Source organism: Nocardia sp. CA-135953 (genome assembly GCF_050955735.1).
Classification (GTDB): domain Bacteria; phylum Actinomycetota; class Actinomycetes; order Mycobacteriales; family Mycobacteriaceae; genus Nocardia.
The window spans coordinates 2,974,385-3,205,070 of record NZ_CP192082.1; the positions used below are offsets into that span (position 1 = coordinate 2,974,385).

Annotated in this window: 209 protein-coding genes, 6 pseudogenes and 1 riboswitch (2 of these 216 cut by a window edge); of the genes and pseudogenes, 96 read left to right on the plus strand and 119 right to left on the minus strand. The window is 65.9% G+C overall.

From position 1 onward, the window contains the following. Together ACQPXH_RS13600 and ACQPXH_RS13605 are read left to right on the plus strand one after the other, a co-directional pair. A protein-coding gene (locus tag ACQPXH_RS13600; protein WP_433602702.1) for a hypothetical protein crosses the window boundary here: on the plus strand, positions 1–356 show its 3' portion. The gene continues 37 nt to the left of window position 1, outside the view; 356 of the gene's 393 nt are visible here — the last part of the coding sequence; its start codon lies beyond the left edge, outside the window; it ends in the stop codon at positions 354–356. Between the two features lie 130 nt (positions 357–486). After that, entirely contained in the window at positions 487–1,416 is a 930-nt protein-coding gene (locus ACQPXH_RS13605; RefSeq protein WP_433602703.1) for a MerR family transcriptional regulator, read from the plus strand. Here ACQPXH_RS13605 and cysC read toward each other — a convergent pair. From cysC to ACQPXH_RS13620, 3 genes are read right to left on the minus strand one after another with little or no spacing between them, the layout of a single operon-like run. Beyond that, positions 1,413–3,251 (minus strand): adenylyl-sulfate kinase, encoded by a 1,839-nt coding sequence (gene cysC / locus ACQPXH_RS13610; protein ID WP_433602704.1) that lies wholly within the window; start codon positions 3,249–3,251, stop codon positions 1,413–1,415. The genes ACQPXH_RS13605 and cysC overlap by 4 nt on opposite strands. Continuing rightward, on the minus strand, positions 3,251–4,183 hold the full coding sequence (gene cysD, locus ACQPXH_RS13615) for a sulfate adenylyltransferase subunit CysD (RefSeq protein WP_433602705.1): 933 nt from the start codon (positions 4,181–4,183) through the stop codon (positions 3,251–3,253). Before cysD ends, cysC begins: the two co-directional genes overlap by 1 nt. A 32-nt stretch (positions 4,184–4,215) precedes the next feature. Then, on the minus strand, positions 4,216–5,103 hold the full coding sequence (locus ACQPXH_RS13620; protein ID WP_433602706.1) for a helix-turn-helix domain-containing protein: 888 nt from the start codon (positions 5,101–5,103) through the stop codon (positions 4,216–4,218). Positions 5,104–5,192: 89 nt separating this feature from the next. Between ACQPXH_RS13620 and ACQPXH_RS13625 the strand changes: the two genes are divergently transcribed. The 3 genes from ACQPXH_RS13625 to ACQPXH_RS13635 are packed head-to-tail and all read left to right on the plus strand — an operon-like array spanning position 5,193 to position 8,305. After that, positions 5,193–6,356: a hypothetical protein gene (locus tag ACQPXH_RS13625; protein WP_433602707.1), complete on the plus strand. Its 1,164-nt coding sequence runs from the start codon at positions 5,193–5,195 to the stop codon at positions 6,354–6,356. Then, the gene (locus tag ACQPXH_RS13630; protein WP_433602708.1) at positions 6,356–7,132 is read left to right on the plus strand and encodes an SDR family oxidoreductase; all 777 of its coding nucleotides are present in this window, start codon (positions 6,356–6,358) and stop codon (positions 7,130–7,132) included. Before ACQPXH_RS13625 ends, ACQPXH_RS13630 begins: the two co-directional genes overlap by 1 nt. Before the next feature lie 9 nt (positions 7,133–7,141). Continuing rightward, positions 7,142–8,305, plus strand: coding sequence for a sulfotransferase family protein (locus ACQPXH_RS13635; RefSeq protein ID WP_433602709.1), 1,164 nt, complete (start codon positions 7,142–7,144; stop codon positions 8,303–8,305). A gap of 39 nt (positions 8,306–8,344) precedes the next feature. Here ACQPXH_RS13635 and ACQPXH_RS13640 read toward each other — a convergent pair whose 3' ends face one another. Beyond that, on the minus strand, positions 8,345–9,010 hold the full coding sequence (locus ACQPXH_RS13640; RefSeq protein ID WP_433602710.1) for a PaaI family thioesterase: 666 nt from the start codon (positions 9,008–9,010) through the stop codon (positions 8,345–8,347). Between the two features lie 244 nt (positions 9,011–9,254). Here ACQPXH_RS13640 and ACQPXH_RS13645 point away from each other — a divergent pair, with 244 nt between their 5' ends. Then, positions 9,255–9,908, plus strand: coding sequence for an HAD family hydrolase (locus tag ACQPXH_RS13645; protein WP_433602712.1), 654 nt, complete (start codon positions 9,255–9,257; stop codon positions 9,906–9,908). A 258-nt stretch (positions 9,909–10,166) separates the two neighbouring features. Here ACQPXH_RS13645 and ACQPXH_RS13650 read toward each other — a convergent pair whose 3' ends face one another. The 4 genes from ACQPXH_RS13650 to ACQPXH_RS13665 form a co-directional block, all read right to left on the minus strand. Further along, positions 10,167–11,441: an RNA polymerase sigma factor gene (locus ACQPXH_RS13650; RefSeq protein WP_433602713.1), complete on the minus strand. Its 1,275-nt coding sequence runs from the start codon at positions 11,439–11,441 to the stop codon at positions 10,167–10,169. 7 nt (positions 11,442–11,448) lie between these two features. Continuing rightward, entirely contained in the window at positions 11,449–11,796 is a 348-nt protein-coding gene (locus tag ACQPXH_RS13655; RefSeq protein WP_433602714.1) for a YciI family protein, read from the minus strand. 237 nt (positions 11,797–12,033) lie between these two features. Continuing rightward, on the minus strand, positions 12,034–12,546 hold the full coding sequence (locus tag ACQPXH_RS13660) for a DinB family protein (RefSeq protein WP_433603441.1): 513 nt from the start codon (positions 12,544–12,546) through the stop codon (positions 12,034–12,036). A 476-nt stretch (positions 12,547–13,022) separates the two neighbouring features. Then, the gene (locus ACQPXH_RS13665; protein WP_387292560.1) at positions 13,023–13,727 is read right to left on the minus strand and encodes a response regulator transcription factor; all 705 of its coding nucleotides are present in this window, start codon (positions 13,725–13,727) and stop codon (positions 13,023–13,025) included. A 277-nt stretch (positions 13,728–14,004) separates the two neighbouring features. Here ACQPXH_RS13665 and ACQPXH_RS13670 point away from each other — a divergent pair, with 277 nt between their 5' ends. Next, positions 14,005–14,646 (plus strand): maleylpyruvate isomerase family mycothiol-dependent enzyme, encoded by a 642-nt coding sequence (locus ACQPXH_RS13670; protein ID WP_433602715.1) that lies wholly within the window; start codon positions 14,005–14,007, stop codon positions 14,644–14,646. Between the two features lie 301 nt (positions 14,647–14,947). Here ACQPXH_RS13670 and xylB read toward each other — a convergent pair whose 3' ends face one another. Then, positions 14,948–16,360 carry a xylulokinase gene (xylB, locus tag ACQPXH_RS13675; RefSeq protein ID WP_433602716.1) on the minus strand — a complete coding sequence of 471 codons (1,413 nt, stop codon included), beginning with the start codon at positions 16,358–16,360 and terminating at the stop codon, positions 14,948–14,950. Next, positions 16,360–17,358 (minus strand): zinc-dependent alcohol dehydrogenase family protein, encoded by a 999-nt coding sequence (locus tag ACQPXH_RS13680; protein WP_433602717.1) that lies wholly within the window; start codon positions 17,356–17,358, stop codon positions 16,360–16,362. The genes xylB and ACQPXH_RS13680 overlap by 1 nt, the downstream gene beginning before the upstream one ends. 56 nt (positions 17,359–17,414) lie before the next feature. Between ACQPXH_RS13680 and ACQPXH_RS13685 the strand changes: the two genes are divergently transcribed. Next, complete coding sequence (locus ACQPXH_RS13685) at positions 17,415–17,930, plus strand: hypothetical protein (protein WP_433602718.1); 516 nt, start codon at positions 17,415–17,417, stop codon at positions 17,928–17,930. Here ACQPXH_RS13685 and ACQPXH_RS13690 read toward each other — a convergent pair. The 5 genes and pseudogenes from ACQPXH_RS13690 to ACQPXH_RS13710 form a co-directional block, all read right to left on the minus strand. Then, a complete protein-coding gene (locus tag ACQPXH_RS13690) occupies positions 17,916–18,074 on the minus strand; it encodes a DUF2961 domain-containing protein (RefSeq protein ID WP_433602719.1) in 159 nt (52 codons plus the stop codon). The genes ACQPXH_RS13685 and ACQPXH_RS13690 overlap by 15 nt on opposite strands. 18 nt (positions 18,075–18,092) lie before the next feature. Beyond that, positions 18,093–19,565 (minus strand): FGGY-family carbohydrate kinase, encoded by a 1,473-nt coding sequence (locus ACQPXH_RS13695; RefSeq protein ID WP_433602720.1) that lies wholly within the window; start codon positions 19,563–19,565, stop codon positions 18,093–18,095. Between the two features lie 48 nt (positions 19,566–19,613). Next, complete coding sequence (locus ACQPXH_RS13700) at positions 19,614–20,384, minus strand: tyrosine-protein phosphatase (protein WP_433602721.1); 771 nt, start codon at positions 20,382–20,384, stop codon at positions 19,614–19,616. 4 nt (positions 20,385–20,388) lie between these two features. Next, the gene (locus tag ACQPXH_RS13705) at positions 20,389–20,682 is read right to left on the minus strand and encodes a hypothetical protein (protein WP_433602722.1); all 294 of its coding nucleotides are present in this window, start codon (positions 20,680–20,682) and stop codon (positions 20,389–20,391) included. A 173-nt stretch (positions 20,683–20,855) separates the two neighbouring features. Next, positions 20,856–21,166, minus strand: a pseudogene (locus ACQPXH_RS13710) (excinuclease ABC subunit UvrA); the annotation flags it as partial. A 112-nt stretch (positions 21,167–21,278) separates the two neighbouring features. On the opposite strand from ACQPXH_RS13710, the gene ACQPXH_RS13715 reads away from it, so the two are divergent. Beyond that, positions 21,279–21,797: a hypothetical protein gene (locus ACQPXH_RS13715; RefSeq protein WP_433602723.1), complete on the plus strand. Its 519-nt coding sequence runs from the start codon at positions 21,279–21,281 to the stop codon at positions 21,795–21,797. An 82-nt stretch (positions 21,798–21,879) separates the two neighbouring features. On the opposite strand, the gene ACQPXH_RS13720 is transcribed toward ACQPXH_RS13715, so the two are convergent. Beyond that, entirely contained in the window at positions 21,880–22,746 is an 867-nt protein-coding gene (locus tag ACQPXH_RS13720; RefSeq protein ID WP_433602724.1) for a helix-turn-helix domain-containing protein, read from the minus strand. 90 nt (positions 22,747–22,836) lie between these two features. Here ACQPXH_RS13720 and ACQPXH_RS13725 point away from each other — a divergent pair, with 90 nt between their 5' ends. Together ACQPXH_RS13725 and ACQPXH_RS13730 are read left to right on the plus strand one after the other, a co-directional pair. Next, the gene (locus tag ACQPXH_RS13725) at positions 22,837–23,631 is read left to right on the plus strand and encodes an SDR family oxidoreductase (protein WP_433602725.1); all 795 of its coding nucleotides are present in this window, start codon (positions 22,837–22,839) and stop codon (positions 23,629–23,631) included. Further along, positions 23,628–24,701 (plus strand): NAD(P)H-dependent amine dehydrogenase family protein, encoded by a 1,074-nt coding sequence (locus ACQPXH_RS13730; RefSeq protein WP_433602726.1) that lies wholly within the window; start codon positions 23,628–23,630, stop codon positions 24,699–24,701. Before ACQPXH_RS13725 ends, ACQPXH_RS13730 begins: the two co-directional genes overlap by 4 nt. Before the next feature lie 199 nt (positions 24,702–24,900). On the opposite strand, the gene ACQPXH_RS13735 is transcribed toward ACQPXH_RS13730, so the two are convergent. Further along, positions 24,901–25,377 (minus strand): nuclear transport factor 2 family protein, encoded by a 477-nt coding sequence (locus ACQPXH_RS13735; RefSeq protein WP_433602727.1) that lies wholly within the window; start codon positions 25,375–25,377, stop codon positions 24,901–24,903. Positions 25,378–25,631: 254 nt separating this feature from the next. On the opposite strand from ACQPXH_RS13735, the gene ACQPXH_RS13740 reads away from it, so the two are divergent. Then, on the plus strand, positions 25,632–25,883 hold the full coding sequence (locus ACQPXH_RS13740; RefSeq protein WP_433602728.1) for a three-helix bundle dimerization domain-containing protein: 252 nt from the start codon (positions 25,632–25,634) through the stop codon (positions 25,881–25,883). Here ACQPXH_RS13740 and ACQPXH_RS13745 read toward each other — a convergent pair. Continuing rightward, positions 25,880–26,842 carry an NAD(P)H-dependent flavin oxidoreductase gene (locus tag ACQPXH_RS13745; protein ID WP_433602729.1) on the minus strand — a complete coding sequence of 321 codons (963 nt, stop codon included), beginning with the start codon at positions 26,840–26,842 and terminating at the stop codon, positions 25,880–25,882. The two genes, ACQPXH_RS13740 and ACQPXH_RS13745, sit on opposite strands and share 4 nt — an antisense overlap. 241 nt (positions 26,843–27,083) lie before the next feature. Between ACQPXH_RS13745 and ACQPXH_RS13750 the strand changes: the two genes are divergently transcribed. Next, positions 27,084–27,821, plus strand: a complete 738-nt coding sequence (locus tag ACQPXH_RS13750) for an IclR family transcriptional regulator (RefSeq protein WP_433602731.1) — start codon at positions 27,084–27,086, stop codon at positions 27,819–27,821. A gap of 100 nt (positions 27,822–27,921) precedes the next feature. Here the strand turns inward: ACQPXH_RS13750 and hemC are convergent, their stop codons facing one another. Further along, positions 27,922–28,851, minus strand: a complete 930-nt coding sequence (hemC, locus tag ACQPXH_RS13755; RefSeq protein WP_433602732.1) for a hydroxymethylbilane synthase — start codon at positions 28,849–28,851, stop codon at positions 27,922–27,924. A 100-nt stretch (positions 28,852–28,951) separates the two neighbouring features. Between hemC and ACQPXH_RS13760 the strand changes: the two genes are divergently transcribed. Both ACQPXH_RS13760 and ACQPXH_RS13765 read left to right on the plus strand, forming a co-directional pair. Beyond that, positions 28,952–29,584, plus strand: a complete 633-nt coding sequence (locus tag ACQPXH_RS13760) for a PadR family transcriptional regulator (RefSeq protein ID WP_433602733.1) — start codon at positions 28,952–28,954, stop codon at positions 29,582–29,584. A gap of 55 nt (positions 29,585–29,639) precedes the next feature. Continuing rightward, the gene (locus ACQPXH_RS13765; protein ID WP_433602734.1) at positions 29,640–30,251 is read left to right on the plus strand and encodes a 3,4-dihydroxy-2-butanone-4-phosphate synthase; all 612 of its coding nucleotides are present in this window, start codon (positions 29,640–29,642) and stop codon (positions 30,249–30,251) included. Positions 30,252–30,390: 139 nt separating this feature from the next. Here the strand turns inward: ACQPXH_RS13765 and ACQPXH_RS13770 are convergent, their stop codons facing one another. Together ACQPXH_RS13770 and ACQPXH_RS13775 are read right to left on the minus strand one after the other, a co-directional pair. After that, positions 30,391–32,082, minus strand: coding sequence for an FAD-binding dehydrogenase (locus tag ACQPXH_RS13770; RefSeq protein WP_433602735.1), 1,692 nt, complete (start codon positions 32,080–32,082; stop codon positions 30,391–30,393). Beyond that, positions 32,079–32,720 (minus strand): TetR/AcrR family transcriptional regulator, encoded by a 642-nt coding sequence (locus ACQPXH_RS13775; RefSeq protein ID WP_433602736.1) that lies wholly within the window; start codon positions 32,718–32,720, stop codon positions 32,079–32,081. Before ACQPXH_RS13775 ends, ACQPXH_RS13770 begins: the two co-directional genes overlap by 4 nt. 160 nt (positions 32,721–32,880) lie before the next feature. Here ACQPXH_RS13775 and ACQPXH_RS13780 point away from each other — a divergent pair, with 160 nt between their 5' ends. The 5 genes from ACQPXH_RS13780 (at position 32,881) to ACQPXH_RS13800 (ending at position 39,845) form a co-directional block, all read left to right on the plus strand. Beyond that, the gene (locus ACQPXH_RS13780) at positions 32,881–33,930 is read left to right on the plus strand and encodes a zinc-binding alcohol dehydrogenase family protein (RefSeq protein ID WP_433602737.1); all 1,050 of its coding nucleotides are present in this window, start codon (positions 32,881–32,883) and stop codon (positions 33,928–33,930) included. A gap of 184 nt (positions 33,931–34,114) precedes the next feature. Continuing rightward, complete coding sequence (locus ACQPXH_RS13785; protein WP_433602738.1) at positions 34,115–34,774, plus strand: cutinase family protein; 660 nt, start codon at positions 34,115–34,117, stop codon at positions 34,772–34,774. A gap of 97 nt (positions 34,775–34,871) precedes the next feature. Continuing rightward, positions 34,872–36,572 carry a bifunctional metallophosphatase/5'-nucleotidase gene (locus tag ACQPXH_RS13790; protein WP_433602739.1) on the plus strand — a complete coding sequence of 567 codons (1,701 nt, stop codon included), beginning with the start codon at positions 34,872–34,874 and terminating at the stop codon, positions 36,570–36,572. Between the two features lie 305 nt (positions 36,573–36,877). Continuing rightward, a complete protein-coding gene (locus tag ACQPXH_RS13795; RefSeq protein ID WP_433602740.1) occupies positions 36,878–38,908 on the plus strand; it encodes an SDR family oxidoreductase in 2,031 nt (676 codons plus the stop codon). A 205-nt stretch (positions 38,909–39,113) separates the two neighbouring features. Beyond that, positions 39,114–39,845 (plus strand): GAF and ANTAR domain-containing protein, encoded by a 732-nt coding sequence (locus ACQPXH_RS13800; protein ID WP_433602741.1) that lies wholly within the window; start codon positions 39,114–39,116, stop codon positions 39,843–39,845. A 1-nt stretch (position 39,846) separates the two neighbouring features. Here the strand turns inward: ACQPXH_RS13800 and ACQPXH_RS13805 are convergent, their stop codons facing one another. Next, positions 39,847–40,608: an ANTAR domain-containing protein gene (locus ACQPXH_RS13805; protein ID WP_433602742.1), complete on the minus strand. Its 762-nt coding sequence runs from the start codon at positions 40,606–40,608 to the stop codon at positions 39,847–39,849. A gap of 328 nt (positions 40,609–40,936) precedes the next feature. On the opposite strand from ACQPXH_RS13805, the gene ACQPXH_RS13810 reads away from it, so the two are divergent. Beyond that, positions 40,937–41,656, plus strand: a complete 720-nt coding sequence (locus ACQPXH_RS13810; protein ID WP_433602743.1) for a GAF and ANTAR domain-containing protein — start codon at positions 40,937–40,939, stop codon at positions 41,654–41,656. 329 nt (positions 41,657–41,985) lie between these two features. Next, positions 41,986–42,516 carry a sigma-70 family RNA polymerase sigma factor gene (locus ACQPXH_RS13815; RefSeq protein ID WP_433602744.1) on the plus strand — a complete coding sequence of 177 codons (531 nt, stop codon included), beginning with the start codon at positions 41,986–41,988 and terminating at the stop codon, positions 42,514–42,516. A 148-nt stretch (positions 42,517–42,664) separates the two neighbouring features. Here ACQPXH_RS13815 and ACQPXH_RS13820 read toward each other — a convergent pair whose 3' ends face one another. The 10 genes and pseudogenes from ACQPXH_RS13820 to ACQPXH_RS13865 form a co-directional block, all read right to left on the minus strand. Further along, positions 42,665–43,801 (minus strand): glycosyltransferase, encoded by a 1,137-nt coding sequence (locus ACQPXH_RS13820; protein ID WP_433602745.1) that lies wholly within the window; start codon positions 43,799–43,801, stop codon positions 42,665–42,667. Next, a complete protein-coding gene (locus tag ACQPXH_RS13825; RefSeq protein ID WP_433602746.1) occupies positions 43,798–45,186 on the minus strand; it encodes a glutamate-1-semialdehyde 2,1-aminomutase in 1,389 nt (462 codons plus the stop codon). The genes ACQPXH_RS13820 and ACQPXH_RS13825 overlap by 4 nt, the downstream gene beginning before the upstream one ends. 111 nt (positions 45,187–45,297) lie before the next feature. Beyond that, complete coding sequence (locus tag ACQPXH_RS13830; RefSeq protein WP_433602747.1) at positions 45,298–46,620, minus strand: GNAT family N-acetyltransferase; 1,323 nt, start codon at positions 46,618–46,620, stop codon at positions 45,298–45,300. 2 nt (positions 46,621–46,622) lie between these two features. After that, complete coding sequence (locus ACQPXH_RS13835) at positions 46,623–47,975, minus strand: glycosyl hydrolase family 28-related protein (RefSeq protein WP_433602748.1); 1,353 nt, start codon at positions 47,973–47,975, stop codon at positions 46,623–46,625. Beyond that, a complete protein-coding gene (locus ACQPXH_RS13840) occupies positions 47,972–49,291 on the minus strand; it encodes a Wzz/FepE/Etk N-terminal domain-containing protein (protein WP_433602749.1) in 1,320 nt (439 codons plus the stop codon). The genes ACQPXH_RS13835 and ACQPXH_RS13840 overlap by 4 nt, the downstream gene beginning before the upstream one ends. Beyond that, the gene (locus tag ACQPXH_RS13845) at positions 49,282–50,664 is read right to left on the minus strand and encodes a hypothetical protein (protein ID WP_433602750.1); all 1,383 of its coding nucleotides are present in this window, start codon (positions 50,662–50,664) and stop codon (positions 49,282–49,284) included. Before ACQPXH_RS13845 ends, ACQPXH_RS13840 begins: the two co-directional genes overlap by 10 nt. Then, positions 50,661–51,674: a CgeB family protein gene (locus ACQPXH_RS13850; RefSeq protein WP_433602751.1), complete on the minus strand. Its 1,014-nt coding sequence runs from the start codon at positions 51,672–51,674 to the stop codon at positions 50,661–50,663. The genes ACQPXH_RS13845 and ACQPXH_RS13850 overlap by 4 nt, the downstream gene beginning before the upstream one ends. Then, positions 51,671–53,083, minus strand: coding sequence for a lipopolysaccharide biosynthesis protein (locus tag ACQPXH_RS13855; protein ID WP_433602752.1), 1,413 nt, complete (start codon positions 53,081–53,083; stop codon positions 51,671–51,673). Before ACQPXH_RS13855 ends, ACQPXH_RS13850 begins: the two co-directional genes overlap by 4 nt. A gap of 94 nt (positions 53,084–53,177) precedes the next feature. Continuing rightward, positions 53,178–54,350, minus strand: a pseudogene (locus tag ACQPXH_RS13860) (glycosyltransferase family 4 protein); the annotation flags it as partial. Next, entirely contained in the window at positions 54,347–55,423 is a 1,077-nt protein-coding gene (locus ACQPXH_RS13865) for a glycosyltransferase family 4 protein (protein ID WP_433603442.1), read from the minus strand. The pseudogene ACQPXH_RS13860 and the gene ACQPXH_RS13865, both read right to left, overlap by 4 nt. A gap of 615 nt (positions 55,424–56,038) precedes the next feature. Here ACQPXH_RS13865 and ACQPXH_RS13870 point away from each other — a divergent pair. Both ACQPXH_RS13870 and ACQPXH_RS13875 read left to right on the plus strand, forming a co-directional pair. Then, positions 56,039–57,391 (plus strand): polysaccharide pyruvyl transferase family protein, encoded by a 1,353-nt coding sequence (locus ACQPXH_RS13870; RefSeq protein ID WP_433602753.1) that lies wholly within the window; start codon positions 56,039–56,041, stop codon positions 57,389–57,391. Between the two features lie 11 nt (positions 57,392–57,402). After that, positions 57,403–58,233, plus strand: coding sequence for a glycosyltransferase family 2 protein (locus ACQPXH_RS13875; RefSeq protein WP_433603443.1), 831 nt, complete (start codon positions 57,403–57,405; stop codon positions 58,231–58,233). Between the two features lie 140 nt (positions 58,234–58,373). Here ACQPXH_RS13875 and ACQPXH_RS13880 read toward each other — a convergent pair whose 3' ends face one another. Continuing rightward, a complete protein-coding gene (locus ACQPXH_RS13880; RefSeq protein WP_433602754.1) occupies positions 58,374–59,009 on the minus strand; it encodes an MspA family porin in 636 nt (211 codons plus the stop codon). A gap of 100 nt (positions 59,010–59,109) precedes the next feature. Then, positions 59,110–60,219 carry a class I SAM-dependent methyltransferase gene (locus ACQPXH_RS13885; RefSeq protein ID WP_433602755.1) on the minus strand — a complete coding sequence of 370 codons (1,110 nt, stop codon included), beginning with the start codon at positions 60,217–60,219 and terminating at the stop codon, positions 59,110–59,112. Positions 60,220–60,233: 14 nt separating this feature from the next. Here ACQPXH_RS13885 and rfbC point away from each other — a divergent pair, with 14 nt between their 5' ends. Next, entirely contained in the window at positions 60,234–60,791 is a 558-nt protein-coding gene (rfbC, locus tag ACQPXH_RS13890) for a dTDP-4-dehydrorhamnose 3,5-epimerase (protein WP_433602756.1), read from the plus strand. A 223-nt stretch (positions 60,792–61,014) separates the two neighbouring features. On the opposite strand, the gene ACQPXH_RS13895 is transcribed toward rfbC, so the two are convergent. From ACQPXH_RS13895 to ACQPXH_RS13910, 4 genes are read right to left on the minus strand one after another with little or no spacing between them, the layout of a single operon-like run. After that, positions 61,015–62,052, minus strand: a complete 1,038-nt coding sequence (locus tag ACQPXH_RS13895; RefSeq protein ID WP_433603444.1) for an NAD-dependent epimerase/dehydratase family protein — start codon at positions 62,050–62,052, stop codon at positions 61,015–61,017. Positions 62,053–62,087: 35 nt separating this feature from the next. Then, a complete protein-coding gene (locus ACQPXH_RS13900) occupies positions 62,088–62,738 on the minus strand; it encodes a PIG-L deacetylase family protein (protein ID WP_433602757.1) in 651 nt (216 codons plus the stop codon). Further along, positions 62,735–63,514, minus strand: a complete 780-nt coding sequence (locus ACQPXH_RS13905; RefSeq protein WP_433602758.1) for a glucose-1-phosphate cytidylyltransferase — start codon at positions 63,512–63,514, stop codon at positions 62,735–62,737. The genes ACQPXH_RS13900 and ACQPXH_RS13905 overlap by 4 nt, the downstream gene beginning before the upstream one ends. After that, positions 63,511–64,779, minus strand: coding sequence for a methyltransferase domain-containing protein (locus ACQPXH_RS13910; RefSeq protein ID WP_433602759.1), 1,269 nt, complete (start codon positions 64,777–64,779; stop codon positions 63,511–63,513). Before ACQPXH_RS13910 ends, ACQPXH_RS13905 begins: the two co-directional genes overlap by 4 nt. A gap of 489 nt (positions 64,780–65,268) precedes the next feature. Between ACQPXH_RS13910 and ACQPXH_RS13915 the strand changes: the two genes are divergently transcribed. After that, positions 65,269–66,783, plus strand: coding sequence for a sugar transferase (locus ACQPXH_RS13915; protein ID WP_433602760.1), 1,515 nt, complete (start codon positions 65,269–65,271; stop codon positions 66,781–66,783). 3 nt (positions 66,784–66,786) lie between these two features. On the opposite strand, the gene ACQPXH_RS13920 is transcribed toward ACQPXH_RS13915, so the two are convergent. Beyond that, positions 66,787–67,449, minus strand: coding sequence for a heme oxygenase (biliverdin-producing) (locus tag ACQPXH_RS13920; RefSeq protein WP_433602761.1), 663 nt, complete (start codon positions 67,447–67,449; stop codon positions 66,787–66,789). A 96-nt stretch (positions 67,450–67,545) separates the two neighbouring features. Further along, positions 67,546–69,090, minus strand: a complete 1,545-nt coding sequence (locus tag ACQPXH_RS13925) for a threonine/serine ThrE exporter family protein (RefSeq protein WP_433603445.1) — start codon at positions 69,088–69,090, stop codon at positions 67,546–67,548. Between the two features lie 146 nt (positions 69,091–69,236). Between ACQPXH_RS13925 and ACQPXH_RS13930 the strand changes: the two genes are divergently transcribed. Continuing rightward, the gene (locus ACQPXH_RS13930; protein ID WP_433602762.1) at positions 69,237–70,091 is read left to right on the plus strand and encodes a TIGR03619 family F420-dependent LLM class oxidoreductase; all 855 of its coding nucleotides are present in this window, start codon (positions 69,237–69,239) and stop codon (positions 70,089–70,091) included. 171 nt (positions 70,092–70,262) lie between these two features. On the opposite strand, the gene paaK is transcribed toward ACQPXH_RS13930, so the two are convergent. From paaK to ACQPXH_RS13975, 9 genes are read right to left on the minus strand one after another with little or no spacing between them, the layout of a single operon-like run. Continuing rightward, positions 70,263–71,564 (minus strand): phenylacetate--CoA ligase PaaK, encoded by a 1,302-nt coding sequence (gene paaK / locus ACQPXH_RS13935; protein WP_433602763.1) that lies wholly within the window; start codon positions 71,562–71,564, stop codon positions 70,263–70,265. Positions 71,565–71,585: 21 nt separating this feature from the next. Next, a complete protein-coding gene (gene paaE, locus ACQPXH_RS13940) occupies positions 71,586–72,683 on the minus strand; it encodes a 1,2-phenylacetyl-CoA epoxidase subunit PaaE (protein WP_433602764.1) in 1,098 nt (365 codons plus the stop codon). Between the two features lie 2 nt (positions 72,684–72,685). Continuing rightward, complete coding sequence (gene paaD / locus ACQPXH_RS13945) at positions 72,686–73,189, minus strand: 1,2-phenylacetyl-CoA epoxidase subunit PaaD (protein WP_433602765.1); 504 nt, start codon at positions 73,187–73,189, stop codon at positions 72,686–72,688. Next, on the minus strand, positions 73,189–74,106 hold the full coding sequence (paaC, locus tag ACQPXH_RS13950; protein WP_433602766.1) for a 1,2-phenylacetyl-CoA epoxidase subunit PaaC: 918 nt from the start codon (positions 74,104–74,106) through the stop codon (positions 73,189–73,191). Before paaC ends, paaD begins: the two co-directional genes overlap by 1 nt. A gap of 10 nt (positions 74,107–74,116) precedes the next feature. Then, positions 74,117–74,431: a 1,2-phenylacetyl-CoA epoxidase subunit PaaB gene (paaB, locus tag ACQPXH_RS13955; RefSeq protein WP_222979127.1), complete on the minus strand. Its 315-nt coding sequence runs from the start codon at positions 74,429–74,431 to the stop codon at positions 74,117–74,119. Then, positions 74,428–75,381: a 1,2-phenylacetyl-CoA epoxidase subunit PaaA gene (gene paaA, locus ACQPXH_RS13960; protein WP_433602767.1), complete on the minus strand. Its 954-nt coding sequence runs from the start codon at positions 75,379–75,381 to the stop codon at positions 74,428–74,430. The genes paaB and paaA overlap by 4 nt, the downstream gene beginning before the upstream one ends. A 47-nt stretch (positions 75,382–75,428) precedes the next feature. Further along, positions 75,429–76,223: an enoyl-CoA hydratase/isomerase family protein gene (locus ACQPXH_RS13965; protein WP_433602768.1), complete on the minus strand. Its 795-nt coding sequence runs from the start codon at positions 76,221–76,223 to the stop codon at positions 75,429–75,431. Further along, entirely contained in the window at positions 76,220–77,101 is an 882-nt protein-coding gene (locus ACQPXH_RS13970; protein ID WP_433602769.1) for a 3-hydroxyacyl-CoA dehydrogenase family protein, read from the minus strand. The genes ACQPXH_RS13965 and ACQPXH_RS13970 overlap by 4 nt, the downstream gene beginning before the upstream one ends. Further along, on the minus strand, positions 77,098–77,220 hold the full coding sequence (locus tag ACQPXH_RS13975; protein WP_433602770.1) for a hypothetical protein: 123 nt from the start codon (positions 77,218–77,220) through the stop codon (positions 77,098–77,100). Before ACQPXH_RS13975 ends, ACQPXH_RS13970 begins: the two co-directional genes overlap by 4 nt. Before the next feature lie 112 nt (positions 77,221–77,332). On the opposite strand from ACQPXH_RS13975, the gene ACQPXH_RS13980 reads away from it, so the two are divergent. The 4 genes from ACQPXH_RS13980 (at position 77,333) to paaI (ending at position 80,818) form a co-directional block, all read left to right on the plus strand. Then, complete coding sequence (locus ACQPXH_RS13980) at positions 77,333–77,959, plus strand: TetR/AcrR family transcriptional regulator (RefSeq protein WP_433602772.1); 627 nt, start codon at positions 77,333–77,335, stop codon at positions 77,957–77,959. 86 nt (positions 77,960–78,045) lie between these two features. Beyond that, a complete protein-coding gene (gene paaZ, locus ACQPXH_RS13985; RefSeq protein ID WP_433602773.1) occupies positions 78,046–80,091 on the plus strand; it encodes a phenylacetic acid degradation bifunctional protein PaaZ in 2,046 nt (681 codons plus the stop codon). Continuing rightward, on the plus strand, positions 80,088–80,405 hold the full coding sequence (locus tag ACQPXH_RS13990) for an EthD family reductase (protein ID WP_433602774.1): 318 nt from the start codon (positions 80,088–80,090) through the stop codon (positions 80,403–80,405). The genes paaZ and ACQPXH_RS13990 overlap by 4 nt, the downstream gene beginning before the upstream one ends. After that, the gene (gene paaI / locus ACQPXH_RS13995) at positions 80,402–80,818 is read left to right on the plus strand and encodes a hydroxyphenylacetyl-CoA thioesterase PaaI (protein WP_433602775.1); all 417 of its coding nucleotides are present in this window, start codon (positions 80,402–80,404) and stop codon (positions 80,816–80,818) included. The genes ACQPXH_RS13990 and paaI overlap by 4 nt, the downstream gene beginning before the upstream one ends. 451 nt (positions 80,819–81,269) lie before the next feature. Here the strand turns inward: paaI and ACQPXH_RS14000 are convergent. Beyond that, positions 81,270–81,740, minus strand: a pseudogene (locus ACQPXH_RS14000) (Lrp/AsnC family transcriptional regulator); the annotation flags it as partial. A 157-nt stretch (positions 81,741–81,897) separates the two neighbouring features. Between ACQPXH_RS14000 and pdhA the strand changes: the two are divergent. Genes pdhA through lpdA form a run of 4 tightly spaced genes read left to right on the plus strand, consistent with a single transcriptional unit; the run spans position 81,898 to position 86,717 of the window. Further along, the gene (pdhA, locus tag ACQPXH_RS14005; RefSeq protein ID WP_433602776.1) at positions 81,898–83,013 is read left to right on the plus strand and encodes a pyruvate dehydrogenase (acetyl-transferring) E1 component subunit alpha; all 1,116 of its coding nucleotides are present in this window, start codon (positions 81,898–81,900) and stop codon (positions 83,011–83,013) included. A gap of 4 nt (positions 83,014–83,017) precedes the next feature. Next, a complete protein-coding gene (locus tag ACQPXH_RS14010) occupies positions 83,018–84,022 on the plus strand; it encodes an alpha-ketoacid dehydrogenase subunit beta (RefSeq protein ID WP_433602777.1) in 1,005 nt (334 codons plus the stop codon). Next, positions 84,019–85,344 (plus strand): dihydrolipoamide acetyltransferase family protein, encoded by a 1,326-nt coding sequence (locus tag ACQPXH_RS14015; RefSeq protein WP_433602778.1) that lies wholly within the window; start codon positions 84,019–84,021, stop codon positions 85,342–85,344. Before ACQPXH_RS14010 ends, ACQPXH_RS14015 begins: the two co-directional genes overlap by 4 nt. Next, a complete protein-coding gene (lpdA, locus tag ACQPXH_RS14020; protein WP_433602779.1) occupies positions 85,344–86,717 on the plus strand; it encodes a dihydrolipoyl dehydrogenase in 1,374 nt (457 codons plus the stop codon). The genes ACQPXH_RS14015 and lpdA overlap by 1 nt, the downstream gene beginning before the upstream one ends. A 549-nt stretch (positions 86,718–87,266) precedes the next feature. Here the strand turns inward: lpdA and ACQPXH_RS14025 are convergent. From ACQPXH_RS14025 to ACQPXH_RS14040, 4 genes are all read right to left on the minus strand, one after another. Next, on the minus strand, positions 87,267–88,034 hold the full coding sequence (locus ACQPXH_RS14025) for an amino acid ABC transporter ATP-binding protein (RefSeq protein WP_433602780.1): 768 nt from the start codon (positions 88,032–88,034) through the stop codon (positions 87,267–87,269). Positions 88,035–88,154: 120 nt separating this feature from the next. Beyond that, a complete protein-coding gene (locus ACQPXH_RS14030) occupies positions 88,155–89,045 on the minus strand; it encodes an amino acid ABC transporter permease (protein ID WP_433602781.1) in 891 nt (296 codons plus the stop codon). Between the two features lie 34 nt (positions 89,046–89,079). Beyond that, positions 89,080–90,087: an ABC transporter substrate-binding protein gene (locus tag ACQPXH_RS14035; protein ID WP_433602782.1), complete on the minus strand. Its 1,008-nt coding sequence runs from the start codon at positions 90,085–90,087 to the stop codon at positions 89,080–89,082. Next, positions 90,047–90,862: a prephenate dehydratase gene (locus ACQPXH_RS14040; RefSeq protein ID WP_433602783.1), complete on the minus strand. Its 816-nt coding sequence runs from the start codon at positions 90,860–90,862 to the stop codon at positions 90,047–90,049. Before ACQPXH_RS14040 ends, ACQPXH_RS14035 begins: the two co-directional genes overlap by 41 nt. A 312-nt stretch (positions 90,863–91,174) precedes the next feature. Here ACQPXH_RS14040 and ACQPXH_RS14045 point away from each other — a divergent pair, with 312 nt between their 5' ends. From ACQPXH_RS14045 to ACQPXH_RS14055, 3 genes are all read left to right on the plus strand, one after another. Next, positions 91,175–92,560: a PLP-dependent aminotransferase family protein gene (locus ACQPXH_RS14045; RefSeq protein WP_433603446.1), complete on the plus strand. Its 1,386-nt coding sequence runs from the start codon at positions 91,175–91,177 to the stop codon at positions 92,558–92,560. A gap of 96 nt (positions 92,561–92,656) precedes the next feature. Then, positions 92,657–92,833, plus strand: coding sequence for a hypothetical protein (locus ACQPXH_RS14050; RefSeq protein ID WP_433602784.1), 177 nt, complete (start codon positions 92,657–92,659; stop codon positions 92,831–92,833). A 230-nt stretch (positions 92,834–93,063) separates the two neighbouring features. Next, positions 93,064–93,273, plus strand: a complete 210-nt coding sequence (locus tag ACQPXH_RS14055; RefSeq protein WP_433602785.1) for a hypothetical protein — start codon at positions 93,064–93,066, stop codon at positions 93,271–93,273. A 23-nt stretch (positions 93,274–93,296) separates the two neighbouring features. Here the strand turns inward: ACQPXH_RS14055 and ACQPXH_RS14060 are convergent, their stop codons facing one another. From ACQPXH_RS14060 to ACQPXH_RS14070, 3 genes are read right to left on the minus strand one after another with little or no spacing between them, the layout of a single operon-like run. After that, a complete protein-coding gene (locus ACQPXH_RS14060; protein WP_433602786.1) occupies positions 93,297–94,934 on the minus strand; it encodes an ABC transporter permease in 1,638 nt (545 codons plus the stop codon). Then, positions 94,931–95,863 carry an ABC transporter ATP-binding protein gene (locus ACQPXH_RS14065; protein WP_433602787.1) on the minus strand — a complete coding sequence of 311 codons (933 nt, stop codon included), beginning with the start codon at positions 95,861–95,863 and terminating at the stop codon, positions 94,931–94,933. Before ACQPXH_RS14065 ends, ACQPXH_RS14060 begins: the two co-directional genes overlap by 4 nt. After that, positions 95,863–96,498, minus strand: coding sequence for a TetR family transcriptional regulator (locus ACQPXH_RS14070; protein ID WP_433602788.1), 636 nt, complete (start codon positions 96,496–96,498; stop codon positions 95,863–95,865). The genes ACQPXH_RS14065 and ACQPXH_RS14070 overlap by 1 nt, the downstream gene beginning before the upstream one ends. Before the next feature lie 229 nt (positions 96,499–96,727). Between ACQPXH_RS14070 and ACQPXH_RS14075 the strand changes: the two genes are divergently transcribed. Next, entirely contained in the window at positions 96,728–98,680 is a 1,953-nt protein-coding gene (locus ACQPXH_RS14075) for an acyl-CoA dehydrogenase family protein (RefSeq protein WP_433602789.1), read from the plus strand. A gap of 5 nt (positions 98,681–98,685) precedes the next feature. Here the strand turns inward: ACQPXH_RS14075 and ACQPXH_RS14080 are convergent, their stop codons facing one another. The 4 genes from ACQPXH_RS14080 to ACQPXH_RS14095 form a co-directional block, all read right to left on the minus strand. Then, the gene (locus ACQPXH_RS14080) at positions 98,686–99,303 is read right to left on the minus strand and encodes a phosphatase PAP2 family protein (protein WP_433602790.1); all 618 of its coding nucleotides are present in this window, start codon (positions 99,301–99,303) and stop codon (positions 98,686–98,688) included. Positions 99,304–99,511: 208 nt separating this feature from the next. After that, positions 99,512–100,402, minus strand: a complete 891-nt coding sequence (locus ACQPXH_RS14085) for a nuclease-related domain-containing protein (protein WP_433602791.1) — start codon at positions 100,400–100,402, stop codon at positions 99,512–99,514. 102 nt (positions 100,403–100,504) lie between these two features. Beyond that, on the minus strand, positions 100,505–101,896 hold the full coding sequence (locus tag ACQPXH_RS14090) for a DUF2252 domain-containing protein (RefSeq protein WP_433602792.1): 1,392 nt from the start codon (positions 101,894–101,896) through the stop codon (positions 100,505–100,507). Between the two features lie 742 nt (positions 101,897–102,638). Further along, positions 102,639–104,333: a GMC oxidoreductase gene (locus ACQPXH_RS14095; RefSeq protein WP_433602793.1), complete on the minus strand. Its 1,695-nt coding sequence runs from the start codon at positions 104,331–104,333 to the stop codon at positions 102,639–102,641. Positions 104,334–104,660: 327 nt separating this feature from the next. On the opposite strand from ACQPXH_RS14095, the gene ACQPXH_RS14100 reads away from it, so the two are divergent. The 7 genes from ACQPXH_RS14100 to gcvP all read left to right on the plus strand — a co-directional run bounded on the left by ACQPXH_RS14100 (position 104,661) and on the right by gcvP (position 111,938). Continuing rightward, complete coding sequence (locus ACQPXH_RS14100) at positions 104,661–105,230, plus strand: CDP-alcohol phosphatidyltransferase family protein (protein WP_433603447.1); 570 nt, start codon at positions 104,661–104,663, stop codon at positions 105,228–105,230. Positions 105,231–105,308: 78 nt separating this feature from the next. Further along, positions 105,309–105,707, plus strand: a complete 399-nt coding sequence (gcvH, locus tag ACQPXH_RS14105) for a glycine cleavage system protein GcvH (protein WP_433603448.1) — start codon at positions 105,309–105,311, stop codon at positions 105,705–105,707. A gap of 170 nt (positions 105,708–105,877) precedes the next feature. Continuing rightward, positions 105,878–106,363, plus strand: coding sequence for a glycogen accumulation regulator GarA (gene garA, locus ACQPXH_RS14110; protein ID WP_040689879.1), 486 nt, complete (start codon positions 105,878–105,880; stop codon positions 106,361–106,363). 73 nt (positions 106,364–106,436) lie between these two features. After that, entirely contained in the window at positions 106,437–107,264 is an 828-nt protein-coding gene (gene ftsR, locus ACQPXH_RS14115; protein ID WP_433602794.1) for a transcriptional regulator FtsR, read from the plus strand. A 167-nt stretch (positions 107,265–107,431) separates the two neighbouring features. Beyond that, positions 107,432–107,905, plus strand: a complete 474-nt coding sequence (locus ACQPXH_RS14120) for a bifunctional nuclease family protein (protein WP_433602795.1) — start codon at positions 107,432–107,434, stop codon at positions 107,903–107,905. 195 nt (positions 107,906–108,100) lie between these two features. Next, the gene (locus ACQPXH_RS14125; RefSeq protein WP_040689886.1) at positions 108,101–108,700 is read left to right on the plus strand and encodes a MerR family transcriptional regulator; all 600 of its coding nucleotides are present in this window, start codon (positions 108,101–108,103) and stop codon (positions 108,698–108,700) included. A 130-nt stretch (positions 108,701–108,830) separates the two neighbouring features. Next, positions 108,831–108,930: riboswitch (glycine riboswitch) on the plus strand. Positions 108,931–109,118: 188 nt separating this feature from the next. Then, positions 109,119–111,938, plus strand: coding sequence for an aminomethyl-transferring glycine dehydrogenase (gene gcvP, locus ACQPXH_RS14130; RefSeq protein ID WP_433602796.1), 2,820 nt, complete (start codon positions 109,119–109,121; stop codon positions 111,936–111,938). Positions 111,939–112,013: 75 nt separating this feature from the next. Here gcvP and ACQPXH_RS14135 read toward each other — a convergent pair whose 3' ends face one another. From ACQPXH_RS14135 to ACQPXH_RS14165, 7 genes are all read right to left on the minus strand, one after another. Next, positions 112,014–112,694: a hypothetical protein gene (locus ACQPXH_RS14135; RefSeq protein WP_433602798.1), complete on the minus strand. Its 681-nt coding sequence runs from the start codon at positions 112,692–112,694 to the stop codon at positions 112,014–112,016. 185 nt (positions 112,695–112,879) lie between these two features. Continuing rightward, complete coding sequence (locus tag ACQPXH_RS14140; protein WP_433602799.1) at positions 112,880–114,484, minus strand: VWA domain-containing protein; 1,605 nt, start codon at positions 114,482–114,484, stop codon at positions 112,880–112,882. A gap of 144 nt (positions 114,485–114,628) precedes the next feature. Further along, the gene (locus tag ACQPXH_RS14145; protein WP_433602800.1) at positions 114,629–114,898 is read right to left on the minus strand and encodes a WhiB family transcriptional regulator; all 270 of its coding nucleotides are present in this window, start codon (positions 114,896–114,898) and stop codon (positions 114,629–114,631) included. 25 nt (positions 114,899–114,923) lie between these two features. Then, positions 114,924–115,469 carry an HNH endonuclease gene (locus ACQPXH_RS14150; RefSeq protein ID WP_433602801.1) on the minus strand — a complete coding sequence of 182 codons (546 nt, stop codon included), beginning with the start codon at positions 115,467–115,469 and terminating at the stop codon, positions 114,924–114,926. Positions 115,470–115,520: 51 nt separating this feature from the next. Continuing rightward, on the minus strand, positions 115,521–115,667 hold the full coding sequence (locus ACQPXH_RS14155) for a hypothetical protein (RefSeq protein ID WP_387292773.1): 147 nt from the start codon (positions 115,665–115,667) through the stop codon (positions 115,521–115,523). Positions 115,668–115,703: 36 nt separating this feature from the next. Further along, positions 115,704–116,603 (minus strand): cutinase family protein, encoded by a 900-nt coding sequence (locus ACQPXH_RS14160; RefSeq protein WP_433603449.1) that lies wholly within the window; start codon positions 116,601–116,603, stop codon positions 115,704–115,706. A gap of 378 nt (positions 116,604–116,981) precedes the next feature. Then, a complete protein-coding gene (locus tag ACQPXH_RS14165) occupies positions 116,982–118,115 on the minus strand; it encodes an acyl-CoA dehydrogenase family protein (protein WP_433602803.1) in 1,134 nt (377 codons plus the stop codon). Between the two features lie 91 nt (positions 118,116–118,206). On the opposite strand from ACQPXH_RS14165, the gene ACQPXH_RS14170 reads away from it, so the two are divergent. Continuing rightward, the gene (locus tag ACQPXH_RS14170; RefSeq protein ID WP_433602804.1) at positions 118,207–118,887 is read left to right on the plus strand and encodes a winged helix-turn-helix transcriptional regulator; all 681 of its coding nucleotides are present in this window, start codon (positions 118,207–118,209) and stop codon (positions 118,885–118,887) included. Between the two features lie 3 nt (positions 118,888–118,890). Here ACQPXH_RS14170 and ACQPXH_RS14175 read toward each other — a convergent pair whose 3' ends face one another. Then, on the minus strand, positions 118,891–119,169 hold the full coding sequence (locus tag ACQPXH_RS14175; protein WP_433602805.1) for a hypothetical protein: 279 nt from the start codon (positions 119,167–119,169) through the stop codon (positions 118,891–118,893). A 151-nt stretch (positions 119,170–119,320) separates the two neighbouring features. On the opposite strand from ACQPXH_RS14175, the gene ACQPXH_RS14180 reads away from it, so the two are divergent. Beyond that, entirely contained in the window at positions 119,321–119,944 is a 624-nt protein-coding gene (locus tag ACQPXH_RS14180; protein WP_433602807.1) for a DUF4232 domain-containing protein, read from the plus strand. A 5-nt stretch (positions 119,945–119,949) separates the two neighbouring features. Here the strand turns inward: ACQPXH_RS14180 and ACQPXH_RS14185 are convergent, their stop codons facing one another. Together ACQPXH_RS14185 and ACQPXH_RS14190 are read right to left on the minus strand one after the other, a co-directional pair. Then, a complete protein-coding gene (locus ACQPXH_RS14185; protein WP_433602808.1) occupies positions 119,950–121,239 on the minus strand; it encodes an acyl-CoA dehydrogenase family protein in 1,290 nt (429 codons plus the stop codon). 2 nt (positions 121,240–121,241) lie between these two features. Further along, the gene (locus ACQPXH_RS14190) at positions 121,242–121,925 is read right to left on the minus strand and encodes a TetR/AcrR family transcriptional regulator (protein ID WP_433602809.1); all 684 of its coding nucleotides are present in this window, start codon (positions 121,923–121,925) and stop codon (positions 121,242–121,244) included. A gap of 371 nt (positions 121,926–122,296) precedes the next feature. Here ACQPXH_RS14190 and ACQPXH_RS14195 point away from each other — a divergent pair, with 371 nt between their 5' ends. Beyond that, positions 122,297–124,480 (plus strand): malate synthase G, encoded by a 2,184-nt coding sequence (locus ACQPXH_RS14195; RefSeq protein WP_433602810.1) that lies wholly within the window; start codon positions 122,297–122,299, stop codon positions 124,478–124,480. A 317-nt stretch (positions 124,481–124,797) separates the two neighbouring features. Further along, entirely contained in the window at positions 124,798–125,355 is a 558-nt protein-coding gene (locus tag ACQPXH_RS14200) for a hypothetical protein (protein WP_433602811.1), read from the plus strand. Between the two features lie 33 nt (positions 125,356–125,388). Here ACQPXH_RS14200 and ACQPXH_RS14205 read toward each other — a convergent pair whose 3' ends face one another. Next, positions 125,389–125,874: a hypothetical protein gene (locus tag ACQPXH_RS14205; protein ID WP_433602812.1), complete on the minus strand. Its 486-nt coding sequence runs from the start codon at positions 125,872–125,874 to the stop codon at positions 125,389–125,391. A gap of 43 nt (positions 125,875–125,917) precedes the next feature. Further along, complete coding sequence (locus tag ACQPXH_RS14210; protein WP_433602813.1) at positions 125,918–126,580, minus strand: hypothetical protein; 663 nt, start codon at positions 126,578–126,580, stop codon at positions 125,918–125,920. Positions 126,581–126,790: 210 nt separating this feature from the next. Here ACQPXH_RS14210 and ACQPXH_RS14215 point away from each other — a divergent pair, with 210 nt between their 5' ends. The 4 genes from ACQPXH_RS14215 to ACQPXH_RS14230 are packed head-to-tail and all read left to right on the plus strand — an operon-like array spanning position 126,791 to position 129,888. After that, a complete protein-coding gene (locus ACQPXH_RS14215) occupies positions 126,791–127,351 on the plus strand; it encodes a hypothetical protein (protein ID WP_433602814.1) in 561 nt (186 codons plus the stop codon). A gap of 11 nt (positions 127,352–127,362) precedes the next feature. Continuing rightward, positions 127,363–128,697, plus strand: a complete 1,335-nt coding sequence (locus tag ACQPXH_RS14220; protein ID WP_433602815.1) for a Dyp-type peroxidase — start codon at positions 127,363–127,365, stop codon at positions 128,695–128,697. Beyond that, complete coding sequence (locus ACQPXH_RS14225) at positions 128,694–129,710, plus strand: hypothetical protein (RefSeq protein ID WP_433602816.1); 1,017 nt, start codon at positions 128,694–128,696, stop codon at positions 129,708–129,710. The genes ACQPXH_RS14220 and ACQPXH_RS14225 overlap by 4 nt, the downstream gene beginning before the upstream one ends. A gap of 22 nt (positions 129,711–129,732) precedes the next feature. Continuing rightward, entirely contained in the window at positions 129,733–129,888 is a 156-nt protein-coding gene (locus ACQPXH_RS14230) for a hypothetical protein (RefSeq protein WP_433602817.1), read from the plus strand. A 115-nt stretch (positions 129,889–130,003) separates the two neighbouring features. Here ACQPXH_RS14230 and ACQPXH_RS14235 read toward each other — a convergent pair whose 3' ends face one another. The 11 genes and pseudogenes from ACQPXH_RS14235 to ACQPXH_RS14285 form a co-directional block, all read right to left on the minus strand. Beyond that, entirely contained in the window at positions 130,004–130,894 is an 891-nt protein-coding gene (locus ACQPXH_RS14235; protein ID WP_433602818.1) for a 3-methyladenine DNA glycosylase, read from the minus strand. Continuing rightward, complete coding sequence (locus ACQPXH_RS14240) at positions 130,891–131,955, minus strand: hemolysin family protein (protein ID WP_433602819.1); 1,065 nt, start codon at positions 131,953–131,955, stop codon at positions 130,891–130,893. Before ACQPXH_RS14240 ends, ACQPXH_RS14235 begins: the two co-directional genes overlap by 4 nt. Next, positions 131,948–133,321, minus strand: a complete 1,374-nt coding sequence (locus tag ACQPXH_RS14245; protein ID WP_433602820.1) for a hemolysin family protein — start codon at positions 133,319–133,321, stop codon at positions 131,948–131,950. Before ACQPXH_RS14245 ends, ACQPXH_RS14240 begins: the two co-directional genes overlap by 8 nt. Before the next feature lie 528 nt (positions 133,322–133,849). Then, positions 133,850–135,286 carry a GuaB1 family IMP dehydrogenase-related protein gene (locus ACQPXH_RS14250; protein ID WP_433602821.1) on the minus strand — a complete coding sequence of 479 codons (1,437 nt, stop codon included), beginning with the start codon at positions 135,284–135,286 and terminating at the stop codon, positions 133,850–133,852. A 90-nt stretch (positions 135,287–135,376) separates the two neighbouring features. Next, positions 135,377–136,222, minus strand: a complete 846-nt coding sequence (locus ACQPXH_RS14255) for a DMT family transporter (protein WP_433602822.1) — start codon at positions 136,220–136,222, stop codon at positions 135,377–135,379. Positions 136,223–136,703: 481 nt separating this feature from the next. Further along, a pseudogene (locus ACQPXH_RS14260) lies at positions 136,704–138,047 on the minus strand (DEAD/DEAH box helicase); the annotation flags it as partial. A gap of 123 nt (positions 138,048–138,170) precedes the next feature. Further along, positions 138,171–139,109, minus strand: a complete 939-nt coding sequence (locus ACQPXH_RS14265; protein ID WP_433602823.1) for a M48 family metalloprotease — start codon at positions 139,107–139,109, stop codon at positions 138,171–138,173. 63 nt (positions 139,110–139,172) lie between these two features. Next, complete coding sequence (locus ACQPXH_RS14270; protein ID WP_040689937.1) at positions 139,173–139,565, minus strand: BlaI/MecI/CopY family transcriptional regulator; 393 nt, start codon at positions 139,563–139,565, stop codon at positions 139,173–139,175. A 71-nt stretch (positions 139,566–139,636) separates the two neighbouring features. Next, entirely contained in the window at positions 139,637–140,452 is an 816-nt protein-coding gene (locus ACQPXH_RS14275; RefSeq protein ID WP_433602825.1) for an ABC transporter ATP-binding protein, read from the minus strand. Further along, a complete protein-coding gene (locus tag ACQPXH_RS14280) occupies positions 140,449–141,564 on the minus strand; it encodes a FecCD family ABC transporter permease (protein WP_433603450.1) in 1,116 nt (371 codons plus the stop codon). The genes ACQPXH_RS14275 and ACQPXH_RS14280 overlap by 4 nt, the downstream gene beginning before the upstream one ends. A gap of 85 nt (positions 141,565–141,649) precedes the next feature. Beyond that, positions 141,650–142,723, minus strand: coding sequence for a FecCD family ABC transporter permease (locus ACQPXH_RS14285; RefSeq protein WP_433602826.1), 1,074 nt, complete (start codon positions 142,721–142,723; stop codon positions 141,650–141,652). 609 nt (positions 142,724–143,332) lie between these two features. Here ACQPXH_RS14285 and ACQPXH_RS14290 point away from each other — a divergent pair. The 5 genes from ACQPXH_RS14290 to ACQPXH_RS14310 all read left to right on the plus strand — a co-directional run bounded on the left by ACQPXH_RS14290 (position 143,333) and on the right by ACQPXH_RS14310 (position 147,279). Further along, positions 143,333–143,731 carry a PaaI family thioesterase gene (locus ACQPXH_RS14290; protein ID WP_433603451.1) on the plus strand — a complete coding sequence of 133 codons (399 nt, stop codon included), beginning with the start codon at positions 143,333–143,335 and terminating at the stop codon, positions 143,729–143,731. 67 nt (positions 143,732–143,798) lie between these two features. Continuing rightward, complete coding sequence (locus tag ACQPXH_RS14295; RefSeq protein ID WP_433602827.1) at positions 143,799–144,101, plus strand: urease subunit gamma; 303 nt, start codon at positions 143,799–143,801, stop codon at positions 144,099–144,101. A gap of 7 nt (positions 144,102–144,108) precedes the next feature. Beyond that, the gene (locus ACQPXH_RS14300) at positions 144,109–144,426 is read left to right on the plus strand and encodes an urease subunit beta (protein ID WP_433602829.1); all 318 of its coding nucleotides are present in this window, start codon (positions 144,109–144,111) and stop codon (positions 144,424–144,426) included. Further along, on the plus strand, positions 144,423–146,144 hold the full coding sequence (locus ACQPXH_RS14305; protein ID WP_433602830.1) for an urease subunit alpha: 1,722 nt from the start codon (positions 144,423–144,425) through the stop codon (positions 146,142–146,144). Before ACQPXH_RS14300 ends, ACQPXH_RS14305 begins: the two co-directional genes overlap by 4 nt. Before the next feature lie 454 nt (positions 146,145–146,598). Then, positions 146,599–147,279 (plus strand): O-methyltransferase, encoded by a 681-nt coding sequence (locus ACQPXH_RS14310; RefSeq protein ID WP_433602831.1) that lies wholly within the window; start codon positions 146,599–146,601, stop codon positions 147,277–147,279. Between the two features lie 176 nt (positions 147,280–147,455). Here the strand turns inward: ACQPXH_RS14310 and ACQPXH_RS14315 are convergent, their stop codons facing one another. Beyond that, a complete protein-coding gene (locus tag ACQPXH_RS14315) occupies positions 147,456–148,139 on the minus strand; it encodes a TetR/AcrR family transcriptional regulator (RefSeq protein WP_433602832.1) in 684 nt (227 codons plus the stop codon). 90 nt (positions 148,140–148,229) lie between these two features. Here ACQPXH_RS14315 and ACQPXH_RS14320 point away from each other — a divergent pair, with 90 nt between their 5' ends. From ACQPXH_RS14320 to ACQPXH_RS14330, 3 genes are read left to right on the plus strand one after another with little or no spacing between them, the layout of a single operon-like run. Further along, positions 148,230–149,690 (plus strand): MFS transporter, encoded by a 1,461-nt coding sequence (locus ACQPXH_RS14320; protein ID WP_433602833.1) that lies wholly within the window; start codon positions 148,230–148,232, stop codon positions 149,688–149,690. A 50-nt stretch (positions 149,691–149,740) separates the two neighbouring features. After that, positions 149,741–150,190 carry a hypothetical protein gene (locus tag ACQPXH_RS14325; RefSeq protein WP_433602834.1) on the plus strand — a complete coding sequence of 150 codons (450 nt, stop codon included), beginning with the start codon at positions 149,741–149,743 and terminating at the stop codon, positions 150,188–150,190. Beyond that, on the plus strand, positions 150,187–151,098 hold the full coding sequence (locus tag ACQPXH_RS14330; RefSeq protein WP_433602835.1) for an SDR family NAD(P)-dependent oxidoreductase: 912 nt from the start codon (positions 150,187–150,189) through the stop codon (positions 151,096–151,098). Before ACQPXH_RS14325 ends, ACQPXH_RS14330 begins: the two co-directional genes overlap by 4 nt. On the opposite strand, the gene ACQPXH_RS14335 is transcribed toward ACQPXH_RS14330, so the two are convergent. Beyond that, positions 151,059–152,156, minus strand: a complete 1,098-nt coding sequence (locus ACQPXH_RS14335; protein WP_433602836.1) for an epoxyqueuosine reductase — start codon at positions 152,154–152,156, stop codon at positions 151,059–151,061. The genes ACQPXH_RS14330 and ACQPXH_RS14335 overlap by 40 nt on opposite strands. 260 nt (positions 152,157–152,416) lie before the next feature. Here ACQPXH_RS14335 and ACQPXH_RS14340 point away from each other — a divergent pair, with 260 nt between their 5' ends. From ACQPXH_RS14340 to ACQPXH_RS14350, 3 genes are read left to right on the plus strand one after another with little or no spacing between them, the layout of a single operon-like run. After that, positions 152,417–153,073, plus strand: a complete 657-nt coding sequence (locus tag ACQPXH_RS14340) for an urease accessory protein UreF (protein ID WP_433602837.1) — start codon at positions 152,417–152,419, stop codon at positions 153,071–153,073. Positions 153,074–153,112: 39 nt separating this feature from the next. Then, on the plus strand, positions 153,113–153,829 hold the full coding sequence (gene ureG / locus ACQPXH_RS14345) for an urease accessory protein UreG (RefSeq protein WP_433602838.1): 717 nt from the start codon (positions 153,113–153,115) through the stop codon (positions 153,827–153,829). Continuing rightward, the gene (locus tag ACQPXH_RS14350) at positions 153,819–154,469 is read left to right on the plus strand and encodes an urease accessory protein UreD (RefSeq protein WP_433602839.1); all 651 of its coding nucleotides are present in this window, start codon (positions 153,819–153,821) and stop codon (positions 154,467–154,469) included. The genes ureG and ACQPXH_RS14350 overlap by 11 nt, the downstream gene beginning before the upstream one ends. Before the next feature lie 145 nt (positions 154,470–154,614). Here ACQPXH_RS14350 and ACQPXH_RS14355 read toward each other — a convergent pair whose 3' ends face one another. Continuing rightward, positions 154,615–154,749 carry a hypothetical protein gene (locus ACQPXH_RS14355; protein ID WP_433602840.1) on the minus strand — a complete coding sequence of 45 codons (135 nt, stop codon included), beginning with the start codon at positions 154,747–154,749 and terminating at the stop codon, positions 154,615–154,617. 76 nt (positions 154,750–154,825) lie between these two features. Beyond that, positions 154,826–156,265 carry an NAD(P)/FAD-dependent oxidoreductase gene (locus ACQPXH_RS14360; RefSeq protein WP_433602841.1) on the minus strand — a complete coding sequence of 480 codons (1,440 nt, stop codon included), beginning with the start codon at positions 156,263–156,265 and terminating at the stop codon, positions 154,826–154,828. A 177-nt stretch (positions 156,266–156,442) separates the two neighbouring features. Between ACQPXH_RS14360 and ACQPXH_RS14365 the strand changes: the two genes are divergently transcribed. Then, the gene (locus tag ACQPXH_RS14365; RefSeq protein WP_433602842.1) at positions 156,443–157,945 is read left to right on the plus strand and encodes a cytochrome P450; all 1,503 of its coding nucleotides are present in this window, start codon (positions 156,443–156,445) and stop codon (positions 157,943–157,945) included. On the opposite strand, the gene ACQPXH_RS14370 is transcribed toward ACQPXH_RS14365, so the two are convergent. Both ACQPXH_RS14370 and ACQPXH_RS14375 read right to left on the minus strand, forming a co-directional pair. Further along, positions 157,932–158,780 (minus strand): tat pathway signal sequence, encoded by an 849-nt coding sequence (locus tag ACQPXH_RS14370; RefSeq protein WP_433602843.1) that lies wholly within the window; start codon positions 158,778–158,780, stop codon positions 157,932–157,934. The two genes, ACQPXH_RS14365 and ACQPXH_RS14370, sit on opposite strands and share 14 nt — an antisense overlap. A gap of 102 nt (positions 158,781–158,882) precedes the next feature. Next, positions 158,883–159,080 carry a hypothetical protein gene (locus ACQPXH_RS14375; RefSeq protein WP_387292870.1) on the minus strand — a complete coding sequence of 66 codons (198 nt, stop codon included), beginning with the start codon at positions 159,078–159,080 and terminating at the stop codon, positions 158,883–158,885. 261 nt (positions 159,081–159,341) lie between these two features. Between ACQPXH_RS14375 and recC the strand changes: the two genes are divergently transcribed. The 7 genes and pseudogenes from recC (at position 159,342) to ACQPXH_RS14410 (ending at position 170,094) form a co-directional block, all read left to right on the plus strand. Beyond that, on the plus strand, positions 159,342–162,689 hold the full coding sequence (recC, locus tag ACQPXH_RS14380) for an exodeoxyribonuclease V subunit gamma (RefSeq protein ID WP_433602844.1): 3,348 nt from the start codon (positions 159,342–159,344) through the stop codon (positions 162,687–162,689). 121 nt (positions 162,690–162,810) lie between these two features. After that, entirely contained in the window at positions 162,811–166,161 is a 3,351-nt protein-coding gene (locus tag ACQPXH_RS14385; protein ID WP_433602845.1) for a UvrD-helicase domain-containing protein, read from the plus strand. Beyond that, complete coding sequence (recD, locus tag ACQPXH_RS14390) at positions 166,158–168,038, plus strand: exodeoxyribonuclease V subunit alpha (protein WP_433602846.1); 1,881 nt, start codon at positions 166,158–166,160, stop codon at positions 168,036–168,038. Before ACQPXH_RS14385 ends, recD begins: the two co-directional genes overlap by 4 nt. A gap of 49 nt (positions 168,039–168,087) precedes the next feature. Then, positions 168,088–168,567, plus strand: coding sequence for an RNA polymerase sigma factor (locus ACQPXH_RS14395; protein ID WP_433602847.1), 480 nt, complete (start codon positions 168,088–168,090; stop codon positions 168,565–168,567). Beyond that, positions 168,567–169,181, plus strand: a complete 615-nt coding sequence (locus ACQPXH_RS14400; RefSeq protein ID WP_433603452.1) for a methylated-DNA--[protein]-cysteine S-methyltransferase — start codon at positions 168,567–168,569, stop codon at positions 169,179–169,181. Before ACQPXH_RS14395 ends, ACQPXH_RS14400 begins: the two co-directional genes overlap by 1 nt. 11 nt (positions 169,182–169,192) lie before the next feature. Beyond that, entirely contained in the window at positions 169,193–169,396 is a 204-nt protein-coding gene (locus tag ACQPXH_RS14405) for a hypothetical protein (protein ID WP_433602848.1), read from the plus strand. A 174-nt stretch (positions 169,397–169,570) separates the two neighbouring features. Continuing rightward, positions 169,571–170,094: pseudogene (locus ACQPXH_RS14410) on the plus strand (mycothiol transferase). Between the two features lie 41 nt (positions 170,095–170,135). On the opposite strand, the gene ACQPXH_RS14415 reads toward ACQPXH_RS14410, so the two are convergent. Further along, positions 170,136–170,714: a DUF3558 domain-containing protein gene (locus ACQPXH_RS14415; protein ID WP_433602849.1), complete on the minus strand. Its 579-nt coding sequence runs from the start codon at positions 170,712–170,714 to the stop codon at positions 170,136–170,138. Beyond that, complete coding sequence (locus ACQPXH_RS14420; protein ID WP_433602850.1) at positions 170,711–171,100, minus strand: hypothetical protein; 390 nt, start codon at positions 171,098–171,100, stop codon at positions 170,711–170,713. Before ACQPXH_RS14420 ends, ACQPXH_RS14415 begins: the two co-directional genes overlap by 4 nt. Positions 171,101–171,298: 198 nt before the next feature. Here ACQPXH_RS14420 and ACQPXH_RS14425 point away from each other — a divergent pair, with 198 nt between their 5' ends. After that, entirely contained in the window at positions 171,299–172,792 is a 1,494-nt protein-coding gene (locus ACQPXH_RS14425) for a flavin-containing monooxygenase (protein WP_433602851.1), read from the plus strand. 7 nt (positions 172,793–172,799) lie between these two features. On the opposite strand, the gene ACQPXH_RS14430 is transcribed toward ACQPXH_RS14425, so the two are convergent. Beyond that, positions 172,800–173,465 (minus strand): TetR/AcrR family transcriptional regulator, encoded by a 666-nt coding sequence (locus tag ACQPXH_RS14430; RefSeq protein WP_433602852.1) that lies wholly within the window; start codon positions 173,463–173,465, stop codon positions 172,800–172,802. A 104-nt stretch (positions 173,466–173,569) separates the two neighbouring features. Between ACQPXH_RS14430 and ACQPXH_RS14435 the strand changes: the two genes are divergently transcribed. Continuing rightward, positions 173,570–174,439 carry a metal-dependent hydrolase gene (locus tag ACQPXH_RS14435; protein ID WP_433602853.1) on the plus strand — a complete coding sequence of 290 codons (870 nt, stop codon included), beginning with the start codon at positions 173,570–173,572 and terminating at the stop codon, positions 174,437–174,439. Then, positions 174,436–175,506, plus strand: a complete 1,071-nt coding sequence (locus ACQPXH_RS14440; protein ID WP_433602854.1) for a PDR/VanB family oxidoreductase — start codon at positions 174,436–174,438, stop codon at positions 175,504–175,506. The genes ACQPXH_RS14435 and ACQPXH_RS14440 overlap by 4 nt, the downstream gene beginning before the upstream one ends. Before the next feature lie 3 nt (positions 175,507–175,509). On the opposite strand, the gene ACQPXH_RS14445 is transcribed toward ACQPXH_RS14440, so the two are convergent. Further along, entirely contained in the window at positions 175,510–176,205 is a 696-nt protein-coding gene (locus ACQPXH_RS14445) for a TetR/AcrR family transcriptional regulator (RefSeq protein WP_433602855.1), read from the minus strand. Positions 176,206–176,369: 164 nt separating this feature from the next. On the opposite strand from ACQPXH_RS14445, the gene ACQPXH_RS14450 reads away from it, so the two are divergent. Together ACQPXH_RS14450 and ACQPXH_RS14455 are read left to right on the plus strand one after the other, a co-directional pair. After that, positions 176,370–177,941, plus strand: coding sequence for a succinic semialdehyde dehydrogenase (locus tag ACQPXH_RS14450; protein WP_433602856.1), 1,572 nt, complete (start codon positions 176,370–176,372; stop codon positions 177,939–177,941). A 43-nt stretch (positions 177,942–177,984) separates the two neighbouring features. After that, positions 177,985–178,815 (plus strand): SDR family oxidoreductase, encoded by an 831-nt coding sequence (locus ACQPXH_RS14455; RefSeq protein WP_433602857.1) that lies wholly within the window; start codon positions 177,985–177,987, stop codon positions 178,813–178,815. 40 nt (positions 178,816–178,855) lie between these two features. Here ACQPXH_RS14455 and ACQPXH_RS14460 read toward each other — a convergent pair whose 3' ends face one another. Continuing rightward, on the minus strand, positions 178,856–179,656 hold the full coding sequence (locus ACQPXH_RS14460; RefSeq protein WP_433602858.1) for a putative protein N(5)-glutamine methyltransferase: 801 nt from the start codon (positions 179,654–179,656) through the stop codon (positions 178,856–178,858). Between the two features lie 94 nt (positions 179,657–179,750). Beyond that, on the minus strand, positions 179,751–180,635 hold the full coding sequence (locus tag ACQPXH_RS14465) for a YdcF family protein (RefSeq protein WP_433602859.1): 885 nt from the start codon (positions 180,633–180,635) through the stop codon (positions 179,751–179,753). A 193-nt stretch (positions 180,636–180,828) separates the two neighbouring features. On the opposite strand from ACQPXH_RS14465, the gene ACQPXH_RS14470 reads away from it, so the two are divergent. Further along, complete coding sequence (locus tag ACQPXH_RS14470) at positions 180,829–181,683, plus strand: bifunctional 5,10-methylenetetrahydrofolate dehydrogenase/5,10-methenyltetrahydrofolate cyclohydrolase (RefSeq protein WP_433602860.1); 855 nt, start codon at positions 180,829–180,831, stop codon at positions 181,681–181,683. Positions 181,684–181,852: 169 nt separating this feature from the next. Here the strand turns inward: ACQPXH_RS14470 and ACQPXH_RS14475 are convergent, their stop codons facing one another. Together ACQPXH_RS14475 and ACQPXH_RS14480 are read right to left on the minus strand one after the other, a co-directional pair. Next, complete coding sequence (locus ACQPXH_RS14475) at positions 181,853–182,011, minus strand: hypothetical protein (RefSeq protein WP_433602861.1); 159 nt, start codon at positions 182,009–182,011, stop codon at positions 181,853–181,855. A 275-nt stretch (positions 182,012–182,286) separates the two neighbouring features. Continuing rightward, on the minus strand, positions 182,287–182,769 hold the full coding sequence (locus ACQPXH_RS14480; RefSeq protein ID WP_433602862.1) for a MarR family winged helix-turn-helix transcriptional regulator: 483 nt from the start codon (positions 182,767–182,769) through the stop codon (positions 182,287–182,289). A gap of 82 nt (positions 182,770–182,851) precedes the next feature. On the opposite strand from ACQPXH_RS14480, the gene ACQPXH_RS14485 reads away from it, so the two are divergent. Beyond that, the gene (locus ACQPXH_RS14485; protein ID WP_433602863.1) at positions 182,852–184,612 is read left to right on the plus strand and encodes an ABC transporter ATP-binding protein; all 1,761 of its coding nucleotides are present in this window, start codon (positions 182,852–182,854) and stop codon (positions 184,610–184,612) included. 5 nt (positions 184,613–184,617) lie between these two features. Here ACQPXH_RS14485 and ACQPXH_RS14490 read toward each other — a convergent pair whose 3' ends face one another. From ACQPXH_RS14490 to ACQPXH_RS14505, 4 genes are all read right to left on the minus strand, one after another. Then, the gene (locus ACQPXH_RS14490) at positions 184,618–184,914 is read right to left on the minus strand and encodes a winged helix-turn-helix transcriptional regulator (RefSeq protein WP_433603453.1); all 297 of its coding nucleotides are present in this window, start codon (positions 184,912–184,914) and stop codon (positions 184,618–184,620) included. A 15-nt stretch (positions 184,915–184,929) separates the two neighbouring features. Continuing rightward, positions 184,930–185,730, minus strand: a complete 801-nt coding sequence (locus tag ACQPXH_RS14495) for a hypothetical protein (RefSeq protein WP_433602864.1) — start codon at positions 185,728–185,730, stop codon at positions 184,930–184,932. 834 nt (positions 185,731–186,564) lie between these two features. Next, positions 186,565–187,317 carry a L,D-transpeptidase gene (locus ACQPXH_RS14500; RefSeq protein WP_433602865.1) on the minus strand — a complete coding sequence of 251 codons (753 nt, stop codon included), beginning with the start codon at positions 187,315–187,317 and terminating at the stop codon, positions 186,565–186,567. Positions 187,318–187,481: 164 nt separating this feature from the next. Further along, positions 187,482–188,114: a cyclodeaminase/cyclohydrolase family protein gene (locus ACQPXH_RS14505; protein WP_433602866.1), complete on the minus strand. Its 633-nt coding sequence runs from the start codon at positions 188,112–188,114 to the stop codon at positions 187,482–187,484. A 117-nt stretch (positions 188,115–188,231) separates the two neighbouring features. Here ACQPXH_RS14505 and ACQPXH_RS14510 point away from each other — a divergent pair, with 117 nt between their 5' ends. After that, positions 188,232–189,272 carry an LLM class F420-dependent oxidoreductase gene (locus ACQPXH_RS14510; RefSeq protein ID WP_433602867.1) on the plus strand — a complete coding sequence of 347 codons (1,041 nt, stop codon included), beginning with the start codon at positions 188,232–188,234 and terminating at the stop codon, positions 189,270–189,272. Between the two features lie 241 nt (positions 189,273–189,513). On the opposite strand, the gene ACQPXH_RS14515 is transcribed toward ACQPXH_RS14510, so the two are convergent. From ACQPXH_RS14515 to mftR, 7 genes are all read right to left on the minus strand, one after another. Then, complete coding sequence (locus ACQPXH_RS14515; RefSeq protein WP_063037258.1) at positions 189,514–189,846, minus strand: STAS domain-containing protein; 333 nt, start codon at positions 189,844–189,846, stop codon at positions 189,514–189,516. 85 nt (positions 189,847–189,931) lie between these two features. Continuing rightward, positions 189,932–192,259, minus strand: a complete 2,328-nt coding sequence (locus ACQPXH_RS14520) for a SpoIIE family protein phosphatase (protein WP_433602868.1) — start codon at positions 192,257–192,259, stop codon at positions 189,932–189,934. 82 nt (positions 192,260–192,341) lie between these two features. Next, entirely contained in the window at positions 192,342–192,980 is a 639-nt protein-coding gene (locus ACQPXH_RS14525; RefSeq protein ID WP_433602869.1) for a SpoIIE family protein phosphatase, read from the minus strand. Continuing rightward, on the minus strand, positions 192,973–193,398 hold the full coding sequence (locus ACQPXH_RS14530; RefSeq protein ID WP_357475559.1) for an ATP-binding protein: 426 nt from the start codon (positions 193,396–193,398) through the stop codon (positions 192,973–192,975). The genes ACQPXH_RS14525 and ACQPXH_RS14530 overlap by 8 nt, the downstream gene beginning before the upstream one ends. After that, entirely contained in the window at positions 193,376–193,765 is a 390-nt protein-coding gene (locus tag ACQPXH_RS14535; RefSeq protein WP_357475560.1) for an STAS domain-containing protein, read from the minus strand. Before ACQPXH_RS14535 ends, ACQPXH_RS14530 begins: the two co-directional genes overlap by 23 nt. A 12-nt stretch (positions 193,766–193,777) precedes the next feature. Next, positions 193,778–194,686 (minus strand): STAS domain-containing protein, encoded by a 909-nt coding sequence (locus ACQPXH_RS14540; RefSeq protein WP_357475561.1) that lies wholly within the window; start codon positions 194,684–194,686, stop codon positions 193,778–193,780. Between the two features lie 108 nt (positions 194,687–194,794). Then, entirely contained in the window at positions 194,795–195,412 is a 618-nt protein-coding gene (gene mftR / locus ACQPXH_RS14545) for a mycofactocin system transcriptional regulator (protein WP_433602870.1), read from the minus strand. A 67-nt stretch (positions 195,413–195,479) separates the two neighbouring features. On the opposite strand from mftR, the gene mftE reads away from it, so the two are divergent. Continuing rightward, positions 195,480–196,208: a mycofactocin biosynthesis peptidyl-dipeptidase MftE gene (gene mftE / locus ACQPXH_RS14550; protein WP_433602871.1), complete on the plus strand. Its 729-nt coding sequence runs from the start codon at positions 195,480–195,482 to the stop codon at positions 196,206–196,208. Beyond that, positions 196,205–197,398: a pre-mycofactocin synthase MftD gene (mftD, locus tag ACQPXH_RS14555; protein ID WP_433602872.1), complete on the plus strand. Its 1,194-nt coding sequence runs from the start codon at positions 196,205–196,207 to the stop codon at positions 197,396–197,398. The genes mftE and mftD overlap by 4 nt, the downstream gene beginning before the upstream one ends. Before the next feature lie 9 nt (positions 197,399–197,407). On the opposite strand, the gene ACQPXH_RS14560 is transcribed toward mftD, so the two are convergent. After that, the gene (locus ACQPXH_RS14560; protein ID WP_433602873.1) at positions 197,408–197,878 is read right to left on the minus strand and encodes a MarR family winged helix-turn-helix transcriptional regulator; all 471 of its coding nucleotides are present in this window, start codon (positions 197,876–197,878) and stop codon (positions 197,408–197,410) included. 254 nt (positions 197,879–198,132) lie between these two features. On the opposite strand from ACQPXH_RS14560, the gene ACQPXH_RS14565 reads away from it, so the two are divergent. The 3 genes from ACQPXH_RS14565 (at position 198,133) to ACQPXH_RS14575 (ending at position 200,712) form a co-directional block, all read left to right on the plus strand. Beyond that, the gene (locus tag ACQPXH_RS14565) at positions 198,133–199,809 is read left to right on the plus strand and encodes a fumarate hydratase (RefSeq protein ID WP_433602874.1); all 1,677 of its coding nucleotides are present in this window, start codon (positions 198,133–198,135) and stop codon (positions 199,807–199,809) included. Between the two features lie 172 nt (positions 199,810–199,981). Then, a complete protein-coding gene (locus ACQPXH_RS14570; protein ID WP_433602875.1) occupies positions 199,982–200,383 on the plus strand; it encodes a hypothetical protein in 402 nt (133 codons plus the stop codon). 128 nt (positions 200,384–200,511) lie between these two features. Next, positions 200,512–200,712: a hypothetical protein gene (locus ACQPXH_RS14575; RefSeq protein ID WP_433602876.1), complete on the plus strand. Its 201-nt coding sequence runs from the start codon at positions 200,512–200,514 to the stop codon at positions 200,710–200,712. Between the two features lie 407 nt (positions 200,713–201,119). Here ACQPXH_RS14575 and ACQPXH_RS14580 read toward each other — a convergent pair whose 3' ends face one another. From ACQPXH_RS14580 to ACQPXH_RS14620, 9 genes are all read right to left on the minus strand, one after another. Then, positions 201,120–205,331 (minus strand): TIGR02680 family protein, encoded by a 4,212-nt coding sequence (locus ACQPXH_RS14580; RefSeq protein ID WP_433602877.1) that lies wholly within the window; start codon positions 205,329–205,331, stop codon positions 201,120–201,122. Positions 205,332–205,334: 3 nt separating this feature from the next. Next, positions 205,335–206,750: a TIGR02678 family protein gene (locus ACQPXH_RS14585; protein WP_433603455.1), complete on the minus strand. Its 1,416-nt coding sequence runs from the start codon at positions 206,748–206,750 to the stop codon at positions 205,335–205,337. Then, complete coding sequence (locus ACQPXH_RS14590; protein WP_433603456.1) at positions 206,750–208,237, minus strand: TIGR02677 family protein; 1,488 nt, start codon at positions 208,235–208,237, stop codon at positions 206,750–206,752. Before ACQPXH_RS14590 ends, ACQPXH_RS14585 begins: the two co-directional genes overlap by 1 nt. A 148-nt stretch (positions 208,238–208,385) precedes the next feature. After that, a complete protein-coding gene (locus ACQPXH_RS14595; protein ID WP_433602878.1) occupies positions 208,386–208,709 on the minus strand; it encodes a type II toxin-antitoxin system PemK/MazF family toxin in 324 nt (107 codons plus the stop codon). Next, positions 208,699–208,911: a hypothetical protein gene (locus ACQPXH_RS14600; protein ID WP_433602879.1), complete on the minus strand. Its 213-nt coding sequence runs from the start codon at positions 208,909–208,911 to the stop codon at positions 208,699–208,701. Before ACQPXH_RS14600 ends, ACQPXH_RS14595 begins: the two co-directional genes overlap by 11 nt. Positions 208,912–208,972: 61 nt before the next feature. Continuing rightward, the gene (locus tag ACQPXH_RS14605; protein WP_433602880.1) at positions 208,973–212,914 is read right to left on the minus strand and encodes a CHAT domain-containing protein; all 3,942 of its coding nucleotides are present in this window, start codon (positions 212,912–212,914) and stop codon (positions 208,973–208,975) included. 47 nt (positions 212,915–212,961) lie between these two features. Next, entirely contained in the window at positions 212,962–214,155 is a 1,194-nt protein-coding gene (locus ACQPXH_RS14610) for an XRE family transcriptional regulator (protein WP_433602881.1), read from the minus strand. Between the two features lie 478 nt (positions 214,156–214,633). Continuing rightward, the gene (locus ACQPXH_RS14615) at positions 214,634–217,240 is read right to left on the minus strand and encodes an AMP-binding protein (RefSeq protein ID WP_433602882.1); all 2,607 of its coding nucleotides are present in this window, start codon (positions 217,238–217,240) and stop codon (positions 214,634–214,636) included. 99 nt (positions 217,241–217,339) lie between these two features. Continuing rightward, on the minus strand, positions 217,340–218,242 hold the full coding sequence (locus ACQPXH_RS14620; protein WP_387293241.1) for a PAC2 family protein: 903 nt from the start codon (positions 218,240–218,242) through the stop codon (positions 217,340–217,342). Between the two features lie 136 nt (positions 218,243–218,378). Between ACQPXH_RS14620 and metH the strand changes: the two genes are divergently transcribed. From metH to ACQPXH_RS14670, 10 genes and pseudogenes are all read left to right on the plus strand, one after another. Then, positions 218,379–221,975 (plus strand): methionine synthase, encoded by a 3,597-nt coding sequence (gene metH / locus ACQPXH_RS14625; protein ID WP_433602883.1) that lies wholly within the window; start codon positions 218,379–218,381, stop codon positions 221,973–221,975. A gap of 423 nt (positions 221,976–222,398) precedes the next feature. After that, the gene (locus ACQPXH_RS14630) at positions 222,399–224,048 is read left to right on the plus strand and encodes a serine/threonine-protein kinase (RefSeq protein WP_433602884.1); all 1,650 of its coding nucleotides are present in this window, start codon (positions 222,399–222,401) and stop codon (positions 224,046–224,048) included. 150 nt (positions 224,049–224,198) lie between these two features. Next, positions 224,199–224,849, plus strand: a complete 651-nt coding sequence (locus ACQPXH_RS14635) for an HAD family hydrolase (protein ID WP_433603457.1) — start codon at positions 224,199–224,201, stop codon at positions 224,847–224,849. Positions 224,850–225,049: 200 nt separating this feature from the next. Beyond that, positions 225,050–225,913, plus strand: a complete 864-nt coding sequence (locus ACQPXH_RS14640; protein WP_433602885.1) for a HalD/BesD family halogenase — start codon at positions 225,050–225,052, stop codon at positions 225,911–225,913. Between the two features lie 10 nt (positions 225,914–225,923). Next, on the plus strand, positions 225,924–226,763 hold the full coding sequence (locus ACQPXH_RS14645) for a class I SAM-dependent methyltransferase (protein WP_433602886.1): 840 nt from the start codon (positions 225,924–225,926) through the stop codon (positions 226,761–226,763). After that, entirely contained in the window at positions 226,760–228,571 is a 1,812-nt protein-coding gene (locus ACQPXH_RS14650; protein WP_433602887.1) for a choline/carnitine O-acyltransferase, read from the plus strand. Before ACQPXH_RS14645 ends, ACQPXH_RS14650 begins: the two co-directional genes overlap by 4 nt. Before the next feature lie 113 nt (positions 228,572–228,684). Further along, a complete protein-coding gene (locus ACQPXH_RS14655) occupies positions 228,685–228,948 on the plus strand; it encodes a phosphoribosyl-ATP diphosphatase (protein WP_040691693.1) in 264 nt (87 codons plus the stop codon). A gap of 141 nt (positions 228,949–229,089) precedes the next feature. Next, on the plus strand, positions 229,090–229,941 hold the full coding sequence (gene hisG, locus ACQPXH_RS14660; protein WP_433602888.1) for an ATP phosphoribosyltransferase: 852 nt from the start codon (positions 229,090–229,092) through the stop codon (positions 229,939–229,941). 64 nt (positions 229,942–230,005) lie between these two features. Next, positions 230,006–230,374 (plus strand): annotated as a pseudogene (locus ACQPXH_RS14665) (putative sulfate exporter family transporter); the annotation flags it as partial. Positions 230,375–230,574: 200 nt separating this feature from the next. After that, a protein-coding gene (locus ACQPXH_RS14670) for a hypothetical protein (protein ID WP_433602889.1) crosses the window boundary here: on the plus strand, positions 230,575–230,686 show its 5' portion. The gene runs 38 nt beyond the window's last position; the window shows 112 of its 150 coding nt (coding positions 1–112); it begins with the start codon at positions 230,575–230,577; its stop codon lies off the right edge, out of view.

Consider the following 230,686-nt stretch of genomic DNA (forward strand, 5'->3'; position numbering starts at 1 on the left):
GGCCGGACTCGCGCGACGCCGGAATCCGCCGCTACTACGGTCTCGTCCAGTTCGCCCTGGTCGCTCGCGTACCCGCGTCGAAGCTATCGACCTGGCGGCACAGCACCCACACCTGGGTGCCCGCACCCGACATTCAAGTCGGCGACCATCCCGGTTGGTCGATGGCGTGCATCGACGCATGGAGCCCGTATGGCGACCCGTTCCTGCGGCCGACAGTCGTGCGATTCGCTGATACCGCCACCATCAGGGCCTGCTACCAGCAGATGCCCACGTCCACGTTGTGGGCGTGCATCGGCGACGGCACGATCCCCCGGCCGGTCGTGCGGGTGGACAACCGACCGGGCCGGCTGTTGTGACGCGTGCCCGTCACAACTCCCGGCCTCGGCGATATCCGCGAGTTCTTCCGCACCGTCGGCTGAGCTCGCCGGACCCATAGCATCACGGAGGATTTGCGTCTCCACCAAGGGGAGACAGGAGGGTAGGGGTATGGACGGCGACACACTTTATCCGATCGGCACGATGGCCGAACGGACCGGTCTCTCGGTCAAGACCATCCGCTTCTACGCCGATACCGGTGTCGTGCCGCCGACCACCCACAGCCCCGCCGGTTACCGGCTTTACGACGACGATGCGCTCGCCCGCCTGCAACTGGTGCGCACCCTGCGCGAACTCGGCATCGATCTACCCGCTATCCGACAGGTGCTCGATCGCAAATTGACGGTGCCCGAGGTCGCGGCCGCACATGCCGATGCGCTGGAGTTCCAGATCAGCACACTGCGGGTGCGGCGCACGGTGTTACGAGCGATAGCCGAGCGGGGCACGAAGCCCGAGGAGATGGAACTCATGCACAAACTCGTCGAACTCTCCGACACCGAAAAGCGCCGCCTCATTACCGAATTCGTCGAAGACACCTTCGGTGGCACCGATGCCAACCCTGAATTCGTCGAACTCATCCGCTCGGCAATGCCGGAACTGCCCGACGACCCCGAACCCGTCCAGGTGCGGGCCTGGGTGGAACTCGCCGAACTCACCCGAGATCCGGATTTCCGCGCATCGGTGCGCCGCATGGCCGAATACCAGGCCACGCAGCGCGCCGAAGGCGACACCACCGGCCTGCACCACGAGCTGACCGAACTCGTGCGTGAGCGAGTCGGCCAGGCGCTCGCAGCTGGAACTGCGCCGTCGTCGGCTGCGGCCCAACCCATTGTCGATGAGCTGACCGCCGCATACGCGACGACATTCGGCCGTCCCGATGACACCGAGTTACGGCACTGGCTGCTGACCCGCCTGGAGGTCGCGGGAGACCCACGCGCCGAACGCTATTGGCAACTCCTCTCGATCATCAACGGTTGGCCGGTCCCGCCGACCCTCGGTCCGGTGTTCGACTGGTTCGGTGCCGCGTTGCGGGTCGATTAGTCCAGATCCGCCAGCTCGGCGAGGATGGCCGCGGCCATGGCCGCCGGATCGCCGTCCTCGGGACGCAGCACCAGCTCGGCTCGGGTGGGTGCCTCGTAGGGATCGTCGATGCCGGTGAAACCGCGGATCTCACCGGCACGGGCCTTGGCGTACATGCCCTTGGGATCGCGGGCTTCGCAAATCTCGAGTGGCGTATCCACGAAGATTTCGACGAAGGGGATGCCTGCGGCCTCGTGCACGGCACGAACCTTGTTGCGATCGGCGGCGTAGGGACTGATCAGGGAAACCACCGCGACCACACCGGCTTCGGCGAACAGCCGCGCCACTTCGCCCACGCGGCGGATATTTTCGGCGCGGTCGGCGGCGCCGAAGCCGAGGTCGGCATTGAGGCCGTGGCGCAGATTGTCACCGTCGAGCAGGAAGGCCGGGCGGCCCGCCGCGACCAGGCGACGCTCCAGCTCCACTGCGACAGAAGACTTTCCGGAGCCGGACAGCCCGGTCAGCCAGACGGTCATGCCTGCGGTCGGGCGCTCGTCGCGGCCGACGGCGGTCGAATGCCAGACGACACGAGAGGAAGGCAGGGTCGGTCCGGTGATCATGCCCGCGGCGACGGTGTTGTTGGTGGTGTCGTCGACGAGGATGAAGCTGCCGGTGGTGCGGTTGCGGCGGTACGGATCGAAGAGCAGGGGCTGGCGGGTGCGCAGCTGGATGCGTCCGATCTCGTTGAGTGACAACGAATTCGCGCTCTCGTCGCGGTGCAGGGTATTGACGTCGAGCCGGTAGTCAAGGGTGCGAACCTCGGCCGTCGCGGTGCGGGTGGTGTGCCGGATGGTGTAGGTGGCGCCGGGCGTGAGTTCGGAATCCTCGGCGAACCAGCACACCATCGCGTCCAGATCGCGTCCGACGTTGGGCCGGTTCGCGGGGCGGCAGATCAGATCGCCGCGGGATACGTCGAGTTGGTCGGCCAGCTGGATGGTAACGGCCTGCGGCGGAAAGGCTTCCCCGATCGGCGTCCCGCCCGGACCCCAGATCGCCTCGACCGTGGTGGTGAATCCCGAAGGCAGCACGGCGACTTCGTCGCCCGGTTTGAAGACGCCACCGGACACGGTGCCCGCATACCCGCGGAAATCCTCTGCGTGCCTGCGGGTCACATACTGCACCGGGAATCGCGCATCGATGAGATTGCGGTCGGAGGCGATATGCACCTCCTCGAGGTGATGCAGCAGGGGCGAGCCCTCGTACCACGGCATGCTCGCACCACGGTGCACGATATTGTCACCGTGCAGCGCCGACATCGGAATGAAGGACAGATCGGCGACATCGAGTTTCGTGGCGAAGCCGACGAATTCCTCCTTGATTTCCTCGAACCGGTCCTGCGACCATCCGGCCAGATCCATCTTGTTCACACACAGCACCAAGTGTGGGATGCCGAGCAGGCTGGCCAGAAAGGCATGCCGCCGAGTCTGTTCGACAATGCCCTTGCGTGCGTCCACCAGGATCAGCGCGAGATCGGCGGTGGAGGCGCCGGTGACCATATTGCGGGTGTATTGGATGTGGCCCGGGGTGTCGGCGATGATGAATTTGCGCCGGGGCGTGGCGAAGTAGCGGTGCGCCACATCGATGGTGATGCCCTGTTCGCGTTCGGCGCGCAGGCCGTCGGTGAGCAGTGCCAGATCCGGATAATCGTCACCGCGCGCCTTGCTGGTCCGCTCCACCGCGGCGAGCTGATCGGTGAAGATCGTCTTGGAGTCGAACAGCAGACGGCCGATCAGCGTCGACTTACCGTCGTCGACGCTGCCCGCGGTGGCCAGGCGCAACAGGGTGGTGGTCGTCATCAGAAGTAACCTTCCCGCTTGCGGTCTTCCATGCCTGCCTCGGAAATGCGGTCGTCGGCGCGGGTGGCGCCGCGCTCGGTGATTCGGGTGGCGGCGACTTCGGCGACCACGTCCGCGGGGGTCGCCGCGGTCGATTCGACGCAGCCGGTGCAGGTCGCATCGCCGACCGTCCGGAATCGCACCGTGCTGTCATAGGGCTGCTCGCCATCGAGCAGGGTGAGAAATCGTGTGTGCGCCAACAACATTCCGTCGCGTTGCACCACCTTTCGGCGGTGCGCATAGTAGAGCGGCGGCAGCTCGATGTCCTCGGCGGCGATGTAATGCCAGATATCGAGCTCGGTCCAATTGGACAGCGGGAACACTCGTATGTGTTCGCCCTTACTGTGCCGGCCGTTGTAGAGATTCCACAGCTCCGGTCGCTGATTGCGCGGATCCCACTGCCCGTATTCGTCACGGAAGCTGAATACGCGCTCCTTGGCGCGCGCCTTCTCCTCGTCGCGGCGCGCGCCGCCGAATACCGCGTCATATCCGCCCTCGCGGATCGAACGCAGCAAAGTGGCTGTCTGCAAACGGTTTCGGGAGGCGCGTGGTCCGGTCTCCTCCTTCACCCGGCCCGCGTCGATGTCGTCCTGCACGCTGCCGACCATCAGTCGCAGTCCGAGCCGCGCGACCGTGCGGTCGCGGTATTCGATGACCTCGTCGAAATTGTGTCCGGTATCGATATGCAGCACTGGGAACGGCAGCGGCGCCGGCCAGAAGGCCTTGGCCGCCAGGTGCAGCATGACCACCGAATCCTTGCCGCCGGAGAACAGCAGCACCGGCCGTTCGAAGGTGGCGGCGACTTCCCGGAATATATGTGCCGACTCGGCCTCGAGCGCGTCCAGATGAGGCAGCTCGTAGGTGCTCGCCGTCGACTTCGCGTACTGGCTCACGCCCCAAAACTAGAACACGTTCCGGTCATTGGTCAATGGTTCGAATCCGGCTTGTGACCCCCGGATTCGGCGGTCACCCGATCCGCGGCCGCCACGAGTGCGGTTCCGCGACGGTCGATCTCGGCACCGGTGATGGAGGCTCCGACGTACATGGTCAGCACCATGTTCTGCCTGCCGTCGCCGCCGTAGGTGGGCGCCGCGAGCAGGCTGACCGGATGTTCCTTGCGCGGGCGCAGATCGGTGCCGAGATAGACCCGCTCCCCGAGGCTGGTCACCAGTTCGCCGACGAGTTCGCGCACCTCATTGGGCAGGTCGCTGGCCGCGACCCCGGCCAGCAAAGCGTACAGTCGCCGCCCGGCCGCGGTCAGGCTTTCGACCAGGTAGCCGCGCTCGCGGCACTCCGCGACGATCCGGCGCAGCCGGGCCTCGTCCTGGCGCAGCGGCACCGTCGGCGGCTTGCGCAACCACGCGTCGAAGGCCGCGTCGGTATCCCAGAGCACGTACATCAGACCCACCGGCGGTGCGAAATGGTAGGCCGCACCCACCTTGACCAGGCCCGGACCGGTGCTCTCCAGCACCATGATCTGCTCGCCGACCACGGCCGATGCGGTGCAGGTGGTGCGGTAGAGCGTGGTGAGTTTCTCCAGCTCGGCGCGCGCGATGGAGGCGATCGCGAAGCTGTCCTGCGCGACCCGGCCCGCGGCGATAAGTGCGGGTCCGAGGCCATAGGTGCGGGTGTTCGCGTCACGTATGAGATAGCCGCCCGCGGTCAGTTCGGTGAGGATGCCCAGGCAGGTCGGTTTGGCCAGATCGAGTTCGCGGGCCAGTTCGGAAAGTCCGAAGCGTTTGCCGCGCCGCTCGACGAAGAAATCCAGCACTTGGACCACCCGTGCGGTCGGGGCGGATCTGCGGGCAACCATGGACAACTCCTAGAACAGGTTCTAATCTGACTCTTATCGAAATGTACCAGAGTGGTACATATTTGGAACAGCTACTTCGGAGAAGCCTCTTGCTGACACAGCCGTTCGCGGAAGCCATCGCCGCCGCCGAGGAAATCATCACCGGCGCACCGCATATTCGAACCGATCAGGACCTCGTCGAGGGCTACGACTACCTCGCGGGCAGTATTCGCGCCTCCATCCAGATGGCGTGGGCCTTCGAGCGGGACTTTCCGTTCTTCGTCATGTCCACCGGCCCGTATACGAAGATGGCTCTGGACAACCCGGACACCCTCTACTTCCATTCGTATCTGCGCCCCGACGCCGAGTATGTGGTGACCGGAACCCGCGGCACCACTCGTGACCTCAGCTTCCAGGTGCTCAACGGCAACTACTCGCCGGTGGACGTCCCCGATAGCGAGACCGCCTTCGACGCCCGCGCCCTCGATATCGCGGCCGACGGGTCCTACGAGCTCCGTCTCGGGCCGGGCGAGGCGCGCCGCGGCTATGTTCATCTCGCGCCAGACTCGGCCATGCTGGTGGTGCGTGAGGTATACAGCGACTGGGCCACCGAGAAGTCCGGCACGATCCGCATCCAGCGGGTGGACCGGATCGGCGACGCACCGCCGCCGCCGACCAGGGACCTGATGAGCAAGCGGTACGACATCGCCGGGAAAATGCTGGTCTCGCGGCTGAATACCTTCCTGGCGTTCCCGAAGTGGTTCTATCTCAACCTGCCGGTCAACACGATGACCGAACCGCGCTCCACTCCGGGCGGGCTCACCACCCAGTTCTCCTCCGTCGGTCATTACGAACTCGACGACGATCAAGCGATGATTCTCACCGTGCCGAAATCGGATGCGCCCTACCAGGGTTTCCAACTCGGCAGCATGTGGTACCTGTCGCTGGACTACATCAACCACCAGACCAGCCTTACCGCAGACCAGGCGCGCGTGGATCCGGACGGGATGATCCGGCTGGTCATCAGCGAGCGCGACCCCGGACTGACCAACTGGATCGAGCGCACCGGGCATGCCCGCGGGTACCTGCAGTTCCGCTGGCAACAGCTGTCGCGGGATCTGAAGCCCGAGGACGGGCCGAGGGTGGAGGTGGTATCGGTCGCCGAATTGCCCGAGCGGCTGCCGTACTACCAGGAAGCTCGGGTCACCTCCGACGAGTGGAAGGCCCGGATCGCGGCGCGTCAGGTTGCCGTGGCGGAAAGGATGCTCGGCTGATGTTGTTGCAGGACAAAGTAGTCGTCGTCTCCGGAGTCGGTCCGGGGCTCGGCCGGGCCATCGCGGTGCAGAGTGCGCGCGCCGGTGCCGATGTGGTGCTGGCGTCGCGGACCGAATCGCGGCTGACCGAGGTGGGCAAGGAGATCACCGAACTCGGCAGGCGCGCGGTGGTGGTGCCTACCGATATCAATGATGAAGCGGCCGTGACGAATCTGGTCGAGACGGCACAGAGCGCCTTCGGTCATGTCGACACCCTGGTGAACAATGCCTTCGCGATTCCGCCGATCACCGATCTGGCCGACGTCGACCTCGATGATGTGCGCGCCGGTTTCGAGACGAATGTGCTTGCCGCACTGCGGCTGACGCGTCTGTTCGTGCCCGCGCTCAGCGAGTCCAAGGGCTCGGTGGTCATGATCAATTCGGCGGTGCTGCGCCATTCGCGGCGCACCTTCGGGCCGTACAAGATGGCCAAGGCGAGTCTGCTCGCGCTGGCGCAGAGCCTGGCCACCGAACTCGGGCCCAAGGGTATTCGGGTGAATACCATTGCGCCCGGCTATATCTGGGCCGACAACTTGAAGTGGTACTTCAACTATCAGGCCAAGCAGCGCGGGATCACCCCCGAAGAGGTGTACGCCGAAACGGCCGAAACCATCGATCTGCGCAAGCTGCCCGAACCCGACGAGATCGCCGACGCCGTGGTCTTCTTCGCCTCGCATCTGGCGCGGGCGATCACCGGCGCGTGCCTGGATGTCAACGGCGGCGAATACCACCACTAGGAGATGACCGTGATCGGCAGAGACGACGTCGGCACCATCGACGATCTGCACGCCTCGGCGACCAAGGTCGTCGGATTGACCGACTTCGGCGACGGTGGCTACCGCGAGGGGCTCGCCGTGCTGCTCGAGTCCTATGCCAAGGAAGCCGAACTGACGCCCTTCGGCAATAAGGTCAACCGGGCCTTCCTGCGCGGTGCGCTGGTTGCGCGGTTGCTGAGTGAGGCTGCGTGGCAACGCTTTCCGGAACATGCCGAGGTCGCGATCGAGCGCCCGATCTTCGTGACCGGCCTGCCGCGTTCGGGTACCACGGCGGTGCACCGGCTGCTCAATGCGGATCCGGCGCATCAGGGCCTGGAAATGTGGCTCACCGAGATGCCGCAGCCGCGACCGCCGCGCGAGACCTGGCCGGACAATCCGGTGTATCAGCGGATCGAGGCGGCATTCGAGCAGCATCACGTGGAGCATCCGGAATTCATGGGCGTGCACCATATTTCGGCGGACCAGGTGGAGGAGTGCTGGCAGCTGCTGCGGCAGTCACTGATGTCGGTGTCCTACGAATGCCTCGGCTATCTGCCCGGCTATTCCGAATGGTTGCGCGAACAGGATTGGACCGATGCCTATCGCAGGCATCGGCGCAACCTGCAGTTGATCGGCATGCCCGATACCGACCGGCGGTGGGTATTGAAGAACCCGAGCCATCTGTTCGCGCTGGACGCGATCTTCGAGGTGTATCCGGATGCGCTGGTGATCCAGATGCACCGGGATCCGCGCACCATCATCGCCTCGGTGTGCAGTCTCAACGAGCAGGCGTCGGCGGGGTGGTCGGAGAAGTTCCGCGGTCCGGTCGTCGGTGCCGCGCAGTTGGATCTGTGGGCCAGGGGAGCGGATAAGTTCCTCGCGGATCGCAAGCGGCACAATGCCGCTCAGTTCTGCGATGTGTACTACGACGATTTCCTCGCCGACCCGATCGGCGTCGTCGGATCGATCTACCGGCACTTCGATATCGCCCTGAGCTCCGAGGCCGAAGCGGCGATGACGGCATTGCATGCGGAAAGCACCTCGGGCGCGGCCCGTCCGGTGCACCGCTACACGCTCGAGGACTTCGGCCTCACTGCGGATCGGGTCGACGACCGCTTCGCCGAATACCGCGACAAACACTTCCCGACGAGCTAGGGGCATCCGAGATCAGGTGCGATCACCTGATCTCGGCACTCACTGCTGTCCCGGTTCGAGCACGATGAACAGCCCCTGGGCCTCGGCGCAGAGGCGTTCGCCGTCGTGCAGGGTGGCCCGGACGTAGACCTTGCGGCCCTCCTGCCGTTCGGTCCACGCATGCACCCGCAGTTCGGTGTTGAGCGGGGTGATGGAGCGGTAGTCGATGGTCAGCGATGCGGTGCGGGTCACCTCGCCCGCGTGCACTGCCGCGGCCATACCGAGCAGGTCGTCGAACGCGACCGCGACCTGTCCGCCGTGGGCGGCCCTATTGCCGCCGAGGTGGAAGGTGCGGAAGGTGATGCGGGCATCGACGCCGTCGCGGCTCACCTTGTCGACGACGAACGGTGGGAGGGTGATATTGCCGCGGGACGGCAGGTCGGCCCGGGTCCAGGTCGGCGCGGACCATTCGTCGACGATCGCGGCGTCCAGCCTGTCGTTGAGCTGTTTGAGGACGCCGATCGTCTCCAGCGCGAGCTCATCGGTGGGGCAGGCCAGCCGGGCCCGATCCATCAGACTGCGCACCTCTTCGATGAATGCGCCGTAGTGCGGGCCGCCGCGCGAAATATCCAGGTCGTCCAGCTCGACCAGCTCCGACATCGGCCGGAACCCGCCCTCGTGGTGCTCCTCGCTCGGCAGCGAGTTGCCGACCTGCTCTTCGTTCATGAGCACACGTTATCGGTTGCCGGTCGAATGCTCGTTCGGCGGGGCCGCGTGATGTGCTGGAATCGGGCGACGCCGCCGAATGGGGCGGTGAAATGGTGGTGGGATGCGACGGCAGGGTTGCCTGGCCTAGTGTGGGTAGTCGTTCTTCATCAGGTCTTCCGAAACCCCCACCGCGGGGCGGGTCGATGGGTCGGCCATCGGGTCGTCGCCGAACGGTGTTGCCCGGCGAAAGGCTTTGTCCCATATGCACATTGCGGCTGTTGTCTTCGATATGGACGGTGTTCTGATCGACTCGGAGCCGGTGTGGGAGCAGGTGCGCCGCGCGTATGTGGCGGAGCGGGGCGGGCGCTGGCTACCCGATACGCAGCAGCGGCTGATGGGCATGAGTACGGGGGAGTGGTCGGACTATCTCAGCGGTGAACTCGGCGTGGGTGCGCCGCCGGATACCGTGGCCAACGATGTGATCGATCGCATGGCGCAGCAGTACGAGCAATCGGTGCCGCTGCTGCCGGGGGCGGTCGAGGCGGTGCAGCGCATCAGCGAACACTGGCCGCTCGCGGTCGCCAGTTCGTCGCCACGGAGCCTGATCGACACCGTGCTCGGCCGCACCGGTCTGATCGAATTCTTCGGCGTCACCTTCTCGACCGAGGAGGTCGATCGAGGTAAGCCCGCCCCCGATGTGTACGTGGCGACGGCCGCCTTCCTGCGGCACAAGTCCACCGAATGCGCGGCTGTCGAGGATTCGAGCAACGGACTGCGGGCGGCGCATGCCGCGGGGATGCGCGTTATCGCGGCCCCGCGCCCGGAATACCCACCCGCCCCGGACGCCCTGGCCCTGGCCGCCGAGGTGATCGACGCCCTCGACAAACTCACCCCCGAACTCGTCGCCGGGGAGTAACTCCATCATCAAAGACGGTGTGCCGCAATGGCGTCCGGAAGCAGGCGGCGGCGAGGCTGGCCGGATGATGGCCGAGCATCGCCTCCTGTTGTCCGAACGCACCTATCGTTGTGCGGATTGCGGATATACGTCTCCCAGGGACAAGAACTCCGCACAGGTGCTGTTGAACAGGGCTTGTTTCGTCCCTGCTGATGTCGACTGCCTGAGACCCGAGCGTTCGCCGAGCGATCGGGCAGCATGAGCCAGGAATCCCGTCCCTCAGCCTGAGAGCGGGGAGGAATCAAATCCGGCCATGCGGTCCTGTAGTAGCGCCTGTTCGGCATTGTTCCCGGTCAGCTCCGCCGCGCGGGCGAATTCGGCACGCGCTTCGTCGGGTCGACCGAGCTGGTCGAGCAGGTCGCCGCGGATAGCGGGAAGCAGGTGATAGTTGTCCAATGTGCCGGTGGCGACGAGTGCGTCGACGAGTTCGAGACCCGCGGCGGGTCCGTGCACCATGCCGACCGCGACGGCTCGATTCAATTCGACGATCGGGGACGGAAAGCGTTCGGCGAGAACCGCATACAGGCCCGCGATGCGCCGCCAGTCGGTCTCCTCGGCGCTCGGAGCCATGGCGTGCAGGGTGGCGATCGCGGCTTGCAGCGCATAGCGGCCCGGCCGTATCCCGCGACTGCGGCTGACCTCATGGGAGCGGCCGAGTGCGGCGAAACCGCGTCGGATCAGCAGCTGATCCCACCGGGAACGCTCCTGATCCGCCAGCAGGACAACGGTTTTCGTGGGGCTCATCCGTGCGGCCGAGCGCGATGCCTGCAATTCCAACAGTGCGGCGAGGCCGTGTGTTTCCGGTTCGTCGGGCAGCAGATTCGCCAGCATCCGGGCCAAGCGCAAGGCGTCCTCGCACAATTCGACCCGGATCCAATCATCGCCCGCCGTCGCCGAATAGCCTTCGTTGAAGATCAGGTAGACGACCTCCAACACCGAATCCAAACGCCTTGTCAGCTCGTCACCGTGTGGTACCGCATATGGCACCCGCCGAGCGGCGATGGTGCGTTTGGCCCGCACAATGCGTTGGGCGACAGTCGATTCCGGTACGACGAAGGCCCGGGCGATCTCCTCGGTGGTCAATCCGCCGAGCAACCGCAGCGTCAATGCCACCCGGGCCGGTTGCGACAGCACCGGATGACAGGCCGTGAAGATCATGCGCAGCAGATCGTCTTCGATATCCTCCGCCGCCTCGGGCTCCGGACCGGTCCGAAGTTCATGACCGACCAGCGTCAGCTTTCGCGCGAGGTTCTGATTGCGGCGCACCCGATCGATCGCCCGATGTTTCGCGGTGAGCATGAGCCAGCCGCCCGGATTCGGCGGCACACCGTCGTGCGGCCACTGCTCCAGGGCGGCGACGAGCGCGTCCTGCGCGAGTTCCTCGGCGGCGTCGATATCGCCGACGATCCGGGTCAGCCCGGCTATCAGGCGTGGCCATTCCATTCGCCACACGGTTTCGACGGCATCGCGGATCTGCTCGGGCGACCGGCTCATCTATCTGTCAGCCCTCGACGACCTGGCGAATCTCGATCTCGATATCCCACTCCGGCCCGTGCACGCTCAGGAAGCGCGAGGTCCATTCCACCGCCTCCTGCTTCGTTTTCGTCTGCAATAGGCAGTACCCGCCGATGACCTCCTTCGACTCGGTGAACGGACCATCGAGCACGGTCTGCTTGCCGCCGGTCTGGGTGATCTTCGTGGCCTCGGTGATCGAATGCAGACCGGCGGTGTCCAACAGCACCCCGGCCTTGGTCATCTCCTCGATCACCTTGTTGACCTGCTCGATCAGCGCCTCGTCGGGAACCGGCGCATTCGTCGGATCGACTCGGATCAGCATCATGTGTCGCATCTGGCCATCCTCGGTTCGGTGGTCGGCTTGTCCGACCCTCACTCAACGCATCGAACGGCATCGGCTCGAATCGACATTCTCTCGGAAGATTCTTCCGGAAACCCGGATTCGTTACGCGGGCCAGGCCCGCACGGCGGCGCGCGGTCCAGCGGCCGACGTCGACCATATTCTCACCAAATTGGGCTTCACCTCGCGGACTCAGATCGCCGCGTGGGTCAGCCGGAAGCAGATCTGCCGTCAGTCGCCGGTCGCGCCGTCGATGCGTTCGCGTAGGAAGTCGGCGTGGCCGTTGTGTCGTGCGTATTCCTCGATCATGTGCAGATAGACCCAGCGCAGGCTGAATTCGATGCCGCGGTGAGTGAAGACGTGGTCCAGGGATAGGTCCGCGACGGCGGCGTCGGCCGACTTGATCTCCGCGTGCAGCGTCGCCAGATCCGCGGCGGCATCGGCATTGGCGATATCGTCGAAATCGCCGTTCGGGTTGTCTTCGCCGCAGTACAGGTAATCCAGCGGTTCGCCGCAGGTGGCGATGCGGAACCAGCCGCGTTCGCATTCGGCGAGGTGGCGGACCATGCCGAGCAGCGACAGCGTCGAGGGTGCGACGCAGCGCCGCTTCAGCTGCTCGGCCTCGAGCCCGGCGCATTTCCACAGCAGGGTGCGGCGGTGCAGGTCCAGCCAGGTCCGCAGCATGGTCCGCTCGTCGGCGACCAGCGGCGGCTTGGTTCTGGTGATCTCGGGTGCGGTCCACATCACCGGCCGACTGTAACTCCGAACCGCGCCCGGATCTCGCGAATTAATGCGACATCGGCTGGACATAGTGATGCCTGTGTCGCGTCGGCATCGGCGCTACAGGCCGGAGTTCAGGAAGTCGATGACCGCGGCACGAAGGCCTTCTCGATGACGATATCGTTGCTGCCGGTGCGGACAGGCCGACCACGTGCCAGACGTCATCGATGCGATAGTCGTTGCGCGGCACCAGGATTGTCAGATAGTCCTTGGGATTGCCGTGCTCGTCCGGGGCCAGTGCGCCCAGGAATGCCCACTGGGCATGGTCGCTGCCGATCGGCCATGACGGGAGTCCTCCTATGCTCTCGCGACCGGTGTGCCGGACGACGCCATAGTTGTGACGCTATGGCGGCCGTGGCGTCGCGTCGGGGAGAAGTCCCGGTGATCGGAACGCTCGGAGGTGGTGTCTATACCGCGTTCGGAACGCTCGGAGGTGGTGTCTATACCGCGTGCAGCAAATTCGATTCGGCGGTGGTCTCGTACGGGTCCGGACCCCACCGATAGCCGTAGCCACGGATATTCGTGATCAGCCCGGGGCGGTCCAACTTCGCGCGCAGCGAGGCCATATGCACATACAGTTTCCGCGATACGGCCAGCATCGAGTCGCCCCAGACGCAGTCCATCAATTGCTCACGGCTGACCGCGATTCCGGGCCGCTCGGCCAGGACCCGCAGCAACTCGAACTCCAGCCGGGTGAGCGGGACCAGTTCCCCGGCCACCTCGACTCGCCGCGCCGCGAGATCGACGCGAACATCTTCGCTGGTCACCGTTTTGCCCCGGGCGGCGCTGGCAACGCCGACCCGGCGCGTGACGGCCTCCAGCCGTGCGGCCAGCTCACCGATGCGCGCGGGTTTGACGACATAGTCGTCGGCGCCGCTGTGCAGCCCGAGCACAATCGAACGCTCATCGGCGTGCTCGCCGAGAATCACCACCGGCACCGAGCTGACCTCGCGCAGTTTGCGCAACACCTGCAACCCGTCCATATCCGGCAGGCCCATGTCGAGGATAACGGCGTGATAGCCGTGGTGCGCCAAGAGCAGATCGGCCCCGCGATGCTTGCGCTCCACCTGATGACCGTGCAGTTCGAGCCCCTGTGCCAGGGCGTCGCCGCCATCGGCCTCACCATCGATCATGATCAGCCGCATCCGTCTCACCTTCCCGCACGATCCGCCGAAGAGCAGCGAACCTGCATGGTCGCCGCCAACCCCCCACCACGCAAAGTCATTCCCTTGCCACCCTTGGGAAACACCGCTCCGCGCCCTCGGTTGGCCAGGCGATCACGGGGAAACCATGGCGGCGAAACGCGAGTAGTCCGCGCCACCAGTGCCACCTGATCTTGATTGATTTCCGGGGCGACCGATGAATTCGGGGGGAGGGGTTCGTCGGAGGTAGTGGAGGGGCGGCTATGGGTGAGGAGATGGGATGACGGAGACCGAGGTGCGGGCGGCGATCGAGGCGGAGCGGGGTGAGTTGGCGGAACTGTTGGCTGGGCTGGCGGCTGAGCGGTGGGATGAGCCGACGTTGTGTGCCGGATGGCGGGTGCGGGAGGTGGTTGCCCATATCACCATGCCGTTTCGGATGTCCATGCCGCGGATCGCACTCGAAATGCTCAAGGCGCGTGGGAATTTCGACAAGATGGCGGATAGGAGTGCGCGATCGGATGCGGCGGTGCTGACAGCCGAGGATCTGGTCGCCGCGGTGCGCGACAATGTGGATCATCCGTGGAAGCCGCCGGGTGGCGGGTACGCGGGTGCGCTGAGTCATGATGTCATCCACGGGTTGGATATCACCGTCGCGCTCGGACTCGATCGCGTCGTCCCGGCCGAACGCATGCGAATGGTGCTCGGGGCGCTCTCGCCGAAGAGTGTCAACTTCTTCGGCGTCGACCTGGACGGGATCGAGCTGCGGGCCGATGATCTCGATTTCACCTACGGCTCGGGTTCGGTGCTCGCGGGTTCGGCCCAGGATCTGCTGCTGGTGTTGTGCGGCCGGACGCTACCCGCGGGAAGTCTGCGCGGCGATGCGGCCGAGCGATTCACGGAGCCGGTGCCACCTTCGCGATGACACCGGCACAACCTCAGTGTCAGGTCAGCATCTTCGCCTTCAGCGCCCCCAGCGTCGTGCGGTCACCGATGCCCTGAAGATCAAGTGGCACTGGTGGCGGAAGCTTCCCACCGTGCTTTCCACGTGATCGTTTGTCCAGTTCGGTGCCAGCGCGGGGCTGCGATTGGGGTGGGGATGTCAGGTAGCGCACCTGGAGCGTGCGTGCGCCGGGCGGATCCACTCGAATCCGGCGAACCCTGCCGACGCCGATATCGTGCATGCCGAGTGAATACGTCCACCGGTGGGTCGTAGGGCACCGTATTCATCGAGCGTAGAGGGCATGCCGTGCGTTCTCGTACGCTGTCCGGATCCGCCGCCCGATCGCCCCACCGTCGCTGGGTGCGCGGATCTCGGCGATGGTGCGTGCGGGCCAGTTCGGCGGCTGTGCGGTGCCGCCCAGGGCCCAAGCCGCCTGCCGGGCGGCACCGAGCGCGACGTACTCGTTCGACTCCGGGACCGTGACCGTGAGCCCGAAGATCTGGGCGGCGAGTTCGGCGACCAAGGCGGAGCGGGCGGCACCGCCGATGAGCAGCACACGGTGGATCGGGATTCCGGAGGTGCGCAGATGGTCGAGCGCGTCGGCCATATTGCAGAGCATGCCCTCGACGGCGGCGCGCGCAAGGTGGCTGGGGCGCAAGGTTTCCGGTCGCAGACCGTGCAGACTTCCCGTGGCGTGTGGCAGGTTCGGGGTGCGTTCGCCGGAGAGGTAGGGAAGCATGACTACGCCATCGCAACCCGGTGGTGCCTGGCGCGCAAGGGTTTCCAGGCCGATGAGGTCGACGCTGAGCAGTGCGGCAGTGGCGTCCAATACGCGGGCGGCGTTGAGAGTGCAGGCCAGTGGCAGGAATGCGCCGGTCGCGTCGGCGAATCCGGCAATGGCTCCGGTGGCATCGGCGCTCGGCGCGGCAGCACGGGTGTAGACGGTGCCGCTGGTGCCGAGTGAGATGACGACGTCACCGTCTGCGATGCCCAAACCCAGTGCGGCGCCGGCATTATCGCCGGTGCCGGCCGCGACGAGTGCGCCCGTGGGTGTGCGGCCGACCGCTTCGGCGGGTCCGGCGACGCGGGGCAATTCCGGGTTCCGACCGCGGAACGCGTGGGCCAGTAGGTCTTTGCGGTACCGGCCGGTCGCGGGGGACCAGTAGCCGGTGCCCGAAGCGTCGCCGCGATCGGTGGTCGGTTCGACGGTGTGATCGGACGGCCCACCCCGCAATCGCCAGGTCAGATAGTCGTGCGGAAGCAGTACCCGGTGTGTGCGGTCGGCATGTTCGGGTTCATGATCGGCCAGCCACCGCAACTTGGCGACGGTGAATGCCGCCAGTGGCACACTGCCGACGGCATCGGCCCATATTTGCGGGCCACCGAGTTCGGTGATCAACTCCTCGGCCGCCGCGGCGGATCGGATATCGTTCCACAGCAACGCATCCCGGACCGGATGACCCTCTGTGTCCAACGCGACCAACCCGTGCTGCTGGCCCGCGATCGCGACCGCATCGGCCCGATCCAACAACCCGTCGCCCGCCGAACACAGTGCCTGCCACCAGGATTCGGCGGGTACCGCGGTGCTGTCCGGGTGCGGGGCCCGCGCTTCGTCCAGAATTTCGCCCGTATCGGCATCGCACAGCACGACCTTGCACGACTGGGTGGAGCTGTCCACTCCCGCGACGGTGGCCATCAGGCATCCGGCCTGAGCTGGATCTTGCGGCCGGTACCTGCTCGGAAAGTCTTTAGCGCATCGGGGAATTCGGCCAATCCGAAGCCGTGGGTAATCATGGTGTTCGCATCGATCACGCCCTTGCCCATGAGTTCCACCGCACGGCCGAAACTGTGCAGTACGGCCATCGAGCCGACAATGGTGATCTCGTCGTTGTAGATCCGGAACGGTGAGATCGACGCGGTCGCCGCGCCCGGCGCCACCCCGAACTGCTGGAACACCCCGCCCCGGCGCACCCGGCCGAGTCCGTCCTCGATGGCGGCGATCGCGCCCGTACAGTCGATCACCACCTCCCAACCCTGCGGTCGGTCGAATTCGTCGGCGGTTGTGGCGGTGGCATCCGCGCCGAGGTCGACGGCCACCGCGAGTCGCGCGGTATTGATGTCGACCACCGACACCGATGCGGCTCCCGCGACCCGCGCCAGTTGCAACATCAGCAGGCCCATGGTGCCCGCGCCGTACAGCAGATAGTGCGCGCCCAGCGCACGCGGTAGCACGTCGAACGCGTGTACCGCACACGACAACGGCTCGACGAGCGCGCCGTGCGCGGTCGACAGCGTCTCGGGCAGCCGATAGCAGTTCGCGGCAGGCACCGCGACGTATTCGGCCATGCCGCCGTCGACGGTGTCGCCGATCGCGCCCCACCGTTCGCACAGATTCCCGCGCCCGATCGCGCAGTAATGACACGCCCCGCAGAACAACGACGGATCCACCGCGACAGAGTCGCCGATCCGCACACCATCGACGCCCGAGCCCAGCGCCACCACCGAACCGGCGAACTCGTGACCTGGCACGATCGGATACGGCGTGGGCGGGAATTCGCCATCGGCAATGTGCACATCGGTGCCGCAGATCCCCACCGCATCCACCCGCACGACGACTTCGCCGGGCTCCGGCGTCGGATCCGGCACGTTCTGCACGGCGACATTCCCAGGCGTCTCGATCACGACGGCGCGCATAGCACTACCTTGCACCCGACCCCCGCCGCTGCGCCGCATTTCGCGCGCATTTTCGGATGAGGCAGACTGTCGCGGTGAACGACGACCCGGACCGGCACGCCGAGGTGCACGTCCGCACGGGCGACGGAACAACACTGCCCGCCCTGACGGATCCGCTGCTCGACGATCTACTGCGCGAACCACCCGATCCGAAATATCCGGCGATCGTGGTCGAACGCGGCGAGCACGCCTACATCCAGGCACGCCTGCTGCCCGACGGCGTGTACGAACTCGAGCACCGTGCAGCCGCATCGGACGAGTGTTTCCAGATGTACACCCCCGATGCCAGGTTCGTGCGCGACGTCATGTGGGCGTGGATAGACGAAAATGCTTGGTGGCGTGCGAGTGTCGGGTGGTATCGCGTTGATCCGGCGGTCGCGGAATTGGAAGCCGCCCGACGCGAGTTGTCCGGTCTGCTGGATGGACTTTCGGTCATGGATGGCATCGAGTCGGCGTTCGACGACGCGTTGAGCCGCGCGGACGAGCTGCTCGCCATGGAACTTCCGGATGACGACGAGTTAGACCGAGGTTAGGCGGCTCTGGTACCACAGCGCCGTTGTCGAGATATCGGCTTCCGTCAGCGGCAGATAGGTGCCGTCGTCGTGCCAGCCGAGCGCCTGAATCGTCACGTGCAACTCCTGCTGGAAGCAGATCGGATCGCGAATATGCCCCCGCATCCTCGCATGGGCGGCGGCTTACGGGAGGTGAGCGGATCGGTGTTGTTCCGCCGCCAGAAAATGCGCTATATCCGCGGTGGCTTCGTACAACGCGCGGTAGCGGCCGTAGTACGACGCATAAGTCGCGCCTCTATGTGCATCGGGCTCCACCGTACCGATGATCGGATTCCAGTCCGCGGTATCGACGCCGACGGCCTCCGCCGCGAGCAGCGCGTCGCCGAGGCAGGCTCCGACCGTATCGGCCGGTAGTTGCTGCGGCAGGCCGGTCACATCGCTGACGATCTGAGTCCAGAGCCCACCCTTGGTCCCGCCGCCGACGGCGACCAGTCGCGGGGCCTGTCCGCCCGCCATGGCTTCGAGGTTGTGCCGCACGCCGTAGGCGATGCCTTCGAGTACTGCCCGGTACAGCTCGGCACGCCCGTGTCCGAGGCTGAGGCCGGCGATTATGCCCCTGGCATCCGGATCGAACAGCGGTGTGCGCTCACCCGCGAAATACGGGAGCGCGAGCAGGCCGCGACTGCCCGCCGGCGGCTCGGGCGTTGTCGGCTTGGATGCTGCGGACGCGGGTGCCGTTGTTTCGGGCGCTGTGGTCGGGGATGCCGTCGACTCCTGCGCTGTGTGCTCGGTCGCCGTGGGTTCGGGTGCGGTCGGCTCGGGCGTTGTCGGCTTGGATGCTGCGGACGCGGGTGTCGCTGCCTCGGGCGGTGTGGTCGGGGATGCCGTCGACTCCTGCGCTGTGTGTTCGGTCGCCGTGGGTTCGGGTGCGGTCGGCTCGGGCGTTGTCGGCTTGGACGCTGCGGACGCGTGTGCCGCTGCCTCGGGCGGTGTGGTCTGCGGTGTCGATGACTCCGGCGCTGTGGACTCGGGCGTCGTTGGCTCGGGGGTTGCTGTCCGGGGCGTCTCAGGCTGGTCCGTTGTCGGCCGGGGAGCACTGGATTGAGCTGCTGGTGGCGGGGCAAACGGCTGCGAAGCCGTCGGTTGGGGCCCCGTCGGCTGCGGCGTTGTCGTCACGGGTGCGACCTGGGAGGCGGCGGACCGCTGCTGGTTACGCCGCGGTACCGCCTGGCTGAAGCTCGTACTGCTGAAATGCGTTCCGTAGACCCCGAGCGCGACCACTCCGGCAGCGATCACCGCGACGCCCGCGCTCCAGTCGATATGCCAGAATGCCGCGACGACGCCGACGAGCGAGCTGAGCAGGGCGATGGCCTTGGCCGCATCATCGGTCATGCTCGGGCTCGGCGCCTGTTCGCCGGACTGCCATTCGTCGAGCATCAGCAGCACCGCGAGCAGTGGCAGCGAGATCGCGAAGGCGATCATGGAGATCCGACCGGACACGCCCAGCGGCGAGGCCGTGAGGAAACCCTGCAGGATGATGACGCCGATGGCGATCAGCCCGCCGTACATCAAGCTGTTCTGCTTGGCGTACTTCTTCTTCTCAGCGGGGGTGGCCAGCTTCGTGTAGTCGACATCGTCGTGCACGCTGGTGACCATACTGGACCTTCGGCGGTAATTCCGGATGAACAGTCGCCACGGCGGGGACTACGCGGCGTCCACCAGGACCGCGCGGAGTTGGGCGAGTTCTGCGCCGGATAGTCCGTTGCTGCGCAGCCATTCGCCCGCGCCGCCCTGGGCGGTGTGCAATTCGTCGAGGAACCGGATGATCACATCCGGATCGACCGCGAGGATGCCGGTCCGGACCGGTGGCAGCCGGTGATAGGACGGCAGCGCGTCCAAGCGTTCGCGGACGCGTTCCAGGCGTTCGCCGGTCAGTGCGTAATCGGCGGCGATGGCCTCGGCCGGGACACCCACCGCATCCAGCACCATGGCCGCGAGGATGCCGGTGCGGTCTTTGCCTGCGGCGCAATGGAAGACGACCGAGTGACGTTCGGCATCGGCGATGAGCCGGGCTGCCGCCACGATGGATTCGCCACTGCCGGTGAGCAGTTCGCGGTAGAGCGCGACCAGGTCGTACTGTCTGCCATCGGGAACCAGCTCGGCGGGGGTGGCGACGACGTTCGTCGCCTTGCGCACCGGGAGATTGACCATGCGCACCGCCGCGCTGCCGGTCAGTCGGCCGTAGCCCTCGCGCAGCACCTCGTCCGGGTTGCGTAGGTCGATCAGCGTGCGCAGGCCGACCGGTCCGGTCAGGATGGCCAGGTCGTCCTCGGTGAGATGCTGGGGTGTGCTGGAGCGGTAGGCGACGCCGAATCTGGTTGTACCGCCGCCGATCACCGGGAGCCCGCCGAGGTCGCGGACATTATCGATCTCGGCGAACTCTACCCATCGCCGCTGGGTGCTGTCGGTGAACATCGCGCTAGTGGGCTCGGCCCGCGGCGGCCTCGTCGGCGCGGCTCGGGCCGCACAGACCGATGAGGTCTTCGTGCAATTCGAACCACCCCGTGTGGTAGCTGTCCATGATCGGCCGAGCCACCCAGCTGTGGTCGCCGCCGTTCATCCGCTCGACGGCGCGGGCCAGGCGATCGGTGTACGGCACGAGGCGGGGCGCGATGTTGCCGATGCGTTCGACGAGGGAAGCGACGCCGTGGTGCAGTGTGGTCGGGCGCGCCAAAACTGCTGCGTCGTAGGTGTTGTCGGAATGATTGTTCACCGTGCTCGCGTCCTTCATCTGCCAGGCCGTGACGACTGCTTTCAGCTCGGCATTGAACTTACAGATTCATCGTAGGCCGCGGCGAGGTCGCTTCGGTCGGATCGACGGATCGCGGCACGTCATGCGACGCTGCGCCGCAGATAGTCGGCTGTGATGGAACGCTGATCGTCGAGTAGGCCAGAAGGTGTTCCGGTGAAGACGATTTCGCCGCCGTGCCCGCCCGCGCCAGGCCCCATATCCACGATGTCGTCGGCGACGGCGATGACATCGGGGGAGTGTTCGACCACCAGCACCGTATTGCCCTTGTCGCGCAACTGAATCAGCAACTTGTTCAATCGGCCGATATCGCGCGGATGCATACCGACGCTCGGTTCGTCGAAAATGTAGGTGATCCCGGTGAGACTGGATCCGAGGTGACGAACGACCTCGAGCCGCTGTGCTTCTCCGCCGGAAAGCGCGTAAAAGCCGGGCGCGGCAGCGCAATCGGTCGTAGCAACCGGATAAACGGCCGGTGTGGTTCGGACAACTTCGCGAGTCACCCTCCATACGCTACCGTATGGGCAGTGTTCCATACGGGACCGAATGGAGGGTTGGTCATGGTTCGAAATATCCACCAGCGGGAGTACCCGGTGCCCGCGGATCAACTCGGCGCATTGCTCGCCAGGGCCGCCGAGCCGGACAGTCCGGTGTGGCCGCCCGGCTGGCCCGCGCTGGTCCTCGACCGGCCCCTCGCTGTCGGGGCCGACGGCGGACACGGCGTCATCCGGTATCGGTGCACCGAGTGGGTGCCGGGCCGCCGCGTGGAGTTCACCGTCGCCCCCGGATCCTTCCTGGTCGGCACGCACAGCCTCGACGTGCTGGACGGCCCGTGGCCGGAGAGCAGCATCCTGCGCCACGAGATCGACTGCCGCCTGCGCGGAATCGGCCACCTGTTGTGGCCCCTTGCCATCCGCTGGATCCACGACGCGATGATCGAGGCGCTGCTCGACCGAACCGCGGTCTCCCTCGGCCACCCGCCCGTCACCCCGGCCCGCCCATCGCCGTGGGTCGACTTCCTGCGCTGGATCATGAAGCGCCGCCCGTCGGCACGAACCCCGGATAAAGCAGCGGCATGACCAGTCGCTCGCCGCGATTCCGGGACGATTGCCGCACCGGTGCCCCTGCACCGGGGCGCGGTTCATGCCTTGACGAAATAGCTCAGGAAGCCAACGCTTCGGTCAACGCCCGAGCGATATCGACTGTGGCGGTAATGAATTCGTCGCGCTCGGATTTCGTGGTCGATGCCCGCAGTGGTCCCGATTGGACTTCGTACGCGGCCGCACCTTTCGCATCGAAAACCGGTGCGGCGAGGTAACTCAGCGGGAGTTCGGCATCGGAGTCGAGCTCTGCCTTGGTGAACGGCCGCGAAGTGAGAAATGCGAGGCGGCGCAGCGCCCGGGTGCGCAGGTGCGGCTGCACGAGTTCGGTCCCCATCGCGCTCAGTAGGTCGGCGAGGAGTTCGACCGTGCCCGCATCATCGGTGCGCGGGCGGAACAGGGCAACGCCGCGATCACGGACGAGCGCGAGCAGTCCGCTCGCGACGCGGCGATCGGAGTCGGGTGCGGTGGCGAGCCAGGTGTTCTGCTCGGCCGCCGAGCGCCACGGCATCACGCTCGCTCCCGCCGGAAATTGCATCGGGATGCGATGGCCGACGGGGATACCGGGGACGACGCGCTCGGGCCCGTGGCGCACATCGAGCACGGTCAGGTGATCGGGCTCGATACGACTCAATGTCGCGCCGTAGCCGGTCCGCACGGTGAGTTCGGCGAGGATATCGCCGAGTGCGTGCGGAAGTGCGGGACCGTGCAGATTCGCCAGTGTCGGACCGAGACTGTATCCGCGGCTCGCGTCGCGTCGCACCCAGCCCGCCGATTCCAGTTCGGCCAGAATCGCCGTCGCGGTCGCGCGGGCGATATCGAGCCGGTCCGCGATGCCCGCGACGCTGATCGGCTCCGGCGTAGCGGCGAGCAGCGACACGATATCGATGACACGGCGGGTCGGCGGGGACGGAGACCGGTCGGGCATGTGCAACCTCTTGTGCGGCTCGGTGGGACAGCTCTACGATGACGAATATTAAGACAGTGTAGCGTCGAATATTCGACAGTTGGAGCTCTTATGATCCTGGACAGATTCCGAATCGACGGCCAGGTCGCCGTCGTCACCGGTGCGGGGCGCGGCCTCGGCGCGGCGATCGCGGTGGCTTTCGCGGAGGCGGGCGCGGATGTCGTCATCGCATCCCGCACCAAGAGTCAGCTGGACGAGGTCGCCGAGCAGGTGGCGGCGGTGGGCCGCCAGGCCCACGTGGTGCCCGCGGATCTCAGCGATATCGAGGCGACCGGCGGACTGGCCGGCGCGGCCGTCGAACGCTTCGGGCGGCTCGACATCGTGGTCAACAATGTCGGCGGCGCGCTGCCGTGCCCGCTGCTCGATACGACGCCGGATGCGCTGGTGGAGGCATTCAACTTCAACGTGACCAATGCGCATGCGCTGGTTCGCTCGGCGGTGCCGAAGATCCTCGAAACCGCCGGTGGCGGTTCGATTCTCAATATCACCTCGACCATGGGCCGCCTACCCGGCCGCGCCTTCGTCTCCTACGGAACGGCGAAAGCGGCGCTGGCGCATTACACCCGGTTGGCGGCGATGGACCTGAATCCGCGCATCCGGGTGAATGCCATTGCGCCCGGGTCGATTCTCACCTCGGCGCTGGAGATCGTGGCGGGCAATGACGCGATGCGCACCGAGCTGGAGGCCAAGACGCCGCTGCACCGCATCGGCGAACCCGAGGATATAGCCGCCGCCGCGCTGTATCTGGTGTCGCCCGCCGGAAAGTACGTCACGGGCAAGATACTCGAACCCGACGGCGGCCTGATCGCGCCGAATCTCGATCTCCCGCTTCCGGATCTGTCATGAGCCTCCGCATAGTCCAATGGGGCACCGGAAATGTCGGTGCGCATGCGCTGGCGGGCGTGATCGCGAATCCGGATCTCGAGCTGGTCGGGGTGTGGGTGTCGGGTCCGAAGAAGGACGGGCTCGATGCGGGAACCATTGCCGGACTCGATGATCCGGTCGGTGTGGCCGCGACGACGGATACCGAGGCGATTCTGGCCGCGAAACCCGACTGTGTCGTCTACTGCTCGATGACCGACAATCGGCTGCTGGAGGCCGTCGAAGATCTGCGCAGATTGCTCAGCGCGGGCATCAATGTGGTGGCGTGCGCGCCGGTGTTCTTCCAGTATCCCTACGGCGTGCTGCCCGACGAATTGCTGAAGCCGATCCAAGAGGCCGCGGCGCAGGGCAATTCGTCGCTGTGGGTCAATGGTATCGATCCCGGTTTCGCCAATGATCTGCTGCCGCTCGCGCTCGCGGGCACCTGCCTGCGCATCGACCAACTGCGGTGTCTGGAAATCGTCGACTACGCCAGTTACGACAACCGCGAGGTCATGTTCGACATCATGGGCTTCGGCAAACCGCTGGACGAGATCCCGATGTTGTTGCAGCCCGGGGTGTTGTCGCTCGCGTGGGGCGGCACCGTGCGCCAGTTGGCGGCGGGCATCGGTGCCACCCTCGACGCGGTTACCCAGACCTACGAGCGCGTCCCCGCTCCCGAGTCCTTCGATATCGCCACCGGCCATATCGCCGAAGGTACCGCCGCGGCACTGCGTTTCGAGGTTCGCGGGATGGTCGGCGACGAGCCCGTGACCGTGCTCGAGCACGTCACGCGCCTGCGTCCCGACCTGTGCCCCGACTGGCCGCAGCCCGCGCACCACGAGGGTTCCTATCGCGTCGAGATCACCGGTGAACCGAGTTACGCCATGGATCTGGTCACCTCGAGCCGCAATGGCGACCACAACCACGCGACCCTGCTGGCGACGGCGATGCGCATCGTCAACGCGGTCCCGGCCGTGGTGCGGGCACCACCAGGCATCCTTACAGCCCTCGACCTCCCGCTGATCACCGCACCCGCTACTCGCCCGGCGTAGTTGCCCGAGAATCGCGTCGCCTACCTGCGCGCAGCTGGGCGGGGCAGGGTGCCGCTTTACTGGGCGAGGGCGGCGAGGGCACGGTCCATGTCAGTGGCGCTGTTGTAGAGGTGGAACGAGAACCGAAGGCCCGCCCGAGCGGAGGTGAACACGCCTACCTCCTCCAAACGGCCAGTGGCCTCGAATCCGGCAACCTGTCCTATTGCTGTGTCGCCCACATATTCGTCAGCAGTTGGTAGCTGGGGGTGTCGGCGAGGGCCTGCATCGATTCGTAGATGCGCTGGTAACTGGTCGAGGTGATGCGCCAGTGGCCGTCCGGATCGAGTCGATAGGTGTCGGAATAGTAGCCTGCGCCGCGGATGAGGACACCGTATTCGGTGGCGATCACGGTGTCCTCGAAAGCCCATGAGCCCGTTGCCGTTTCGCCGTCCACGGTGATCTCCGGATGGTTCGCGATGTGCGTGGTGACCACGGAGGGGCCGAGGTTCTCGCGCATGAATGCGGTGACGGCATCGCGACCGTCGAGGGTCAGTGGTTCACCGAGGGCGTGGGTGCCGTAGCGGCCGGCGACGTCGACGGCGAGGGTATCTCCGAAGTCGTCCCATTGTTTGAGATCGAGGGTCCGGAAGTAACGGTACTTGAGCTGGCGGACGGCTTCGATGGCGGCGAGATCCATCCGTTCAGCTTGGCATTTGCCGGAGCTTCAGACAAGAACCTGTTCTACTTTCGTCGAGCGGTCGCGGCGTGGTTGGCCAATGCCTCGAGTACGTCGACCCGGCTCGCGGGTACTTCGATGTCCATCGCGATGGCATCCGGGCCTGCGTCCATGACGTATCCGGGGTGTCGCCGTCGACCCATCGGGTACTCGATCGAGTGGACGCGGTTTCGACCGCATCCTTTGCACTGAAAGTTACCGACCAGGAGTCCGCAATGACCAAAGGTCCTGTTACGCACCCGCCCCTCCACGAACCATCCCTCGACCAGCAGTACGCGCTGAAGGCCGCCGCGCGCCGTCTGGAGCGTGAATTCGACAACACCCGCGACGAAGCCATCGAGCGGTGGCTGTATTCCGCTTACGACTACCTCGCGGATCACGCCACCATCGACAATTTCCTGCCGCTACTGGCCGAGCGCTACACGCGTGAACTGCTCCGCGCCCTGACCGAGGAACACGCCGACTAGTCGCATTGCGCCGCGGCTCGCCGCAATGCCGCTTCCGCGTCGGCGCTGATGCGCCGCACCAGATCAGCGGCGGATTCGAGACTGCCGATCAGGTCGATATTCTCACCCGCCCAGATCGGTGCACAGTCGAGATCGCCCTGCTCGGCCGCCGCCCGATAGCGTTGCCGGGCAAGGGAATCGGCCGCGAGTTCGGTCTCCCGGCCGGCCCATTCGTCGAGGAATCGGTTGCGCAGGGTGCGTGCGGTGTACTCGGCGGGCCACGGTGATTCGCGGGCGATATCGATGATGCGGTTGCGTTCGGTATCGCCGCCGCGTGCGTCGATAATGGCCTTGGCTTCCTCGGCCGAGAGCAACGATTCGTGTGTCGCCTCGAAGCGAGTACCGATCAACGCGCCCGCCGCACCGAGTACGACTGCGGCGGCGAGTCCGCGTCCATCGGCTATACCACCCGCGGCGAGCACCGGCGTACCCGCCGCCAGATCGATGACCGCGGGTACGAACGGCAGCGTCGCCCGCCCGCCGCCGTGCCCGCCTGCCTCCGCACCCTGCGCGATCAGCACATCGGCCCCGGCCGCCAGGGCGCGGGCCGCCTCGTCCGTGGTGGTGACCTGGACCAGCAGCGGAATCCCGGACTCCCGGACCGTGGCGGCAAACGGAGTGGGGTCGCCGAAGGACAGCAGGATCGCGTGCGGTCGGCGCGCCACCGTCCTTCGTACGGTATCGAGATCGACGGCCCAGCTCAACAGGCCGATGCCCCAGGGCTTTTCGGTGCGAGCGGCGAGCAACGCACATTCCTGATCGAGTAGCCGCTCGTCACCGCCGCCCCCACCGATCAGGCCGAGTCCACCGGCCTCGGAGACCGCCGCGGCCAGTTCACCGCCCGCGACGCCGCCCATCGGTGCGAGCACCACGGGATGCTCGATGTCGAACAGGTCGGTGAACTCGGTGCGCAGTGCCATCGGAAATCCCCTTCCGTGGATTCGACGTCGTCCGCGTGACGGCACTGTGATGGGGGACACAAACAGGTGTGCCGAAAACGGACATGCCTAATCGAAGTACTTCTAAGCTGTGTGAGCTACACAATGGAGGTGCGCCATGACGGTCGAGGTGCTGACCGGTCCGGGATCCGACGAGCTGTTATCGGGTCCGGGTCGTCCGACCACCCGGCCCGCGCAGCCGCCGGTTTCCATGATCGAGCGAATGACTCTGATCCTAGACGCTTTCGACGGTTCGACACCGACTCTGACGCTGCTCGGATTGGCCGAGCGAACCGGCCTGCCGCGGTCCACCGTGCACCGCATCCTGGACCAGATGATCCGGCTGCGCTGGTTGGCGCACGCGCCCGGCGGCTACCGCCTCGGCTTGCGTCCGCTGGAACTCGGCGGACTCGCCGCCGATCACAATGAGATTCGCGATGTGGTGAGCCCGCTGCTGCACGAACTGTGTCAGCGGACCGGCATGGTGGGCCACCTCGGCGTGCTCGACGGACGCGAGGTGCTGTACCTGGACAAGGCCGGTGGCCGCTATACCGCGAGCATCCCGACCCGCCTCGGCGGCCGGATGCCCGCGCACAGCACCGCCCTCGGCAAGGCGATACTGGCATCGCTGGAGCCGAGCATTATCGAGACGTCCTTCCGGGACCGATTGCCGCAACTGACGCCGCGGACCATATGCGACCGGGCGGAACTGCACCGTGAACTGACCCGCATCCGGCATCGGCAGGGAATTGCCGTGGACAACGAGGAGTCGGTGACCGGGATCTCCTGCGTCGCGCTGCCGATTCGCGGGCGCGGAGCAGCCATCGGTGCACTCTCGCTGTCCGGTCGAATCGGTGGGGATCGAACGGCGTTGGATACCGCGCGTTTGGCGCGGGTGCTGGTCGAGGTTGCGCACGAGGCAGGGCGGGCGCTGTTTCCGCGCCACCCTCGATGGCGGTGATTCGGGTCTGTTGAGTATCGGCGGCGGTGCCGACGAAGTCATGCTCCGCGTGTGCTGTCCATGATGAACGGCTGCACCGACTGAACGGCCCGAATCAGTTCTAGTGCGGGATCGAGTCGATGATCGCGCGTGCGCCCTGGCGCAGCAGGTCCGCGCCGACGAAGAAACCGAGGGCACTCGGGTCCTCCGGGACGCCCCAGTGTTTGGCGTCCAGCCACTGGCTGCCGTCGAGGTTGAAGACCTTGCCGTGCAAGGTGAGTCGTCCGGTGGGGTCGGTCGTCGCGTATCCGGCGATCGGGGAGTTGCAGTGGCCCTGCAGTGCGTGCAGCATCGCGCGCTCGGCATCCGCGTGCCGGTGGGTGGCCGGATCGTCCAGGCGCGCACCGAGATCGAGGAGTTGGGTGTCGTCGTCGCGGCACTGCAATGCGATGACGCCGGCCCCGATCGGCGGGCACATGGTGTCCAGGTCGAGAGTTTCGGTGATCCGGTGTGCCTGGTCGACGCGGTGCAGCCCGGATACGGCCGCGATCAGCACATCGATATGGCCCTCTTCGAGGCGCGCCAATCGGGTATTGACGTTGCCGCGCAATGGTTTCACCGCAAGATGCGGATAGTGCAGCCGCAGCTGCGCGGTCCGGCGCACGGAACTGGTGCCGACGACCGTGCCGTCGGGGAGTTCGGCCAGCGGCGCGCCGGTTCGGGTGATCACCGCATCGTGCACGTCCTCGCGTGGCAGATAACCGGCGAAGGCGAGCCCTTCCGGTACCGGAATGTCACCGGGAATGTCCTTGAGGCAGTGCACCGCCAGATCTGCCTCGTCATCGAGCAGTGCTCGATCGATCTCCTTGACGAAGGCGCCCTTGCCGCCGAGCTTGGACAGATCACCCATCCACCGATCGCCCGCCGTGGTTACCTTGACCAGCTCGCTCTCGACCCCGAACCCGGCCAGCAATCCGGCGACCTGCTCGGCCTGAGCCAGGGCCATCGGGCTGGATCGGGTGCCGATCCGAATAATGCGCGTGCGCGACATGCGGCGAGACTACTCCCGGCACTCGCGCCCCGATCACCGGGGCGTGTCCCACGCAGCGGGAGTTTGCACCCGAAATATGCCTAAGCGGTATAGTCCTATCGTGACCGAAGCGAAGTCTCCGGCGAGCGCCGAAGTTCCCGGCTTGCCGACGACGAGTTGGGTCGTGCTCGGCATGCTCTCGCACGCCGACGAACTGTCCGGCTACGACCTGAAGAAATGGGCCGACTGGAGCCTGCAATTCTTCTATTGGAGCCCGTCGTTCAGTCAGATCTACGCCGAGCTCAAACGCCTCGAGAAACACGGTTACGCCACCTCGCGCACGGTACTGCAGGACGACGGCGTGCGCGGTAAGCGCATGTACGCCATCACCGAGAGCGGTCGCGCGGCGGTGGCGCAGTGGGTGAACCACGCACCGGTGGAGGCGCCGGTGCTCAAGCACAGCGTCATGTTGCGCGCCTGGCTGGGGCATCTCGCCGAACCGGACCGATTGCGCGAAATTCTGTCCGAGCACATCGGATACGCGGAGCGGATGCGCAAACTCGCCGAGGTCGATGCCGAGGGCGCCGACGAGAATCCGGACTGGGCCTATCCGGGCGCGGTATTGCGCTGGTGCATACGGCATTACGAGGCCGAGCGGGATTTCGCCGAGGCGTTGCTCGCCGACGTCGATAAACTCGCGACAAAGACCGCTCCGAAGAAGTCCGCGAAGGGCAAGGGACGCCGCGCTTCCTGATCCGGCTCACTGAGTGGGATGGCGCTCGACTAAGAGAACTACTTCTACTAGTCATATGCGCATCGAATTCGCACAGCAGCGTTCGCTGGACACGGTCGAAACGGCGCTCGCCGCCCTGGCCGGGGGCGGCATGGTCGTGGTCGTCGACGACGAAGATCGGGAGAACGCGGGCGATCTGGTCCGCGCCGCCGCACTGGCGATGCCGGAAGCGATCGCCTTCATGGTCCGCCACACCAGCGGCGTGCTGTGCGCACCGCGCTATTCGCTGGTCCGCGATCCGCTTCCCGCACCCGGGCTGATCTACGAGCTGAAGCCGGACTCCTCGGCCTCCTGGCTGGCAATGCTGGTCACCGGATCGGGCAACCCCATCCAGCGGGTGGCATTACGGTCCGGGATGGGCGGGCCGTGGCAGGAGCTCGATCGCGGCATGGACAACTACTGGACGATCAGCGGCGCCGGGTCGGGACCGTTCTCGGCGCAGGTGACCGATATCCACGGTCACCAGGCAGAAATCACCGGGATCTCCCTGGAGCAGGGCCAGCGGTACACCGGCATGAGCCTCTATACCGAGCCCGCCCCGAAGCCGCCGCCCGCCCGGGCGCCGGAAATCACCGATACGACACCGCAGCCGCCGTCAAGCGTCGCCTCGACCGGCTGTGCGAGCTAGCGCCGAATCTCTGCTCGGGCCCGGGGGTTCCGCCGAACGTAGTCGAATGGTGGTCGCCCACGCCGAATTCGACCGCCGTATCACTATGCTCGGCGAGCTGCCGGAGCTGGATAGGGCAGCAAGCAATCTGGACGCGACACTAGTTCGGTTTCATTGCCAGGGCCCGTCCGGCGGCACGGCCGGAGAAAATGCAGCCACCGAGGAAGGTGCCCTCCAGCGCGTTGTAGCCGTGCACACCGCCGCCGCCGAATCCGGCGACCTCGCCTGCGGCATACAGTCCCGGCAGCGGTGTGCCGTCCGGCCGCATCACCTGCGAATCCAGATTGGTCTGCAGTCCGCCGAGGGTCTTGCGGGTCAAGATATTGAGCCGCACCGCGATCAGCGGCCCGCTGGCCGGATCGAGGATGCGATGCGGTTTGGCCACGCGGCCCGCCTTATCGCCGAAGTACTGGCGCGCATTGTTGATCGCCATCAATTGCGCGTCCTTGGAGTACTTATTGGCGACATCACGATCGCGGGCCACGATCTGCTGTTCCAACTCGTCGAAGTCCAACTGCGGGCCGCGCGTGATCTTGTTCATACCATCGACCAACTCGCGCAAGGTGTTCGCGACCACGAAGTCGACCCCGTGCTGTTTGAACGCCTCGACCGGACCGGGCGCACCCTTGGCCACCCGGCTCTTGAGGGTGAGCTTGAGATCCTTACCGGTGATATCCGGATTCTGCTCCGAGCCCGATAGCGCGAACTCCTTCTCGATGATCGACTGGGTGAGCACGAACCAGGAGTAGTCGTAGCCGGTGGCCAGGATCTCCTTCATGGTCGAATTGGTGTCGAAGCCCGGGAAACACGGTGCGGGCAAACGCTTTCCATTGGCGTCGAACCACATCGAGGACGGACCGGGGATGATCCGGATGGCGTGATCGGGCCAGATCGGATTCCAGTTGTTGATGCCCTCGGTGTAGTGCCACATGCGATCGCGATTGACGATGGCGCCGCCCGCGGTCTCGGAGATGCCGAGCATCCGCCCGTCCACATATGCGGGCACACCGGAGATCATGGTCTCCGGCGCCGGACCGAGCCGTTCGGTGGGCCAGTTGCGGCGGATCAGCTCGTGATTGTGGCCGATGCCGCCGGAGGTCACTATCACCGCGTTGGCACGGAATTCGAAGTCGCCGACTACTTTTCGTGACGAAGCCCGACCGCGTTCCAGATCGGTCTGCTCGAGTACACTGCCGCGCACGCCGACCACCGCACCGTCCTCGACGATCAACTCGTCGACCTGATGCCGGAAACTGAAGCCGACCAGTCCGCGGCGCTCACCTTCGAGCACCGGCTCCTGGAATACCCGCACCACCTCGGGGCCGGTACCCCAGGTGAGGTGGAAGCGCGGCACCGAATTGCCGTGCCCATCGGCGAAGGCGCCACCACGCTCGGCCCAACCGACCAGCGGCGTCACCCGTAAACCCAACTCGTGCAGATAGTCCCGCTTCTCGGTGGCCGCGAAGCGCACATAGGCCCGCGCCCACTGGCGGGCCCAGTAGTCCTGGTCCTCGCGGTCGAAACCCGCCGAACCGAACCAATCCTGCAGTGCCAGTTCGTAGGAATCCTTGATGCCGAGGCGGCGCTGCTCCGGACTGTCCACGAAGAACAGTCCGCCGAGCGACCAGAAGGCCTGGCCGCCGAGGTTATTGCGATTCTCCTGGTCCAGCACATGCACTGTGCGGCCGGCCTTGACCAGTTCGTGGGTCGCCACGAGCCCGGCCAGGCCCGCACCGACGACGATGACATCTGCCCCTTGCGTGAATTCGGCACTCGGGTCGGTCATGGTCATCCTTCGGTTTCGGTGCTGTAGGCCAGCACGAGGTGGCAGAAAAGATCGGTGCGCCGCATGCGCACTTTGCGGCTGCGGGGTTCCATCAGCACCTGAACGGCGGTGCCGTCGTGCACCGCGACCAGGGCCTGTCCGAGCGCGACGGGATCTGGTACGGTCCGGCCGACGCGGCCTAGTGCGGCGACTATCGTCGGTATCAGTGCCGCGACAATCGCCTCCTCGCGTCCGGCCATCACCTGCCGTAGGCCGGGTGTGCGCAGCGCGTGCGAAGTGAATTGGGCGGTGATGCGGAACCAGTCCTCATCGATCGGCACGGCGCGGTCCAAGCGTTCGACCGCGGCGCGGATATCGGCGATGCCGTCGACCGAGAAGCCGTCGAGGGTCGTGCGGATACCGGCGATCATGGCGGCCGATCGCTGCTCCCACATGGCCAGGAACAACTCGTCGAGCGAGGTGAAGTTGGAGTAGAAGGCGCCGCGGGTGAACCCGGCCCGTTCGCAGACGCGCTCCACCGAGGCGCGGCCGAAGCCCTCTTCGGCGAAGACCTGATACGCGGCGGTGAGCAGGCGTTTACGTGTTTCGGTGCGCCGGCGGGTCACCCGGTGCACCGGGGTATCCGCATCGGTGGTCGAGGCCAATGTGCACCTCCTCGGGTATCCGGCCCATTCGATACACGAATGTATTCAATACAGAAATGTATCAGAAGCCCGACGCACCCTCGGCGAAACGGGTGAACCAGCGCGGTCGGCAGGGATAATCCGAAGAGACCGTTCTCCCTGTCGGTGAGGAGTGATCGGCATGAATGCGAGTGCGGCGACTACGGGCATGACCGGCTGGCGGGTGCGACGGCCGGGACCGATCGATGGCGGACCGCTGGACTTCGTTCGCGAAGCGGTGCCCGAGCCCGCGGCCGGTGAACTCCTGGTGCGGGTACTGGCCTGCGGGGTCTGTCGCACCGACCTGCATGTCGCCGAGAAGGATCTGCCGGTGCATCGGCCCGGTGTGGTGCCCGGGCACGAGGTGGTGGGGGAGGTGGTGGCGCAGGGACCGGAATCCGCTGGGGCACTCGGCTCTTCGGCTCCCGCATTCGCGGTGGGTGATCGCGTCGGCATTGCCTGGTTGCGCCACACCTGCGGCATCTGCCGGTACTGTCTGCGCGGCGCGGAGAATCTCTGCCCGAATTCGGAGTACACGGGCTGGGACGCGGACGGCGGTTACGCCGAATATGCCACTGTCCCAGCGGCTTACGCCCACCGGCTGCCCGGCGGATACAGCGATATGGAAACCGCGCCGCTGCTGTGTGCCGGGATCATCGGCTATCGGGCGCTGCAGCGCGCCGATCTGCCGAGGGGTGGACGGCTCGGTATCTATGGCTTCGGCGGAAGCGCGCATATCGCCGCTCAGGTCGCGATGGCGCGCGGCGCCGAGGTACATGTGATGACCAGGGATCGGGCCGCGCGCGAGCTGGCCGCCGACCTCGGCGCGGCCTCGGTGCAGGGTGCGGCGGATCGGCCTCCGGTGCAATTGGATTCGGCGATCTTGTTCGCGCCGATCGGCGAGTTGGTTCTGCCCGCTATGGAAGCACTCGATCGCGGCGGCATCCTTGCCATCGCGGGCATCCATCTCAGCGACATCCCGGTGCTGAACTATCAGCGGCATCTGTTCCAGGAGCGCGAGATTCGCTCGGTGACTGCCAATACCCGCGCCGACGCGCGCGAATTCCTCGCGCTGGCGGGCGAACACCGTATACATGTGACCACAACGGGGTACTCCCTCGGTACGGCGGATCGAGCCCTCGCGGATCTCGCATACGGACGTTTCACCGGCGCAGCGGTTCTCATCCCATAGGCGCCCCGAATCATCGTGTGCGGGAACAGATTCCAGGACACGATTCAGCGCTGAACCGGTCTCGCTTCAGCTGAGTTGCTTGACGTGACTTTCTGTCGTTCTTACCTTCACGGATATAGCGGAGTGACAGTTGTCGCTGACAACCGTCACTCGGCTTCTCACAACGGCGTGAGAGGTGATCACGATGGAAATCCGGAAGATAAGAGTCTTCGAGAAGTGGCGGCTGGCACCGGTATTCGCTGTGCTATTGCTCGTCGCGACGGCGGGGGTGGTGACCAGTATCGGCGCGCAGGCACGGGCGGACTGTGCCGCGGTCGATGTGGTCGTCGCCAGAGGCACGGGGGAACCCGGGTGGCTCGGCTCCGTCGTCGGCGACCCGCTGTATGACACGCTGCTTCGAGCACTTCCGGAGAGCAGCAGCGCTTTCTGGGTGGACTACCCTGCGGACCTGCTCGACCCCACGTCGCTCAGCGCCGGTACCCAGGACATGACCGACCACGTCATTCGGCAGTCGCGAATGTGCCCGGATCAGCGATTCATCCTGGTCGGCTACTCGCAGGGCGCGGCTGTCGTGCACGGAGTCGTCGGCACCGGCATGGTGACCGCGCTGCCCGGGGTCTCCGTGCTCCCCGGCGATCTCGAGTGGAAGGTCTCCGCGGTTCTGCTGTTCGGCGATCCCCTCCGACTGAGCGGCCGGGGTGTCCCCGGCAACTATGCGTGGAAGACCGCGGATTACTGCACCGGTGGTGATCCGATCTGCGGTGGCGGCTTCGACCCGAGCCAGCACACGAACTACGGCTGGGCGTTCTGGCCGGCCGCGGATTTCGCTGCGGGCCGGATATGACCGGGAAATCCGCGCGGCGGGGTCGAGCATCGATCCCGCCGCCGGTGTTCGCACGAGATTCATGCCGATGGCACCCGGGCGTGGGACAGTCTGACGTATGAGAGCGCATCGTCGCATCGGCATGATCATTGCGGGACTCGTGAGCATCGCCCTGGTGGCGGGGTGCGGTACCGCATCCGACAGCGGTCACCCGACCACCTCGACGGCACCGGGGGTGATCCCGCTCATCTCGACCGACGATCTGCGCGGCGCGCAGTCGGACGAGATACATCTGTTCGGGCTCAACGATTTCCACGGCAATCTGCAACCGCCGACGGGTTCGACCGGCAAGATCGCCGGGCACGATGCGGGCGGTGCCGCCTACCTCGCGACCCATCTTGCCCGGTTGAAGAAGGCGTATCCGGCCAGTGCCGTGGTGTCGGCGGGGGACAATATCGGCGCGAGCCCGCTGGTCTCCGGACTCTTCCACGACGAGCCGACCATCACCTTTCTGAATTCCATCGGACTGGCCGCCTCGTCGGTTGGCAATCACGAATTCGACAGCGGCGTCGTCGAATTGGCGCGACTGCAGCAGGGCGGATGCGCGCTGGCCGGATGCTCGCCCGGCGCGCCGTTCACCGGAGCGAAGTTCCCCTTTCTGGCCGCCAATGTCACCGGTGCGGACGGTAAGCTGCCGCCCACGCTGCGCCCGTGGACGATGCTCGAGGTCGGCGGACACAAGATCGGTGTCATCGGCACGGTGACGCCCGAGACGGCGAGCATCGTGGTGCCGGAAGGCATTCGGGGTTACACCTTCGGCGACGAGGTCGCGGCGATCAATCGCTATGTCCCCGAGGTGAAGTCGGCCGGCGCGCAAACGGTGGTAGCGCTGTTGCACGACGGTGGTGTGCAGAAGACAGCTCAGAATGCGGCGGTCGACTACAACGGTTGTGCGAATATCTCCCCCGAGGTCACCGCATTGGCGACCGGTGTCGATCCCGCGGTGCGGGTGCTGTTCACCGGACATTCGCATCAGCCGTATGTCTGCACCATCGACGGCAAGGTGGTCACCCAAGCCGCCTCCTACGGTCGGCTGATCACCGATGTCACCCTGCGCTTCGGCGCCGACGGTGTGCAGGCATCGGCGGTCAACCGGGTGGTGACCAGGGAGGTCACTCCGGACGCGGCCACCACCTCGCTGATCGACTTCTATGCCGAGCAGGCCAAACCGCGCGCGGAGCGGCCGGTCGGCGTCGCGGCGGCATCGCTGCCGCACGAACCGGCGGGCTCCGGCGAATCGCCGCTCGGTGATGTCATCGCCGACTCGATGCTCTCGGTCACCGCGGGCGCGCCGGCGGCGGCGGTCGCGGCCTTCATGAATCCAGGCGGTGTACGCACCGATCTGAAGTCCGGTCAGATCAGCTACGGCGATATCTACAGCGTGCAGCCTTTCGGCAATCAGGTCGTCACCGTCACCATGACCGGCAGTCAGATCCTGCGTCTGCTCGAACAGCAATGGAGCAACGGCAAGGCGACCGTGCTCTCGCCCGCCGGGCTCACCTACACCTATGTCGAGTCGAGTCCGAAGGACAGCAAGGTCGTCGCAGACAGCGTGCGCATCGGCGGCCAACCCCTCAACCCCGTCGCCACCTACCGCATCACCACCAACAGCTTCCTGGCTTCGGGCGGCGACGGTTTCACGGTTTTCACCGAGAGCACCGACAAGACTGTCGGCCCCATCGATCTCGAGGCTTTCGAGACCTATCTGAATGGCCGCCCTCCGCTGGAATCGCCGCCCGCCCGCGCCGGGAAGCGCTGAGCGGGTGGGCAAACGCGGTGACCCTATTGAGGTTTCGCGTTCGGGCATTATCTGAAAACTGTTGTAACACACAATATTAGCGACGCCCATTGGTGACCATTCACACATCGTCCTCGGCCGTCGTTCGCTTGCTCGAGGCTAGCTGCGCCCATTAAAATTACCCACAAATAGGGCAACGGCGTTCCTGCATTGGCTCAGCACACTGTTGGCTGGAAGCCGAAATCGATGATGTCCGCATTCACTGCTGCATGCCGGGCGCGCATGTGTGACAACTCAATTCGAGTCCGACAGCAGGAGGAAATGCGATGACGACTTTCATCGTGACAGGCGGAACCGGATTCTTGGGTCGGCGGGTGGTTCAGGAGCTGCTGGCGGCCGATTCCGAAGCCATTGTGCATGTCCTGGTTCGCACCCCGTCGGTGGCGAAATTCGGTGAACTCACCGCGGGTTGGACGGGTGGCGAACGCGCATTTCCGATGCTCGGCGATCTCACCGCTGAAGGTCTCGGTTTGATCGAGGACGCGCCCAAGGCCGACCACGTGATCCACCTCGGCGCGGTCTACGACATGACCGCCGACGAGGAGACCGCGCACGCGGCCAATGTCGTTGGCACGCGCTCGGTGTTGGAGCTGGCCCGCGAATTGGGCGCGGTGCTGCATCACGTCTCTTCGGTGGCCGTGGCCGGTGACCACAAGGGCAAATTCTTCGAGGAGGATTTCGACCTCGGCCAGCGGCTGACCTCGCCGTACCACCGAACCAAATTCGCCGCGGAGAAGCTGGTCCGCGAATCCGAGGGAGTGCGCTGGCGGGTGTATCGCCCGGCGATCGTGGTCGGCGATTCGCGCACCGGTGAGATGGACAAGATCGACGGTCCGTACTACTTCTTCCCGGCCATCTCGCGCCTCGGCGCACTGCCCGCCGAACTGCCGATGCTGCTGCCGGATCTGGGTGCGACCAATATCGTGCCGGTCGACTACGTGGCGGGCGCGATGGTCGAGCTGGTGCGCCGAAAGGGGCTCGACGGACGTACATTCCACCTGGTCAACCCCGAGCCGCAGCCGTTCGGCGACATCTACGGTGCGCTCGCGGCCGCGGCGGGTGCGCCGACCGGAATCGGTACAGTGCCCGGCAGCGGGCTCGCGCTGAACGGGCTCGCTCACATCCCGGGAGTCGCGACGGTTCGCGATTTCCTGTTGGAGCAGTTGGGAATTCCGGCCGAGGTCGCACCGCACGCCTCGTTCGCGGCGGAATTCGTCTCCGACTCCACGCGGGCACAGCTGCGCGGAACCGGGTTGGCGGTGCCGTCGTTCGACAGCTACGCCGAGCGGCTGTGGCAGTACTGGGCCGAGAATCTGGACCCGAACCGGGGCCGGCCCGGCGACGGCGGTGATCCGCTCGACGGTCGCGTCGTCTTGATCACCGGGGCGTCCTCCGGTATCGGCCTGGCCACCGCCCATGCCGTCGCGCAGCGCGGTGCGACCGTGCTGATGGTGGCGCGCGGTGTGGACGATCTGCACGCCGCGGCGGAGTCGGTGCGGGCCGAAGGTGGTGTCGCCCACGCCTATCCGTGCGATATCACCGATTCCGACGGTGTGGACGATCTGGTGGCCGCGGTGCTCGCCGATCACGGTCACGTCGATTATCTGGTGAACAATGCGGGACGGTCGATCCGTCGCTCGGTGGTCAATTCCACCGACCGCATGCACGATTTCGAGCGGACCATGGCGGTCAATTACTTCGGTGCGGTGCGACTCATTCTCGCGCTGCTGCCGTCGATGCGGGCGCGGCGCTTCGGACATATCGTGAACATCTCCTCGATCGCCGTGCAGACCAAGGTGCCGCGCTTCGCCGCGTATGTGGCGAGCAAATCCGCGCTGGACAACTTCAGCGAGATTGCTGCCGTCGAAAATCGGGATGCGGGAATCACTTTCACCTCCGTGCGCATGCCATTGGTGCGCACGCCGATGATCGCGCCGACCGATATCTATCGCTCGCTGCCGGTGCCCGATCCCGACCGCGCGGCCGAAATCGTGGTGCGCGCAATCGAGGATCGCCCGCACCGCATCGACACCCCGGTCGGCACTTTCGCTCAGGCGGTCGAACTGCTGATGCCGTCGGTCAAGCGGTCGATCATGCACCAGGGGTTCCGCTGGTTCGGTGAATCGCATGCGGCACAGGGGAAGCAGCGTACGGCGGTGCCCGCCGCTGCCGACGACGCGAATCAGGACTCCGGTCGCAATGCGCTGTCCTACCTTGCACCGGTGGTACTGCCGCTGATGGCACTGCCGAGCCCGGCCGCGCGAGTTGCCCGCGTGATCCCCGGCCTACATTGGTGATAGATCCCATCATAGGCTGATTGTTCTCACGCGAACGGTCTGCCGCGGCGAGGGTGGGACGTTCGGCCCTGTTGTGGACGATCGGTGTTTCGTATTCTTGCGGTTTCGACCCGCCGTATTTCCTGCGCGTAGTTGCGGTCCGGTGCCAGGGTGGTGACGAATCCTGGAACAAGGGACCGTCGAACTCGTCGCAGGGATAACGGTCGTGAAAGTTCGTAGGAATGGTGTGGGGCAGTTCGATCAGTTGACCGATGAATTCTTCTCGGCCCTCGAGTTTCTGAAAAACCTGTCGGCCGAAGGCGGTGGGATGACCGCCCTGTGCGGCGCCTGTGTGCGGGTGCTGCCGGTGCAGCGTGCCGCGATCCTGATCCAGGAGCGCGATGCCGGTCTGCAGCCGTGGGCGACCAGTGATTCGGTGGCGGCGTGGGTGGAGGCGGTGCAGGCCACCGCGGGGCAGGGGCCGGCGGTGGACGCCGCCGTCGCCGGTGTGCCGGTGCTGGTGGCCGATCTGGCCCAAACCGATGTGCGGTGGCCGGGTTTCGCCGACGAATTGAACCGTGTGGCGGTGGTCGCGGGGTCGATGGTCGCGGTGCCGTTACAGCTGGGTGTGGTGCGTTTCGGCGTGCTCGATCTGTATCGGGCCGAACCGGGCAAACCGGAACCGTACGTAATTTCGGCGGGGCTGCATATCGCCGATCTGGTCATCGCGCAGCTGGTGGCCGAATCGGCGAAATCCGCGCACGCCGCCGCGCAATGGTGGGATCAGCCGCTGACCAGTCGCACGATCCACCAGGCGGCCGGAATCGTGCTCGCACAATTGGACATTCGCGCACCCGACGCTTATGCGCGGCTGCGCGCCTACGCCTTCGTGCACGGGCTGTCGCTGGCCGAGGTCGCGGCGCTGGTCGTGGACGATCGGCTGCGCTTCGATACCTGACTCAGTCCGCCGCGTCGGCACGCAGATCGATGCGCCCCTCGACAATGTCACCGGCGATATCGGAGAGCCGCCGTCCAGTGGCGCGGGCATGTCCGCGCATGACTTGGAACGCACGATCCATATCCCGGTCGCCGCGCTCGGCGAGCACCCCCTTGGCCTGCTCGATGGTGACGCGCGTGTTCAGCGCGGTCGGCAACTGCGCCTGGATCGCCGCGCCCTGCGCGAGCAACACGTGTTGCGCGATGCCGACGGCCGCGATATCCGCGAGGAGCTGACCGATGCGCAGATCCAGCTGTCCGAGTGCGGCGGCCGAGGTCGCAAGAATCGTGAGCGCGCCGACGCTGTCGCGGTGCAGTCGCAGCGGTACGGCGTATGCGGAGCGATATCCCGCGGCCGATGCCGCAGGTGCGAACTCCGGCCACCGATCCGCGTCGGCACGCAGATCGGGGACCGATGCCGCGGTCTTGTTCCGGTAGGCATGCAGGCTCGGTCCCTCACGCTGTAACAAACCGAGCAGTCGGACCGACTCGTTGGTAGAGGCGAGTACCTGTAGCTCACCGCGTTGGTCGGCTAGCAACAATCCGGCATCGCTCGCGCCGGTTACTTCGGTACAGGCTTCCAGCAGCTGCTGACATAGTTCGACAACGTCGAAATCGCTCGCCAGCGAGTCGACCGCGCGCACAAGTGACCGCAATAACTGGATCGAATCCGGCAGCGGCTCGGATGATCGGTCGTGCTGCCGATCGTCGAATGGGGGTGCCATTGCAGTCTCCCGGTCGCGGTGATTGCTGCTCGCCGCAATGCGGCACATTTAAACGGAGCGAATTCAGCGAAATAAGCCTCACCGGGCACATCATCGCGGCACGGTCAGGTCGAGCTTGTCGTCCATCGTGGCATTCGGATAGTAGTCATGTCGACCACCAATCGATGGCCGGTCGACGGAATCCGATGAGTAGCTGGATAATTCAAAGGAGCGTGGTGGTGTCGAAATTGTGGTGTGTTACTTCGCACAGCCATACCATGGAAACGTCAGCAAGTGCGGCGCGGGACTCGAGGGGACGACCGATTTTCGCACATGTGGGGTGATTCGGGTGTCTGACAACAAGGTGCTGGTCGCCGCGGCAGCGCGACTAGCCGAGCTGCTACCTGCGATCGGTGACACAGCCGAGATGGTGCGCCAGCTGATGAACAGTGCGATCGTCGCGCTCGATCTGGCCGGCTGCACCGTCATGCTGATGCCGGATGAGACGCTCACGCCCGACGAGCGCCCCCGGATGGCCGCCGCGGCTCCGGACGAACTGGTGGCCATGGAACTCTGTCAGCATCGCAGCGAACACGGTCCGAGCGTGGACGCGTACCGCTCCGGCAAACCCATCGCGATCGACGATATCGGTCGGCACGGCGAGCGCTGGCCGGAGTTCGTCGCCGAGGCGGTCCGGCACGGGTTGTCGACGCTGGCCGAGATTCCGATGCGGGTCGGCGAGACCACGGTCGGTGCGCTCGGCCTCTACGGCCCGAGCCCTCGGATCTGGACCGACCAGGATCTCTCGGTGGGCGGACTGTTGGCGAGCATGGCGACGGGCCACATCGTCAACTCCAACGTGCTACGCCGCCAGCAGCGCCTGACCGCGCAGCTGCAGCACGCGCTGGATTCGCGGATCGTCATCGAACAGGCCAAGGGCGTGATCGCCAATGCCAGGCGGACCACGCCGGAGGTCGCGTTCGAACTGATCCGCACACATGCTCGCAAGAACCGGATCGCCGTGCATGCGGTGGCGAAAGGCATCGTCGAACTCGGCCTGCGCGTCTGAGTAGATCCACTACTGCGCGAAAGTGCATGATCATTTGCGCGCGGCGCGGTAATGTGAAAGTTGGACTATCGGCCCCAGTCCCCGGCCGATTCGGTTCTCCGCCAGTGCCGTCCATGCCCTCGACGGTCTGCTTCGACGCAGCTTCATACGTCGGAATCAACCTGCATGTCGCATCACTTGTTTGTCTGGGGGCAATCGTGATCCTGCTCGTTTCATCTCGGTCCGAACGCAATTCGCATCGGTCCGAACGACTTCCAACCACGCTGCGGTCGGTCGCTGGGCCGGTTCGTAATCGGATTGATATCGAATCCGACGGTGTCGATGCAGAATTGGTACATCGCATCGGCGACGGCGATCAAGAGGCCTTCGCCCAGTTCTACCGCCGCACTCACGGTCTGGTCTATCGCCGGGTGCTTGCGATCGTCCGCGACCGTGGGTATGCCGAAGAGACCTGTCACGACGTCTACCTCGAGGTATGGCGCTGTGCGATCGGGTTCGACGAGCGCCGCGGTTCCGTGCTCACCTGGTTGCGCATGCTGGCTCATCGCCAGGCCGTGGACCGGGTCCGGCGCGAGCGCGCCAACATGGACCACAATCACTCCTGGGGCAGCCGCGATTATCAACCCCCGACCGATGTGGTGGCCGAGGCGGCGGTGCGGCACGACGAAAGGGACGCCCTGCGTCGCAGCCTCACCCATCTGACCGCACTCCAGCACGAATCCATCGCGCTCGCGTACTATTCCGGCCTGAGCTATCCCGAGGTGGCGGAGCGTCTCGGGGTCGGTCTCCCCACGGTCAAATCCCGGATCCGGGCGGGACTCGAGCACCTGAAGACCGACCTGTCCGAACCGCTCACCTAGCGCCGGGTCGGACTGCCCGTGCCGACGGTGAACGGCAGCGCCTGGCTGCGGCCGTCGTCGGTGCGGGCAGTGAGCCGGCGAATTCCTGGCCTCGATCCGGGCATCCTTCGAGGCGGAAGTGGAGCGTCGGCACGAGACCGATCGAGGGTTATCCGGATCCGATTGTATTGCTGACGATATCGGCGATTTCGGCGCGGAATGACTTGGGGGAGAAGGTCATCGCGTGGGCGCGGATGACGGTCGGATCGTAGGCGGTGGAATCGAAGTCGCGCATGGCCTGCGCCAGGCCCGCGATGACGTGCTCGTCGCTGCCGTATTCGACGAATTCGCCGGTGATTCCGGGGCGCACGGTATCGCGGGACCCGCCCTGATCGACCGCGAGAACCGGTGTGCCACAGGCCATTGCCTCGACGGGGACGATGCCGAAATCCTCGATGCCCGGCATGAGCAGGGCGCGGCAGCGGCGGTACATGTCCAGCAGGGTCTGGAAGGGTGTGGCGCCGAGGAAGGTGGTTTCGGGGCCCGCGATGGCGTCGAGCTGGGGGCGGAAGCGGCCGTCGCCGAGGACGACCAGGCGTACACCCGCGCGCTGGGCGGCGCGAATGGCCAGGTCGGGGCGTTTATAGGGGACCAGGCGGCCGGCGGCGAGAAAGAAGTCCTCGCGGGGCACGCTCGGGTCGGGGGTGAAATCGTCGACCTGCACGGGGGGATTGACCACGGTCGAGGGCAACCGCCACCAGTCGCGTATGCGATCGGCCACCGCGTGCGAGTTGGCGATCACATGGGTGAGGTGTGGGGCGGCGCGCAGTTCGCCGCGACGGGCGAGCCGGCCGAGAGCGGTGAGTGCGCGTTGCCCTGCGCGCCCGCCCGCCTCCTGTGCGCGGAATTCCGGATCCCAGGCCCAGCGGGCCGGACTGTGCACGTACACGATGGTCGGTGCGTCCGTGGCGAATGCGGCCTGGGTGGCGAAGGCGTGATGACTGATGAGAACCGCGTCGAACCCTCCGCGCAAGGGCAGCTGTCGCAGGGCGTGTGGCACGAACGGCAACAGCGGGGCATGCGAGCGACGACCGGTGGCGGCGTATGCGCGGCTGAGCCAGGTGCCCTGCACCGCCGTCAGCGGCGGTCGGATGCCTGTCGGATCGACAATCGGCGCGAATACCTGTGCGTCGGGCCAGGTTTCGACGAATTCACCGACCACCGCCTCGGATCCGCCGAATTCGGTGAACCGCTCGTGCACGATCGCGATCCGCGGCGATCCGGTCCCATTGTGCGACAGGTTCATTGGGCCACCGAGTCGATGCGTCGGGGCTCGGCCCTGCGCCGAATGGCCGGAGCCACCGGGCGGCCCTCCAGCAACCCGTCGACCGTGCCCTGCTCAATTGCCTTGCGGTACACGCTCGCCGCCTCATGGCACGCCGTAATGGTTCGGTCGATATCGGGTTCGGTATGTGCGGCCGAGGTAACGAAGGATTGACCGAGCACACCTCGGTCCAATAGCTCCTGCAGGAATAGCGTGCGGAACTCTTGGGATGGCAGGCCCTCGGAATCGCGCGTCACGAAGATCAGACAGGAAGGACGCCCCAGCACCTGCAGGTAGTCCGCGAGACCGAGTTCGGCGGCGATCGCGTTGACACCGTCGGCGAGCAATCGACCGGCGTGCTCCATCCGTGCGATCGGATCGCCGGTGGTGTATTCGTGCGCGACCGCCCGAAACGCCGCCAGCGAAGCCGATTCCGGCCCGTGCGTGGTGGACAGCAGGAACACCCGATCGCGGTCGGTACGCAACCCGCCGAGCTCCATGAACTCGCGCTTCCCCGCCAACGCCGAGATCGGGAAACCATTGCCCATCGCCTTGCCCCAGCACGACAGATCGGGTGTCACCTCGTAGATGGCCTGCGCCCCGCCTTCCGACCACCGGAACCCGGTGATCATCTCGTCGAAGATGAGCAAGGTGCGATGCCGATCGCAGAGTTCGCGCACCCCTTCGAGAAAGCCGGGTGCGGGCTCGTCCAGTGCCGTCGCCGCCTCCATGACCACAGCCGCGACCGCGCCGGTATTCAGCACGGCGGCCAGCGACGGCAGGTCGTTGTACTGGAACTTCATCGTCCCTGCGACGGCCTCGGTGGGAATGCCGCTGGCCATCGGGGTGGTGCCGATGAACCAATCGTCCACCGAGAAGAACGGTTGATCGCAGACCGCGATGACGCTGCGTCCGGTCGCCGCCCTGGCCAGCCGCACCGCGGCGGTGGTGGCGTCGGAGCCGTTCTTGGCGAATTTGACCATATCGGCGCCCGGCACCAGCGACAGGAAGTCCTGTGCCGCAAGCAATTCCAGCTCGGTGGGTCGACTGAAGCTGACACCGTCGGCAATCGCCCTGGTCACGGCCTCGAGTACCGGGCGGTATGCGTGGCCGAGGGTGACCGAACGCAAACCCATGCCGTATTCGACATAGCAATTACCGTCGGCATCCCAGACCCGACAGCCCTCGCCGCGCACCAGAATCGGCGCCATGAACTCCGGATACTGATCCGGCCCGCGGGCATAGGTGTGCGCACCGCCGGGCACCAGATCGTGCAGCCGTGCCTGGAGCTCGTTGCTGCGCGCGAAACGGTTGCGACGGGCCGCGGGGTTGTCGGGGTTGGTATGGCCGCGGTCGACGTGGTTCATGCTGAACTCCTGGGCAGAGATGATGCACGCGCACACAGGGCCCCGGCACGAATCGGCTTGCGTGCGATAGTCACTGTACGTCCGGTGTGGCCACGTGTCCGCGCAACTTCGTCACTGGGCGATAGGGGTGGTAACCGCCCACAGGTCGTGATCGGCCCTGCGACCGGTGGCGCCGACGAAGCAGCGCATGCGTCCCTCGCGGACCATGCCGACGCGCGCGGCGATTTCGGCCGCATGCACATCGCCGGGTTCGATGGCGGTGGCCACCCGGCACAGGCCGAGTGCGGTGAAGGCGTGGTCGAGTAGCAGCCTGGTAGCCGCCATCCGGACCTGCTCACCGCCGACGGCCGGATCGGTCCACACGAACAGCCGCGCATTGCGATCGAACATATCCAGATCGAACAATCGGCATTCGCCCGCGTAATTGCCGTTCACCTCGACCGCCAGCACCAGACCCCGTTCGGATCGCAATCCCGCACGAGCACAGAAGAATTCGCGTAGCCAGGCGATTCGTCCGTGCCGACGCTCCCATGCGGCGACCGGTGCGTTCGGCTCCGGATCGAGTGCGGCGCGGTTACGGATTCGCGCGGTCCGCCACCCGGTCCGGTCCAGCAGGTGCCGACTGCGCAGCACCACCCTCGGATCGTCCCGATCGGTCAGGCGGGTGGTGGGCGGTGAGCGCAGTGGATCGAATCGGTGCAGTGCCCGGCCCGCGCAGTAGCGGGCAATGGCGGCCAGCACTGTGGTCCTGTTCAGCGGCGTATCGGTGTCGGCGTCCGGGCGGGCGGGCCGCGGCGATTCCGAATGTCGGGTCGAGTGGCTTTCGATCCAGTGCCGCGCGAAGCCGTTCGGTGGGATCGCGGCTTTGGTGATCGCCCACAGTTCGTGGTCGCGCCGAGCCCCACCGACATCGAAATACCTGGTCATCATTGCTTCGCGCTGGAATCCGATGAGGGTGGCGCCGCGCGCGGTGGCGAGATTCGCCGGGGAGATCGGGGCGGTAATGCGTTGCAGTCCTGCCGGTCCGAAACCGAAATCCAGCACCATGGACGAGGCGAGGCCACCGATGCCATGCCGTGCCACCTCGGCATTCACCCAGATCCCCATTTCGGCGGAGCCGGTGCCGGATTCGATGGAAACCAGTTCGATCTGGCCCGTGAGTCTGCCGTCGACCTCGATCACCAAGGACAGTCGGCGACCCGCCCGCGCCTCCGCGCGCACGCTGAGACATTCACGGACCCAGAGCTTTCCGGTATGTCGCGCGTCCCAGTCCAGCGGCGAACTCGACCAGAAGGGTTCGATATAGCGCTGATCGCGGAGCCGGATCCGCCGCCATTGCGCGTAGTCATCGATCCGCGGCGGCCGCAGTACGACCGTCGCGCCGTGCAATGTCATGGGTCCGAGCCGGATTCCGGACAACGAACTGCTGGACATGCTCACTCCCGGGGTCGTTGGCGGCCGAGCGAGGTTGTTTTCACGGCACCATCGGTGCCGACCGATAGGCGCCAGTAGCCGCCCGCCGCGTCCTTGAGCACGACCCCGCTCTCCGCGCGGTCGGAAAGCCAAGCACCGCTGGACAGTACGGCCGATCGCACGGTGCCGTCGGGGGCCTGCGCCTGGTAGATATCCGCATTGCCCTGCCCAGCCCGGCCGACCATCGTGCCGCTGTACTGCGGCGCGTGCATGCCGTCGCGCCCCATGACGTGCCACTTCTCCGGAAACATGCCGGGCGCGAGATCATCGGCGGCACTGGAGATCAGGTTGACCGCGGTGCCCTCTGGACAGCCCGTCGCGTCGATGCGCAACTCGATCGGCGGCCGGTCCGAGTCCTTGTCGAATTGCACATTGGCCAGATACGGCTGCCGACAGTAGACGAGGTCGAGCCCGACCGTGCGCGCGGCGACCTTGCAGTTGATCATGCCGAACTGGGCGGGTCCGCCGCGATCGCGCTGGCCCACCGACAGCGCGGTATCGGCGCCTTCGAACCAGACATTGGTCAGCCACCAGTCATTGGCCGCACCGTCGATGCTGATATGCCGATCGGTGGTGCGCGGATCCTCGTCGGATACGAATTCCACATTGGTGAGCGATAGCCCCGCATTGTGGTTGTTGCCGGTGCCGAGCACCCCGATGTAGTTGCTGGTGAGTTTGGAGGAGGTCACGTAGTTCTGGATGCAGGATGTGACGATGCCGAAGCCGAAGTTGTTGATATCGCAGTTGACGAATGCCGTTCCACCGGTGTTGTTTTCGAGAACCACGCCGCGCTGCTGTAGGAAGCGCGGATGGTTGTCGCCGAGGTGATTGCCGCGGATCACCACCGCGTCGAAGGAGCAGCGGAACGATTCCGACAGCACCACCGCCGTCGAGCGCGGACCGGTCAGGAAGAATCCGATGCGGGAGAACCGCACCCGGTTGCGTTTGCGCAGTGTGATGAGCGTGATGTCGGCATCGCAGGTGACCAGCGTGACATCGCCGCCGTCGCCGAGAACCGTTGCGTAGTCGGGCAGATCGGGCCAGGCGGTCACTTTGTAATGGCCTGCGGGCAGATACAGTACGAGCGGCGCGTCTCCGACGGCTGCCGCCGACCGGATCGCCGCGGTGTCGTCGGCGACGCCGTCCCCGACCGCACCGAAGTCGCGGACATTGCGCGCCGACGGTGCGTCGGTGACATGCGGTGACCGGAATTCGACACCCGAGGAGTCGGAGGAGCAGGCGGCCAGGGGTACTGCGGCCGCGGCGCCGATGGATGCGGCCAGCAGTCGCCGTCGATGGACAGCCTCGAAATTCAAAGGCGCAGCCTCCCCACCAGCCGCTGTATACCCGTGCCGAGCTTGCTATACGCTACCGCGCCGGTGAGCAGGTTGTCCCCGAATGTGGCCAGCGCGCCGCGGATTCGCGGTGTGGTGCTGGTGCCGAGTTCGACCACCGCGACGGTTTGCTCACACAGCGGGGCAAGGGCGATCGCATCCGCGGCATGGGCGACCGGCGCGGCCTGGATCACCACATGGTCGTAATCGGTGCGCAGTTTGGCGACGACGGTCGCGAACCGGTCGGAGGCGAGCAGGTCCGAGGTGTGCTCATCCAACTCGCCCAACGGCAGCACCGTCACCCCAGCCTGTGGCCAGCCGGTCAGTGCGTCGGTAACGGGTAACGATCCGTGCAGGACACCGGCCAGTCCGGGCACCGCCCCGAGGCCGATCTGCTGTGATCCGCCGTGACCGGAGGTGTCGGCGTCGATATAGACCACATGCCGGCCGGTATCGGCGAACGACTTGGCCAGTGCCATCGCGATTTCCGGCTCCGACCGGGCCGACAGACTCGACAGCAGCACCGTCGTCGCCTCACCGTTGCGCTGCAAACGCGTTCGCAGCCTTCGGGTTTCCTCGACCGCACCCGGACGGCCGAGATCGATGATGCCGAGGATCGGCACCGGCGCGCCGGTGTGAGTCGATCCGGGAATCGGGCCGGCCAGCACCGCCTCCAGATCATTGGAGGTGCGCAGCTTGCGGTCGGTGCGATCGCGGACGAAGGCGGCCAGCCCGCCCAGCGCGAGTCCGGCCAGCACACCGAGCGCGAGCAGCCGGGTCGATTGCGGACCGCTCGCTCCGGATGGCAGTTCGGCCCGATCCACGACCTCGGCGCGGGCGGCGGGTGCGGCGTCCTGTTCGATGGATTCGAGTTCGGCGATCAACTGACGGAACTGTGCGACAACGGTATTGGCGATATCGCGGGCGCGTTCGGCTGAGCTGTCCTTGATCGAGAAGACGATCAAGGTGGTGGCGGGCGGCGAGGCCGCGGTGATCTTGCCGCGCAGTTCGTCGACCGACATCTTCAGGCTGAGATCGTCGATGGTGCGCTCGGCGACATTGGCGCTGGTGGCCAAGTCGAGGTACGACCGCACGCGCTGCTGGGCGGCCAGTCCGCCCTGATACGAATCGTTCACCGAGGTTCCGGTCGCCATCGAGACGTAGACGCTGCTCGTGGCCACATAGTTCGTCGGTTGGCTGCGTGCGTAACCCACCGCCGCGAGTAGGCACAGCACCAGCACACCGAGAATCAGCATCCAGCGACGACGCGCGATATGCCAGTAATCGATCAACCCCATTGTTCGGAACCTCTTTTCCCAATGACGAGCACAGGCTGTTGCGGTGGCGGCGATAGGACCCGTGGTTTCGCACGTCGGCGATATTCCTCGACCGCCAAATAGATCAGCGTCGCGAGCACCGCGGCCTGCAGGAATTTGCCGATTGCCTCCATGCTGCCGAGGATGCCGCGCTCGAACAGCGAGGAGGCTCCGGTCAGCGCGAGCGCGAGCACCACCATCGGGAAGTACCGGGAATACAGCGCTTTGGCCCAGGCCAGCAACAGCAAGAAGGTGAAACCGACGCTCACGACAATGCCGGGATAACCGCCGATCACATAGCCCTCGTTGATATTTCCCTCGGCGAGCGACACCGAGACCCGTGTCATATCCACCGACGCGCCGCGAACGTCGTCGGCCCATGCGGTACCCGACTGGAATTTCGGGGCACCGAGCAATTGGGTCGGAATCAGGCTCAGCGCGGCGTGGCGGAACTCCTCGGCGGGCGTGAGCCAGTATCCGGTGCCGTGATAGTAGGCGTCGGTTGCGGCCTCGAGCAGATCGAAGCGCCGCAGGATGCTCAGGAACGGTCGCACCGAAGGCGGATACGCCGAACTGGTCATCGCTGCTTCGGCCTTGCCGGCCTCGGTGGTCTTGAACGACTGCAACCACCCGAACCCTCCGATGCCGAGCACCGCGATGGCCAGCACACCGACCACCTTGGCCTTGGTCCAGCCGAGTATCGCGAACCGGACCGCCACGGCCAGCGCGGCACCGAGAATCGGGGTCTTCGATTCGACGACCACGGTCCACATCAGTTCCCCGGCCGACAGCGCGCCGATCAACAGCGCAGTGGTGCGCGGCTGGGCCGGTCGGATGAAAATGATCAGCCCGAGCGCCGCGACGGTCGCGAGAATACTGACGAAGGCGAGAATCGGATCGGCGCTGTCGACATCACCGGCATGGCCGGTGGATCCGGAGGCGTAGGAGGCGCCCCGGCCGAGCAGTCCGATGACGTAGATGGTGGCCAGGGCGGGCACGAAGTCCGGATTGCCGGTCATCGCCGGCGGGTGGGGTACCCGACGGTGTCGCGACCAGATCGCATATCCCACAATGAGTATCGCGTAAACCCACAAGCCGAAGACGACATGATGCAGCACCAGTGCGATGCCGCGGTCGTAGCCGAGTACGGCCAGTCGCGGATCGGGCACATTGTCGCCGTAGTGCGGTTCGGGTTGCACTGCGAGCAGTACCAGCGGCCGGGCGAGGTAGGACAGCGACCAGAATGCCGCCTGCGCGATGATGAAAACCCGTGCGACGCTGGGCACCCATGCCGAGGCAATCACCAAAGTGACCAGGGCGCAAGCGATTGCGATGATCTCGGAACCGGCAGTCATGACTGCGCCTCGAGTACGGCCATGATCTCGCGCGCTCGGTCGACGTACCGGTGCCCGCCGTCGGCGATCCGCCGATATCCGGCCTCGGCGATCGCGTCCGCCTTCTCCGGATGCCGTGCGCACCAATCCAGGATTTCGCGCAGTTCGGTCTGATCGGTGAACAGGAAGCATTCGACGGTGTCGCGCAAGAGTTCCGCATGTTCATCGGTGCGTTCGCCGACGAACAGCCCACCCGCGGCGGGCACTTCGAAAGTGCGACAGGTGTGGGTGTCACGGTTGTCGGAGTTGAGCAGCACCAGATTCGCGGTGATATCGGCGACCACGGCCGAATAGCGCGAACCGTAGACTGGGCCGCCCACCGTGGCGCGGGTGGTGCGCAATTCCGGAACACGCCGCCAGCCCGGACCGCGCACGAGCATCCGGTCGCCGTGTTCGCGGGCCAGCGCCACCAGATCGGCTCGGCGGTCGGGGCGGCAGACGCCGATGAAGCCGGCCAGGTAGCGCGGTGTCCGTCCGCGCGCGGCCGGATAGTGCCACGCCGGATCGTAGGCGCTGCGGACGAAACCGACCGCCTTCGCGCCCCGGTCGAGGAGTTCGGGCACATTGTGCTGCTTGGTGGTAACGATCAGATCCCAATCGGGCTCGTGCGCAAGGTATTCCGGACTGATGTTCGCCGGATTGGCGACATCGTCGGGGCTGTAGTGCACGTGCAGCCGCGCCGGGAGGTCCAACAACCTGCGCTGGTCGAGGTGCACAGCTTTGAACGCGAAGACCAGATCGGGCTGGAACTGTGCTGCGGTACGGTCGATTTCGCCGTGCAGGTCGGTGACGGTCCACGGCGCGCGCCTGCGCGCGAACTTGGTGTAGACCCACGGCGGCGACAGTCGTTTCGGCAGGGTGACCGGGGTGGAGTCGACGACCACCACCTCGTGGCCCGCCTGTTGGAAGCCGTCCGCGAGCGAGCGCGCATTGCTGCCGACCCAGTCGTCCCCGATGAACAAGATCTTCACGCGGTGCCCTCCTCGCGCATCAGCACCACGGCGGGACTCGAGGCTACGGGCACCGTGCGTTCGCGCACGATCAATGTGCGAACGCGCGCGAGATACCAGATAGCCGTACTGAATTCGACGAGCACACTGCCGTAGACGAGTGTCCAGACCGAATGAGTCCGGAAAGCAATGAACAGTGCGACGCCTGCGACACAGGTGCCGAGCACCGCACCGATGAGCACACCGGTGGTGTCCTGTCGCACCGGCAGCAGCGCCGTGGTGACGAACGAGGTGATCGTGGTGGCGGGCAGCATGAAGATCTCTACTCGCAACAGCCCGACGGCTCCGGTGAATTCGTCACCGAAGACCAGGCGGATCAACAGTGGCGCGGCCAGCCAGACGGCCACGGCCGCCACGGTGGCGACACAGATGCAAGCCGCCAGCGCCAGCAGGGCGTGTCGCCAGAATCGGTGATCGGTGCTGCGCCGCGCCATGCGGGGCAGCAGCGCGAATCCGATGGGATCCAGGGTGGATTGGATCGCGCGCACGAGCCGGTCGCCCGCCGAGTACAGGCCGAGCGAAACCGTATCCAGCACAGCGGAATACACTGCGGCTGCGCCCTGGCCGTAGGATGTCACCAGCACCCTCGATGTGAGAACCGGTGCGCCCGTTCGCAATATGCTCTTGAATTGCCGCGGTCGCGCGGGCGGGCCGAAGGTGCGCAGTGAATCCCACCAGGTCAGTGCCACCGTGGGCACGGATGACAGCAGCAGGCACAGCAGTGCGAGTTGCGCGCTCGGCATCCGGGGGAGTAGCCCGACGAGCAGGATCAGATAGCCGACCCGGCCGACCGCCTGATAGGCGGTCGACGCTCCGAACCGGCCCTGCCCGATCAGCAGCCAATCCTCTGAAACCGACCAGAATCCTCCCGCGAACAGGCCCAACAGGATCATGTCCACCTGCACCGACGCACTCGCGGCCAGACAAAGCAGCAGGGCGATTCCGATGACGCCGAGGGTGCTCGCGCGGATCGCCAGATAATCGCCGCGCAACTGATTGATCGTCCGCAGCCGCGCGCTCTCGCTATCGCGTTCGCGCGAATCGTGCACCCGCGCGGCCAGGAACGAGGTGATGCCGAGATCCACCAGCAGCGAACCGATGAAATACGACGACATACCGATTGCCAACAGTCCCAAGCCGTGTGCGCCGAGCACGCGCGCGATCAGCGGAACCGTGACGATCGTGATGACGTACTGTCCGTACTTGCCGAAGGTGACATAGCCGATATCGCGCAGCACCCCGCCGAGGCCGTGGGATCGGTGCAGGCCGCCGCCGGGCGCGCCGCGTTCGTTCTTGCGATGGGCTCCGCCGGTGGCGGTCGGCGTCGGTGGTTCGGTGGGCTGGCCCGCGGCATGTTTGTGTTCAGACATGCGGAGTCCGTTCTCGCGGATTCTGATGGCCGCCCGCGGCGGGAGCGACGGGCTCGGAGGTGGTAGCGGAGCGCAACCACGTAGGGCCCCGCGAGCGCCGCCGATTGGATAGAGCACCGTTGCGTTGGGTTATGGAATTCAGGAGGGCGGCGACGGTGCGCGCCGACGTTTCGATGTCGAAATCCCTGGCGCGGTTGCGGGCCGCCGTGGCAAGGCGGGTCCGCAGCGCCGGATCGGCGATGAGGGTGTCGAGTGCGGTGGTGAGTTGTCGCTGATCGCCGCCGTCCACGAGCAGTCCGTTGACACCGGGTTCGACGATCTCGGCCGGGCCGCCCGGTCCGGAAGCGATCACCGCGCAGCCCGCGTGCATACCCTCGACCACGACCTGCCCGAATGGTTCGGGAAGTACCGAGGAGTGCACAAGGATATCGGCATCGCGCAGATAACCTCCGGGATCGTCGACGTGACCGGTGAAGATGACCGGCAGCCCGAATTCCTGTGCCATGCACGCCAATTCGGCCTGGTAGGGCTCCTCGTCGAAGAAGGTGCCGCCGATCAGAAAGATCTGTCGCGGTTGCACTTTCATCGCCGCGATGGCGCGCAGCAGCACGTGCTGGCCCTTCCACGGCGTCAGCCTGCCGACGGCGACGAGGACCGTTTCGGTGGGCGCACGCTGCGCGGCGCGCTCGATATCCTCAGCGAGTTCCACACCTGGATAGGCCACCACCGCCGGACGACGGCCGATCCGCAAGGTGCGCAAGGTGGTTCGGCTATTGGCAAGATAACCATGTGCCACGAGTCGGCCGAGCAGCTGGATCACCGCCGTCGGCACTCGGCCGAAATAGTCGACCGAGATTCGATCGTGTACCTGCCACACCAGCGGAATTCCCGCTCGTCGCGTCGCGACCGCACCCATCACCAAAGCCTTGGTGCTCTCGGCGATCAGCACATCGGCACGCACCTCGCGCGCGGTCGCGCCCAGCGTCCAGCCCAATCGCAGCAGGGCGATGAATCCGGCGACCAGCCGCACCGGCCCGGATCCGATGGTCATGGCACGGCTGTCGAAAGCACCACGCACGACGCGAGTCTCGACCCCGCGGGCCCGCATGCGTTCGACCATCGGGCCGTCCTCCGTATAGATCTGCGCGACATCGATGAGCCCCGACTCGCGCAGCGCGGCAAGCAACCGAAGCGTCGCCAGTTCCGCGCCCGACGGCGCCGCGGTATGCGCGAGAAAGAGGGCTTTGGTAGTCCTCGACGGGGTCATCGCCTTAATTCCTGATACATCGTGAGATGACGCTCCGCTGTGACATCCCACGAGAAAGTTTCTGCGTGCGCGCGACATTGGTCGGGCGTCGGCAGTGTGCCGTTCAGGGCGGCCACGATCCGTGCGCCAAGTGCCTCGGCCTCCCCGGCAGGCACGATCAGCGAAGAATCGAGTCCGCGTACCGAATCGGGTAGTCCGCCACAGTCGGTGACGATCGGGACACGACCGGCCGCCAGGGATTCCAGGGCGATCAGTCCGAATCCCTCCAGTGCCGTGGTCGGGACAACGGTGAGTGCGGCCCGTTCATAGAGGTCGGTGAGTTGTCGGTCGCCGACACTGCCTGCGAAGGCGATCGAATCGCCCAGCCCGGCACCCGCGGCCTGGGCGCGCAATTCGCCCTCGGCGGTCCCGGTTCCGACGAGGACGAGTCGAGCGTCCGGATGTTCGGCGACCACGCCCGGCCAACAGCGCAGTAGCGTATCGATGCCCATCCGGCGTTCGAGTCTGCGCACAGACAGCACGGTTCGATAGGGACCGGTCGGTATCGGTGAGGCTCGGAATCGGGTCAGATCTACACCCGGTGGGATGACCTGGATCCGGTCGGCCGGGACTCGATAGTCGTCGCTGAGTACTTCACGAAAGTGATCGGACAGCACTACGAATCGGTCCGCACCCGCGTAGCGGATCCGCTCGAGCAGATACTTCGCCCGTGCACCGACTTCGCTCTGTCCGGTGAGGCGGCTCTCGGCTGCCCACGGTCCATGGAAGTGCACGACCAGCGGCACCCGCCGGCCTCGCGCGAAGGCCGCCGGACCATACAGCGCGAAGTGCCGGTCGAGGATATTCGCGCGGCCCAGTTCGGCCCGCTCCAGAAATGCGGAGCGGGCCCGGGTTATGGTCGAACCGCCGGTTCGTCCCCACGACCGAGCGCCGGGCGGATCATCGGCGCCGGTCGCGCCGAACGCCGACGCCGAAACCTGTACGCCCGGTTGCCGTGCGAGTGCGTGGAATAGTTCGGTGAAATAACGATTGAGTCCGCCCGGTGCTGCCGAGAACCATTCGGAACCCGTCATATGCACGCGCAATGCCGCGGTCGCTGCCGTCATCGCGGCCCCCTACTTCTGGCGATGGTGGGACGAGCCAGCTATCTGAACTCGCTTCCCGCGCAACAGTCTAGGGGAGTCCGATGGTTCAGGTGGGTCGAGATCAACTTCCGACCAGGGCGAATGACCAGTTCGCTGTCGGTCGACATCAGGATGCCAGCGCCCCTTGAAATCATTCCCGCAGAAATCGTCCCCGCACCGATTCGCCCTCGCGCTCGGTCATGCCCCGCAATTTCGCGCGCGCGAAATCGAGACGCGGGAGTACATGTCGATGCCGCAGGCGACCGCTGATTCCTCGAAGACCTGCTGGCACACATCCTTCCGCCAGGCCGGTCCCGTTACCTTCGCGACCCCGGTGGGTCGACGGCGAATACTCGTCCGGCCGCTTCGGATGTCTTCCAGATGTTGATGTGGTTGATCAGGCCTGACCACGGCACTACCACCTGCGAATTGGAGTCCCGTGCGGTCAGCGCCGTGGCCCACATCGATCGGGTGGGGTAGATTTCACATCGAGTTCGTGCCGGGCGCGGACCGACCCGCGGGGGACCAGCGGGAGGAACTAGGACAGTGGGGACCGAGGGGTCTGTGGCTGAGCACATCGATATCGCCGAACGTGAGATCCGGGTGCTCGTCGAGAACGGCGAGTACTGGCTGCGCAATCGCGGCGATATCGCGATGATGGTGGTCACCGTCGAGCGGATCCGCGCGCATTGGCCGCGGGCGCGCATCGGTGTACTGACCCATCAGCCCGGCGTACTTCAGGGGCTGGTGCCGGAGGCCGAGCCGATCTGCGGGCCCGATTGGCGCTGGGGATCCGCCGGCTGGCAAGGAGTGCTGTCGCGTACCGCGGGCACGAAAGTGGTCGGCCCGGCGGCATTGTGGTGGCGGGCGACTACGGACGGACCGAAGGATCGGCTGCGCGCCGTCCGCACCCGCGGTCGCGACGAGTCCGATGATGCCGAGACGAATCCGGCAGTACCGGAACACGAATTCCCGGTGGAGATTCCGGCGGCGGTCGAACAGGCCTCGCTGGTACTCGCGATCGGCGGCGGCTATCTGACCGATGTCGACCGCTATCAAGCGCACCGCACCCTCAACCTGCTCGAATACGCGTCCGCGCGCGGCATTCCGACGGCGCTGATCGGTCAGGGCATGGGACCGATGCGCGACCCATATCTGGTCCGCCGAGCCGAGGAGGTGCTGCCGAACGTCGATTTCGTCGCGCTGCGCGAAGGGCGGCGCGGCCCGGAGTTGCTCGATAAATTCGGCGTCGAGTCGGATCGGGTGCTGGTCACCGGTGACGATGCGGTCGAATTCGCCTATCGCAGTCGCGATGCCAGGATCGGCACCGAGATCGGCGTCTGTCTGCGTGTCGCAGACTATGCGCAGGTCAGCCTCGAAGCCCAGGGGATCGTCGGTCAGGTGGTGCGCACCCGCGCCGCGGAGTTGGATGCCGGGCTGGTGCCGCTGATCATCTCCGAATACGCCTCCGAGGATCGCCTTTCGACGTTGCCGCTGCTGGCTGGAGCGGACAAGGCGCAGCCGCCGGTCGGTCGCGGTGGCACCCCGGCGGATGTGGCCCGACAGGTCGGGCGGTGTCGCGTATTGGTGACCAGTGCCTATCATCTGGCGGTCTTCGCGCTGTCCCAGGGGATTCCGGCGGTCGGTATCACCGCCTCGGAGTATTACGACGATAAATTCCACGGGCTGGCGCAGATGTTCGGGACCGGACTGCGCGTGGTGCATCTGAACGATCCCGAACTGGAACAGGAATTGACCATGGCGTTGGATGAGCTGTGGGACGATGCACCTGCGCTCCGGGATCCTCTGCAACAGCGGGCGGTCGAACAGATCGATGCGGGTCGGAGTGGTTTGGCGCGAGTATTCGGATTGGTGGAGAACGGACCGGTTCGGCCGGTCCCACGATCAGGGGGATAGCCGTGGTGACGATGCTGTCGGTCTGCGTTCCGGCCTACAACTCCGGCCGGACGTTAGCCACAACCCTGCGATCGATTCTCGATCAGGATGCGGAATTCGAACTGGTCGTCCTGGACAACGCGAGTACCGACGATACGTCGGAGGTCGCGACATCGTTCGACGATCCACGAATCCGATTGCTGCGCAACGACACCGTGCTGGCCATCGGCGACAACTGGGACAAGGCGATCCGAGCCTGCGCCGGGAAACTCATCAAGGTCGTCTGCGCCGACGATGTACTGCGCCCCGCTTCGATCACCACCCAGCTCGAGGTGATGACCGATCCGTCGATCGCCATCTCCTCCAGCCGTTTCGAGGTGATCGATGAGGCGGGGGAGGTACTGGAGACCGAACTCGGATTGGCCGGGCTGCTCGGCAAGCAGACCCCACGTGCCTTGGCGCGCACCATCGTGCGCCGCGGCCCCGCCGACTTCGGACCGACAGCGGCGGCCATATTCTACCGCGAGCACTACGACCGCGTTGGCGGTTTGCGTGGTGACCTGGTCTTTCCCATGGATGTCGACCTGTTCGCACGGGTCTCGTCCTTCGGCGCTTTCTTCGGAATGACCGAAGTCTTGGCCGCCTGGCGCAATTCGTCGTTCAACCTGTGCAGCCAGACGTCCACGGTCAGCAAATTGACCGACATGTATCGCTTCCATCACCGCATCGCCAACGACTATCCGGATCTGGTCCACCGCGGCGATGTGCTCGCCGGGGATGCCCGCCTCGCCAAGGCGGCATTGCACCGCCTGCGCGTGCGCACGGTAGCCACCGTCCGGAACCGCCCGGATTTGCTGGTCTGACACATGAATTGGCGGTTTCGCCGGTCTGCCGATGCGGTGAATCCCGATTCGGCAAACTAAAGAGACTGCAAACCCGACGGTGCCCAAACGGCCAGTGTGGCGCCCGATGACCGGGCGCCACACTGCCGAGCACGGCCGACTCAGATGGTCCAGAGCCTGCCGTAGGTGTACACCGCATCACCGTTGGCGCTGATCACCCGCACGAACGGGCGAATGGTCGTCTGACCGAGCACGCCGGTCACGGTGCCGTGGAAGCCGGACATCCGGATGAAGCCCTCCGCGCCGGAGACGTCGCCGCCGGTGCATTCGAAGGTCTGGATGCCGGGCCCGAAACCCACCTCGAGCTCGACGCCGGCGCGCGGGATGAGTCCGTTGAGCTTGAGCACCGAGCCGTCGGTGCCACCGAGATCGAGACCGAGGTCTGGCGTGTACCACTGGAACCGGATCCGGCCGTTTACCGTGGCCGGATATCCGACCTGATATCCGACCGTGATGTGGCCCGACCAGTCCCGGGCGTTCGGTCCGGAGATGCGGTAGGACGCCTCCCCGTTGTGGAACCACTCGCGGGTCAGCGGATTGCCGTCCAGCGGTGGAACGAAATCGATCCGGGTATCGGACTGAATCGCCTCGACCGTCCGATCCTGCCGATCGACGATCTGACTGGTGCTATCGATCGCCGCGGAGGCGGCGCCGGTGGTAAAGGCCAGACCCGAAGCCGTTACCGAGGCCAGTATGAACGCGCGCAGACTCCGGCCACGGAGTGTGTTCTCCCTCATCAGTATTTCCCTCAGGTTCCCCAATAACAGTTGTCTCTACAGCAAAACGCGCAACGCCGACGCCGATCCAGCTACGACGCAGCGAACTCACGGCATATGGTCACCGCCCTTCCGAGGGACCGGCCGGATCGTCGAGGACCCAGCGGCCGTCGAGTTCGGGAAACCTGGTACGGACCTCCGCGAGCAGGTCGCGCAATGTCAGTAGTACGAAATCCGGTCGGGCGGAGACGAGTTCGGCGGGGGAGATGATCGGTATATCGGTGCCCGGCATCCGGCGGCCCTGTTTGGCTGGCGAGGCATCGGCGACCGCGGCGATCAGTCCGCGGTGCACGCCGGCAATGCTGAAGAGCGCGACCGCGCGCGATGCCGCCCCATAGGCGTACACCCGTCTGCGGCGCGCTGCCATCGCCTCGAGCCAGCGGCGCAGTAGCCGGGCATGCTCGTCCGTCGTGCGCTGAAGGCCCTGTAGCGCAACGAGCTCGGTGTATTCGGCTTCGGCGGCGCTGATCGCACGCACGGCATCGTCCGGTTCGACCGTGCCGTGCACCGCGCCGATCAGGACGGTGCCGCCGTACAGATCGAACTCCCACGCCCTGGCCACACTCATCCCGGCGGCCTCGAGCAATCGGTGCAGTGCGCCGAGCGAGTAGTACGCGAAATGCCCGTGCCGCAATGCATTCCACTGACCTGCCGCGACAATGGTGGCCAGCGAGTGGTACTGGAGCAGCAGCAGACCCGTCGGCGCGGTCGCCGCGGCCCGCTGCGCGAAGGCGGCCCGCTGATCCGGCTCGTGCATGATGCCGAAGCAGTCGAGCACCACATCGGCGACCCCGTCGACGGGTTCGAACCCGCGCCCGGCGAGCAATGGCAGCCAGGTACCGCCGTGCGGACTACCGAATTCGCGCGCGGTCCGCCCGCGCAACAGACCGGCGCGCGCCACCCGTGCCACCGCGTCAGCGGCCTGATCGCGCAGCGCCTGCGGTTCGATAGCGCGCGGCTCCGCGGTACGGGTGTCGTCATCGGCCAATTGCGCCAGCCCGCAGGCGCCGCAGACGTCCATGCGCAGCGGATGCGCGATCTCGGTGGTTTCGATCGCACTGCCCGCGAGCGGAAAGTGGTCGGCGGCAGGAACTTTACCGAGATCGAGCACCGGAGTGAGTTCGGAACTCGAGCAGCCGCGACAACCGCGACCCGGGACCGTCCCGTTCATGACACGATGGCCTGGTGCGCATCGAACACACCGATCTCGCCGACGTCCTGGTGCTCGTGCCCGAACCCTTCCGGGACGACCGCGGCCTGTTCACCCGCACCTTCGACGCCACGGAGTTCGACGCCCACCTCGGCGCACCCGGTACGGCGGCCGCCTTCGTGCAGGATTCGCAATCCCGTTCGGCCCGCGGAGTCATCCGTGGCATGCACGGACGCTCCAGGCGCGGTGAGGCGAAGCTGGTGCGCTGCGCGCACGGCGCGGTGCACGACGTGCTCGTCGATATCCGGCCGGATTCGCCGAGTTTCGGGCGGCAGCAGGCATTTCGACTCGACGACACCGAATTCCGGCATCTCTACGTGCCGCCGGGTTTCCTGCACGGCTTCCAGGCGCTCACCGCGGCCGCCGATGTCTGCTACCGGATCGACCGTCCGCACGATCCGACCGAGGACATCGGCGTCGCCTACGACGATCCGGAACTCGCCATCGCCTGGCCGCTGCCGGTCACCGTGGTCTCGGCCCGTGACCGAGCTGCCGGCAGTTGGCGCCAGCTGCTCACGACTCTGCCTCGCTGACGCTCGGCTCCGTCGTGCGCAGCATGCGCGCTGTGTCCACGGTTCACTCGCTGACGCTCGCTCACGACTCTGCCTCGCTGACGCTCGGCTCCGTCGTGCGCAGCATGCGCGCTGTGTCCACGGTTCACTCGCTGACGCTCGCTCACGACTCTGCCTCGCTGACGCTCGGCTCCGTCGTGCGCAGCATGCGCGCTGTGCCGATGGTTCACTCGCTGACACTCGCTCACGAAACTTGCCGAGCCGCGGTGATCCGGCGCATCGACGCGTCCAGCACCCCGGTATCCCGCAATTTCTCCAGATGTGGCAACCGGGTGAACCGGCGGAAGAAATCGTCACTGGTCAGTCCCCTGGCGGTGTATTCGCGATATAGCTGCTCGGCCCCGGCGGCCACCGTCCAGGTGGCGCGGTAGCCGAGAACCGAACGGGCGGCGGAGAAGTCGACGCGGTAGGACCTCGGGTCCGCGCCGCTCTCGCCGGTGATGGACAGCCGGGCGCCTGGCACTGCCTGCACCACGGCCTCGGCGATTTCGGCCACCGTGAGGTTGTTCGCCTCGGTGCCGATATTGAACGCCCGGCAGTCGATCGCCGCGCGCGGCGCGGTCAGGCAGGTAGCGAAGGCCTTGGCGATATCGTCGGCATGCACCAGCGGTCGCCACGGTGTCCCGTCCGAGAGCACCTTGACCTCGCCGGTGAGCACCGCGTACCCGACCAGATTATTGAGCACGATATCCGCGCGCAGCCGCGGCGAGAAGCCGAATGCCGTTGCGTTGCGCAGGAATACCGGCGTGAAGCCGGCATCCGCCAGCGCCGCGACATCGTCCTCGACCCGCACCTTGCTCTCGGCATAGGGCGTGATCGGACGCAGCGGGGCGTCCTCGGTGACCAGATCCTCGCCCGCCGCGCCGTACACCGAACAGGTGGATGCGTATAGAAACCGCCGCACCCCCGCCTCTTTCGCGAGCCGGGCCAGCCGCACCGACGCGTGATGATTGATCGCGTAGGTGATTTCGGGATCGAGCGCCCCGAGCGGATCGTTGGACAACGCCGCGAGATGGATCACCGCATCGAATCCGGTGAGCTGATCGACGGTGACATCGCGCAGGTCGACCGCGAGACCGGGCGGATCGCCGGGCAGTCGGCCGAGGACGCAATCGGCGAAGAATCCGGCATCGAGTCCGACGACCTCGTGGCCCGCGGCGCGCAGCACCGGTGCCATGACCGTGCCGAGATAACCCTGATGTCCGGTGAGCAGTACACGCATGCCCGTGCCTTCGGCAGTCAATTGAGCTCCAATAGTCATGACAGACCCAAATCGACGACGACCTTGTCGACAACGAATGCTTCGGCATGCCGATTCCGGCATTGCACCCCACGCAGCCGGGACAGACCGGTGAACGACCGCTCCTCGAACCAGTCCCGCCCCACTTGAGAAGGGTAGTGCTTGTGCAGCATCCGCGCCTTTTCCTCGGCGGATTCCGTTGATATCGGCACGAATACGGTCGGGGTCGGCGTATCGGTCTCCCACTTCAGAATTTCGTAGCCGAGCACCAGATGGTCCCGGAATTCGGTGGGTACCAGCTCGGCGAGGAGCCGATGATCCTGATGTGCGTCGCCGCGCTGCGGTGCGAAGACCAGATCCGGTTCGGTGCTCGCGCGGAAAGTAGCCAGCGCCTGCTTGATTCGGTCCCAGTGCGCGGGTGCTCGGCCGTCGGGCAGGTCGAGCACCGTCACGCGCAGATCCGCGTTCGGACAGAATGCGGCAAGCGCGGCCCGTTCTTCGTCCTCGCGCACCGTGCCCGCACCGGTGAGCACAAGTGCGCGCACCCGCAGCCCGGAATGCTTGCGCGCCATCGTGAGCAGCGTCGCGCCCATACCGATCGCGATGTCATCGCAATGCGCGCCGAGCACCGCGATCTCGGTCAGTGACCCCGTGGTCAGCGCGATCATACGAACTGTTTCTCCCAGACCATCCACGGGCGGATGCCGGATCGGTATGCCGCGTCGAGTTCGGCGCGTTCCTTGAAGGTGTCGGCGGGCTTCCAGAAGCCCAGATGCTGATAGCCGTAGAGCCGGCCCTGTCCGGCCAGCCTGCCGCAGGCGTCGGCCACCAGATCACCGCCGGGCGGCAGCAGATCCAGTACCTCGTGGCTGAGCACGAAGTATCCGCCGTTCTCCCACATCGGCATCGATGAAACCGGCCGGATCTCCTTCACCTCGCCATTGGGCTTGATATCGACGCAGTGGAACGACTGCTGCGGTGGCACGACCATCATCGAGGCCGCCGCGCCGGAGGCGTCGAAGCGCTCGATCATCTCGTCGAGCGGTGCGTCGGTGAGCACGTCGGCGTAGTTGGCCAGGAAAGTCTGCTCGCCCTCGAGATATGGGCGCACCCGGCGCAGCCGTTCGCCGATGGCCGAGTCGAGACCGGTGTCGACGAAGGTGATCGACCAGTCGCTGATATCGGTACGCAGCAACTCCACCGAACCGTCGCGCATGACGAAGTCGTTGGAGACCGACTCCTGGTAGGTCAGGAAGAAGTTCTTGATGTGCTCGGCCCCGTAGCCGAGGCACAGAATGAAATCCTTGTGGCCGAAGTGCGCGTAATAGCGCATCACATGCCACAGCAGCGGCCGTGGACCGACCAATTGCATCGGCTTGGGCAGCATGTCGGAGCCGTCACGCATCCGCATCCCGTACCCGCCACAGAACAGCACAACCTTCATCGCGCGTGCCTTCCCCTCGATTCAGCAATGTTCGTTTCCCCGAGCACGGCGCTGTGCAACGTCGGAAGTGGATAGACCAGTTCGCCGCCCCACTCGGCGATATGGCTCAGTTGTGCGGTGATCTCGGCCTCGAGATTCCACGGCAGTACCAGCACCACATCGGGTCGATCGAGATCGATCCGTGCCGTCGGGTAGATCGGAATCCGGGTGCCCGGCGTGAATCGCCCGTGCTTATAGGGATTTCGGTCGACGGTATAGCTCAGCAGGTCGGGGCGGATCCCGCAATAGTTGAGCAGAGTGTTGCCCTTGCCGGGCGCGCCGTAGCCGACCACCCGCCTGCCCTGCGCACGCGCGTCGAGCAGGAACCGCAGCAGCTCCTGACGGACCTGCTGCGCGCTGGTCTGCAGGTGCCGGTAGCCCTCGGGGCGGTGCAGGCCTGCGGTCTGCTCACGGTGCAGCACCTCGCGCACCCGGCTGCTCGGTGCGTCCGCGACCGCCTCCGGCCGGGCCCACAGCCGGATCGAACCACCGTGGGTGGCAAGCAGTTCGACATCCACCACGGCCAATCCGGCAGTGGCCAGCGCGCGCTGGGCCGAGAGCACCGTGTAGTACTGGAAATGTTCGTGATAGATGGTGTCGAACTGGCCGAGCTCCATCAGGTTCAGCGCGTGATGCACCTCGATCGAGAGCCAGCCGTCATCGGCGAGCAGTTCGCGCAGTGCGCGGGTGAATCCGCGCAGATCGGGGACGTGGGCGTAGACATTGTTGGCGACGACCAGGTCTGCGGGCCCGTGCTGGGCGCGGATCCGTTTGGCGAATTCCTCGTCGAGGAAGGCGGTTTCGGTCGGTACGCCGAGCTTGCGCGCGGCCGCGCCGACATTCACCGAGGGTTCGATGCCGAGGCACGGGATGCCCGCGGCGACCACATGCCGCAGCAGGTACCCGTCGTTGCTGGCGACCTCGACCACGAACGAATCGGTCTCGAGGTCAAGCTTTTCGACAGCTTCGGAAACGAAGACTTCGGCATGCCGTACCCAACTATCGGAATACGAGGCGAAATACGCGTATTCGGTAAAGGTTTCCTCCGGCGTGATCAATGCGGGGATCTGCAACAGTAGGCAGTCCTCGCAGATCCGCAGATGCAGAGGATAGGTCGGCTCGGGAAGGTCCAGCCCGTCCACTGCGAGAAATCTCTCGCACGGTGGTGTGGCGCCGAGGTCGAGCACACTCGACAAACGCTCGGAATCACAGAGTCGACAACGCATCCTGGCCCCCTGCCTCCTGCTGCATGGATCGGCCCCGGCGAATTACCGGCATGCCCATGACGTCGGCGCGATCAAGTGAGACGTTACAGCGAATCGCTTGCTTGCGGCTCATTGAAGTGATCGTGTGGTAGCGGTTTTCGGACGATTTCAGGGTCGCTCAGACCATTGGCATCTGGTGGGCAAACAACTCTCTTGGTGGCGGAGCCCCCACTGTCACTTCCATCTGGTGTGCGCGCGGGTGCGCCACCTGCCGACTCTTCCCGGCGAAGCATTTGTGTCAAGTTCCGAAAAACCGACCGCACGAATGTTGGCTACTCCGTGGAATACTCTGCGGCGCTTTCTGCTCAGCGTGTGGAGTGGATTGTGTTCTGTAACAATCGCCTTCGGGCCGGCGACGGAAGGAACACCCCGGGCGGTCAGATTGCGTCGAGGGGACCGATCGACGGGGATCGGGCGCAACGAAAACTCCCAGGGGCAGGTGTTTGTTCAATGAGCTACGAGCTCACCGACGATGACGACCTTGATCTCGCAGGCCCGTCACCGACCCTGCCGCGCTCCGAGCGCGAACGTTGGCAGGCGGAGTATGTACGGCGGCTGGCCACGACGGATTTCGCGGTGATCGCCGTGGCCGTCGGCCTTGCACAACTGATCCGGTTCGGCGGCCCCGCCGCGCCGCCGCTGGCCTGGCCGATGCCGTATGAGATCGGCTACACCGTTGTCTCGGTGTTGCTCGCGCTCACCTGGCTCGCTTTCCTCGCGGCATGCAATTCCCGGTCGCCGCAGGTGGTGGGGTCCGGGTCCGAAGAGTATCGGCGGTTGGTTTCGGCCACGTTGCGACTGTTCGGGGCCGTGGCGATCATGTCGCTGATCTTCCAGATCGAGTTCGCGCGAGGCTATCTCGCGATCGCGCTGCCGCTGGGGCTGGTCGGACTGATGGTCAGCCGGTTGCTCTGGCGACTGCACACCAGACAGCGACGCAGGCGCGAGGGCGAATACCGCACCTCGGTACTCGTGGTCGGCTGGCCCGAGGCGGCACAGGCGATGGCGACCGCTTTCTCTCGCGATCCGGATTCCGGATATCAGGTTGTCGGCGTATGCATTCCGGATGGCGGCACCGATCCGACCGACTACGCGATCCGGGCATCCGGAAAGTCCTACTCGGTGGTCGGCGACGATCGCTCGGTGCTCGACGCGGTGCGGCGCAGTGGGGCAGATACCGTCGCGGTGACCGCGACCGACCACCTCGGACCCGTCGAATTGCGCCGGATGGCATGGGATCTCGATCCGCTCGGCGTCGAGTTGATCGTCGCGCCCGGGGTCGTCGATATCGCGGGCACCCGGCAGACCAACCGTCAGGTCGCGGGCATGCCGATGCTGCACATCGCCAAACCGCAGTACGACCGCGCGAAGTCGACCGGTAAGGCGGTCTTCGATATGTGCTTCGCCGGCGCGGTGCTGTTCGCGATCCTGCCTGCGATGCTCGGCATCGCGATGCTGGTCAAGCTGACCAGTCCCGGTCCGGTCTTCTACCGCTCGGAACGAATCGGGCGCGGTGGCAAGCCTTTCCAGATGATCAAGTTCCGCAGCATGTACGCCGACGCGGATCGCAATGTCGCGGCGCTCATCGAGGCGAATGGCGGCAATCCGGTGTTCTTCAAGATGAAGGACGATCCGCGAATCACTCCGATCGGCAAGATCATTCGCAAATTGAGTCTCGACGAGTTACCCCAGTTCCTCAATGTGCTGCGCGGTGAGATGAGCGTGGTCGGCCCGCGTCCGCAGGTGCAGCGCGAAGTCGACACCTACGACGGCAATATGCGGCGCAGGCTGCTGGTGAAGCCGGGCGTCACCGGTCTGTGGCAGGTGAGCGGACGCTCGGATCTATCGCTCGAGGACGCGGTGCGCCTTGACCTGTCCTATGTCGAGAACTGGTCGATGATCCTGGATCTGCTGTTGATCGCCAAGACGATCGGCGCGGTCGCGCGCGGGGAGGGTGCGTACTGAGACTCAGCTGGGGCGGCGGGCCGGGAATTCGGCGGCGAGTTCGGCGAATACCGCGGTATTCAGCGCGAAGGCCCGCTGTCCCTCGTCGAGTACCCGGCGGCATTCGAGATCGTCGAGCGGCAATTGGTCGAGCAGACCGCGGTATTGGCGTTTGAAGGCCGCCGGATTGCCGAGCGCGTCGAAGACGTAGAAGCGCACACCGTCGCCGCGATGCGGGAGATTCCACAACTTCTCAGCGGTCCCCCGGATGACCTGGCCGCCCGAGAGGTCACCGAGATAGCGGGTGTAGTGGTGCGCGATGTACCCGGCGGGCCACTCGCGGGCGCATTCATCGATGCGGGCGGCGTAGGCGGCCGTGGCGGGCAGCGCCTTGAGGGCGTCGCGCCAGTCGGGGCCGATGAGGTGCGCGAGGTCGCGTTCGAGTTCCGCGGTCCTGGCCAGTTCGGCACGGATGAACGGACCCGCGATCGGATCGTCGGCGAGGGCGTCCCAGCGGTCTTCCAAGGCGTGGTAGATGAACCAGAGTTGGGCGGTGTAGCGGTGGTAGGAGTCGATGCCGAGTTCGCCGCCGAGCATGTCACTGATGAACGAGGAGTTTTCCGCTTCCTCGTGCTGCTGTGCGGTGGCGGTGCGGATCGCCGTGGAGAACGGGACCGTATCCGACATTTCTGAACCACCTCACTAAATCTGACGAGCGAGGGCTCTGGGCGCACTAACTAATTCGAACAACCATACCGGCTGTCCATGACAGCCACCTGTGCATCATGATCGACGGCCGGATTCCCGGCGATGCGGATGTCGCGGCAGTCGGCGTATGCGCACGATGACCGGCCGGCGGACCGAGCCGAATCGGCTCAGGATGCGCGGCCTGCGCACGGTGCGGTCGAACCACTCGCCGAGGGTGACACCCGCGGCCAGTGCGCAACCGACGCCGACCGCAGCGAGCACCTGATTGGCTCCGATCAGCAGTTCGTCGTTGAGCAGCGCGTAGAGCCCGCGATACACCTTCAGACCTGGCAGCAGCGGGGTGATGCCCGCGAGCGCGACGACCAGCGGGGGAGTCAGCGCTCGGCGCGCCATCAGACCACCGGCCAGACCGACCAGCGTCGCGGCTGCCGCCGAGGAAATCACCGGACCGAAGCCGAGATCCTGTACGAGCAGAAAACAGATGGTGCCCGCGGCACCGCCGAATGCGGCAGCGGCGAGCGCGCGACGCTCGGCGTAGCAGGCCAGTGCGAACGCCAGCGCGGCCACCGCACCGGCCGCGATCTTGATCGGCAGATCGGTGATATCGCGACTGGAGGTCAGATAGACCGGCGGAATCGTGGCGCCGAGGATATCGCCGACTCGCAGTGCCATCGCGATGCCCGCGATAATGCCGCCGGTCATCATCATGACCTCGAGCATGCGGGCGGTCGCGGTGATCGGTGCGCCGGTTATCGCGTCCTGCACCGCGCCGACCAGCTGCAACCCACTGAGCAGCACGGTGATTCCGGCGGCGATGATCAATGTCGGGTCGACATCGATATGCAGGGTTGCCGCCAGGGTGGCCAGCAGCAGTGCCGGTGTCGCCGCGACAGCGCCGCCCACCACATGCTGGAAGAAGAACGGCAGACCGTAGCGATTCAGGACGCGATTGACACGGTCGATGGCCAGGGTGGTGCCGAAGCTGACCGCGGCGACGAGCCAGCCGCCGCCGAGCAACGCCGCGATGGATGCGGCGAGCAGCGACCAGCCGAAGGTGGCGACCCAGCGGTGGTACGGATGCGGCGCGGAGGTGATCGCGTCCAGGCGGGCACGCGCGTCGCCGGGTGGGACGACCTCATTGCGGATGCGGCGGGTGAGTCGGTCGACCGCGGCGAGGCGAGTGAGGTCCAGTGAACGGTATTTGACTACCCGCATGGTGCTGGCGGGCGGCAGCAAGGGACCGCGGTCTGCCCAGATCCTGATCGCGTCATAGGTGACGTCGATATCGCAGCGGGCCAGTCCGTAGGTGGCGGCGATAAAACGCACCTGGGCCATCGTGTCGTTGACACCGGTACCCGAGGCCAGCACCACCTCGCCGACCCGCACGGCCAGATCGAGCACCTCGGCGACGCTCGCATCGTCGGTGAGATCGATCGGCTGCAGCGGCGTCGGCGCGGCGACGATGTGGTCGGCGGTAGCGGGACGGTCGGCGACCAGCAGGTCGACCGCCTGTTTGACGACCGGAATGCGGGGTGCGCGGAGGAAGCGCAATCGCGGCCGCCTGGCCGCCTGGTCGCCCGGGGCGGTGTCGTCTCCTCCTGGAAATGTGTCCGGACCCATGTGCGCGACGGTAGTCAACCGAGGCCATGGTTCGCATCCGTGGTGGTCCGAGGGACCATTCAGTGGCCAGACGGTTGTCCGGACACTTGGTCGGAGCCGGGAAAAGTGATAGAACTTGTTCTAATTTGCCGATGGGAGCGTGCACGGTGCGGTACGGAATTGTGTTGTTCACCAGTGACCGGGGCATCACGCCGGCCGATGCGGCCGCGGCCGCGGAACAAGCCGGATTCGACGCCTTCTACGTGCCCGAGCACACCCATATCCCGGTGGTTCGGGCGGCGGCGCATCCGCGCACCGGGGATGCGAGCCTGCCCGACGATCGATATCTGCGCACGCTGGACCCGTGGGTCGCGCTGGCCACCGCGGCGGCGGTGACCAGCCGGATCACGCTGTCCACCGCGGTCGCCCTGCCCGCCGAACACCATCCGATCACCCTGGCCAAAACCCTCGCCTCGCTGGATCATCTGTCCGGCGGCCGGGTCAGCCTCGGCGTGGGTTTCGGTTGGAATACCGACGAAATGGCGCATCACGGGGTGCCCGCGAACAAGCGCAGGACGGTATTGCGTGAACATCTCGATGCCATGCGCGCGTTGTGGTCGGAGGAGGAAGCCAGCTTTGCGGGGCAATTCGTGAATTTCGGGCCGAGTTGGTCCTGGCCCAAGCCGGTGCAGAAGCGGATTCCGGTGATTCTCGGCGCGGCCGGGACCGAGCAGTCGTTCACCTGGCTGGCCAAGAACGCGGACGCCTGGCTGACCACCCCCACCGAGGACGGCCTCGGGGAGAAAATCGAACTGCTGCACCGGGTTTGGCGCGAACACGAGCGTGCGGGCAGCCCGGAGATCATCGCGCTGGCCGGACGCCATGATGCGGCGCAGCTCGCCCAGTGGGCCGAATTGGGTATCACCGAAGCGGTTTTCGGCCTGCCGGACCGCGATGCAGATGACGTGCGCGCGTACCTCACCCGCCTCGCCGGAAAGCTCGGTCTCGAAGCAGCCCGCTGACACCCGTCGGCGTCAGCGGGCCTTCCGCTAGGGATTCCGGCTCTGCCAGCCCCACCTCGTTCAGCGAAAGCGATTCTGCAACAGGCTCCGTAGTCCAGGAACGGCACGAGATCGCTTCACGCGTTCTCCCCAACCGCACCCGGATACTGCTGCCCACTCGCCCGGCACGCTTCACGACGGACGGTTGTCGATCACCCTTCGCGCTTTGCCGACCGAACGTTCCAACGAGCTCGGGTCCAGCAGTTCGACTTCGACGGTGACACCGATCCGGTTCTTGATCTGTCTGCGCAACTCTTTCGCGGCGGCTGCCCGCTGGTCGGACAGCGTGTGCGCGCGCGTCTCGACCCGCACGGTCAGGGTGTCCAGGCGGGATGGGCGGTCGAGCACGCATTGGAACTGCGGTGCGAGTGCGGGAACGGTGAGGATGATTTCCTCGATCTGGGTGGGGAAGAGGTTGACTCCGCGGAGCACGATCATGTCGTCGCTGCGCCCGGTGATCTTCTGTATCCGTCGCATCGTCCGTGCGGTTCCAGGTAGCAGTCGGGTCAGATCTCTTGTGCGGTAACGGATCACGGGCATCGCTTCTTTGGTGAGGGAGGTGAACACGAGTTCGCCTTCTTCGCCGTCGGGCAGTACCGCGCCGGTTTCGGGGTCGATGATCTCGGGGTAGAAGTGGTCCTCCCAGATGTGCAGCCCGTCCTTGGTCTCGGCGCATTCCATGGCGACGCCGGGGCCGATGACCTCGGAGAGGCCATAGATGTCGACAGCATCGATGGCCAGGTGCTGCTCGAGTTCCAGCCGCATCTTCTCGGTCCACGGCTCAGCACCGAAGACGCCGACCCGCAACGAGGTCGCCGCTGGATCGATCCCCTTGTCCAGCATCGCGTCCAGGATGGTCAGCATGTAAGAGGGGGTGACCATGATCGCGTCCGGCCGGAAGTCCTCGATGAGTTGCACCTGTCGTTCGGTCATTCCACCCGACATCGGGATCACGGTGCAGCCGTAGCGTTCCGCGCCGTAGTGCGCGCCGAGGCCGCCGGTGAAAAGCCCGTACCCGTAGGCGATGTGCACTTTGTCGGTGGGGCGGACGCCACCGGCGCGCAGGCTGCGGGCGATCAGGTCGGCCCAATTGTTGAGATCCGACTCGGTGTATCCGACGACTGTCGGCTGGCCGGTCGTCCCCGAGGAGGCGTGGATGCGCGAGATCCGTTCCTGCGGAACGGCGAACATGCCGAACGGATAGTTCGCCCGCAGATCCGACTTCGTAGTGAAGGGGAATTTCGCCACATCCGACAGCTGCTTCAGATCCGATGGATGCACCCCGGCACTATCGAACGCGGCCCGATAGTGCGGGACGTTGTCGTATGCGTGCGCTATCGACCATTGGAGGCGCTGCAGTTGCAGGGCCGAAATGTGGTCGCGGGAAGCGAATTCGATGTCGGTGGACGAGGAGACAGGGGTAACGCTGCTCATGATGGCTCCGGATGAGGTGGTTCAGGCGTCGAAGTCGACCGTGACCGACTCGCCGACGGGATAGGTTTGGCAGGTGAGGACGAAACCGGCGGCTACCTCGGCGTCCTCGAGGGCGTAGTTGCGGCGCATATCGACCTCACCGCAGGTGACCCGTGCCCGGCAGGTGCCACACACACCGCCCTTGCACGCGAACGGGAGATCCGAGCGGATCTGCTCGGCGGCGTCGAGAATCGTTGTGTCCCTGGGCAATCGGCCGGTGGTGCTGCGTCCGTCGAGGGTGATGGTGACGCTGCTGGTGGGCCCGTCGACGCCCGGTTCGCGATGTGTCCGCGGGGTCGGTGGGTCGGTTTCGACGAAGAACAGTTCGTGGTGGACACGGTCGGCTCCGAGGCCGAATTCGCCGAGGACGGCTTGCGCATCGGTGACCATGCCGTAGGGCCCGCACAGCCAGGCGTGGTCGATGTCGCCGATCGGCACGACCGAGCCAAGGATCGCGCGTAGCCGCTCGGCATCGAGCCGACCGGTGAACAATTCGACGTCGCGGGGTTCGCGCGAGAGCACGTGGATGACCTCGAACCGCGCGCCGTAAAGGTCCTTGAGATCGGCGATCTCCTCGGCGAACATCACCGACCGCACCTTTCGGTTGCCGTAGAGCAGCACGACCTCGCTGTCGGGGTTCGCCAGGACCGAGCCGGCGATGGACAACATCGGCGTGATACCCGAGCCTGCCGCGATCAACAGATGCCGACCGGCCACCGCGGGATCGGCGATGAAGGTGCCGCTCGGCCCCTGCACGTCGATCCGATCGCCCGCAGTGACGTTCTCGACCAGCCAGGTCGAGAACAATCCCCCGGACACTGTCCGCACGCCGACGCGCGGCGACTGGCCGACCGGTGCGCAGATGGAGTATGAGCGGCGATGTTCGACATCGTCCACGATCCGGCGCAGGGTCAGCGACTGCCCAGGCAGGAATGCGAACTCTTCACTCAGCTCTGCGGGGATCTCGAAGGTGACGGCTACGGCGTCCTCGCACAGCCGCTCGATGTCGGCGACTACCAGCGAATGGAACGGCCGGTTACGGGTTGCCCGAGGCGAAAGGTTCTGGGCCGGTGCGCTCATGGTCAGAGTTCCTTCACGTGATCGAACGGCTCGAGGCAGGCCGCGCAGCGGTAGTGGGCTTTGCACAAGGTCGCACCGAATTCGGACACCAGCCTGGTTTCGCTCGAGCCGCAGTGGGGGCAGGTGACCTCGCGTGGCCGAGCGCTCAGGGTGAGCGGAACAGGACCGTCGATACGCCGCGGTGCCGGACCCGGCAGGGAGTAGCCATTGGCGCTGAGTTTGCGCCGCCCCTCGTCCGAGATCCAGTCGCTGCTCCATGCGGGCGACAGGGTGGTGTCGACTCGCACGTCGCGATATCCGTGCCGGTGCAGGCTGCGGGTGATGTCCGCGCGCATGGTCGCGATCGCCGGGCAGCCGGAGTAGGTGGGCGTGATGGTGACCACGACCCGGGCCGCCGCGTCGATCTGGACCTCGCGCACGATGCCCAGGTCTGCCAGCGTCAGCATCGGCATCTCCGGATCGAGCACGGAATCGACGACGCTGCGCACGTGTGCCCGTGTCGACATCACCACGTCCCTTCCGGGTAGGCACGCGCGACGCTCTGCATCTCCGCGAGCAGCAGCCCCAACGCCTCGGTGTGCATCCCCTGACGACCGGCACGCCCGGCGACGGTGCCAACGGACGCTCCACGCGGAGCGTGCAGTTCGGACGCATGCAGGACCTGCGCGAGAACACGATCGAACTCGTCGCGGGTCGTGCGCGGGTCCACCGCGACACCGGCCGAAACCAACGCGAGCTCTTCCTCGGTGGGCACGAACAATTCCTCGACGAACGGCCACACGAACTCCAGCGCATCGATCACGCGTCGGCGTGACTCATCGGTGCCGCAGCCGAGAGTCACGGTCCAGCGCGCCGCGTAGTCACGGTGGTAGGTCAATTCCTTGACGCCCTTTTCCGCGACGGCGGCCAGCACCGGATCACGAGAGGTGCGCAGTCGATCGAGCACCGCGAGCCGCCAGGTCGAGAACACCAGCGACCGCACGATGGTGCGCGCGAAGTCGCCGTTGGCAACCTCGACCAGCCGGACACACCGCAGCGCGTCGACGGACCGGAAGAAGGCCAGCGCGTCCTCGGCCGGGACGGGTGAGGTCTCGGAAATGAACGGGACGATCGTCGCATCCGCGGCAGCAGCGCGGGCCAGCAGCAGCCGGGCCTGGCCGAGCAGGTCCAGGCCGATGTTCATCAGGGCGACTTCTTCCTCCAATTCCGGTGCCCGCATGCCCCATTCGGCCAGTCGCTGTGCGGCGATGAGAGCGTCGTCGCCGAGCATGAGGCAGTACCGGGCGAGTGCGGCGGTGTCGACATCGTCGGGGACGGTGGTGTCGACACCGGCCAGGGGATCGTCGAAGCTGGTGCCGAAGGCCCATTGGCCGTGGCTGTCACCGTCGAACAGGCCGCTGTAGGCGGTGTCGTGATCGATCATCGGTCGGGCCTCACATGTGGGGGACGGTGTCGGGGATGTCGTAGAAGGTCGGATGCCGGTAGACCTTGTCGCCGCTGGGCGCGAAGTACGGGTCCTTCTCCGACGGGCTGGAGGCGGTGATCCGCACGGACTGCACCACCCAGATGCTCACGCCCTCGTTACGACGGGTGTATACGTCGCGCGCGTGCCGCAACGCCATGTCGTCGTCGGCGGCGTGCAGCGATCCGACGTGGACGTGGTTCAGGCCGCGCTTGCCACGCACGAACACCTCGTACAGCGGCCAGTCCGCCCGCATAGGTGTGGGATCGGTCGTTGTTCCGGTCATCGGCTGGTGCCCTTTCGTTCTCGTTCGGCGAAGGCCGTCGCCGCTTCCCGCACCCAGGCACCGTCCTCGTGTGCGGTGCGGCGGTTGGTGATTCGCTCGATGTTGCAGGCGCCGTTGCCCGCGACGACGGCCGCGAACTCGGTCCAGTCGGGAGTGCCGAAGTCGTAGGACTGCCGCTGCTCGTTCCAGGTCAGATCCGGGTCCGGCAGGCGCAAGCCGAGTATCTGCGCCTGCGGCACGCTCATATCCACGAAGCGTTGGCGCAGTTCGTCATTGGTGTGCCGCTTGATGCCCCATGCCATGGACTGTTCGGTGTTCGGTGAGCGGTCGTCGGGCGGGCCGAACATCATCAGCGTGGGCCACCACCAGCGGTCGACGGCTTCCTGCACCATCGCTCGCTGGTCGTCGGTGCCGCTCATCATCGTCAGCAGCAGTTCGTAGCCTTGGCGCTGATGGAACGACTCCTCCTTGCAGACTCGGATCATCGCGCGGGCGTAGGGGCCGAAACTGCTGCGGCACAAAGGAACCTGATTGCAGATCGCGGCACCGTCGACCAACCAGCCGATCACGCCGACGTCGGCGTAGCTCAGGGTCGGGTAATTGAAGATCGAGGAGTACTTCTGTTTGCCGTCGATCAGTTGCCTGGTCAGATCCGCACGGTCCGCGCCGAGGGTTTCCGCAGCCGAGTACAGGTAGAGGCCGTGACCCGCTTCGTCCTGCACCTTCGCCATCAGGATCGCTTTGCGCCGCAACGAAGGCGCCCGGGTGATCCACACGCCTTCGGGCTGCATGCCGATGATCTCGGAATGAGCATGCTGGGCGATCTGCCGGATCAGCGTCTTGCGGTAGCCCTCGGGCATCCAGTCCCGGGGTTCGATGCGCTGGTCGGCGGCAATAGTGTCGTCGAACTGCTGTTGCAGTTCGATTGAAGAAAGTACTGCCGTGGTCATGTCGGCCTCGCTTCGGTCAGGGGTGTCGGCTGCTGGGCAGTCACGGGTCAGTGGCCTTCGAAGACCGGTCGTGTCTTGGCCAGGAAGGCGTCGACGGCGGCCCGGTGGTCGTGGCTGGCTCCCAGGGCCTCTTGCGCGTGGCGTTCTCGTTCGAGTGCCTCGGACAGGCCGGCCGTTTCGGCCCGCAGGAGCTTTTTGACCTGCCGATAAGCCGCAGTCGGGCCGTCGGCGAGGCGACGTGCGAGTTCGCGGGCAGCGGCGTCGACCTCACCGTCGTCCACGACGCGATGAACCAGACCCCACTGGTGTGCCTCGGCGGCAGTGAATCGGTCACCCAGCAGCATCAATCCGGCAGCCCGGCTGGCCCCCAGGGCTTGCACGAGCGCATGACTCAGCCCGGAGTCGCTGGCCAACCCGATACCGGTGAACGCCGTCGCGAACTTCGCTCCGGCGCCGGCGACGCGGAGGTCACCGAGCAGCGCGATGCCCAAGCCCGCGCCCACACAGGCTCCGCGAATCGCCACCACCACCGGAACCGGCAGATCACGCAGCGCACGGATGAGCGGGTTGTAGTGTTCGCCAACGGTATTCATGGCCGAGCTCGCATCGGCCCGCAACGCCTCGACATGTTCGGCCAGATCCTGGCCGACGCAGAAGTTCTTGCCCTCCGCGGTCAACAACACCGCACGGACCCTGGAATCCTCCGCGACGCCGCGGACCGCGGCCAGCAGATCCTGTTTGGTCACCAGGTCGAGTGCGTTGGAGGCCGCGGCACGGGTGAGCGTAATTGTGGCCAGCGCCTCCTCGACGCGGGCCTGGACGGTCGTGGTTTCGGCGTTCATCGCGGTGCTCCTGCCATGGCGGTGTTCCAGGTGAAGAATCCTTGACCGGACTTGCGACCGAGTTCACCCCGAGCCACCTTGTCCCGCAACAACTTCGGCGGCTCGAAACGTGGGCCGAGGGTCGCCGCGAGATGCTCGGCGATCGCGAGCCGCACATCCAGTCCGACCAGATCGGTGGAACGCAGCGGCCCCATCGGGTGCCGGTAACCCAGTTCCATGGCCCGGTCGATCGCATCCGCGTCGGCCACGCCCTCCTCGACCATCCGGATCGCCTCGAGACCGAGACAGACGCCCAGGCGGCTGGTCGCGAAGCCCGGCGAATCATTCACCACGACCTCGGCCTTGCCCAGCGCCGCCACCCAGCCCTGGGCACGGGTGACCACTGTGTCGGCGGTGGCGGGGGCACGAACGATCTCGACCAGCGCCGAGGCCGGAACAGGGTTGAAGAAGTGCATGCCGAGGAACCGGCCCGGGTCGGCCAGCACGGCGCCTAGCTCGGTGATCGACAGCGAACTGGTGTTGCTGGCGATCACCGCCTGCGAATCGACCGTCTTGTCGACCGCCGCGAGCACGTCGGCTTTCAGCGCCGGATCCTCGGGTACGGCTTCGACCACCAGGTCAAAGTCGGAGGGCAGATCCGTGGGTGCGCCGACGGTGGTGACACGGGCAAGGATGTCCTCGACATCGAGGTTACCGAGTTTGCCGCGTTCGCCCGCCCGGCGCAGGCCGGTGGCGACCCGGTCGAACGCGGCTCTTCGATCGCCGGCCTCGGCGATGACGACCACGCTGCCGAGAGTCGCGAACACCTGGGCGATACCGGCGCCCATGCGCCCGCCGCCGACCAGGGCTACGCGGCAGGGAATCACTGTCTGTGTCATGCCTTCTTCTCCAGAAATGCGGTCATACGGGCGTGTTTGTCGTCGGTGCCGCCGGCCAGCGCCCCGCCGTAGCGCCCTTGCGGCGTCCGTGCCCCATCAACCAGGAAGACTTCGACCATCACAGCTCCTTGTTCGCGTACACCTCGAATTATTAACCGAACATTCGGTCAGTATCAAGCCTCGACGGAGTTCTTGTCGAATCCTTCCGCACCGATGCGTCAAGATGGACGCATGACTACGGCGCGCACGGCCCAGACCACGAGGCGTCCCGGCCGGCCCGGGTACGACCTGGACTCCCTGCTGTCGGTCGCGGTCAAGGTCTTCAACGACAAGGGCTACGACGCCACCAGCATGGAGGCCCTCGCCAAGCGTCTCGGCATCGCTAAATCGGCCATCTACCATCATGTTTCGGGTAAGGCCGAACTCCTGGAGCTCGCGCTGTCGCGGGCACTGAACGGACTGCTGGCCGCGACGACCGAGGGGCAAGCGACCACCGGCCGTTCCATCGATCGGCTCGAGTACTTCGTGCGCCGCAGCGTCCAGATCCTCATTACCGATCTCCCCTACGTCACCCTGCTGCTCCGCGTGCGCGGCAACACCCCGGCCGAAAAGCGCGCGCTGGCTCGCCGCCGCGAATTCGACGCCTTCGTCGCCGGACTCGTCGAATCTGCCGCCGCCGAGGGCGATCTGGCGCCGGATATCGATCCCGCACTGGTCAGCCGCCTGATCTGGGGCATGGTCAATTCCATCGTCGAGTGGTACCGCCCCCGCGGTGACAACACCGCCGACGAGATCGCCGACGCCGTGGTCACCATCGTGTTCCAAGGCCTGCGCCACCCCACTCCGGACGCTTCCTGACGTCCTTCTCCCCGCTGCCCCTTGACAGGCGCAGCACTCTAACGGATCGTAATTACCGACCGAATGTTCAGTTCATTGGAGGTTTCATGACCGAGTTGCTGCGCAGCTATGCGGGTGGACATTGGTACACCGCGCCCGATGAGGGCACATCACTGCACAGCGCCGTGGACGGCAGCGTGGTGGCTCGCATCTCGTCGACGGGCCTGGACACCGCGCACATGGTCGACTACGGCCGTACCGTCGCAGGGCCCGCGTTGGCGCAGCTGACCTTCCACGAGCGCGCCGCCGCCCTGAAGGCACTGGGCGCGTACCTGCTCGAACGCAAGGACGAGTTCTACGCACTGTCCTCGGCCACCGGCGCGACCACCCGCGATTCCGCGATCGACATCGACGGCGGCATCGGCACCCTGCTCAGCTACGCGAGCAAGGCGCGCCGCGAACTGCCGAACGACACCGTGTACCTCGACGGCGCGGTGGAGCAACTCGGCAAGAAGGGCACGTTCGTCGGCCAGCACATCTACACCTCGCGACGTGGTGTGGCCGTGCAGATCAACGCGTTCAACTTCCCGGTCTGGGGCTTTCTGGAGAAGCTGGCGCCCGCGTTCATAGCCGGTGTGCCCTCGATCGTGAAACCGGCCAGCCAGACGGCCTACCTCACCGAACTGGTAGTCCGCCGCATCATCGAATCCGGCTTGTTGCCCGAGGGCGCACTACAGTTGGTGTGCGGCAGTGTCGGCAGCCTGCTCGAGCACCTGTCGGGCCAGGACTCGGTAGCCTTCACTGGTTCCGCCGACACCGCCGCGATCCTGCGCGCGCACCCGACCGTGGTCCGCGAAGGCGTGCATTTCACCGCCGAGGCCGATTCGCTCAACGCCTCCATCCTCGGCACCGACGTCAGCGTCGACAGCCCGGAATTCACCCTGTTCGTCAAGCAGCTGGTCACCGAGATGACCGCCAAGGCTGGCCAGAAATGCACCGCGATCCGTCGCGCCCTCGTTCCCGAGAACCTGCTCGACGCCGTTGTGGAGGCGACCACCGCGCGCCTGGGCAAGGTCGCCGTCGGCGCACCCGACGCGGAAGGCGTCACCATGGGCGCACTGGCCGGCCTCGATCAGCGTGAAGAGGTGCGCAAGTCCGTGCGCGAGCTGGCAACCACGTCCCGCATCGTGTTCGGCGACCCGGACACCGTGGCTGTCACCGGCGCCGACGCCGCCACAGGCGCGTTCCTCTCGCCGATCCTGTTGCGCTGCGATGACCGCGACGCCGCCGAGCCGCACGAGATCGAGGCGTTCGGCCCGGTGGCCACCGTCATCGGCTACCGCGACACCGCCGATGCGATCGAGCTGGCGGCGCGCGGCAAGGGCAGTCTGGTCGCCTCGGTGGTCACCGCCGATACGGCGATCGCCCGCGAGATCGTACTGGGCCTGGCCCCGTACCACGGACGCGTGCTGGTGCTGGACAGCGTGGATGCGCGTGAGTCCACCGGACACGGATCTCCGCTGCCGGTCCTGGTGCACGGCGGCCCCGGCCGTGCCGGTGGCGGCGAAGAACTCGGTGGTATCCGCGGCGTCCTGCACCACATGCAACGCACCGCCGTGCAGGGCACTCCGGCCGTGCTCACCGCGGTCGGTGGCAGCTGGGTCCCCGGCGCGGAACGCGCCCACAGCCAGGTGCATCCGTTCCGAAAGGATCTGGGCGAGTTGCGGATCGGCGACACCATCGTCGGCGGTCCCCGTCAGGTCACCCTCGCGGACATCGCGCACTTCGCCGACTTCACCGGCGATACCTTCTACGCGCACACCGATCCGGAGGCCGCGGCGGCGAATCCGCTCTTCGGTGGCATCGTGGCACACGGATACCTGGTGGTGTCGCTGGCCGCGGGACTGTTCGTCGACCCGGCGCCCGGCCCGGTGCTGGCCAACTTCGGTGTGGACAACCTGCGGTTCCTCACCCCGGTCAAGGCCGAGGACTCGCTGACCGTGACGTTGACCGCCAAGCAGATCAGCCCCCGCGCCAACGCCGGATACGGCGAGGTCCGCTGGGACGCCACGGTGACCAACCAGAACGACGAGCCCGTCGCCACCTACGACGTCCTCACACTCGTTGCCAAGCCCGAAGGAGAAACCAAGTGACGTACCAGATTTCGGTGTGCTACCGAAAGCCCGACGACGCCGCCGCATTCGAGGAATACTATCGCTCGACCCACATCCCGCTCACCGAGAAGGTCCCTGGTCTGTCCGGCTTCACCTGGGGCCTGTGCCGGTCCCTGGACGGATCAGAACCCGACTTCTTCGCCGTCGCACAGCTGCAATTCGCCACCGAAGCCGAGCTGCAGCAGGCCCTGGCCTCACCGGAAATGCGCGCCGCGGGCAAAGACGTCCGTAACTTCGCCACCGGCGGTGCGACGATGTTCGTCCAGGACCTCGAAACGGTACGCGCCGGATGACTGTCGTCGAAGGCTTCCAGGTCGAGGCCGCGCGGCGCATGTTCGCCGCCGATGTCGCCTCTCGCCTGCTCGGCATCGAGATCGTCGAACTCGATGCCGGACGGGCCGCCACATCGATGACGGTTACCGAGCAGATGGTCAACGGCCACGGCATCACCCACGGCGGCTACGTCTTCCTCCTCGCCGACACCACCTTCGCCTTGGCCTGCAACAGCCACGGCCAGTCTGCCGTCGCCGCCGCCGCCGACATCCGTTACCTCCGGCCGACCCGCGCAGGCGACGTCTTGACCGCCGTCGCCACCGAACGAGCCCGGTTCGGCCGCAACGGAATCTACGATGTCACCGTCAGCGACTCGGAACATCGAATCATCGCCGAGTTCCGCGGTGACAGCAAGACGATTCGAGCGACCTGACCCCGCGAAGCGGGTACTCCCCAACTCGACGATCACGCCCGGTGACGACGGCAGTGGCGTTCACCCCGCCCGCCGTCACCGGGTTTCGGTATTGCCGCCCAGTGCTTCCGCAAGCCGCGGGGGAACGATGGTCCTCGATCACGCAATACCGTGTGAGTTTCGGAGGCACTCGGATCACGTGTTCGCCAGCGGCGATCAGATCGCGTTCGAGGCCGCAGGGTCATGTCACGGCAGTCCTCGATGCCCAGAGCCGGTCCGGATCTTCTTGTGCCTGCATCCATTTCGGCAGTCCGAGCTGGTCGGTGCTGGTGTGCCGACCGTTCTGGTCGACTTGCGGCGACCGAGTTCGAGATCGGGGTCCTTATCAAGAGCGGGAAGTGTTGAGCGCAGTTGGTTTCATTGGGCTCCGAGCTGCGGGTTCGTCAATTCGCCGTTGTTGGTCGAAGTCCTCGACCCAGTCAGGACCGGGTCCGTTGGCCTCTTCGAAGATCAGCCACGTTTTTGTCGACCGCACTCCGTCGAGGCTCTGTAGTCGCTCGAGCACAAGGTGGCGTAGTGCGTTGTTGTCCGGCGCATGGGCGAGGACCAGAACGTCGAAGTCCCCGCCGAGCAGCGAGAAGTGTTCGATGAAAGGCAGAGTGCGCAGCTGGGAGGCGATCCCGCGCCACGAGTCCTGCCGGATCGAGAGGGCGATGAACGCGGACGAGCGCAGTCCAGCCCTGGCATGGGAGATCCTTGTGGTGAAGCCTTCGATAATCCCCGCGTCCTGCAACCGCTCGATGCGGATATAGATGTGTGCGCGGGAGATGTGCGCCTTCTCCGCCAACGCTCGCATCGAGACACGGCTGTCAGCGACGAGTTCCTTGATGATGCGTCGGTCGATCGCGTCGAGTTCGTAGGCACCAAATGTGTCGGTAGCCATCTGTCCATCCCTTTGTGGCCGCTCACACAGAAGTGAGACAAATTGTCGCGTTCTGCGCAACTGTAGACCATTTATCTTCGATTTATCTCTCCTGTTGTCCACATGTCAGACCACTTGCGACGATCGGTGGACAAATTGTCTTTCGAAGGTAGATGTGATGCTGGTAGACGCGACCCTGACAAGGCCCTATAGGAAATTCCTACCCGCCGAGCGCGCGGTGCAGTACCTCGACGCGGCCGGTGAGCTGACCGGAAACGAGGCCCGATATCCGAGGCCGACCGATGACCGTCTGCTGCAGATGTACCGGAACATGGTGCTGGGCAGGCGCTTCGATCAGCAAGCGTCGGCCCTGACCAAACAGGGCAGGCTGGCCGTGTACCCGTCGTCGCGGGGGCAGGAGGCGTGCCAGATCGCGGCGGCGATGAGTCTGCGGCCCACCGACTGGATGTTCCCCACATACCGAGACTCGGTGGCGCTCGCCGCGCGCGGCATCGACCCGGTCGAGATCCTCAGCATGCTCGCCGGCGACTGGCACTGCGGCTACGACCCTGCCCATCACCGCAGCGCACCTCAGTGCACCCCGCTGGCAACCCAGTTGCTGCACGCGACAGGAGTAGCGCACGGCGAACACCGCAAGGGAAAAGACACCGTCGCCCTCGCGTTCTGCGGCGACGGGGCGACCAGTGAAGGCGACTTCCACGAGGCCCTCAACTTCGCCGCCGTGTTCAAAGCCCCGGTGGTTTTTCTGGTGCAGAACAACGGATTCGCGATCAGCGTGCCTATCGCCCGGCAAAGCGCGGCGCCGACATTGGCGTACAAGGGAGTCGGCTACGGCATCGGCAGCGAACACGTCGATGGAAACGACCCGGTCGCCATGCTCGCCGTGATGGACGAGGCCGCGCAATTCGTCCGTGCCGGCAACGGTCCGGTCATCGTCGAAGCTCACACCTACCGGATCGACGCGCACACCAATGCCGACGACGCCACCCGCTACCGCGATTCGTCCGAAGTCGAGCAGTGGCTCTCGCGTGACCCGCTGAGCAGGCTGGAGACGTACCTGCGCGGAAAGGGCTTGTTCGACGACGCATCGGCGGATGCGCTCACCGAGGACGCCGAAGCCGCCGCATCGGCCCTGCGCGCTGGCATGAACCTCGATCGACCGACCGACCCGATGGATCTGTTCCGGTACGTCTTCGCCGAGCAGACCCCGCAACTACGAGAGCAGCGCGCACAGGCGGAAGCCGAACTGGCCGCCGAATCCCAGGAGAACTGACACTGTGCCCACACTTACCATGGCCCAGGCTCTGAACACCGCACTGCGCGACGCCCTTGCCGCCGACGAGAACATCGTCGTCTTCGGCGAGGATGTCGGCGCCCTCGGCGGTGTCTTCCGCGTCACCGACGGACTCACCCGCGACTTCGGCGACGATCGCTGCTTCGACACCCCGCTCGCCGAATCCGGCATAGTCGGCTTCGCGATCGGCATGGCGATGGCCGGGTTCAGACCGGTCGTCGAAATGCAATTCGACGCGTTCGCCTACCCGGCGTTCGAGCAGATCGTGTCCCACCTCGCGAAGATTCGTAATCGCACGAAAGGTGCACTGTCCGTCCCGATCGTCATCCGTATCCCATACGCCGGGGGTATCGGCGGCGTCGAACACCACTGCGATTCCAGCGAGGGCTACTACGCGCACACCCCCGGACTGAAAGTCGTGGCCCCGTCCAGCGTCGCGGACGCATACACCCTGTTGCGCGCTGCGATCGACGACCCCGACCCGGTGATCTTCCTCGAACCCAAACGGCTGTACTTCTCGGGCGCCGACGTAGATCTGGGGGCAGGTGCGCCGATCGGGCAGGCCGCCGTGCGTCGTCCCGGCCAGGACGCGACCCTCATCGCGTACGGACCGTCTGTGACGGTCGCGCTCGAGTCCGCCGCGGCCGCCGCAACCGAGGGGCGTGACATCGAGGTGATCGACCTGCGTTCGCTCGTGCCGTTCGACGACGACACGGTCATGGCATCGGTCCGCAAGACCGGGCGGTGCATCGTCATTCAGGAGGCGCAGGGATTCGCCGGAGTCGGAGCCGAGGTCGTCGCCCGTGTCCAGGAACGGTGCTTCCATCACCTGCACGCACCGGTGTTGCGGGTCAGTGGATTCGACATCCCGTACCCCGCCCCGAAGCTCGAACATCTCCACCTGCCGAGCGTCGACCGGGTACTCGACAGTATCGACCGATTGCAGTGGAACGATTCGGTCGACACCCGTTGGACGGTGCCCGCATGAGCAATCAAGTATTTGTGCTCCCCGACCTCGGCGAGGGACTCACCGAAGCCGATATCGCCGAATGGAAGGTCCAGGTCGGTGACTCCGTCACCATCGACCAGGTGGTCGTCGAAGTCGAGACCGCCAAAGCCGCGGTCGAGGTACCAATTCCCTTCGAAGGCACCGTGATCGCGTTGCACGGCGAAGAAGGCTCGACGCTGAAAGTCGGCACGCCACTGATCACCGTGAGCGGCGCCGAGTCCGACGCCGACACCGCTGACAGCTCCGTCGCACTCGCAGGTGAGCAACACCTCGAGGAGGAACGGGGCGGGTCCGGCAATGTTCTCATCGGGTACGGCACCAGCCAGGACACCCGCCGCCGCAGGCGCCGTGTACAACCGATCGCTCCGCCCCCCAGCACGGCGACATCGAACGCTGTCGTTTCTACGAAACCAAAACCATCCGCTGCGCCCAGGCCACCGAGCCGGGTGATCTCTCCGGTGGTTCGCTCTCTCGCTCACACCCACGGCTTGGATCTGGCGACGCTGTCGGGATCCGGCGTGGGTGGTGTGATCACCCGTGCCGACGTCGACCACGCCCTCACCGATGCCCCGGACAACCCGAGCACATCATCTCGCCCGGCAACAGCGGACCAGCGATTCCCGCTCGAGGGGCTACGCAAGTTCGTAGCCGACAAGCTCTCGACCAGTCGACGGGAGATCCCGGACGCGACCACGTGGGTGGATGTCGATGCCACCGAGCTCTTGGCGGCTCGACGCACGATCAATGCAACTCTGACCGACGACGAGCAGATCAGTCTGCTGGCGCTGCTCGCGAGGTTGACCATCGCCGCGCTACACCGGTTCCCGGAGTTGAACTCCTCCGTCGATACCGAAGGCAACGAAATCGTCCGATACCGGCATGTTCACCTGGGCATCGCGACACAAACGCCTCGCGGGCTCGTCGTCCCGGTGATCGACAAGGCCGACGCGCTCACGACTGTCGAACTCGCCCGGCAACTGCGGGAGACCACGGCGCTGGCCCGCGAGGGAACGCTCCCGCCGACACGACTGACGGGTGGCACGTTCACCCTCAACAACTACGGGGTCTTCGGCGTGGACGGGTCGACCCCGATCATCAACCATCCCGAGGCCGCGATCGTGGGAGTCGGCCGGATCGTCGACAAACCATGGGTCGTGGACGGGCAGTTGACCGTCCGGAAGGTGACTCAGGTATCGCTGAGTTTCGATCACCGAGTGTGCGACGGCGGCATCGCAGGCGGGTTCCTCAGATTATTCGCCGACTACATCGAGAATCCCATCACTCTGCTGGGGAGGCTCTGATGACCGGCGCGCACAGTGACGTCCTGATCCTCGGTGGCGGCTCCAGCGGTTACGCCTGTGCCTTCCGCGCCGCGCAACTCGGACTGTCGGTCACGCTGATCGAGGCGGACAAGGTTGGCGGAACCTGCCTGCACCGAGGCTGCATCCCCACGAAGGCGATGTTGCATTCCGCCGAAGTCGCCGACACCGCACGCAGCGGTGCGGCGTTCGGAGTGCGAACGATGTTCGAGGGGATCGACATCGAGGCCGTGCACCAGTTCAAGAACAGCACCATCGACCGGCTGCACAAAGGGCTGCAAGGCCTGGTCGTCCACCACAAGGTAACTTTCGTGAACGGGCACGGAAGGTACGTCGGGCACAAGACGATCGAGGTGGACGGCACTCGCTACACGGGGACGTCCGTGGTGCTGGCGACCGGGTCCTACGCCCGCACGATCGAGTCCATCGACCTCGGTGAGCGCATCGTCACCAGCGACGAAGCACTGAACCTCGGGTTCGTTCCGAACAAGGCCATCGTTCTGGGCGGAGGCGTGATCGGTGTCGAATTCGCCAGCGTCTGGGCATCGTTCGGTGCGGAGGTGACCGTTGTCGAGGCTCTCCCCCGCCTGATAGCCGCGGAGGACCCGTGGTGTTCGGAGCAACTCGAACGCGCATTCCGCAGACGCGGAATTTCCGCCCGCACCGGCGTGCGGGTCGCCGCGGCGAAGGAAACCTCGAACCGAGTTCATGTGGAACTCGCCGGTGGCGACACGCTCGAGGCGGACATCCTGCTGGTGGCGGTGGGACGTGGTCCGCGCACGGCCGACAGCGGATTCGCCGAACATGGCGTCGCCCTCGACCGTGGTTTCGTGATCACCGACGATCGTCTGCGCACCGGCGCCGAGGGGGTATACGCCGTCGGGGACATCGTGGCAGGGCTCCAGCTGGCACACCGCGGCTTCCATCAGGGAATCTTCGTCGCCGAGGAGATCGCCGGCCTCGCGCCGGTTCCTGTTGCGGACCAGCTCATTCCACGCGTGACATATTCGCATCCGGAGGTCGCGTCCGTCGGGCTCGACGAAGACGCCGCGCGGAAGCGCTACGGCAACATCACGTCCGTGGTGTATGACCTCACTGGTAACGGCAAGAGTCAGATCCTGAAGACCTCGGGCGGGGTCAAGGTGATACGTGCCGGCGACACCGGCCCTGTGGTGGGAGTGCACCTGGTCGGCCATCGCGTCGGCGAACTGATCGGCGAAGCCCAGCTGGCCGTCGCCTGGGAAGCGCTGCCCTCCGACGTCGCACCGTTCATCCACGCGCACCCCACTCAGAACGAGGCACTGGGTGAGGCAATGCTCGCATTGTCGGGCACACCTCTGCACACCCACACGTAGCGAGCACCTGCGGCTCCCCCGACCCGACACGCATACCCCTCCTCGGCGAGGGTGAGCGCATAGCCGAGCTTGCGCTCAGCTTTTGGGGCAAACGCCGGTAGCGCTGCCAGTGCGAAGGCAACCAGCGTGAGCAGCACCGTGGCCGGGCCGGGGTAGGGCTGAGCGGGAAGCAGGTTATGGATCCGAGTTCTCCTGTGCCCCAGATAAATACATACGACGGGCGGAGTTGTTGCTCCGCCCGTCGTACGCCCCTCATGGGTCCAGTCGCCAGTCTCCGCTACCGATGGTCTTGTTCGCCTCGAATGACGTACTGATCGGTACAGGACTTGGCGAAATCGATCGGCTACTGGGTCTTTCGCCTGCTGATCCGATCGCCAGCACGGCCTGCGGGGCACACCGACGAAACCGCCCCGGTCGTGCGAGTGCGACCAGAGTGACATCGAGGTGCGCTACGACAGACCACACTTATGCGGGCAGTCGGAGAATTATCCCAGGACGAACTCGGGCACGGTCAGATACCCCATCTCCAGGTTGAAATTCATAACGGGATCAGAGAATGCGCGAGAGGAAGGCTCGGGTGCGCTCGTGTTCGGGAGTAGTGAGCACCTTCTGCGGCGGCCCGCTTTCGATGATCCTTCCACCATCCATCATGATCACTTGGTCGGCGACATCTCGGGCGAAGGCAATTTCATGGGTCACCACGAGCATGCTCATCCCCTCGGCCGCAAGTTCCTTCATGACACTGAGCACTTCGCCGACAAGCTCGGGGTCGAGAGCGGAGGTTGGTTCGTCGAAGAGCATGAGTTTGGGTTCCATGGCGAGCGCTCGTGCAATAGCCACTCGTTGCTGCTGTCCACCGGATAGTTGTGCGGGGTAGGACTGACCTTTGGCAGCCAAGCCGACACGGTCCAGCAGTTCCAAGGCTGTGGTCCGGGACGGCTCCTTTTTCCGTTTACCGACGATACGGGGCCCGGCCATGACGTTCTCGAGGACTGTCATATGCGCGAATAGATTGAAGCTTTGGAACACCATCCCGATTCCATGCCGCGCACGCGCCGCATCACGCTCGGACATCTCGTACAGCTTGCCGTCCTTTTCGTGATAACCGACTACGACGCCGTCTACCCGAATCACACCTTTGTCGATGGTTTCGAGGTGATTGACGCAGCGCAGGAGCGTCGACTTCCCCGAACCGGAGGGGCCGAGGAGGCACGTGACCTCGCCCCGTCCAGCCTCGAAACTCACGCCGCGCAGCACCGAGTTGGTTCCGTATGATTTCTCTACATCGCGAGCTGTCACGATAACGTCGTTGAGCATGGGTTTTCCTTAGATCCTGCGCCAGCCAGCGGTGCCGACGACTCGAACTGTCCAAGATGAAGACTTGCGTCCGAAGCCCGAGTCGATCGCCGTGCATTGGGGCGGGCCGGGCTCGACACGTTACGCTCCGGCGAGGTTTCGCCGGAAGAACCGTCTCTGTCTGGCGGTAGTGAGCAGGGAGCGTCCGGCTCGTCGCTCGAGCAGGGACTGTCCGAACGTGAAGATCGTCGTGAGGATGATGTACCACAGCGACGCCACCAGCAGCAATTCGATGATGGCGAGGTTCCGCTGGTACACCGTCTCGGCTTTGTTGAGGAGTTCGCTGTACTGGACGATGCTCGCCAGCGAGGAGGACTTGAGCATGATCACGAACTGATTGCCGGTGCCGGGCAGGCACACGCGGAACGCCTGCGGTAACACGATCCTGGTGGTCACCTGGAAAGGGCTCATGCCCAGAGCTTTGGCGGCTTGGCGTTGACCGTTGTCGACGGACAGGATGCCTCCGCGGATGATCTCACCCATGTAGGCGCCTTCGTTCACGCCGAGTCCGATCAGTGCTGCGACGAACGGTGTCATGATCGAATTGGTGGTGTATTCGCCCAGAAACGGCACGTAGATCGTGGGGAAGATCAGCGACATGTTGTACCACAACAGCAACTGGACGAGCACCGGGGTACCACGGAACAGCCAGATGTAAGTGCTGGCCACACCTTTGAGCACGGGATTAGCCGACAGCCGCGCCAGCGCGGCGAGAACGCCGAGGACAAGTCCGATGGCCATCGCCGTCACGCTCAGAATGACCGTGTTGAGTACGCCGTAAATGATGAAGGGCTGAGTAAAGTACTCCGCGGTAATACCGTAGCTAATATCGGCATTCGCGAAAGCCCGAATCAACAATGCGGCGATGACTACCAGGACCGCCCCTGTCACATAGCGCCCGTAGTGTTTCTTACGAACTATTTCCACCGGTCTCGCCAGTTCTTGGATCGGCGTAGCCGCACTGCTTTTCATTTTCTATTTCATCCATCCTGAAGCACGCTCAGTGCTAGCCATTTCCGTCATTGACGGTTATGCTGTCGATTTTCGAGTCATTGAGCGACCACTTGTTCATGATCTCTCCGTACTGTCCGGTTGCAATGAGCTCCTGCAGTGCAGCGCGCACCGCATCGCGAAGGGCGGGCTGGCCTTTCGCCATTGTGAAACCAGCCTTGATCGGACTGATGATATCGCCGGTCGCGTCATAGTCCGGACTTGTCCGTCCTTCGTAGGACGCGACTCCGAAGGACGCGACAGTGGCAACAGCACGCCCGCTTTTGATCTGCAGTAGCGCGGACGGGACCGTGTCGAACTTCAACACCTCGATGGCAGGCTTTCCCGAACCGACACACTGTTGCTTGCTGACGGTCTCGACGATGTCGACGTTGCTGCTACCGTCCTGCACCGACACCGTCTTGCCACACAGATCGGCGGGGAGCCGGATATTGGCGGGATTGCCCTGGGCGACCAGGATTCCTGCGCCGGTGGTGGCGAAATCGACGAAGTCCACCTTCTGCCGCGATTGCTCACGGTCCTTGGTCCAGTCCCAGTACAGATCCACCCGGTGGCTGGTGACGGACGGAATCGATTGGTCGAACGCGACATTCTGCAGGTCTATCCGCACCCCGAGCAGCGGGCCGACGGCGTTGGCGAGGTCGACGTTGACCCCTTCCACAGTCCGGTTATCCGACCCGATGAAGGCAAAGGGCGGCGCGGACGCATCGGTACCCAGCTTCAGGACGCCGGCAGCGCGAATCTGCTCTGGGAGCATGGAATTGAACTTGGCCTTCGCGTCACCGTTCGCGCCCGAGCCTCCGGCCTCACCGACCTTCTGCGCACCGCACCCTGCTGTAATGAGCGCACCCGCTACCAGCAGTGCCGTCACCGACATCGCGATGCGGCCCCGTTTTCTTCCCAGTGTGATTGTCATCGTCTTTCTCCTGATTGGTTCCGCATCGGTGTAGGGGTCGGCAAAGTCATGCTGCGAACTCGGCGTAGCTGCCCAGGTGACGGACATCCGCAAGGCTTTCGAGCTCTTTCCGGACGAGAGCGATGTTGTCGCCGTCGCGGCCCCGGTGGAGGCTCACATGCACCGAGTAGTCCCCGAGGGCGCCCCGTCGGGTCACGGCATCGACACGTTCGATCGCGACGCCGGAGGCGGCGAGAACGCGCAGGACGCCGGAGACATCGGCTCCCAGGGGGGTGATCAGCAGATTGGTCTTCGTGGCCGGTGCCGCGACAGTGTTCACCCGGCCCAGCATCCAGAAGCGAGTGACGTCGCCGGGCGGATCCGCGATGTCAGCAACGAGCTGTTCCAATCCGAGACCCGCGGCGGTGTCCGGTGCGCAGATCGCCGCTCGGTTCCGCCCCGCGCTCGCCGCCACTTCTCGTGCACCCGCTGCGGTCGACCCGGCGAAGACTGCGGCAGCGTGCGGAACGTTCGCCTTGAGCCAAGCACGGCACTCCGAGATCGCTTCCGGGTGGCTGTGGATCCGCGTGATCTCGCTCAGCTCGGTTCCGGGCTTGGCGACCAGCGCGAGTGGCGCTTCGTAGACCACCTCCCCGCATACCTCCAAGGCACTATCGAGCAGCTCACGGAAGTGCGGTTCGATCATGCCGAGGAGGTTGGTCTCCATGGCCAAGACGCTGAAGTCCACCGCGCCGGTCGCGGCGCAGGTCGCCAGTTCCGCAGGCGTGTCGATTGGTTGGATCTGCCCTCCGAATCGTTCGACAATCGTGGTCGCCACGTGCCAGTGGTTGGAACCCTCAGGTCCTAGGTAACCGATCTTCATTCGTCTGTAATCTTTCCGTAGCAGCGGCATGCAGGTGATCTGGGGCACTTTCTGCCCGTAGGTTGACAGACGTTAGTCGCGTTCGAGATCAGCGAAGGATCCAATTCTGGTCCCCGATCGCAGACCAATTCGCGTAGCTTCTCCTTGTCGGCAGCGATGGCTATGGTGAAGGCCAGCGGGCCGACGGGGGTTGAGTGACTGTGCGTGCTCGCACTGAGAGAGGTGCACCTTCGTATGACAACTTTCGCACCGAAGTGGGCCGCTGATCTGCAGCTGGACCTGAGCATCGACAGCGCAGACCGCCGACAGACGATGACGGTTCGCGTTCAGGAGGCGATCAAACAGGCGATCAGAAACGGACATCTCGCAGCAGGTGCCCAGTTGCCGCCTTCGCGCACGCTCGCCCGTGAGCTGCACTGCTCTCGGTCGGTGGTAGTGAACGCCTATGGGCAGCTGACCATGCAGGGATTCCTGCGATCTCGACGAGGCTCGGGCACCGTCGTCGCGGAGGGCCCCGCCGCCGCTCCCGCTCCCCGGCTACCAGTGAGGCCTCCTACATCGCAGCTAACCTTCGCCGCAGGGGTAGCCGACCTCAGCTCATTTCCCCGCACAGAGTGGACGAATGCCATTCGACATGTGATGTCCACGGCGTCACGTGACGATCTGCAATATTCGAGCCCGAACGGAAATGCCAAATTCCGCGAAGCGCTTGCCGAACGGTTGGCCCGTATACGAGGAGTCGCAGCCCAGCCGCACGATATTCATGTATGCGGCGGCACAGTGCAGTCGATCAGCCTGCTCGCACGAGTGCTCGCCGACGAGGGCCACAGCACCATAGCGGTTGAGAACCCCAGCTGGGACCGGTTGCGTCCGCCGCTCGAATCGGTCGACCTACAGTTGGTCCCAATCCGCGTCGACGACGAAGGGATCTGCGTCGCGGATCTGTGGGCGCATCCGGACGTACGGGTCGTGCTCCTCACACCAGCGCACCAATTCCCCACTGGAGTGATCATGTCGGACGCTCGGCGTTCCGAACTTCTCGAATGGGCCACCAGGCGCAACGCCCTCGTCATCGAGGACGATTACGACGCCGAGTTCAACTATGGGACTGCCGCAGTCCACGCAGTGCAATCCACTATGCCGGACCGAGTCGTCTACCTCGGGACGACCAGCAAGATCCTCAGCCCTGCCCTCCGCTTGGGCTGGATGGTCACGCCGACCTGGATGACACCGCGTGTCAACGCGATACGGGAGCACTTCGACCTCGGGGTTCCAGTCATCGACCAACTGGCGCTGACGTACCTCATCACTACCGGACTGCTCGACCGTCATTTACGTCGAACGCGCCCGAAATACAACCGCCGACGACATGCCCTCATCTCCGCCCTCCATGCTGAACTCGACGGCATCGAGATCTCCTCCGCCCCGGCCGGACTGCATCTCCTTGTTCGATTTCCGAATATCTGCGCCGAGGATCGCCTGGTCGCTGAGGCTGCACGACTCTCGCTGCCTGTTCTGAGCCTGCAACGATTCCGACTCGAGGAGTTGCAGGACAACAGACCTACCCTCGTCCTCGGATACGCCAACATGACTGAGGATTCGATCGTCGCCGGCGCAAGAGTCCTCGCCCAAGCCTGGCGGGCGGTACGCGCTCGCCCCGACCCTCAGTCTGGAAAGATGGCGTTGCCTGCCGACTGAGACTTTGTCTCACACACCCGTAGGTGCCTGTCGTTTCCGAGATGCCGCACCTAACTGCACGTGTGGCATCTCGGCCGCACGCCCAACGCGGAACGAGTGGTCTCCCAGATCGCCAACCTGGGCGGGCGCCGCCTCAAACTGCGCTACCGGGGAACCATCAAGAACCACGCGTGGCTGACCCGCCGCACCGCCGGGCTCAACCTGCGCAACCTCATCGGGCGCCGGCTCACCCGCACCACAGGGGTCTGGGCGCTGACACCCGCCACCGTCTGAAACAGGGGCGGCGACAGCAACAATCAACACCGTCACCACACCCCTATCCGGGCCTCACCGGCCACCACACCGACCACGGCGGGACTCACACCAGAAATCATCACCCGACCCAGACCGCCACCAGCGTCTCGACCGCGCCAGCGCCAGCGCCAGAACGCCCTTGTTCAGCGGCCTCCTGGCCGCGTCGCCTGCGTGCCACACGCAATCCGATCAGTACACCGGCCACGCCGATGATCGCAACGCCGATCACGGCGATCGCGATCAAGCCGGTCGCGCCCGGCCGCTTGCATATCGTGGAAGCCGTGGCCGGGGGCCGCCACCGGAGCGGTCAGGACGAGGCCGAGCAGCAGGAACGGCAGCAGATCAGCCGGTGCCATACCACCGTTGATGATCAGAACGGCACCGCTGATCAGCACGACCAACAGCACGAACGGCCGTGACAGCGCCAGTTGCCATCCGAATCTCAGCGCAGATCGCGGCGGCGGAAGCCCACGATCCCGACCCCGAGCAGCACGACCGTGATTCCGAGCAGCCACAGGATCGGTGTGGCCTCGAACGATGAGCCGGGCAGCTTCGGCGGGTGCACGAAGGGGACCAGATCGCGGACCCACTGCGGGAGTCCGTCGAGCGCGCCGATGACGAAGATGGTGATCATCGTGCTCAGCACGCCCCAGGCGACCGGCGTGTAGCGCGGCGCGAGCCCGTAGATCGCCGCCGTGATCGCGGTCAGCACCCACACCGCGGGCAGTTGCACCGCCGCGGCGCCGAGGCAGTCGCCGAGCTTGCCGGCCAGATCGCCGTCGGAGATGCCGTAGATGACTCCGACCGCCGCACCCGCGAGGAACAGCAGCACCACCGGTCCGAGCAGCGCGATGCCGATATGGCTGAGCGCGTAGCGTTCTCGGCTCACCGAACCGGCCAACGTTGCCTCGGCGCGCTGGCTCGACTCCTCGTCGTGCAGTCGCAGCACCGCCGAGATGGAGTAGGCCGACGCCGCGATGGCCAGCATGCTGAGGGCGAAGGTGATGAAGGAATTCTGCAGCACATCGGTGCCGCCCATCCGGTTGATCACATCGCGGACCTGCTTGCTGTTGTCGAGCATGTCGCCGACGCTGTTGATGGCGCCACCCATCAGCGATCCGTAGAGCAGGAAGCCGATGGACCATGCCAGCAGAGAGCCGCGCTGGAGCCGCCACGCGAGCCCCGACGGACCGGACAGCGTCGCAGCCGCGACCGGTGCGCCCGGCCGCTCGGCGAGCAGGCCCGATCCGGTATCACGTTGCCGCAGTAGCATATACGCGGCGATCGTGGTCATGATGGCGACGGTGAGCAGTGGAATCAACACCCACCAGCGCTCATCCGCATACGGCCGCATATTGATACACCAGCCGAGCGGCGAAAACCACGACAGCACACCGTTTCCGGCGTCGCCGACCGCGCGCAATGCGAAGGCCGTGCCGAGTGCACCGAACGCCACCCCGCGCGCGACCCGCGCGCCCACGCTCACCTGTGCCGCGATGGCGGCGACCCCGGCCCAGACCAAACCGGAACTGCCGAGCGTGGCGCCGTAGGCCAGCGAACCGGCGGCGGGCAGGTCACTGCCGTAGAGCGCGAGGGCGCTCAGGATGGCGACGATCAGACAGCCGGTCGCCGTCATGATCATGGCGGCGGTCAACCCCGCGTAGCGGCCGATACTCGTGGCGCCGACCAATTCCGCGCGACCGGTCTCCTCCTCGACCCGGGTGTGCCGGATGACGGTGAGAATCGTCGCGATCGCCATCATCGCGTAGAACGGACCGGCCTTCCACAGCCCGACCGAGCCCAGATCGGTGCTGAAGACCGGCCCATACATGGCAATGAGCGCCGGGCTTTCCAAGACCGACCGCGCCGCATGATCGAGGTCGGCCTGCGTGGTGTAAACGGCCTTGGCGCTGCTGACATAGGCGGCAGGTAGCAGGCCGAAAGCAAATACCCACAGCGGCAACACAATTCGGTCGCGGCGCAGGAACAGTCGCAGCAGTTGGGCGGTACCGGCGAAGTCGGCCGACCCGCGCACGGCGGGCGTGGCGTAATGCCCGCCGCCCACGGTTGCGGTTGTCATGATCCCACCTTCTCCATGGCCGCCCGCGCCTGCTCGGACGTCGCGCCGTCGACGTGGTAATGCCGCATGAAAAGCTCCTCCAACGTCGGCGGCGCACTGGTGAGGCTGCGCACGCCGGCATCGCCGAGGATCCGGATCAACTCGCCGAGATGTTCCCCGTCCACCTGACAGCGCAGCGTCGAACCGTCGCGCTCGATGTCCTCGACACCCGGGACCCGACTGAGATCACCTGGGTCGCCGAGCAATTCGGCGCTGATGGAAGTGCGCGACAGATGGCGCATATCCGCGAGCGATCCGCTTTCCACGGTGCGCCCGGCCCGGATGATGGTCACCCGGTCGCAGAGCACCTCGACCTCGGAGAGGATATGGCTGGAGAGCAAGACCGTGGTACCGCGCTGTTCGGCCTCTTCGACGCATTCGCGAAAGACCTGCTCCATCAATGGATCCAGGCCCGAGGTCGGTTCATCGAGTAGCAGCAGACGCACATCGGAGGCAAGCGCGGAGATCAGCGCGACCTTCTGCCGGTTGCCCTTGGAGTAGGTGCGCGCCTTCTTGCGCGGATCCAGGTCGAATCGCTCGATGAGTTCGGTGCGACGCTGCGGGTTGATTTCACCGCGCATCCTGGCCAATAGGTCGATGGTTTCCCCGCCGGATAAAGATGGCCACAGTGTGACATCGCCTGGTACATAAGCGATTTCGCGGTGCAGTTCGACCGCATCGGTCCACGGGTCGCGTCCGAGCAGCCGAGCCTCGCCGGAGCTGGCGCGCAGGATCCCGAGCAGGATACGGATGGTGGTCGACTTACCCGCGCCGTTCGGGCCGAGGAAGCCGTGGATTTCGCCCTCGCGGACCGCGAGATCCAGCCCGGTCAGGGCGGCGAAGTGGCCGAAGTTCTTGTGCAGATCGCGAACTTCGATGATGTCGGACATCAGGTCTCCTTGGTAAGGGTGTCCAAAATCGTTGGGTCGGTCAGGAATCCCTGGGAGTAGAGCTCCGCGGCGGGCAGCATGAACTCCTCGGTCAAGGTGCGAACGAGCTTGCGGTAGTCCAGCTTTTCGCCGCGTTGCTGCAGCAGGGTGAAGTACAGAACGGTCGCGCCGACATTGACCATCGTCAGATATTTGGCCCGCGCGGCCGGATCACGGCTCGGCTTGAGGGTGCCCGCCTCCACGCCCGCCTGGATGTACTCCTCGGCATCCGAGATCATGTGCTCGAGCAATGATTCGGCCAAGGGGCCGCCTGCCTGCAGGCTGCGGACCATGTAGGCGACCAGCGGGCCGTAAGCCTCGATCTCGGACATCGCGTCGAGCATGCTTTTCGCGACGTTCGTCTCGGTGGCGGTCTTCCACTTCTGGTCCCGGATCAACTCCAGCACCCGGTCGTCGCAGGCGGCCCGCAGGCCGTCCTTGGAGCCGAAGTGATGGTTGACCAGTCCGGGGGAGACACCCGCCGCAGCGGCGATCGCGCGCACTCCGACCTGGAATCCGTTGTCGCCGAACGCCTCGATCGCGATATCGCGAATGCGGGCGGCGGTAGTGAGATCCGAATTCGGGGTCGACGTCACGCGGCGCCTCCTAGATCGGCGGGTCCTTGCGATACGGCTCTCTGATTGAACACATGTTTAGTATATTAAACACGCGTTCAATGGTAAGCAAGAGTTCGGCGAAGTTGTTGTGTCACGATATTTGTGACGGCAGAATGTCCTGGTCAGCGCCTTGGACGCGGATACGGAGGTCGGCATCTCATCGGTGCTTACCGGCCGCTGGACGTCAGCGAAACGCTAGTGTCGCGGTATGCCTGACACCGAGAACGTCTCCACATCGGACCACCTCCGCGACGCACTCGACGGCCCATGGCGCGCGGTTCGCGCCGAGGCCAGGGTGCAACTGGCCGGAGACCAGTTCACCGGCAATCCGTATCTCGACTATCACGCGGCACGGGCACGGGTGCTCGAGCAGATGCGGGCGATCGCATCGATGGGCTACGCGGAGCGTGGGTTCCGACGCGAGAACGGGGGCACCGGGGAGCCGGGGGAGGCGGTGACAGGGCTGGAGATGCTCGCGTACGCCGACCTGTCGCTGTGGGTGAAATCGGGTGTGCAGTGGGGCTTGTTCGGCGGGGCCGTGGAGAACCTCGGGACCGAACGGCATCGCGATGTGGTCAAGCGGCTGATATCACTGGATCTGCTCGGCTGTTTCGCGATGACCGAATCCGGACACGGCAGCGATGTCGCGAATCTGGAGACGACCGCGACCTACGATCCGCAGACCCAGGAGTTCGTCGTCCATTCGCCGACACCGTCGGCACGCAAGGACTACATCGGCGGCGCGGCCGAACATGCCGGGATGGCAGCGGTTTTCGCGCAGTTGATCACCGAAGGGACGAGTCAGGGTGTGCACTGCTTCCTGGTGCCGATCCGGGATGAGCACGGCGCCGACCTGCCGGGTGTGACCACCTATGACGACGGACTCAAGGGCGGCCTGCTCGGTGTCGACAACGGCCGCATCGTCTTCGATCAGGTCCGGATTCTGCGGGAGAACCTGCTCAATCGGTACGCCGATGTCGCCCCCGACGGCACCTACAGCTCCGATATCGAGAATCCGAGCCGCCGATTCTTCACCACACTGGGCACTCTGGTCCGCGGGCGGGTCAGCGTCGGTGGCGCGGCAGCCGCCGGTGCGCGGGTCGCATTGAGCATTGCCACGCGATACGCACTGAAGCGCAGGCAATTCTCGGATCCGGACAGCGGCCAGGAGACCTTGCTGCTGGACTACCGCAGTCATCAACGGCGGCTGCTGCCCTTGATCGCCCGGTCGTATGCGCTGGCTTTCGCGCAGAACGATCTGGTTCGCCGCATGCATCTGGTACAGACCGGTCAGGATCTCGATCCCGGCGCCCAGCGCGCCCTGGAGAAGCGGGCCGCCGGACTCAAGGTCGCGCAGACCGGATTCGCCACCCGTGCCATCCAGGAATGTCGCGAAGCCTGCGGCGGCGCAGGCTATCTCACCGAGAACCGGCTCGTCACACTGAAGGCCGATACCGATGTGTTCACCACCTTCGAGGGCGACAACGTCGTACTCACCCAGCTGGTGGCCAAGGAACTGCTCACCGCCTACTCCGACGAGATCCGCGATCTGGACGCGCTCGGCTGGGTGCGCTTCGCCGCCACCATGGCCGGTGATGTGGTCCGCAAGCGTTCCGGTGTGCGCCAACTGATCCAGACGCTGCGCGACCGCAGTGACGACACGGTCGACGACGGCGATCTGTCGCGCCGCTCGGTGCAGCTGCAGCTGTTCGCCGATCGCGAGGACTATCTGGTGCGCACAGCCGGACACCGGCTGCGTGCCCGCGCGAAGGACACCGCACCCTTCGAGGCGTTCAACAATGCGCAGGACCACATCCTCGCCGCGGGCACCGCACATATCGATCGACTGATTCTCGAGGCGTTCATCGAAGGTATTGCCGGAATAGCGGATCCGCAGGCGCGCGAACTCGCCGAGACCGTCTGCGATCTGTACGTCTACTCGATGCTCGAGGAGAATCAAGCGTGGTTCATCATGCACCGGTTTATGTCGGTGGAACGGGCGAAGGCCGTGCGTCGCGGTGTCAATGAACTGGTCGACCGGCTGCGCCCGGATGCGCTGACGCTGGTCGAGGGCATGGGGGTGCCGGAGACCATGCTGCGTGCGGCACTGCTGGATGATGCGAGCGTGTTCGATCGGAGCAGTAGTCCTACGACCGTGTAGCGGATCTAGGAGTCGACGTGCGCCTGCTCCGAGAGAAATCGCTCGGTGAGTTTCCAACACAGGACGACCAGGGCGATCGCCACCGCCGTGCCGCCGAGAATATCGGTGGGCATGTGATAGCCGAGGCCGATCATGCCGACCGCGGCGCAGGCCAGTGCGGCGGTGGCGATCACAATGGTGCCGACGCGCGCCCGCGTCGAGTCGGTCAGCACGACGAACGCGGTGGCGATCGCGACCAGGTGCACGGTATGTCCGCTCGGATACGCGAGATAGTCGTGCAGCGGTCGATCCCACAGCGGTTTGAGCACCCAGCTGTTGATTCCGACCACGACCTCGGGAATCACCACCATCGCCACGGCCCGCCGCCACCGACCCCGATAGCCGAACCAGGCGGCGGCCGCGAGCAACATCGGGATCAGGATGTAGCCGTTGCTCGGAATCACCAGCGCCTCGTAGCCACCGGGATGGTCATCCAGCGCCGAGTGGATCGGCTCGGCGAGCTCGCGATCCAGATCGGTGGCCGCGCCGTCGCCTGGAAAGGTCAGCGGCAGCGTAACCGCGATGCCGACGCCGACGAGCACCACGCACAGCGCGACGAGGTTCGCGCGTATCCGGCGAGCCACGCCTCCCAGTGGATCCTCCCGACACTCTCGCGGCGCATCGGGCCGATACGCCGTCGAATCCTAATGACCAGCCAGACGGTGGCAGCCTGTCGGACGGCTGCCGAACTTTATCGGCCGCGATGCCGAGCGCGTCGAGATCGCGCGAGCCGCTACACCTCTAGCGCGAATGCGTGTAGAGCACAGTCCGTGGAACTGCCGACGTCTGTCCTCACCCCGGCCCGTAGGTGAATACCGCGGTGATCACGAACCAGATCACCCACGCGAAGGCGATGAGCATGCCCGTCGCCAGCGTGATGCGCATGAACGCCCGCCCCAGATCCATATCGCCTGCCTGCCGCGGATACAGCTTCCACGGGCTGTACCAGGGCGCCTCGATGACCAGGGCTGGTGCGTCGGCGTCCTTTTCGGCCCGCGCCAGCTCCTCGGCATAGGCCTCCGCCTGCGCCTGGTTCGGGCCGCCGTGCCACAGCGTGATATCGATCGGGCCGAGGAAGCCCTCGTTGACCAGATCCTGCGGGGCAGGCAGGGCGGGCAGGATGCCAAGGCTGCGGAAGGCCACCGCGACATCGTTGGCCGTCCACAGGTGGATGTTCTTCTCGGAATCGGCCAGCGTCTCGAAATAGTGCCGCAGTCGTTCCGGATCGCTGCCGAGGATCACATCGAAACTCGGATCGCTCCACTCCTGTTTGACCGACAGTTCGGCGCCGCGCAGCGGAACGATCAGCGCGACACCGTGCACCGCGCGCTGACCGAGACCGCGCGCGGCTAGCCAATTCTGCAGTGCGAGTGTGTGTTCGCGCGATCGGTCCAGCGGGGTGCGGCGATCGCGGGCTTCGCTGGCGATCGGTGCGCCGGAGATCGTCCACGGACCGCTGAGCGGCACCTCCAGCACGCCGTCCTGGCGCGCGACCAGCGCCTCGGCCTCGATCACCACGCAACTGGTCGGGGTCCAGACCACCGCGTCGAACTGATGCAGCCGATCGTTGTGGAACAGACTGCAATTCACTGTGGCGACGCCGTGCGGGCTGGCCGGATCCTTCCAGGTGCGCAGCCAGTCGATCAGCGCCCGCTCGGCATTGGTGCCTGCCGGGTTCTGCACTCGCACGAGCATTCGCGACCGCCCTTCACGTCATCACTCGATGGTGGCAAGGATACGGACAACTCTGCCCGGTTCGCCGCGCCTATGACCAGACGCGGCGTGTCACTGCGGTTGTTCCGCGGCAATCTTTCCAGCCCGCACCGCATCGACCAATTCGGCGTGGTCGGCCTCGGTCCGATCGGCGTAACGAACCGCGAAGCGCGCGACGGCATCTTCGAACGCCTCTTCACCGTCGAAATACCCGGCGAGCAGGCGCGGATCGAGGGAACGCGAATGTGCGCGAGCCAGTAGCGCACCGGCCAGCCTGCCGTAATCGTCGAGATCGTCCGAGGACAGCTCTGCCGGATCGATACTGCCCTTCATATTCCGGAACTGGCGCACCGTGAACGGCAGTTCGCCGGTCTCCAAGCGCAGCGTGGTCCAGCCGAGCAGGATATCGGTCTCGGACTGAACCAGCCTGGCGCCCCGCACGATTCGCTCACCCTCGTGCGCGGGCCGCGTCGCGGGCAGGAATGGCGCCAGCGCCGAGGGGTTGGCCTGTTTCAGCTGCAGCACCAGCGCCTCGCCGTCATTGCCGTGCAGCAGTGCCACATAGCTGTGCAGTCCGACGCTACCGGTGCCGACGATGCGGAAGGCGGTGTCGGACACCGCGAATCGGGCCAGCAGGTTGCGTCGGGACTCGCGCAGGGTGTCGCCGTAGCGCTCCAGCCCGTCGATGATCTCCTCGGCCACCTTGGCGTCGACCGCGGTGAGAATCGGTGGGGCAATGACAAACCGATGTTTGCGGCTCATAGTCTCGTGGTCCTCGAGATGTTCGGTCCACTTCTCGACCACTTTGGCACTGGTGTTCTTGCGCGCCTTCTTCGCCGCCTTCTTGAAGTCGTCGAGCAGATCGTCGGCCCTGGCCCTGCTGATGATCGACTCGTCCGGAAGCGCGCTCCACGACTCCATGAACGGTTGCTCGGCGAGATGATCGATGGCGAGGCGATAGTTGCGGGCCGCATCCCGCGCGGCCCGCAGGCAATCGTCTTCGGCCGCACCGCCTTCGCGGCCCGCCAGCACCAGACTGGCCGCGAGCCGCTCCAGATCCCACTCCCACGGGCCGACGATCGTTTCATCGAAATCATTGATGTCCATGACGATTTCGCCGCGCGGTGTGCCGTACAGGCCGAAGTTCGCGGCGTGCGCGTCGCCGCAGATCTGCGCGGGTACACCGGTGTCCGGACTGCCCGCGAGATCGGCGGCCATCAAACCGGCAGCACCGCGATAGAAGGTGAACGGCGAGGCGAGCATTCGACCGATCCGCAGCGGAACCAGATGCGGCAACCGACCGGCATTGCTCGCCTCGATGAACTCGAGCACATCCGGTCGCGTGGACCAGGTGACCGCTCGATCCCGGGCACTGACCGGAACCCGCTGACGCAGCGCCCGCCCGCGAGCGCGGACGTCCTCGGCAGGAACATATGAGCGAAGATCAATACCACCATCCAACACTGTGTTATTTTGCAGCGCCTTCGGCGCTGCGGGTTCGCGGCCCCCTGGTGTCTCGCGTCCGAGCCGTCGAGACTCGCGCCTGCGGCGCATCGCTTCGACGGCTCGGACGCGAGACGGGCCGCGAACGGTCGCTCGTAGGACTCGCTCCGTGGTGGTCACTGACGGCGGATCGTTCAGCATCTGATGCACTCGCATCGGATGGTCGAATCCCGTGCGTGCGTCGCATCGCTTCGACGGCTCGGACGCGAGACGGGCCGCGAACGGTCGCTCGTAGGACTCGCTCCGTGGTGGTCACTGACGGCGGATCGTTCAGCACCTGATGCACTCGCATCGGATGGTCGAATCCCGTGCGTGCGTCGCATCGCTTCGACGGCTCGGACGCGAGACGGGCCGCGAACGGTCGCTCGTAGGACTCGCTCCGTGGTGGTCACTGACGGCGGATCGTTCAGCACCTGATGCACTCGCATCGGATGGTCGAATCCCGTGCGTGCGTCGCATCGCTTCGACGGCTCGGACGCGAGACGGGCCGCGAACGGTCGCTCGTAGGACTCGCTCCGTGGTGGTCACTGACGGCGGATCGTTCAGCACCTGATGCACTCGCATCGGATGGTCGAATCCCGTGCGTGCGGCACATGCGCTTCCACGACTCGGACGCGAGACGGCCCGCGAACGGGTCGCTCGTAAGACGAGCTCCGTGGTGATCGAGCGAGATGGGTATCGGGGCGTGACGTACCCGGCCCGCTCAGGTGGCGGGCACCGCGGGGTCGACCGGTGTGATCGGCAATCGCAGTGCGCCAGGGGCGGATGCGGGCACCGTCGGATGGTTCGGGGCGACGGGGGAGATCCGCTGATATGCCGAACCCAGTTCCGGGCGCGGATCGGCCTCGTTCCTATTGGGCCAGAAGGCCATTGCGCGCTCGGCCTGTGCGGTGATCGTCAGCGACGGATTGACACCGAGGTTCGCCGTCACCGCCGAACCGTCCGCGACATGCAGCCCGGGATGTCCGAATACCCGCTGATACGGGTCGACGACACCGGTCTCGGGACCCTCGCCGATCACACAACCGCCGATGTAATGCGCGGTGGCCGGGATATTCAGCACATCCATGATCAGGCCGTGGGTATCGCCGTTCACCTTGGCGCCGAACCGTCGGCCGATATCGTGCGCCAGCGGAATCCAAGTCGGATTCGGTTCGCCGGTGCCCTGTTTGGTCTTCAATTGCCCGCGCTTGCGGTAGGAGGTCAGCGAATTGTCCAGTGACTGCATCACCAGCAGGATCACCGACTTCTCCGAGGCATGGCGGGCATTGAGACTGCGCAGGAAAACCAACGGATGCAACACGATTGCCAGCAGGAAGCGCAGGAATCGGAACGCCCCGCCGTCCACGATCGGCACCGACATCGGGAACAGTGCGTTCTGCCCTTTGCCGTAATGGCAGACCTCGATGTGGGTATCGGCCTCCGGATGGATCGAGGAGGTGATCGCGATGCCCTCGGCGAAATCGCGGCGCGAGCGGCTCACCACATTGAGGATCGCCTCGGAATTGCTGCGGGTCAGCTCACCGAGACGCGGCGACAGATCCGGCAGTATCGCATCGTCGCGCATCTTGTGCAGCAACTTCTGCGTGCCGAGCGCCGCACCGGCGAATACCACCTGCTCGGCGGTAAATGTCTTGCGCTGCTTGCGAATCCAGCGATCAGAGCGCTCGGTCTCGACCGCATATCCACCGCCGGACAGCGGCCGGACGGCGGTCGCGGTGGTCAGCGGATGTACCTCGGCCCCGGCCTTTTCGGCCAGATACAGGTAATTCGTCGTGGTGGTGTTCTTGGCGTTGTTCGGGCAGCCGGTGAAACATTGCGCGCAGTGCACGCAGCCGCGGCGGTGCGGACCCGCGCCGCCGAAATAGGGATCTTCGACCTCGGTGCCCGGATCGGTCTCGTTGAAGAAAACACCCACATTGGTCGGGTGGAAGGTATGGCCGACGCCCAAATCGTCGGCAATCTCCTTGATCACCTCGTCGGCGGGTGTCATCCGCGGATTCGGGGCCACGCCGAGCATGCGCTGCGCCTGGTCGTAGTACGGCGCCAATTCGTCCTTCCAGTCGGTGATATGGGCCCACTGCTTGTCGGTGTAGAAGTTCGGCAGCGGCTCGTAGAGGGTGTTGCCGTAGATGAGCGAACCACCGCCCACGCCCGCGCCCGAGAAGACCGCGCATTTGCCGAGCACACTGATCCGCTGCGGTCCGGTCAAACCGAGCCGTGGCGCCCAGATCGATTTGCGCACATTCCAATTCGTCTTCGGAATATCCTCGGCGGGCCAGCGCCGTCCGGCTTCGAGCACGCCGACTCGGTAGCCCTTCTCGGTCAGGCGCAGCGCACTGACGCTGCCGCCGAATCCGGAGCCGATCACTACCACGTTGTAGTCGAATGCTGGCATGGTTTCCCTCTCTGAACCGTGCGGCACCGTTTGGTGAGCGCGCGCAGCGATGCCTCCTCGATACCCGCGACCGTGTGCGGCAACCGTGTGAGATGGTTCCACACTCATTCTGTCACCCGGGTCGCTGCGGTGTATCGCACAGCAGGTCAGGTAGCGAAAGTATGCGCGATCGGCGTGCCCGGATGGCGTGAACCGGGGTCGTTGCGGTATGCACGGGCTGTGACAACCGAATCGGGGAAAACGGAACCGGGCGAACGCGCCGGCTCCGGCGCGGACAACCCGGGGAAAGCCGGCGGTCCGGCCGCGGGCGGCGTCTTCGCCGACCGCATCTTCACCGTTCCCAATGCCCTGAGCGTATTGCGACTGGTCGGTGTGCCACTTTTCGTGTGGTTGCTGCTGGTGGTGCGTGCCGATGGCTGGGCTTTCACGCTGCTGGTGCTCAGCGGCGTCACCGACTTCCTGGACGGCAAGCTGGCCCGGCTGCTCGACCAGTCGTCGCGACTCGGTGCACTGCTCGACCCGTTCGTGGACCGGCTGTACCTGGTGACCACGCTGGCGGCATTCGTGATCCGCGGGTTGCTGCCCTGGTGGGTCGCAGTGATCCTGATCGGCCGCGACGCCGTCCTGGCCTTGACTCTTTCGGTGTACAAACGCCGCGAACTGGATCCACCCGAGGTCATCTACCTGGGTAAAGCCGCCACATTCGCACTGATGTCGGCGCTGCCGTGGTTGCTGGCCGGTCAGATGGATTGGGCGCTGGCAGGTTTCGGTCGTGCCTTCGGCGGGGCATTCCTGGTCTGGGGCACGGCGGCGTATGTGTGGACCGGCGTGCTCTACGTCTGGAAGGCTTTCGCCGTCGCGCGAGCGATACCGGCTGTGCCACACCGCAGTGAGTAGCGATTAGAGTTGCGTGGAACCCCGCTGGCGACTGCGTGCAGATCGCTCGAGAAGGTCAGCACGATGAAAGGACGGCCTGTGACCCAGACCCCCGAGGATCTGCGCTACACCGAAGAGCACGAATGGGTGCGGCGGATCGGCCCGACCCGGGTTCGGGTGGGCATCACCGACTACGCCCAGTCTCAACTCGGTGACGTTGTGTTCGTGCAGTTGCCGGAGGTCGACAAAGATGTGGCGGCCGCGGAAAGCATCGCCGAGGTGGAGTCGACCAAGAGCGTGTCCGATATCTACGCTCCGCTGGCCGCGAAAGTTGTTGCGGTGAACGATGTTCTGGACTCGGAGCCGGAAACACTGAACACCGATCCCTATGGCGACGGGTGGATCTTCGAGCTCGAATTGAGCGACGAGGCCGGCGTGGATGCCGCGCTCGGTGAACTACTGGATGCCGCAGGTTATCAAGGAGTTATCGGGGGCTGATTCAGCCTTCCCAGTTCTACCTGCACGGGTACGCCCTGGCAGGGTACGGTCAATGCCAATAGATGTGCCGGCGCTTGGCAGCCGGTGTTCTAGCGCCAGGATCCCCAGGTCGTGGCGGTGAAGGCAGCACCTGCTTGCATGGATAATCAGGTTCGAGGAGGAGAGAAACGGTGAGCGAGAACAAAGACCCGGGTTACGGGGAGACCGCGGCCGAGACGACGTCGGTCTTCCGCGCGGATTTCCTGAACGAGGTCGACGCGTCGCGCTCCGCTGAGGCGACCGGCGAACAGCCGGTCCAAGGGGTCGAGGGTCTGCCGGTTGGTGCTGCCCTCTTGGTCGTGAAGCGAGGCCCGAATGCGGGCTCGCGGTTCCTGCTCGATCAGCCGACCACGTCGGCGGGCCGCCATCCCGACAGTGACATCTTTCTCGATGACGTCACCGTCAGCCGTCGGCATGCCGAATTCCGGCAGGACGACGATTCCTTCCAGGTGGTCGATGTGGGCAGCCTCAACGGCACCTACGTCAACCGGGAGCCGGTGGACTCCTCGGAGTTGCAGAACGGTGACGAGGTTCAGATCGGCAAGTTCCGCCTCGTCTTCCTCACTGGGCCCCGGGTCCAGCAGAGCGATTCGTCGGCGGGTGCGGGCAGTCTGTGACATCAGCGGCACGGATTTCGCGTGTCGGCAGTGTTGACAGGGAAGAACGCTGTGTCATGAAAGGCTCGGTGCTATGACGGGCGCGGCGCAGTGGGCTCGCGGAGGCATGTCGATCGGCTCCGTGCTGGACCTGCTGCGACCGGACTTTCCGGATATCACCATCTCGAAGATCCGTTTCCTCGAGGCCGAGGGGCTGATCCGACCCGAGCGCACACCGTCGGGTTATCGCAGGTTCTCGATCGCGGACTGCGAACGGCTCAGATTTGTGCTGACCGCACAACGCGATCAGTACCTGCCCTTGAAGGTGATCAAGGAGCAGCTCGAAGCGATCGACAGCGGTGCGGCGACGCTCGGTGTGCGGGAAGCCCGCGCCCGGGCGCACTCCGGCCGCAACGGTGCGCCGGAGTCGGGGCACGCCATGCCCGACTCCGAGCCCACCGCGGCGCACCATGGCGCGCGCACTGCGGCGCCGCGCAAACTCGGCGTCGTGCCCGGTGAAATCTCGCCCGATGAGCTGCGATTCGATCACGAAATCCGGCTCACCCGGGCGGATCTGCTTGCCAAGGCCGAGATCGATGAGAAATTCCTCGCCGATCTGATCCGAGCGAATCTGATCATCCCCGGCGCCGCCGGTTTCTTCGACGAGGATGCGGTGACGCTGGCCAAAACCGCCAAGGCGATGGCCGAATTCGGCCTGGAGGCACGACATTTGCGCGCCTTCAAGCTGGCCGCGGACCGGGAGGCCGCGCTGGTCGCGCAGATCGCGGCACCGATCGCCAAGAGTCGCGATGCCGGTGCGCGCGCACGCGCGGAGGAGATGGTGCGGGAGTTGGCGGCATTGTCGCTGACATTGCATACCTGCCTGGTGAAAGCGTCGGTGCGGTCCTCGCTCGGCGGCTGAGTTCGGCGGGTGCGTTCTGAGTTCGCTTTGCGTTCCAGACGGACAACACGCCGATTTCGGCTGTGCACAGGGAATGCTGCACGCCTCGAGGTTCGCTTAGACTCGTGGTACGGCGAGCTCTGCAGCGGTCATGCCGGGCGGCCGGCGAGTCATTGGGAGGCAGTGCGATGAGTGAGATGCGCGTAATCGGCATTCGTGTCGAGCAGCCACAGAACCAGCCCGTGCTGTTGCTCCGCGAGGTGTCCGGAGACAGGTATCTGCCGATCTGGATCGGGCAGGCCGAGGCGACCGCGATCGTGCTCGAACAAGAGGGGGTGACCCCGATCCGTCCGCTGACTCACGATCTGATCAAGATCTTGATCGCCGACCTCGGGCACACCCTCAAGGAAGTGCGGATCGTGGATCTGCAGGAGGGCACCTTCTACGCGGATCTGGTCTTCGAGAACGATCTGCGGATCTCGGCGCGGCCGTCGGATTCGATCGCGATCGCCTTGCGGGTGGGTTGCCCCATCTATGCCGAGGAGCCGGTGCTCGAGGAGGCGGGGCTGGTCATGCCGGACGAGCGCGAGGACGAGGTGGAGAAGTTCAAGGAGTTCCTCGAGTCGGTCTCGCCGGACGATTTCAAGGCCACCGATAGCTGAGATGACCTGGCGGACTGGCATTGTCGGTTCGGCGTGCCCATATTTATGCTGGCCCTAAAGTAGAGGTCGAGACTCTTGCCGCGCGTCGCGTTTGGTCGGATGATGCCGCTCCCGGGACAATCAGGGGGAGTAATCTCGATAGTTGGGCCACGTCCGTTATGGCCGGTCGTTGGTCATGACGGAGCCGGGTCATCGATGAGGCAAGGCGTCGGCGAAGCAAGGGAGTGGTCAGTGGCAGAGCAATCGCAGGATGTGGTACAGCCAGGCCTGTTCCCGGATGATTCGGTGCCCGACGATCTGGTCGGCTACCGCGTACCCAGCGCATGCCAGGTGGCCGGGATCACGTATCGGCAGCTCGACTATTGGGCGCGGACCGGACTGGTCGTGCCCTCCATCCGAGGTGCGGCGGGCTCGGGCAGCCAACGGTTGTATTCGTTCAAGGACATTCTGGTCCTGAAAATCGTGAAGCGGCTATTGGACGCGGGCATCTCGCTGCAGAACATCCGCATCGCGGTCGATCATCTGCGCAGCCGGGGCGTGCAGGATCTGGCTGGTATCACGCTGTTCTCCGACGGCACCTCGGTGTATGAATGCACCTCGCCCGAGGAGGTAGTCGATTTACTGCAGGGTGGGCAGGGCGTCTTCGGAATCGCGGTCAGCGGCGCCATGCGGGAACTGACCGGAGCCATCGCCAACTTCCCGGCCGAGCGGGCGGTGAGCGGCAGTGCGAGCGAACGCCCGGAGGACGAACTGTCCTTCCGTCGTAAGGCTCGGATGAACCGGAAGACCGGCTAGGGATCGTGTCGAGTGCCCGTCGCTGCTGCGGCGGGCATTTCTTATATGCACCGGAGTGATGAGCGCTACACGCCCATCCGCGGTCCGGTGGCGTCATTTATTGCGCGCGCGGCCTAAACTAGCCATGCGTCGCCGCCGTGCGGGAGAGTTCCGGACTTCACAAGAGTCCGGGCGCCGAAGGAGCAGCACCTCCCCGTCAATCTCTCAGGCAAAAGGACCGTACGGGCTTCGACGTCTCTGGAAAGTGGTGTTTGGCGCACAACGCGGCGATCGCCCGCCCATGGGGAAAGGGGTCCTGCGCCCTGTCCGTTCGAGACAGGGCGGCGCGGCGTCCGAATCTCTCAGGCTCCACGACAGAGGGGGAGGGCTGGTACCTGTCGACCATTGTTGGTCGACCCCGCCCGACCTTGGAGCCGCCGTGACTCGATCATTCGCCGACCGCCACATCGGACCCGACCGGGACGAACTCGCCCGGATTCTGGACGTCGTCGGCGTCGGCTCGCTGGACGAGCTCGCCGCCGCGGCGCTGCCCGCGAGCATTCTGGACGGCACCGGCCTCGAGGTGCTGCCGCCAGCGGCCACCGAGCACGAGGTGCTCGCCGAACTCGCCGAACTCGCGCACTCCAATACCGTCGCCGCCTCGATGATCGGGCTCGGCTACTACGACACGCTGACTCCACCGGTGCTGGTGCGCAGCCTGCTGGAGAATCCGGCCTGGTACACCGCCTACACGCCGTATCAGCCGGAGATCAGCCAGGGGCGGCTCGAGGCGCTGCTCAATTTCCAGACCATGGTGTCGGATCTGACCGGGATGGAGGTGGCCAATGCGTCCATGCTGGATGAGGCCACCGCCGCCGCCGAGGCGATGACGCTGCTGCGCCGCGCGGGCAAATCCAAGTCCGCACGTCTGCTCATCGATGACGATCTGTTCCCGCAGACCAGGACCGTGCTGTCCACCCGGGCCGAGCCGCTGGGCATCGAGATCGTCTCGACGGATCTGTCCGGTGGCGAGTTGCCCGAGGGCGAGTTCTTCGGCGTGCTGGTCCAGGTTCCGGGTGCGTCAGGGCGGATTGTGGACTGGCGGCCGGTGATCGAGGCGGCGCACGAGCGTGGTGCATTGGTGGCGGTCGGTGCGGATCTGCTTGCGCTGACATTGATTACGCCGCCGGGGGAACAGGGTGCGGACGTATGTTTCGGCACCACACAGCGTTTCGGGGTGCCGATGGGCTTCGGCGGTCCGCATGCCGGATATCTGTCGGTGCACACCAAGCATGCGCGGCAGCTGCCCGGCCGGTTGGTCGGCGTCTCCGTGGACGCGGATGGCAACAAGGCATACCGGCTTGCGCTGCAGACCCGTGAGCAGCACATTCGCCGGGAGAAGGCGACCTCCAATATCTGTACCGCGCAGGTGCTGCTGGCCATTCTGGCCGCGATGTACGCGAGCTACCACGGTGCCGACGGACTGCGGGCGATTGCCCGCCGCGTTCATGCGCGTGCGGCCGCCATCGCGGCGGGGCTCGATGGTGTCGTGGTGCACGAGAACTTCTTCGACACCCTGCTGGTGCGCGTGCCCGGCGGCGCGGAATCCGTTGTCGCGAAGGCGAAGTCGCGCGGGATCAACCTGCGGCTGGTGGATGCCGATCACGTCGGCATCGCGTGTGACGAGGCCACTACCGAGGCGCATGTCACCGCGGTGCTCGAATCGTTCAGCACCGGCCTGCCATCGGGCGTCGGCGATCCGGGCGGTGCGCCGAGCGTGACCGGCGGTTCGATCGAGACCCGCACCTCCGAATTCCTCACCCATCCGGCCTTCACCTGCTATCACACCGAAACCGCGATGCTGCGCTATCTGCGCAGGCTTTCCGATAAGGACATCGCGTTGGACCGCAGCATGATTCCGCTCGGCTCCTGCACCATGAAGCTCAATGCGACCGCCGAGATGGAGGCCATCACCTGGCCCGGTTTCGCGCGAGTCCATCCGTACGCGCCGGTCGAGGATGCGCCCGGCCTGCTGCGGGTGATCACCGATCTGGAGGGCTGGCTCTTGGCCATCACCGGGTACGACCAGGTGAGCCTGCAGCCGAATGCGGGCAGTCAGGGCGAGTACGCCGGGTTGCTGGCCATTCGGCGCTATCACCTGGATCGTGGTGATACCCACCGGGATACGTGCCTGATTCCGTCCAGTGCGCACGGCACCAATGCGGCCTCGGCCACCATGGTGGGGCTGCGCGTCGAGGTCGTGAAGTGCCGGGAGAACGGCGATGTGGACCTCGACGATCTGCGCGCCAAGATCGCCGACCACGCCGACCGGCTGGCCTGCATCATGATCACCTACCCGTCCACGCACGGCGTGTACGAGCACGAGGTCGCCGAGTTGTGTGCGCTGGTGCACGATGCGGGTGGTCAGGTGTACGTCGACGGTGCGAATCTGAATGCCCTGGTGGGCCTTGCCCGTCCGGGCCGGTTCGGTGGCGATGTCAGCCACCTGAACCTGCACAAGACCTTCTGCATTCCGCACGGTGGTGGTGGTCCGGGCGTCGGCCCGGTAGCGGTGCGCTCGCATCTGGCGCCGTATCTGCCCGGTGACCCGCTCGAGCCGGGTTCGCACGCGGTGTCGGCGGCCAAGTACGGTTCGGCGTCGATTCTGCCGATCACCTGGGCTTATATCCGGATGATGGGTGCGGACGGCCTGCGTAAGGCCACGTTGACCGCGATCGCGTCAGCCAACTACATCGCGCGCCGGTTGAACGAGCACTTCCCGGTGCTGTACACCGGCGAGAACTCGATGGTGGCGCACGAGTGCATTCTGGATCTGCGCGAGATCACCAAGCGGACCGGCGTGACCGTCGACGATGTGGCAAAGCGGTTGGCGGACTACGGATTCCACGCGCCGACCATGAGCTTCCCGGTGGCGGGCACATTGATGGTGGAGCCCACCGAGAGCGAAAACCTCGCCGAGTTGGACGAATTCATCCTCGCGATGACAGCGATCCGGGGCGAGATCGATCAGGTCGCCGCGGGTGTGTGGCCGGTCGAGGACAATCCGCTGCGCGGCGCACCACATACCGCGGCCTGTCTGGTCGGGGAATGGGACCACCCGTACAGCCGGGAGGTCGCGGTGTACCCGCAGGGTCTGGATCCGGCGCGGGCCAAGGTGTGGCCCGCGGTGCGGCGCATCGACGGCGCCTACGGTGACCGCAACCTCGTCTGCTCCTGCCCGCCGCTGGACGCGTACTGACGGCCACCGATCCGCACCTCGACCCCGTTGCAGGTGCGGCTCGGTAGCCATCTGTCGAGCCCAGAGGGCGGCGGGTCACGCGGGGTCCGGCGCGGCCTCGGGTTCGAGTTCCGGTATCTCGCTGAGGGCTTCGATTCCCAGTTCCGACCGCGTCGCGTCGACGGCGGCGCGTTCGTCTTGGACGGTGTTGGCAATTGCCTTGTGCCACAATGCGCGGATCGCGTTGACGTCGTCCATGGTTGCTTCGTGGTCGAGTTCGACCTTGAGGCGTTGCACGGTGATGCTCTGCGCTGCGGTGAGGGTGCGGAGGAGATCCTCGCAGCGCTGCGGGATCTTAGGGTTCGCAAGGACGCGCAGGCGGGTGATGTAGCCATTGCATGCGGAGATGCTCTGCTGTACTTCCTTGCCGAAACTGTCCACTTCCTCGACGGATTCGGCCTTCCAATCGAGGGTGTCCCACAGGGTTTGGCGGACGTCGGCGGCGGCGAGCAGTACCGATGAGATCGCGGTCAGAATCGAGTCGCGTCGCCATTTGTCCTGTTCGCGGCGTTCTGCGGCGGTGTTGGCGTTGTCGATATTGCGCTGCGCGGCGGCGTGGGTTGTCTCGATATTGGCCTGTGCGGCATCAAGTGTGGTCCGGTTGCGCTCGTCGGCCGCGGTGATCGCGTCGCGGTTCGTCCGGTTGTTGATCAGGACGCCGATGAGCGCCGCGGCGGCGACGATGAGCGAGCTGAGAAGCGGAAGCCAGGAAGTCACCGGGTCATCATTGCATTGCGGGCTGCTCCACTGTGTCCCGATCGGCCGTCAGAACGCGCCGGCCCGTGCCGCGGCTGGTGCGGCACCGGCCGCATGGAGGTGTCTTGTGTGGTCAGCGGTTCGTGAGTGACGAACAAGCGGTAGCAGATCGGCGCCACGGCGAGGAGATTGCCGCAGGCGATGATTCACGGCGTCGTCAACGCGTGCATAACCGCGGTCCCGAAGCTGACGTTATCCGAGGTCGACAGTCGCGTGTACGTGCCCCCGGTCCGCTGAGCGGCGGTTTGGAGGGTCTCCGTGCTATTGCCCCCGATAACGATCACATCGATGCGAACCGGATGGGCCGGATCGGCGGCCGGGGTCAGCTCGGTGAGCAGTTTGGCTCCGGTAGTGGTTGAGTCGTCATCCGGGCCGTCGGTGATGAGCAGAACCGAATTGGTGAGCCCCGGAGTGTATCCGCGAACAGCCGACTTGTAGGCGGCGATGAGTGACGGATAAGCCTGGTCGGTACGGGATTCGGTGGGCTTCACCGCCTCCAGCGCCGTATCCAAGGCGGTGCGCTGCTGATTGTTCAGTGGCGCGGTGGGCGTTTGGATCTTGTACGGCGTTGTCCCGTCGAGGTTCTTCCCGAACGTCCAGACGCCGAGTCCGAAGTCCGGTGGCATCACATTCATCGTGGAGCGTAGCGCGCCGAGTGCATTCGAGAGCCGGGTGACGGATCCGTCGCTGTTGCCCATCGAGGACGAGACGTCGAGCAGCACCGTAGCTTGCACGCCGAGAACAGGGTTGGCGAGTGTGGCACGCACCTTGTCCAGTGCGGTCCGCGGCGCGGCGGGTGCGGCGACGGCCGGTGCCGCGGCGAATCCGGCGGCGGTGAAGGCCGAGGACTGTTGGGGTGCGCGCAAGTAGTCGGCGAACAGTGATGCGATCAGATTCTGGGTCTTGTCCACCCATGCCCCGGACATCAGCGCGGCGGGATGATCGGCAACCGGTGCGGTCCCCATTGGCCGAAATTCCGATGTACTACCAACAGCTTTTAGTTGCTGCTCGGTAGCCGTTACTGCGTGAATGGGCGAATTCGTTCCACCGATCGCGGCCAATGCGGCCGTGGTGTCCGCCGCCTGCGGCGCATTCGCGGCGAGCCCGGAGATCGCCGCGACAACCTGACCGGACTGTGCGACTTGATCGGTAAGCGGATCGGTTCCCGAAACCGCGGAGCCGACCGCTGCTGCCGCCGCCAAGGTCGAGTCCCCGGCGGGCAGCGCCATCCGCAGCCCACCCCACCCGAACAATCCGAGCTCGTCCAGCGAACCCTGTTGCAGCCGTGGCAAATCCGCCCAGGTGATCTTGGCCTGCTCGAGCGCACCGCGCAGATCCTCGGGAACGGCGACCACGATCGGACTCATCGCAACCGGCGCGGGTGTGCCCTCGATCAGCCCGGGCACCCGCATGGATTCGATGGACCGCATCGAATCGGCGATCCACAGCCCCGGCTGCGGACCGAGCGCACCGTTCCACGGCGTGCCCGCGGTGAACCCGGCGACGATCGCCGCCGACGGCTGGGCCGTCACCACCACTTTCGCGCAATGATCGCGCACCTTCGGATTGGTCGCGTTGTAGCGCTCCGCTGCGGCCCGCACTGGATCGGCGATATCCGGATCGACCGTAACGAACAGCGTCGACGGTCCCTCCTTACATTCCGCCGCGGCCGACTTGTCCTGGTTCGCGGCGCGATCACTGAGTTGAAAAAACGCGAAGACCGCCGCGACTAGCAGCAAAACGGCAACCACTGCGATAACCGGACCTTTGCTGACGCCCCGGGACCTGGTTCCGCTGCGATGTGTGCCCACGATCCTCAGTGTATGTTCACGCAGGATTTGCCGTGCCGGTGTGTCCGGTGCGGCGCACCGGCACGGCGTGGCGCGAACGTCCGACTAGAGTCGGATCATCCGTCCGCGGTCGAACTCGTGTCCGCCCCAAACTCCGGACTGTCCAGTCCGCGCGGCGAATTCGCCGCAGGCGTCTCGAATCGGGCAGCCCGCGCAGACCGCGCGCGCGTACTCGAAATCCTGCGACGGGTACGGGAACCACGCCTCGTGATTCGGATCACCGCGGCAGGCCGCCCGATGCCACTCTCGGGAATCCGAGAGCGGGAGCAGGGCGGTCAGATCGACAAGCGCGCTGGTCTCCAATTCGACGGTCATTTCGATCCTTCTCCTTTCTCTCGGCTCAGGTGGCGGCCAGTTGCTTCCAGATCCGCTGTTGCCGTTTGGCCAGGTGGTCGGGCGCCTTCGGCTGCCACAGCAACCGCATGCCCGCTTCCTCCGGCGTCCGGTCGGCCTTGCTCGAGTTGCACCGGGCGCATGCGGCGATGAGGTTGTCCCAAGTGTTGGGACCACCTCTGCTGCGGGGTCGAATGTGGTCGACGGTGCGCGCCAAGGACGCGCAGTATCCGCACCGGTGGTGGTCTCGGCGCAGCACCCCGGCCAGCGTCGCGCGACTGCCGTCGTGTACTCGCGTCACATGGTCGAGGTATACGTATCGCAGCAGCCGGATCGTCTCCGGCAGCGCGAGCTCGAGATGCTTGGAGCGGATCGGGAGGTGCGGCTCGCGATCGGCGATCGACTCCGCGGCGCCGCCCATGAGCAGCACCACGGCCCGGTCGGCGCTGATCTCGGTGAGCGCCTCGTAGCTGGCATTCAATACCAGTACCCGGGTGTGTATCCAGTTGTCGACAGTAGACACCACCGGATCGGTGGCACGGTGGAACGTCATGGGAGTCACCATGTTTCGAGAGAGCGAGCGGATTCGGAAGGCGAGGGTCGGTCAGTTACCGGCCGGGAGGCGGCGCAGTTCCTGCTCGACGCGCGCGTCATACCGACGCAAGCTCGATACGACAATGGTCACGGCCGCCGCCTCCTTCCTCATGCTCGTGAGCACCCGCGGAATCGGGTGATCATCATCGAAATCCATGGTGGCACGGCGCGCCCACCGCTGGCGAAGGGTTTTTCAGGCCAGGCCGATCAGCCACTGCCGCAGCCACGCGGTGGCGGTGGCGCCGTTGGAATCCACGACGTAGGTCGGATAGTTCTGGTGTACGAACGAGTTGTAGAATCGCTCGAATTCCCGCTTGCGCTCGTTCATTTCCGGATCGGCGAGCTGGTTCTGGATGAGCGGGGACACCCCCGTCGCCATCAGGTCGTTGAAGATGGCGAACGCCTCCTGCTGATAGCGCCACAGCTGAGCCGGGTCGGGATCGGAGGCCTGGGCCAGGAAGCCGGCGACGCGAGTCGCGAAGTCGGTGGGCGGTGCGGCGCAGTAGAGGTCGCCGACAGCGCAGATGGTCCGGGTCTTCTGGGTGAGGAAGCCGAAGCCGCCGATGCGCGGGCCGCCCGCACCGGCGCCGTCGACCGGCGGGCCGATGAGTGCGTCGGTCGGGGAGCGGCGCGGATCCGAGATGAGCCCGACCGCGGCGATGCGTTCGGGCCGAATGGGACTCAGTCCGGTGCCGATTTCGGCGGCGAGATCGCCTGCCGCATCCGCACCCTGGCTGTAGCCGATCAGCGCGATCTTGGTCTCGGCGCACTGCTGGGCCATTGCCGTGACCAGGCCGCGGCCATTATCGATGGCCTGCCGCTTGGACCGGCCGTAAACATCGGTCTCCCAGGGGAAAGCAGTCGCCGCGTAGGTCACGTAGTCGGTCCTGGTATTTCGCGGCAGGTTATCGGTGACGCTGGCGAGCATGCCCTCGCCGGGATTGGCATCGGAGGTCTCCCACGTGCCGGGTACCGCCACGACATACAGGTCGGGGCAGCCATCGGGCGCTGCCGTCGCCGCGCCGGCACCGCCGACGGCGCCGGCCGCACCTACCATGACGGTTCCCGCCACGGCACCGATCATCTTGCGCATAAACATGGTCCACACCTCGGTTTTGCTAGGTCCGAAGCGGCCGGGGGCCGTACGCGACTGCCTGCCGCCGCGTCGGAGACAACCGTACGGTCTGACCAGGGGTTGATGCGGGAACAACCCGTGACAAACGCCGAACATTTTTAACACAACGCGTAATGCCGGCGATTCGCCCGGCGCGGCGGGATGAAGGAGTCGCGGGCGAGGGGGTGCGCGACTCCTTCATCGTGTCCGAGGGGCAGTCACCGCCTCGTCCACGGTTGTGGTGGTTATCAGGACACCGATGACTCACTCCCGTGCATCATCGTGTGCCCATCTATTGAACCCCGATCGGCAGGCGTGCGTCCCGGTTTCGAGCATATGTCGTTCGAGAAGGTCGGGTCAGCCGATGGGCGTGTGGCCCAACAGAACTCGGCCGGTGAACCGGGTCTGCTTGGCCCGCGGCAGCGGGTGGAACAGGCAGCCGTGGATGTCGCGGTACCACATCTCCAGCTCGCAGCCGCGCGAAAAGCCCACGCCGCCAACGGTTTCGATGGCCAGCCGGACGGTATCGACGAGCGCGTCGGCGGCCACGGTCTTGCGGCTGAGCGTGCGCGCACCATAGCCGTCGGTGTTGTCGAAATGCAGATTGTCCGAATCGGTGAACATGGCGGCGATCAGATCCGCGGCGGTGGTGTAGGCGTTCATCATTTCGCCCGCGAGCTGGAAGGTATGTGGTTCGCCGCGGTCGGCGACGAGTGCGGCGGTCAATTCGACCGCGGCATCAGCGATGCCGAGATAGGCCGCCATGACCAGCGGCATGGCCGCACCGATCACCACATTCAGCACCGGGGGCCACACGTCGGCGGGGCGGGTCAGCGAGATCGCGGCATCGGGAACGAAGACATCCTCGAAGACCACCGTATGGGAGCCGCTGGCGCGCAAACCGATAGTGTCCCAGGTCTTTTCGATGCGAGCACCGGGGGCGTCCAACGGCACCGCGAAGTGCAGCACCTGGGGTCCCTCCGGCGCATCGCCGCGGCGAATGCTGGTCACCACCACATCGCCGACCTCACAGCCGCTGGCGGGCGCTTTGCGCGCGCTCACCCGGAAGCCGCCGTCGACGCGCTCGGCCCGGCCGTTGGATTCGACCCAGTCCGAAGCGCCGGTGCTGACCAGGATCGCGCCCGCCGCCACCTTGGCGAATACCGCCGAGGCGTCTATGCCGTGGTTGTGCCGCCAGACCTGCGCGGCCACCAGATGGGTGTGCATGGCGAACGCGACCGCGGTGGACGGATCGTGGCGGCCGAGTTCGCGCAGGATCTCGCCCATCTCGCGGTGCGACACACCGCCGCCGCCGAACTCGGTCGGTACGAGTGCTGCGGACAGTCCTGTGGCCCGCAGCAGGTCGAAGGCGGCGACGGAGATGTCGCCGGTACGGTCGCGGGCGGCCACATCGGCGCGCAGGGTTTCCCCTACCTGGCGTGCCAGGGCGATCCAGTCGGTGGTGGTGATGTCATGGGCGATAGTCGTCATGTTTCGAAGTTAGGAACGGCCGCGATAACCGAATAGTCCAGAAAGTGGACTTCCACGGTCCAGAAAATGGACCCCGGCTCGCGAGGTGACAATGACCAGCACGACCTCGAGCTATGGCCAATATTGTCCGATCTCCCGTGCGCTCGATGTGCTCGGCGAGCGCTGGTCGCTGCTGATCCTGCGAGATCTGCTCATCGGCACAACTCGCTTCAACGATCTGGCGCGCGGTCTGCCAGGGCTTTCGCGCAGCCTGCTCGCCAAGCGGCTGCGCCAGTTCGAGCGGGCCGGATTGATCGACAAGGTGGGCAGCGAATATCTGCTCACCGCCGCCGGTCGGGAATTGGAGCCGATCCTGTTCGGACTCGGCGAATGGGGTGCACGCTGGACCTTCGGCGAACCGCAGCCCGAGGAACTGGATGCCGGGCTGCTGGTGTGGTGGATGCACTCCCGGCTGGATACATCCACGTTTCCCGGTAAGCGTCACGTGTTGTGCGTGCGGTTCACCGACGACTTCCGGCGCTATTGGATTGTCGTCGAATCGGGTGTGCCTTCGGTCTGTGATGCCGATCCCGGCTATCCGGTCGACGTCACCATCAGCTCCGATGTCGAATCGCTGTACCAGGTTTGGCTGGGACGCATTCCGCTCTCGCACGCAATGCGAGCCGGCCGAGTGGAATTCACCGGGCCGACCGCACTCACTCGGCGGATGCCGACGGTACTGCAGCTGAGTCCTGTTGCGGGGTATGCGGATCCGGTCGTACGCACTTCGTGATCACTACGCAGTTGTCTCTCGGGCGTAGATGTAGTAGCGGTAGACGCCGTCCCCGGGATCGGCGCTCAGCGGCCACTCGCCGTCGGCGATGAACCATGCCCATTCGAGAGCGAGGCCCGCGTCGCGTTCGGCGATCGACTTGGCCCGGCCCAACGAGCCGTCGGTGCCGAGGGCCCGGTCGTCGGTACCGCAGAACTCGCAGCTGTGCACCCGTCGCACCTCGTATGCGATCACTCGGTTACCTCCGGCATCCAGGTTGGACTCGCCTGTTCGGGTGTGCATCCGATAACGCTCGACGGGTGCGGCCGATAAACAGATCAACAGGCTCGTCCGCTCGGGGGACCGCGTGTCGAACGGGGAGTTCCGGAAGTGGCGTCCGCAACGAATCGGTGGGGGCACCAGTTCGAATCGAATACGCAAGGGATGTGTTCCGATGTCGATATCGACGGTGAAATATCTGGTGCCGCTGGGCTGCTGCGCGGTTCTCGCGTTGGCTGGTTGCTCGGGCGGTGATCATGGCCACGGTACGGCCGCAGGTACGAGCGCAGTGCCGACCAGCGTCGGTAGCCGCGTGCCGGAGCCGAGCGCGGTAGCCACCGACCAACCGACCAGGGCGAACGGCGAACCGGCGTCGCCGCCGATACCGGCATGCGTCGGCAGCCAGCTCATCGTCGGCGTGGAACCGATGTCGCCCGGCGCGGGCCACCGCGGTGCGCGCGTGCATTTCTCGGTCGTGGGTGCCAGCGGTGCGTGCACGCTGACCGGATACCCGGGCGTGGATACCGGCCCAGGTGGGCCGCTCCTGCATGCCGAGCGCACCTTGCGCGGCTATCTGGGCGGTCTCCCCGCCGATATCGATACGCCACCGACCGTCGTCCTGGACCACGACCACAATGCCGAGGCAGTGGTCGAGGGCGGCGCGGTCGATGCGGAAGGCAACCAGTGCCCGACGTACACGAAACTTTTGGTCACCGCCCCGAACACCACTGACACGCACGCGGTCAGCACCACCATCGACACCTGCACGCTGAGCGTTCACCCGGTGACCACCAAATAGCGATTTCAGAGGTTGCCGACAATGTGTTCCAAGCGGCGGGCCACCAGTTCTCGGGCCTGTTCGCGCAGGGCGGGACGGTAGCCGCTCGGGTACACCGGGTCGCCCGGGGTGTAGTCCTTCAAGACTTCCTTGGCGAGGGTGATCTTGTGGACCTCGGTGGGGCCGTCGGCGATCGCCATGACCTCGGCGTAATTCATCATGTCGACGAACGGGAGGTCCTGGCTGACGCCGATCGCGCCGTGCAGATGCAGTGCGCGCTGGGCGATATCGTGCATCACCTTCGGCATCGCCACCTTGATGGCGGCAATGTCCTTGCGGACCTTCAGATAGTCCTGTTCTTTATCGATCCGCCAGGCGGTGCGCAGGACGAGCAGGCGGAACTGCTCCATCTCGATCCAGCTGTCGGCGATGCGCTCCTGGGTCATCTGCAAACCCGCGAGGGCCCCTTTGCGCATCGGCCGGGAGACCGCGCGTTCGGCCATCATGTCGAAGGCCTTGCGCACCAACGCGACTGTGCGCATCGCGTGGTGCACCCGACCGCCGCCGAGGCGGGTCTGCGCGACGATGAAGCCCATACCCTCCTGGCCGAGCAAGTGGTCGGCGGGCACCCGGACATCGGTGAAGCGCAGATGTCCCTCGTGCTCGCTGAAACCGTGCACGTGGAAGTTCTTGACGATCTCCAGGCCAGGGGTGTCGGCGGGCACGATGAACATCGACATGCCCTGGTACGGGCTGACATCCGGATTCGTGACCACCATGACGATATGGAAGCTGGCGAACTGCGCGTTCGAGTTGAACCACTTCTCGCCGTTGATCACCCAGGAGTCGCCGTCGCGCACGGCGCGGGTCTTGAACAGCGTCGGATCCGATCCGCCGGTCGGTTCGGTCATGACATAGCAGGAACCGATCTCACCGGCCAGCAGCGGCTCCAGGTACCTGGCCTTCTGTTCCTCGGTGCCGTAGTGCGCGAGGATTTCCGCGTTACCGGAATCCGGTGCCTGGCAACCGAATACCGACGGCGCCCACACCGAAGTACCGAGCACCTCGTTGAGCAGGCCGAGCTGGAGCTGCCCGTAGCCGGGGCCGCCCAGTTCCGGTCCGAGATGGCAGGCCCACAGTCCCTGTTCCTTCACCTTCTCCTTCAGCGGCCGCATCAGCGCCATCGCCTCGGTATTGGTGCGGTCATAGGGATTCGGGTAGAGCAGATCGAGCGGCTCCACCTCGGTGCGGACGAACTCCGCCGCCCAGTCCAACTTCTGCTGGTATTCCGGGTCGGTTTCGAAATCCCAAGCCATGGTCAGCCTTTCGTGTCGGTGATGCCATCGAGAATGGTGGACGCCACAATGTCGGCGATTTCGTCGGGGGAGCGCCCGCCGTGCGGGTGGTACCAGAAGGTCACCATGTTCAGCATGCCGAGCACGCTGTTGGTGACCACATGGTCGTCGGTACGCAGCAGACCCGCCGCATGCCCCGCGTCGATGACGCGCTGCCAGCAGGCCTGTATTTCGTCACGCATTTCCTGTAGTTCTTCGCCACGCCCACCGGTCAGTGCGGTGACGTCGCGCAATTGGATGGCGACCTCGCGGTGGTGCTCGATGATCAGCCCGATGTGGCTGTGGATCAGCTTTTGCAACTTGACGATCGGGTCATCGATGCCGCGGGAGATCCGCTGGGCATCGGTGAGCATGAGCTGGATGTAATCGCGCAGGATCTGCCAGAGCAGCTCCTCCTTGGAACCGATGTGGTAATACAGCGCACCCCGCTGCACTCCGGCCCGATCGCCGATTTCCGCGACGCCGGTACCGTGGAAACCCTGCTCCGCGAACAGTTCCACCGCGGCCGCCACGATGCGCGTCCTGGTCGCCTCGGCCGTGGTCTCCGCGGCCGGTGGACGACCGCGACGACGAGGCGAGGCCAACTCGGGCCCACCCGTCACCCGGCCACCACCCCGCACGGAATCGCCGCGCGATGCCGCGGTCATCGGCGTGGATCCAGGACGACTTCGGAAACCCCATCGGCACGGTCGGCGAACATGCGGCAGGCGTTCGCGCTGTCCGACATCGGGAATCGGTGTGTGGCAACGACTTCGGGCCGGATTCGACCGGCCGCGGCGAAGGCCGGCACCGTCTTTCGGCCGAGCCCACGGCTACCGCCCGTGACCAGGGCGACCTTATCCGCTAACGACTGTCCTGGCATTGCGCTCCATTGCTCCGGCCGCCAGTAATGTTCCAGTCAGTACATTAATTCCGCCGGACGATACAATCAAGGCCCCGACACACCGTCACATCACTACCGATGGGTAACATTGGTTGCGATTTTTCCCACCCGGCTTTCTCAAAAGTGAGGCAGTAGATGACAGAGCGGATTCAGGTCGGCGGGCTCCAGGTGGCCAGCGTTCTCCACGAGTTCATCGAGAACGAGGCGCTCCCCGGAACCGGCGTAGATTCCGCCGCGTTCTGGGTCGGAGCCGAGCAGGTCATCAACGACCTCGCTCCGCGCAACCGCGCCCTGCTGGCCGAACGCGACGAGATCCAGGGCAAGCTCGATGCCTGGCACGCCGAGCACCCCGGCGCGAACTACGACAAGGCCGCCTACCAGAGCTTCCTCGGCGATATCGGCTACCTGCGCGCGGAACCGGCCGACTTCGAGATCGCCACCCAGAATGTGGACGACGAGATCGCCACCACCGCGGGCCCGCAGCTGGTGGTGCCGGTGATGAACGCCCGCTTCGCGATCAATGCCGCGAACGCGCGCTGGGGTTCGCTCTACGACGCCCTTTACGGCACCGACGCCATCTCCGAGGCCGACGGCGGCGAGAAGGGCACCGGCTACAACCCGGTCCGCGGCAGCCGCGTGATCGAGTTCGCGCGCAAGTTCCTCGATACCGCCGCCCCGCTTGCCAACGGCTCGCACCGGTCCTCGACGCACTACGCGATCGATGGCGGGCAGCTGGCGGTGACGCTGAGCAACGACGAGGTCACCACGCTGGGCGCCGATGGCGCGGAACTGGTCGGCTATCTGGGCGATCCGGCCTCACCGACTTCGATCCTGTTGAAGCACAACGGTTTGCATATCGACATCCAGATCGATCCGGCCTCGCCGATCGGCAAGACCGATCCGGCGGGCGTCAAGGACGTGGTGCTGGAGTCCGCGGTCACCACGATCATGGACTTCGAGGATTCGGTCGCCGCGGTGGACGCCGAGGACAAGGTGCTCTGCTACCACAACTGGCTCGGCCTGATGAAGGGCGAGCTGGCGGAAAAGGTGACCAAGGGCGACAAGACCTTCACCCGCACCATGAACCCGGATCGCGTCTACACCGCGCTCGGCGGCGGCGAGCTGGTGCTGCACGGGCGGTCGCTGCTGTTCGTGCGCAACGTCGGCCACCTGATGACCTCCGACGCGATCATCGACGCCGCGGGCAATGAGGTGCCCGAGGGCATCATGGACGGTCTGATCACCTCGCTGGTCGCCAAGCACAGCCTGCTCGGCGAGACGAAGTTGAAGAACAGCCGCACCGGTTCGGTCTACATCGTGAAGCCGAAGATGCACGGCCCGGACGAGGTCGCCTTCACCAACGAGCTTTTCGGCCGGATCGAGGACGTCCTCGGCCTGACCCGCAACACCCTCAAGGTCGGCATCATGGACGAAGAGCGCCGCACCACGGTCAACCTGAAGGCCTGTATCCAGGCCGCCGCGGACCGCGTGGTGTTCATCAACACCGGCTTCCTGGACCGCACCGGCGACGAGATCCACACCTCCATGGAGGCCGGGCCGATGGTCCGCAAGGCCGAGATGAAGACCCAGCAGTGGATCCTGTCCTACGAGGACTGGAACGTCGATACCGGTCTGGCCGCCGGCTTGCCCGGTAAGGCGCAGATCGGTAAGGGCATGTGGGCCATGCCCGATCTGATGCACGACATGCTCGAGCAGAAGATCGGACACCCGCGTGCGGGCGCCAACACCGCCTGGGTGCCGTCGCCGACCGCGGCCACGCTGCATGCCACGCACTACCACCAGGTCGACGTGTTCGAGCGGCAGCAGGAGATCGCCGCAGGTGGCCGTCGCGCCACCGTCGATCAGATCCTGGAGATCCCGCTCGCGGGCGATCCGAACTGGACCGATGAGGAGAAGCGTCAGGAGTTGGACAACAACTCCCAGAGCATCCTCGGCTATGTGGTGCGCTGGATCGACCAGGGTGTCGGCTGCTCCAAGGTGCCCGATATCCGGGATATCGGTCTCATGGAAGACCGTGCGACCCTGCGCATTTCGAGCCAGCTGATGGCGAACTGGCTGCGTCACGGTGTGGTCACCGCCGATGAGGTGGTGGCCAGCCTGGAGCGGATGGCGCCGGTGGTGGACAAGCAGAATGCGGGCGATCCGAACTACCGGCCGATGGCGGCGGACTTCGCGGGCAGCATCGCATTCCAGGCCGCGAAGGAGTTGGTGCTGGAGGGCACCAAGCAGCCGAATGGCTACACCGAGCCGATCCTGCACCGACGTCGTCGTGAGGCCAAGGCGCTGGCTTGCGTCTGAGGCGTTCCATAACGATCCGTTACCCTGGGCGCTGCACGAGACAGTCGGATGTGAGGAAGTTTTATGGGAAGCGTTGTCCTTGATGTATTCGCCCTGGTTGTGAATCGCGCGGCGATGTTCTGGAACTGGCTGGCCACCGGTTCGGCCGGTTTCCCGCCGCTGTAATAGCCGAGCTGAACGTCTGGTACGACGACCCCCGGTCCCGGCCCCTCGATGGGATGCCGAGGCCGGGGGTTTCCTTTGCCCGGTGCGATATCTCCACAGACGGTGAGCCGATTCCCTTCGGAGACAGGGCGGATCGACGTATCTTCTTTGGCATGAGCACCGGCCGCCTCCGACCGATACCGTTGTGGTTCGAGCTCTGGATGGGCGCCATCACCACTGTGATCGCGCTGCTCTGTGCCGCGCTGTGTTGGGAATTGGCTGCTCAGGGCAGTTTTCCGGCCAAAGTGCTGCTGTGGGTGGGACTTTCGGTGGTCGGGCTGGTCGCGATCGTCTTCGCCATCCTGGGCTTGATCCGCTATCACGCTGTCTTCGTAAGCCTTACCGCACCGCTACTGATCGCCGCCCTCGCCGCCCTCGTATGGTACGAAGTCCCCGAAACTGCGGGTTGGCGCCTGTCCCGCCCCATCCTCGAAGATCAGGCCACCGCCTGCGCCAATCCGGGCCATCGCACCCGCCTGGGTGTCTACACCGTCACCTACATCACCCGTCGCGACGGCGCGTGTCTGTTCTACGTCAGCGGCGGAGCCACCAATTCCGAAGGCTTCGCCTACTTCCCGGACAGCGCCCCGAGCATCGGACCCGCCGGGCCGGGCGGTATCGGCTACGAACCCTTCCACGACCGCTGGTACCGCTTTGTCGAGAACACATGACCGGATCGGCCGAGGCCGTCACCGCTCCACGGCTCAATGCCCGATACCGATCAGCGTCCGGATGATCATGAAGATGGCGGCCACACCGAAACAGGCCAGTCCGACCACCCATACTGTGAACATCTGCCGCATCGGTATCAGCTTGTCCAGCCAGCTGACGTCAAGGCCGACGTTCCGGTGTTGCGTCTCGAAGACAGGACCGTGTGAACCCCAGGTGCCCGCGCCGATCTCTTGGTCTTCGAACCGCTCCAGCCACAGCGCGTCCTTGCGTTCGGCAAGGCGATGGCTCGCCATGAGCATGATCGAAATGAACGACACGATCAGCGCGAGTAGCGACGAGGCTATGCGCGCGATGGAATCGTTGTCGGCACCCATCGAGATACTGAACAGGAATGCCTGGGCAGTCAGACTGAGGGCGGGAACCTGCCAGAGTAGGTTCTCGTATTGCAGGCGTCGGTCCGCCACGGTCCGGTAGACCGCATCCAGATCGGCCGAACGGCGGGGCGCTGCCTCGTCCACAAGGGGTACTGTCGCACAGTCGCGCAGACTTGGTGGGTGTTTGTCACGTTCGAGTTGCGGTGCGAACGAGGATGAGGATGCTGACCAGGAGCACCCACCCTGGGAAAGCCAGCGTCATCCATCTGCTCGTTTCACTGGCCACCAGGAGTGCCAGGGCCGCCAGATAGCTGACACCGGCGAGCCAGCGCGGCATCAGCCCGGTCTTCAGCCAAATCGTCGCGAGCGAGATCATGAACACGGCCGCCATCCGCAGTGCGTAGGTCTGGCATGCCGAAACCACGATCATCTTGCCGAAGTCGACCACTGCGGCGCGGGCGGCCGGGTCGGTGACGTCGGTGTTGCTGGACACCAGACCGGCCGCGACGGCGGTGCCGACGAACATCATCGCCAGGAACAGCAGCCCGCTACCGAGGAATACCGATAGGAAGAACCGGTCTTCGTAGCGCCCGAATCCGTCACGGACGACGCCGATGAACCACAGGAAGCTGATTCCGGCGAACGGCATGAGCACCGTCGCCGTTCTGATCGCGTTCTGCCGACTGGTCAGCCAACGAGTCGAGCCTTCGATGCCGTCGGGCATGTCGATACGGATCAAGATCAGCGTTATTCCGAACAACACCGCGAAGACCACTCCGGCCAGTGCGGCCGCTCGCGGTGTCGACAACCGATGCGGGGTCGGCTCGGTGTGTTGCGGCGATGTCGACATGCCGTCATCCTGTCAAATCCGAGCGCCGGTGGCTGTATTTCCGGCACACGTCCGGTCTGCTCGTTGTGCTCCTGGCACACAATTCAACGCACCGACGTCGTCGATCGAATTCCGTCCTGGTTGCCGGTGCTGTGTGGGTTTCGGCGAGATCGGCCGAGGCATAGCATATTGAAAGTCCAGCTTACTGCGGTGCGGAAGGCGGGTGAAGATATGACTACAACCGAGCCCGACTGGAGTAGACCGGCGGCGACGGCCATTCCGGCGGAGGGCTATTTCGAGTTGGAGCGGGGCAGGTACGGCCCGATCTATCCCCGGACACCGGCCTGCTACGGGTTCTCGATCATCGCCAAGGTGAAGCCGGGTCGTGAGGAGGCTATTCGCGCATACGGCAAGCAGATCCAGGATGCGATAGCAGCTGGTCCGGATGTGCTGGCGCCGCTGCGGCTGCACTATCTGCGGTGGCTGTTGTTCGACGTCGGATCGGGACTGCATTTCCAATATCAGGGCATTTTCGACACCGATTTCGACAAATACACCGAGGACGCCGTGGCCCTGTTCTCGCAGACCGGTATCACCACGGTTTTCACCAATCTCGAGGGATTTCCGGAGGATTGGAAGGAAAATCCGGAGGCGTTCGTGAAATTTGTTCGCGAACACCAGTTTCCGAGCTTCCTCGAATACGGCGAGTACCCGTACGTCACCGCCGACGAGATCAAAAAGGCGCTGCGGCTGAAAGCAGCGTTCTCCGACATGCTCGACCAGATGCAGTAACCCCCTGGGCCATGCTCGAACTCGACGATATTCAGCACATCCTGCTGACCCGGACCCCGGCGGTGACCGGCCGCTACGAGTTCCTGTCCTTCGATGATCCCGTCGGGGCTCAGGCTTGGTTGACTCCGCTGGTGGACCGCGTGCAATCGGCGGCGGACGTGCGCGCGACTATGGACAGTTCCGACCGCTGGATCACGCTGGCCTTCACCTGGCGCGGGCTGCGGGCGCTCGGCGTGCCGGAAGAAACGCTCGCCACCTTCCCGGACGAGTTCCGCGAAGGCATGGCCGCCCGCGCTGACATCCTGGGTGACACGGGCGCTTGTTGTCCCGACAACTGGGTGGGTGGGCTGGCCGGTGACGACCTGCACGCCATCGCGATCCTGTTCGCCCGCACCGATGCCGAGCATCAGCGCTGCACCACCGAACACCACAAACTGATCGCCCGCTGCTCCGGTGTGCGCGTGTTGTCGTTCCTGGATCTGAACGCGACGCCGCCCTTCGACTACGCCCACGATCATTTCGGGTTCCGAGATCGGTTGTCCCAGCCGGTGATCGACGGGTCCGGCGAAGCGCCGACGCCAGGTTCGGGGGCACCGCTGCAACCCGGTGAATTCATCCTGGGCTACCCCGACGAGGACGGACCGGCGCGAGCGCTGCCGCATCCGGAGGTGTTGTTCCGCAACGGAAGCTATATGGCCTACCGGCGGCTGCAAGAACATGTCGGCGCGTTTCGGAACTATCTGCGCGAGAACTCGGACACCCCGGACGGGCAGGAGTTGCTCGCCGCGAAGCTCATGGGGCGCTGGCGCAGCGGCGCACCGCTGGTGCTGGCACCGGACCGGGACGATCCGGCGCTGGGCGCGGATCCCATGCGCAACAACGACTTCAACTACAGGGAAATGGATCCGCACGGCTATGCGGTACCACTCGGCGCGCACGCGCGGCGTCTGAATCCCCGTGATACCGCGGCGAACATGAACCGCCGCAGAATGATTCGCCGTGGCGCCACCTACGGGCCCGCGCTACCCGAGGATGCTCCCGACGACGGAGTGGACCGCGGGATCGCCGCGTTCATCATCTGCGCCAGCCTGGTTCGCCAGTTCGAGTTCGCCCAGAACGTCTGGATCAACGACAAGACATTTCACGAACTCGGCAACGAACACGACCCCATCTGCGGCACCCAGGACGGCACCCTCGACTTCACGATCCCCAGGCGGCCCATCCGCAAGGTGCACAAGGGACTGCCGGCTTTCACCACGCTCAGAGGCGGCGCGTACTTCTTCCTCCCGAGCATCAGCGCTCTCCGATACCTGGCCACGCTCGACAGTCGAGAGGTGACACCATGAGCAGCACCGTCCCGCCGGCACGCACCTACAACCAGAACCACATTCCGCGCAACCACGACGGGCGACGGCGGATGAGCATCTACTGGACATGGAGCTATCCGTGGGAGGCCCAACGCGATCCCGCCGAGATGTACAACCGCTTCTCGACGATGACCGAGGTTCGCAACGTGCTGTGGCCGAGCTACGAGACTCCGGAATACGACGCCGCGCACTTCCTGCAGGGCATCGCAGGCACACTGGAGCTGTTCCATCGCTCGACGCTGGCGTTCCAGCAGTTGGCCGAAGAGGCCACCGGTCACCCTGTCGCAGTGTTCCAGCGCATCGACCAGGCCGGCTACACCTTGCCGATCGACGAGCGGATCCTGGCCGACACCGACACCCTGATGGTGTTCGGGCTCGATCACGTCCTTTCCGAGCAGCACGCCGCCTCACACGAGATCGATGCGATCCGCGACTGGCTGCAACGCGAGGGCACCTGCCTGCTGCTGGCGCCGCACCACGACGTCGGGTGCACCGACGACTACGCGCAGCGACAAATGGAATACGCACATCACGGCGACCCGCTGGTGCCGCGGCAGCAACGATTCGGCCAGTACACACGCTCGCTCATGCAGGCCCTCGATGTTCCGGTGCACAACAAATGGGGCCTGCGCCCCGCGGTCGTGGACGGCACCAATGAGATCGCGCCCTTGACCGGGTTCCGCGATCTGGACGTACCCCGGCTGCTGGACAATGTGACGACGTTCAACTTCCACCCTCATCTACCGCACTACGAGCTCACCGCGCCGGAATCCGACTCGCTTCGTGTCCTGGGCCGCCAGCGTGTCGACCCCCAACGACCCCATCCCTTCACCGCCGCAGGCAATACGGAATTCAATACGTTGATCTGGATGCCACCCGCCGACAGACGAGCCGGCGATATCGTGCTCATCGACTCCACCAACTTCACCACGCTGTTCGGCGGGACCGACAGCCTCCGCAACCTCTGGCACAACCTGGCCACCATGAAGTGACCCAGGGCTTGGGTTCGATCCAGTGGACTTCGGCTACGGCGCGGAGATCGCCGGAGGGCGTGGCGAGAGCGGACCAGACGACTTCCGGTGGGAGTCGGCCGGATTCGTCGGCAAGGCCGCGATCCGGAGTCCAGGCAGCGATAACGAGATCGTGATCCGGTGTGTCCCAGGTGAGTAGGCGCAGGCCGCGGCCGGGTGCGCAGGCGGCGCCGCAGCATCGAACTACCGATATTGCTGTCGATGTTCTGCAGCAGATTGATGCCAGGTAATTGACATGGTTTTCGCTGCAGCGCTCAGCCGGCGGTCATTGCCTCAGCGTCATCCGTCAGCAGTGATGTGCAGACGTCGAGCAGCGACTGTCTCAGTTCCGTCGACCGCTCGACCGAGCTCGACTGCGCCCGGACGTATTCGGCACGCCCGGACGGTGTTTCGATGCGGATCGGCTCGTAGCCGTAGTCGGCGAGGTCGTACGGGCTGGCGCGCATATCGAGTTCGCGTGCGGCGCAGGCGAATTCGAAATAGTCGAGCAACAGGTCGGAGGAGATGAGCGGGGTCAGTTTGAAACCCCATTTGTAGAGGTCCATATTCGCGTGCAGGCAGCCGGGTTGTTCGCGGGCGACCTGGTCGGCGCGGGTCAACGGTTCCGCGTTGCGACCGACCGCGTCCGGGGTGAAGAAGCGGAATGCGTCGAAGTGGGTGCAGCGCAGAGACATCGATTCGACGACCGCATCGGTACCGGTGCTGCCCAAGCGCAGCGGCACCTGTTCGTGGCGGACCTCATCGGTTTTGTACACCATTGCCCACTCGTGCAAGCCGAAGCAGGACAGCTGCGCCGGGCGGGATGCCGTGGCGCGCAGCAGTTTCGCGATGAACTCGATGGTGTCGCGACGCCGCCCGATGAACGCGGGGTCGGCGGTGTGGACTCCCGCGCCGGAAGGTATGTCATGCCGGTGATACCCGCGAGCCCCGTCGTACTCCCGAGCGCCCGCCAATGCGACACCGAATCCCGGGTGCCAGCGCCGCAATTGGGCGGGCTTGTGTCCGTAGTAGGTGAACAGGAAGTCGATCACCGGATGTGACGACCCCGCCGCGCGCCGCTCGAGATACGGTCCGACGAGCTCGTCCAGCCGAGCCCGGTGCGCGGCGGCCCTGGTCCGCCACTCGGACTCGGCCAGCACGATCATTCGATCACCCGGTGCGTCCCGTCGCGCACGGTGCCGACGAACTCTTCCACCAGATCCTCGAGCGCCACAATGCCCACCGTATTTCCACGAGTGTCCACGACACGGCCGAGGTGGGAGTTGGTGCGGCGCAAGCGGGCCAGCGCCTCGTACAGGGGCGTACCGGCGCTAACCGTCGGCAGTGGACGAATATCGGTGCGCGGGATAGGTGTATTCGGTCCGGCGCTTTCGTCGGCGACCTTGTCGAGTACATCCTTGACATGCAGATACCCGACCAGCGAGCCGTCACTCGCGCGCACCGGATACCGGGAGAAACCGGTTTCGGCGACCGCGGTTTCGATATCGCCGAGCGTGGTGCCATTGCCGCGCAACGGAACCGAGCGGGTCGTCGCCAGCCGCACCATCACATCGCCCACCACCCGATCGGAAGTGCCGAGCGCCTGGGTGAGGCGGCGGTGCTCTTCCTCGTCGAGCAGGCCCTCCGAACGGGATTCACCGATCATCTCGGCGAGCTCGACACTCGAGACCGTCGCCTCGAGCTCATCCTTCGGCTCGACCCGCAACATGCGCAGCGACAGATTCGCCGCCAGGTTGTAGAGGGCGATGAGCGGACGCGCCAAGCGCAACCACATGAGATGCGCCGGAACCAGCAGCAGCGCACTGCGTTCCGGTCCGGCCAGCGCGATATTCTTCGGAATCATCTCGCCGAACAGAATGTGCAGTATCACCACGATCGCCAGCGCGATGGCGAAGGCCACCGGATGCAGCAGCTGTTCGGGCAGGCCGACCAGCCCGAACGGCCCCTCCAGCAGATGCGCGACCGCGGGTTCGCCGACCCGGCCGAGCAGAATCGAACAGATGGTGATGCCGAGCTGGGCGGCGGCCAACATCATGGACAGGTTCTCACCGGCCCGGATCACCGTGTGCGCCTTGCGCTTGCCCTGTGCGGCGAGTGCTTCGAGACGGTCACGGCGGGCCGAGATGAGCGCGAATTCGGCGGCGACGAAGAAGGCATTGCAGGCCAGCAGCACGACCGTCAAGAGGACACCGAGGAGATCACCCATGGCTGTTCTCCTTCAGTACGGCGGCCGCGACCGGGACCAGCCGGATCCGATCGATACGCCGCCCGTCCATCCGTTCGACCTTGGCGATCCAGCCGCCGTCGTCGTCGTTCGGATACCGATGCGAGGACCGTGGATTCGGGAGGATGACCTCATCACCGGTCACCGGGATGCGGCCGAGCCGGGTGAGCACGAGACCACCGAGGGTTTCGTATTCGCCCTCCGGCGCGTCGTAGCCGGTGGCCCGGGAGACCTCGTCGATGCGTAGCAGCCCCGAGCAGTCCCAGCCGTCGGCGACCCGGCGGACATCGCGTTCTTCCTCGTCGTGCTCGTCGCGGACATCGCCGAGAATCTCCTCGATGAGATCCTCCATGGTAACGATGCCCGCGGTGCCGCCGTATTCGTCCACCACCAGCGCGACCTGCATGCCGTCGGCGCGCACCCGCTCGAGCACCTCGTCGCCGTCGAGGCTGGCGGGCACAATCGGGACCGGCCGGGCGAGCAGATGCAGCGGGATGGTGTTGCGGAGATTCGCCGGATGGGTGAACGCCTGTTTGACGTGCACCACGCCGAGCGTGTTGTCCAGATCGCCGTCGATGATCGGGAAGCGGGAGTAACCGGTGCGGCTGGCGGCCGCGATCAGATCGGCGATGGTGTCGGACTTGTCCAGGGATTCGATCTTGACCCGCGGTGTCATCAACTCCTCGGCGCTGCGTTCACCGAATTGCAGCGAGCGATCGACCAGCTGCGCGGTGCGGTGGTCCAGCGCGCCGCGCAGTGCGGAGGTACGCACCAGCGAGCCGAGTTCCTGCGGGGAGCGTGCCGAACGCAACTCCTCGGCCGGTTCCACGCCCAGGCGCCGGACCACCCAGTTCGCGGTGCCGTTGAGGAAGTGGATCATCCACTTGAACACCACCGAGAAGGCGATCATCGGGCCCGCGGTCACCCGGGCGGTGCCGAGCGGCTTCGATATCGCGATGTTCTTCGGCACGAGCTCGCCGTAGATCATCGACAGCGAGGTAGCGAGCAGCAACGCCAGCGTGAGCGAGATACCGTGCGCCGCACCCGCGCTCAGACCGAGCGCGGTGAACAGCGGCGACAGCAGCCGGGCCAGGACGGGTTCGGCGATATAGCCCGTGATCAGCGTGGTGATGGTGATACCGAGCTGCGCTCCGGAGAGCTGGAACGACAATGTGGTGTGCGCCTGCCGGACCATGCGCGAGCGGGCGTCCCCGACCGTGCGCACATGCGATTCGACGGTGCTGCGTTCCAGAGCGGTGAGCGAGAATTCGGCGGCAACGAACAACGCGGTGCCGACGGTGAGGGCGATGAACCCGATCAGGCTGAGCACGGTGAGCACGACTGACATCGTCAGCACCACCTGCGAAACATGCGATGAGCTGAATCGGATCGGGCGGCTGCGGGAAGGAGGGCGCCGGGTTTGTCACCCGGCTCGGTAGAGGAGCCCTCCTGTGCGGCGCCCTCGGACGCGGGTGACAACTTGTTCCTCTCGGCAAATGGTTTGTGTAACCGGAAACCGGCAACCACTATGCTACCGGGTGTGTCTAATGGCAGCGCCTTCGGCGCTGCGTGTTCGCGGCCCCCTGGTGTCTCGCGTCCGAGCCGTCGAGACTCGCGCCTGCGGCGCATCGCTTCGACGGCTCGGACGCGAGACGGGCCGCGAACGGGTCGCTCGTAGGACTCGCTTCGTGGTGGTTGGTGATGGTGGATCGTTCGGCGCCTGACGCACTCGTATCGGGTGGTCGAATCCCGTGGGTGCGTCGCATGCGTTTGGACGGCTCGGACGCGAGGCGGGCCGCGAACTCCTCGCTCGCAAGACGCTTCGTGGTGGTCGGCCAGGGTGGAATGTTCCGGCTTTGTCGGGAGCTGGGCAGGGCTACCAGCCGGATGGCAGCGGGCGGCCTTCGGCGAAACCTGCGGCCGATTGCACGCCGAGCACGGCGTTGTCGTGGAACTCGGTGAGGCTGCGGGCACCCGCGTAGGTGCAGGCGCTGCGAACGCCGGAGCAGATGTGGTCGATGAGGTCCTCGACGCCTGGGCGTTCCGGATCCAGGCGCATGCGCGAGCTGGAGATGCCCTCTTCGAACAATGCCTTGCGGGCGCGGTCGAAGCCGCTGTCGGTGGCGGTGCGGGCGGCGACCGCGCGCTTGGAGGCCATGCCGAAGCTTTCCTTGTAGGCATTGCCGTCGCGGTCGACGCGCAGGTCGCCGGGGGATTCGTAGGTGCCGGCGAACCAGGAGCCGATCATCACATTGGACGCGCCCGCGGCCAGCGCGAGAGCGACGTCGCGCGGGTGCCGGACCCCGCCGTCGGCCCAGATGTGCACGCCGAGTTCCTTTGCGGCGGTGGCGCATTCGGCTACGGCGGAGAACTGCGGACGACCGACGCCGGTCATCATGCGGGTGGTGCACATGGCGCCGGGGCCGACACCGACCTTGATGATGTCCGCGCCCGCAGCGGCCAAATCGCGGGTGCCCTGCGCGGAGACCACGTTGCCCGCGACCAGTGGCACACCGAGGCCGAGGTCGCGGATGGCGCTGAGGGTTTCGAGCATCTTGGCCTGGTGGCCGTGTGCGGTATCGATGACGAGTAGGTCCGCGCCGGCGTCGACGAGGGCCTTGGCCCTGGCCGCCACGTCGCCGTTGATGCCGACCGCGGTGGCCACGCGCAACTGGTTGTTGGCGTCAACATTGGGTTGGTAGATGCCTGCGCGGATGGCTCCGGTGCGGGTCATGACGCCCGCGAGGTTGCCGTCCTCGGCGATGAGCACGGCGAGTTGCGCGTGCTCGGCCTCGAGCAGGTCGAACAGATCGCGCGGCGAGGTGCTGGCCGGTGCCTGCACGAAGTCGGTGGCCGCTACATCGCGCAGCCGGGCGAACCGGTCGACATCGCTGCAGGATACCTCGGTGACCACGCCGACCGGCTTACCGCCGTCGACGACCACCACGGCACCGTGGGCGCGCTTGTGCATCAGGGCGACGGCCTCGGAGACCGAATGTTCCGGATCCAGGGTGACCGGGGTATCGGCGGTGAGCGAGCGGCTCTTGACGAAGGCGATGGTTTCCGATGCCGCGGCGATCGGAAGATCCTGCGGTAGGACGACGATGCCACCGCGACGGGCGACAGTCTCCGCCATCCGCCGTCCGGCGACCGCGGTCATATTCGCGACGACAATGGGGATGGTGGTGCCGGACCCGTCTGCGGTCGAAAGATCGACGTCGAACCGTGACGCGACATCCGTCCGATTCGGGACGAGGAAGAGGTCGTCGTAGGTCAGGTCGTACGGCGGCTGATGACCAGGGAGAAACTGCACTTAACCGATTCTAACCGGTGCGCCGCACTTCCGTGCAATCACTCAGCATTCCCTCTGCGCCAGTGTTCATCTGATCTCGCGCCGTGCATGTCACGCGTCGGCTTGGGCGCGGGAAAGTTGGATTGTGGTCGCGCACATGATGATTACCGCGACGGTGATCACCGCGAATCCGATGTGGTCGGTGCGGAAGCGTTCGTCGAGGACGGTAATGCCGATGAAGGCGGCGGCCAGGGGCTCGGCGATGGTGACGGCGGGCAGCGATGCGACGAGGGGGCCGGATTGGAAGGCGCGTTGCTGGAGGTAGAGCCCGATCAAACCGGAGGCCACCAGGGCCCAGGTCTGCCAGCTGCCCAGCACATGGATGAGGCCGCCGTCGAAGAGTTCGGTCACGTACTCGGTGAGCGCGGCGGCCAGACCGAACAGGGCGCCGCCCGCAGTGCCGAACAGGAGTGCGCGACGCGTCGGGTCGGAGGTTCCGAGGCCGACGACGACGGCCACCGCCAGCGCACCGAGCAGCGCGGCGAGCGGTGGGATCCAATCACGCAGGGGCGCATTGGTATTGCCCTCGGTCGGATCGCCGATGATCAAGAAGGCGGCAAGGGCCGCCGCGAGTGCGACGGCGGTCGCCCAGGTGCGCGGGGTGATGCGGCGGCGGTTGATGCGGGCGGAGAGCGGGAGCGCAAAGACCAACATGCTCACCAGAATCGGCTGGACGAGCAGCACCGCCCCCAGAGTGAGTGCGGCGACCTGCATGGCGTAACCGCCCGCATCCCCGATGATTCCGCCCCACCAGCGCGGATTGCGCAGCAGTGAACGCATGAGCGATTCGTCCTCGGGAACCGCGGCCGCCGCATGCTGCTGCGCGACCGCGGCCACCGCGAAGAGCAATGCCGCGATCAGCGCACAGACGACCGCGCCCACCTGATGATTCGCCACCTGGTTAGTTTGCCCCGCGATTGCGGCCGCCTGGCACCCCCTGTGCCCGCCCGGCGCGTCGACGCGTACGCCCGGGCGTGTCGCCGCTGGTCGCGGCGGTGCGGCCGGTGGCGGCGCCGTGAGCGGAAACTCCCGCGCCGTGGTTGGCCGAGGTGCCGCGCGCGGTGGAGCCGGATCCGCCCGCCCGTGTCGCGGTCGCCGCCCCGGCGGCACGACGCGGCGCGGCCGATGCCGAGTTTGCGGTCCGTCCTGGAGTCGTCTTCGTCGACCCGGCAGTGCGACCGGGCGCGGGCGATGCCGAGCTTGCGGTTCGCCCCGCTGTCTTCGCCGATCCTGCGCCACGGCCGGTGGCTGCCGTCGCGGTGCCTGCGGCGCGTCCGGTGGCCGGGGTAGCGGTCGTCCCACGTCCCGACGTTGCGGCACCGTGCCGACTCGACGTTGCGGTGGGGTTGGACGAACCGTCCGAGGACTTCTTGGCACCACCGGCGCGACGACTCGAATCGGCACTTCGACGCCCGGTACCCGCACTACCCGAGCGTGCGCCGCGACCACCGGAACCCGGACCGGACCGGCGGCTCGACCTACCGACCTTCAACTCACCCTCGTCACCCACCGTGACCGCCGAGTTCGCCGCGACGATCGGTACGCCCGACGGTTGCTTCGAGCCGGTGATCTGGATCAGGCGTCGATCGTTCGGACGGACCTGCACGCCGTCGACATCGACGCCCGCCTTGCGGGTCATCTTCTCGACCTCGGCGCGTTCCTCCTCGGTGACCAGCGTGACGACGACGCCGTCCTCCCCGGCGCGTGCGGTGCGGCCCGCGCGATGCAGGTACGCCTTGGATTCCGCGGGCGGATCCACGTGCACGACAAGGGAAATCCCGTCCACATGGATGCCGCGCGCGGCCACATCGGTGGTCACCAGCACAGGTGTCGTACCGTCGGCGAATGCGGCCAGCGTCCGCACGCGGTTGTTCTGTGCCTTACCGCCGTGCAGCGCGCCTGCCGCGATCCCGGCCGTCCGCAACTGCTTGGCGAGCCGGTCCGCACCGTGTTTGGTGCGCACGAACATGATGGTCAGCCCGTCGCGGGCGGCGATCTGCGCGGTGATCTCGCGCTTATCGGCCTTGCGCAGGTACAGCAGATGATGCGACATCGTCGCGACCGAGGCCGATGGCGGCGCGGTGGAATGCGTGACGGGGGAGCGCAGGTACCGCTTGACCAGTTTGTCGACCTCACTGTCGAGGGTGGCCGAAAACAACAGGCGCTGACCATCTTTCGGCGTCCGGTCGAGCAGCTTGGTGACCTGTGGCAGGAACCCCATATCGGCCATGTGGTCGGCCTCGTCCAGTGCGGTGATCCGAACATCGGACAGGTCGGCGGAGCGCTGGTTGATCAGATCTTCCAGCCGTCCGGGCGTGGCGATCAGCAGGTCCACTCCGCGCGCGAGCCGGTCGGCCTGCCGCTTGATCGGTGCCCCGCCGACCACCGAAGTGACCCGCAGCCCGAGTGACAATGCCACGTTGTCCAGTGCCTTTTCGATCTGGGCTGCCAGTTCCCGGGTCGGCACCAGCACCAGACCGCGCGGACGGCCCGGCTTGGCCTGCGCGCCCGCGAGCAGTGCCAGCATCGGCAGCCCGAAGGCCAGGGTCTTGCCGGAGCCGGTTGGGCCGCGTCCGAGCACATCCTTACCCGCCAGCGCATCGGTCGCGGTCGCGGCCTGGATCGGGAACGGGGCCTCGATGCCGTCGCGGCGCAGCGCCTGGACGAGCACGGCGGGTAGGCCCAGATCCGCGAAGGTGGTGGCAGGGGTGGAGGAGGTCAACGGGGTTGTGTGCCTTTCATGTCTCGGCGCGGGCGGATCCGGGCACGCGTGGTGCCGCCGAGATGGTTGGGCCCGGTCATCGGGATGTGGTAGGACCGGGTGTGTCGGGGAGAACCAGAGGAATCAGTTACGCAGCAGTCGATCCAGTTCGACCAGCCAGGGTACCGCGACGGCCATGGTCGGGACCACCAGGATGGCCGCCGACCCCAGATAGGCCGCCGAGGCCACCCGAATATCGCCGATGCGGCCGCCCAGGCGCTGGATGCGGATCAGGGTGGTCGGCCCGCCCGCGGCGAGCGCGCCCTGCGGAGCGGTGGATTTCGCGCACGCCACCAGGGCGCGGGCCAGGGGCTTCGGGCCGGTCACCTTCACCGCCGAATCGTCGGCGAGCAGTTCGATCAGCAGTTTCACCGAGCCGAGTGCGGCCTTGCTGCGCACCACCCGGGGGAAGGCCTCGTGCACTGCGGTGAATGCCTCGAGCACCAGATCGTGCCGGGCGCGCAGATGGGAGCGCTCATGGCTGACGATGGCGGTGACCTCGGCGTCCTGCAGGCTGGTCAACGTGCCTTCGCTCAGCACGACCCGCTGGCGCAGGCCGGGCAGACAGTAGGCGATCGGCTCGGTCGAGGCGAGGACCCGGATATCGGCGGCGCGGCGCTGCGGTCCGCTCTGGTCGAGCAGATCGACGAGCATGCGGTGGCGCGCCCGGCGCCTGCGAGTGTGCACGCCGACGCGCACGATCGCGTACATCAGTCGCGCGCCGACGAGCAGGGTCAGCGCGAAGACGAAGACATAGGCCAGCCACAGCGGCAGTCCGAGCGCGTCGATTTCCCGGGCCGGGGAAGTGGTCGGGCGACCGTTCGGTCCCGGGACGAGTAGTTGGGCGGCGATGGCCAGGCCCGAGCCGAATGCGCTGAGCACGGCGGCGAGTGCGATGGCCTGCCATAACACGAGTGCGGCGCGCGGAGTCCGATACGACCAGGTCGCGCGGCTCAGCAGCGCTGGGGCAGGCCCCGCGAGAAGCAAAGCGAGACCGGCGAAGACCGGCGCGGTTGCGTTCATCGACTCAGCTCACTGCGTTGTGGGGCCAGGGTCTCACCTCGTTGTGAGGTCAGGATCCCAAGACTACTGCTTCGGCGGCGCAGTATCTTCGGATGCCTCGAGCTTAGCGAGCGCTTCCCGCAGCGCGTCCGTATCGTCCCTGCCGACCTGTTCGACGAAATGCACGAGCGCCGCCGCGCGGCTGCCCGCCACATCGGCCTGCTGCAATGCGTCGACCATCAAGCTGGCCACCAGTTCATCACGGGTGTGCACCGGGGCGTAGCGGTGGGCGCGGTCATCGCGGCGCTGGACTACCAGGTTCTTCTTCGCCAGCCGTTGCAGCACCGTCATCACCGTGGTGTACGCGAGCTCACGGCGGGCGGCCAAAGCCTCGTGTACCTGCCGTACGGTCTGCGGCTCGTCACTGGACCACAGCTGATCCATGACTGCCTTCTCGAGTTCACCAAGTCCTGCCATTCCACAAGTTTACGGACTCAACGACACAATTGCGTACTACACCCCGTCGTAACTACCTGATAGCTGGTGTGTCATTTGTCATACCCGGGCAAAACGTGCCGGGTTCCGATGGGCACGATCATCGGACGGCCGGAGACCGGATCCTCGAGGACCGAGGCGTCGAGACCGAAGACCTCGCGCAGCAGCGCGACATCGATGATATCGGCGGGCGCGCCCTGGGCGACGATGCGTCCGTCGCGCATCACGATGAGTCGGTCGCTGTAGCGAATGGCCAGGTTGAGATCGTGCAGCACCATCACCACAGTGCGGCCGAGGTCGTCGTGCAGCCGGTCGATCAGATCCAGGACCTCGACCGAATGCGCGAGGTCGAGGTAGGTGGTCGGCTCGTCGAGCAGCAGGATGTCGGTGCCCTGGGCCAGTGCCATGGATATCCAGGCGCGCTGGCGTTGCCCGCCGGACAACTCGTCGAGTGAGCGATCGGCCAGGTCGGCGATGCCCGTCGCCGCGAGTGCGGACATGACCTCGGCCTCGTCGGTGGCCGACCACTGCCGGATCCAGGACTGATGCGGATGACGCCCCCGCGCAACGAGATCCGCGACGGTGAGTCCCTCGGGCGCGACCGGCGACTGCGGGAGCATGCCGATGACGCGTGCCACATCCTTGGTTTTCATTGTCGAAATCGCCTTGCCGTCCAACAGGATTCGACCCTGTCGCGGACGCAGCAGGCGCCCGAGCGAGCGCAGCATGGTCGACTTGCCGCAGCCGTTGGGGCCGATGACGGTGGTGACGACGCCGGGTGCGATATCGATATCGAGGCCGTCGACGATGACGCGGTCGCCGTAGCCGAGGGTGACTTCCTGTGCGGAGAGCCGCGTATCGCTGATCATGACAGGGTCGCCTTCCGATTCATACGCACGAGCAGGTAGAGCAGGAACGGTCCGCCGAAGGCGGCGGTCACGACACCGACAGGCAGATCGACCGGAAACAGCGTGCGCGAGGCCACATCCGCGCCGACCACCAGGATGGCACCGATGAGCGCGGAGCCGATGAGTGGTTCGCCGGGAGTTCGCAGCTGTCGGCGTGCGATCTGCGGTGCGGCGAGCGCCACAAAAGTGACCGGGCCGACAGCCGCCGTGGCGACGGACGCGGCCACGACGGCCGCGCCGATCAATAGCGCTTGCTGGGTCTGGATCCGCACGCCGAGCACGCGGGTGGTGTCGGTGCCGAGACGGAGTGCGGCAAGGGTTCGCGCGGAGCCCACCGCGACCACGACGACGGCGGCCAGGGCCAGCGCGGCCGGGACGAGTTTCGTGCGGTCCGGGCTGTTGAGCGAGCCATTGAGCCAGAGTTGCGCGCGAGCCGCGTCCTGCAAGCTGGCGCGGGTGAGCAGAAAGCTGATGCCGGACAACAACAATGCGTTCACCCCGATGCCGATCAGCACCAGTCGCATCGGCGTGACACCGCGGTCGCCGGTCGCACCGCGACCCCAGGCGAGCAGGTAGATCACGATCGCGGTGAGCAGACCACCGGTCAGCGCTGCCAGTGGTGTGCCGACACTCGCGGCGAGTCCGGTTGTCGCGCCGCCGGTTCCGACCAGTACCGCGACCGCGCCGAGGCTGGAGCCGGTGGTGATGCCGAGCACATCCGGCGCGGCGAGCGGGTTGTGCAGTATCGATTGGGTGATCGCACCCGCGATCCCGAGTGCCGCACCGACGACCGCGGCGGTGAGCGCGCGCGGCAATCGGGACTCCAGCACGATGAAGCGCTGCGATCGAGTGCCGCCCCCGCTGAGCACGTCGAGTACTCGCCCGATCGGAATGTGGGTGTCGCCGAAGGCGATATTGAGGCAGAACAGTGCGAGCACGGTCGCGGCGAGCGCCAGAACTATGAGCGCCATGGTGGGGCGCAACACAATCGACACCGGACCGAGGCGCAGGGCGGGGCGGATGTGGCGCAACGACGGCGGAGTACTGCCGGGCCCGGTCGCGGTGTTATCCATGGAGATTTCGTCGATGATTCGTTCGGTCATGGATGCTCCCCGGTGGCCCGCGAATTCGTGCGCGGCGGTCGCTGTGGCATCGCCCTCACAGGCTCGCCAACTTCTTGCGACGAACGAGCAGAATGAAGAACGGAGCACCAAGGGCCGAGATCATCACGCCGACTTGCACTTCCCCCGGCCGCGCCACAATTCGCCCGACCACATCGGCGACGAGCAGCAGCAATGCACCGAGCAGTCCGGAGTACGGGATCAGCCAGCGATAGTCGGGACCGGTGAAAACCCTTGCGACATGCGGCACTATCAATCCGATGAATGCGATCGGGCCGACCGCCGCTGTCGCGGCACCGCACAGCAATACGATCGCCGCCAGGCCGAGCGCTCGGCTGCGTCCGATATGTACCCCGAGTCCGCGGGCGACCTCGTCGCCGAGGCTCAGCAGATTCAGGCGCGGCGCAGCAGCGACGGCCAGCACAACGCCGATCGTCAGGAACGGCAGCACCTGCCAGAACACCTCGGCGTCGCGCCCGTTCACGGTGCCGACCACCCAGAATCGGTAGGTGTCCAGCGCGGCATTGTCCATGAGCACAATGGCATTCGTCATCGCCTGCAGGAATGCGGTGACCGCGGCGCCGGCCAGCACGAGGCTGAGCGGACTCGCCTTGCCACCGCCGATCGCGGACACACCGAACACCACCAGCCCGGCGATCAGCGCCCCTGCGAAGGCGAACCAGATGTACTGCTCGGGTGCCGTCAGCGCGAACAGGTAAATGCTCAGTGCCGCAAGGAAGGCCGCGCCGGCGTTCAGACCGAGCAGGCCCGCGTCGGCGAGCGGGTTGCGGGTGTAACCCTGAATCAGCGCACCCGCGATGCCGAGTGCAAGCCCGGTCACCAACCCGAGTGCGGTGCGCGGCAGGCGAAGTCCGCGCACGATCTCCTCCGCGGTCGATCCGGCGGGACAGGTGAACGGCCCGCCCGGGCAGCTGAGGGCATTGTGCACGGCGTCGTAGACGGTGCCGGGGGACAGTGATCGGGTGCCGATGGCGATGCCGGCCACGGAGGCGATGAGGAGCAGTGCGGTCAACGCGACGAGTCCGAGCCGGCGACGGCCCGCCGTATTCGTTCGTCGCGCCCCCGGCGCGATGGTTCCTGATGCCGTCACGGCGACGAACTACTCCTGACTCGATAGCTGGTATCCGATTGTTAGGTCTGGTAAGCCTAACCTATCTTTGGAAAACGACGCTGGTGGCACGGGTTGCCGGTGCGACGCGTTGTGGGTTGCCTGGTGCGATAAGGCCTTATCGGGTGAGCGGCTTGCTCGGCTACCGGCAGCCTCTCGGTGGTCACCGCGATGAATCGGCGTGGTCGCCGGTCGCGCGCCGAGCCGGTCCATCGGGCCGGGTCGACGGTCTCGGCGCCAGTCGGGCGTGGAATTGGTTCTGGCGGAAAGTGTCTGGCCGTCCGATGGCCTTGATCGAATGCATTGCCGCGAGCGGAGCCCGATACGGCAGGAGTTGCCCGCTTAGGTAAGCCTGACCTATACTGATCCCGGCGTTGGGATCGGCCGAGTGTTCCGGAGGGCTGCCGAGAACCCCTGATCCACTGCCGCGGCGGGCTCCATGTGCGTGTGGAGCCCGCCGCTCTGTCTCGGCGAGCGAACGCCGGGAAGTAGCCGTCGTGCGAGGGGCCGGGCGCCCTGTGCCAAGGTGAACGCATGACACAGCAGGAAGTTGCCCAGTTCGAGTCGCTGGCCGACGTGACGCCCGAGCTGATGACCGAGTTCAGCAAGAACACCTTCACCGATCTGATCGGCCTCGAATTCACCGAGGTCACGCCGGATCGGGTGTGCGGCGAGTTGACCGCGGGGCCGCAGCTGCTGCAGTTGGCCGGCATTGTCAACGGCGGCGTGTACTGCACGGTCGTCGAAACCCTGGCCAGCGTCGGCGGTGGGGTTTGGTACAACTCCCAGGGCAATAAGGGCGCCGTGGTCGGGGTGAACAACAACACCGACTTCCTGCGCTCGGTCCGCGAGGGCAAGGTCTTCGGCGAGGCGACGCCACTGCACCGCGGCCGCCTGCAGCAGCTGTGGCAGGTCGTGCTGACCGATGGCGAGGGTCGCACGGTGGCGCGCGGTCAGGTCCGGCTGCAGAACCTGCCCGCCCGGGATTGATGGGCGCTCCCGGAACGGGCGTGCCAGAATGACCGTTACCCCGATCCACGAGCGCTGAGGAGCCCGGATGCGACTGTCGCCGCATGAGCAGGAACGGCTGCTGCTGAGCTACGCGGCCGAACTGGCCCGGCGCAGGCAGGCGCGCGGGCTCGAGCTGAACCATCCGGAGGCGGTCGCGCTGATCACCGATCATGTGCTGGAGGGTGCGCGCGACGGACGCACGGTCGCGGAGCTGATGTCTTCGGGGCGAACGGTTCTCACGCGTGCCGACGTGATGGACGGGGTGCCGGAGATGATCCACGACGTGCAGGTCGAGGCCACTTTTCCGGACGGCACCAAGCTGGTGACCGTCCACCATCCGATCGGCTAGGGCGACCATGATTCCCGGTGAATACCTCTGCGCCGAGGGCACTATCGAGCTGAACGCGGGCGCCGACCGCATCGCGCTCGATGTCGTGAATACCGGTGACCGACCGGTCCAGGTCGGCAGCCATGTGCATTTCCCGCAGGCCAATGCCGTGCTGCATTTCGATCGAGAGGCCGCGCACGGACGTCGGCTCGATATTCCTGCCGGCACCGCGGTGCGCTTCGAACCCGGTCTCGGCCAACGGGTTTCGCTGATTCCGCTCGGTGGGGCGCGCGAGGTGCACGGCATCGGCCTGAATCCCCCCGGCCGTTTGGACGGTGCGTCATGAGCGAGCTGAGCCGTGCGCGCTACGCCGAGCTGTTCGGTCCGACCACCGGCGACCGCGTTCGCCTGGCGGATACCGATCTGCTGATCGAGATCACCGAAGACCGCAGCGGCGGACCGGGACTCGCCGGCGATGAGGCCGTCTTCGGCGGCGGCAAGGTGCTGCGCGAATCCATGGGCCAGGCCCGCGCGACCCGCGCCGACGGCACCCCCGACACCGTGATCACCGGCGTGGTCATCATCGACCACTGGGGAATCATCAAGGCCGACGTAGGCATTCGCGACGGCCGCATCAGTGCCATCGGCAAGGCGGGTAATCCGGACACCATGAACGGAGTGCATCCGGATCTGGTGGTCGGCCCGAATACCGAGATCATCGCGGGCAACGGCCGCATCCTCACCGCGGGCGCCATCGACTGTCATGTGCACTTCATCTGTCCGCAGCTGATGGACGAGGCACTCGGCGGCGGCATCACCACATTGATCGGCGGCGGCACCGGCCCGGCCGAGGGCAGCAAGGCGACCACCGTGACGCCCGGATCCTGGCATTTGGCCCGGATGTTGGAGGCCACCGACTCCTGGCCGATGAATATCGTGTTGCTGGGCAAGGGCAATACTGTCAGCGCCGAATCCATGTGGGAGCAATTACGCGGTGGCGCAGCGGGTTTTAAGCTGCACGAGGATTGGGGTTCTACCCCGGCCGCCATCGATGCCTGTCTCACCGTCGCTGATGCGGCGGGTGTGCAAGTGGCGCTGCACTCGGACACCTTGAACGAAGCCGGATTCGTCGAGGACACGCTCGGTGCCATCGCGGGTCGCGGCATCCACGCGTATCACACCGAGGGTGCGGGCGGCGGGCACGCACCCGACATCATCACCGTCGCTGCACATCTCAATGTGCTACCCAGCTCGACCAACCCGACCCGGCCGCACACCGTCAATACCCTGGACGAACACCTGGACATGCTCATGGTGTGCCATCACCTCAGCGCGTCCATCCCGGAGGATCTCGCCTTCGCGGAGAGCCGAATTCGGCCCTCCACCATCGCCGCGGAGGATCTGCTGCACGATCTCGGCGCGATTTCCATGATCGGCAGCGACTCCCAGGCCATGGGCCGCATCGGCGAAGTCGTCATGCGTACCTGGCAGACCGCACATGTCATGAAGCGCCGCCGCGGTGCGTTGGCCGGCGACGGCGCCGCCGATAATGCCCGCGTGCGTCGCTACATCGCGAAATACACCATCTGCCCGGCCATTGCTCACGGACTCGACCACGAAATCGGTTCGGTGGAGGTCGGCAAGCTCGCCGACCTCGTGCTGTGGGATCCGGCGTTCTTCGGAGTCCGCCCGCATGCCGTCCTCAAGGGCGGCGCGATCGCCTGGGCCGCCATGGGCGACGCCAACGCCTCCATCCCCACGCCGCAGCCGGTGTTGCCGCGCCCCATGTTCGGTGCCGCACCACTGGCCGCCGCCGCGACCTCGTTGCACTTCGTCTCCGAACAAGCCATCGAGGACGGCCTCGCCGACCGTTTGGGTCTGCGCCGAAAACTGGCTCCCGTCAAGAACGTTCGTCGCGTCACCAAGGCGGATATGCCGAACAATGACGCCATGCCACGGATCGAAGTAGATCCGGACACCTTCACCGTGCGCATCGAGGGCGAGGTCTGGACCGAACAGCCCGCCACCGAATTGCCCATGGCCCAGCGCTACTTTCTGTTCTGATTGCGGGTGCCGGGAAGGGCCGGTTGGCGGGCAGCGGCTCGACACCGTAAAGGTCGGTCCCGGCGTTGAGGGCGCAGCATTCGTGACCCCGGAACACGGCACGTGGCACGGACCCCGCCGTCATCTCCGGCGAGATCATGTCCTGCATGCGGCGCGGAGGCGAAACTGCGCCATCAGGTCACGAACACGGTGCACGACGCGGTCGGCGACGACGACGCCGGTGCGGCGATATCGGCCAGTACGCCGATCGCTTTCCGAACGTCGATCCCGTCGATCCAGTTCCTACCCGGGTACCCGAGCCGCCGGTGTACAGCCCACCGCCCACCGGCTTCCAGCCCGAACCGCCGCCATCGGGAACGCGCAAGCCCAATCGCGATGAGGTTTTCGATCCGAGAGCGGTGTCGGCTCTCGGAGTTTCGGCGATATCCGGGCACCCGGTGGCAGACTTCATGGCATGACGACGTTCGAGTGGGCCGACGTGGACAGCTACATCGTGGACTCTCTGGTGGGAGGCGAAGATTCGACCACGACGGCATTGGCGGCGAATGCGGCGGCCGGACTGCCCGCCATCGACGTATCGCCGACGCAAGGGAAGTTCCTCCATTTGCTAGCGCGGTCGATCGGGGCGCGGCGGGTGCTCGAGATCGGCACGCTCGGCGGTTACAGCACGATCTGGTTGGCGCGGGCGGTGGGTAAGGACGGCCAGGTCATCACCCTGGAATTCGAGCCGCGGCACGCGCGGGTCGCGCGGGAGAATCTGGATCGGGCCGAGGTCGGGGACCGGGTCGAGATCCGAGTTGGTGCGGCGTTGGACAGTCTGCCCGTACTGGCGGAGGAGGATCCGGAGCCGTTCGATCTGGTGTTCATCGACGCCGACAAGGTCAACAATTCGAACTACGTGCTCTGGGCGCTGCGCCTGACCCGGCCGGGCTCGGTGATCATCGTCGACAATGTCGTGCGCAATGGCGCTGTCGCCGACGACCATTCGGACGATCCGGTGGTCCAGGCCAGCCGCGATCTGGTGGACCTGCTCGCCGCCGAGCCAAGCCTCGACGCCACGATTGTGCAAACAGTCGGCAGCAAGGGTTGGGACGGTTTCGCCTACGCCGTGGTCAACGGTGAGGCCCTCGACTGATACGGCAGCTCGGATCTCCGGCGCGCCCGATCAGCACCTGACCTCGTCCCGGCACCGGATCGGGAAGCGTTTCGTAACGCAGATTTTCGGCTGGTCCGAAGGTGTGAAGGCGGATGGCGTGCACGGTGACTCCTAGTCGTCGGCGAACCAGCCCACCCTTCAACCTGAAGCGCCGTTCAGGTCAAGCGGGTGGCGGACCTCGAGCACCGTGCCTCGAATCCGTCGCAGAGCGCGGACAATCCGAGATACAGCAGATCTTCGGAGGTCAGATCGCTGACGCCACTGCCGTTCAGATCGGCGAGCGCGGGTGGGATCGGCAATTGTGAGGTTCCTTCCAGCAACGCCCGCAGTCCGTTCGAGCCCTCCGGATTCATGCCCTTGCGCGCGACCAGCGCACCGCTGATATGCGGCAGTGTGGCCCCGGAGATGTAGTTCCACACCGCGAAGGCCATGGTGGACGCCTCGCGGGTCGAGACATCGAGCTCGCGCAGCCCCTCGACCAGCCAGGCGAAACAGGCCAGCCCCTGCGGGCCGAAGCTGTAGCGGGGCATCGCGAAGGTGAGCAGCACCCACGGATGCTTCTGGTAGAGGGCCCAATCGATTTCGGCGGCAATGCGGACCCGGTCGCGCCAGGTCCAGTTCTTGCCCTCCGGCGACGGATATGGGTTGCGGGCCGAGATCTCGTCGGTCATCAGCGCGAGCAGTTCGTCCTTGTTCGCGACGTGCCGGTACAGCGACATGGCTCCGACACCCAGTTGCTCGGCGATATGTCGCATGGACAATCCGTCGAGCCCCGCCGCGTCGGCAAGGGCGATCGCAGTGTCGACAATGGCCGCCTGGGTGAGCTTCGGCTCGGTCATCCCATGACTCGCTTCCAGTTTTGGGACCGCATGCGTACACTGTACCCGGATTGATGCGTACGCCGTACGCGACACGGGAGAGGAATCGACATGACACAGGTGGAGGTCGCGCAGGCGGCGCCGACCGGTTCGCGGCGTGCTCGGCTCGGTCTCGCGGTACTGCTGCTGCCGGTGCTGCTGGTGTCGATGGACATTTCGGTCCTGTTCCTGGCCATGCCGACGCTCACCCTCGATCTCGATCCCTCGGCCGCGCAACAGCTGTGGATTCTCGATATCTACGGATTCCTCATCGCGGGTCTGCTGATCACCATGGGCAATCTCGGCGACCGGATCGGGCGGCGCAATATTCTGCTGGTCGGTGCGTCGATCTTCGGTATCGCCTCGATCATGGCGGCATTCGCGCCGAGTGCCGCGGTGTTGATCATCGCGCGAGCGATGATGGGTATGGGCGGTGCGACCCTGCTGCCGTCGAGTCTGGCGCTGATCTCCAGTCTGTTCCCGGATGCCCGCGAACGCGCCGGCGCGATCGGTGTGTGGACCGCGTTCTTCGCGGGCGGGTCCGCGGTCGGCCCGATCCTCGGTGGCCTGTTACTGCACCACTTCTGGTGGGGCTCGGTATTCCTCATCAATATTCCGGTGCTGCTGATCCTGCTCGCCTTCGGTCCGTTCGTACTGCCCGAACATCGCGCCGGCGTGGTCGGTCCGCTGGATATTCCGAGTGTGCTGCTGTCGATCGGCGGCATTCTGCCGGTGGTGTACGCGGTGAAGCAGATCGCCGCGGAAGGGTTCGATGTCGAACCGCTGGTAATCGGGCTCATCGGTGCGGTGCTGCTCACGATCTTCGTGCGGCGGCAGCGACAGCTTGCCGAACCGCTGCTGGATCTGCGACTGTTCCGGCGGGCGCAGTTCTCGGTAGCCATCGGCTCGAGCCTGGTCGGCATGATGTCGCTGGCCGCGATGAGCTATCTGACCAGTGTCTACCTGCAATCTGTGACCGGACGGGACCCGCTCGCGGCCGCGCTGCTCGGGATTCCGATGGCGATCGCGGTATTCGTGTGCTCGATGGGTGGTGCGCGGGTCGGACACCAGCTCGGGGTGCGTCCCACCTTCGTGCTGGCGCTGCTGGCCTCGGCCATCGGCAATCTGATGCTGATCGGTGTCGGCGTGGACGGCGGAATCGCCTGGTATCTTTCGGGATCCACGATTGCGGGCATCGGTTACGGCCTGGCATTCACCCTGGTGTCGGATGTGGCGGTGTCCTCGGTGCCGGCGGAGCGGGCCGGATCCGCGGTCGGGATCTCGGAGACCAGTTTCGAATTGGGCAACGCGCTCGGCCTCGCACTGCTGGGTTCGGTTGCGGCACTGGTCTTCCGGTCCGGCGGCGACTATTCGGACACGCTCGGTGAGACCATCCAGCATGCGGGCGGCAATTCCGCGCTGATCGATTCCGCACGCGAATCCTTTGTCTCCGGAATGCATGTCGCGACTTCGGTCGGTGCGCTGCTGTTGGTGGTGATGGCAGCGGTCGCCGCATTCTCGCCCCGGCGCTGACCGGCGCGCCTCCCCCGATTCGGCCGCGATTCGCGATATAATCAGATGTCATGATTTCGCATGACATCACCTCGATCGAGGGTTTCATCCGCAGCTACGACGAGATCGTCGCGGCATCGGATTTCGCCGCATTGCCAAGCCTTTTCGAGCCGGTGATCCTGGTGACCACCCCGACATCGAGTCGCTGTGTGAGCCGGGAAGAGTTCGTGGCCGCTGCCCGAGCGCGCGCCGACCAGTTCGGTGCGGGGACGACGCCGCGCACTCGTCTGGTCGAGCAAACCACTTTCGAACTGGGCGGACACTGCTGGCTGACCTCGGCCCGGTGGGCGCTGTCGCTCAGCGAACGGTCCCTCGACGTCTACAGCGACTTCCTGGTGCGCCGTGCCGAAGACGGTCTGCGGATCGCGGCCTACCTGCCCCGACAGGATCTGCCCGAGCTCCTGCGCACCTCGGCAAATGATCGCGAACACGGCAGGTCGGCGCATACAGTCGAGAGGTGAACGACACTCCCGAATCGAGCAACGGCCGCCCGCTCGCCGAGCGAGTGGCGTCCTGGCTGCTGTACCCGACGTCACGGCCGCGCGAGAAATCCCTGCGCGAGGAGGTCGCGGGCCGGACCGTGCTGGTGACCGGCGCGTCGCACGGCATCGGCAAGGCGAGCGCGCGCAAACTGGCCGCGGCCGGCGGGATCGTGCTGCTGGTTGCCCGCTCTGTTGACGACCTGGAGCAGGTGGCGGCCGAGATCACCGCCGAGGGCGGTACCGCGCACGTGCACCCGACGGATATGACCGATATGGACGCCGTCGAAAAACTCGGGCGCGACCTACTCGCCGAGCACGGTCATATCGATGTGCTGATCAATAACGCGGGCAAGTCGATTCGCCGTTCGATCGACGAATCCTATGACCGCTTCCATGATTTCACGCGCACCATCGATGTGAACTACCTCGGTCCGGTCCGGCTGCTGCTCACCTTGCTGCCGAGTATGCGCGCACGCAAACAGGGCCATATCGTCAATATCTCCACCTGGGGCGTGCTCATGCCGCCCGCCCCGCGGTGGGCCGCCTACGGTGCTTCCAAATCCGCCTTCGATGTCTGGTTGCGCAGTGCCGCAGCCGAAATCGCCGCCGACCAGGTGAGGACGACCTCCATCTACATGCCGCTCGTGCATACCAGGATGAGCGCGCCGACCGACTTCAGCCGCGTTCCCGGGCTTACCGTCGACGAAGCCTCCGATCTGGTCTGTCACGCCGTCGCCGCCAAGCCACGCAAGATCGCGCCCTGGTGGTCGCCGGGGGTCCAGGCGTGGTCCGATCTGACCCGAGGACGGGCGCAGCGCTTCATGGAACACGCGTTCGTCGCTGATCGTTATACGCCACGTGTCCGGCGCGGACGCGGGCCGATCTGATCGAGCAGCACATTGACCTCGTCCGGAAAACCATTGGTCACCGCCTTCGGCGTCTTGGCCGGGAATCGGCGCGTGACGTGTTCCTCTGCGGCTGATCCCGGCAGGACGTAGACGGGTTCGGCCTTGTTCTGCAGCGGACGCACGACCTCGTCGAGGTGGGTTTTGCGATCATCGAGGTAGGCGCCGATCACATCCTCGCCTGCCGGGCAGACGGCCATGCAGTATCCGGCCTTGTAGTTCGGTTTGAACGACAGGCTCTGCCACATCGAGAACGATTCGCCGGTGGTGACGCGCTCGCGGTACTCGGCGGCGCTGTCGCTGTCGGCGACGGTTTCGGCCCAATCGGTGAAGCCGCCCATGAACTCTCGGTAGTTGTGGGTATAGCAGGCCTGGAAATCGAAGCCACCGTCATTGGTGATCGCGCCGACCGGACAGGCCGATACGCACAGCTTGCATTCCAGGCACGGATTGAAATCCAGTGCGGCGCTCGGCTCGTCGATCACCGCATCGGTGACGACCGTGCCCAGCAGGATGAAATTGCCGAACTTCGGGTGAATCACGTTGCGGTGGATACCCATGACGCCCAATCCGGCCGCTTCGGCCACCACCTTGTGTGCGATCACCCAGATCCGACCCGGGAACTTGTCGACCTCCATCGGATATCCGGGCGCGGGGTAGACGGCGCGGTGCCCGACATCCTGCAGGGCCCTGGTAATGCGGCGCGACACCTCGTTGGTCTCGTCGTCGGCGTGGTTGAATTCGGTATTGGCCAGGCTGCGCATGGTGCTGCGCAGGTTGTCCCGGTTCATCCGGACACAGAAGGTCACGAATGTGCGTGCGGAGGGCAGGATTTCGCGCGCATGCTCGAGTTCGACCGCCACCCTCGGATCGTCGACCGGTACGAAGCCGACATCGTCGGCTCCGGCCGCGAGGCAGAGCTCGCGCAGCCGCGCCGCATTCAGCACCGGATCCGGTGTCGTGCGTGCCATTTCGGTCATCCGCTTGACGGTTGGATGCTCCGCCAATCGTCGCTGTCCAGTTGGTTCCTTGTCCGACATCGGCCCTCCTCGTAACCGCGAGACCGGCACGGCCTCAGAAAGATAGACCGCGCCGATCTCCGAAACTCATCGCACTCCGGGCGTGTCGGCCGTGAATCGCCTGCGTCACCGCGTCGGCGCGCCGGACCGAACCCCATCGCGCCCATGTTTCCAGGTCCCCAGCGGTGGCAGGAGACATCCCGAGCCCGCTCCGGTCCGAAGATCATGTGTGGCCCGGTCGGGGTGAGGGAGCCCGGCCGTGTCACGCATAGGATCGACGGGTGCACGGATCGGATGCGGGGACCACGGGGTTGGCGACCTTGTTCGCGTTGGCGGACTCGCGGCTGCCGATCGGGGGACATGTGCATTCCGGCGGTGTGGAGGAGGCGGTGGCGTCCGGGATGGTGCGCGATGTCGCGACGGTGGAGCTGTATTTGCGGCGGCGGATCCGGACATCCGGACTGGTGGCGGCCTCGTTGGCGGCGGCGGTATGTGCGGGGAAGATGACCGCCGAGCGGGCGGAGGCCGAGGCCGATGCGCGGACACCGGCTCCGGCAGCGCGGGCGGCGTCACGGGCGCAGGGACGTGGTTTGGCGCGGTTGGCGAAACAGGTTTGGCCGGGGGCGGATTGGACGGTTCTCGGTATGCGGCCGCATCTGTCGACGGCCTTCGGTGTGGTCGGGCAGATCTGCGGTGCGACTCCGGAGCAGGCCGCCGCGGTCGTCGTCTACACGACCATGACCGGCGCGGCGACTGCGGCCCAGCGGTTGCTGGCGCTGGATCCCGCCGCTGTGGCCGCCTGCACGATCCGGCTCGGCGAACTCTGCGATCGGAGCGCCGCCACGGCCGCGACCGAACTCGCCGCGCTCTCGGATCCGCTACAGGACGTACTCGCACAGCGACACCTCATCCGCGATATGCCCCTCTTCGCGTCCTAGGCGCGCAATCGGTAAAGATGAAGAGGAAAGGAGCACGATATGCCACCCCACCTGATCGACGGCGAACCGCACGATCACTCGCACGACCGGCCCAAGCGCGAGCGCACACCCGGCGAGGCGCTGCGCATCGGCATCGGCGGCCCGGTCGGTTCGGGCAAGACTGCCCTGGTGGCCGCCCTGTGCCGGCAGCTGCGTGCCGAACTCTCGCTCGCGGTGCTGACCAACGACATCTACACCACCGAGGACGCCGACTTCCTGCGCAGGCACGCGGTGCTGCCGGATGAGCGGATCACCGCCGTGCAGACCGGTGGCTGCCCGCACACCGCCATTCGCGACGACATCACCGCGAACCTCGATGCCATCGATGATCTGATCGCGGCCAACCCACCGCTGGATCTGATCCTGGTCGAATCCGGCGGTGACAACCTCACTGCCACGTTCTCCTCCGGCCTCATCGATGTACAGATCTTCGTCATCGATGTCGCGGGCGGCGACAAGGTGCCGCGCAAGGGCGGGCCCGGCGTGACGTTCTCGGATCTGCTGGTGATCAACAAGACGGATCTGGCCCCGCTGGTCGGTGCCGACCTCGACGTCATGGCACGCGATGCCGCGAAGGTACGCGAGGGTCGCCGCACGGCGATGATCTCGCTGACCGAGGATCCGGCCGCCACCGCGGTGCTCGTGTGGGTGCGCGAACAGCTGCGGGCCACCGCCGAGCAGGACAAATCAGTCACCGAATCCGCTGTTGCGCACTGAGGTTCGCATTGTCGCGGCCGTCGGCACGCTGCCCGACATCCACGCGAGCGGCGGGCTGGCGGCCCGGCGCACCGGTCCGGACACTGTCCACCTGATCGGCACCGCGGCCACTCCGCTCGGCGGCGATGAACTCGATATCGAGATCGTGGTCGGCGCGGGCGCACGTCTGGTGGTGCGCTCGGTCGCGGCCACCATCGCGCTACCGAGCACACGCACGCCATTGTCGTTGGCGCACTGGCATTTCGACGTCGCGGGCGAGCTGGATTTCGATCCGGAGCCGACGATCGTGGCGGGCGGCGCGCACCACCACGCGGTGACCGAGGTGCGATTGACTCCCGACGCCCGGCTACGGCTGCGCGAACGCGTACAGATCGGGCGCACCGGCGAAGACGGCGGCGGCTGGCGCGGTGACCTGATCGCCGATATCGGCGCCCTGCCGCTGTTGCGGCATCGACTCGAACTCGGTGCAGGTGGTGCCGCCGACGACAATCTCGCCGCACCAAGGGCATTGGATAGCGAACTCGTCTATCCGGACGACCGCCCCGTGGAAACCGACCGCTTGGTCGCATCCCGTCTCCCGCTCGCATTGGGCGGGACCCTGGCCACCCGAACGGGACCGCTGCTCGTCAGTACGCGATAGCTCCCGATTCGCCGAAGAATGTGTCATCCATCACAGCGGCGCATTTGCCCGGACCGACGCGGTGTAGCGATGCGCCGAGTGGGGGAATGAGAAGAGGTGGGAACCCGCCAACGTCGTCAGGTTCCCACCCCGGTTCGGCGCTCGATCAGTTGCCGACGACCCGCGACGGCGCATCGAACGCATTGACCGCGCCGATGGCCGCACTGATCACGGCCGCCGGGGCTGTGATCACGACCGCGCCGAAGCCCGCCCCGAGCATCGGACCCGCGACCAGGCCCACCGGCGCGAATGCAGTCCTGCGACCAGTTCCAGTGCACCGCCGACCAGCGCGGAGGTCGCCAATGATTCGCTGAAGGCTAGCCCACCTTGCGGTCGGCCGCCTTCTCGGTGCGCGCGGCATTCCCGTTCGCCGCGGGCGGCGCCCCCAGCGCGGCCGCGAGTTCGTCGGCCTCCTGCTGATCGGCCTGCACCGCCTCCACCGCGAGCCGGGCGAAGACCCACTGCTCGGTGGCCGCCATCTGCCCGCGGGTGCGGCCGAGGAAGGTCACGAACCACTGGATGACGGTGATGATCCGGCTGCGGTAGCCGACCAGGTAGTACAGGTGCAGTGCGAGCCAGGCCAACCAGGCGATGAATCCGCCGAACTCCAGCTTGCCGACCTGGCAGACGGCGCTGAACCGCGACACCGTCGCCATGCTGCCCTTGTTGAAGTACTTGAACGGCTCGCGGTCCTGCGGCGCTTCGCCTTTCAGTCCGGCCTTGATCTGCTTGGCCGCATAGGTCGCGCCCTGGATCGCACCCTGTGCCTGGCCGGGCACATTCGGCACCGACATCAGGTCGCCGACCACGAATACATTCGGGTGGCCCTTGATGGTCAGATCGGGTTCGACGATCACCCGTCCGGCGCGGTCGGTCTCGGTGCCGTCGGAGCGTTCGGCGAGCATCTTGCCCAGCGGGCTGGCCTGCACACCGGCCGACCACACCTTGCACGAGGATTCGATCCGGCGCACCGTGCCGTCGGCATCCTTCACCGTGACCCCATGCGCGTCGACATTGGTGACCATGGCGTTGAGCTGGATCTCCACCCCCATCTTCTCCAGCCGCCGCTTGGCCTTACCGCCCAGCTTCGGACCCATCGGGCCAAGCACCGCACCCGCGCCCTCGACCAGGATCACTCTGGCATCGCGCGGATCGATGTTGTGGAAGGTGCCCTCCAGGGTGCGATCGGCCAGTTCGGCGATCTGACCGGCCAATTCGACACCGGTGGGTCCGGCGCCGATCACCACGAAGGTGAGCAGTCGGTCCCGCACTTCCTGGGTCGTGGCCAGTTCGGCGCCTTCGAATGAGCCGAGGATGCGCGCGCGTAGCTCCAGCGCGTCGTCGATGGTCTTCATACCAGGGGCGTAGGTGGCGAACTGATCGTTGCCGAAGTAGGACTGCTGCGCGCCGGTCGCCACGATCAGGCTGTCGAAAGAGGTGACGGTGTTCTGGTTGAGCAGCTGCGAGGTGACCGTATTGTGCTCGAGGTCGATATCGATGACATCGCCGAGCAGCACCTGGGCGTTCTTCTGCTTGCGCAGCACCAGCCTGGTCGCGGGGGCGATCTCACCGACCGACAGGATGCCGGTGGCCACCTGGTAGAGCAGCGGCTGGAACAGGTGGGTCGAGGTCTTGGAGATCAGGGTGACGTCGACGTCGGCATGTTTGAGGTGCTTGGTACCGAACAAGCCGCCGAATCCGGAGCCGATCACCACCACCCGGTGGCGATGGTTCTCCTGGACAGACTGAGTGCTCATCGTCGGTGCTCCTCAAACCTGGGGTGCGGCCCCTCGAACGGCGTTGACCCGACTTACGGTAGTCGGCGCTCTGCTGGCCGTCGCGGCGAGATCCCGGTTGTTGATGTGCCGATTCTTTCGAGCGAACGAATGTGAAAAAGAGAATACGATAGATCCTGTCGTTCAGGGAGGTCTGTCATGGTCGCTGGTGGCCGTGTCGCCCACAGCCGCAGCGGGAATAGAAAGCCCAGCGTGCGGCCCGAATCCGAGAATGCGTCGCTCATCGACGTCCCGGACGACCACCTGGTCGACCGACTGCTGCGCCGGGTTCCCGAGCGTCCCCATGTGCTGGCCTCACCGCCGCGCGGTAGCACCGTGATCGCGGTGACAGGCGATGCCGGACTTCCGTATTTCGGCCGGGGCCTGCACTACTTGCGGTGGGGTCCGGCGGAAATGATGCAGCGGTATCGCCGCTACGGTCCGGTGTCGCTGAATTCGTCGCTGGGCTTGGATCGGGTGCTGGTCTGCGGTCCGGACGCGATCGATGAGGTGCTCGGTAAGCGGCGTCGCGATTTCGGTCAGGGCTGGGACTACTTCATCGGTCCGTTCTTCCGGCGCGGACTGCTGCTCCTGGAATTCGACGAGCACATGTTCCATCGCCGGATCATGCAGCAGGCCTTCACCCGGGAGCGGCTGGAGGCCCATCTCGCGGCGCTGACGCCGGTGGCGCGGGCCGCCGTCGATCGGTGGGTGCCGCGGATCGGCGGCACGGTCCGGCTCTATCCCACGATCAAGGAATTGACGCTGGAGATCGCGGGCGAGACCTTTATGGCTGTCGATGTCGGGATGCAGCGCCGCAAGCTGATCGATGCGTTCATCGACTGCACCCATGCCGGACTATCGGTTATTCGACATCCGGTGCCCGGCGGCAATTGGCGTGCCGGGCTGCGCGGGCGCAAGGTGCTCGAGCAGTACTTCACCGATATGCTGCCGAGCAAGCGACGGACCGAGTCGGCGGATTTCTTCTCCGGACTGTGTCATGCGCGCACCGAGGACGGCGCCGAATTCAGCGACGCGGATGTGGTCAACCACATGATCTTCCTGATCATGGCCGCGCACGACACCACGACGACCACCGCCACCGCCGTGGCCTACTACCTCGGCAAACATCCCGAATGGCAGCGGCGGGTGCGCGCCGAGGTGCACGCGGTCGATGCCGAAATCGGCGGCGCCGCACCGACGATCGCCGATCTGGACCGGATGCACGAACTGGATCTGGTGATCAAGGAGAGTTTGCGCTTGATGCCGCCGGTGCCCGGACTGCCGCGACGGGCGGTGCGCGACACCGAAATTCTCGGACATTACATTCCGGCGGGCACGCCGATCGATTGCGCGTATACCGTCAATCACTTCCTGCCGGAGCTGTGGACCCGGCCGGAAGTGTTCGATCCGGAACGCTTCGGCGAGGCGCGTCGCGAGGACAAATCGCATCGACTGGCCTGGGTGCCCTTCGGTGCGGGTGCGCACAAATGCATCGGGATGCACTTCGGGACATTCGAGGTGAAGACGATCATTGCCGCGCTGGTGCGAGATTACGAATGGAAGCTCCCGAGGGACTATCGAATGCCGTGGGGATTCACGACGATTCCGTTCCCTCGGGATGGTGCGCCCGTATCCTTGCGTCCCCTCAGCGTCCGCTGAACAGCAGTTCGGCGACCTTGGTGTCGGTCGCGGCGCCTTCGGTATAGCCGCCGTCGCTGCCGAGCGAGCTCATGATGGCCAGGGTGTAGCGCTCGCCGGGGCCTGCGAAGCCGACCGAGTTCACCACCCAGCCGCCCTGTTCCTCGGACCAGCCGTTCTTGAGGCCGGGCCGCATCGCCGCGCCCGCGCCCCACACGCCCCAGTGCTGGTTGCTGTCGACCGCGCGCATGCGGTCGAACAGGTAGTTCCGGTCGTCCGGGTGCATATTGTCGAAGATCGAATCCATCAGCCGATCCAGGTCGGCGGGGGTGCACTTCTGGAACGACCAGTCCGGGAACATCGCGGTATTCGTCGGCTGCGGAACCAGGTTCACCATGCCGCTGGCGCGGAAGGCATTGTTATAGGCCATCCGATCGAGGCCGGCGTACTTGTTCCAGAGGATGTCGGCGGCTTGGTCATTGGAGGTGGCGAGCATTGATTCCATCAGGCCGCGGTCCTCAGGACCGAGACCGACCACGCCCGCCCGCGCGCGGTTGAGCAGGTCGGCGGCGATCGCCAGTTTGATGGTGGAGGCGGTCCAGACCGAGTTCTCCGCATTCTCGTTCGCGTACACCCCACCGCTGACTCGGTCGCGAACCACATAGCCGGTCACGCCGGGCCGAGTCTTCAAATACGCGTCGACAGCGGCGATTCGGCTGCTCATATCGCAATCGAAACCGGCGATGCAGCCCTGCGTATGGGCCGGAGGCGCCGCGTAGGCCGACGGAATCAGCGCGGTGGTAGTGGGGACCAGGATCGCCGCAGCGGCGAGGACAGAGACGGAGGCGTGACGCACGAGGCAACACGATCGCACATCGGCGGGCGGGACGCACGTCTTGAGCTCTGCGCGACGCTGTGGTAGATGGCGTTGCGTGCTTGTACCGCAGCGTCTTTCGCACTAGTGGAATGCCGCGTGCAATTCCTCGACAGTGCGACCGTTGAGGCGGTAGCAGTGGGCGAAGGCCTCGGCATGCTGATCGCGCGGCCAGGAGTGTAGGACGACGGTGCGACCATAGGAGCGCGAGTTGACCAGCTCCCATCTGTCACCGACCCGGCGGACCGTGAATCCGCCTCTCGGCATCAGGGGAATCACCATCGCCATCATGAACGCGAACCAGCCTTTCGTGCAGCTACCCCGTTCCTCCCGGTTGAGCACTGTTGCACATCGATGTCCGCGATCCGACATGACACGACGAAGTAAATCGTTCGCGTGTGGCTCAATTCACTCCCGCGGGATGGGGCCGGGAGGTTGCGTGCTGGTCGCTGGGCGTATAAACGTGCGGAAGCGCCGAGGCGTCCGGATAGGCGACTTGACGCGCAGTCCGGACATACCGGACCAACCGACGAGAGGGCGCAGATGCCGCTGCACATACATCGTGCCGAGCGCGCCGATGCGTTGGCGGAGGCGTTGGCCGCGCTGCTTGCGGAACCGTTGCCGGACCCTTTCGCGGCCGAGGTGGTCGCGGTGCCCGCGAAGGGTGTCGAGCGGTGGTTGACGCAGCGGTTGTCGACGGTGCTCGGCGTGTCCGGTCGCTGCGACGGTGTTGCCGCGAATATCGAATTCCCGTCTCCCGGTGCGTTGGTCGCCGAAATATCGGCGGCGGCAAGTGGTGTGCGGGCAGAGGCGGATCCGTGGGCGTCGGAGCAGGTCGTGTGGACATTGCTGCGGGTGATCGATGCGTCGCTGGGCGAACCGTGGAGTGCGGTACTCGCGCGACATCTCGGGGTCGGGGAACCCGCCGGACATCGGGTCGGTCGGCGGTATGCGACCGCCGCCCATGTGGCGGCGCTGTTCGACAGCTATGCGGCGCAGCGGCCGGGGCTCATCAAGGAGTGGGCGGCAGGTTCGGATACCGACGGTGCCGGCCGTGCGGTGCCGGATGATCTGCGGTGGCAACCGGAATTGTGGCGGCGGTTGCGGGCCGAGGTCGGGGCGCCGAGCCCGGCCGAGCGGTTGGACGCGGCCTGTGCGCGATTGCGGGATGAGCCGGATCTGGTGGATCTGCCTGGGCGTTTGTCGCTGTTCGGGGTGACGCGGCTGCCGAGCGATCAACTCGCGGTGTTATCCGCGCTGGGGGAGCGGCGCGATGTGCACCTGTGGCTCGTGCATCCGAGTCCGGCGATGTGGACGCGGTTGAGTGGACTGCCCGCGGCAGTGGCGCGGGCCGATGATGTAAGCGCAACGGTGGTCCGGCATCCGCTGCTCGCGGGGCTCGGCAGGGATGTGCGCGAGCTGCAGCAGCGGTTGGTCGGTGTCGTGCATCGGCACCATGCGGCTGTCGGATCGAATCAGGATGGCCGTCAGGAAGTTTCGGGTCCTACACTGTTGACCGCCCTGCAATCCGGGATTCGCGACGACGTGTGGCCCCCCGAACCCGCGAGCTTTCCTGACCACACCGTGCAGGTGCATTCGTGTCATGGACCGGCGCGACAGGTCGAGGTATTGCGCGAATGCCTGCTCGGCTTGTTCGCGGCCGATCACTCGCTGGAACCCCGTGATGTGTTGATCATGTGTCCGGAGGTGGAGGCGTACGCGCCGCTGGTGCGGGCGGCGTTCGGGCAGAAGATGGTGGGATCGGTCGAGTCGGTAGGGGATTCGGCGCATCCCGCGCATCTGTTGCGGGTGCGGCTCGCCGATCGGGGCCGCGGGGTGACCAATCCGATGCTCGCGGTGATCGCGGTATTGCTCGAGCTCGCCGACGGGCGGGTGACGGTGACGCAGGTTCTGGATCTCGCGGCGTCCGAAACCGTCCGTCGCCGTTGCGGTTTCGATGACGACGATATCGAGCGGTTGCGCGAGTGGGCAGCCGAATCCGGCGCGCGGTGGGGTATCGGACAGCGCCAGCGGCAGGCATTCGGGCTGGCCGACTTCGCGCAGAACACGCTCAACAGCGCGGTGGACCGCATCCTGCTCGGTGTCACCGCGGACGAATCTTCCGAGGACTGGCTGGATCTCGCGCTACCGCTCGGCGGTGTGGACAGCAATGATGTGGATCTGGCCGGCCGGTTCGCGGAGTTCATCGACCGGCTCGCGGTCTGCCTGCGCGACCTGCGCGGGCCCCGTCCGGCGCACGAGTGGGCGGCGGTGCTCGGCCGCTGCCTCGAACTGCTCACCGATGTGCCCGACAGTCAAGCGTGGGTGCGCACCGAGGCCCGCCGCGAGCTGGCCGCCGCCACCGACCACGCGGGTGATGTGCCGTTGCGGCTGGCGGATGTCGGTGTGCTGCTGTCGAGTCGGCTCGCAGCACGACCGACGAGGGCGAATTTCCGGACCGGCGAACTGACGGTGTGCACGATGGTGCCGATGCGTTCGGTGCCGCATCGAGTGGTGGTGTTGCTCGGCCTCGACGACGAGATCTTCCCGCGCACCAGCGGCGTGGACGGCGACGATGTGCTCGCCCGCCATCCGCTACTTGGCGAACGGGATGCGCGCAGCGAGGATCGCCAGCTGCTGCTGGATGCGGTGCTCGCGGCCACGGAGCAGCTGTTGATCTTCCACACCGGCGCCGACCCGGTGACCGGTGCGTATCGCCCGCCCGCCATCCCGGTCGCCGAACTGCTCGATGCACTACGCGCGCACGTCGGCGCGGCAGGTATGGACGCGGTGGTGACCCGACATCCGTTGCAGGGCTTCGACCGTCGCAATTTCGCGGCCGAGCGCCCGTTCAGCTTCGATACCGTCGCCCTCGCCGGCGCGCGGGCCGCCGGACAACCCGCACAGCCGCGTCCCGTATTTCTGTCCGAACCTCTGCCGGCATTCGAACTCACGGATGTCGCGCTGGCCGACTTGATTTCGTTCGTCGAGCACCCGGTGCGGGCATTTCTGTGGCAGCGCCTCGGGCTGCGCGTTCCCGAACACGAAGACGACATTGCCGACCGGCTGCCCATCGAACTCGACGGTCTCGCGAAATGGGAGCTGGGCGAACGACTGCTGTCCGCGCGACTCACCGGAGCGGATCCATCGACGCTGCGCGCGGCGGAGTGGCGGCGCGGGACCCTGCCGCCGTTCGGTTTCGGTGGCGCGGTGCTCGACGAGATCGAGTCGACGGTGGACAAGCTGGTGCGGGCGGCGCTGCCGGAGTACGAGGGTGCGCCGCGCGCGGTCGATATCGCCGTCGATCTCGGGAACGGCCGTCGGCTCACCGGCACCGTGCCCGAGGTGCGCGGTGAATCCTTGGTACGCACCACGTTCTCCCGGCTCGCTCCGAAACATCGCATTGCCGCCTGGGTTTCGTTGCTGGCATCGGCCGTCACGGAGGACCGCTCGTGGCGCGCTGTCACCACTGGTCGCGGCCAATTCGGCCGTCCCGCATGGCGTTCGGAAATCATGGCGCCGGAACCACCTGCCGCGCTGGCGATCCTGCGGGAACTGGTGCGGCTGCGTGACGCCGGGCTGACCGAACCGCTGCCGATCGCCCCTTCCGCTACCGCCGTCTACGCCGAACGTCGCTTCCACGGTTCGAACGCCGACGAGGCGGTGAGCGCCGCCGAACGCGAATTCAATGGCGGGCCCAACGGTCCCGGGCCGTTCGGTGACCACACCGACCGTCACCTGCGCTACATCTGGGGGCCTGCCCCTCGCCTCGAACACCTCATGGCCGCACCCGCGCCCGCGGGCGAGCCCGCGGAAACCACCCGCTTCGGGTCCCTGGCTCGTCGCATGTGGGCACCGCTGTTGGCCGCCGAGAATCAGGGCCAGCCATGAGTCGGCGTACTGATCGAAGGGGACGGCACCTCGTTCGGCGCGCCTCCCGGATACGGGTGGGCGTCGGGTGGACGGTGGAGGAGAGCACCGGATTTGCCAGGCACGGAAAGGGGCGGCGGGGATGACCATCGAGGACACCGCATTCGCCGCGCCCTCGCTGGACGCCGACCGGTTCGATCCCAACGGGCCACTGCCGACCGGAACCACTGTGCTCGAGGCGAGCGCCGGTACCGGCAAGACGCATGCGATCGTCGGGTTGGCGGTGCGATATGTCGCCGAGATCGGGATCGATATTTCGCAGCTGTTGCTGGTGACATTCAGTCGGGCCGCAACCCAGGAGCTGCGAGAACGGACGCGGGACCGGTTCGTCGCGGTGGCGGCGGCACTGGCCGATCCCCAGACGGCTCGGGCCCATGCCGATGAGCTGATTCGGCTACTGGCGCAGGCGGATTCGGCCGAGGTACTGCTGCGGCAGCGTCGATTGCGCACCGCGCTTTCGGATTTCGATGCCGGGACCATCGCGACGACGCACAGTTTCTGCCAGCGCATGCTCGACGAACTCGGGTTGGCGGGCGAACATGATCCCGGGTCGCGCTTGGTCGAGACGATCGATGATCTGATCGGCACGGTCGCCGATGACCTGTACCTGAACCGGTATGCCCGTGCGGAGCCGCCGTTTTCGCTGAAGGAGGCGCATACACTCGCGCTGGCGGCGGTGCAGGATCGCCACGCCGTATTGGTGCCGAAGGGGGACGGCCCTGCGGGGGAGCGGGTCGCCTTCGCCGCCGCGGTGCGCGCGGAAACCGAGCGCCGCAAACGCCTCGCCGGACTGCGCGACTTCGACGATCTGCTGGTGCTGCTGCACGATGTGCTCGTCGATCCGGAGCATGGGCCGCGGGCCTGTCGCCGCATTCGTGATCGGTATCGGGTCGCCCTGGTCGACGAATTCCAGGACACCGATCCGTTGCAGTGGGACATCTTGCGGCTGGCCTTCCACGGGCATTCGACCCTGGTGCTCGTCGGGGATCCGAAGCAGGCCATCTACGCATTCCGCGGCGCGGAGGTGCTCAGCTATCTCGATGCCGTCGCACACGCCGATACCCGCAAGGAGCTCACCGACAACTGGCGTAGCGATGCGGGTCTGCTTGCCGCACTGGATCATCTGCAGGGCGGTGCGGCTTTGGGGCACAGGGAGATCACGGTCTACCCGGTCACCGCGACCCGCGGTTGGTCGCGACTGTCCGGACCAGCGGAACTGACGACGCCGCTGCGAATGCGGTGTCTGCCGCGCACTGGTGCGGGCCCGTTGAACAAATCGGGATTCCCGGCCGTCGGGCGCATGCGGGCGAAGGTTGCCGATGACCTCGCGGCCGATATCGTGCGACTGCTCGAGTCCGGTGCGCTGTTCGAGGCGAAGACCGGACCGCGGCCGATCGGGCCCGGCGATATCGCGGTACTGGTGCGGACTCGATCTCAAATCGACGTGGTGCGAACCGCTTTGGACCGAGTCGGCGTTGCCTCCGTACTCGCGGGTGGCACCAGCGTCTTCGTCACCAGCAGTGCGACGGACTGGCTCTGGCTGCTGCGCGCGCTCGAACAGCCCCACCGCTCCGACCGTGTCCGCCTTGCCGCCTGCACACCGCTGCTCGGCGTGACGGCGGTCGAAATCGACAGCGGCGGTGCGGATCTGGTCGGTCGTATCTCCGCCCAACTGCGGGAGGCGGCCCGGCTGTTCGCCCGCGCGGGTTTCGCGGCGGTCTTCGAAAAAATCTCCGCCGAAGCGAATCTGGCCCAGCGACTGCTCTCGGTCGAGAACGGCGAACGGGAGCTGACCGATCTGCGGCATATCGCGCAGCTGCTGGATCAGGTCGCATTGAGCGAAGGTCTCGGCCTCACCGCGCTGACCCGCTGGCTTGCCGACCGCGTCCGCGATCCCGCCTCCGGGTCGGTCGCCGACCGCAGCCGCCGCCTCGATCGCGATGCCGCGGCCGTGCAGATCGCCACCGTGCATGCCAGCAAGGGACTCGAATTCCCCATCGTCTACCTGCCTTTCGCGTGGGACAACGCGAAGAACCCGTACCCGCAGACCCTGCTGTTCCACACCGACGACGGCGCCCGGGTACTCGATGTCGGTGGTCAGGACGCGTTTGGTTACGGCGAGCGCAAGCTGCGCAGCGAAACCGAGGAGGCGGGGGAGGAACTGCGCCTGCTGTACGTCGCACTCACCCGCGCGATGTGTCAGATCGTTCTCTGGTGGGCACCCGCGATCACTACGGCCAACGCGCCGCTGCATCGGATGGTCCTCGGCCGCCCGGAGGGTGGGGATCTCGTGCCGAGCAAGGCGGCGGTGCCCGCGGATGCCGTTGCGGTGTCGATGCTTTCGGCCTGGGCCGCCGGTGCGCCGGAGGCCATCTCGGTGGAAGGCGTCGAGCACACCGATACGGTCGAGATCCGCCGGGTGCGGAGCGAACTCCCGACCGGAGCGATCGCCGCCGCGCACTTCGCCCGCACCATGGACCTGCAGTGGTGTCGCACCTCCTATTCGGCACTGACGGCAGGTGCGCACGATGCCGCCATCCCCGAGGCCGAACCCGAGGACGACCGCGGCCCGTCCGACGAACCCGGCACGCCCCTGCTCGTCGAAACCGAACCCCCGATCACCGATGCGGCCCCGTCCCTGATGAACGCGCTGCCCTACGGCGCCGAATTCGGCACCCTGGTGCACGGTGTGCTCGAGCGAATCGATACCGACGCACCGGATCTGCCCACCGAGGTGCATACCCGCTGCCGTGCGGCGACTGAAGAGCTGATGGCCGAGGCCGATCCGGTGGTACTCGGCAACGCCCTGCTCGCCGTGCTGCACACCCCGCTCGGATTCGGTTGTCTCGCCGACATTTCCACCCGCGACCGGCTCAACGAACTCGACTTCGAGCTTCCGCTCGCCGGCGGTGACCTTCCGGGTGCGCAAACGGTCACGCTGCGCCGGATCGCCGATCTGCTGCGGACCCACCTCCAGGCCGACGATTCCTTGTCCAGCTATGCCGACCAACTCGCGTCCCTGGACGACACCCCACTGCGCGGCTACCTCACCGGCAGTATCGACGCGGTGCTGCGGATCACCGAAAACTCGGGCGCGCAACCACGATTCGTCATCGTCGACTACAAAACCAACCGCCTCGGCACCGGCGACCTCACCGTCGACCACTACACCCACGACCGCATGGCCGCCGAAATGCTGCGCTCGCACTATCCGCTGCAGGCCCTGCTCTACGCGGTCGCCCTGCACCGCTATCTGCGATGGCGGCTGCCCGGTTACGATCCGACGCGCCATCTCGGTGGTGCCCGCTACCTTTTCGTCCGCGGCATGATCGGTCCCGAAACCCCGTCGGGCTGTGGTGTTTTCGACTGGAATCCGCCGGCCGCGCTGATCGTCGCCCTGTCCGATCTACTGGCGGGGGAGGCTGCCCGATGACGTCGATCCAGGTGGCGCAGCGCGGAACCGGGCTGCTGCGCACGTTCAACGAAGCCGGTGTGCTCTCCGCCGCCGACGTGCACGTCGCTCTTCGATTGGGCCGGATGGGCCGGGAAACCTCGGAAGAGGTGCTGTTCGCGGCTGCGCTCGCGGTTCGGGCGGTGCGTTCGGGTTCGGTCTGTCTGGAACTGCACCGGATGCGCGAGATCGGCGTCGATGCCGATGAAACCTGGGATGCGGGTGCGGGAATCGATCCGGCGACGCTGCCGTGGCCGGACATCGATACGGTGGTCGCCGCGCTGCGGGTCAGTCCATTGGTGTGTGGGGGTCCGGCCGGTCCGTTGCAGCCGTTGCGGCTGGTCGCGGGACCATTGCTCTATCTGGACCGCTATTACCAGCAGGAGCAGACGATCCGCCGCGTGCTCACCGAGCGCTCCGGACACCATCCGAAGGTGGATCCCGCCATCGTGCGACGCGAACTCGACCGGCTCTTCGACGCCCCGGTCGGAGCGGCCCCGGACCGCCAGCGGATCGCCGCCGCACTGGCCGCGACGCACTGGACCACGGTGGTGGCGGGCGGACCGGGGACCGGCAAGACCCACACCATCGCCCGCATCCTGGCCCTGCTCGACGCGCATCAGCAGGCGCATCCGAAGTTGCCCGCACTGCGCATCGCCATGGCCGCGCCGACCGGCAAAGCGGCCGCGCGACTGCAGGAAGCGGTGCGCGAACAGGCTGAATCGCTCGCGCTACCGGAGTTGACCGCGGCAACCCTGCATCGTCTGCTCGGTTGGCAGCGCGGCCGAGCGACCCGGTTCCGGTACCACGAATTCAACCGATTGCCCTACGACGTGATCGTGGTCGACGAAACCTCCATGGTGTCGCTGACCATGATGAGCAGCTTGCTGGCCGCGCTGCGCCCGGATACCCGGCTGGTGCTCGTCGGCGACCCGGATCAGCTCGCCTCTGTCGACGCGGGCGCCGTCCTCGCGGATCTCGTCGCCGGACCCGTTGTCGGCGCGCCGAATCCGGTTCTCGAACAAGTCCTCGGTGCGGAATCCATTGTGGCCGACAGTAATCCGGAGGCGCTGACCGATCTCGAGCGAACGCGGCTGCGCGGCGGCATCGTCCGACTGACCCGTGGCCGCCGCTTCGGCGGCAAGATCGCCGAACTCGCTGTCGCGGTCCGCGCGGGTGATGCCGAGACCGCACTCGCACTGCTGCGGGCGGGCGGCGAAGAACTCTCGCTCCGCACCCCCGAGGACACCGCATCCGTTCGCGCCGATGTGGTGCGCGCCGCCGGCGCGGTCACCGCGGCCGCCCTCGACGGCGATGCCGCGGCCGCGCTGACCGCCCTCGAATACCACCGCCTCCTGTGTGCGCACGCGCAAGGTCCGTTCGGCGTCGAACGCTGGGACCGCATGGCCGGTGAGTGGGCCGCGGCCGGTGGCGCGGGGCCGGACTCGCATCAGGCGCCGTGGTATCCGGGCCAACCCCTGCTGGTCACCGCCAACGACCACGAGGCGCGCATCTACAACGGCGATACCGGTGTCATCGTGCGTATGCCCGACGGCTCATTGCGTGCGGCCCTGCAGCGCGGCAGCGAACCCTACCTGGTGCATCCGACCCAATTTCCGGCCGTGGTCACCGTCTTCGCCATGACCATCCACCGCAGCCAGGGCAGCCAGTACGACACCGTCTCGGTCGTCTTGCCCGAACCCGAATCCACCCTGCTCACCAGGGAACTGCTGTACACGGCCATCACCCGCGCGCGTCGCCACGTGCGCATCATCGGTACCGACGACTCGATTCGCGCCGCCATCGACCGCCGCGTCCTTCGTGCCAGCGGCCTGTCGCGCATCCCGGAGTCGAAGTGAGCCTGACCTGGGAATCTCACGTTTTCCGCGGCCCCGACGTCTACCCAGCGTGAGATTGCCTCCGTTCGAGGATGTGGTAGCCGAATACGGCCCGATGGTGCTGCGCGTATGCCGGGCCGTGCTCGGTCCGACGGATGCGGCCGATGCCTGGTCGGAGACCTTTCTGTCGGCCCTGCGGGCCTATCCCGACCTCGACCCGAAGACGAATATCGAGGCATGGCTGGTCACCATCGCGCACCGACGCGCGATCGATGTGGGGCGCGCACTGACCCGCGCACCCGTTCCCGCCGAAACGCTGCCCGAACGCACGGCGCCCGATGCCGATCCGGCCGATTACGACCCCGATCTGTGGCACGCGCTCGCGTCGCTGCCGACCAAGCAGCGCCAAGCGGTGGCCTACCACTACCTGGCGGGTATACCGCACGCCGAAATCGCTCAGTTGCTGGGCAATTCGACCGATGCCGCCCGTCGCGCCACCGCCGACGGCCTCAAAACATTGCGCAAGCTCTACCCGAAGGATCGAACATGATGGCCACCATCGACCGGGATCCGGACGGCCTCTTCGACGGCCTGAACCCGAACTCCGCCGAGATCCTGTCCCGATTGCGTCGACGGCTGGCCGCCGACGCCCAGGCCGCGGGCCTGCTCGACGTCGCATACCGCACGCTGGACACTCCCGTCGGCGTCTTGCTGCTCGCGGCGACCCCTGCGGGCCTGGCGCGGGTCGCCTACCCCAACGAGAACCATGACACCGTGCTCGCCACACTCGCCGAACGCATCAGCCCGCGCGTCCTGGCCGCTCCGGCGCGTCTGGATGCCGCGGCACGCGAGATCGACGAGTATTTCGCCGGTGCGCGAACACAATTCGATCTGCCACTCGATCTGCGTTTGACCGTCGGATTCCGCCGCCAGGTGATCGAGCACCTGAGCGATATCGGCTACGGGCATCGCGAGAGCTACGCAGATGTCGCTGCGGCCGTCGGCAATCCGCGTGCGGTTCGCGCGGTCGGCTCGGCCTGTGCGCACAATCCGCTGCCGGTGGTCATCCCGTGCCATCGCGTGGTGCGCAGCGACGGTTCGATCGGTCAGTACGTCGGCGGCGTTACCGCCAAGACCGCTCTGCTCACACTTGAAGCGGCGTGACGGGAGACGCTATGAAATCCTCTGCCGCGCTGGAAGAACGAGTCGAAGCGCAGCAGTGGCACGATCTGACCGAGGAGATCGACGCCTATGGCTGCGCCCAGACCGGCCCGCTGCTGAGCCCGGACGAGTGCGCCGAGTTCGCGCCATGTAACTCGGTCGTACTCCCGCCGACGCTGGCAAGATCGGCGGCGCGCTGGCTGGTAACCGGCTGCTGATCCTGCTCCCGTGCCACGGTGTGCTCGGGGCCGATGGTCCCTGACCGGTTGCGCGGGCGGGCTACTTGCCGAACGGGCCCTGCTCGACCTCGAATCGGCCGACCTCCTGCTGCCGCTGGGCGGATGACGGCGCGATCCGGAATATCGGTGGCGACTCTGTGCTTGCATGAGGGCATGACGAGCGCTGAGTTGTTGGTCGATGCCTTCGGACGGGTGCGGGAGAATGTGCACGGCGCGGTGGAGGGGCTCGGACAGGACGAGCTGGGGGCGCAGATCGATCCGGCCGCCAACTCCATCGCCTGGCTGATCTGGCATCTGACCCGGGTGCAGGACGACCATATAGCTGACGTGGCGGGACTGGAACAGATGTGGACGGCAGCGGGCTGGGCCAAACGGTTCGACCTGCCGTCGACCTGCCGTTCGCCGATGAGGCGACCGGCTACGGGCACCGCGCCGGGGAGGTCGCCGAACTCGGCGGGATTTCCGCCGAGCTGCTGTTGGGCTATTACGACGCGGTGCACACGCAAACGATCGACTATGTAACCGGACTGACCGATGCCGACCTGCCCCGCATCGTCGACACTCGCTGGGATCCGCCGGTCACCCTGGGTGTGCGGCTGATCAGCGTGGTGGATGACGATATCCAGCACGCCGGCCAAGCCGCCTTCATTCGCGGAGTTCTGCTGCGCCGCAGGTAGTTGGGGCCGGTTGAACCGAAACGCCCGTTCGGCGAGATCAGTCAGCTGTCTCGGGGGAGGAGCGGGGCGAGGGCTTGTGCGATTTCGGTGACGTTATCGCAGGGGGAGAGTTTGTGGGGGTGCTGGCCGCGGGGGTCGTCTACGAGGATGTAGAGGGAGCCGGATTTCATATCGATGTTGATGGTGCAGCCGCCGGGGACGTCGGGGCGGGCCTCATAGCGGAGGGCCTTGCGGCCGTCGATGGTGAGTTCGGTTGCGGTGGGGAACTTTTCGCTGATTTGGGCAAGGGTTCCGTTGGTCGTCTGGACACGGAATGTGTATGTGCTCTGCGCGACGTACAGGCAGCCTTTCCACTGGGAGTTGCCCGTCGAATCCTGCTCGGGTGTGGGGGTGCGGGCGTTCCATCGGTGCTCGGAGAGGAACTGGGGCGTCAGCGCGGTGCAGGGATCGAATGCTGTGTTCGATGTGCTGGACGGCGTAGCCGAGGCACCGGAGGTGACAGGCGTGGTGGATGTGGCGGTCGAGGTGGCACTGCTTCCGCCACCGCATGCCACGAGGACGATGGCCGCAGCCATGATCAGCAGCGCCGCTTTCGACGAGCGCTCGGCGCGGATCCTCATACGCGGATCTGCCGTATCCGGTGGGCGAAGTCTTCATCGGTGCGCTCGTAGGCGTCACAGATGGTCTTGAACAGGATCTGGATTTCCGTGGCGACCGCGATGTACTCGCCGATTGTGTCGTAAGCGTTGTTCGGGCCGCCGAATGCCTTCTCCCTGAACAATTTCACCAGCTCGACGGCCGAGGTCAGGCGCGGGTTGTCTTCACCGAGTCCCCAGGTCGACCGCTCACCGAGTGCACGTGCGTCGTTCTGGACCGAGGACAGGTCGATGATCAAGTTCCGGCACGCCGCGTCGATATCCAGAAACGCCTGCGGTTCCATCCGCACCTTCAGCGCCCCGGTCTTCGCATCCTCGATGTACCCGCCGAACGCACTGTCGACAGCCATAGTGGTCGCCCCTTCAACTAGTCCCGTCTGATCACAGAGACGCACGCGTCGACGAAACGGTTCCATCGAAAACACAGATTCCCGAAACCGGGCGTTTTCGGCGCCTCCCGCGTCATGATCCTCGACCGAACCGCAGCGGATAGGCTGGGGGGTGAAATCGGTGCGAATCGCACCGCCGAATATCGGAGGACGAGATCGATGACGATCGCTGGTGAGCATGTCGATGTGCTCATTGTCGGTGCCGGACTGTCCGGCATAGGCGGGGCGTATCACCTGCGGCGGGCCTTCCCGGAGAAGAGCTACACGATTCTGGAGAGCCGCGACGCGATCGGCGGCACCTGGGACCTCTTCCGCTATCCGGGAATTCGCTCCGATTCCGATATGTACACCCTCGGCTACCGCTTCCGTCCGTGGCTGGGGGAGTATTCGATCGCCGACGGCGCGGACATCCTCGACTATGTGCGCGCCACGGCCGCCGAGAGCGGGATCGACCGCCATATCCGCTTCCACCATCGCGTCGTCGGCGCCGAATGGTCGTCGCGGGAAAACCGGTGGACGGTGCGCGCCGAACGCACCGATACCGGCGAAACCGTCACTCTCACAGCCGGATTCCTGTTCTGCTGCTCCGGTTACTACCGCTATGACGAGGGCTACACCCCGGAATTCGCGGGTACCGAGCGTTTCGCCGGGCCGATCATCCACCCGCAGCACTGGCCGCACGATCTGGACGTCACGGGCAAGCGCGTAGTGCTGATCGGCAGTGGCGCGACCGCGGTCACGCTGGGACCGGCACTGACCGAACAGGGCGCGCACGTGACGATGCTGCAACGCTCACCGAGCTACATCATCTCCGCACCCGCCCGCGACGACCTCGCCGTCAAGGCCCGCAAATTCCTGCCGACCCGGGCCGCCTACGCGGTGGCCAGGGCCGAAAATGTGGCGCTGGCAACCGCGATTTACCAACTGAGTCAACGGTATCCGCAATCCATGCGCAAGCGGATCAAGGGCTGGCAGCGGCGCTGGCTGCCCGAGGGCTACGACATCGATACCCATTTCACCCCGACCTACAACCCCTGGGATCAGCGACTGTGTTTGGCCCCCAATGGCGACTTCTTCCGCGCGATCCGCAAGGGTCGATTGGACGTCGTGACCGATAAGGTCGAGACATTCACCGAGACGGGCCTGACCCTCGCCTCCGGTGCGACCCTCGATGCCGACATCGTGATCACCGCAACGGGTTTGAATCTGCTCGCCTTCGGCGGCATCGAACTCGCCGTCGACGGACAGCAGGTGCGCCTCGCCGAACACATGGCCTACAAGGCCATGATGCTGTCGGATGTGCCGAATTTCGCGTACATCATCGGATACACCAACGCCTCTTGGACGCTGAAGGCGGATCTGGTGTGTGAGTACGTCGTTCGGCTGCTACGCCATATGTACCGCAACGGATACGACCGCTGCACACCTGCGCGCGATCCGTCCGTCGGCGCGGCGTCGCTATTCCTGAATTTCAATCCGGGTTATGTCCAGCGCGCCGCCAGCCAATTCCCGATCCAGGGCACCAAGGCGCCGTGGCGCCTACGCATGAATTACCTACGCGATCTGGTCACGCTGCGCCACGGCAAGATCACCGATCGCGCGATGGTATTCGAACGGTCGCGGGATCGGGATCCGGTATCCACACAGAGCTGACGACTGGTCAGTGCGGCTCCGCCGACCGCGCGGCCGCGATATTGCGCAACACGCTGGTCGCGTGGTCGTCGAATCGTTCGCGTGGAATATCGATGGTGCCGTCCAGCCACGGGCGGTACATATACGCCATCGCGCCGAAAATGGCGTTCGAGTTGAGGCTGTTCTCGTACTGCTCCGGTGGGGTCTGTGGTCCGTCGTCACCCAATCCGATCGTGAGCGCGATCGGCGCGGTGAACAATTCGATGAGCTCATTGCCTCGGTCGCCGAGTACCCGGGTGGCCTGCGATTCCACGAACATGATCTGGCCGCGCCGACGATCCTCGACCAGATAATCGGTGAATGCCGAAATGGCATGGCGGAATAGTTTTTGCGGTTCGGGCGGTGTGGTGACAAGCGCCGCGAGCAGGCGTTCCTGTGCGCCGAGGACCACCGCTTCCAATGCCGCGGTGAGCAGTTTGTCCAGATTCGGGAAGCTCTCGTAGAAGTACCGCTCGGTGAGTCCGGCCTGCCTGCAGACCCCGCGCATGGAGATATCGGAGGCTCCGATCGTGGCCATCAACTCGATGGCGGCCTCGACGAGCTGTTCGCGGCGCGCGGCGATTCGGTCGGCCGGGGGCGTACCGCGCCAGCGGCGCATCCCCGGTATCGATCCATCGGAAACGGCGTCGTTCATGGCCCGATCCTCCCATAGTCGGGAAGTTGACATCATGTGATGTTGACAGCATTTGATGTCGGCAATACATTGATCGTCCGGGGACCAGACGTGAGGACCATCAGATGGGCATTGCTTACGCCGATCAGGCTCATGCCATCAACGCGCGGGACGTCAGCTTCGATTTCGATTCGGTGCCGATGCACTACATCCCCGGCGAAGTCATGGCCACCCACATCATCAATGTGATGCACCTGGTACTCCCCGAAGGCGAGCGTGCGATGGCGCAGGCGCTGGCCGAGGCCTTACCACTGATCGATGATGAGCGATTGCGGGAAGAGGTCCGCGGCTTCATCGGTCAGGAGACGATGCACGCCGGTTCCCACGAAAAGGCCCGCCACCAGTTGGAGCGCCTCGGACTCGAGGTCGGGCCGATGGTGGATCGCGTCGTCTGGCTGATCGATCGGCTGCTCGGTGACCACGGACTGTCCGGCCGGGCCAGACGCGAATGGCTGTGCGAGCGACTGGCCCTGTTCGCGGGGATGGAGCACTACACCGCCGTCATCGGCGAATGGCTGCTCACCAACGACAAATTGGCGGCCAAAGGGATGCATCCGGCAATGCTGGATCTCGTCCGCTGGCACGGCGCCGAGGAGGTCGAACATCGCAGCGTAGTCTACGACGCGTACATGCATCTCGACGGCGGCTACGCCCGCAAGGCGCGTCAGGCGTTGATCGCCAGTTCGGGATTGCTCGCGCTGTTCGTGATTTCGGGTGCCTACCTCTTCCAGCGCGACCCATCGCCGAACAAGGGCCGGTGGTGGCCGCTACAGCTGGTCAGTGCCTCGCTGCGCGGTGTGATCCCGAACCTCACCACCTTCGTGACCGAGATTCCGCGGTACCTGCGGCCGGGATTCCATCCCTCCCAACTCGGTCCGATGGATAACGCACTGCGCTACCTCGCGCAGTCGCCGGCGGCACGGGCACGCTCATGACCGCCGTCGAGGAGCAGTTCCGGCCGGGAGCCGGGCTGCGGATGATCGCGTCGGCCGTGGACACCTACAAGCGGGTATTCACCGAAGGGAAAGCGGCGCAGCTGCTTTCACGGCCACAGCCGGTACGGCGCACCGGCTACGATTTCGAGCTGGCGATCTTGGGAATCGAGGCCGAGGCCGACGAGGTGGTCAGCCTGACCCTGTGCGATCCAGGCGGGGCGGACCTGCCCGCCTGGACGCCGGGCGCCCATATCGATGTATTCCTGCCCTCGGGTCAGCAGCGGCAGTATTCGCTGAACAGCGACCCGGAGGATCGCAGCTGCTACCGAATCGCGGTGCGGTACATCGCCGATGGCGATGGTGGTTCCCGCGAGATCCACGAGCAGCTGCGCGTCGGCGACCGACTGTGGGTGCGTGGCCCGCGCAATGCGTTCCCGCTCATCGACGCACCGGAGTATTTCTTCGTGGCGGGCGGTATCGGGATCACACCGATTCTGCCGATGGTCACCGCCACCGAACGCGCCGGGATACCGTGGCGGCTCATGTACTTCGGACGCTCGCGGGCGCGGATGCCGTTCCTGTACGAGCTCGCCCACCTCACCGGTGGTGATGTGGTGGTTCGACCCGATGACGAGTTCGGGGTGCCGGATCCGCGGATGATCTTCGAGCAGACGCCGACCGGTGCCGCGGTATATGTCTGCGGACCACCGGCATTGGCGGAAGCCGCGCGCAAGGTGCTGTTGTTACATGATCCGATGGCCTCGCTGCACACCGAGCGCTTCTCGGCGGTACCGGTCAGCGACGGCGCGCCGTTCCGTATTCGATTGCGCCGCAGTGGAACCGAGGTCGATGTCGCCGCCGATGAGTCCGCGCTGAGCGCGATCCGGCGGGCGGTGCCCGGTGTCGCGTACTCGTGTCAGCAGGGTTTCTGTGGGACGTGCCGGGCGAGTGTAATCGCCGGTGAGGTCGAGCACCGGGACCACGCGCTACTGCCCGGCGATCGCAACAGTGCAATGCTCACCTGCGTATCGCGTTCTCGCGGTGGCGAACTCGAACTCGATCTGTAGATTTCACTCCGCGGGCGGGAAGATACCCGGCAGTGTCATGGCATATTCGAGGTCGGCGCGGGTGCCGAGCGTGGTGAGCAGCACGCGGATCATGGTGAGCCGTCCGGCGGCAACGGTTTCCGCGTCCGGCTCGGCGCCGGGCGCGGCACCCGCCGAAATGCGATAGACCACGTACTCGCAAACATGCAGGGCCGCATCGAGATCCAGTGGCGAGGGGACCGGGCGGCCCAATTCGGTGAACGTTTCGCGCACCAGCGCGCGGATATCGTCCAGTGCCCGTTCACGATAGGCCGATACCGGCGAGGCCGGATCGTGTAGTTCGGCGAACAACGGCCGCAGCATCGCACCGTGGCCGCGGGCCCAGCCGAGATAGGCATCGATGAGTCGAATGCCGAGTTCGACCGGCTCGTCGGGACCGGTCAGTGCCGTGCGAATGCCGTCGACAAGGCCGTCGTTGGATGCCTCGAGTGCGACGTGCAGCGGTTCGGTGGCATTGCCGAAGTAGCGGTAGAAGGTGGGGCGGGCCAGTCCGGCCTGTTCGATGATCTGGGCGACGCTGAGTCCGCGCGAACCGCCGCGGGTGAATACCGCCGCGGTGGCGAGCACGATGCGGGCGCGGACCTCCTCGGCCTGCTCCTGGGTCTGCGGTGGTCGGCCCCGGCGGGCCGCGCCGTTCGTCTGGGAAGCGTCAGTGGACATGGTGATGCCTCACAACTCGAAGCCTGACCCGTCTGTGTGCCACATCTGACAGCTTGACACGAGGCGCGGCACCCGCATTAATCTAACACTAGTGTTCAGAAAATAGCCGAACCCGGCTTGTCGCCTCGTCCAGCGCAGGCGCCCGACCCAGGAGAGGGCCGACAATGACGACCGCCCGCCAGCTGACCGAACCGACGGCCCTGCCCGCGGCCCTGGTGCAACCCCTGCTAGATCGTGCGATCGCGGGCGCTGCTCCCGCGGTCGAGGTCTTCGCACCCGCGACCGGGCGCAAGATCGCGGACCTGCCGCAGTCTTCGACCGGCGATATCGAGACCGCCTTCGCGACCGCGCGCACCGCGCAGCAAGAATGGGCGCGGCGCTCGGTCCGTGCGCGGGTCGCGGTGCTGCGGAAATTCCACGACATCGTGCTGGCCGAACAAGACATCATCCTCGATATCGTGCAGACCGAGACCGGCAAGTCCCGAGCGCATGCTTTCGACGAGGTCGGGGATGTGGCGATCAATGCCAGGTACTACGCGTCGGTCGCGAACAAGCTGTTGGCCACCCGCAAGCCGCGTGGTGTGCTGCCGGTATTGACCCAGGTCGATGTGCGGCATCGGCCCAAGGGCGTGGTCGCGGTGATCTCGCCGTGGAACTATCCGCTGGCGCTGGCCGTCTCCGACGCCCTGCCCGCGTTGGTCGCCGGAAATGCCGTGGTCGCGCGGCCGGACAACCAGACCGCACTGACCGTACTGTGGGCCATCGATGCCGCCGAGCGCGCCGGGCTGCCGCGCGGACTCTGGCAGGCGGTGCTCGGCCGTGGTTCGGTGATCGGCGGTGAGGTGATCGCGCGCGCCGATTATGTCGACTACACCGGGTCCAGCGCGACCGGTCGGACCATCGCGCAGCAGGCCGGGGAGCGGTTGATCGGCTATTCGCTCGAACTCGGCGGGAAGAACCCGCTGCTGGTGTTCGCCGATGCGGATGTCTCCAGGGCGGCCAAGATCGCGATTCGGGCCTGCTTCGCCTCGGCGGGGCAGCTGTGCGAGTCGATGGAGCGAATCTATGTGCACGACAAGGTCTATGACCAGTTCGTCGGCGAATTCATCGAGCATGTGCGGGCGATCGAAGTGGGCGGTGCGCTCGATTACGCCAGTGATATGGGGTCTTTGACGTTCCAGCGCCAATTGGACACCGTCAGTGCGCATGTCGACGATGCCGTCGCGAAGGGTGCGCAGGTGCTGGCGGGCGGTAAGGCGCGTCCCGATCTCGGACCGTACTTCTACGAGCCGACAGTGCTGACCGGCGTGCGGCCCGGGATGACGGTGTATCGCGAGGAGACCTTCGGCCCGGTGGTTTCGATCTATCGGGTCGGCAGCGACGACGAGGCGGTCGAACAGGCCAACGACACCGCATACGGCCTCAATGCGAGTGTCTGGACCAAGGATGTCGATCGAGGTCGTCGGGTAGCCGCGCGCATCAATGCGGGTTCGGTGAATGTGAACGAGGGCTTCATCGCGGCCTGGGGCAGTGCGGACGCGCCATCGGGTGGGCTCGGCATGTCGGGTACCGGGCGTCGGCACGGGCCGGAGGGCTTGTTGAAGTACATCGACACCCAGACGATCGCGGTGCAGCGGATGCTCCCGATCGCACCGCTGCCCGGCATGTCCGAGGAACTGTGGGCCAAGACCATGACGCTGTATTTCGGCGTCATGAAGGCGCTGCGCCAAAAGTAATTGCGCCAAAAGGCATTTCACGACGAAGTCAAGATGAGGACGAATGAAACTGGACACGGTATCCGATAAGAAGGTCCTGGTCACGGGTGCGGCAATGGGCCTGGGCAAGCTGTTCGCCGAGCGGGCGGTGCGTGAGGGTGCGGCCGCGGTGGTGCTGTGGGATATCAACGAAACCGCGCTGAAGGAGACCGCGGTCGAGTTGTCCGGTCGCGGCGTCGCCATCCATCACTATGTGGTCGATGTGTCCGCGCAGGACGCCATCGGCGAGGCAGCGGCGGCGGTGCGCGCCGACGTCGGCGATATCGACATCCTGATCAACAATGCGGGCATTGTGCGCGGCAACAGCTACTTCTGGGAGACCACCGATCGCGCCGATATCGATAAAACGATGTCGATCAATTCCCTTGCGCCGATGTATATCACGCTCGAATTCCTGCCCGCGATGGTGCGCGGTACGGGCACGGCGCGCGTGATGACCATCGCGTCATCGGCTGGTCTGGTTTCCAATCCGCGCATGAGCGTGTACGCGGCCTCGAAGTGGGCGGCGCTGGGCTGGTCGGATTCGGTGCGCATCGAGCTGGAACAGGCCGGCCACGACCATGTGCGGATCACCACGGTCTGTCCGACCTACATCAATACCGGAATGTTCGATGGCGCAAAGGGTTTCCTGTTCACGCCGATTCTCGAACAGGACGATGTCGTCGACACCTCGTGGCGCGAAATGAAAGCGGGGACTGCGCTGGTGATCCTGCCGTGGACATCCCGGCTCAACAAGGCGATCTCCGGTCTGCTGCCGATCAAACTGCGCGATCTGTTCCTGAATTCGGTTGGCGTGTACCACTCGATGGACGAGTTCGCCGGTCGCGAGAAGTAGCGGTCTCAGAACGCGTGTCGGCGGCGCATGGTGATCTGAATCATATGTCCGGCTTGGTGCCGATGACGACGGTGGAGTAGAGCTCGTCGGATTCGGCGATGCGGCCGGTGAAGCCGTGGGCGGCGAGAATGGTGATCGAGGGCCTGGCCTGGGCTTCGGTGGATTCGACCAGCAGGTGGCCGCCCGGCGCGAGCCAGGTATGGGCGGCGGTGACGACGCGGCGGAAGATATCCAGGCCGTCGGGTCCGCCGTCGAGGGCGGTGCGTGGTTCGTAATCGCGTGCCTCCGGCGGCATCCTGGCGATCATCTCCGATGGCACGTACGGGGTGTTGGCGAGCAGGATATTGATTCGGCCGCACAATTCACGGGGGAGCGGCTCGAAAAGGTCGCCTGCGTAGACGGGTGCGCCGATCGGGGTGAGGTTGCGGCGGGCGCATTCGACTGCCGCGGGTTCGATATCGGTGGCGGCGAGTTCTATCGGGCGGCCTTCGGTGGCAAGAGTGTGTGCCAGCGCGAGACCCAATGCGCCTGAGCCGCAACATATATCGACGACGACAGCGTGCGCGGGCATGGCGCGGGCGAGTTCGGCGGCCTCGTCGACGAGGAAGGCGGTGCGCTGGCGCGGTACGAAGACCCCCGGCGCGACCGCTACGCGGATGCCGTGGAATTCGGTCCAGCCCAGCAGGTATTCCAGCGGTGTTCCGGAAACCCGTTGTGCGACCAGGTCGCTGAGATCGGCACCGGTCTCCGCCGCCGCGGCGATGAGCAACCGCGCCTCGTCCTCGGCGAATACACAGCCCGCCGCGCGCAGTTGCGCGACCACATATCCGGTTGATGTCATTGGGATATCGTGCCGTGTGGACGGGGTGCGATGGGTCCGAGCGTGCACATTTGCGCGAGTTATGCCGTTTTCAGCACGCTCGGACCCATCGCGTTCAGCGTGCGGTCGCGAGCTGGAACGTCCGCGTCGCGTCCAGGTAGATGCCGCGCTGCGCCTGCCTGGCAGGCGGCGGCAACTGCGATACCAACTGCTCGAGTGAGGTGGTCGCCCCGACCACCTGAGTGCCCGCGACAATGAAGTCGGCGACCGCGCGCCGGATGTGGTTCGGCGAGGTCACCACGACCGCGCTGTTCGCGCCGAGATTGCGTAGCATCTCGGTGCTGAACAGTGCGTTCTGCACTGTCGATCCGGCTCGGCTCTCGACATTGATCCGGGATGCGGGCAGCCCAGTGCCGACCAGCCAGGCCCGCATGGCCTCGGCCTCGGTGATCCCGTTCTGTGGGTTTCCGCCGGTGACGACGATCGGTGAAAGTGGTGAGGCAACCGCCTGCAACCACGCCGCGGTCAGCCGGTTCACCAGTTCGGGGCGCAGCGAACCGTCCGGGAGCAGGCCGTAGCCGAGCACCACGATTCCGGTCCGCGGTCCGACGATCGAGGGCAGCGGATTCGGCAGGGTGGCGACCGCGGCGCCGATTGCGCCGAGCACATTATTGGTCCCCTGTGCCATTGCCGGGTCGACGGCATTGAGGCGGACCAGTGCATCGACCATGGCGGGCAGATCATTGGCGTAATGCGACCAGATCGCCTGCAGCGAAAGGGCCTCGGCATCGGCCGGGTCGGCGGCGATCAGCTGTCGGAGTTCGGCGCGGCCGGCGGTATCGTCGCCGTCGGTGAAGGCGCGCTGGGCGGAGTTGTACAGGGCGTCGGTTTCCGGCGCCGCGATGGCGGGTGCGCTCGATAGTCCGGTGATGGTCGCGGCCGCGAACGCGGTAGCGACCCATAGTTTCCAATGCCTCGAGATCTTCACTACAGTCGACACCTTTCCACGCGTGAAACGGGGTTTCGGTAGGTCAGCTGACAGTTAGCCATTGGCAAGCACAACCACGATACGACTGGTAACAGCCATAGTCGGGTAATTGCCACGCTTCGCTTCCGGCGTCTTGGCGAACCGGGCGGCGCGCGGGGTGCCCGCCGAAACCGGCCGTGCGGTGCAGCCGATAAGGTGTGACAACGTGGATACCGTTTCGCTGTCCGGCAAGGAACTCGCCGCCGCCATCAACGCCGACACCAAGCAGCGCGCCGCCGCGCTCACCGCGAGCGGAACCGCGCCGCGCCTGGCCCTGATCGTGGCCAATGACGATCCGGCCAGCGCGTGGTACGTGAACTCGCTGCGCAAGGCTGCCGAACGTCTCGGAATCGCCTGCGACACCATCGAACTCGGTGCCGACGCGAGCATCGAGCGGATCCGCGACGAACTCACCGCCCGCAGCGTGGACACCGCTATCGACGCGATCATGCTGCAGACCCCGCTGCCCGCCGGTGTCACCCTCGACGATGTCAGCTCCGCCATCGCCGCAGGCAAGGACGTCGACGGCGTCAGTCCGCTCTCGCTCGGCCTGCTCGCCTCCGGCCTCGCCGGCTTCGTCCCCGCCACCTCCGAGGCCGTCGTCGAACTACTGAAGCATCACGAAATCTCGCTCGCCGGACGGCATGTCGCCGTCGTCGGCCGCTCCAATATCGTCGGCAAGCCCCTTGCTCAACTCCTGCTCGCCGAAAACGCCACCGTCACCATCTGCCATTCCCGCACCACCGACCTCCCCGCCGTCACCTCCGCCGCCGATATCGTGGTAGCCGCCGCCGGCCGCATCGGCCTGGTCACCGGCAAACACATTCGCGAGGGCGCCACCGTCATCGACGTGGGCACCAACGAAGCTCCCGATGGCAAAATCGTCGGCGACGTGGCCGCGGAAACCGTCCGCGGCAAGGCCGCCGCCCTCAGCCCGGTGCCAGGCGGCATCGGCCCGGTAACCACCGCCCTCCTCATGCGCCACGTAGTAACCGCCGCCGAATACACCCACTCCGCCTGAGTTATCGGCTTCGGATTCTCGAGTAGCGGATGCCGAACCAATCGAACAGCGCGGCTTCGGGTAGAGCCGGTTGATGGTTACGCCGGTGGTTGGTTTACGGTCGGATCGGCTCATGTGACGCAGTCGGATTCAGTGCAACGGTGTGCGCTTCGTCATCGAGCCGCTGGGATCAATTGGACAGGTTCCAGGTGCGCAGCCGTCCCTCGGCATCCCCGCTGATCACGGTGCCCGATGAGGTGACGGTCGGCGCACGGACGGGTGCGGGCGCACGTACACTCCCGACAGCTCCGCCGTTCGTATCCCAGACCCCGATGGCGCTGCGCGCCACCGATATGCAGCCGCGCGGGAAGGAATTCGGCGATCCTGCTGAACAGCATATCCGCCGGCGCCGGGTCGTCGCGGACCAGCCGGTCATTGTTGCGATAAGATTCCGGATAGTGCGCGCCGGTCGGTGCGAAGCCCGAATCTGTTGCCGTACCGATAATTTCGGCGCATTCGGGGGCGTCGAACACTCCGCGCAACAGGAAGTAGGTCCGTCTCCGGCGGCAATGCCGGTCTGCACCTACGCAATCGGACCGGCGGGCAAGTCCAACATGTCCCAATTCAGCCTCGGGGCCGCGGGGAAGTCAACGAGATGTTCGTCCCAGTGGATTCGCCGACCGAGGCCCCCGAATCGAGTGCGGCGAGTAATTCGCGAAGCGTTGTGCGCTGCTCGGCGCTCAGGCCGGCGAAGACCTCCTCGGCTGCCGCACGGCGGGCAGCGGCCATCTGGGAGAGCGCGGCTCGGCCGGACTCGGTCAGCGTCACCAGGGTCGAGCGGCGGTTGGTCGGGTCGGGCGCGCGCGAGACCAGCCCCGCGGTTTCGAGCGCATCGACGACGGTGGTTGCCGATCGCGGCACGATGCCGAGGTGGTCGGCGATTGCCGCCATCCGCAGTGGCTCGTCGTGGTGGCCGAAAATGCGGAGAGCACGGGCCTGACCTGGGGTAATGCCCAGGGGAGCGAGCCGCGCGACCTGGTTGCGGCGGATGCGTTTCGCGGTGCGCAGGAACAGCTCGGGGAGATCGGGATCGAGCGCGGTAGCCATTTGTTGAGCATAACTCATTGTTTTGGGAACAATTATGAGTCATGCTCAGTTTCATGACGTAGTCCACGGAAAGGAGGGGCCTATGCAGCCCCCACATCAACTCCGCCGGATCATCCGGCTGTTTCGCCCGTATCGCGCGCGCCTGGCGCTCGTCGCCGCGCTCGTCGGTTTGTCGTCACTGGTGGCGCTGGCATCGCCGTTCATGCTGCGCGGCATACTCGATGATGCCCTGCCGCACGGCCGCACCGGTCTGCTGACCGCCCTCGCCGCAGGCATGGTCGCGGTCGCCGCGCTCACCAGTATCTTCGGCGTGCTCCAGACCTATATTTCCACCGCGGTCGGTCAAGAGGTCATGCACGATCTGCGCTCCACGGTGTATGCGCAGTTACAGCGAATGCCGTTGTCGTTCTTCACGACCACCCGCACCGGCGAAGTGCAATCGCGGATCGCCAACGATATCGGCGGCATGCAATCGACGGTCACCTCGACCGCGACCTCACTGGTCTCGAACTTCACCACCGTGATCGCCTCGGTGATCGCCATGATCGCCCTCGACTGGCGGCTCACCTCGGTCTCGCTGATCATGCTGCCGTTCTTCGTCTGGATCAGCCGCCGCGTCGGCGACGAACGCAGGAAGATCACCGCACAGCGGCAGCAGAAATTGGCGGGCATGTCGGCGATCGTGGAGGAATCGCTCTCGGTGAGCGGCATTCTGCTCGGGCGCACGATGGGCCGATCGCCCGCGTTGGTCGATGATTTCGCGCGGGAGTCACGCGGGCTGGTGGACCTGGAGATCCGATCCGGCATGGCCGGACGGTGGCGGCAGTCGACGATTCAGATCGTCATGGCGGCGATGCCCGCGATCGTCTACTGGGCGGCTGGATTGACCGTGGCAGCCGGACATCCGCTGGTCTCGATCGGCACCTTGGTTGCCTTCACGACCTTGCAGACGAGCCTGCTGCGGCCGATGGTGCAGTTGTTGAACACCGGTGTGGAGGTGCAGAGTTCCATGTCGCTGTTCAGCCGAATCTTCGAATACCTGGATCTGAGGCCGGATATCGAGGAACCGACAACGCCGGTGCCGGTACCGGATTCGGGTGTCAAGGGCGAGGTCCGCTTCGAGCACGTCGGCTTCAGCTATGGATCCGGAACACGGGATGTGTTGCAGGACATCGACATCTGCGTGCCCGCCGGATCCAGTCTGGCGATTGTCGGCGAAACCGGTTCGGGCAAAACCACACTCGGCTACCTGGTGGCGCGACTCTACGATGTGACATCCGGACGGGTCGAGATCGACGGAATCGATGTGCGGGACTTGTCCTTTGCCGATCTCGCCGCCGCCGTCGGTGTGGTCTCGCAGGAGACCTACCTGTTCCACGCATCGGTCGCGGACAATCTACGCTTCGCCAAACCCGATGCGACCGACGAGGAGTTGTACGCCGCGGCGCGGGCCGCGCAGATCCACGACCATATCGCGAGCCTGCCCGACGGCTACGACACGCTGGTCGGCGAGCGCGGCTATCGGTTCTCCGGCGGCGAGAAGCAGCGTCTGGCGGTGGCGCGAGTGATCCTGCGCAATCCGCCGATCCTGGTGCTCGACGAGGCCACCAGTGCTCTGGACAACCGGACCGAGCAGGAGGTGCAGGCCGCCATCGATGCGCTGTCCGAAGGCCGGACCACCATCACCATCGCGCACCGGCTCTCCACCATTCGCGACGCCGACCAGATCGTCGTACTCGACCGCGGCCAGATCATCGAACGCGGCACCCACCGCGAGCTCATGGGCTCCGATGGCCGCTACGCCGCCCTGGCCTCCGGCGGCGACTTCCTCCAAGCTGCCTGACGCGTTCAGACGGGTCTCGGGGCGGTTGCCGCACGCGTGTCGAATTCGTCACGGGCGGTAAGTATTTCGCTGTGGTGCTGCACGGACCAGACTCTCATCGCGTGGCTGAGCTCGCCGAGGCTGGCCCCGAGATCGGTCAGCGAGTACTCCACGCGCGGCGGGACGGTGGGGTAGACGGCGCGGTGGACCAGTCCGTCGCGCTCCAGGTTGCTCAGGATGCGTTCTGGGTGATGCCATCGAGCCGACGGCGCAGATCGTTGAAGCGCACCGGCCCGCCCGCCATGCGCAGCACGCCGTGGAATTCGCCAGTGTGCGGGTCAGGCCGCGCCGATTGCGGTGATAAGGGTCTGGTTGCCCACGCGTGCAGTCGTGACGACCTGGGGTTTGTAGGTGGTCGATGTCGCATCGGGTCGATGCTCGGTCACTTGCACCAGGTACTGGCCGACGAAAACTCCCGGTGTAATGCTGATGCAGTGCGTGGTGCCGGCCGGAATGCCATCGATGCCCTGTTGAATCGTCCCGGCGGAGGAAACGGATGCGTTGGGCGCCACGAACTCTCGGGTCGCAACACCGGATCGGGTGACGTAATAGGCGTACTGGAACGCGAATATGACAGCTGGTCCGGAATCCAGCCCGCCCGCTCCGTTGCCGGTAATGGTGTCCCCGACCCGCTCGGCCGGGCACTGTGCCGCGGATGTGGATTCGGAGACCGCGACCTGGCTGGGCGTGGACGAGGCCACCGTCGCCGGTTGCGGTCCCGGTCGAATCTGCACGAACGCCACCACGAGTAGTCCGGCCGCCGCGACCGACCCGACCAGCACCGGCATCCACCGGCGCTTCGAGCGATTCCGACCGGACCGATCGACCATCGCAGCCAAGGCATCCTCATGCCGGAAGTAGTCCGGCGCAGGCGGTTTCGACTCCGCGGGAAGGTCCTCGACCCATTCGGACCAGTCGCTTCCGTAGTCGAGCTCATACTGCGCGGATTCCCCGTCCGCTGCCTGAATCGGGTTGTGCCGCGCCAGGTCGTGCTCGTATCGGTCCGGTGCGTAGTGGTTCGGATCTTGCCGACTGTGTTCTGTGTCGAAAGTCCCTGGGTGAATCGGGTTCTGGCGCATGGGGTCTCGCTGAACCGGCGCGCGCTGGTCCATCTCTTGGGCGACAGGTGCATACCAATTCGGATCTTGCGGGGGATGCGGACGCGGCACGGCAGGCGCAGGAGAGCTCGGGTTCCGGTTGACGGGCACCTGACGGATCGGTTCCGGCAACGTCAGTGAGCCTTGCGCGCCGTCCTGCACAGTCGGCGCTTGGCCTATCGAGACATGCGGAACCGGGGGCTGACGCGGGGGACCTTCCTGGATCGGAATCCGCGGTATCGGTCCGGTTTGCCTCGGGCCCTGGGGAATCGGGCCCCGGGGAATCGGAGCCTGGGGAATCGGAGCCTGGGGAATCGGAGCCCGGGGAATCGGAGCCCGGGGAATCGGATCCTGGCCCCCGGCGACTAGTTGACCGCGAATGCGCCGGAACGGGTCCGTATTCGTCGGCGCACGGTCGACCGGAACTCGGGGCAGCGGTCCGGATTGCGTTGCGGCGCGGTCGATCGGCACGCGGCGTAGTGGACCGGTGTCGACGGGTGCGCCGTCGATCGGGATCCGCGGAATCGGCCCGGTCGGCGCGTTGTCCTCCGTGAAGCCGATCCGGTGGAACGGGTTCGGCGGGTTCGGCGGCTGGTATGTCCTCGGCGCACCGAGCGGCGGTTGTGGTGCAGCGCCCGGCTGCGGGCCTGAATTCGCCCGCGAGGTCATATCCGGTCGATCCATCGCCCCACCTTCATCAGGTCATACGATCACGTGTGTCCCGCAGTTGTATCAACCTCGGCAGGATACTGCCAGGTTTGCTGCCCGTGATGAAATTGGGGGAGGTGTCGCGAAGGAAAACGGATCGTTTACGGCTCACCAGTGCACGGTGACCGGATCGCCGACGCCGACGGTCTCGTAGTACCAGGCGGCGTCATCGGGAGCCAGGTTGATGCAGCCGTGGCTGACATTGGCATAGCCCTGCGAATCCACCGACCACGGTGCGGAGTGCACGAAAACGCCACCCCACGTGAGGCGTTCGGCGTACTCGCCATTGATGACGTAGCCCTCGGGCGAGCTCAGTGGGATCCCGATGGTGCGCGAGTCGAAGACGACCGAACGGAACTTTTCCAGCACCGGGAAGGTACCTGTCGGTGTCTCGTAGCCGGGCTTGCCCATGGATGCGGGCACCGACCGCGCGAGGGCACCGCCGACGCTTACGGTGAAGGTATGCGCCGACATATCGGCGTCGGCCACCACGCCCGCATTGGTGCGGAACTCCGTGCGCGCGTTACCGACCTGTACCGAGATCGGCGCCAGGGCCGGTAGGAAACTCGTTGGCGTCCAAGTCAATTCACGATCACTAGCCCAGGAGAAAACGCCTGGCAGTGGGTCGGTGGCTCGGATATCGACCAGTCGTTCGGCTCGGTCGCGGTTGGCGACCGGATTGGCGAATCGAATCGTCACAGGTGCCGCGATGCCGACTTCCTGGCCTGCCGACGGGGCGATCGTCGCGACCGCGTCGGCGTTGGGTTCGATAATCGTAGTGGCGAATGCCGTTCCGGATCCGAAGGCCGCCAAGGCGACGACCGTGGTCGCGAGGAACAGGTATCTGAGTGCGCTCCGCATTGTCCACCCCTTCACGCTGGTGTGGGACGCAGAAATCCATTCTAGGACTTCATGATCAACTCGACGTACCGGTTCTGTAACGGCCGTCCGAGTCCACAGGTTTCAATATAGGGGCGACATACCCGGCACAACACCGAACAAACGATCCGACTGTTCGGTCGAATTCAGCCGCGCACGGCGTGCAATACGTCGGTGTGCAGTGCGTCCGCGCGGGCGGTGATCTCGTCGATGCGGATCAGCACCGTGGCGAACTTATCGCCCTGTTCGGCGCTGAGTGAGCGGACGTTGATCTCGATATTGAGCTGCGAGCTGGTGGCCGCGGCCCGCGCCGCATCGGCGGCGGCGCCGATATCGGTGACCACATTGGGATTGCCGATCGGCAGCAGTTCGGTGGCGAGTGAGAGGACCTCGTCGGCCTCGTCGACGACCGCGGCGGGCACTCGGGCGGCCTCGAGCAGCGCGGCGGTAATGGCATCGCTGCGCGCGGCGGCCAGCTCGGAGGAGTCCTTCGGCAACTTGTAGGCGTTGCCGACGGCGGTGAACGCCGCGGCATCGGCATCGGCCAGGGCCAGTGCGCGCTCGCGGGCCGCATCGGCCGCCTCGATGATCCGGTCGATGACCGGCCGGTGCTCGGCATCCTTGGCCCGGGTGGTGTAGCGCGCGACCATCGCGACCAGTGCGGCGCCCTGTGCGGCGTGCAGCGCTGCGACGGCGCCGCCACCTGGTGCGGGTACCTTCGCGGCCAGGTCGGTCAGGTACTGCGCGAGGGTGGCCTCAGCGAAGGCGGGCTGCGACACGGCGGGTGGCCTTTCGTTTTCCTGCGACGACAGTGGAGAACTACGGCGAATACGGTACCGCTCGCGCCGGGGTGGCCGGTGCGCGGCCGGTGCGTAGCTGCGGTTAGGTTGAGTGCTATGCGGATCGGATTGAGCATCAACTACTCGAGCGGCTTCAAAGAGGCGGCCGCCGAGGTGGCCGACCTCGAAAAGGCTGGACTCGACATCGTGTTCGTGCCGGAGGCCTACTCGTTCGACGCCGTGAGCGCGCTCGGATATCTGGCGGCCAAGACCACTCGGCTGCAGCTGGCCTCGGGCATCCTGCAGATCTACACTCGGACGCCCAGCCTGACCGCCATGACCGCCGCCGGCCTGGACTTCGTCTCCGACGGTCGCTACGTACTCGGCCTCGGCGCATCGGGACCGCAGGTCATCGAGGGCTTCCACGGCGTCCCCTATGACGCACCCATCGGACGCACCAGAGAATTGGTGGAGATCTGCCGTAAGGTATGGCGTCGCGAGCGGCTGGAATATCAGGGCAAGTACTACCAGATCCCGCTGCCCGCCGACCGGGGCACCGGCCTGGGCAAGCCGCTCAAGCTGATCAATCATCCGGTGCGTGAACGCATTCCGGTGCTGCTGGCCGCGCTGGGCCCGAAGAATGTGGAGCTGGCCGCGGAGATTGCCGAGGGCTGGCAGCCGATCTTCTTCGTACCGGAGAAAGCCAAGGAAGTCTGGGGCGAATCGCTGGACGCCGGTCTGGCCAAGCGTGATCCGGTCCTCGGCGAGCTGGACGTCTACGCCGGGCCGGCGCTGGCCATCGGCGAGAATGTCACGCCGCTACTGGAATTCGTGAAACCGCATCTGGCGCTCTATATCGGCGGCATGGGCGCCAAGGGCAAAAACTTCTATCACACACTCGCCACCAAGTACGGCTACGGCGCCGAGGCGGACCGCATCCAGGAGCTGTATCTGGCGGGCAAGAAGGAAGAGGCCGTCAAGGTGGTCCCGGACGATCTGGTGCGGGATATCTCGCTGGTCGGTCCGGCCGGATTCGTGAAGGAGCGGATCGCCGCATTCCGTGCGGCGGGTGTCACGGTGCTGAATGTGGCGCCGATGGCCGCGACCCCGGCCGAGCGGGTCAAGCTGATCGAGCAGCTGCGCGAACTCTGTGTCTGATGGCAGCGCCTTCGGCGCTGCGTGTTCCCGGCCCGGCATGTCAGCATCGCGTAGCGATTCGATGAGGGATGGTGGTCGGGCGACGGGTGGGCCTCGCGGCCGAGCAGTCGAGACTTGCGACTTCGTCGCATGCGCTTCGACCGCTCGGCCGCGAGAATTGGCCGCGAACGTCGCTCGTAAGACAGTGGTGGTGACAGTGGTGGTGGGGGATCGGAAAGGTTCCGGTTGAAATCAGGCCGTGCTACCGGAGTGCGGCCAGCGCCTCGGCCAGGGTGGTGTGCAATGCGAACACCTGGTCCAGACTCGTCATCTTGAGCTGTCGGCTGGTGGCCGGACCGTCCGCGACCACCACGATGGTCGTCGTGTCGCCTGCCCGCTGATGCGCCGCGACCAGAGTCGCCATACCCGCCGAGGCGAGGAAGCTGACGCCGGTCAGGTCGATGATCAGGACCGCCGGTTTGCCGGTGAGGATGGCCTCGATGGTGTTCTCCAGCGCTGGCGCGGTCGCCAGATCGACCTCGCCGGAAACCGTGAGCACGGTCGCGCCATCGTGTGCCTCGACTGTGGTGGTCATCGTGTCCGCCAGGGGATACGCGTCTCCGGAGTTGTTTGTCACATCATCACAATCTGCCATGAACCCGCCTTTCGCGCTGCATTCCTCAGCCAGAAACCTGGCGGTTCGTGCCACGCAGTGGGTTCGCTACGGGGGATTTGATCGCGGGCAACGTTACCGACATGCGGACGCGGGTGCCCAGCCCGCTGTGGTCTATCTCCAATTCTTCCGTCAAAGCCCGCATCATGTCGATGCCGCGTCCGCGCGGCCCCGGATCGGCGGAGCGTGGTTTCCACGTTCCGGTGTCGGCGACCAGAATGACGACCTTTTGGGTATCACATTCGGCGGTCAATTCGACGAATCCAGGATCGGTGGTGGCCGCCGCGGCGCTGGTCGCACGGCCGAGCAGTTCGGCCGTGGAGCTGATCGCGCGGGTGACCGGGCCGCCGCCGTTGCGGTAGGCATGTTCCATGCTGTTACTACAGGCCTCGTTGGCCGCGGCGATCAGATCGGAGGCGAGGTCGTGCGGTACCGCGGCGGCGGCGAGCCAAGCCTTGAGCCGCTTGCGCATGGCCGAGAGCTGATCCGCATTGGCCGGAATCGCCAGCCGCAGCGGTGCCGGATGTTGCCGGTATACGACCATGGCGACGTCATCGTCGTAGCCCGCGGCCGGACGCAGCCGGGAGAGCACGGCATCGGCGACCTCACGCGGCAGCTTGCCCGCGGTATCGGCGAGCACGCCCGAGATCTTCGCGAAACTGTCATCGATGTCGACGCCGCGCTGTTCGACCAGGCCGTCGGTGAACAGCACCAGCGTCGAACCCGGTGTGAGCGCCGTGGTGGCCTCGGGACGCCGTGGCGTATCGAAAGTAGCCAGCGGTACCGCACGCCCGCCCTCGAGCAATCGGCCCGGCTGGCCGACATCGGCCAGAATCGGCGGCATATGTCCGGCGCTGCTATAGCGGACCAGTCCGCGCACCGGGTCGAGGACCGCGGCGCAGACCGTCGTGCACATCGCGCCGGGAATCCGTCCCGCGACGGTGTCGAGCTCCGCGAGCAACTGCGCCGGGCCCGCGCCGCGCAGCAGGAGAGCCCGTGCGGCCGTACGCAATTGGCCCATCACAACGGCCGCGGACAGCCCACGTCCGACACAGTCGCCGACCACGACGCCGATGGTGCCGTCGCGCAGCGGAACCACGTCGTACCAGTCGCCGCCGATCTCCAACGGCGGCAGCGCAGGCTCGTAATGCACCGAGAACCGGGGCGGCAGTTCGATCGGACCGAGCATGGCGCGCTGCAGCGTCAGCGAGGTCGAGCGCGCCTGATCGAAGTTGCGCGCTCGCTGCACCGCCAGACTCAGATGTCCGATGAGCAGCGAGAACAGTGTCCAGTCGGCGGCGCTGATGGCGCGCGGCGCGGCGAAGCGCAGCCACAGTGCGGCATCACCGGTCTCACCGAGCGGTGCGACGATGCCCTCGGAACTCTCGATGCCCTCCGGAATCGCGAACAGACTGCGCGCCGGACGGCGGCGAGCCCGATCCAGTAGCGCCCGCGCACGGGCATCGAGCACCGAGCCCTCCGGAACACCCTCGGCCCCGGAGACATACGTCTCCGGTCCGGTATTGCGGTTGGGCCACACCATCACCACCGCGGTTTCCGCGCCGACGGTGCGTCGCAGTTCGTCCAGCCCGACGGCGAGCACCTCGACCACGCTCGTCGCCGCACCGACCGCGGTGGCCAGTCGAGACGCGGCCTGATCGCGGGCCTGTGCGTCGTGTTCGGCGGTGACATCGCGGATGGTGCCGACGAAGATCTGCTCGTACTTCTCCGGTTCGACCATCGCGCTGGTGCTCACCGCTAGCCAGACCGTGCGGCCGTCGCGATGTTTGACCGGAATCACGAAGCGCTGTGCCTCGCTACCGAGATCGGGATAGCGCGGCCCCTCCGGCGTCGACCACGGATGCGGCAGCGGGAACGGAAGTTCCGACGCTCCGTAGCCGGTCAGCGCGCCGAAGGCGGAGTTGACCTCGATGATGGTGCCGCGCGCGTCGGCCACGAAGAAGCCGTCCTGCAGCGACTCCACCAGGGCGGTGCGGAAGGCGTCGCGTCCCGCGAGATCGTCGATGCGCGAACGCTGTTGTTCGGCGCGGCGGGTGCCATCGATATAGCCGCGGGTGGCGATGTCCAGGGCAGCGAGAGTCTGCAGCAGGAATTCCAGTGCGGTCTCGGCGTGTTTGGCGTCCGCGGTGCTCGATTCCGCGGCTTGTACAACGCGGTAATGGTTTTCGGTGAGATCGAGCAGGCTGATGCCCTCGATGAGGGCGCGGCGGCCGAGTTCGTAGCCCTCACCGAGACTTGCCTGCGTCGGTGAGTTCAGATGCCGCCGTAGCGCATCCGAGTAGGCGTCGAGAAATGCGGCCAGTGCCGCGCTCATGTCTCCGCCTCGCCGGCACTCGGCTCCGCCATGACCGCGATGGCGGCTGCGCCTTTTGTTCGCTCGCTCCGCTGCATTCCGTTCACGCTGATGCCTCCAGTACGCCGCCTCGGTGGCGGGCCGCGAGCACCAATGCGTCGTCGGTGTCCTTGGCATGCCTGGCCAGGATTTCGGCGGTGATCTCGGCGGTGGATTTGGCCGGATCGATGCCGCTGTCAGCGGATTCGGTGACGATGCCGTCGGTCGACATCAGCAGCAGATCGCCCGGACGCACCGGAATGGTCTGCACCTGCAGGTTCTGAGGTAGCCGATAGCCGACAATGCCACCGGTCATCAGGACCGTCGCGCGCATGGCGAGCCCGACCGGACCCGCCGTCAGAATCCGGCAATCGACATTGCCGACGCCGAGCCAGTGCACGGTATCGGATGCGCCGAACAGCGCCAAAGACACTGCCGCACCTCGGGTATCGGCCATGGCCCGATGACACAGCACCATCAGCACGTCCAGCGGTTCGGCGCGGTTCTCCGAGAGCACCTGCGCTGCGCGATCGGCGGCGTCCGCGGCCGCCGCACCGTGGCCCAGCCCGTCCAGGACGGCGAAGAGCACCGCGCCGCCGCCCGCGTCGAGGACCACTCCGCGATCACCGGAGACTCGCTGACCGGGCAGGGCACGGCCGGCCACCGCCCACTCGATCCGGCCGATGATCCCGTCCTCATGCACCGTTGGGTACCCACTTCCACATCTCCACCAACGTGCCGCGTCCGGGTGGGGATTCGACGGTGAGCCGGTCCATCAGCCGGCGGGCGCCGGGTAGGCCGAGTCCGAGACCACGGCCGGTGGAGTACCCGTCGTCGAGTGCGCGGGCGATATCACGGATGCCGGGCCCTCGGTCCGAGGCCTGGACGACCAGGGCTTGCCGGCCCTCCCGGTCATCGACCAGCAAACGTATTTCACCACTGCCCGCATAACTGGTGATGTTGCGGGCGATCTCGGAGATGGCCGTCGAGATCATGGTCATATCTGTCAGCGAAAAACCGAGCTTGGCCGCCAGCTCACGTCCGGCTTGACGTGCGATCACGATGTCACCCGACACCTTGATCGCGATCACCAAGTTCTCAGCGGCCACTGTCACGACCATCTCGCTGGCGGCGGGCCGGAGTCTTGCGGTTCAGCCACGCCAAGCCCTCTTCCAGGTCGAGGGCGGTGTGCATGCCCTCGAAGGTGAGGCCCAGCTGCACCATGGCGAACGCGACTTCGGGTTGTAGTCCGACGATGACCGTTTCGGCACCGCGGAGCTGCGTCATGTGCGCGATGGTCCGGAGCGATCTCGCCGCGAACGAATCCATCACATCGATCGCGGTGACGTCCACGATGATCCCGTGTGCTCGGTATCTGCTGACCTGCTTCATCAGGTCGTCCTGGAGACGCTCGGTATCCGCGTCGGTCAAGGCTGACTGGACCGACGCGATTAAATAGGTGCCTTGTTTGAGGATCGGAACCGGCATAGGTGGGCCCGATCAGCGCCCATCGCGCTCGGTGAGCATTCGATCCGTGACTCGGGTCACCTCGTAGCCGAGTAAGCGTTCGGCCTCTTCGATACCTCCCTGGAGGTCGCCGACCGCGTTCATCTTGGACAGATCGAGGCCGATGGTCACCAGGGTGAGGGCAATCTCGGAGGACAGGCCGGTGATGATCACATTGGCGCCCATCAGGCCTGATGCGTCGACGGTCTGCACCAGGTGGTTGGCCACCGTGGAGTCGATTTCGGGTACACCGGTGATGTCGATGACGACCACCTTCGCGCGATTTGCGCGGATGGCGCGCAGTAGCTGTTCGGTGAGCTGACGGGCACGCTGCGAGTCGAGCACGCCGATGATCGGCAGGATGAGCAGCTGTTCACGCACCTGTAGCACCGGGGTGGACAGCTCGCGAATGGCTTCCTGCTGCTGGCGGATGACCCGCTCGCGCTCCTGCACGAAGGAGATGGCCACGGTGCTCGCGATGCGGTTCGCGGCGGGCTCGTAGGCATCTAGTACCGCGTTCAGTAATTCGAAATCGGCCTGGTATTTCTCGAACAACGAGCGGGCCAGCACGTCACGCAGGAGCAGCACGATGCCGAGGACCTCGTCGGTGTCGACGCCTCTCGGAATGATGCGCTCGGACAGATCGCGTGCGTAGGCCTGCAGCGCCTCGACGCTACCGGTCACGAGCACCTCGACGTAGTTGTCGTACATGGAGGTCGCCTCGGAGAAGATTTCCTCCGGGGTCATCGCGGTCAGCAGCTGGGCCTCGGTGATGCGCCTCGCCCACTCCTCACGCAGCCCGGTTCGGTTCTGCCGCAGGTGTTCGACCAGCTGCGGAAGCAGGTTGTCGACCGGTCCTACGGGCAGGGAATCCGCCGAAAGGCTCATGGACACCTCGGACATGGAAATTCCAGCCCCTTTCGACGGGATTGTCGGGATAGTCGTGCATTCGGCTGCGCGCCGATACCGAGCCTAGTCATACCCCATCCCGGTCGCCGGTGAAACCTGCCGTTAGCTCGATGGTAGATCCGCATTCTCGCTCGGCGGCGCGAATCCGCGTGCCAGCGCCGCGAGCGCCTCGTCGAGATAAACCGTGAGGTCGGCATCGGCGCGGGTAAGCCAGGCATCGAAGGCAGCGCGCGCCGCGGCCAGGGTGGTGCGGCCGACCGCCAGTGCGACCAGGTTGTCCTGCGGTACGCCGAGTCGGCGTGCGGCGAACGCGCTCACGGCCCGCTCCCAGGCGTCGTAGTGTGCGCCCGCGGTGGCGGCCATCGCCGGATCACCGCCGACGAGCTGCATGCGAACGCGTAGTTCGGGCACGTCTTCGGCGCGATATCGGTTGGCGTTCACTACAACTCGGCGTACAGCAGTCATCATCGGCACCTCGTCGGGTACGGTGGCGAAGGCCGCGCGCAGCGCCTCGACCTCGGCGTCGAACTGATACCAGAGCACTTCCGCCTTGGTGGGGAAGTAACGGAAGAAGGTGCGCCCGCTGATACCCGCGGCCGCGGCGATCTGCTCGACGGTGGTTTCGTCGAAGCCCTGTTCGGTGAACAGTCGCATGGCGATCAGTTCGAGTTCGCGCTTGGTTGTGCCGCGTGGACGGCCCCGCACCTTGGCATCTGTCACGGTTGTCGATTATGGGCGTCGATCGCCGGATCTTGATTATGTCAGTGACTGACGATAATCTCGCGGCATGGTGGAAAGTGTCGCGGAACACACCGTGGCCGCACGACTGACCTGGCCGGAGTCCGGGGCGCGCGCGGCTACGGGCGCGATGCTTGCCGTGCCGGTGGGAGCGACCGAACAGCACGGACCGCATCTGCCGCTGTCCACCGACACCGATATCGCGGTGGCATTGTGCGTGCGGCTGGCCGAGTTGCGGTCGGATGTGCTCATCGCACCGGCGATTCCGTATGGCGCCAGCGGTGAGCACGCGGGTTTCGCGGGCACGCTGTCCATCGGACGGGCCGCGCTGGAGTTGCTGATCGTCGAGTTGTGCCGTTCGGCCACAGATACTTTCGACCGCATAGTGCTCGTCAACGGGCACGGCGGCAATCTGGAGCCCCTGCGCAAAGCGGAGGCGTTGCTGCGTACCGAATCCCGGGACGTGCGGGTGTTCATGCCGCGCTATCCGGGTGATCCGCATGCGGGCCGCGCCGAGACCTCGATGCAATTGGCGCTGCGCCCGGATGCGGTGCGGACCGAACTCGCCGTCGCAGGTGATACGAGGCCGCTCGCCGAACTCTTGCCGCTGCTGCGCGCCGGGGGTGTGCGCGCGGTGAGCGCCGACGGTGTGCTCGGCGACCCAACGGGCGCCAATGCCGACGAAGGCACTGCACTGCTCACCCAACTGGCCACTGACCTGGATGAACAGATCCGGCTGTGGTGGCCGGTGGCTTCCCCGAAAGGATCCCTCACGTGAACCCCTGGTTCGAAACCGTTGCCGAGGCGCAGCGGCGGGCAAAGAAACGACTGCCGAAGTCGGTGTACGGCGCACTGATCGCCGGATCCGAGCGCGGCCAGACCGTCGACGAAAATCAGCAGGCCTTCACCGAACTCGGCTTCGCACCGCACTGCGCGGGCCCGATCGGTGATCGTGACCAGTCGACAACCGTACTGGGACAGCAGCTCTCGATGCCGGTGCTGATCTCACCGACCGGCGTGCAGGCGGTGCACCCGGACGGCGAAGTGGCCGTGGCCCGTGCGGCGGCGGCACGCGGGCTCGCGATGGGGCTCAGTTCCTTCGCGAGCAAGTCCATCGAGGAGGTCATCGCGGCGAATCCGGCGACATTCTTCCAGCTGTACTGGTGCGGTTCGAAAGATGAGATCCTGCAGCGGATGTCGCGCGCCAAGGCGGCGGGCGCGGTCGGTCTGATCCTGACCCTGGACTGGTCCTTCTCACACGGGCGCGACTGGGGCAGCCCGGTGATCCCGGAGAAACTGGATTTCAAGACCATGCTGACATTCGCGCCGCAGACCCTGGCGCGGCCGCGCTGGCTCGCGACTTATGTTCGCTCCGGCCGTATTCCGGATCTCACCACACCGAATATGGCCGTCGGCGGCGGTCCGGCGCCCGGCTTCTTCGGTGCCTACGGAGAGTGGATGGGCACTCCCGCACCGGATTGGGCGGATGTGGCGTGGATCTGCGAACAGTGGGACGGGCCGGTCATGCTCAAGGGCGTGATGCGCGTCGATGATGCCTTGCGCGCGGTCGATGCCGGTGTCGCGGCCATCTCGGTATCCAATCACGGCGGGAACAATCTGGACGGTACGCCTGCCGCGATTCGGGCGCTGCCGGTGGTGGCCGACGCGGTCGGATCACAGATCGAGGTGGTGCTCGACGGCGGCATCCGCCGCGGTAGCGATGTGGTGAAGGCGGTCGCGCTGGGAGCGCGCGCGGTCATGATCGGGCGAGCCTACCTGTGGGGCCTCGCCGCGAATGGGCAGGCCGGTGTCGAGAATGTGCTCGACATTCTGCGTGGCGGTATCGATTCGGCGCTGCTTGGACTGCGCAAGACCAGCATCGGCGATCTCGATCGGGGCGATCTGGTGGTGCCGGACGGGTTCGAGCGGGCATTGGGAGTGCCGGACCCGGCCGTGCAGTCGGCTTGACCCGGCGGATTATTCGGTAGCCGCGGCTCTTCGATGATGGGCGAGCAGCGTGTCGTAGATATCGGCGAGGGCGGCCAATTGCTGGCGGTCGAGTACGTCGACCATATGTTTGCGCACGCTCTGCACATGTGCGGGCGCGGCGGTGGCCAGCACCTCGGCGCCGCGCGGGGTGAGCCGCGCGGCGGTGCGGCGGGCGTCGTCCGGAATCGGTTCCCTGGCGACCAGCGCGCGCTTCTCCATGCGGGTGATCTGATGGGACAGCCTGCTCTGCGACCATTCGAGTTGGGCGGCGAGATCGGCGAAGGTGAGTCGATGATCCGGTGCGTCGGCCAGGTAGGCCAGCACCGAGTATTCGACGTAGGTGAGGTTCGACTCGCGGGATGAGTCGCGCCCGACCGCGGCGGCGATGAGGTCCCTGGTGCGCACATATCCCACCCATGCGCGCATTTCGATGTCATCGAGCCAATGGGGATCGGTCACGAGAGCGCTCCAAACTCTGACATGTCATTGAATTGTCCCGCCGCATGATGTCGCGACAGCTGCCAGATCTGAGAGGTAGCACTGCTGGGGTTGAACGTGCAACCTTTTGGCGGGATGCATCGAGTGAGGGTTGCCTAAGCTCGGTCGGCCTCCTATTACTGGATACGCTCCTTGTACTCGTGACCAGCCTGCCGAATGCCTTCCAGGGCCCCGGCGGTGTGCGTCAGCCCTTGGACCGAATAAGGAGTGCGTCCGTGACCGCGCCGGATTTCCGCTATTCAGATCTGCTGCCGATCGGCGCCGACGACACCCCCTACCGGTTGATCACCACCGACGGCGTCAGCACCTTCGAACACAACGGCCGCACCTTCCTGCAGGTCGAACCCGAGGCGTTGCGCCTGCTCACCGCCGAGGCGATGCACGACATCAGCCATTACCTGCGGCCCGCACATCTTTCGCAGCTGCGCCGGATCATCGATGATCCCGAGGCCAGCGGTAACGATCGCTTCGTCGCGCTGGACCTGCTCAAGAATGTCAATATTTCCGCGGGCGGCATCCTGCCGATGTGTCAGGACACCGGCACCGCCATCGTGATGGGCAAGAAGTCCGAGGGTGTGCTCACCGGCGTGGACGATGCCGAATGGATCAGCCGCGGCGTATTCGACGCCTACACCAAGTTGAATCTGCGCTACTCGCAACTCGCGCCCATCACCATGTGGGAGGAGAAGAACACCGGCACCAATCTGCCCGCGCAGATCGAGTTGTACTCCACGGCGGGCGATCCCGCGCATCCGTCCTACAAGTTCCTGTTCATGGCCAAGGGCGGTGGTTCGGCGAACAAGTCGTTCCTGTACCAGGAGACCAAGGCCGTGCTGAATCCCACGCGCATGCTGGAGTTCCTGGACGAGAAGATCCGCTCGCTCGGCACCGCCGCCTGCCCGCCGTACCACCTCGCGGTGGTAATCGGTGGCACCAGTGCGGAATTCGCGTTGAAAACGGCCAAATACGCTTCCGCGCACTACCTGGACACCCTGCCAACCGAGGGTTCCCTCGCGGCACACGCTTTCCGTGATCTGGAGCTGGAGGAAGAGGTCTTCAAGCTCACCCAGTCCTTCGGTATCGGCGCGCAATTCGGTGGTAAGTACTTCTGCCACGACGTGCGCGTGGTGCGCCTGCCCCGGCACGGCGCCAGCTGCCCGGTCGCCATCGCGGTGTCCTGCTCGGCCGACCGGCAGGCGCTGGCCAAGATCACACCGGAGGGTGTGTTCCTGGAACAGCTCGAGCGCGAGCCCGCGCACTACCTGCCCGAGCAGACCGACTCCATCCTCGGCGGCGATGTGGTCGCGGTCGACCTGAACCGGCCGATGTCGGAGATTCGCGCCGAACTGTCGAAATACCCCGTGAAGACCCGGCTTTCGCTGACCGGTCCGCTGGTCGTCGCCCGCGACATCGCACACGCGAAGATCAAGGAGCGCCTCGACGCGGGCGAGCCGATGCCGGAATATCTGCGCGAGATGGCCGTGTACTACGCCGGCCCGGCGAAGACGCCCGAGGGCTACGCCTCTGGTTCGTTCGGCCCGACCACCGCGGGCCGGATGGACTCCTACGTCGATCAGTTCCAGGCTGCGGGCGGGTCGTTCGTCATGCTGGCCAAGGGCAATCGCTCGGCCCAGGTGACCAAGGCGTGCAAGGAACACGGCGGTTTCTACCTCGGTTCCATCGGCGGTCCCGCGGCGCGACTGGCACTGGATTGCATCAAATCCGTCGAGGTACTGGAGTATCCGGAGCTGGGCATGGAGGCGGTCTGGAAGATCGAGGTCGAAGATTTTCCGGCATTCATCGTGGTGGACGACAAGGGCAACGACTTCTTCGCGGAAACGCAGAAGCCGATTGCGTTGCGGGTGCGCACCCGCTCGAAGGAACGCGTCTGAACGGGGGCCGCTGGCGACTGCTTGCAGGTCGCTCGAAACAGGTCGGCCATCAGGGCGCATGTCCGGACACCGGATTGTCACCCCGTTCGCCGGGGTAACAATCCCGCCGAGCGATGCACTCTTGATCAGGGGTACATCGCTGCACCGGTGTCGATGGAGGTCGAGGAGGGCAATGAGTACGTCGTTTCGTATCTCGGAATCCGCCAGCCGTCGGTTGGCCGAACGCGCCGCTCGTGAGGGAACCAGCTCCACCACACTACTCAACCGCCTGATCCGAGAGGGTTTCGATCAACTCGACCATCCCGGAATCGTTTTCCGCGGCCCCATCTCCGACCGCCGCGCGGCATTGGCCGCGGGACCGGAGGTGTGGGAAGTCGTTGCGCGCCTACAGGAGCTGGACGGTCCGGAGGAACGCCGTATCGCTGTCCTGAGCCAGCAATCGGATCTGCACTCCCGAAGAATCAAGATCGCCATCGCCTACGCGCGGGCGCACGGCCCGGAGATCATCGAGCGCATCGACCGCAATCGTGAAGCGGCCGAAGCGATCCGCGGTTCGGACTCTCTGCGCCCTTGAATCATAGCCTTTCGACATTATAGCGGGTGGCTATCGCATTTGATTGGTGTGCGGTAGCTGCCCGTTCTGCATCTGTGGGGCGCTCGTGTCGCAGCGGAAAGGCTTGCGATGCAATAGGGTCGCGTCGCATGTGGGCGATCGTGGGGCGCTGGGTTGCCGATCGGGACGGCGGTTTCGGGGTCGTGACGACCGAGTCGTGCGAGGAGTTCGTGGTGCGCGATGCGGTGATCGAGTCCTATGCGCCACTGCATACCGGGGATCGCGTGTGGGTCGAATTCGTCGACGGTGGGGATTCCGGCGAGGTCGTGAAACTCGTGAAGGCGCGGTAGTTTCCGGTTTCTCGGGGGTTGCTGGGGATTGTTGATCGTGATCCACAACACTGGAATAGATTGTGGACAGACGGATTTCCGCTGCGACAAATCGGGCGTGGCACAGGATGTTTCGGACATTGGTGATTTTTTGTGCTGTGAATATGTGGAAAGCTATGTGAATGACGTCCGTTCGGACAGCACCGTGTCCTCGCGTTCGCCGGTGTGTTGCCAGCGGTGATCGACGGTGCGGTGTGAGCGGTAGGCGCGCCCAGAGGCGATCACCGAAGTGGCCGAAGAGCATACCGCCGATCGGTCGTGCGCCGAAGCCGGCCGCGAAAGTGCTGAACGACGTCAGCGTTCCGGCGGCGGGCGCGCATCTGTTCGGGCCGTGCCGCGACCGAGCACGAATCGGCCGGGTGTGTGGCTCAGCCGACCGGTGCCGGGCTGCCCGGCATATTGTCCAGCGCCAGCCCGCCTTCGATCGAGTTCGGGACGCGGCGGCGGTTGGGGGAGCCGAGCGCGGTGGTGAGATCGGTCCCATCGTGTTCGGCGAGCAGATCGCCGCTGTCCCACACCAGCAGCGTTGCGCTGACGGTGCTCTCGGCGGCCGAATGCGCGAGATCGTAATGCGCGCAGCCGGGGACATGCGGGTAGGTGATCCACAGGTCGTAGCCGGTCATGAACAGGTCGAGGTCGAATTGCACACTCAGGCCGAGCAATTCGCTGCGGCCGTTGTCGTCGACACCGGCGAACGCCTCGTCCAGCGCGAGCAGTCGCGGCGCCTGTGGATCGGCCGAGTCGAGCATGACGTGCGCGGCGGCGAACAGCGGCAGATGCAGCGAGACCGACTGCTCACCGCCGGAGAGCGCACTGTGCCTGGCCACCGTCAGCTTGTCCTCGCTGCCGTCGGCGGAGATGAGAGTGAAGGAGAACACCCGCCAGGTCCGGTAGTCCAGTGTCGCACCCAGGATTTCGGGGTAGGAACGCTCCGGATGCGCGGCACGCGCGGCCCGGATCTCGGCGGCGAAGTGCGCGCGGATGGCCGCCAGATCATCGGCGACGAGCGAGGAGGCGTCGCGATCCAACAGCTTGCACATGGCCCGGGCCGCATCCGAGAGTGAATCGGACAGCACCCAGTGCACGCCGATGGTATTGCCCGAGGACATGCGGCGCTGCTTCATTTCCGCACCCATGCGGGCGATGAGATCGCGTGCATCTCTGGTGCGCTCATGGATCTGCTGCGCCAGGCCGGTGAGCAGTGCGTCCTCGAGGATCCGGCGTTCGGCGTCGGTGAGCAGCAATTCCTGGTCGCGGCGGGCGGCGTCGATGCGGGTGGCGAAATCCGCGAGGGCCGACAGCCCGTTGTCATCCTGTACCTGAACGACTGTCAGGCCGTCCGCGGCATCCCATTGCAGCCGGTAGTCGCGGCCGGAAGCGGCCAGCGCGGCATCGAATTCCTGGAGTGCGGAGGTCACCGCACTGCGCGTGGATTTGCGGGCCGCCTCACCCGCCCGCACGGACGACGTTGCGGCGGTCAAATTGACGAAGAGTTCGGCTACCTCATCCGGCAGCACCTGGGGTTCGACCTGCGGCCCTGCCGCCGAAATGCGGTAGAGCAGTTGTTCGGGCGTCGACCAGGCGGCATCGCTGCTCGGCCAGCGGCTGTCGGCAGGTGCGCCGAGCAGGGTGAGCAGATCCGGCTGGGCGTAGGGCGCAAGGGCTTTCACATCGGCGAGGACCTCGGTGAGCGCGGTACCGAGCGACTCGTGCGCGGTGCGGTAGGCCGCCTCCGCGTCACCGACCGCCTCGATCGCCTCATTTGCCGCCTTGCGTGCGGCCTTCTGCTCGGCCCGCGTCGCCTCGATCTTCGCGCGTGCCTGTTCGAGTTCGCGATCGATATCGGCGGCGCCCGCGCCGAGTGCCTCGCGCAGGGTTTCGAGTTTGCGCAGCTGCTCCTGGTAGCCCGCATCGGCGGCCTCGGCCTCTTCGGCGAAGGCCTCGGCCAGATCGCGGGCCTCGTCGAAGCGGTCCGAACCCTCGCGTTCGCGTTCGCGCTCCCGTTCGTGGTCGGCACGCAAGCGCAACAGGCCCGTTCCGGTGTTCTCGAAGTGCCGGATGGCGGCGGCGAGGGCATCGATCTCGCGGGCATCGCGCGGTGTGCGGTGCGCCTGGGCGACCGAGCGCAGCTTCTTCTCGACGGTCGACGCCTCAGCGACCGCTTGATCGAGGTCGTGTTCGGCCTGTGCGACGGCCTCGGAGCGCGAGCGCATCATGCCGGCGGCTTCCGAAACCGAGCGCAGGGCGGCGGTGACGGCCGAGGGACGCGGTAGTGCCTTGGCGGCGGCGGAGATTCGCGCCAATTCGGCGCTCGCTGCCGACTCGGCGACCTGTGCCTGCCGCCGTGTCTCCTCGGTGGACTCGATTGCGGCGGCCGACTCGGCGAGCCGGATTTCCCGGCGCTTCGCGCGGGCGGTCGCGCCGATGAATTCGGCATCGGGTTTGTGGTGGCGGCCAACCTGAATGCCCTGGCGGAAACCGCCGGTGGTGCTCACGCCGACTCCGGCGCCGAGGTCGGAGTCCTCGTCGTACAGGGCGATGGAGGCCAGGACGCCTGCGATGACCTGTTTCGGCACCGTGAGATCGGCCGAATCATCCTCCACGACAAGGACATCGGCCAGCGTGCGCCCGGACGGCCGCGCCGAGGTAGGCAATGGAACCAGGAACTGGTCGGAGGTGTACTCCGGCCGTTCGGATTCCGCGCAGACCCAACCGTCGAGCAGGTCCGCGGCGTGCAGAGCGGCCTCGATGCCCGCGGCCTGCGCTGGTGTCACGGAATCAGCGAAACGGACCAGTCGCCACAGGGGCGCACCCGGACGGCCTTGCGCATTCCGCGCGCGAGCGGCCGAAACCGGCGGGGCCTCGTCACGCTGGGCCGCGACCTCCTCGCGTTCGGCATCGAGTTCGACCAGCCGGTCACCGGCCAGCGCGGCGGTGGCGCGTGCTTCCTGACGGCGGGCGCGGATGTCGTCGAGCAGCGGTTCGGCGCGTTCGGCCAAAACCTCGGCCACACCGGCCGCCTCATCGGAGCCGGCAGCGGCCAGTGCGGTGTCGAGCGCTTCGAACAGGCCTTTCTGAATGGGGGAGTACACCTCTCGATGCGCATCCCACCAGGCGCGCAGTGCACCGGCGGCTTCGGTGCGCGCCAGCACAACGGCCGCCTCGGCGGCCGAGACCTCGGCGGCGGCCGATTCGCGCAGCGCCCGAGCCCGTTCGGCCAGCTGTTCGGCCCGATTCCGTTCGGCCGTAGCGGAATCCATCAGACCGAGCGCGTTGCGCACCGCGCGCACGTCGGCGTCGCGTTCCTCGGCATGTCCACGAACCGCGGCGGTCAGCTGATCGCCACGGGCTTGGTCGGCCGATCCAGCCCAGGTAATGCCCGCCTCTTCGGCGGCAGCCCGCAATTCGTCCTCGCCGCGGGCGAGCGCGGCGGCCGCATTCTGTACCGCCGCCTTGGCGCGTTCGGCCTCCTGACCGCGCTGATCGAGGGTTTGCCTGGCCGCGAGCGCCTTATCCTTGTGCACACCCGCCGAGGTCTCCAGGCGGCGCACCGCGTCGGCGAGATCGTCGAGTTGCTGTTTGCCCTCGTAGGCGCTGGAGCGCTGCACAGTTTCCCGGTCGGAGAGTGCCTGTTCGTAGGCGCGGTCGGCATCGGCGGCGCGCGCCTCGGCGGCGGTGCGTTCGCCCTCGCGACGTTCGCGCAGTGCGGTGGCGGCGAACAGTGCGGTGCTGGCGTGGGTCACCGCATCGAGTCGGGTCCGTACCTGATCGACATCGGTCTTCGCCTGTACCGCAAGGTATTTACCGTACACATGGACGAACGACCTGGTGGCGGTGTCGGCGTGGACCAGCCCCTCCAGGGTGCGCCCGACCTCCTCCATATCGCTGAACGAACGCGCCGCGTCCAGGATCAGCTGCTCGTCGAGCGGGCGCAGACCATCGGTGAGTGCCTGCGAAAGTCCGCGCGGATCAAGGTTTTTCGCGAGCTGGGGACGGCGCAGCGTGAGGATGAGATTGATCAGTTGGTCATAGCGCTGGGTGCCGAGACCGAACATGCGTGCGTCGATCGCATTGCGATACTCGACCGGTCGATCGACAATGGCGTCGGTCCCGATCTGCTCGGCCAACTGCTTGCGGGTCAGCGGCCGATCGTCGGGCCCGATGAGCGAAAAGTCGACGCCGGCACGGCCGTCGGCGACAAAGTACCAGCGGGTCACCTTGTCGGAGGACCGGGTGGCGCGCATACCGATGCCGATGGTGACGACCTCGGGGTCGTCCCATTTACCGCGCGCGAACTCCATCCACACATACGAATACGCGGATTCCTGCTTGCGGTACAACAGGTTCGACTTCATGGTGCGTTCTTCACCGGCGAACGGATTGAGCCTGCGTGGTTCGATCCGGCCGTCGAGCACGAATGGGAACAGCACCTCGAGCGCCTTGGTCTTACCGGAACCGTTGGGTCCTCGCAATACCAGCCTGCCGTCGGCGAAGCAGTATTCCTGGTCGCGGTAATCCCACAGATTGATGATGCCGGCGCGGGTCGGGACGAACCGCACTCCGCCATGGATGAGCGACATGGTTTAAATCCCTTCCGTACCAACGCTGTCGGCCCTGAGCGTGTCCGAGGCGGTGACGAACAATTCGGCGGCCCGCCTGGTGCGGACAGTGACGACCGCACCGCGGTAGCGAGCCAGTGCGGGCAGAATTATCAGACCGTCTTCGACCACCTGGACCAGCCGCAGTCGCTCCAGCAGGGCGGTGACCTCTCTGGCCAGCCCGGGCACATCCGCCTGCCACTGCGCGGCGAAGGTGACACCGTAGCGGTCGGTCAGCGCCTGCACGGTCTCGCCGACCCAGCTCGCTTCGACGAACGGGTACCTCGCGCGCACATACGCCATCGCCTCCGCATCGGGATCCGAAACCTCTTCCACCACTTCGGGATCGGTCGATGGGAGATCGGCGAGCGGTACGAATACGGTGGACTCGGGGATGGCGCCGTCGAGCTGCTCGGCAAGGGCGACGGCGGGATCGGGTGCGCCGGGACGCACCGGTACCGGATTGTCGATGTCCAGGACACGGTCGGCGATCTCACCGACCAGCAGCAGCGCCACCTGCGCCAATGTGCCGGTGCCCGGAAAACGGACATCGGAGAGACGCCCGGAAACATCGATCAATGCGACGCCCTCCGCGCGGCGTTCGGCCCGCAGCCCCGTGAACTGTTCGACATCGGCGACCACCCGATCCTGCAGCAACAGCGGTCGTTCGTCGTATGCCAGATCCTCGGCGTACACCACCGGACGCTCCACGAGACTGCGCCGCACCCGCCGCGCCGCATCGGCGGCCTGCGCATTCGCGGCCGGACCGTGCGCGAGCGCAGCCTCGGTCAACAGACCACGGACACTGTGCAGATGCTGCAGCGCGCGCGGCGGTCGGAACAGCGCGAAAACCACCGGCCGGTCGATGTCGTATAGCGCCTCACCCGCCTCCGGATCAGCGGCCCAGCCACCCGCATCACCATCGGCCAGAGTCAGCGCACCCCGATGCGCGAGCCAGCCGACGGCATCGACGAAGGCATCGCGATCGGCGGCGCGGTCGGGTGACAGTTCGAGGCCGTCGACCCGGCCGGTAAAGGCGGCGACCTGATCGGCCAACTCCGACAATGTGATCTGATCGCCGGCGCGGCCGAGGGCTGCCAGCGCCAAGGCCAGATAGGCGTAGCGACGACGGTCGAAGACGCGCTCGGTGACGGAGCGGGCCGGTTTGCCCGAATCGAGTCGATCGATGACCGGGAAGACTCGGGCCGTCGTTTCGGTGACCTCGAGCCGGTAGCCGAACAATTCGGCCAGATCCTCGCGCAGTTCGGTGGCCCAGCGCCGGATCAGCGGCAGTGCGATCCGGTCCGGATAGGTCCGGGTGACCAGGTGGTTGGCCAGGATTACGCGGGCGGCACGCTGATAGTTGTCGAGTGCGAGCGAATCGATGCGGCGGGCGTTGATCATGCGCGCCGCCCGCGGGTCGACTGCTTCACCTCGAGGCGGCGGTTGTTCAAATGCAGTAGCCCGCGTGCGGTGCGGATCACCGTCGAACCCGGATGTTCGGAGACGGTCAGGGTGACACCGCTATCCATGCCGGTGGTGCCCTCGACGCGGCCGCTCACCGGAACCCAGGCGGTGGACGCGGCGTCGAGCAGGCGCAGCAGCACCTCGGTCTCCCGTTCGTCAAGGACGCGCTCGTGCACCGAGGCGGCAGCCAGGGATTCGGCGGCCTCGGCGCGGGCGCGCTGCGCGTCGAGCTGTGCCTCGCGGAGTCGGCGAATTCCCGCATCATTGCGTTGAATTCGGGCGGGGGCTCCGGCCTGCGGCGGCCTGCCCGTTTCGGCGAGGGTGCGCGAGATCTCCAATGGCGGTGCCTCCCACCAGGAGCGGATTGCCGGAATCAGGTCCGCATCCGGATGTTCCAGCGAAATGTGGCGTGGCCTGCCGAGACCGAAGACGGCATCGAAAAGTGCATGCGCGCTGTCGGCGGTCGGTGCGGCGGTGAACCAGCCCGCGAGGTGCCGCAGCGCCGATTCGCGACTCACCCCGCCCTTACGTGAATCGGTGACCCGCCGCAGCAGCGACAGCACGGCGGCAATGGCGCTCATGGTCGCCTCCCGCAGCCGATCCGCCTCGGTGGCCGACGATTCGCCGGGAACATCGGAGGCCGTCGCGACGAACCAGGTCCGCAGCCCCTGCCAGCGCGCCCGCCAATCCGCTTGTCGCTCGGCCGAACTCAGCAGCAACCGTTCGTCACAGCGCGCCGCCCGCTCGATGAGTTCCGCGACGCCGGTCTGCTCGATCTCACCGATTGCCGCGGCCAGGCGCGGCGCGAAACGCGCCAGATCCATGCTGAATTCGCGCATGTGCGCGAGCAGCGCGTCCTTGTGCGCCAGGAACGACTCCGGGGTGATCTCGGTGGTGCGGACCATATCGCCGAGCGAGAGGTAGAAGTGCGCGGCCCGCGCCGCCATATCCGAGAGTGCGGCATCCAGGCGGCGCAGCGTCCGGTACACCCGCTCCGCATCACCTGCCTTGTTCGCCTCGGCGAGGGTATTGAGATCCGCGAGCAGTTCGGGCAGCACCAGTCGCGACAGCGCCGCCTCGTCCAGCCGCGCCTCGAGCACACCCGCGACCGCCCGATATGCCTTGAATCCGGCCTGTGTCAGCTGATAGACGTAGTGCCGATTCCGATATTCCGCGAGCGTCGCGGCGCGCGTGCCGTCATAGCTGCGCTCGACCACACCCCACTGGTGCAGCTGATCCAACAGCGGCCCGATCTCCGCGCCGGTCAGCTGCGGGGCATCGGCCGAACTGCGCTCGATCCAGGTCGCGACATCGTCGGCGTGCAGCAACACCACATACGCCGCGCGCGCATTGTCGAACGCCCGCAGCACCCACAGATACTCCGCGCGCTTCTCGGCCGTGGCGAATGAGAACAGCCGCAACCGCTCATCCCATAGCGCGGGCGCGGCATACGGCAGGCCGTCAACGGAGTCGGTCACCGGGAACAGGGTAGTAGCGGGTCGGTCGCGGGTGTCGAGACCGACCCCCATTCGGCGTGGCCGCGTCCGGTTTGCCCCTGTTCGCCATGACTCACAGGTCGAATCGGGCCCGCAGCCCGATCTTTACCTGCTCGAGCACCTCCGAGGTCAGATCGCCGATCTGCTCGGTGAGACTGTCCTTCGGCACGATGGCGATGTCGTAGAGCGCGATCACGTGCGAACTCTCCGGCATTGCGACGGTGAGCAATTGATGGCGTGACGGAACTTCGCGAGCCTCACGCACCGGCGCGGCGACCAACATCGGCCGCTGCCGAATCACCACATCGGAATCCACGATCACCACCGTCGCGCGACGCCCGGAGATCCGGCTGACGAGATTCCAAATCTGGCCTTGGTGCGTGGGTTCAGCTGGCACGGCCGAACAATACTTGTTCGGCGCTCTGCTCGGCGTCCTTGACCCATTCGGTCCCGGTGCTGTCCGGCAGTGCCCTGAGTTCATCCTCGAGCAACTGCCTGCGCACGGCCTTGGCGATGTAGTCGCTCAGCTTATCGTCGGATGCCGCACGGAGACGGGCCGCGAGATCGTCGTCCATCGAGATATTCAGGCGCACCGTCATACAGCAGACTTTACAGCGGACAGCGCACCTAGTGCTACAGAGAGGGCCACTACCTGGGGAATTACGCCGGCGGCAGGAGGCGCCGGAGGAATGTCTTCCCCTGTTCGAGCAGGGCATCGATGCGGGTCGACCCCAGCGGGTTCGCGTCGACGATGTCGACCACGCGCCCCAAGTTGGCCAAGGCGAATTCCATATCGCGGAGGGCGCGGGGGCTGGCCGGATCGGTTTCGAGGATGTCCCGGGCGATCGCGAGGGCCTCGCGGTAGACCTCGACGGCGGTGTCGTAATCGTGTTCGCGTTCGGCGGCATCCCCGATCGCCCACAGGATCAGACCGACATCGCGGCGCAGTTGCAGATTCTCGGGGTCGGCGGTGGCCAAGCGGCGGGCGATGGTGAGTGCCTCGGTGTTGTGGCGAAAGGCGAGAGTGAAGGCGCCGGTCGCGGCGGCGACCCTGGCGAGTTGATGGTGCGAGATGCTCAGGTCGCGCTGCTTTTCGGTATTGGTGGGGTCGGCGGTCGCGAGTTGTTTTGCGAGGGTGAGGGATTGGGTGTAGTGGTGGTCGGCGGCCAGATAATCGCCGGTGCGGACGGCCAAGTCGCCGAGTTTGTCATGGGAGATGCTGAGGTCGCGCTGATTTCGGGCATTGCCAGGGTCGGCGTCGGCGAAGCCGCGGTGGATGGCGAGGGCTTGGGTGTAGTGGGTCGAGGCCGTGGTGAGTTCGCCGAGTCGCAGTGCCACATCGCCGGATCGGTTGAGTGCGATGGCGAGATCGCGGTGGTATTCGGCATTGCCGGGATCCTTCTCGGCGAGTTCGCGGTGGATGGCCAGAGATTCGGTGAAGAAGGTGAACGCATCCTCGGGAGTTTCGTACAGCAATGAGGTGTCGCCGATCTGCTGCATGGCAATGGCGACATCGCGGGTGATCTCGGTATCGCCCGGATCGGCCAGCGAGAGTTCGGCACTGATGCGCAGCTTTTCGAAGTAATGCCTGCTCGCGGTCTCGCCGTGCCCCGCGCGCATGGCGAGGTCACCGAGTTTGCCGTGCGCGATGGCCAGGCCGCGGCGGGACTCGACGGCGTCGGGGCCGGATTCGATGAGACCGCCGTGCAGCGTGAGCGATTCGGTGTAGAGGTAATGTGCGCCGTCGAGATCGGCGGTCAGCACCGCCAGGTCGCCGAGTCGGGTGCAGGCATTGGCGAGGTCGCGGTGCAGGTCCGCGCGGGTGGGGTCGTTGTCGGCGAGGGAGCGTCGAATGGCCAGTGCCTCGGTGTGGTGGGCGAGGGCGGCCGTGAGATCACCGGTGCGCACGGCGATATCGCCGAGGCTCTCCAGCGCGCGGCTGAGCACCTGTTGCATATCGACATTGTGCGGGTGGGTATTCGTGAGATGCCGTGCGGTGCGCAGGGATCGGCTGTAGTGCTCGCGCGCCGTGCCGAGATTTCCGGCCAGCATCGCGAGTTCACCGAGCGTGTCCAGCCCGATGACCAGCGCGCGTCGGGCATCGGCACTGCCCGAGGCCGATTGCACGCGGGCCCGCTGCACCTCGACCAGCGCACGCTGGCGATCGGTTGCGGCACCGAGGTTCCCGGTCCGGCGCAGCGCGCGCACTTCGCGCGCACCGAGCTCGAGATAGCCGGGAGTTTCGGTCGGCATTGTGGGCATGATCTCGCCGAGCAGGGCGGCGACCTGCAATTGGTCCAACTCGCGGCAGAAGGGGATGGCGAGTTCGGTGAGTTCCGCGTACCGACCCGCGGCCAGGAGATGTCCGCACGCCTCGCTGTAGTCGTCGAAGTCCCGGAAACCAGCCGAGATTCGGGCCATCCGCATCGCGTGGGCGCGGTTGTGGCGGAGTATACGATCAGTGCCCTGGTGGGCATCGAGGGCTTGGGCGACCCACGGGTGCACGAGATATCGGTCGTCATCGGTGGTCAACAGCGTCAGCCTGAGCAACGTATCGATGGCCGCCATCACTTCGCGGCGCTGGTCTCGCGTCGCGTCGGCACCGAAGCGGGTATGGGAGATATCCAGATCGCGCAGCGGCGTCCGCGAGAGCGAAATCTGTAGCAGCAGTTCGCGCTCGGATGCATCGAGCAGGTCGAGCAGCGCGTCGACGAGGATGTCGCGGGTGCCGAGCACCACCGCGGTATCGAGGCTCTCGGACAGCGTCCGGTCCTGGCCGAGATCGACGGCGTGTTCGTCGGCCAACCGGCGCAGCCGTTCACCGACCGGTCGCAATGTGCCGTCGCCCCCACGCAATAGCGCGTCGACGAATTCGATCAGCTGCGGGTGTCCACCGATCGTCCGCGCGACCAGCCGCTGCTCGTCCACGCGTAAACCGCTGATCTGGGGCAGCCGCAGGAACATTCGCTTCAACTCCGCGGGGCTCAGCGGAGTCAGGCCGACCTCGGTGAGACCGCCGGGAACGGGATAGCGACAGGTGACCAGTAATCGGCCTGTGCCGGCAACCCGGCACAACTGCGAAAACTGTTCGGCGAAACCGGGATCGAGGAATTCGGCACCGCCCGGTCGGGTCAGATTCTGTTCGAAATCATCGAACAGCAACAACACCCGGCTCCCCGCCAACAGCCGCTGGACATGCTTCAGCGCCTGCTCCCCGCGGTCGCGGGCGAGCGCGTCCGACACCGTGCGCAATGCCGGGTCGTCCTCGATCGCCGTGCGGACCGCGTCGCACAATGCGGACGGATTCCATTGCCCCACATGTTCGGCTATGTGCCAGCCGCGCTCGCGCATACGCGCGGCCACCCGACCGGCCACCGCCGTCTTCCCGAGCCCGCCCATGCCGGTGATCACCACCCCCGGTCGCCCACGCGACGAGTCGAGCATCCGGACGATATCGCGCACCGGCCCACGACGACCGATCAGATATCCGACCGGCAACTCACGCACCGTCGCACCGCTCGGCGCTTGTGTCCGGCGTCCGAGCGGCCGCGGCGATGCCGTCGGATGCCAGAGCGGCCGGTCCGCGACGCCGGTGAGCAGCGTCGGCACGAACCATTCGGGCGGAACCGATGCGCCGTCGGCGAGCCGCTCCTGCTCGATGGCCCGGCGCGCCTGCCCCAATGCGAAGGCGACCGACCCGGCCGGATGCGCGGACAGCATGGCGTAGAACGATTTCGCCAACAGCGTGGCATACCGGTCCGACACCCGCGTCTGCATGACGAGCACCCGCTCGACACCCCCGCTGATCAGTGTGCGCGCCAACCCGGCAGGCCCACCGTCGACACTGCCGCAACTCGACAACACCACCAGCGGCAGCGCCCGCTCCGAAGCACGCAGCGCGGCAATGAGATCCGCGGCCTCGATGACATCCGGATCGCCGTCCTCATCCTCCAATTCCAGAATCGTCGCCGACCCGTGCGCACTCAGATGCAGTACATGGAACTCCTCGGCCCGCAGTGCGGCGGTGATCTGTTGCAGCGAAGCGACTTCCAGAATGCGCACGCCACCCCCATTCGCGGTCGGCACCTGTGCGACCGCGTCGAGGATCGCCTGCATCTCGGCTTCCACATCCAATGCCACATTGGCCGTGCGGGTCTCGGTCGGCGCGGCGACCGCGGCGAGGACTTTCAACGGCCCCGGTGCCGGCACAGGGGTAAGCTGCCCGTTTCCCGAATGCCTGCGGGAGATGGCTGCGGTCGGCCGCATGGCCAGCGGCATATCGTCGGCGAGTACCAGCATCTCGTAGGGGAGCAGCATCGTCTCGTCGTCGACATCGAAGACGACCTCGGTATCGGAGCCGTCGACGAGCCGCGTCAGCTGCCGGATCGCGTGTGGCTCGAATAGTGCGTCACGCAGGGCAGTGCCGATCTGAACGACCGCTCGACGCACCGTTTCCGGTTGGCCGCCCACCATATCCCACGCGCACGCCACCAGATCGGGCAGTGGCGCTACCCGTTCACCGATGGGCGCACCCGCCTCGAACACTGTGGTGCGTAGCGATTCGTTCGCATCGCGACGCACAATGACGCGAACCCGATTCATCGCCCATCCCTTACCGCCGGCGATGAGTCAAACGTACGCCGAAATGATCACTCGCAGGACAAGGTCCGCAACTGATCCAGATACACCCGGGTGCGCGGATCGCCTGGATAATGCTCGATGATTTCGCGCGCAGCCTCGCCCGCGATCCACATCAGCGATGGCAGCGACCGGCGCTTGCCCGCGAAGGCCCGCATGCCCTCGTCCAGTGCGAGCTCCAGATCGCGGTTGCGGACCGCGACCACCGCGAGGGTCAGATGTGCCTCCGACACCCGCATCGGATTGCGTATCGTGCCGTCGGCCCGGGTCGAGTGGCGGATGACCTCGCGCGCATAGGATTCCGCGAGCGGATCCTCACCCGCGACCCGACAGCAGTCCATGGCGTAGAAGTCGAACTTTTGCGGATCGACCACGAAATGGTTGTCCAGATTGGTCGGATGGTCGAGTCGCTCGAGAATAGCTCGCCCTCGGTTCAGCGATGCTTCCACCTCGCGCCGATCACCAAGGCGGGCCCAGGCCTTCGCACGTTGTGCGCATAACTGGACACCGACACCCAGTTTGCCGCTGGTTGTCAATGCTGGGTCGACTGCCTCGATCGCACCCCGATAGTTGCCCTGGGTCAGCGCGAACCAGGCCGCCATTTCCGCACTCCAGCCGGTGATCTCGGCATGCTCGGCTTCCTGGCCGAGCGAATAGGCCGCGCGGCGAGTGGCTTCCGCGGTGGTGCGCCGACCGAGATCGTAGTCCACGCAACCGACCAGTAGAGCAACCCAACCGGCCAGTACGAGGATTTCGCGATGCTGTGCCAGGGTCAGTCGTCCGTCCAGCAGCGAGGTAATGCGGCGCAACCAGGATGTGCCCTCGGTATGCAGATCGTGCGGATCGGCGAATGGATATTCGCAGCACAGCCGCTCCGCGGTGATGCGGATGGCATCGAGTGTGGCCGAGGAAACGTCGGACATCCTTAGCCTGCCGATGAATTCGAGGGTGTCCATCCCGGTTGCCGAGAGCAGTTCATCGTCGCGATTGGGACGATTCTTCGGGAAGAACGCGGCCGTCACCGTATCGAATGCGGCCGCGATGATAGGGGCGTAGAAATCGTCCGGACGCGACTCGCCCGACTCCCAGCGTCGCCAATTGCGTAGCAGGGTACTGTCCGTCGGCAGGTTGTGCGAAGACTTCGCGCGCATCACACGGACGGCGTCGGCTTGGGACCACCCCCGCGCATCACGTTCGGAGCGCATTCGGACAGCCCAGACGGGTCGATCGTCTCCAGCGGCCACGTCTGTAGTATCGCACCAGTTAACGCTCAATGGCCCGGATAGGGCATACAGATGTCACTGGGTTGACACCTGCAGTCGCAGTTTTGCGTCCTACATGATGGATATGGGCGCGGAAGATTTGCCACGCTTCAAATCTCAAGGACATCTGCTCTTGCAAGTGCGCAATGCCCCTCGGCGACGGGGGTGATCCACATAAGAGAACAGCGAGATCCCCAATCCAACGGAGGTTCGGGTGGAAGCGTTGATCTATGGATACTTGCGTGACGATCTGGCCGATGGCCACAGTGCAGAGCTCGAGGATGCGATGAGCAGCCTCGCTCGCGAGGAAGGACTCTGCTTCGCCGCGACGTTCCATGAATCGACCTCCGGTGACGGCACGGCGTTCGCCGAGTTGACCCAGGAGCTCAAGCGGGCGGACGCGCATCACGTGGTGGTGCCGTCACTCGATCACTTTGCCGGCCAGACTATTCCGCGAGACATTCTGCTCGCGAAGCTGGCCCAGGATGCGGCGGCGCAGGTGTGGACCGTCGAGAGCTGTGCGCTTCCAGACGATGCTCTTCGCGAAGAAGCTGTGCACCAGGACTGATCTGCGGCGCAGGTTCGCCACCAGCCAGGTCGCGACCGCACCGGCTGCGAGAGATGCGAGCAGCGCCGCGACATGGTGTTGCCCGAATGGCGGATAGACCTGCCAGTGCAGCAGATAGACGAACAACGAGCTGTCGGCCAGTAGCGCCGCGACACCCGCCACCAGGGCGGGCACGCGGACCGCGGGCAGCCAGATCAGCAACAGCAGCCCGGACATCACCAGTCGCTCCCGATCGGGAACGCCGAAGTAGCCGTGCACCGAGATCAGCAGCACCCCGCTCACCAGCAGCCGCTGCCAGATCGCCGTAGCCTTCGCGGCGGCCCATCCGAGAGCGAAGAACCAGCAGGCCAGCGGCGAGAACGGTACATCCTTGGGCGGATAGAGCCCGAACGACCAGAGCCGGAACACCATGGTGAGGCCGACCAGCCCCATAGCGAACCAGAACGGCTCGCGCCGCTGCACGGTATCGATGAACGGCACCCGCACCAACAGCGCCGACACAACCATGAACAGCACAAGCACCTCGATGAACCACAGATGCCCCGCGGTGTCGCTGTCGCGCGGTCCGAGAATCTTGTTGAGCAGCAACACGTTCTGCCAGCTGTAATAGTCGGTGAACAGCAGTGTGAGCGCCACCCAGCCGGCGGTCGGAATCGCGATGAGCGCCACCGTGTGCAGTGCGTGCCGCAGCCGTTCGGCGCGCGGGGACATGGTCACGGCGAAGCGGGCGAAGTTGAATCCGGCGACACCGAGCAGGATATGTGCCGCGCCCCAGTGCACGAACATGCCGATATGCGAGCTGGCGATGAGCACGATCCCGGCGGCGCGCAACAAGGTCGGGGTGTCCACCGTGCGACCGAATGCCCGGTGGCCGTCTGGAACTCGCTCGAGTTCGGCGACGGTCAAGTCCGGCCAGTTCGCGGGCAGTCGCCCGAGTGCGCGCTCGAGGCGGGTCGAGGTGGTGATGTAGGTCAGCGAGTTACCGCCGAGATCGACGAAGGTGCTGTCCGGCCGGATCCGGGCCGGATCGATGCCGAGGGCAATGGCGTAGAGCGCGCGGATATCGCGTGGCGGCAGTTCGGGTTCGGGTGCGGCGAGTCGGCGAATCGCCGGATAGTCGGGCTTGCCATTGGGCAGGCGCGGCATTTCCTCGACCGCGCGGGCGCGAATCGCCGCGGCCGGCAGACCGGACAGTTCGGCGGCGATCGCGGCGAGCGATTCCACCGGAGATTCGGCCGCGACGACCAACTGGTCGTCACCATCGGTGCAGCAGGCCGTGAAACCGGCTGCGGCCAAACCGGATTCGAGCCGTTGCAGATCGATGCGCAGGCCGAAGATCTTGGCGAACCGGCTGCGCCTGCCGACCACCTGGTACAGGCCCTCGGGTGTACACCGGGCCAGATCGCCGGTGCGCAGCGATGCGACCGTGCGGCCGAGGGCGAGATCGCGTGCGCCGTCGGCATAGCCGAGCATCACGTTGGGCCCGTGATAGACCAGCTCCTGGTCATCGGTATCCGGCACCGGCTCCAGGGTGAATCGGCCGCCGGGAATCGGCTTGCCGATGCAGTCCGGATGTTCGGCGGCCAATTCCGGTGGCAGATAGGCCATTCGCGCGGTCGCCTCGGTCTGGCCGTACATGACGACGAAGTCCCAGCCCGCCCGCTTGCCGAGCCGGGCGTAGTCGCGGACCCGCTCGGGTGCCAGGCGCCCGCCCGCCTGGGTGACGTACCGCAGGCTCGGCAGTGTCATCTCGGCGAAGCCGACGCGATCGAGCAGATCGATCGTGTACGGCACCGCCGCGAAAGATGTCGCGCCGTAGCGACGGAACTGGACCCAGAATTCGTCGTCGAGGACCGATCGGTCGGTGAGCAGCAGGCTCGCGCCGCGCAGCAGATGACTGTGCACCACCGACAGTCCGTAGCAATAGAACATCGGCAGAGTCGTCGCGGCGCGATCATCGGCGTCGATGGCCAGATATTCGGCAATGGCTTCCGCGTTCGACATCAGGTTGGCCGCGGACAGCCGCACCAGCTTCGGTGAACCGGTCGAGCCCGAAGTACTCAGCAGCAGCGCCAACTCCGGATGCAGTTGATGTGCGGAGCGGACCCGCCGGATATCCGGGGGGCCCGCATCGATCACGACATCGGGATCGTAGGTATCCAGCAATTCGCTGGTGACCTCCGCGGTGAGCAGAACAACGCAGCCCGCGCTCAGCGCGCCGAGATACGCGACAAGCGAGTCGATATCGTTGCGCGCTGCGAGCGCGACGAGGCGCCGGGTCGCTCCGAGCTGCCGCGCGTACTCCTCGACACGTACCGCCAGCTGCGCATAGGTGATCCGCTCCAAACCATCCGGCACCGATTCCGCTGCTGTGACGGCCGCCGATGGAGATCGAGAGCAGAGGACGGCGGTCCGGTCATCGAAACCGCGAAGGAGCGCGACGATCCGGTGAATAGTCACCCGGGAAGTCTAGATGGCAAGCCTTACCATACCTACACGTGGCCCCATGGCGAACTTTCGGTGAATTGTCCGAACTCGGACCGCAACGGCGCGAACCGATTACAGCCCGAAGCTGCCCGGACCCCTCCTGCGCAGGTACTTTTCGAATTCGGCCGCGATCGCGTCGCCATCGATCTTGGCCATCGCATCGTTGAGATCGACGGCCGCGTCGCCGCGTTCCTCGAGCGAGCGCACGTACTCGCTGATCTCGTCGTCGCCGACGGTCATCTCGTTGACGGCGGTCTCCCAGTCCTCGGCCTGTTTGGGCAGCTCACCGAGCGGCACCTCGATATCGAGCACATCCTCGACGCGGTGCAGCAGCGCGATGGTCGCCTTCGGATTCGGCGGCTGCGAGACGTAATGCGGCACGGCCGCCCAGAACGAGACGGCGGGTACGCCCGCTTTCACACACTGATCCTGCAGCACGCCGGTGATGCCGGTCGGTCCCTCGTAGCGGGTCTGCTCCAGGCTGAACCGCTCAGCGGCTTCCTTACTATAGGCCGATCCGGTGACCGGTACAGGGCGAGTGTGCGGGGTGTCGGCGAGCAGCGCGCCGAGTATGACGACAGTCTGCACGCCGAGTTGTTCGATGAACTCGAGCAGATCCGCGCAGAAGCTGCGCCAGCGCATATTGGGTTCGATACCGCGCAGCAACACCACATCGCGATCGCTGCCGGGCGGCGAGCAGACCGAGAGCATGGTGGAGGGCCACTGGATTTCCCTGGTCACACCGTCGACCTGACGTACCGTCGGCCGATTGACCTGGTAGTCGTAATAGTCCTCGGAGTCGAGTTCGGCCAGCGGCTCGGCATCCCAGATCAGTTCCAGATGCTCGACGGCACCGCTTGCCGCATCACCCGCGTCGTTCCAGCCTTCGAAGGCGGCGACCAGTACAGGTTCCCGCAATGTCGGCAGTTCCGGCTCGGGTGACACCGGAGATTCACTGGAGTTCACCCCGGTCAGCCTACGGCGTGTGAGCACGCGGTGTTGAATTTGCGCAGTCGGCGCGGCACCCTCGGTTCATCTGTCTGGGCAGGTGTGGCGCCCGACACCGGTACGGTGGTTCGGCATGTCGTAGCGGCCCACTACGCTTGATCGCATGTCTGAGTCCAGCCCAGTCGCCTTCGATACCACCCTTCTCGACACGCTCCGTCGGCGTGTCGTGATCGGCGACGGAGCGATGGGCACGATGTTGCAGGCGGCCGAACTGACCCTGGACGACTTCCGTGGTCTGGAGGGTTGCAACGAAATCCTCAACGACACCCGCCCTGATGTACTGCGCGGTATCCATCGCGCGTACTTCGAGGCCGGTGCGGACGCGGTCGAGACCAATACCTTCGGCTGCAATCTGCCGAACCTCGCCGACTACAACATCGCCGACCGGATTCGCGATCTGTCCGAACGCGGCACCCGCCTGGCCCGCGAGGTCGCCGACGAGATGGGCCCGAGCGCCGATGGCACCCCGCGGTACGTGCTGGGTTCGATGGGGCCGGGCACCAAACTGCCGACACTGGGTCATGCCCCCTTTACCACGCTGCGCGATGCATACACCGAGGCGGCGCTCGGCATGCTCGAAGCCGGTGCGGACGCCATCCTGATCGAGACCTGCCAGGACCTTTTGCAGGTCAAGGCCGCGGTGACCGGAAGTCAGCGCGCGATGGTCCAGCTGGGGCGGCGCATTCCGATCATTACCCACGTCACGGTGGAGACCACGGGCACCATGCTGGTCGGCAGTGAGATCGGCGCGGCGCTCACGGCGCTGGAGCCGCTCGGTATCGACATGATCGGCTTGAACTGCGCCACCGGCCCGGCCGAGATGAGCGAGCACCTGCGCCATCTGTCCCGGCACGCGACGATTCCGGTGTCGGTCATGCCGAATGCCGGTCTGCCGGTGCTCGGCGCGAACGGCGCGGAGTACCCGCTGACCCCCGAGGAGCTGGCAATCGCGTTGCGCGGCTTCGTATCCGAATTCGGGCTCGCGCTGGTCGGCGGCTGCTGCGGAACGACGCCCGAACATATTCGTCAGGTCACGGCGGCGGTGCGCGAGGTGGAACCGACGCTGCCACCGCTGGAGGCGCGCCGCGAACCGGTGCACGAGCCGAGCGTATCGAGCATGTACACCGCGGTGCCGTTCGAACAGGACGCCTCCGTCCTGATGATCGGCGAGCGCACGAATGCCAACGGCTCCAAGGCATTCCGCGAGGCCATGCTCGCCGAGGACTGGCAGAAATGCCTCGATATCGCCAAGGATCAGACCCGCGACGGCGCCCATATGCTCGACCTGTGCGTCGATTACGTCGGCCGCGACGGCACCACGGATATGTCGGCGCTTGCGTCGCGACTGGCGACCGCGTCGACCCTGCCGATCATGCTCGACTCCACCGAAACCCCCGTCCTGCGGGCCGGTTTGGAACATCTCGGTGGTCGCTGTGCGGTCAACTCGGTGAACTACGAGGACGGTGACGGTCCCGAATCCCGGTTCCAGCAGACGATGAAGCTGGTCGCCGAACACGGCGCCGCGGTGGTCGCGCTGACCATCGATGAGGAGGGCCAGGCTCGCACCGCCGAGAAGAAGGTGGAGATCGCCGAGCGGCTCATTGCCGACATCACCGGCAACTGGGGTCTGCGTGAAAGCGACATCATCATCGACACGCTGACCTTCACCCTGGGCACCGGCCAGGAGGAGTCGCGCCGCGATGGTGTCGAAACCATCGAGGCCATCCGGCAGCTCGAGCAGAAGCATCCCGAGGTGCAGACCACCCTCGGTCTGTCGAATATCTCCTTCGGCCTCAATCCGGCCGCGCGCCAGGTGCTGAATTCGGTATTCATGCACGAATGCGTCCAGGCCGGGCTGGATTCCGCGATCGTGCACGCCTCCAAGATCCTACCGATCGCCCGCATTCCGGAGGAACAGCGCGAGACCGCACTGGACCTGGTCTACGACCGCCGTCGTGACGGTTACGACCCGCTGCAGAAACTCATGTCGCTGTTCGAAGGTGTGTCGGCCTCGTCGTCTCGGGCCTCGCGCGCGGAGGAGTTGGCGGCGCTGCCGCTGTTCGAGCGGCTCGAACGCCGGATCGTCGACGGTGAGAAGGCCGGGATGGAGGCCGATCTCGATGCCGCCATGACCGAGGTGCCGCCGCTGCAGATCATCAACGAAACGCTGCTGTCGGGCATGAAGACGGTCGGTGAGCTGTTCGGCTCCGGCCAGATGCAGCTGCCGTTCGTACTGCAGTCGGCCGAGGTGATGAAGGCGGCGGTCGCCTACCTCGAGCCACATATGGAGGCCACCGACGACAGCGGTAAGGGTCGTATCGTGCTGGCCACCGTCAAGGGCGACGTGCACGATATCGGCAAGAATCTCGTCGACATCATCCTGTCCAATAACGGCTACGAGGTCGTCAACCTCGGTATCAAACAGCCGATCGCGACCATTCTCGACGCCGCCGTCGACAAGAAGGCCGATGTCATCGGCATGTCCGGTCTGCTGGTGAAGTCGACCGTGGTGATGAAGGAGAATCTGGAGGAGCTCAACGCCAAGGGCGTCTTCGACCAGTTCCCCGTGCTGCTCGGCGGTGCGGCGCTGACCCGCGCCTACGTCGAGAACGACCTCACGGAGGTCTACCACGGCGATGTGCACTACGCCCGCGACGCCTTCGAGGGCCTGCGGCTGATGGACGACATCATGACCCGCAAGCGCGGCGGCGGCATCGATCCGGACAGCCCGGAGGCGATCGCGGAACGCGAGAAGGCGGCCGAGCGCAAGGCGCGGCACGAGCGTTCCAAACGGATCGCCGAACAGCGCAAGGCGGCCGAGGTGCCGATCGAGGTGCCCGCGCGCTCCGATGTCGCCGCGGACCTGCCGGTGGCGGTGCCGCCGTTCTGGGATACCCGGGTAGTGAAAGGCGTTTCGCTGCACGAGTATTCGGGACTGCTCGACGAGCGAGCGCTATTCCTCGGCCAGTGGGGGCTGCGCGGTCAGCGCGGCGGTGAGGGCCCGAGCTACGAGGAGTTGGTGGAGACCGAGGGTCGGCCGCGACTGCGGTACTGGCTGGACCGGTTGTCCACCGAAGGCGTACTGCAACATGCGGCCCTGGTCTACGGCTACTTTCCCGCGGTCTCCGAGGGCGATGACGTCATCGTGCTGACCGAGCCGAATCCCGATGCGGCGCAACGCCACCGGTTCACCTTCCCGCGCCAGCAGCGCGACCGGTTCCTGTGCATCGCCGACTTCATCCGCTCGCGCGAGCGCGCCCGCGAAACCGGTCAGGTCGATGTGCTGCCGTTCCAATTGGTCACCATGGGGCAGCCGATCGCCGACTTCGCCAACGAGCTGTTCGCGGCGGACAACTACCGCGACTACCTCGAGGTGCACGGCATCGGCGTCCAGCTCACCGAGGCGCTCGCCGAATACTGGCACCGCCGGGTCCGCGAAGAGCTGGTGCTGGAAGGGCATTCGATCGCCGACTCCGACCCCTCGGATGTGCAGGAGTACTTCAAACTCGGCTACCGCGGCGCCCGCTACTCCTTCGGCTACGGCGCCTGCCCGGAACTGGAGGACCGGGCGAAATTGGTCGACCTGCTCGAGGCCGACCGCATCGGTGTCGTCCTGTCGGAGGAGTTGCAGCTGCATCCGGAGCAGTCGACCGATGCGTTCGTGTTGCTGCATCCGGAGGCCAAGTACTTCAACACGTAAGCGCCGACCAGTCTGTCTCCGGGTGGGATTCGTTATCCGACCGGTCCGTCGTTGTGATTCTCACCCCATCGGAATCCGTTCGATCGGTGCGTTTCCGGTGCGGTGACGGCCTTGATTACCTCGTGATATGTGAGATCGAATGTCGACGCCGACGACACGAGGGCTTGCGACGCGCGGGCGTATCCGATCGGCCACGCGCCTCTGACCTGGGGTATCGCCTCCAGGTTCGCGTGTCGGTGGATGGATGTCGGTCGGGTGTGACAAAGTCGGAACTGTTGCAACTGCATCCGGGGCAGTCGGCGGATGTGAACGTCCTGCGGCAATTCGGGTGCAAAGGACTTCGGCGCGTAGCATTTTCGAAGATTTCCGCTTACGCGCGGAGTGCGGAATTGGCTCGGCGGCAAGCAGGAGAGGCACAACACCATGACAGCGGACCGGTTGATCGCTGGACGGTATCGGCTGACGGATCCGATCGGCACCGGTGCCATGGGTGTGGTGTGGCGGGCCACCGACGTCCGGCTACGCCGCACCGTCGCGGTGAAGCAGCTGCTGCTCGCGCCCGGTCTGTCCCGGTCCCAGGCCCTGGAGGCCAAGCTGCGGGCCATGCGGGAGGGACGCATCGCCGCGCGACTACACCATCCCAACGCGATCACCGTCTTCGATGTCGCCGAGGAGGACGGTCAGCCCTGGCTGGTCATGGAGTACATGGATGCGCCGAGCCTGGCCGCGAAACTGGCGGGCAAGCGGACCCTCGCACCGACCGAGGTGGCCCACATCGGGGCGCAGGCCGCGGGCGCGCTGGCTGCCGCACACGACGCGGGCATCATGCACCGGGATGTGAAACCGGCGAATCTGCTCGTCGGCGACGACGGCACGGTGAAGATCACCGACTTCGGCATCTCTCGTGCCGTCGGCGACGTGACGGTCACCGCGACCGGATTCCTGGCGGGCACCCCCGCCTACCTCGCGCCGGAGGTGGCGCGCGGGGAGAACCCGGAACCGGCCTCGGATGTCTTCGCGCTCGGCTCCACGCTGTATGCGGCGGTCGAGGGCAGTCCGCCGTTCGGTGAGGGTGATAACGCCCTCGCGGTTCTGCACGCTGCGGCGCGGGCGCAGATTCCGCCGCCGCGGCACGCCGGGGAACTCGGGCCGGTGCTGATGCGGCTGCTGGCCGCCTCGATCGACGGTCGCCCGAATATGCGCGAAGCCAAGGAGGCGCTGGAAGCGGTGGCGGCGGGGCGGACTCCGGCGCTGGTGACCACACCGACGGTGACCAAGGTGCTCCCCGCGCCGGGCGGGGATGCGACCACCGTGCTGAACAAGTCGGGTGACGCGGAAGACGCAACGCAGGTCGTCGCGCTCGGGGCTCCGGCCGCACCGGCCGTCACCGTCCCGCCGCCCGCACCGCCGAAGTCCGGCGGCACGCTGCCCGGCGGTGGCGGCGGCGAGCAAAGTCGTGGCCGACTGATCGCGGTGGCCGCGGCTGCCGCGGTCGCGGTGCTGGTGCTGGTCGCGGTCATCATGTCGTCACTGAACAACGACGACAAGGGCGGCACGGCGGGCGGCTCGACAACTCCGACTTCCGCGACCAGCAGTTCGGAGACCGGACCGGAGGCACCGATCGCGAGCCAACCGGGTCAGCCGGAGCAGCAGGCGCCGACAACCACAGCGGCGCCGACGACCCAGCCGAGCACCACGCCGACTTCGTCGGCCAAACCGTCGACCACCGCACCGCCGACGACCGTCACCACCACCCCGTTCGGTCCGGCTACGCCGGACCGGATCTCGCAATTCGTTTACGGCTACTACGGGATACTGCCGGGCAATGTGCAGGGCGGGTGGTCTGAACTGACGCCGTCGTACCAGGCTCAGACCGGTGGCTTCGGCTCCTACTCACAGTTCTGGTCCACCATTCGTTCGGTGAGCGTGGGCGCCGTCACACCGAACGGTGAGAACCGGGCAGTCGTTTCGCTTACCTATAGCCTGAAGAACGGCTCGACCTCGTCGGAGAACCGATGGATCCAGGTCGCGTCGGACAACGGGCGATTGCTGATCGCCGCGTCGGGCGTTTAGGAAAGGGAGACGAATCGGGACGTGAGGGAGCGAAGCGAGCGAACCATTGGCACAGCCGCAACAGCGGCGACGGAGGGCACAGCCGCAACAGCGGCGACGGAGGGCACAGCCGCAACAGCGGCGACGGAGCCGAGCGCGCGACTTGCCGGGGTGCTGTGGGATATGGACGGCACCCTGCTCGATTCGGAAAAGCTGTGGGATGTCGCCGTGCGCGAACTGGCGCGGGCGCACGGCCACGAGATGACCGATGAACTGCGGCACGCGTTGATCGGTGCGTCCGGACCGAACGCCTTGCGGCTCATTTTCGATGGTTTGGGTATCGAGGCGACGTCCGAGGCGGTGCGGGCCGCCGGTGAATTCATCGAGCGGAGGGTGACCGAATTGATGGCGGGCCCGATCCCGTGGCGGCCCGGCGCGAAGGATGCGCTCTCGTTGGTGCGTACCGCGGGCCTCGCGACCGCATTGGTCACCAATACCAAGCGGTCGCTTACGGAATTCGGATTGGATACGCTGGGCCGTGATTTCTTCGATGTCTCGGTCTGCGGTGACGAAGTCGCGCACGGCAAGCCCGAACCCGAGATCTATCTGCGCGCCGCCGAACTGCTCGGCGTGCACCCGCGAGACTGTGTGGCACTGGAGGATTCGCCGACCGGTGCCGCCGCGGCCGGGGCGGCGGGATGTGCGGTCATCGTGATCCCGTGTGAGATACCGGTTTCGGCGGCGCCGGGGCGGGTATTCCGTAGTTCATTGGTGGGATTGACCCTGCGGGATCTGGAAGACGCGCTGCGCGTCGGAGGTTGAACCGCGCACCGGGCCGGGGCGCTTTCGGGACGGAACATGATCGTGAGTTCCGCCGTTTATGAGCCGACACTCCCGACCTCGGCGTAGTGAGAGTTACTGTGCCGCAACGCAAGTGCGTGCAGTTTATAGGTGTGACCGTAGTCACCGGCAACTTTGCCGAATCCCGGGCGTGTCGCCGATTGCTCTACCAAAATGACGCCATGGCAGCGACGGATGTCCTGGACGAGATCGTCGATACGGCACGGTATCCGCTGGGGGATCCGACCGGCGCGGCGTGGGGGGAAGCGGTGGCGCGGGCGCGGGCGGAGCTTGCCGAAAGTGGCTGCACCGTACTGCGGGAGTTCATCCGTCCGGAGCTGATCGACACCTTGCGTGCACAGGGCGAGGCGATGGCACCGGATGCGCACTACGAGGTCGAGCGGGTCAACGCCTACAACATTCCGCTGAATACCGAACTGCCACAAGGTCATCCGGGCCGCATCGTGTTCGAACGCGGCAACGCCTTCCTTCCGCGCGACCGCATTCCGGCCGAGGCGCTGATCCACCGGCTCTACATCAGCACGGTGTTCCAACGCTTCGTCGCGGACTGCTTCGGACTGACCGAATTGCACGAATTCGCAGACCCTTTGGCCGGACTGTGCCTGAATGTGGTGGCGCCCGGAATGTCGCATCCCTGGCATTTCGACACCAATGAATTCACCGTCAGTATGTTGACCCAGCCCGCCGAGACCGGTGGAATCTTCGAGTACTGCCCCAATATTCGCTCACCCCACGCCGAGAACCTCGACGATGTGCTGGATGTGCTCACCGGATCCGGTGCGCAGTTGATCCGGCACCTCGATTTGCGGCCCGGCGATCTGCAGTTGTTCCAGGGCCGCTTCTCGCTGCACCGGGTTTCACCGGTCGATGGCGGCACCGCACGGCATTCGGCGATTTTCGCCTATACCGATCGGCCTGGTGTCATCGGCACCGTGGAACGTACCCGCCAATTGTTCGGGCGGGTACTGCCCGATCACCTAGCCGCCGCGGCCGACGCCGTCCGTGGCGATCGGTTGCTCGACTGAGAGGAACGACATGCCAGTGCCGTTGCATACGACCGGAAAAGCTTCCTTCGACGATATCTACGACCGTCCCGATCCGCGCGATTATTACGCCCGGATGGCCGAATTGGATTACCGCATACCGGAACTGGCGAAACCGTACTTCCAGCAGCAGATTCGGGAATACCGCGCCTCCGCGCGCGTGGACACTCCGACCGTGCTCGATATCGGTTGCTCTTACGGTGTCAACGCGGCCCTGCTGCGCTTCGACACCACCGTGAGCGAACTCGCCGAACACTACCGAGGCGCCGAGGACGACGCCGACCACGCCACACTCATCGCCCGCGACCGCGCCCGCTTGGACACTCGTGACCAACTCCCCGGCGTGCGGTTCATCGGCATGGATGCCGCCCGCCCGGCCCTGGCCTACGCTCAGGAAGCCGGATTTCTGCACGACACGGTGCACGCGGATCTGGAGGCCACCGACCCGACCGAAGCCCAGCGCCGTACGCTGGCGGCCGCGGATATCGTCATCTCGACCGGCTGCGTCGGATACGTCACCGAGAAGACACTGGCGCGGGTGGCAACGGCGCACCCACGTCGTCGGCCGTGGATGGCACACTTCGTACTACGCATGTTCAGTTTCGAACCGATCGCCGCGGAACTGGCCGCGCTCGGCTACCGCACCGAGCGAGCCCCCGGGGTGTTCGAACAACGCAAGTTCGCATCCGACAATGAACGCACCCAGGTGCTGAATGCCTTGGCCGCCAACGGAATCGACACCGCTGGCCAAGAAAGTACGGGCTGGTTGCTCGCCAACCTGTACATCTCGCGACCGCTACCGAAACACGCCGACCCCGAGGACCCGCATTGACCGAACGCACCTTCGCCGCCGACGACCACCTGCCAAGGGTGCCCCTGCCGACGCTGGAGGACAGCGGCGAGCGGTTGCTGCAGTGGTGTGCGCCACTGCTGACCGCCGACGAATTCGCCACCACCGAAGCCGCGGTCGCCGACCTGCTTCGCCCCGATGGTCCGGGCCGAAAGCTGCACGCGGCACTGGCCGAATACGATGCCACCCCCGGTGTCGGAAGCTGGCTGGATCTGTTCTGGCCGTCGCGCTACCTGGGCCGTCGCGATCGCATCGCATTGAATGCCAACTTCTTCTTCCTGTTCCGCGACGACACCGCACTGGGTGCCTCCACCGGCGCGTCGCAGGTGGAGCGGGCGGCCGGAATCATCACGGCGGCGGTCGATTACAAGCTGGCGCTCGATCTCGAGGCGATCCCGCCGGTGATCCAGCGTGGACAGCAGCTGTCGATGTGGCAGAACAAGTACCTGTTCTCCGAGACCCGGATTCCAGGGGAGACGCAGGATTCCGTGCGCGTGCCCTACAGCGACGAATGGCCTGGACCCTCGGCGGCGAGGCATATCGTCGTGTTCTTCCACGGCAGCATGTTCCGGATGGAGGTGATCGGTCCGGACGGTGTGCCCTACTCGCTGGAGGATCTCGCCGACGGACTGCGCGCGGTGCTCAAGGCAGGGGCGCGCTCGGCCCGCACCGACACCGCCGTCGGCCATCTGACCACCAGGGCGCGGGCCGAATGGGCCGTCAGTCGACAGGGATTGCTGGCCGAACCCGCCAATGTCGCGGCCTTGGACACCATCGAGACCGCGCTGTTCGGCCTGTGCCTGGAGGATTTCGCGCCCCGCGATGAACTGCAGGCTTGTGATCAGCTGCTGCACGGTGACAGTGCCAACCGCTGGTTCGACAAGTCGGTATCGTTCATCGTCTTCGCCGATGGTCAGGCCGGCATCAATGTCGAGCACTGCGGTCTCGACGGCACCACCATCCTGTCCTTCGTCGACACGCTGCTGCAGGCTCCAGCGGCCGAACACGCCGAGCGGGCCGGAGCGCAGCCGCAGGGGTTGCCGCCGGTCGAACCGATCGAATTCGTGCTCGATCAGGCGCAGCGCACCGATATCGCAGCTGCTGGAGCGACGTTCGCCCGGTATGCGGCCGAGAATGCCACCGCGACAGTATCTTTCGAGTTCGGCACCACCCGCGCGAAGCAGCTCGGCATCTCACCGGATGCGTTCGCGCAGCTGAGCTATCAGTTGGCGCACCGGCGCAGCAAGGGTTTGACCGGCGCCACCTACGAATCCATTGCCACCAGGCAGTACCGCAACGGTCGCACCGAGGCCATGCGGGTGGTGACACCGGAGATGGTGGCCTTCGTCGACGCCATGCAGGATCCTGCGGTCGCGCAGGCCGACCGGCTCGCTGCCGCGCGGACCGCGGCGAGCGCGCATGTCGAACGCGCCAGGCAGTGTCAGGCGGGTGATGCGCCCGAACAGCATCTCTGGGAACTCGAGTGGATTCAGCGGCGGCGTGGCGCCGAACTCGGCGTCACCGAACCGATCCCGCTCTACACCAGTCCCGGCTGGACGATCATGCGCGACGACTACCTGAGCACCAGTTCGGCCCCGTCGGTCAATATCCGCTACTTCGGTTTCGGCTCCACCAGCCAGAAGTGCATCGGCATCGCCTACGTCCTGCTGCCGGACCGCTGGAACATCTACCTGGCCACCCCGAAACCGGTCGCCGACGAGATGTACGCCTTCGCCGACCACCTGCGCACCGCCGTAGCGGACCTGGAGGCCCTCCTCACCGAGGCCTGACGCATGGCTTCGCACCCCTTGTGGTCGCCGCAAGGGGTGCGACGCGTGCGCCTGATGGGTGGTGTCGGGCCGGAGCAACGGGTCCGCATACCCGTCTGAAACAATGACTCACCGTGAAGAACTTCGAAACCCTGTTCGCCGAGCTGCAAGATCGTGCGGTCACCCGCCCTGAGGGGTCCGGGACCGTGGCGGCATTGGACGCGGGCGTGCATTTTCAGGGTAAGAAGGTGCTCGAGGAGGCCGGTGAGATCTGGTTGGCCGCCGAGCACGAGGGCGACGAGGCGCTCGCCGAGGAGATTTCGCAACTGCTGTACTGGGTCCAGGTGCTGATGGTGGGCCGCGGGCTGAAGCTGGAAGACGTGTACCGGCATCTGTGACGGCGGTATTGAATTTGCGGCACTCGCGGGCCCCTGCGTGCGCGCGTAGACCTTGCGAGGTACCGCTCTGACGGCCCACACCGCTTGCCTCCGGGGCCGTCGCGTCTATCCCTAGTTCACTTCCGGCGAAAGGACCCTCCCATGCTGCGCGTCGCAGTCCCCAATAAAGGCGCACTCTCCGAATCGGCCACCTCGATCCTCGCCGAGGCCGGTTACCGCAAGCGCACCGATTCCCGCGACCTGACCGTTCTGGATCCGGCCAACCAGGTCGAGTTCTTCTTCCTACGGCCCAAGGACATCGCCATCTACGTCGGCTCCGGCGAGCTCGACCTCGGCATCACCGGCCGTGATCTGGCGCTGGATTCCGGTGCACCCGTTCAGGAACGGCTCGCACTCGGTTTCGGCCGCTCCACCTTCCGCTACGCCGCCCCGGCCGGGCGCGAATGGAAGGTCGAGGACCTCTACGACAAGCGCATCGCCACCTCGTACCCGAATCTGGTCCTGACCGATCTACAGCGGCGCGGCATCGAGGCCGAGGTGATCCGACTCGACGGCGCCGTCGAGATCTCCATCCAGCTCGGTGTGGCCGATGCCATCGCCGATGTGGTCGGCTCGGGCCGCACGCTGCGCCAGCACAATCTGATCGCCTTCGGCGAGACCCTGTGCGATTCGGAGGGTGTGCTCATCGAGCGCACCGGCTCCGATCAAAACGAACGGGCCCGCAATCAGCTCATCGCGCGCATCCAGGGTGTGGTATTCGGTCAGCAGTACATCATGCTGGACTACGACTGCCCGAAGGAGCTGCTGGAGGAGGCGGTCAAGATCACGCCCGGGCTCGAGTCGCCGACGGTATCCCCGCTCGCCGATTCGAACTGGGTCGCCATCCGTGCCATGGTGCCGCGCAAGCAGGGCAATGAGGTGATGGACCAGCTCGCCGAACTCGGCGCGAAGGCGATCCTGGCCTTCGATATCCGGTCCTGCCGCGCCTTCTGACCCGATTTCGTCCACTCGGCCCCGTCACCCGGCGAGGCCGAGTTGTTTTGTGCGAGTGATCGATTCCATTGCGCTGACCGCCTACTGCACGATCCGAGTCGAGCGCATCCCCGGTGCGGCCCGGCCGTCGGTGCGCCAGTTCTGGGAGCGGTTCCCGAAGTTCGTGATCGGCTTCGTTGCCGCCTCCGTTATCGGCACGCTGTATCTGCAGTCGGTGGACAAGAAGACCGGCGCGGCGCATGTCGCGATCGTCAACGATCTGCGCACGTGGTTCCTGATCTTCGCATTCGTCTCGATCGGTCTGGAGTTCTCGCCGCGCGGCCTACGCGAGGCGGACTGGCGTCCGATCGCGGTCTTCGGATCCGCGGCCGTCTTCAATCTGGCCGTCGGCTTGGGCCTGTCCGTGCTGCTGTTCCACAACTTCACCGCGTAGATCCGCACCGGCAACCTGCCGTTTCGGTGCTCGCGGGTTACCCCGGCGAGTATCGCGGCGGCATTGTGTGCGTTCAGTTCGGGACCGAACTCACGAGAAACTTCATGCTTCGCCGTCAACACTGGGGGCGTGTTCGGCGAAACAACTATGGAACACCTCGGACGGGCAGTGCCGTTCGAGCACGGACAGGGGAGGACCCAGTGAAACCGAGTGCCGAGTCGATCGGGGCGTGGTGGCGGCTTCGCAATGCGCTCATCGTGATCGGTGATGCCGTCGGCGTTGTGGTGCTCATCGGCGTTGTCGCCGCGCTCG

Coding starts and splice junctions, on each gene's coding strand:
- ACQPXH_RS14310 (WP_433602831.1), top strand. CDS start 146,599: ATGACGACGTTCGAGTGGGCCGACGTGGACAGCTACATCGTGGACTCT.
- ACQPXH_RS13685 (WP_433602718.1), top strand. CDS start 17,415: ATGAGGCAGACTGTCGCGGTGAACGACGACCCGGACCGGCACGCCGAG.
- ACQPXH_RS14295 (WP_433602827.1), top strand. CDS start 143,799: ATGCGACTGTCGCCGCATGAGCAGGAACGGCTGCTGCTGAGCTACGCG.
- ACQPXH_RS13965 (WP_433602768.1), bottom strand. CDS start 76,223: ATGAACGCCGAAACCACGACCGTCCAGGCCCGCGTCGAGGAGGCGCTG.
- ACQPXH_RS14425 (WP_433602851.1), top strand. CDS start 171,299: ATGACGATCGCTGGTGAGCATGTCGATGTGCTCATTGTCGGTGCCGGA.
- ACQPXH_RS14405 (WP_433602848.1), top strand. CDS start 169,193: ATGAAATCCTCTGCCGCGCTGGAAGAACGAGTCGAAGCGCAGCAGTGG.
- ACQPXH_RS14025 (WP_433602780.1), bottom strand. CDS start 88,034: ATGCTCAACGACGTTATCGTGACAGCTCGCGATGTAGAGAAATCATAC.
- hemC (WP_433602732.1), bottom strand. CDS start 28,851: ATGTCGCGCACGCGCATTATTCGGATCGGCACCCGATCCAGCCCGATG.
- ACQPXH_RS14075 (WP_433602789.1), top strand. CDS start 96,728: ATGCCTGACACCGAGAACGTCTCCACATCGGACCACCTCCGCGACGCA.
- paaK (WP_433602763.1), bottom strand. CDS start 71,564: ATGAGCAGCGTTACCCCTGTCTCCTCGTCCACCGACATCGAATTCGCT.
- ACQPXH_RS14280 (WP_433603450.1), bottom strand. CDS start 141,564: ATGGATAACACCGCGACCGGGCCCGGCAGTACTCCGCCGTCGTTGCGC.
- ACQPXH_RS14445 (WP_433602855.1), bottom strand. CDS start 176,205: ATGTCCACTGACGCTTCCCAGACGAACGGCGCGGCCCGCCGGGGCCGA.
- ACQPXH_RS13650 (WP_433602713.1), bottom strand. CDS start 11,441: ATGAGCCGGTCGCCCGAGCAGATCCGCGATGCCGTCGAAACCGTGTGG.
- ACQPXH_RS13915 (WP_433602760.1), top strand. CDS start 65,269: ATGAGCTACGAGCTCACCGACGATGACGACCTTGATCTCGCAGGCCCG.
- xylB (WP_433602716.1), bottom strand. CDS start 16,360: ATGGCCACCGTCGCGGGAGTGGACAGCTCCACCCAGTCGTGCAAGGTC.
- ACQPXH_RS14530 (WP_357475559.1), bottom strand. CDS start 193,398: ATGGTCGTGACAGTGGCCGCTGAGAACTTGGTGATCGCGATCAAGGTG.
- ACQPXH_RS14210 (WP_433602813.1), bottom strand. CDS start 126,580: ATGTCGACATCGCCGCAACACACCGAGCCGACCCCGCATCGGTTGTCG.
- ACQPXH_RS13895 (WP_433603444.1), bottom strand. CDS start 62,052: ATGCGTGTACTGCTCACCGGACATCAGGGTTATCTCGGCACGGTCATG.
- ACQPXH_RS13790 (WP_433602739.1), top strand. CDS start 34,872: ATGAGAGCGCATCGTCGCATCGGCATGATCATTGCGGGACTCGTGAGC.
- ACQPXH_RS14215 (WP_433602814.1), top strand. CDS start 126,791: ATGACTACAACCGAGCCCGACTGGAGTAGACCGGCGGCGACGGCCATT.
- ACQPXH_RS13840 (WP_433602749.1), bottom strand. CDS start 49,291: ATGGGGTTGATCGATTACTGGCATATCGCGCGTCGTCGCTGGATGCTG.
- ACQPXH_RS13825 (WP_433602746.1), bottom strand. CDS start 45,186: ATGAACCACGTCGACCGCGGCCATACCAACCCCGACAACCCCGCGGCC.
- ACQPXH_RS14515 (WP_063037258.1), bottom strand. CDS start 189,846: ATGACCACCACAGTCGAGGCACACGATGGCGCGACCGTGCTCACGGTT.
- ACQPXH_RS13785 (WP_433602738.1), top strand. CDS start 34,115: ATGGAAATCCGGAAGATAAGAGTCTTCGAGAAGTGGCGGCTGGCACCG.
- ACQPXH_RS14305 (WP_433602830.1), top strand. CDS start 144,423: ATGAGCGAGCTGAGCCGTGCGCGCTACGCCGAGCTGTTCGGTCCGACC.
- ACQPXH_RS14455 (WP_433602857.1), top strand. CDS start 177,985: ATGAAACTGGACACGGTATCCGATAAGAAGGTCCTGGTCACGGGTGCG.
- ACQPXH_RS14040 (WP_433602783.1), bottom strand. CDS start 90,862: ATGAAGATCGGTTACCTAGGACCTGAGGGTTCCAACCACTGGCACGTG.
- ACQPXH_RS13695 (WP_433602720.1), bottom strand. CDS start 19,565: ATGGTCACCAGCGTGCACGACGATGTCGACTACACGAAGCTGGCCACC.
- ACQPXH_RS13660 (WP_433603441.1), bottom strand. CDS start 12,546: ATGTGGACCGCACCCGAGATCACCAGAACCAAGCCGCCGCTGGTCGCC.
- ACQPXH_RS13795 (WP_433602740.1), top strand. CDS start 36,878: ATGACGACTTTCATCGTGACAGGCGGAACCGGATTCTTGGGTCGGCGG.
- ACQPXH_RS13910 (WP_433602759.1), bottom strand. CDS start 64,779: ATGCGTTGTCGACTCTGTGATTCCGAGCGTTTGTCGAGTGTGCTCGAC.
- ACQPXH_RS13680 (WP_433602717.1), bottom strand. CDS start 17,358: ATGCGCGCCGTCGTGATCGAGACGCCTGGGAATGTCGCCGTGCAGAAC.
- ACQPXH_RS13655 (WP_433602714.1), bottom strand. CDS start 11,796: ATGCGACACATGATGCTGATCCGAGTCGATCCGACGAATGCGCCGGTT.
- ACQPXH_RS14540 (WP_357475561.1), bottom strand. CDS start 194,686: ATGTCCGAGGTGTCCATGAGCCTTTCGGCGGATTCCCTGCCCGTAGGA.
- ACQPXH_RS14175 (WP_433602805.1), bottom strand. CDS start 119,169: ATGCACACCCGAACAGGCGAGTCCAACCTGGATGCCGGAGGTAACCGA.
- ACQPXH_RS13820 (WP_433602745.1), bottom strand. CDS start 43,801: ATGAACCTGTCGCACAATGGGACCGGATCGCCGCGGATCGCGATCGTG.
- ACQPXH_RS14155 (WP_387292773.1), bottom strand. CDS start 115,667: ATGGATTTCGATGATGATCACCCGATTCCGCGGGTGCTCACGAGCATG.
- ACQPXH_RS13720 (WP_433602724.1), bottom strand. CDS start 22,746: ATGCCCGACCGGTCTCCGTCCCCGCCGACCCGCCGTGTCATCGATATC.
- ACQPXH_RS14385 (WP_433602845.1), top strand. CDS start 162,811: ATGACCATCGAGGACACCGCATTCGCCGCGCCCTCGCTGGACGCCGAC.
- ACQPXH_RS13865 (WP_433603442.1), bottom strand. CDS start 55,423: ATGACGGGTTCCGAATGGTTCTCGGCAGCACCGGGCGGACTCAATCGT.
- ACQPXH_RS14030 (WP_433602781.1), bottom strand. CDS start 89,045: ATGAAAAGCAGTGCGGCTACGCCGATCCAAGAACTGGCGAGACCGGTG.
- ACQPXH_RS13725 (WP_433602725.1), top strand. CDS start 22,837: ATGATCCTGGACAGATTCCGAATCGACGGCCAGGTCGCCGTCGTCACC.
- ACQPXH_RS14060 (WP_433602786.1), bottom strand. CDS start 94,934: ATGACAACCGCAACCGTGGGCGGCGGGCATTACGCCACGCCCGCCGTG.
- ACQPXH_RS14190 (WP_433602809.1), bottom strand. CDS start 121,925: ATGACCGCGGCATCGCGCGGCGATTCCGTGCGGGGTGGTGGCCGGGTG.
- ACQPXH_RS14235 (WP_433602818.1), bottom strand. CDS start 130,894: ATGATCGTGCTGGCCGAGTCCGAGTGGCGGACCAGGGCCGCCGCGCAC.
- ACQPXH_RS14160 (WP_433603449.1), bottom strand. CDS start 116,603: ATGCGCAAGATGATCGGTGCCGTGGCGGGAACCGTCATGGTAGGTGCG.
- ACQPXH_RS14145 (WP_433602800.1), bottom strand. CDS start 114,898: ATGACCGTCGAATTGGAGACCAGCGCGCTTGTCGATCTGACCGCCCTG.
- ACQPXH_RS13665 (WP_387292560.1), bottom strand. CDS start 13,727: ATGCGGCTGATCATGATCGATGGTGAGGCCGATGGCGGCGACGCCCTG.
- ACQPXH_RS14325 (WP_433602834.1), top strand. CDS start 149,741: ATGATTTCGCATGACATCACCTCGATCGAGGGTTTCATCCGCAGCTAC.
- ACQPXH_RS13735 (WP_433602727.1), bottom strand. CDS start 25,377: ATGGATCTCGCCGCCATCGAAGCCGTCCGCCAGCTCAAGTACCGTTAC.
- ACQPXH_RS13920 (WP_433602761.1), bottom strand. CDS start 67,449: ATGTCGGATACGGTCCCGTTCTCCACGGCGATCCGCACCGCCACCGCA.
- ACQPXH_RS14435 (WP_433602853.1), top strand. CDS start 173,570: ATGGGCATTGCTTACGCCGATCAGGCTCATGCCATCAACGCGCGGGAC.
- ACQPXH_RS14375 (WP_387292870.1), bottom strand. CDS start 159,080: ATGGTGATTCCCCTGATGCCGAGAGGCGGATTCACGGTCCGCCGGGTC.
- ACQPXH_RS14245 (WP_433602820.1), bottom strand. CDS start 133,321: ATGTCAGTCGTGCTCACCGTGCTCAGCCTGATCGGGTTCATCGCCCTC.
- ACQPXH_RS14055 (WP_433602785.1), top strand. CDS start 93,064: ATGATCGCAACGCCGATCACGGCGATCGCGATCAAGCCGGTCGCGCCC.
- ACQPXH_RS13855 (WP_433602752.1), bottom strand. CDS start 53,083: ATGTCTGAACACAAACATGCCGCGGGCCAGCCCACCGAACCACCGACG.
- ACQPXH_RS13845 (WP_433602750.1), bottom strand. CDS start 50,664: ATGACTGCCGGTTCCGAGATCATCGCAATCGCTTGCGCCCTGGTCACT.
- ACQPXH_RS14120 (WP_433602795.1), top strand. CDS start 107,432: ATGAGTGAGATGCGCGTAATCGGCATTCGTGTCGAGCAGCCACAGAAC.
- ACQPXH_RS13925 (WP_433603445.1), bottom strand. CDS start 69,090: ATGGGTCCGGACACATTTCCAGGAGGAGACGACACCGCCCCGGGCGAC.
- ACQPXH_RS14170 (WP_433602804.1), top strand. CDS start 118,207: ATGACCAGCACGACCTCGAGCTATGGCCAATATTGTCCGATCTCCCGT.
- ACQPXH_RS14495 (WP_433602864.1), bottom strand. CDS start 185,730: ATGCGCCAGAACCCGATTCACCCAGGGACTTTCGACACAGAACACAGT.
- ACQPXH_RS13885 (WP_433602755.1), bottom strand. CDS start 60,219: ATGAACGGGACGGTCCCGGGTCGCGGTTGTCGCGGCTGCTCGAGTTCC.
- ACQPXH_RS14600 (WP_433602879.1), bottom strand. CDS start 208,911: ATGACGGTGCGCCTGAATATCTCGATGGACGACGATCTCGCGGCCCGT.
- ACQPXH_RS14360 (WP_433602841.1), bottom strand. CDS start 156,265: ATGAGCACTCAGTCTGTCCAGGAGAACCATCGCCACCGGGTGGTGGTG.
- ACQPXH_RS13970 (WP_433602769.1), bottom strand. CDS start 77,101: ATGACACAGACAGTGATTCCCTGCCGCGTAGCCCTGGTCGGCGGCGGG.
- ACQPXH_RS13750 (WP_433602731.1), top strand. CDS start 27,084: ATGACTCTGATCCTAGACGCTTTCGACGGTTCGACACCGACTCTGACG.
- ACQPXH_RS13770 (WP_433602735.1), bottom strand. CDS start 32,082: ATGACCATGACCGACCCGAGTGCCGAATTCACGCAAGGGGCAGATGTC.
- ACQPXH_RS14275 (WP_433602825.1), bottom strand. CDS start 140,452: ATGATCAGCGATACGCGGCTCTCCGCACAGGAAGTCACCCTCGGCTAC.
- paaZ (WP_433602773.1), top strand. CDS start 78,046: ATGACCGAGTTGCTGCGCAGCTATGCGGGTGGACATTGGTACACCGCG.
- ACQPXH_RS13805 (WP_433602742.1), bottom strand. CDS start 40,608: ATGGCACCCCCATTCGACGATCGGCAGCACGACCGATCATCCGAGCCG.
- paaA (WP_433602767.1), bottom strand. CDS start 75,381: ATGACCACGGCAGTACTTTCTTCAATCGAACTGCAACAGCAGTTCGAC.
- ACQPXH_RS13630 (WP_433602708.1), top strand. CDS start 6,356: ATGTTGTTGCAGGACAAAGTAGTCGTCGTCTCCGGAGTCGGTCCGGGG.
- ACQPXH_RS14125 (WP_040689886.1), top strand. CDS start 108,101: ATGAGGCAAGGCGTCGGCGAAGCAAGGGAGTGGTCAGTGGCAGAGCAA.
- ACQPXH_RS13605 (WP_433602703.1), top strand. CDS start 487: ATGGACGGCGACACACTTTATCCGATCGGCACGATGGCCGAACGGACC.
- ACQPXH_RS13980 (WP_433602772.1), top strand. CDS start 77,333: ATGACTACGGCGCGCACGGCCCAGACCACGAGGCGTCCCGGCCGGCCC.
- paaI (WP_433602775.1), top strand. CDS start 80,402: ATGACTGTCGTCGAAGGCTTCCAGGTCGAGGCCGCGCGGCGCATGTTC.
- ACQPXH_RS13700 (WP_433602721.1), bottom strand. CDS start 20,384: ATGTTCACCGACAGCACCCAGCGGCGATGGGTAGAGTTCGCCGAGATC.
- ACQPXH_RS14290 (WP_433603451.1), top strand. CDS start 143,333: ATGACCGAGTTCAGCAAGAACACCTTCACCGATCTGATCGGCCTCGAA.
- ACQPXH_RS14150 (WP_433602801.1), bottom strand. CDS start 115,469: ATGACGTTCCACCGTGCCACCGATCCGGTGGTGTCTACTGTCGACAAC.
- ACQPXH_RS14035 (WP_433602782.1), bottom strand. CDS start 90,087: ATGTCCGTCACCTGGGCAGCTACGCCGAGTTCGCAGCATGACTTTGCC.
- ACQPXH_RS14315 (WP_433602832.1), bottom strand. CDS start 148,139: ATGACCGAGCCGAAGCTCACCCAGGCGGCCATTGTCGACACTGCGATC.
- ACQPXH_RS13740 (WP_433602728.1), top strand. CDS start 25,632: ATGACCAAAGGTCCTGTTACGCACCCGCCCCTCCACGAACCATCCCTC.
- ACQPXH_RS14630 (WP_433602884.1), top strand. CDS start 222,399: ATGACAGCGGACCGGTTGATCGCTGGACGGTATCGGCTGACGGATCCG.
- ftsR (WP_433602794.1), top strand. CDS start 106,437: ATGACGGGCGCGGCGCAGTGGGCTCGCGGAGGCATGTCGATCGGCTCC.
- metH (WP_433602883.1), top strand. CDS start 218,379: ATGTCTGAGTCCAGCCCAGTCGCCTTCGATACCACCCTTCTCGACACG.
- ACQPXH_RS13880 (WP_433602754.1), bottom strand. CDS start 59,009: ATGAGGGAGAACACACTCCGTGGCCGGAGTCTGCGCGCGTTCATACTG.
- ACQPXH_RS14570 (WP_433602875.1), top strand. CDS start 199,982: ATGAGTACGTCGTTTCGTATCTCGGAATCCGCCAGCCGTCGGTTGGCC.
- ACQPXH_RS13900 (WP_433602757.1), bottom strand. CDS start 62,738: ATGATCGCGCTGACCACGGGGTCACTGACCGAGATCGCGGTGCTCGGC.
- ACQPXH_RS14095 (WP_433602793.1), bottom strand. CDS start 104,333: ATGCCAGCATTCGACTACAACGTGGTAGTGATCGGCTCCGGATTCGGC.
- ACQPXH_RS14485 (WP_433602863.1), top strand. CDS start 182,852: ATGCAGCCCCCACATCAACTCCGCCGGATCATCCGGCTGTTTCGCCCG.
- ACQPXH_RS14195 (WP_433602810.1), top strand. CDS start 122,297: ATGACAGAGCGGATTCAGGTCGGCGGGCTCCAGGTGGCCAGCGTTCTC.
- ACQPXH_RS13875 (WP_433603443.1), top strand. CDS start 57,403: ATGCTGTCGGTCTGCGTTCCGGCCTACAACTCCGGCCGGACGTTAGCC.
- paaC (WP_433602766.1), bottom strand. CDS start 74,106: ATGATCGATCACGACACCGCCTACAGCGGCCTGTTCGACGGTGACAGC.
- ACQPXH_RS14220 (WP_433602815.1), top strand. CDS start 127,363: ATGCTCGAACTCGACGATATTCAGCACATCCTGCTGACCCGGACCCCG.
- ACQPXH_RS14045 (WP_433603446.1), top strand. CDS start 91,175: ATGACGGTTCGCGTTCAGGAGGCGATCAAACAGGCGATCAGAAACGGA.
- paaE (WP_433602764.1), bottom strand. CDS start 72,683: ATGAGCGCACCGGCCCAGAACCTTTCGCCTCGGGCAACCCGTAACCGG.
- ACQPXH_RS14605 (WP_433602880.1), bottom strand. CDS start 212,914: ATGAATCGGGTTCGCGTCATTGTGCGTCGCGATGCGAACGAATCGCTA.
- ACQPXH_RS13620 (WP_433602706.1), bottom strand. CDS start 5,103: ATGGTTGCCCGCAGATCCGCCCCGACCGCACGGGTGGTCCAAGTGCTG.
- ACQPXH_RS14520 (WP_433602868.1), bottom strand. CDS start 192,259: ATGAGCGCGGCACTGGCCGCATTTCTCGACGCCTACTCGGATGCGCTA.
- ACQPXH_RS14450 (WP_433602856.1), top strand. CDS start 176,370: ATGACGACCGCCCGCCAGCTGACCGAACCGACGGCCCTGCCCGCGGCC.
- ACQPXH_RS14165 (WP_433602803.1), bottom strand. CDS start 118,115: ATGACGACTATCGCCCATGACATCACCACCACCGACTGGATCGCCCTG.
- lpdA (WP_433602779.1), top strand. CDS start 85,344: ATGACCGGCGCGCACAGTGACGTCCTGATCCTCGGTGGCGGCTCCAGC.
- ACQPXH_RS14265 (WP_433602823.1), bottom strand. CDS start 139,109: ATGAACGCAACCGCGCCGGTCTTCGCCGGTCTCGCTTTGCTTCTCGCG.
- ACQPXH_RS13765 (WP_433602734.1), top strand. CDS start 29,640: ATGCGCATCGAATTCGCACAGCAGCGTTCGCTGGACACGGTCGAAACG.
- ACQPXH_RS13715 (WP_433602723.1), top strand. CDS start 21,279: ATGGTTCGAAATATCCACCAGCGGGAGTACCCGGTGCCCGCGGATCAA.
- ACQPXH_RS14335 (WP_433602836.1), bottom strand. CDS start 152,156: ATGTCGGACAAGGAACCAACTGGACAGCGACGATTGGCGGAGCATCCA.
- ACQPXH_RS14575 (WP_433602876.1), top strand. CDS start 200,512: ATGTGGGCGATCGTGGGGCGCTGGGTTGCCGATCGGGACGGCGGTTTC.
- ACQPXH_RS13905 (WP_433602758.1), bottom strand. CDS start 63,514: ATGAAGGTTGTGCTGTTCTGTGGCGGGTACGGGATGCGGATGCGTGAC.
- pdhA (WP_433602776.1), top strand. CDS start 81,898: ATGCTGGTAGACGCGACCCTGACAAGGCCCTATAGGAAATTCCTACCC.
- ACQPXH_RS14015 (WP_433602778.1), top strand. CDS start 84,019: ATGAGCAATCAAGTATTTGTGCTCCCCGACCTCGGCGAGGGACTCACC.
- recC (WP_433602844.1), top strand. CDS start 159,342: ATGCCGCTGCACATACATCGTGCCGAGCGCGCCGATGCGTTGGCGGAG.
- ACQPXH_RS13730 (WP_433602726.1), top strand. CDS start 23,628: ATGAGCCTCCGCATAGTCCAATGGGGCACCGGAAATGTCGGTGCGCAT.
- ACQPXH_RS14415 (WP_433602849.1), bottom strand. CDS start 170,714: ATGAGGATCCGCGCCGAGCGCTCGTCGAAAGCGGCGCTGCTGATCATG.
- ureG (WP_433602838.1), top strand. CDS start 153,113: ATGCCACCCCACCTGATCGACGGCGAACCGCACGATCACTCGCACGAC.
- ACQPXH_RS14420 (WP_433602850.1), bottom strand. CDS start 171,100: ATGGCTGTCGACAGTGCGTTCGGCGGGTACATCGAGGATGCGAAGACC.
- ACQPXH_RS14430 (WP_433602852.1), bottom strand. CDS start 173,465: ATGAACGACGCCGTTTCCGATGGATCGATACCGGGGATGCGCCGCTGG.
- ACQPXH_RS13975 (WP_433602770.1), bottom strand. CDS start 77,220: ATGGTCGAAGTCTTCCTGGTTGATGGGGCACGGACGCCGCAAGGGCGC.
- ACQPXH_RS14185 (WP_433602808.1), bottom strand. CDS start 121,239: ATGGCTTGGGATTTCGAAACCGACCCGGAATACCAGCAGAAGTTGGAC.
- ACQPXH_RS14180 (WP_433602807.1), top strand. CDS start 119,321: ATGTCGATATCGACGGTGAAATATCTGGTGCCGCTGGGCTGCTGCGCG.
- ACQPXH_RS14640 (WP_433602885.1), top strand. CDS start 225,050: ATGGCAGCGACGGATGTCCTGGACGAGATCGTCGATACGGCACGGTAT.
- ACQPXH_RS14320 (WP_433602833.1), top strand. CDS start 148,230: ATGACACAGGTGGAGGTCGCGCAGGCGGCGCCGACCGGTTCGCGGCGT.
- ACQPXH_RS14580 (WP_433602877.1), bottom strand. CDS start 205,331: ATGTCGCTCATCCATGGCGGAGTGCGGTTCGTCCCGACCCGCGCCGGC.
- ACQPXH_RS13640 (WP_433602710.1), bottom strand. CDS start 9,010: ATGAACGAAGAGCAGGTCGGCAACTCGCTGCCGAGCGAGGAGCACCAC.
- ACQPXH_RS14440 (WP_433602854.1), top strand. CDS start 174,436: ATGACCGCCGTCGAGGAGCAGTTCCGGCCGGGAGCCGGGCTGCGGATG.
- ACQPXH_RS14270 (WP_040689937.1), bottom strand. CDS start 139,565: ATGGCAGGACTTGGTGAACTCGAGAAGGCAGTCATGGATCAGCTGTGG.
- ACQPXH_RS14535 (WP_357475560.1), bottom strand. CDS start 193,765: ATGCCGGTTCCGATCCTCAAACAAGGCACCTATTTAATCGCGTCGGTC.
- paaD (WP_433602765.1), bottom strand. CDS start 73,189: ATGTCGACACGGGCACACGTGCGCAGCGTCGTCGATTCCGTGCTCGAT.
- ACQPXH_RS14500 (WP_433602865.1), bottom strand. CDS start 187,317: ATGCGGAGCGCACTCAGATACCTGTTCCTCGCGACCACGGTCGTCGCC.
- paaB (WP_222979127.1), bottom strand. CDS start 74,431: ATGACCGGAACAACGACCGATCCCACACCTATGCGGGCGGACTGGCCG.
- ACQPXH_RS14510 (WP_433602867.1), top strand. CDS start 188,232: ATGCGGATCGGATTGAGCATCAACTACTCGAGCGGCTTCAAAGAGGCG.
- mftE (WP_433602871.1), top strand. CDS start 195,480: ATGGTGGAAAGTGTCGCGGAACACACCGTGGCCGCACGACTGACCTGG.
- ACQPXH_RS14065 (WP_433602787.1), bottom strand. CDS start 95,863: ATGTCCGACATCATCGAAGTTCGCGATCTGCACAAGAACTTCGGCCAC.
- ACQPXH_RS14240 (WP_433602819.1), bottom strand. CDS start 131,955: ATGGGTGATCTCCTCGGTGTCCTCTTGACGGTCGTGCTGCTGGCCTGC.
- ACQPXH_RS14300 (WP_433602829.1), top strand. CDS start 144,109: ATGATTCCCGGTGAATACCTCTGCGCCGAGGGCACTATCGAGCTGAAC.
- ACQPXH_RS14460 (WP_433602858.1), bottom strand. CDS start 179,656: ATGACATCAACCGGATATGTGGTCGCGCAACTGCGCGCGGCGGGCTGT.
- hisG (WP_433602888.1), top strand. CDS start 229,090: ATGCTGCGCGTCGCAGTCCCCAATAAAGGCGCACTCTCCGAATCGGCC.
- ACQPXH_RS13780 (WP_433602737.1), top strand. CDS start 32,881: ATGAATGCGAGTGCGGCGACTACGGGCATGACCGGCTGGCGGGTGCGA.
- ACQPXH_RS13670 (WP_433602715.1), top strand. CDS start 14,005: ATGACGGAGACCGAGGTGCGGGCGGCGATCGAGGCGGAGCGGGGTGAG.
- ACQPXH_RS14365 (WP_433602842.1), top strand. CDS start 156,443: ATGGTCGCTGGTGGCCGTGTCGCCCACAGCCGCAGCGGGAATAGAAAG.
- ACQPXH_RS14400 (WP_433603452.1), top strand. CDS start 168,567: ATGGCCACCATCGACCGGGATCCGGACGGCCTCTTCGACGGCCTGAAC.
- ACQPXH_RS14200 (WP_433602811.1), top strand. CDS start 124,798: ATGAGCACCGGCCGCCTCCGACCGATACCGTTGTGGTTCGAGCTCTGG.
- ACQPXH_RS14645 (WP_433602886.1), top strand. CDS start 225,924: ATGCCAGTGCCGTTGCATACGACCGGAAAAGCTTCCTTCGACGATATC.
- ACQPXH_RS13745 (WP_433602729.1), bottom strand. CDS start 26,842: ATGGCACTGCGCACCGAGTTCACCGACCTGTTCGACATCGAGCATCCC.
- ACQPXH_RS14225 (WP_433602816.1), top strand. CDS start 128,694: ATGAGCAGCACCGTCCCGCCGGCACGCACCTACAACCAGAACCACATT.
- ACQPXH_RS14610 (WP_433602881.1), bottom strand. CDS start 214,155: ATGCGCTCCGAACGTGATGCGCGGGGGTGGTCCCAAGCCGACGCCGTC.
- ACQPXH_RS13690 (WP_433602719.1), bottom strand. CDS start 18,074: ATGCGGGGGCATATTCGCGATCCGATCTGCTTCCAGCAGGAGTTGCAC.
- ACQPXH_RS14480 (WP_433602862.1), bottom strand. CDS start 182,769: ATGGCTACCGCGCTCGATCCCGATCTCCCCGAGCTGTTCCTGCGCACC.
- cysC (WP_433602704.1), bottom strand. CDS start 3,251: ATGACGACCACCACCCTGTTGCGCCTGGCCACCGCGGGCAGCGTCGAC.
- recD (WP_433602846.1), top strand. CDS start 166,158: ATGACGTCGATCCAGGTGGCGCAGCGCGGAACCGGGCTGCTGCGCACG.
- ACQPXH_RS13645 (WP_433602712.1), top strand. CDS start 9,255: ATGCACATTGCGGCTGTTGTCTTCGATATGGACGGTGTTCTGATCGAC.
- ACQPXH_RS13830 (WP_433602747.1), bottom strand. CDS start 46,620: ATGTCCAGCAGTTCGTTGTCCGGAATCCGGCTCGGACCCATGACATTG.